Origin of the sequence: Lactobacillus sp. RTP31084st1_F9_RTP31084_210423, assembly GCF_040919545.1 — a bacterium.
GTDB classification, from domain to species: Bacteria; Bacillota; Bacilli; order Lactobacillales; family Lactobacillaceae; genus Lactobacillus; species Lactobacillus paragasseri.
The window spans coordinates 173,014-389,630 of the sequence record NZ_JBCOVH010000002.1; the positions used below are offsets into that span (position 1 = coordinate 173,014).

The window sequence follows — 216,617 nt, forward strand, 5'->3', positions numbered from 1 at the left end:
AAGAAAACTCGCAACGGTTTGATTTTTACCATTGCAGGCCTAGTTTTAATTATTGGCGGTGCAATGTTAACTACATTATTCTAGAAATGAAAAAAGGCATCCCAGAGGGATGCCTTCTTTGTATCAACTTGTCCTAATTCTTAAATATTTTTAGTATTAGAACACTTTTAATTGTATTAGAACCAAATTAAAAGTCAAGTTAAATACAATAGAGGTTTAAAAGGTATATTGTACGTAAAAATTAAATAACAAATTAAGAAATAAAGAATCCAATAATAAACTATATGTTATCGCTTACAGTTGACATATTGAGTGTGGCGTGATATTTTCAGAATAGGATCGGTCGAAATTGTTTAGGAGGACAATGGATGCTAACAATTGAAAACAACCAGTTAAAGGTTGAAATTAATGAGGTCGGTGCTCAGCTTACGCACGTAGTCGATAAGACTACTAATGCCGACTACATTTGGAATGGGAGCGAGTGGGAAAGACATGCTCCAATTCTTTTTCCGGCAATCGGAAGATCAAATGACAATAAATATATTTTAAATGGGAAAACATATGAAATGAAGCAACATGGCTTCGCTCGTGACTATCCTTGGACAGTTGTTGATAAGGGAGACGATCGAGTAAGTCTGACTTTAACTGAAAATGAAGAAACTCTAGCTGTTTATCCATTTCATTTTAGTCTGATGGTTACCTATACGCTAGAAGCTAATCAATTAAAGGTAGAATTTTTGGTTAAAAATAATTCAGAAGAAACGATGCCATTTGGACTTGGTTTTCACCCAGGCTTTAATGTGCCAATAGCTGGAGATGAATTGAAATTTTCAGATCATGAGTTAACTTTGAGCCCAGAAGTGACAGAATTAACTCAATTTCAAATTGATCCAATTCCATTTAGAAATGGTAAGGTCATTCCAGTACCTAATGCACAAAAGGGAACTTTGCCGCTATCGTATTCAGAATTTGATGATGGTTTGATCATTATTAATAATCCAGGTTTAACCGGGATTGAGTTAAGTAGTGCCAAATCAGAACATAAAATTTCTTTAACGTTGGAAGATTTCCCATATGTAGCGCTATGGACCATGACTGATCCAGAAGCTAAGTTTTTATGTATGGAACCTTTTGCTGGCTTGCCAGATATTAAGAGCAGTGAATTGACCGACTGGATGGAAAAAGAAGGCAATAACTTCCTAGCACCAGATGAAAATTCACATTTTTCAACTACAATTACTTTAGAATAAATATGAAAAGAGGGAAGCTGTGTGAAGTTTTCCTCTTTTTTTACTAATTGTTTAAGATTTGGCATAATAAAGTTTTCAGAGTGTAATTTTGCTATAATATCCTTGTTTTAAGAAAGTTTGAGAAAGAATATTATGGATAATAAGCCCAAAGAACCTGTTCTCTCAAGAGTTGAGCTGAACAAAGAAAAACATAGTAAGAAAAAGCCAATCCGTATTATTATTGCGGTTATTTTAGTGCTGGTTTTAGGACTTGGAGCCTATGCAGGATCTGTTTATTTAAAAGCTAAAAATGCCTTTGATAAAACATATGACCCAAAGACTGCTGTAAAACAAGATAGCTTTTCTGGTAAAGAACCATTCAATATTTTATTATTAGGGACAGATACGGGAGCTTTTGGTAGAAAAGAAGTTCGCGGGAACTCAGATACAATGATTTTGGTAACCGTTAATCCGGCTAAAAAGAAACTTTCTCTAATGTCGATTCCGCGTGACACCATGGCAAGAATGATTGGCACCGAAAACTTTAGCGTTCATAAGATTAATGCCGCTTATAATATTGACGGTGCCAAAATGGCAATGAAGACTACAAGTAAGGTCCTTAATGTGCCAATAAAATACTATATTTCAATGAATATGGGCGGAATGAGAAAGATTGTAGACGGCGTTGGTGGCGTTACAGTGACGCCGCCTCTTACCTTTACTTACGATGGCTACACCTTTACCAAAGGTAAAAAGGTACACTTAAATGGTAGTCAAGCCTTAGCTTACTCTCGAATGCGCTATGACGATCCTCGCGGAGACTATGGTAGACAATTACGGCAGCGTGAAGTAATTATGTCCGTTTTAGAACATGCAATGTCATTTAGTACGCTAAAGAATTTAGATTCAATCTTAGGCTCTGTTTCAACTAGTTTGAGAACTAACTTAACTTTTGATTCAATGGTCAAAATTAGTAAAAACTACCGTAAATGTACTCAAAACATGTCTAGCGACTATTTGCATGGAGTAGGAGCAATGATTGGAGATGCTTCATATCAAGTAATGTCTGATAGAGAATTGCAACGAACATCTAATATTGTGAGAAATGATCTTGGTTTAGATTCAATGAATATTGATAATAATGAAACTTATCAAAATTCAATGAATTCTCAATTTGATTGGACCAGTGGTGATTCTAATCAGGTATACTACATATATGATCCTTATACGGATGAATTATGGAACGGAGATCGTGCTTATTAATGAATGAATTAATTTCACTAGTAATAGGATATTTCCTCGGAAATATCCTTTTTGCTATGATTGTCGCAAAAATATTTTTACATAAAGATCCGACTAAATATGGCTCAGGTAATCCTGGTACAGCTAATATTGGTGCAGTTTTTGGTAAAAAATGGGGTATTCTCACTTGTATTGGAGACTTAGCTAAAACTTTGGCAGCGTTATTAATTGTCTACTTTCTTTATCATGGTAATCGCTTAGATTTATCTTTTGCTGGTATTGGAGTCGTCTTAGGGCATTCATTTCCGTTCTGGAATCACTTCAAGGGTGGTAAAGGAGTGGCAGTTACTGCATTGTGGATTGTCTTTTTTGACTGGCGAGCTGGTTTGATTGCTTTATTAATTGGCTTGTTTTTAGTGATTATTATGAAAAATCTTACTATTCCGCCACTTGTATATATGTTGGGGTTCAGTATTTTTACTTGGCTTAACTTTGGCTGGGAACAAGGATTAATCTTTTTAATTGCTACTTTAATCATGATTTTTCAATTTAGAAAAGATATTGTCGACTTCTTTACTGGACACGGTAAGCGAGTAGATGTTTTGGTAACAATTAAGAAAAAGTTAGGGATATACAAATGAAATCAGCTTTAAGAAAAACAATCCAGTGGATCTTACTTTTGTGTTTGTTGCTGGGAATATTAATTCAAACCTTAGGCTTTTGGAATTATAATCCAACGTCAGTTTCTACTAAAACGCGAATTGGCATGGTAATTAGCTTAATTCAATTGATAGTGGTTGTCTGGTATGGGATGAGTTACGGCAATAAGGAGTATAGCTTTAAAGAGGCAGTTAAGAACTGGCTTGAAGGCGTTGTTACTCTTATTATTTTCTATTTAGTATTTGTCATTTCGTTGCCGCAGTTTTTCTCAGCTTGGAATTTATGGGGAATCTTTTTCCCAGTTTTAACTAGTACATCAGCTTTATTTAGCGGAATTATAATTTCTTTATTCTTTCAACCATTTATTTTTAGATTACAAGAGAAATTAAATACTAAGCAAAATGTGTTGCTGCTGACAGCCATTACAGTTTTGATTTTTGCCTTAAGTGCAGGAAATTCGCTTTTAACTAGTTATAGTATTTTTGGCCTTTACTTAGCTGTACCTTTTGCCTGGGGAATGCTTATTTCAAAGATTAAGGCATCTAAGAAAGTAGTTCTTGGCTTAGTAGTAGCAACGATTATTTTGCTACCAGCAGTTTATTATCTTACGATTAAATTAATGCCGATTCAGACGCCGCAAGGATTCATCTTTTCTCAGATGAATATGTCTTGGAATACTAGTCTTTTAATGGCGCCATCATCACCGTTGATGATTTTATTTGTCGTTGCTGGAGCATTATTATTTAGAAGTTCAATGCTTGGAGTATCTCACAGATTATTTTCAATTCTAATTCCAGCAATTATCTTTGGCACTACTTCTTATGGGATGAGTTTGTGGAAGGAAAAATTGCAACTTTTGCTTGCACCTGTAAGTAAGAAAGTTACTGTTTTATTGATTCTTTCTTTATTAGTTGCAAGTTTCATTATTAATTTTGTTTTTGTTAAATTTTTCCTTTCAAATAAGCGCGTTCAGAAATTTTTGAATAAATTTGATGAAAATAATCTGGATGGCCTTATTAAACTTTTAGAAGCGGGAGTAGACTTTTTAAAGCGACACTCTAAATCAATTATCTTATTTGCATTCCTGATGTTCTTAAGTGTCATTGGCTTTTATACTGTTCGAGACATTCAATCTGCAAGTGACTTTTGGGCTGCTCTAGTCTTTATTTTTACTAGCAAATTTGGCACCTTAGTTTTATCGTCGATTTTCTTATTTGCAATTTATGAGATCTTCTATGTAATCACTACTAGGTTCTGGGTATCCGCAAGTATTCCAACTGTTTTGGCTTTAGGAATTGCAATTGCAGATGGAATTAAGATGGATTTAAGAGAAGAGCCAGTTTATCCAAATGAAATTAGTGAGATCGTTAATTGGAAGACGCTGATTCCAATGATTGGTGTGCAAACCTTAATTTATATTTTATTAGGTATTGCACTCTTAGTCGCTGTTATTGTCTATCTTGAATTAAAGCATCCATGTAATTTGAAGAGAAAGAAAAAGAGTTGGCTTGTTTTAATTGGTAGTCTCTTAATTTTGATTACACCGGTGTGGTTTAATGATGAAAATTCAGCGATTTACTATATTTCAAAGGGGTTTGATAATAATCCTGACTTTAGAAATCCACCGGATAGTACAGCTAATAACGGTGCTGTCTTAACTTTCTTAGATTTCATCAAAGTGCCAATTATGGAAAAAGTTGATGGTTATTCTGAACATGCCATCAAGCAAATTACTAAAAAGTATGAAAAAGAAGCTATTGCTATTAATAAGACTAGAAAGAACAAGTTATCCGATCAAACAATTGTCTTTAATCTTAGTGAAAGCTTTGTAGATCCAAAAGAATTCCCAGGAGTCAAAATTTCTGATAATGTTAGAGATCCGATGAAGTATATCCGTAGCTTAATGTCGCAAACGACTTCTGGCAAGATGCTTAGTGCTGGATATGGTGGTGGAACTGGAAATATGGAATATGAGTCCTTGACTGGATTTAATATGGGAAACTTCTTGAGTGCTCTTACTCCATATACTCAGGTAACTTCACGTTATAATTTTTATCCAACAATTGGGATGAATTTCCCTTATAGTAGTGCAATTCATCCGTTTAATGGTACTTATTATGGCCGAATTGATAATTATCGCCGGTTTAAATTTAATAAGTTTGCTTATTTAGGCTCTAAATATAAGATCTATGATAAAAAGTCGCTTGGAACGAGTCCATATCTTTCTGATGAGACGGCTTACCAGAATGGCTTGAGACAAATTAAGAGTAGAAAAAATGGTCAATTTATTAACTTGATCTCAATGCAAAACCATATGCCATATGGTGATTATTATTCACCAAATGAATATAAGGATAATGTCAGTGGCTCTTCTCTTGCAGATGATAATGTTAAGACTAGCTTTGCGGCATATACAAAGGGTGTTGAATATACTGATAAGGCAGTGAAGAAGTTTATTAAAGAAATCGATGAAATTAATAAGCCAATCACGCTTGTCTTTTATGGCGATCATTATCCATCAATTATTGATCAATCGTTATTATCTAAGTATCCAATTAAAATGCATTCTACTACTTACTTTATTTATTCAAATAAGTACGCTCGTGAGCATGGTGCTAAGAATAAAATTGTTCCAGATAAGTATATTGCAACGAGTTCCTTTATTCCGATGGCTTTAGAGCAAACGAATTCTAAAGTTACAGCTTACCAAGCATTACTTACTCGGATCTACAAGGATCTTCCTGCAATGACAATTAACTATAGTAGCAGTGATGGTTTTGAACTAGTTGATCAAAACGGAAAGAAAGTTTCTGAAAAGAAGTTAACTAAGAAACAAAAAGAATTATTGAAGGACTATCAATTGATTCAATATGATATGTCAGCGGGTAAGGGATACACTTTGGACGTTAAAAGCTTTTATAAATAAGCAGTTGACTAAATAACTATTCTCCCTTATTATCATAGGTAAATAAAAAGTAGCAGCTTAATTCAGTGTCCAGAGAACTAGCGGTTGGTGTGAGCTAGACAGGTTGAGTTTGCGAATTACAATAATGGGGTTGTTCCCTTATCAACTGTTTTAAGGCGCATTAAGCGCAAACGTGGGTGGTACCACGGCTAATGAAGTAATTTAGTCGTCCCTAGATTTCGAGAGAAGTCTAGGGACGTTTTTTGTTAGGAGAAATTATTATGGCAAAATTTGACATTTTAGAAGATTTAAAATGGCGCGGTGCTATTAACCAAGAAACCGATGAGGAAGGTTTACGCAAGTACTTAGCAGAGCATGATGATTTAGCTCTTTACTGCGGAACTGATCCAACTGGTGATTCCCTTCATATTGGACACTTAATTCCATTTATGATTTTAAAAAGATTCCAAATGGCTGGCTACCACCCAGTAATTTTGATTGGTGGAGGAACTGGTTCAATTGGTGACCCATCAGGTAGAAAGACCGAACGTGTTCTTCAAACTGCTGAACAAGTTAAGCATAATGAGGAAAAGTTGACTGCTCAAATGAAAAAGTTATTCGGTACGGAAAACTTTGAAATTAAAAACAATGCTGATTGGCTTGGAAAGCTTAATTTGATTGACTTCTTACGTGACTACGGTAAGTTCTTCCAAGTTAACAACATGATTAATAAGGACGTTGTTGCTAGTCGTTTGGAAAATGGTATTTCATTTACTGAATTTTCGTACCAAATTTTACAAGCTATTGATTTCTACCACTTAAACAAAGATAATGGCGTTCAACTCCAAATTGGTGGTTCTGATCAATGGGGGAACATTACTGCTGGTATTGATTTAATCCACAAGCTTGAAGGTGCAGATCGTCCAGCATTTGGTTTAACTATTCCATTGATGCTTAAGGCTGATGGTACTAAGTTCGGTAAATCTGCTGGTGGTGCTGTGTGGCTTGATCCTGAAAAGACCAGTCCTTACGAATTCTACCAATTCTGGATTAACCAAGATGATCGGGACGTTGTTAAGTACCTTAAATACTTTACTTTCTTATCTCGTGAAGAAATTGAAGACTTAGCCGAAAAGACTGAAAAAGAACCTTGGAAGCGTGCAGCTCAAAAGAGATTAGCAGAAGAAGTAACTAAGTTTGTTCATGGTGAAGAAGGCTTAAAAGAAGCTCAAATGATTACTGAAGCATTATTCTCAGGTAACGTTAAGAGTTTGTCTGTACCTCAAATTGAACAAGCTTTGAAGAATGCACCGAGTGCTGAAGCAACTCATGAAGCTAAGAATATTGTTGAATTCTTGGTTGAAACTAAGATTGAACCATCTAAGCGTCAAGCACGTGAAGATGTTAAGAACGGTGCTATTTACGTAAATGGTGAACGTCAAAATGATATTGACTTCATTATTGAACCTGACAATGATTTTGATGGTAAGTACGTAATTATCCGTAAGGGTAAGAGAAAATACACTCTAGTTAAAATTAAATAGTTAGTAAAAAAAGAAGACGAGGGATGGCTAGAAAGCATTCCTCGTCTTTTTTGTTATAATTAAACTGTGTATGCCGTTTTAGCTCAGGAGGTAGAGCACCGCCGTGGTAAGGAGGAGGTCCCCAGTTCAAATCTGGGAAACGGCTTAGTTATTAAATAAGCTTAGGCTAGCAGAAGCTTTTTTGATGGATGATGCATTAAGGGATGGTCAAAACGACTGTCCCTTTTTATAATGGAGATAAAATATTGTAATTTATGAAAGAAGAATAGACATGACACATGAACTTACACTAGAAGAAATTGAAAAATTTCAACAAGATTATCAACAAAACAAACAAAATAAGATCGCTGAATTAGCTGTTGTGAATAACGGCGTGCAAAAGGCAAGTTTCAATAGTGAGGGAATCCGCGATTTAAACCGGACTTTCTCAATTGAAATTCCAACTGATAACGTGACTGATCAAAAACAATCAGGTCGTTGCTGGTTGTTTGCGGCATTGAACGTTTTACGTCACAAGTTCGCTAAGCAGTATCATGCAAAGAACTTTACTTTTTCACAAAGCTATCTCTTTTTCTGGGATCGAATCGAAAGAGCAAATATTTTCTTCAATCATATCTTAGAAACTGCGGATAAACCTGTGGATGATCGAACTGTGCATTTTTATTTGCAAGCTCCAGATACTGATGGTGGACAATGGCATATGGCTATCTCCTTGATTAGAAAATATGGCTTAGTGCCAACTTATGCACAAGATGAAAGTTTTACTGCTAACAATACAGCAGCGTTTAATCAAGCCTTGAACATGAAGTTACGTGAAGATGGACTAGTTTTACGTAAACTTGCTCAAGAAGGAAAAGAAGCTGAAATTGAGCAAAAACGCCAAGAATTTTTAAGTGAAGTTTACCGTATGGCTGTGATCGCTTTTGGACAACCTGTGCATAAGTTTGATTTAGAATTTAAAGATGATGATGGTAATTACAAGTTAGATCAAAATCTTACCCCACTAGACTTTTTCCACAATTATTTTGAAGATGATTTGGATGACTACGTTGTTCTCTTTAATGCACCAGATCATGAATATGACAAGCTTTATGCTTTTCCATTTGAAGATAATGTTGAAGGCGGTAGTCCAATTAGATTTTTGAATACGAAGATTGAAAATCTTAAGGAAGCAGCTATTAAGCAATTAAAAGATGGTGAAACGATCTGGTTTGGTTGTGATGTAGGCAAGCAAAGCGACCGTCAAAAGGGAATTTTAGCTGCTGATTTATATGAAACAGATACTGTTTTTAATATTGAAACTAAATTAAGTAAGAAAGAGCGTCTTGAAACTGGTGCTAGTGGCTCTACTCATGCAATGACCTTGGTTGGTGTAGATGTAGTTGATGGTAAGCCTCGTCAGTGGAAGGTTGAAAATTCTTGGGGAACCAAAGTTGGTGAAAAAGGCTACTTTGTAATGGACGATAAGTGGTTTGACGAATACCTCTTTAAGGTTGTAGTGAAGAAGCAATACTTACCTGAAAAATTAGTAAAGATTGCTGAAGGAGAAGCTACTCCAGTTCCTTGCTGGGATTCAATGGCTTAATTTTGGTGATAAACAGATGGATATTGAATTAGTTAAGCAGTTTACCCAAGATCATTTAAAAGGTGAAAAAACAGGACATGACTACTATCATGGACAACGAGTAGCAAACTTAGCTACAAAAATGTATTTAAGTGATTATCCCGATGCGCATGCAGATAGCCGAGTTGTTGCTATTATTCAGACCGGTAGTTACTTACACGATACAATTGATGAGAAAATTTGCGATGACCCAAGTAAGGTAGTTGCAGAAATTAAAGAGTTACTACCTAAAGTTGGATTTACTGAGTTAGAAGCACAAGATATTTTATTTACGATTCAGCACATGTCTTTTTCTGCAAATATTGAACATCACTACAAGTTACCCTTGAGTGGACAATATGTGCAAGATGCAGATCGAATTGAAAGTTTAGGTGCAATCGGAATCGCACGAGCATTTACTTATGGCGGAAAGCATGGAAATAAGATCTATGATCCAGAGATTAAGCCTGAAAAGTTAGTAAGTCATGACCAATATCGTAACCATGTTGAGACAACGATTAATCACTTCTATGAAAAATTATTTGATTTAGAGGGATTGATGAATACTCCTGCTGCTAAGAAAGAAGCACATCGAAGAACTGAATATATGCGTGAATTCGTTCAAGAATTTATGGATGAATGGAATGTGTAAGATAATAAAGCTAGCTAATCTTTTGGCTAGCTTTATTATTCACTTAATTAAGGGGATGAAGTCATGTCTTATATTGCAGATTATACTAATAGTTATGACATTCGTGGACAACGAATTACAATTACTGCGCCTGCTCGTTTTGACGAGAATACTGGTAAGGTAATTGCTGACTTAGAACTTGATGATCATGCAGCAAAATTAGCTTTGGAAAAGTATCGGAGAAAGTTTGGCATTATTTCACCAACTGATCTTAAAAATTTACGACATCATTGGAATTTTAGTAAAGAAAAATTTGCTGAAGTTTTGGGATGGAATGTGGCAACAATAGCTCTTTATGAAGCCGGAGCTGTGCCATCGATTAGTGATAATCGTTTACTAAAGATTTTAATTAAAAATCCCAAACTTATGGAAAAGTTTATTGAAGATAGTGAAAAAGAAGAATTATAAAAGGGCTCTGTGTCTATAGCGACGCAAATCCCTTTTTATCAATATATTTTATTTTCACTAAGCAAGTGAATCCCAAGCTGGAAGTGGAGTAGGCTTGCTTTCTGCAAGTTTCTTTTGATCGTCAGTTAAGAATTCTTTTCTAACAACTACTTCATAAACAAACTCATCAAACCATTTATCACTCATTGTGAAGTAACCCTTACGGCCTGACTTTTCACTCCATGAGTTTTCAACTTTCCACTTACGGATTTCGCCTTTGTCTAAGTCGACACCAACTAAGGTCATTGCGTGACTAACTTCACCTTCGCCAGTAGCTAATCTTTCAGCCTTAGTCATGTAAGTATCAACGTCAAATAATTCGTCGGTCTTGTATAACTCAGTATCTAAATAACCAGTCTTGCGGTCCATTTCTTTTAAGACATCATTACCAAACCAAACGCTTTCGCCATCCTTAAGTTGCTTGATTGCAGCTTCTTTTAAGTATTCGATTGGTACATTCAAGAAAGTAATTGGAAGTCCGCCATTAACGTTATCTTCGAATGGAAGTGAGTAAAGCTTGCCATATTCGTGGTCAGGTGCATTAGTCAAGCAAACGTAGTCATCGAAGTTAACATCCCAATACTTGTTGAAGAATTCAACTGGAGTTAAGTTCTTATCTAAGTGCAATTTTTTATCGTCGTCGCGATACTCTAAGTCAAATGTCTTAGGAGGCTCGCCAACAGCAATCGCAGTCATACGGTAGATTTCACTTAAGAATTCTTTGCGCTTCTTTTCAACTTCTTCAGTTTTGCCTGCTTGAACTAATTTACGTAAAACTAAGGCATCTTTTCTTTCCTTACGAGCTAAAGCATCAGCTAAGCCAGCAGTGTGATTGGTATTAAAACTTTCAGGCATTGCATTAGTTGGGACAACACCGTACTTCTTAACTAGTGAAGCAGCCATTGCCCATTGACCACCATCTGAACCGGCAAAATTCATATATGCTTTAACAGTACGATCATCTAATGGCTTATCAGCAGAATCAATGATTGCGTCGTAGAAGATATTTGCACGTTCAATTTTATCCCAGAAGAAGTTATATGCTTGAGATAAAGTGAAGTTCTTAGCCTTATACTTTTTACCAAAGTCATGACGTAAGGTGTTTAAAGTAGCAAATAACCAGCAACGTCCTGATTGCATTTGGTTAGTAACATTATCAGTTTCCACTTCAACAGAGAAAACATCATTTAAGCGGTTAGTAACTGTTGGGTTAAATGAAGCTTCTAAAACACCGGAACGCATTGCTGCGCGAGAAACAACTTCATTGCGTGAATTATCAAAGTCATTACGGAATTGATCAATTTCTTGTAGGGTTAATTCATGAGACATGTAATTTTACACTCCTTTAATTTTTTTATCATGTTTTTCATTATCTTTACTATACAGCAAATGACGACTTAATACACTAATTTTGTTGAATGAAAGTAGCTTTCATAAGTATGACAAGGGACAATATGAAGTATAATATTGATAATAATATCGGAGGTAAGAACTATGAAAAAGAATATTTTTGTATCAGGAATTACCCTAATGACAATGCTTCTTGCTGTAGGTTGCAGCAATAGTGCCAATCAATCTAGTACTAATAACGAAGCAAAAAGCAGTAAGACAAGTCACAAGAAGAGTCATAAGGCTAAGAAACACACTACTAAGAAAGATAAGACTGATGTAGATACTGATGATTCAGAAACTACTAATTCTGATAAGAAGAGCGATAAGAGTAGTGAAAATTCAAGTAATACTACCAGCAAAAAGACTAATAAGAACAAATCAACTGACTCTAACAATTCTTCTGATTCAACTGGATCAACTAATTCGAACAATGCATCAAATTCAGCTGCATCTAACACCCAAACTAATGGTAATAGTCAAAATGCATCATCATCTCATAATGCTTCAGATGCCATGTTTAACAAGATGGTTTCTGACACAATTAAAGAGCATGGTTATTCAAGTAATTATGGTCCAGACAACTTTACCTTAATTGATGGTGGCAATGGTCAATACTCTTTAGCTGAAAAGTCAACTGGAACAATTGTTGGTCATTATTCAGTCAAGAATGGTGAACTTTACAAGCAAGACATTCTTACCGGAAACGATGTTAAGGTTAAATAATGGTTTACTATCAAAAAATGACGCCAGAAGGCTATCAAGAAATTAAAGACGAGATAGCCCGTTTAAAAAAAGATCGACCACGTAGAATTAAAATTTTGCAAGAAGCTCGTAGTATGGGAGACTTGTCAGAAAATTCAGAATATACGACTGCTAAGATGGAATTAGGGCATTTGCAGAGTCGACTGCGTTATCTAGATAAACAATTAAGATATTCAGAAATTATTCAAAAAGATAAAAGTGGCACAATTGATTTAGGTTCAAATGTAAAACTGCTTTTTGAAGGTGATGATGATGCGGAAGAATACCGGATTGTTGGTAGAATGGAAGCAGACCTGGCTAAAGGAAAAATATCTTTTGATTCTCCTTTAGGACAGGCCTTAATGAAGCAAAAAGCTGGTGCAACAGTAACTGTTGAAGCACCAGCTGGAAGTTATGATGTAAAAATTATTGCAGTAAATTAAAAAGCACCTCGCTTTGCGGGATGCCTTTTTTGTAAGCAATCAAATTTATTCAATTGTGATTGTGTTTTCTTTGTCTTCTTCAGTTAATTTTGGCAAGGTAATGGTTAAAACGCCGTCGATGTCCTTAGCAGAAATTTCTTTAGAATCAACATCAGGAATACGATAGCTTCTTTGAATGTGACCAACGCTTCTTTCACGGTGAATAAGGTTGCCATTCTTGTCATCTAAGTTGTCAAATGAGTCGCGGCTACCTGAAACATTCAAGATGCCATCTTTATAAGAAACTTTAATGTCTTTCCTATCCATTCCTGGCATGTCGACTTTAACGATATAGTCCTTGTCTGTTTCAGCTACATCAGATTGCATAATGTTCTTAATTGAACTATCGTCAAAAAAGTCTTTTGGAAAACTAAACCAATCGCTTAATTGATCCATCATATTATCATTGTTACGATTCTTCATCATTTCGTTTGCCATAATAAAACTTCCTTCCATTACGCTCTCTACACTTTCTATTGTAGTAGGTCAGAATAGAATGTAAAATATTTAGCACTCTAATTGACAAAGTGCTAATTTTAGCACAAAAAAATAGGATTTAGAGTAATTCTAGATCCTATTTTTCATGATTAGTCTAAGTCTTTGCCGTTAGATTCAATAACTTTCTTGTACCAGTCAAAGGAATCTTTCTTTGAACGCTCAAGTGTTCCTTCACCCTTGTCATTTTTATCAACGTAAATAAAGCCATAACGCTTGTCCATTTGACCAGTTCCAGCTGATACTAAGTCAATGCATCCCCAAGGAAGATAACCCATCAAGTCAACACCATCTAAAACGACAGCCTTTTCCATTTGTTCAATGTGCTTTCTTAAGTAATCGATTCTATATGGGTCATGAACTGAGCCATCAGCTTCGCGTTTGTCATAAGCACCAAGACCATTTTCAACAATAAAGAGTGGCTTGTGGTAGCGATCAGTTAAGTGGTTAAGAGAAATTCTTAAACCTTCTGGATCGATTTCCCAACCCCAGTCACTACGTTGCAATGTAGGATTTTCAACAATTGCTTCTTGTAAGTCAGTTAACTCATCAGGTTTAACTTTCTTACTTGAGACAGTAGTTGATTGGTAGTATGAAAAGCCAACGTAATCAACAGTACCTTCCTTTAAGGCAATCTTATCTTCTTCAGTAATATCTGGACGGTAGCCATTTCTTTCAATGTAGTCTTCAACTGCATTTGGATATTCACCATTAACGTGAACGTCAGAGAAGAAGTCACGTCTTTGTTCAAACTTATCAGCAAGTAAGACATCGTCTGAAGATGGAGTTAAAGGCCGAACAGGTGAGTAATTAATCATACAGCCAATTTGGAAGTCTGGATTAATCTTGTGTCCTTCTTTAACTGCTAAAGCAGAAGCAACTAATTCATAGTGAGCTGCTTGATACATTGCTGCTTCTTTTTCTTTATCGCCCATTCCATTCTTGAATAAAATTCCGGAGTTAGTTGCCATCAAGAAGTCATTGTTAAAACTAGATTGGTTGTCAATTTCGTTAAAGGTCATCCAGTACTTAACCTTGTTCTTGTAACGCTTGAAGCATACGCGAGCAAAGCGAACAAAGTAGTCAATTAATTTACGATTAGTGAAACCGCCATATTCTTTAACTAAGTGATAAGGAATTTCAAAGTGAGAAAGAGTGATTACAGGTTCAATACCGTATTTGTGGCATTCGTCAAATAAGTCATCATAGAATTTAAGACCTGCTTCATTAGGTTCTTTTTCGTCGCCCTTAGGAAAAATTCTAGTCCAAGCAATTGAAGTACGAAAAGCTTTAAACCCCATTTCAGCCATTAATTTGATATCGCCCTTGTAATGGTGGTAAAAATCAATAGCATCATGGTTAGGGTAGTTCTTACCAGGGATGACGCCATCTGTGATTTCACGTGGTTTAGTTGCGGATCCTACAGTCATTACATCGGCAACTGACATTCCTTTCCCGTCTTCATTCCATGCACCTTCAAGTTGGTGGGCAGCAACAGCGCCGCCCCATAAAAAGCCTTTTGGCATAGTGTATCCAGTCATATTCAATACATCCTTTCTAAAGTAAGCGTTTTCGAAGTTCATTCTACAAATTAAAAACTCGCTTGTAAAGTTAAAAAGTATAGAATTTTATTTTTATAATAAAACAGTTTTTATTGTTGCAACCGTTTTCAATTAGTAGTATTATACAGGTGTTGTCTGAATTGTTCGGGAACAATATTGAAAGGGCAGATACAATAATGACTAAAAAAGATCAGAGTTTAGAACAAAAGAAACATGACATGAGTGTAAGATCTATAAATTTTAGCCGCTATTTAATGATTCGTTATTTTTCTGCGGCGTTCTTATTCACTAATCTATTTTGGTTAGTTTTTGCAATTTGCTACAAAGATATTGTTGCTTCGATAATTTCGGGATTATTGTTTGTTTTATTATTAGTAGCTTCAGTTGAGCAAGTAAGTAAATGGAATGTGAGAAATACTGATTTGAAATTTACGAAACTTTATTATCAACTGCAGCTAGGTGCAAATGTAATCTTTGCTATAGGTTGCTATTTACCATTTGGAAAGCTTCTATTTCCTTTTATGACTACAAATGATGTCGCAAATGTAATTGTTACGATTTTAGTAATTGGAATGCTAGGTTCCATTTTGATCTTAAGAAGAATTAGTAACATTCAAAATGGTCGCGACAAATATGCACGAGCAATTAAGACATTTGAAAGTAATAGACAGTAGGACAAATTGAGGGGGATGTACTATGTCTGACACTGCGCAACCATCATTTAAAGATAAAATGATGAAGATACTAGGCAAGTTCTCAGGTTCACGTTTTGTACGTGCAATTATGGGTGCTGGTTATTCGATTATTGCCTTTTCTATCATTGGATCAATGTTTTTGGTCTTAACAGTTTTAACTCAAGTTATTACTGCTAAAGGATTTGTAGATTTTTACAATAATACATTTGGACGTTTTAACAATATTTATACTGTTATTTACAACGCCACAATGGGGATCATCGCAATTTACTTTGCTGGATCATTTGCTTACAACTATGCAGATATTTACCGCAAAGAAGAAAACTTATTACTTGATCCATTGAACGCAGTTTTCTTAACTTTAATGGGTTTATTCATTACTGTTCCACAATTAGTATGGAAAGGCGGTAACACTGTCTTTGTTAACATTTTTAAGAAAGACAATGTTATTGCTGGTGGTTATGGTATTTCTGGTTCAGGTTTAACTAGAATCGGTGCTACAGGTATCTTTACTGGTTTAATCGTTGCCTGGTTAACTGTTCAAATTTATCGTTTCTGTATTAAGCATAATTGGCGGATTAAGATGCCAGCATCTGTTCCATCAGGTGTTGCTAACTCATTTACTGCTTTGATTCCTGGTTTTGTGATTGCGATTGTCATTGCTTTAATTGACGTTATCTTAATTGTTCTTGGTACAGATATTTTCCAATTATTGTTTATTCCATTCTCATTTGTTTCAAACATTGCTAATACCTGGTGGGGAGTTTTGATTATCTTCTTCCTGATTCACTTCTTATGGTGGTTTGGTATTCACGGTGCGACTATTATTTCAAGTTTCTACCAAGCAATTGTTTTATCAAACATGGCTGCTAATGCTTCGGGTGCTCACTATGTCTTTGCTGGTGAATTCTCAAACGCATTCGTAATCATGGGTGGTTCTGGTGCTACTTTAGGTATGGCACTTTGGATGGCCTTTGCTTCAAGATCTAAACAATTACGAGAACTTGGTAAACTTGAAGCTGTTCCTGCTGTATTTAACATTAACGAACCTTTACTATTTGGTTTGCCAATTGTTTATAACGTACGTTTATTTATTCCATTCTTACTAGCACCTATGACTTGTTCAATGGTTGCTTATGCAGCTATTGCAACTCACTTAGTACCTAAGATTATTGTTCAACAACCATGGCCAATTCCTGTAGGTCTTGGTGGTATGATGGCCACTGCTAGTTGGCAAGGTGCTGTTTTAGCTTTAGTCAATGCTGTAGTTGCATTCTTAATTTGGTACCCATTCATTAAGCATTACGACAATGAATTGCTTAAGAAAGAGCAAGCTGGTGCTGAGAAAGCTTAATTATAAAATATAGACTTTGAAAATTCTCATAGTTAGAATATAACTATGAGAATTTTTCATTTAGGGATGTAAATAATGAAGAAATATGAATTAGTTGCGGATAAAATAAAAGATTATATTAATAAAGAGCAACTTCATCATGGTGATAAATTGCCAACTATAACTGACTTAATGAAGAAATATCAAGTCGGAAAGTCAACTATTTTGCAGGCAATTACTTTACTTACACAGCGAGGGATTGTCTATAAGGTGCAAGGGTCGGGCGTCTTTGTTAGGCCTACCGGGCAAGATGGTTATATGTCTCTAACAGACAATGCTGGTTTTGCCCATGTATTAAAAAAGCCGACTACGGAAGTAATCGAGTTTTCGGAGAAGAAGGCACCTAAGCCAATCAGTGAACATCTTCATTCTAATGAAGAATGCTACTTTATTAAAAGATTGCGCAAGCAAGATGGTAAGCCCTTTGTCTTAGAAGAGTCATATTATCGTAAAAGTATAATTCCCTTCATGAGTAAAGAAATCGCAGAAGGCTCAATTTTTGATTACATCCGAGAAGGACTAAAGAAAGAAATTCGGTTTTCTGATAAGTATATGCGTGTTAGAAAATTAACTGCTGATGAGGCAAAATACCTTGAATTAAAAGAAGGAGATCCTTGTTTAGAAGTCTATGATACCTTCTATCTAGCCAATGGAACTGCTTTTGATAGTTCTAAATTAGTTTATAATTACAAAAACTCTAAATTTTACGATCAAAGTTCTGATGATATTATTTAACAAAAATAGCCCTAATCTCGAAATATTGAGACTAGGGCTATTGTTATTTGGCGTAAGCTAACACATTATTCTTCATTTGTTTTAGTTGTTTTTTAGCACCTTGTTTTAACTGCCAGTTGTAAAACCAGGTACCAAGATTAGAATGTTTCTTTTCATCAAAACTAAGAACGTCTTCTTTAAAAGTGATCTGACAGCCACGTTCATTGTCTTCTAAGTAATAAGCAATTTTAACATCTAGCTTAGCAGACTTAAAAATCGAAACGTATTTCTTGCCGAATTCGTACTCAGTAATTTCAGCCTTTACATTCCTTTGCTGGTAGGTAGTTCCTGCAGCGATTTTGACTGGTAGGTCATTGCCACGCGCTTTTTTTATTGCTTGTGTGAGCTGCTTATTAAGGTAATTAAAGAAATCTTTTGCTTTAAACTTTGCTTGGTCTGTAATTGTAATCATTTTGCGTCTTTCTAATATTAATTTGTCAAAAAAATAGAGCCTAGAAAATGCTAGGTTCTATTTTGCCTTTAGTCTAAATCTTCACCATGTGATGCAATAACCTTTTTGTACCAGTTAAAGGAATCTTTAGGATACCTCTTTAATGAGCCGTTACCCATGTCATCGCGGTCTACATAAACAAAACCGTAGCGCTTCTTCATTTCGCCAGTTCCGTTTGAAACTAGGTCAATTGCTGACCACATTGTGTAGCCCATTAATGGAATCCCGTCTTCATTAACTGCTTCTTCCATAGATTTAATTTGGGCACGAAGATAGTTAATGCGGTAATCATCATGAACCTTATGATCTTCAGTTAATTCATCTCCCCAGCCAAGACCATTTTCAACAATAAACAGTGGCTTGTGGTATCTATCCCAGAGATCATTTAAGGCAATTCTTAAAACATCAGGGTCTGTTGCCCATCCCCAAGCATTATAGTCAAGATATGGATTCTTGACGCCACCTGCTGACATATTACCGTTTGCTTTAGCATCAGCTTCATGAGTAGTGAGGACATTAGATGTGTAGCAAGAGAAACTTAAAAAGTCAGCGGGATATTCTTTGATTAATTCATAATCTTCTGGGCGGTCATCTAGCTTAATTCCATCTCGTTCATACTCCTTAAGGCGGTATTCAGGGTAGCGGCCACCAGTTTGAACATCCGAATAGAAAAGCATCTCTTGCTTAGCTTTCATGACTAAAAGCTGATCTGCTGGATCTGATGTATATGGATAGTAAGCAGAGTAGGCAAGCATTTGACCAACTTGGTTATTTTTATCAATTTCATGAGCTAACTTAACGACTTTGCTGCTGGCTACAAATTGATTATGAGCTCCTTGAGCACGATTTTGCTTGCTTCCATCAATTAGACCTCCACCCATATAAGGAGCCATATCCATCGCATTAATTTCGTTAAAAGTAAGCCAGTACTTAACTTTACCCTTGTAGTGGTTCATAACGATGTCTGCATAGTGAACGAAGATATCGATCATTTTTCTGTCTTTCCAGCCGCCAAAGCGATTGATCAGAGATAGGGGAGTTTCATAGTGTGAAAGGGTAACAAGTGGTTCAATTCCGTACTTAGCACATTCATCAAAGACCTTGTCATAGAAAGCTAAACCTTCTTCATTTGGTTCTTGATCGTCTCCATTTGGTAAAATACGTGACCAATTCAGGGATAAACGGAACATATTAAAGCCCATTTCAGCCATATATTTAATATCTTCTTTATAGTGGTGGTAGAAATCGGTTCCTTCATGGCTAGGATAGTAATAGTTATCTAAAAGTGCAGGCTTTGCACCATCAGGTAATTTAAATTCTTTTCCCCACGTCATTGGAGTAACACCAGTTTTGCCATCGTTTGTTTTCCAAGTTACTTTTCTTGGCTCAGTAGCAGAACCATTAGTCAAAACATCAATAGCGTTTAATCCTTTGCCACCTTCGTTATAACCACCTTCATATTGGTTAGCAGCACTAGCACCGCCCCAATAAAAATCTTTCGGCATTGAGTAGGTTTTAGTCATTATTTTTCCCTTCTTTATTTGTTTAAATTTATAAAAAAAGTTCTAGACTTGCTCTAGAACTTTTACTTAAAAGCTGTTTGTCTCTAAAACGACATAATTTCGTTCATCGTAACGATTACGACTGGTTGAATATTCAACTGGTTGACCATTATTTAACCATACGATTTGCTCAAGCTCTAAAATTGAGTCATCTTTTTTAGCTTTAAGATATTTTTGATCCCAATCGTCTGCTTTAGCAGCCTTGATTTTACGATATGCGACGCCAAACTTAAGTTTTAAGTCATGATGAAGATAATTATAAATAGAATTATGCAAGATATCCTCAGTTAAGTTGGGAACTAAGTGAACTGGCATAAAAGTATGTTCAAGAATCAATGGCTTTCCTTCAAGTCTTCTTAAGCGACGGATATTATAAACTGGGTCGCTAGACTTTAATTTTAGGTAATGTTGAATATCTTCACTAGGAAACTCAACGTTAAACTCAATAATATCGCTAGTAACCTCATCTGATCCAAGTAGATTGGCTAAGCCACTAAAGGCATTTGCTGGTGAATCAAATTTATCCTGGATTGGAACCGGACCTAAGACAAAAGTTCCTAAACCAGATTCTTTATATACAAGACCTTTTCTTTGTAATCCATCTAAGGCTTTTTTGACAGTTAACCGGCTTACTTGTAATTCGTCTGCAAGTGTTTTTTGGTCAGGAAGGGGAGCTTGAGTTTTGTAAACTCCATCTTCAATTCTTTTTTGTAGAATTCGAGCAACTTTTAAGTATTTTGCTTCCGTAGTCATTATTTTTCAGCCATTTTTTTGTAAACAGCTACTACTTCTTTAGCTAAATCAATAAAGGTAATAGCTGTCATTAAGTGATCTTGAGCGTGAACCATGTAAAGGTCAACTTTTACGTGGTTACCTTGTGCTTCTTGAGTTAACATATCAGTTTGAACATTATGAGCATTTACTAAGCCTTCATTTGCTTGCTTAATAAATTCATCAGCCTTGTCAAAGTCGCCCTTCTTAGCAGCTTGGATTGCTTGCATAGCAGCAGCTTTTGCATTACCTGCTTGCATAATAATTCCCATTACAACTTGCATGTTATCGCTATTTTCTTGTGCCATGATTTAATTCTCCTAGATAGTATTTTCAAAATAAAAGATGCTCCTGACAATATTTTATTTTACTATGTCAGCGAGCATCTCCCATAAATTATTTTTGTTTTAATTTTTGAATTCCTTGATCAATTGCTGCATCACAGTCAATTGGTAGTTGCAGCATCAATTTTCCATCTAATTCAAGTCCCTTAGGAATCTGAATAATACCTGGAAAATGATAGCCGTGGTGAGCTTTAGTTTCATCGTCTATATAGATAGAAACTTGTCCATCTGCATTAACGCCAATTTTGAAGTGATGACCATCACGATCAAATTCATTAACAATTTTTACTTCGTCATTCATTTTGACTATTTGTCGCCCATTAATTCTTGAGCAGTTTCAAGAACATGTTCACCATTCATCATGCCATAGTCTTGCATGTTGATGACTGTTAATGGGATGCCTGCTGCATCAGTAATCTTCTTAACACTGTCTTCCATGTATTGAACTTGAGGTCCAAGCATTAATACATCTGGGTGTTCCTTGTCAATTTCATCTTGAATGCCTGATGCTGCAGTAGCAAAGATCTTATAGTCCTTGCCTTTTTCTTTAGCTGCGTTTTGCATCTTTGATACTAATAATGAAGTTGACATTCCTGCTGAACAAGCAAGCATAATAGTTTTGTCTGCCATAATAATTATCTCCTTTGTGAATATAATTAAGTGTTTTTCAGTGTCTGAGTGTTGATCTATAAATTAAATGTATGCACTTTCATCATTGAAAGCATTTACATTATAGCACTTTTTTAATGATAAGTGTCAATTAATAACTGAAAAAATTATTTACCTTCAGCCTCGTCTTTCTTGAGAGCGGCAGCTTCACGTTTAACAAGAATGTTGTCGTATTTCTTAGCAAATGGCCAGTAGATTAAGGTTGAAATTACTAAGGTACATGCTTGCCAAATTGCCATCTTCCAGCCGCCAATTAGGAAACCAGAAATAACTGCTGGCATCGTCCATGGACAGGCAAAACCATTTAGAGGAGGAACAATACCAGTTTTAATTACGAAGTAGGTTGAAATAGCAACTACAACTGGAGTTAAGAAGAATGGTATTGCAAGGAATGGGTTCATAACAATTGGTAAACCAAATAGGAATGGCTCATTAATGTTAAAGATACCAGGAACTAATTCAACTTTACCAATTGAACGTAATTGTGCTGACTTAGCTGCAATTAAGATAAAGATAATTAAACCAATAGTAATACCTGAACCAGTTAAGTTAATGAAGTTGTTGTAGAATTCGTTAGTAACAACGTGTGCACCGTTAGCAATGGTTAACTTGCCGGCCTTGTATAATTGAGCGTTGTCAAATGAGTTTGCTTGAAGCATAGGACCAGCAAGAGAACCGACGATTAAACCACCGTGGACACCGAAGAACCAGAAGAATGGTACTAAGAATCCAATGGCAATTGCGCCACCAAGTGAGTCAGAGATACCTTGAAGTGGAATTTGAAGAGTGTGGTAGGTCCATTGTAAGAAGTCTGAACCAGTAGTTAACTTGAAGCCTGCGTAAATAAGCATAGTACCAATTAAGATAATTCCTGATGGAATCATAGCAGTAAATTGGTTAGAAACAGCTACTGGAACTTGTTCAGGCAACTTAATAGTCCAGCCTTTTTTCATAATAGCTGAGTAAATCCAGCCGACTAATAAACCAACAATAATTGCAGCGATCATTCCGTCTCCGCCAAGCCAGGTAATGTTAAATACACCGGTAACTGGAGATTCTAAGAAGCTTTGCAAGGCATGTGGTAACTTGTCGATATTTTCGGTTACGGCTTTAGCAGTCATTTGACCGTCAATACCTTTAGCCATAGCATTCTTTAATGGACTGTCAATAGTTAAAGTTTGAAGCATTAAGAATGCGGCTAAAGAAGTAAGACCGGGAGCTAATGGCTCGTAGCCTTCATTTTTAACATAAATATAAGCTATACCAACTGATGCCCACATAGCCATAATACTAAAAGTAGTAGTGTAGGCTTGGTTAAAGAAAGCTCCCCAACCAGAAGCATTAATTGCATCAGCTACTGATTTGATCGGAATATTTCCTAGAATAAGGAAGATAGAACCGATTAAGATAAATGGTAAAGTGTAAATCATACCATTTTGCAAGGCCTGAATAGCCTTGGTGTTAACAAATTTCATTACTGGGGGCAAGATGTGTTTATTAACGAAAACACTAACGCCCGATTTTTTCTGTTCACTCATTATATTTCGTCTCCATTATCTTTTAATACTTTTTGGAACCAATAAAATGATTTCTTAGGAACACGTTTTAAATCTTTCAAATCATGGTTTGACCGGTTAACATAGACAGCGCCATAACGCTTTTCCATATCGGCATGTGAACTTGGAATATCAATTAATCCCCAGCCTAGGTAGCCAAGAACTTTGGCACCATCTAAGAACATTGCATCTTTCATTGCTTTGATATGTTCTTCATGGTAAGCAATTCTCTCATCGTCTTCGATCATATGCTCGCCATCCCAAGTTTCTTTTAAGCCAATTCCGTTTTCAATTGGAAAGACTGGGATCTTGTAATGGTTGTACATTGTCGTAATGGCGTTTCTAAAACCAAGTGGATCAATCGTCCAGCCCCAATCATTAGTCTTGAGATATTTATTTTCAACACCGCCATAATTCATGTAACGGTTAGGTGCTGCATCTTTTGGAATTTTATCGGCTGAGAGAGTCCAAGAAGAGTAATAGCTGAAAGCTAGAAAGTCAGCTTTTGCTTTTTTCATTTCTTCTTTGTCTTCCTCAGTAATATCCCAGTTAATATGATGATCTTTTGCATACTGCATAACTTCTGGCGAGTAACCACGTCCAGTATCTGCATCATAAATATTAAAGTTCAAAAATTCTTGAACTTGCTTAGCAGCCCAAACGTCAGTAGCCTTTGAAGTTTCTGGATAAATTTGTTGGTAGGCTAGCATGCCGCCAATTTTTACATCATCATATTTTTCATGAATATAATTAGCTAAACGAATGTGGCTAATCATTGTATGGTGAAAGATTGTGTACATGTCGTCTAAGGTTTTGTCGCCTTTTTCATAGCCAGAAATATTAAATACTTCGTCTTGGAAGTAGAGATTATGTTCATTAAAGACAATCCAGTATTTAACACGGTCTGAAAAATGATCAATCATCTTTTTACCAAATCTAACAAAGGCATCAACAACATGTCTTGACATAAAGCCGTTATAATTTCGGGCTAAATGTAGTGGCATGTCGAAGTGATAAAGACAAATCATTGGTTCAATACCACGTTTAAGCATGGCATTAATCAATCTGTCGTAAAAATCGATTCCTTTAGGATTAAATTCTCCATCTCCTTCAGGACAAACTCTTGACCAGGAAATTTGAATACGATACATATTCATATTCATTTCTTTCATCAGGTCTAAATCTTCATCATAACGATGGTACTCATCAATTGCGGTGTGCCAATCTGTGGTGTTTTCTGTAGCAGGTCGTACATCGTAAACTGATAAGCCTTTACCATCCTCATTCCAGGCACCTTCAGTTTGCATACTTGAAACTGAATTACCCCAGAAGAAGTCTTTAGGCATTTTCTGCTTATTCATAACATTCCCTCTTTGCAATCGCTCACATATTTTACGTGTATAAATATAAACTTATTTCTAGTAAAAGTAAAGCGCTTTTATATAAAAATATATACTTTTCTTAAATTAGATAACAAAAAAGGACCGAGATAGTATTCTCAGTCCTTTTTGTGATGCTTTCAAACACATTTATTTAATAATAAAAAAGTGTCTATATAAAATTTAATGCTCTTTTTCAAAATCTGCAACAGCTCCACGCAAATTTGCTTCATTTTTTAAGGTACAGATGTCTAAAATTGGCTTAACAGTCGCAATATTTAATTTATTTCTTATTTTTGAAATTTCATCATTAAGAAGAGGTATTAATTCTTGGTTTTGAGAAATTCCGCCACCGATGATGATTTTTTCTGGATCAAAGCTGTGTTGAATATTATAAATGGCTGTAGCAAGAGCATGAATTAATTTATCACGTTCTTCTTGCGCAACTGCGTCGTCAATGTCAGCAAGTTCAAATACTGTCTTACCATCAAAATCTTTACCAGTTTTTTCATTGTAGCGTTTAGCCATTGAAACTGGGGAGGCTAAGGCGCTAAGTTGTTGACCATCAATAATCATAAAGCCAAATTCACCACCATAAAGATGAGCGCCGTGCCAAATTTGATTGTTAATAATAATACTACCGCCAACTCCGGTTCCAATAACTAAGAAAGCCATGCTGCTGCATCCTTTAGCTGATCCGTCAACAAGTTCAGCTAGAGCGGCACAATTTGCATCATTTTCAATACTTACTGGCAAGCCAAATTTTTTTTCTAATTCGGGTACAATTTTAAAGTTATGGATATAAGGAAGGGCACTGGCTCCTTCGATTACTCCAGTCTTCTTATTAACAGCCCCAGGAGATGAGATGGCAACGCCATCAATTTTATTTTTTGCTTTGATTTCGTTTACAGCATCAGTTAATTCTTCATAGAAAGTATCTAAATTATCAGGTGTATCAATCGTAAAGACCATTTTTAGTTTTTGGTTTATCCAAGTAGCGATCTTGATTGTTGTACCGCCAATATCAATTGCAATTAAGTTCATAATAAATGTTTCCTCTCTTGTTTTCTTCACTTTCATGCTAATTATAAATGAAAGCGTTGTCAATAAGTATATATTTTTTAATGAACTATAAATAACGTTAAGTGCTTTGTTATAATAAATGCAGTTGATATAAAGGGGAAGAAGCCATGAATACGCCATCATCAAGGCAAGGAAATTTAACTAGGTATGCTGTTTATTTAGTTCTTTATTTGATAGTAGTTGGAGTAAAGAAATTAACATTATTAAATGATCAAGTAAATAAGATTGGATATTTTTTCTTTTTAATTTTTTCGCTGTTTGCCTTATATTTCTACATTAGGCAATTTAATCGCGAGCAACGGTTCTTTGAAAAAAGGCCAAGTATGCCACTTTTAGCAGATTATGGGTTTATCGTTGGCGTATCTATCTTAGTGATCTTAGGACGAATCTTTGTTTCTTATCTTCAAGCTAAAGGCGCAGTTCCGTTGATGAATTTTCAAGTAATTTATCAAAAGGGTGAGTGCAATCTCTTATTTTGGTTTTTCATTTTTTCAATCGGAATATTGATACCAGCGATGCAAGTGTATTTAACTACCGGCTTTTTCTTTAATTATGGTTTTAGAGCACAAAATATGACTAGCGGAATAGTTGGGATCATTTGTTCAGGTTTTTTCTTCGGAATTCTCAATTTTCAAACTTCATTTGCCTTGTTTATTATTAACAGTCTTTATGGGATGCTTCTTGCTTGGTCGTACCTATATTCACAGCGAATAATGATGCCAATTTATCTAGCAATTTTAAATGGAATTTTTATGGTTATCTTGGCATAACAAAAAGGAGGAATAAAAAGTTCCTCCTTTTTTAATATAAGCGGATAGCGTGAATCGAACCCGCATCTTCAGCTTGGGAAGCTGACATTTTACCATTAAACTATACCCGCATAAGCAAAATGATTATATCATTTTTGTTAACGATGTGGCAACTGATGCCGAACCAAATTATATTCTGAACGGTTAAGTAGAGAAGTGAAGTTTTGAAAGAGCCAGCGACGTAATTCGGATGGCTTTAAGACTAATGGCATGCGTTCATGAACAGGAAGAACGGTACTGTTAGCAGCAGTTGTTACCATTGAAAAATCGTCGCCTTGATAAATGCCAGCGATTAAAGTCATTGGTTCTTCTTTAGCAGTAAAAGAAGAGTGTTCATGGTAGGTCTGATTATTTGAAGCAAGGTAAGTTTGTTTACTGCTTTCCCAAAATTCATTGGCTAAGATAATGCAGCGCTGCCGAGCAAATGAGTTGTCCCACATTGATGGTTTTTCTTCATAAAAACGTTCTATGCGAGCGTTGTAAAGAACACGATTCTTTTGAAAAGGGCTCGGATAGCCCCATTTCTTTTCAACCAGTTTTAATTCGTTGTTGCTGTAAAGCATTACTAAGGATGAAGATTTAGGATAGATTTGCGTGACAGCAGAAAATTTTTCTTCAATGTTTTTAGGTACAATCAGTGGTAATTTTAAATCAGTTGTCAAGTAAGTCTTAATTTCTTTAAGAGAGGGCATTGCATAGTGGCTACACATGATTTTTCATTCTTTCTAGTTTGATTAGTTCTTTCAATTTAATTCTAGCAATTTTTGAGTAAGTTTAAACGAATAAGGTTTTTTGCTAGAATTGGAGGTAAAGCTAAAGATTAACAAATATTGGAGAAAATTATGACGAAAGAAATTTTATTAACTGGAGATAGACCAACTGGTAAGCTTCACATTGGTCACTATATTGGGTCCTTAAAAAATCGTGTTAAGTTACAAAATGAAGGTAAATATGAACCTTATATTATGATTGCGGATACGCAAGCCTTAACTGATAACGCAAGAGATCCTGAAAAAATTAAAAATAGTTTGATTCAAGTAGCTTTAGACTACTTAGCTGTTGGTTTAGATCCTGAAAAATCTACTATTTATGTTCAATCGCAAATTCCCGCTTTGTTTGAGTTAACTGCATATTACATGGATTTAGTAACAGTTGCACGTCTAGAAAGAAATCCAACTGTTAAAACTGAAATTAAGCAAAAGAACTTCAAGGATTCAATTCCCGTAGGATTTTTAAACTATCCGGTTTCTCAAGCAGCAGATATTACTGCTTTTAAGGCAACAGTGGTCCCAGTTGGGGATGATCAAGAACCAATGCTTGAACAAACTCGTGAAATAGTACGTACTTTTAATCGGGTTTATAACACTGATATCTTAGTTGAGCCAAAGGGCTACTTCCCACCAAAGGGTCAAGGAAGACTTCCAGGATTAGATGGAAATGCCAAAATGTCTAAATCATTAGGAAATGCAATCTATTTATCTGATGATGCAAAGACTGTTCAAAAGAAAGTAATGTCCATGTACACTGATCCAAACCACATCCACGTGGAAGATCCAGGACAAGTTGAAGGAAATACTGTCTTTACTTATCTTGATGTGTTTGCACCAGACAAGGATAAAGTGGCTGAACTTAAAGAACAATACCAAAAAGGTGGCCTGGGCGACGTTAAAATTAAGCGCTACTTAAATAAGGTTCTCGAAGAAGAGCTTGGACCAATCAGAGAACGTCGTGAAAAGTTTGCTCAAAATCCAGATGCTGTTTATGAAATGCTACTAGAAGGATCAAAGAAGGCAAATAAAGTTGCTAACCAAACTTTAAAAGAAGTTAGAGAAGCAATTGGTTTAAATTATTTTGACAGATTAAATAAATAATTTAAAGAGGGTAAGAACAATGACAAGAGACAGGATTCCGTGGAAGCAATATTTTATGATGCAGGCTTTAGTTATTGCACAACGTTCTACCTGTGATCGTGCCTTAGTTGGAAGTGTATTAGTTAAAGATGACCGGATGATTGCGACCGGATATAATGGTAGTGTTTCGGGACAGCCTCATTGTGATGATGTTGGTCATTTGATGGTGGATGGGCACTGCGTAAGAACGATTCACTCTGAAATGAATGCCTTAATCCAATGTGCAAAAAATGGTATTTCCACTGAAGGTACTGAAATTTACGTTACTTATTTTCCTTGCTTTAATTGTAGCAAGTGCTTAGTGCAAGCTGGCATTAAGAAAATTAACTATTATTATGATTATCATGATAATCCTTTAGCCTTAAAACTATTGCGTGAAAAAGGCGTAGCAATTGAACAAGTAACACTTGATCATAAATACGTTCAAAGCTTAGCAGACAGGCTAGAGAAGGCTGACAATGAAAAATAAAATTATTGGTTTGGTGTCACTGCTTATTTGTTTATTAACGTTGACTGCTAGCACTAAGTCTTTTGTTAGTGATCCGCAAGGATTATTTGATAATCAGACAAAAGAACTTGTTAATCAGAAAAATGAGAGTTATCAAAAGACTAAAACTAAACCTGAAATTCGCCTTTTAAGCTTAAAAGACAGCAATGATTTAAATCGAATTCAGCCACTAAAGAATCAGATAATTATTGCTGTTGCTCTTCAAAACAAAAAGAAAAATGTTCAAATTATTGTCGGTAAGAATTATCAAGATCCTTTAACTCAAAGTAAATGTGGCAATATTGTTCGTTATGCGGGGAATAAATTAAGAAGCGAAAAGGCAGCAACTTTTAATTCCGGAATTCGATTAGTGTTTAATGCTTGCGCTACTTTGGTTGCCCAAAAAGATAAGCTGTCTTATGATAAAAATTCGCTAACACAAGATGAACTGCAAAAAATAGATCATCCACAGAGTGTAAACTTGGTTTGGGGATTAGTAATTGCAGCTTTAATCAGTTTCGGACTAGTTCTATTTAAGAGTTTTCGAAAAAAGAAGTAGGGACTTGACTAATTCTTAGTTAGCCGTTAAAGTATCAATAGAAATTAAATATTAGAGCAAATAAACTGTTAGGTGAGACTCCTACGTGAACATATGCTGTCGCCCAGCAACATCCAGAGATGCCAACGGGTCAAACAGGGATCGTCGATATAAGGCCCTCCCCAGCCAGCTAGTTATGTTAAATAACCTTACGTCACGTAGTGTTAAAACTGAACGACGAGTATAAAAATCGCTTGGATTTGAGCCGATGCAGTTTTTGCATCGGCCTTTTTGTTTGTTTGCTAGGTTCTTAAGAAAGGATGTTGAAGATGTTCAAAATCAACACTTCCGGCACAAGAAATACTACAGACACCAAGCTGGTGCGCCGGATTGCATGCGAAGATAAGTTTGCGACGCTGCAACGATTAAAAACCTCAATTAGCGGCCTTCAAAGTAAAGATGCGAGGCAACGCTTAGCAAAATACGGATCTAATGAAATAATAATTAAACATGATAAGACAAAACTTCACTATTTGTTAAAGGCTTTTATAACTCCTTTTTCCCTTGTTCTGCTTTTTTTAGCAATTGTAGCAATTTTTTTAAATTCCTCTCAACATACTCTTAACCTAAGTCCAGCAATTTTTGTTTTAGCAATTTTATTTATTTCAGCCATTTTAACTGCTATGCAAAATATTCGTATTAATACTAATATTCAAAATTTGATAAATCGAATTTCTAGAACAACTCAAGTAATGCGTGATTGTGAACCACAGCAACTTTTAACCCGTGATCTAACAATTGGAGATGTGGTACTACTTAAAGCTGGAGATATTGTTCCAGCTGACGTTAAATTACTGAAAAGTAATGATTTAGAGTGCTCATTACTTGGTGAAGAAGACACTGTGAAAAAGAGTGCTACTAATTACACTGGTAAAAATAATAACTTAGATTACGCTAATATTTTATATGCAGGCACAATTATTCTTTCAGGTTCAGGCATTGGCGTTATCTTTGCGACTGGTAAAGAAACTGTTTTTGGAAAGGTAGTTCAAAATCTTTCTAAGATTAATCTAGAGAACCATCTCTTTAATTCTAGTATGAAAAAATTAACCAAAATCTTTTTAACATTAATTCTAGTTATTGTTCCAGTTGTTTTGCTAATTAATGAAATAATGCGTGGTAATTGGGAGAATGCTCTGATTTTTGCTATAGCAATTACTATTGGCATAACGGCTGAAGTAATGCCAACAGCTATTGTAAATAACTTGGTAAAAGCCAATATCGATATGCCTAGGATTCGAGCGACATATGACAATTAATTATCTAAATAATTTATAGGAATTCCGTATTTTATAGAATTCCTTTTTTTAATGTACAAATTAAGTCCTACATGCTATGTTATACTAGCAATTAAAAGACTTATGAGAGGAAGAATAAAGATGGCTGAAAAGAAAACTTTCTATATTACTACACCTATTTATTATCCATCTGGAAAATTAACTATCGGTAATGCTTATACTACGATTGCTGCTGATACAATGACTCGCTACAAAAAATCTCGCGGTTTTGATACCTTCTTTTTAACAGGTACTGATGAACACGGTTTGAAGATTGAACAAAAAGCTGAAGCACAGGGTATTAAACCTCAAGAATTTGTAGACAAGATGGCAGCTTCTTATAAAGAGTTATGGAAGATGTTAGATGTTTCTTACGATCGCCTTATTAGGACAACTGATGAAGACCACGTTAAGGCTGTTCAAAAGATTTTTGAAAAGTTGTTAAAGCAAGGCGATATTTATTTAGGCGAATATACTGGCTGGTATTCAGTTGAAGATGAAGAATACTTTACTGAATCACAACTTGCTGAAGTTTATAAAGATGATAATGGTAATGTTATTGGCGGTAAAGCTCCGTCAGGCCACGAAGTTCGTTTGGTTAAAGAACCTTCATACTTCTTTAGAATGAGTAAATATGCTGATCGTCTTTTACAGTATTATAAGGATCATCCAGACTTTATTTTGCCTCACTCTCGTGAAAAGGAAATGATAAATAACTTTATCAAACCAGGTCTTGAAGATCTTTCAGTAACTCGTACAACAGTTGACTGGGGAATTCCTGTACCAAGCGATCCTAAGCACGTAGTTTATGTTTGGATTGATGCACTTTCTAACTATATTACTGCCCTAGGTTATGGCTCAGATGATGATTCATTATTTAAGAAATATTGGCCAGCTGATGTTCATTTAGTAGGTAAAGAAATTGTTCGTTTCCACACTATTTACTGGCCAATTATGTTGATGGCTCTTGACTTGCCACTTCCTAAGCAAATCTTCGGTCATGGCTGGGTATTGATGAAAGACGGTAAAATGTCTAAATCTAAAGGTAATGCCGTTTATCCAGAAATGATTGTTAAACGCTATGGATTAGACGCTCTTCGTTACTACTTGATGCGTGCAATTCCATTTGGTTCAGATGGTATTTTTACTCCTGAAGATTTCGTTGAGAGAGTTAACTTTGATTTAGCTAATGACTTGGGTAACTTGCTAAATAGAACTGTTTCGATGATTAACCAATACCAAGATGGTCAAGTTGCACCAGTTGCAGCAGAACAAGATGAATTTGCTCAAGACTTGATGAAGACAGCTAAGGAAACAATTGCTGAATATCAAAAACAAATGGACGCTCTTCACTTCTCTCAAGCTCTAGATAGTGTTTGGAAGCTTATTTCTCGTGCAAATAAATACATTGATGAGACTACTCCTTGGACTTTGAATAAAGAGGGCAAGAGCGAAGAATTATCTAAAGTAATGTCTAATTTAGCTGAAAGTCTTCGTTTAGTTGCTATTTTAATTGCACCAGTAATGACTCAAAGTCCAGTTAAGATGTTTGAACAACTTGGTCTTGACTGGAATAATGAGGAACAAAAGAAACTTGAATTTGGCGGCTTTGACTGGAATGTTAAAGTAACTGAAAAACCAACTCCAATCTTCCCAAGACTTAAGAATGATGTTGAAGTTAAATACATTAAGGAAGAAATGAAGAAGGCAAAACCAAAGAAGAAGACTAGAAGCCAGCAAAAAGAAGAAAAGCATATCACCATTGATGACTTTGACAAGGTTAAGATTCAAGTTGGTCAAATTTTATCAGTAGAACCAGTAAAGGGTTCAAGTAAGCTGTTGATGTTTAAGCTAGACTTTGGCGATGGAAATGAGCGTCAAATTTTGAGTGGTATTCGCAAGTTCTATCCAGATGCAAGCGAACTTTTAGATAAAAAGGTGCTAGCAGTAACTAACTTGAAACCACGTAAAATGTTAGGTCATGAAAGCCAAGGAATGCTTTTATCAAGTGAAAAAGATGGTCAAGTTAAATTAGCTATCGTAGGCGATGAACATGAAGTTGGAGCTGAATTAGGCTAATGAAAATTTTTGATTCGCATACGCACTTAAATGACGTGCCTTTTCGAGGAAAAGAAGAGATCTACCTTGATCGGGCACGAGAATTAGGTGTGGTAAAAAGTGCGGTTGCTGGACAAGATCCAGAATTTAATGAACGCGCAGTTGATCTAAGTCAGCGTTTTGACAACTTATATGCTATTGTTGGCTATTGTCCAGATGTAGCAAAAGATTATGATCAAAAAGCAGAAGATAAGCTAGTTGAGCAGCTAAAAAAGCCTAAAACTGTTGCTTTAGGAGAAATTGGACTAGATTATTACTGGGATGAATCGCCAAGAGATGTTCAACGAAAAGTTTTTGCGCAGCAGCTTGACTTAGCTCATAGCTTAAAGATGCCAGTAAATATTCATACACGTGATGCTTTTGAAGATACATATCAAGTTTTAAAAGATAGTCATGTCGGTGAATATGGAGGAATAATTCATAACTTTAATGGTGATCCTGATTGGCTTAAAAAGTTTCTTGACTTAGGGATGATGGTGTCATTTTCTGGCGTTGTTTCTTTTACTAAAGCGGTTGATGTCCATGCTTCGGCTAAAGTTGTTCCTTTGGATAAATTTTTAATTGAAACGGATGCACCATACTTAACGCCAAAGCCATACCGCGGAAAGCAGAATGAAACAGGATATGTGTGTTATGTTGCAGAAGCGATCGCTAAGTTACGTGACACATCTGTTGAAGAAGTGGCAAAGCACACGTTTGAAAATACGATGAGGGCATATGGAATCAAATAATCAAAAACAGTTTAATGCGGTAGTTGTTGTTGAAGGACGAGACGATACCAAGAGATTAAAACAGTTTTTCCCAGGAATTGAAACTATTGAAACTAATGGCTCGGAAGTATCTGATCAAACTTTAGCAGAAATTAAGAAACTGGCAAAAACACGAGAAATAATTATCTTTACAGATCCAGACTATAATGGTGAAAGAATTAGAAGACTGGTGACTAATGCTGCGCCGAATGCTAAACAAGCTTTTATCACTCGTAAAGAGGGAGAGCCAACTAAGAGAGGAAATAGCTTAGGAGTTGAACATGCGTCAAAAGAAGCACTAGTACGTGCTTTGGGTGATTTGCACGAGGTTCAAGCAGTAGAGAGTGATATTACTAAAGAAAAGTATGATGATTTGGGTCTAGCAGTTAGTCCAGAAGCGCGTCTTTTACGTGAAAAAGTTGGGATTAAGTTAGGAATTGGATATGGAAATAGTAAACAATTCTTAAAGCGCTTAAAAATGTTTGGAATTACTTATAAAGAATTAAAGAGGGCAGTTGAAGATGTCAAATAGTATGCCGATTGCTAGTCCAGTTCGGACTCAGGCGATTGTTAATCGCTACTTTATGCATGCAAAAAAGAATTTGGGGCAAAATTTCTTAGTAGATTTAGCCGCAATTAAGGGAATTGTTGAAGCGGCTGATATTCAACCAGGTGATCAAGTTATTGAAATTGGACCAGGAATTGGGTCTTTAACTGAGCAGCTTCTTTTAGCTGGTGCCAAGGTGTTAGCTTATGAAGTTGATCAAGATTTACCTGAAATTTTAAAAAATGAATTGCCACAAAAAGTTGCTGGTGAAGAATTAAGCAATCGCTTTAAATTAGTCATGAAAGACGTATTAAAGGCAAACTTTACTAAAGATAGCGATGGTTTTCTTGATTTAAATAAGTCGGTTAAAATTGTTGCTAATTTGCCTTACTACATCACAACGCCGATAATTTTTAATCTAATTAAGAGTAATTTGGCTTTCAGTAGTTTAACGCTAATGATGCAAAAAGAAGTGGCTGAGCGTTTAGTTGCTAAACCCAAGACTAAGGAATATGGTCCTTTAACAATTGCTGTTCAAAGCAGAATGAATGTGAAGCTAGCAGAAGAAGTGAAAAGTACGTCATTCATGCCACGCCCAAAGGTTGACTCTGCAGTTGTTGTCTTGACGCCACTTACTGAAAAGCCAGATATTGACGATTATTCTTTCTTTGATCATGTTGTAAAAATGTGCTTTGCTCAGCGCCGAAAAACACTAGCTAATAACTTAAAATCCTTAGTCAAGGATAGAGATATGCGTGAAAAAATGATTAATGATTTAGGACTAGATCTTCGAGTTCGTCCGGAAGAATTAACGCTAAATCAATTTGTAGAGTTAGCACATCTTTTAAAAGATCAGCAAGCATAGAACGCTTACAATTTACAGACTTGAAAAAATATTAATTTTTTGATAGAATAGTACCCAAGCAAAGGAGTGACGTCCAGTGCCAACAACACTAATGGCAATTAAACATAATTTGGATTCTCATTTGGGCGAAAGCTTGGTAGTAGTAGCTCAAGCAGGAAGAAAGAAAGTAACGCGCCGTAAAGGTAGATTAACTAAGACTTATCGTGCAGTGTTTGTAGTTGACCTTGATCAAGATCAAAACAACTTTGAACGAGTATCTTACAGTTACACGGATTTATTAACCAAGAACATTGAGCTTGAGTTTGATGAAATGTAAGCGACAATAGAATATATTACGAACAATCACTAGTATTTTTCTTAAAATGCTAGTGATTTTTCTTTAGATAGAGTATATTTAAGTTTAGAAATTTAATTTAATGTTTAGGAAGGTAAAAGCATGAAACGTTCAGAAAGATTAGTTGATATGGTTAAGTATCTTTTAGCTCGCCCTCATACTTTGATTGCATTGCCATTTTTTGCAGATCGCTATGGCGCAGCTAAATCTTCAATTTCAGAAGACTTGGCAATTTTACGTCAAACTTTGGCTAGCGACCAAAATGGTATTTTAGAAACTGTAGCAGGAGCTGCTGGTGGAGTGAGATACATTCCTTTTGTTGGGAAAAAAGAGGCTACTAACTATCTTCATGATTTAGCTGACCGTATCGAAGATCCTGATCGTATTTTGCCTGGTAATTTCGTTTACTTATCTGATATTTTAGGCTCACCACAAGATTTGCAGCAAATTGGACAATTGATTGCAACCAAATATGCCTACAGTAATGTTGATTATGTAATGACAATTGAAACTAAGGGGATTGCTATCGCGCAAGCAGTTAGTCGCTTTTTAAACGTACCATTTGTGATGGTTAGAAGAAGACCTAAAATTACTGAAGGATCAACGATCTCAGTTAACTACGTTGCTTCGTCAAGTGAACGAGTTGAAAAAATGGAATTAGCAAAAAGACTACTTCCAGAAGGAAGCAATGTATTAATTGTTGATGACTTCATGAAAGGCGGCGGAACTTTAACTGGGATGGAAGAACTAGTTAAGGAATTTAAGGGAACAGTTGCTGGAATGTGCGTTCTCTGTGAGACAAAATACGCTTCTCAAAAGGTCGTAGATGATTATCAATCACTGATTAAGATTACTGAAGTTGACAGAACTAAAAAGCTAATTAAAGTACGGCCAGGTAATTTCTTAGAGCAGACAGACTTCAATCGTTTTCCAAAATGATATACTGATAGTTGTTTAAATATAAAAATTGAAGGGATATAAAACTAATGAATAAGTATGTTGTTATCTTAGCTGCTGGAAAAGGTACCCGCATGAAGTCCCAACTTTACAAGGTATTACACAAGGTTTGCGGTAAAACTATGGTAGAGCATGTGGTGGATGCTGCTAAGGGCACTAATCCAGATAAGATTATTACTGTAGTTGGAAATGGTGCAGATAGCGTTAAAGATGTTTTAGCAGGTCAATCAGACTTTGCTTTTCAAAAGCAACAATTAGGTACTGGCGATGCTGTACTGGCAGCTAGTGATTTATTAGCAAATCTTGAGGGTTCAACTTTAGTTGCTACTGGTGATACTCCGTTATTTACTGCTGAAACTTTTAACAACTTATTTAAGAAGCATGAAGAAAGTGGAAATAGCGCAACTGTTTTAACTGCAAAAGCGCCAAATCCATTTGGTTACGGCCGTATTATTCGTGACGAAGATGGAAATGTTTTAAGAATTGTTGAACAAAAAGATGGTACGCCAGAAGAATTAGCAGTAGATGAAATTAATACTGGTGTCTTTTGCTTTGATAATAAAGAACTATTTAAGGCTTTAAAACAAGTTGGCAATGACAACGCTCAAGGCGAATATTACTTAACTGATGTTTTAGAAATTATGCGTAAAGCTGGTCACAAAGTTGGTGCGTATGAAATGCCAGATTTTAGTGAGAGCTTAGGAGTTAATGACCGAATTGCTCTTGCTCAGGCAACTAAGATTATGCAAAGAAGGATTAATGAAGAGCACATGAGGAATGGTGTTTCATTTATTGATCCAGATACAGCATATATTGATAGTGACGTTAAGATCGGTAATGACACTGTTATTGAAGGAAACGTTGTTATTAAAGGAAACACTGAAATTGGCAGTGACTGTTATATTACTAATAGTTCAAGAATAGTTGATTCTAAGATTGGTAATCATGTTACTATTACTTCTTCAACTCTTCAAGAAGCTCAAATGGATGATAATACTGATATTGGACCTAATTCTCACCTTCGTCCAAAGGCAATTATTAGAAAAGGTGCTCATATCGGAAACTTTGTTGAGATCAAGAAAGCTGAAATTGGTGAAAATAGTAAAGTAGGACACTTAACCTATGTTGGGGATGCTACTTTAGGTAAAGACATTAATATTGGCTGTGGTACTATTTTCTCTAACTATGATGGTGTGAAGAAGTTCCATACTAATGTGGGGGATCATTCATTCATTGGTGCTGGTGCTACGATTATTGCCCCAGTTAATATTGCAGATCATGCATTTGTTGCAGCTGACTCAACTATTACTAAAGATGTTGAACGCTATGATATGGCAATTGCTAGGGGAAGACAAACGAACAAGCCTGATTACTGGCATAAGTTACCGCTCTCAAAAGATAAAGAATGGGAATAAATTAAAAGAAGTTGTTAAACACAACTTCTTTTTTTGCTATTTACAAGCGTAAAGGATATTTTTTTGCTATTATTAAGTATGGAATTGTAATTTTTCAGTGGAGGAAATTATGTCTCAATTAGACAAAGAAATCAAAATTTTTGCGCTTAACTCTAATAAGCCTTTAGCAGAAAAAATTGCTGATAAGGTTGGAGTTAAGCTTGGTAAATCTGATGTTAAACGTTTCAGCGATGGTGAAATCCAAATTAACATCGATGAGTCAGTTCGTGGTAAAGATGTTTACTTGGTACAATCAACTTCAGCTCCAGTAAATGATAATTTAATGGAATTATTGATCATGATTGATGCCGTTAAACGTGCATCAGCTAGAAGCGTAAACTTAGTTATGCCTTACTACGGATATGCACGTCAAGATCGAAAGACCCGTGCACGTGAGCCAATTACAGCTAAGTTAGTAGCTGATATGTTGCAAAAAGCTGGTGCTGATCGAGTTCTTTCGCTTGATTTACATGCCCCACAAATCCAAGGATTCTTCGATATTCCAGTTGATAATTTAATGGGTGCCCCACTCCTTGCTGACTATTTCTTGAGTCATGAATTAGAAAAAGATGCTGTTGTAGTTTCACCTGACCATGGTGGCGTAACTAGAGCAAGAAAATTAGCAGAATTTCTTAAGACTCCAATTGCTATTGTGGACAAACGCCGTCCAAAGGCAAATGTTGCTGAAGTTATGAATATTATTGGTGATGTAGAAGGCAAACGTGCAATCATTATTGATGATATGATTGATACCGCAGGTACCATTACCTTAGCTTCTCAAGCTTTAATGGATGCTGGTGCAACTGAAGTTTATGCATCTGCAACTCATGCTGTTTTGTCTGGTCCAGCAATTGAGCGTTTAAATAATTCTCCTATTAAGAAATTGATTTTAACTGACTCAATCAATCAACCTGAAGAAAAAGACTTGTCTAAGGCTGAAATTGTTTCTGTTGGGCCATTGATGGGTGAAGCAATTAAATTGATCCAAGAACATAAACCAGTTAGTCCACTGTTTAATACTCGTTTTCAATCACATAACTAAATGAACTATAAGGTGATACCTATAAGTAGGTATCGCCTTTTTTTATTGCTTTAAAAATAATAGTTTTAATTTTTAGACTCGCTAAGCGTTTACATTATTAGAATAATTACGGTAATATTAAGTTATACAGTTTTAAAAAAGGACTTAGAAGTATTATGACTACTTTATCTGATGTAGCAAAAAAAGCTAGCGTGTCTAAGATGACGGTATCACGCGTCATTAATCATCCTCAACAGGTTACGCCTGAATTAAGAAAAATTGTCGAACAGGCAATGGAACAACTAAATTATCATCCAAATTCAGTTGCTAGTGCACTAGCCCACCACCGTACAAATGTAGTTAAATTAGTAATTCTGGAGGATATTGATACAACTGAACCTTACTACATGAATTTACTTTTCGGGATTGCTAGTGGATTAGGTAAAAAACACTATGCACTACAGTTAGCAACCGATAGTGAGGTTGGTGGCGGCGATGGTTATATTATCACAGGTGGCAGAGCAAATGATGCCAAATGGCTGGACCAATTAAATAAACCATTTGTGTTATTCGGTGAAAATCGCTATGGCTATGATTTTATTGATACCGATAATAAATTAGGTGAACAAATAGCCACACAATATGCTCTGGATAAAAATTATCAATCAATTGTTTTCATTGGAATTGATGAAAAAGAGCCTTTTGAATATTCGAGAGAAGCTGGATATATCAACACCTTGCAGAAGCATAATATGATTCCTAAGATTTTTAGAATCCAAAATCATAGTAGTTTAGCTGAAAAACTAATTATTAGTAATTGGAAAAAGTTTGCCCCCAACACTTGTTTTATTTGTGCAAGTGACCGAATAGCGGTTGGGGTTGTACGTGCTATTCAAAGAAAAAATGGAAATATTCCACGGGATTTTGGAATTATTGGCTTCGATGGAGTTTTCTTAGATCAGGTATCAAATCCTAAGCTAACAACTATTAAACAAAATTTATTTAAGTTAGGTGAACTCTTAGCAGAAATGATTTTGCAAAAGATTCAACAAGGCGGAGCTCAGCAAGGTGAGGTTCTTATTGAACCGGAATTAATAAAAAGTGAATCTACTAGAATTTAAGAAGCTATGGATGAGCTTCTTTTTTTTGATACCGGTAACATTTAAATAGCATTGTAAGCGCTTAAAATTATTGCTTAAAATAGGATTTATGGAGGAAGTTTATTATGAGACATTGGTATGACCAAGCAATTATTTATCAAATTTATCCTAAGTCTTTCCAGGATTCTAATGGTGATGGTATTGGTGACCTAAATGGTATTAGGAAAAGAATACCGTATTTGAAGGAATTAGGGGTTAATGCTGTCTGGCTGAATCCGGTCTTTGTTTCCCCGCAAGTTGATAATGGCTATGATGTATCAAACTATTTTGCCATTGATCCCAAAATGGGAACTATGGAAGATATGGATAATTTAATCAAGGAAATGCATGAAGCTGGAATTCATGTAATTATGGATTTTGTTTTAAATCATACGTCTGATCAACATCCCTGGTTTCAAGATGCCATTAAAAATCCTGATAGTATTTATCGGGACTATTATATTTTTGCCGGCCAAAATAATCAGCGACCAAATAATTGGGGAAGCTTTTTTGGAGGTAGTGTTTGGGAAAAAGATCCTGCTGGAACAGGACAGTTTTATTTTCATCTTTTTGATAAAAGAATGCCTGATTTGAACTGGAAAAATCCTGAAGTTAGACATGCAATGAGTGAAATTGCAAAGTATTGGCTAGAAAAAGGAATTGATGGTTTGAGATTAGATGCCTTTATTCATATTGCTAAAGCAGACTTAAGACAGAATTTCCCAGTTAATAGTAAAGCTGAAGAACCCGTAGTAGCCGAACCATTTTTTGCTAACTTACCGCAAGTACAAAAATGGATGCGACCTTTCTGTGAGGAAATAAAGCAAGATTATCCTGATGCACTCTTGTTAGGAGAAGCAGCGAGTGCGAATGTTAATTTAGCAGTCGATTATACAAATAAAGATAACCACTTGATGGATAGCGTAATTACTTTTAGGTACTTTACAGAAGATCAAAGTCAGGTGGATCCTAGTTTTTCAGCTCAATATCAGCCGAAATCATTAGATTTAGTAAAATTTAAGCAAAATCAGGCTGTCTGGCAACAAACTTTAAGTGGCGTGTCTAAGCCCACTTTGTACTGGAATAATCATGATATGGCTAGAATAGCTACTAGAATTGCTAAAAATGATATTCAAGCTCGGAGCTTAGCCATGCTAATGTATTTACAAAATGGCCTGCCGATTATTTATTATGGCGAAGAACTCGGAATGAAGAACTTGGAGTTTGAAGACGTAACACAATTTGAGGATGAAACAGTTAAAGAATTTATTGAAAGTGCCAAAAAGGCTGGAAAAACTAGTCAAGAAGCATTGTTAATGGTAAGTAAAACTCATAAATTGCCAGCTAGAGGGCCAATGCCTTGGAATAATGCAAAAAATAATGGATTTAGTGATGGGAAACCTTGGCTTAAAGGAAAGAAAGTTGATCATGCTAATGCGGCTGATGAAATAGCAGATAGCCATAGCATGTTTAATTTCTACAGAAAATTAATTAGCCTAAAGAAAGAAGCATTGTTTGAAGATGGGGGCTATTATTTATTGCCAACGTCAAACGATAGTTATGTTTATGAGCGTAATTTAGGAGATCAAAAAGCATTAGTCGCTGTTTCTTTAAGTAAAGATGCTATGGAACTTGACGTAGATCCTGAATTTAAGCAAGAAAAATTAGTAGCAGGCAACTACCAATTGAAAGATGGAAAATTAAAATTGGCTCCGTATGCAGGAGTAGTATTAACAAAAGACTGAGGAGTAAAATATGCAACTAGCAGCTTTAAGACATAGAACTGAAAGCGAAGACTGTACTGTAATTGATCATTCGCACGTAAAAATTAGACTTCATACTGCTAAAAATGATGTAAAAAAAGTTATTGTTCACTATATTGATAATTATTTGCCACCTGCAGATGCAGCAACGCTAGAAATGAAAAAAGCAGGTAGCGGCCAAGTAAACGATTATTGGACAGCGACTTTAACAGCACCATATCATCGAATTAAGTATACTTTTGAAGTTATTGGTAATGATGGCAGCCACGTTATTTTTGGTGATCGTAGTATTGAAAAATTTAGCGATGAGAAATTAAGAGAAGATGGCTTATATTTTAAAGTGCCATATTTTCATGATATTGATCGTATTAAAACGCCCGCTTGGCTCAAAGACATTGTTTGGTATCAAATTTTTCCAGAACGCTTTGCTAATGGAGATAAAAGCAATGATCCAGTTAACGTTAAGCCTTGGAATCCAGAAGATCATCCCGGCAGAGAAGACTTTTACGGTGGAGATTTGCAAGGAGTGTTAGATCATTTAGATGATTTACAAAAGTTAGGAATTACTGGCTTATATTTTTGTCCTATTTTTAAGGCAAGCTCTAATCACAAATATGACACCATTGATTACTTACAAGTTGATCCAGCTTTTGGCGATAAAGATTTATTTGCAAAAGTAGTTAATGAAGCCCACAAGCGCGGGATGAAAGTGATGTTAGATGCAGTTTTCAACCATCTTGGTGACCAATCAATGCAGTGGCAAGACGTGGTTAAAAATGGTGCCAACTCTCGCTTTAAAGACTGGTTCCATATTAATTCTTATCCTGTTGAACCTTACCGGGATCCAAGTAAGGGAGAAAAGAATCCGCCATATGAAACTTTTGCTTTTGAAAAGCACATGCCCAAATTAAATACTGCTAATCCAGAAGTACAAGATTTCTTATTAGAAATTGCAACTTATTGGGTAAAATATTTTGATATTGATGCTTGGCGCTTAGATGTAGCAAATGAAGTTGACCATCACTTTTGGAAGAGATTCCATGACGAATTAATTAAAATTAAGCCAGACTTCTATATTGTTGGCGAAATATGGCATTCAGCTCGCCCGTGGCTTCAAGGAGATCAATTTACGGGTGTAATGAATTATCCATATACTTTGCAAATTGAGGATCATTTCTTTAAGCACAACTTAGATGCTAAGGAACTTAGTGAACACTTAACTGATCAATTAATGATGTATCCAGATATTGTGGACCAAGCGATGATGAATATGCTTGATTCGCATGATACAGCTCGAATTTTGACTTTAGCAAAAGGTAATCAAGACTTAGCTTTGCAAGCGATAGCTTATGAATTTGCTCAACCCGGGATACCATGTATTTACTATGGGACAGAAATGGGGATGAGTGGCGATAACGATCCTGATTGTCGTAAGCCGATGGATTGGAGTAAGTTGAATGGACCAGTCTGGAAGAGAGTTCATGAATTAGTCAAATTCCGTTTAAAACATCGAGATACTTTAAATCAAGGTGACATTAAGTTAACGGTAACAGAAAATGGTCTACTAAAAGTTGAACGAATAGGAAAAGAAACAATAAATGCATACTATAATACCAGTGCTCATGATGTAAAAATTGATAAGAAACCAGCGCTTAGTCAAAACTATGAAGACGGTATTTTAGCGCCAGATGGCTTTTTGGTAGAAGTAAAAGCTTAAATTTATGATAAGAAAAAGCAGCGATAAGAGGCTGCTTTTTTTTTATAATTTTTTGATACCGGTAACATGAAAATAATCATTGTTAAGCGCTTTCAGTAAATAGATAATAGACTTGTAAACAAAAAACCTCACAGAAGTGATGGAGAATGATGATGAAGAGAATTTTTGAAGTTGATCCTTGGAAAGTAACAACGCATAAATTTTCTAAGGAAGATAAAAGATTACAAGAAAGTATTACCGCAATTGGTAATGATTATATGGGAATGAGAGGAAACTTTGAAGAGGGTTATTCTGGTGATACTCTTCAAGGAACCTATTTAGCAGGTGTTTGGTTCCCAGATAAAACTTTTGTTGGTTGGTGGAAAAATGGTTATCCAAAATACTTTGGTAAGACTCCAAATGCACCAAGCTTTATTGGAATTGGAATTACTGTTAATGGTGAAAAGCTTGATTTAGCAAAAGTTAAATTTAGTGATTTTGAATTATCACTTGATATGCATCAAGGTCTTCTCTCAAGAAGCTTTGTCTATGAAGGAAAAGATGTCAAAGTTAAGTTTGAATTTGAACGTTTTCTTCATATTATTCAAAAAGAAGCAGCCTTAATTAAAGTTAAAGCAACTGTACTTGAAGGACATGCAAAAATTGATTTTGATTCAACTTTAGATGGAACAGTTGTTAACGAAGACAGTAATTATGATGAACGTTTCTGGGTTCCACTTGGTGAAGATAAAGATAGAAGAACTATCCAAGTAAAAACTAAGCCAAATCCATATGAAGTTCCTCAGTTTACGGTTTTGCTTAAGCAAGCATTACGCCATAACGGGGAAGCACTTCAAGGTGAAGTTTCAAGTCAAGAAGCCAAGTTAAGTGAAAAAATTTCAGTTGAACTAGATCAAGATCAGAGCTATGAGCTTGAAAAAGACGTCATCGTTGTAACAAGTCGTGACGTTGAAGAGAAAGATCAAGCTGATGTTGCAGAAAACTTAATGAGCAAGCTTCAAGCAAAAAGCTTTGCAGAAAACTTGGCTGAACATACTGCTACCTGGGAAAAGCGTTGGGAAACAAGTGATGTTGAAATTGCTGGGGATGCAGCCGCTCAACAAGGCATTCGTTTCAATATTCTTCAATTATTTATGACTTACTATGGTGAAGATGAAAGATTGAATGTTGGTCCAAAAGGATTTACTGGTGAGAAATATGGTGGTGCTACTTATTGGGACACCGAAGCATTTATTGTTCCAATGTACTTAGCCATTACTAAACCAAGTGTTACTAAAGCATTGCTAGAATATCGTCATAATCAATTACCAGGCGCTTATCACAATGCTAAGGAACAAGGTCTTCCAGGTGCGTTATTCCCAATGGTTACCTTTAACGGTATTGAATGCCACAACGAATGGGAAATTACTTTTGAAGAAATCCACCGAAATGCTGATATTCCGCACGCAATTGCAATGTACACCGAATATACTGGTGACGATAGCTATGTTAAGAACGAAGGCATGGATGTCTTAGTTGGGACTGCAAGGTTCTGGGCAGCTAGAGTTCATTGGTCTAAATGGCGTAATAAATATGTAATGCATGGTGTTACTGGACCAAATGAATATGAGAATAATGTCAATAATAACTGGTTCACTAGTACTATGGCAAGATGGCTCTTGAAATATACGCTAGAGCGTTTGCCGCTTGCAACTAAAGAAGCTCAAGAAAGAGTTCATGTCACTGAGGAAGAAAAGGAAAAGTGGCAAGACATTGTTGATAAAATTTATCTTCCAGAAGATAAAGATTTGGGCATTTTCTTACAACAGGATGACTTCCTTGATAAAGAAGTTCGTCCAGTAAGCGAAATTGAAGATCAAAGACCAATTAATCAACACTGGTCATGGGATAAGATTTTAAGATCGCCATTTATCAAGCAAGCAGATGTATTACAAGGAATCTACTTCTTCCCAGAAAATTACACTAAAGAACAAAAAGAGAAGAACTTTGATTTTTATGAACCATTAACCGTTCATGAAAGCTCATTATCTCCTTCAATTCACTCAGTTTTAGCAGCTGAACTAGGAAAGAAAGATAAGGCTGTTGAGCTTTATGAAAGAACTGCAAGACTTGACTTAGATAATTACAACAACGATACAGTTGACGGTTTGCACATTACTTCAATGAGCGGTTCATGGCTAGCAATCGTGCAAGGCTTTGCAGGTATGCGTTATGATCACGATCAATTAAAATTCAAGCCATTTATTCCAGATAACTGGAATCATTACAGCTTCAAGATTAATTATCGCGGTCGCTTGATTGAAGTTTATGTTGATCACCAAGAAACTAAGATTTCACTGCTTAAAGGTGAAAATCTCGAAATTTTAGTTAATGATCAAAAAGTTATGCTCAAAGAAGGTGAAACTGAATGCTTAAAGGCTTAATTTTTGACTTAGATGGGGTTTTAACTAACTCGGCTGTTTACCACTTGACTGCTTGGAATAATTTGGCTAAAGAATTAGGAATTAACCTAACAGATGAACAGCTTAATAGCTTAAGAGGTATTTCAAGAATGGATTCATTAAATTTGATCTTGAAATACGGTGGTCAAGAAAATAAATATTCTGAAGCAGAAAAAGAAAAATTTGCTGCAGAAAAGAATACTAAGTTTGTTGAACAAGTTGAAAAGATGACGCCAGCAGATATTTTACCGGGCATTCCTGAATTACTTAGTGATGCAAAGAAGCAAAATTTAAAGATGGTTATTGCTTCTGCCTCAAAAAACGCACCTAAGATCTTAACTAAATTAGGAATTATGGATGAGTTTGATGGCATTGTTGATCCAACTACTCTTCATCGAGGAAAACCAGATCCAGAAATTTACGAAAAAGCACAAAAATTACTGGGTTTGAATGCAGATGAAGTTATTAGCTTTGAAGATGCTCAAGCTGGTGTTCAATCAATTAAGAGTGCTGGACAATTTGCAGTAGGGATTGGAGATAAAGAAGTCTTAAAAGAGGCTGATTACATTGTTCCAACTACTAAAGAATTAAAACTTTCAGAAATTGAATCAGTTTTTAATAAAAAAATAAGAGGGAAGTAGGGAAAGAGAATGGTTGAAGTAGATTTAAACCATATCTATAAAAAGTACGAAGGAAATGATAAATATTCAGTTAATGACTTTGATTTACACATCAAAGACAAAGAATTTATCGTTTTTGTTGGGCCATCTGGTTGTGGTAAGTCAACTACTTTAAGAATGGTTGCTGGTCTGGAAGATATTTCTAAAGGTACTTTAGAAATTGACCATAAAGTAATGAACGATGTTGCTCCTAAAGATAGAAACATTGCGATGGTATTCCAGAACTATGCTTTATACCCTCACATGTCAATTTACGACAACATGGCTTTTGGATTGAAGCTTCGTCACTACAAGAAAGATGAAATTGATAAACGGGTTAAACATGCTGCTGAAATTTTGGGCTTGTCTGAATACCTTGATAAAAAGCCATCGGAATTGTCTGGTGGTCAAAGACAGCGTGTTGCCTTAGGACGTGCAATTGTGCGAGATGCACCAATCTTCTTGATGGACGAACCTTTATCAAACCTAGATGCAAAATTACGTGTCACAATGCGTGCTGAAATTGCTAAATTACACCAAAACTTAGGAACTACTACTATCTATGTTACTCACGATCAAACTGAAGCTATGACTTTAGCTGACCGAGTAGTTGTTATGTCAGTTGGTCAAGTTCAGCAGATCGGAACGCCACTTGAAGTTTACAACAAGCCTGTAAATATGTTTGTTGCTGGTTTTATCGGTTCTCCGCAAATGAACTTCTTCAATGTTCACTTTAAGGGTAATCGAATTAGTGATGGCAAAGGTTTAAATATCGAAATTCCTGAAGGTAAGGCTAAGATGCTTAAAGATAAAGGATATGAAGATAAAGACTTAGTCTTTGGTATTCGTCCAGAAGACATTCACTCAGAAGAAGCCTTCCTTGAGACTTGGCCAAACCAAACTGTTAAATCTACAGTTGTCGTTTCTGAATTGCTGGGATCAACTATTCAACTTTATCAAAAAGTAGATGGCACAGAATTTGTAGCTATCGTAAATGCCCGTGATTACCATACTCCAGGCGATAAGGTAGAAATGGGATTTGATGTCAACAAAGCTCACTTCTTTGATAAAGATACAACGAATGCCATTCGTTAACTTGCAGAAGAGGACGCTTCTGCAAATATTAATTAAGCTTACAACGAGTGTGAAACTTGGTTCACGGTTGTAATAATGTGTTTAGCCTTTTATGGCTAGGAGGAAATATCATGAAGTTATGGAAAAAATTGGCTTTAGGTAGTGTCGTAGCTTTATCAGCTATTTCATTAACTGCCTGTGGTAAGAGTTCTAATTCAAACGAATCAAAGAGCTCAGATAAACAACTAACCCTTTGGGTAGATACTGCTCGTGTTAGTTGGTACAAGGGTGTTGTAAAAGACTTTGAAAAAGAACACCCTAACATTAAAGTTAAGGTTACCCAAAACCCTAATGGTTCTGCTAATGCCAAGACTGACGTTGGTAAGGACCCTTCAAAGGCCGCAGATGTTTTTGGTGTTCCAAACGACCAATTAGGTCAAATGGCAGATTCAGGTTATATCAACCCACTTTCACCATCTGATACTAAAGAAATTAAGAAAAACTCAGTTCCAGAAGCATATAAGGGTGCTGAATGGAAAGGTAAGCTTTACGCATATCCATACGCAGAACAAGCACAAACCGTTTACTACGACAAGTCTAAGCTTTCTCCAGAAGATGTTAAATCTTGGAAGACCATGACTTCTAAAGGTGTAGTTGCAACCGACTTTACTAACGCTTACGTAATGTGGCCAGTAATGTTCTCAGCAGGCACTAAGCTATTTGGCGACAGCGGAGAAGAAGTAAAGGGTTCAACATTTGACTCACAAAATGGTGTTAACGCAATGAAGTGGTATGCAGAACAAAAGAATAACAAGGGTGTTATGCAAACCTCTAACGCACTTAACCAATTAAAGAAGGGTCACGCTCAAGCTATCTTAGATGGTCCATGGAATGCAGCAAACATTAAGAAGATCTTAGGTAAGAACTTAGGCGTTGCACCATATCCAACTATTGAACTTGGTGGCAAGACTGCTCAAATGGAAGCTTTCTTAGGTATTGAATGTTTCGCAGTTAACTCTCATACTTCTAACGCTAAGAATGCTGCAATATTGGCTAAATACTTATCAAACAAAGAAAACCAATTAATCGTTCACAAGAATGCTGGTGAAATTCCTGTAAACAAGGCAGCTCAAAATACTGCAGAAGTTAAGAATGATCCAGTTGCTAAGGCTGTAATTCAAATGGCTCAACCAGGCTACTCAGTTCTTCAACCAAAATTGCCACAAATGTCAATCTTCTGGAACGACTCAGCTCCATTAATTAGTGGTGCATACGACGGCAAGATTAAGCCATCACAATACAAGACTAAGCTTGCTAAATTACAAAAGAGTATTTCTAAGAAAGAATAATCTTAAAAAATCACATAAGCAAAGGTTTGATTAATTATGTTTAAGAAAAAACATGCTACGCCTGCGGTTACCTTAAAGGAAACGTGGAAAGATGGAGATACCGCAACCAAATTAACATTCTTCATCATGGGTTTAAATGCTATAAAGCATCGGCAATGGCTAAAAGGATTTTCGCTTTTATTTTCCGAAATTGTATTTTTAATTTGGTTCTTTTTAAGTGGAATTCATTCAATTGCTGGCTTGAGCAATTTAGGTGCAATAAAAACAAAACGAGTTATATTTGATAAAGCACAAGGAGTATATGTTACTCAGCAACCAGATAATTCAGTTTTGATCTTATTATTTGGTATTTTAGCTTTATTCATCGTTGCTGGCTTTATTTACCTATATATCATTAATCTGAAATCTAATAAGCATACTTTCTTATTAGAAAAAAGACATGAACATATTCCAACTAACCGCGAAGAGATTGCATCTTTGTTTGACCAAAGATTACATGCAACCTTGATGACAATTCCAATTGTTTTAATTATCTTATTTACTGTTTTGCCAACTGTCTTCATGATTTCCATGGCCTTCACTAATTATGATCGTCAACACTCAATCGGATTTTCATGGACTGGATTCCAAGCATTTGGAAACGTGTTAGGAGGAGACTTAGCTGGTACTTTCTTCCCAGTTCTAGGTTGGACTTTGATTTGGGCAGTGGCAGCTACTGCTACTACTTTCTTCTTTGGAGTTTTGCTTGCACTTTTGATTGAATCAAAGGGGATCAAGCACAAGAACTTATGGAGAACAATCTTTGTAATTGTCTATGCTGTACCACAATTCGTTTCTCTATTAATGATGGCTCAATTCCTTGATTATCAAGGACCATTGAATACATTACTTATGAACTGGGGCTGGATTAGCCACCCAATTCACTTCATTGATAATCAGGCTAGTCCACTTGTCGCAAGAATTACAGTTATCGTGGTTAACATGTGGATTGGTATCCCAGTTTCAATGCTAACTTCAACTGCTATTATTCAAAACTTACCTCAGGACCAAATTGAAGCTGCACGTATTGATGGTGCAAGTCCAGTACAAATTTTTAATCACATTACATTCCCACAAATTCTCTTTGTAATGTCTCCAGCTTTGATTCAGCAATTTATTGGTAACATCAACAACTTCAATGTTATCTACTTGCTGACTGGTGGTGCGCCAATGAATAATAATTACAACGGCGCTGGTTCTACTGACTTGCTAGTAACTTGGCTATATAACTTAACATTTGGCCAAGAGCAACGCTACAATGCCTCAGCTGTCTTAGGTATCTTGATCTTTATCATTAGTGCAACATTCTCACTAATTGCATATCGTCATACTAATGCGTACAAGGAGGGCTAAAAATGAAGTCTTATCATAATCAAAGAAAGATTGCATTAATCTTTAGATATGTTCTATTAGCCATCTTGGCCGTTTTATGGATATTCCCAATTATTTGGATTATTTTAGCTAGTTTTTCATACAACAACACAGGATTCGTATCTACCATTTGGCCAGATAAGTTTACTTGGCAAAACTATATTGGTATCTTTACTAACTCACAGTATCCATTTGTCAACTGGGTATTAAATACATTGTTTGTCGCTGTTATCTCAGCAACATTATCAACTTTTGTTACAATTGCGGTTGCTTACGTATTATCAAGATTACGTTTCCGCTTCCGTAAGCCATTCTTACAAATTGCTTTAGTTTTAGGGATGTTCCCAGGCTTCATGTCAATGATCGCTTTATACTACATCTTAAAAGCTTTGAACATGTTAAACCTTGGCGGCTTGATCTTAGTTTATGTTGGTGGTGCAGGATTAGGTTTCTACATTGCTAAAGGATTCTTTGATACAATGCCACGTGCAATTGATGAAGCCGCTGAAATTGATGGTGCAACTAAGTGGCAAGTATTTATTCATATTGGATTGCCACTTTCAAAACCAATGATCGTTTATACCGCACTTACTTCATTCATGGCTCCATGGGTAGACTTCATTTTCTCAGGTATTATCCTCTCTACCTCTGGAAATCCGAAGACTTACACGGTTGCGTATGGTTTATACAACATGGTCCACTCATCAAAAGGTATGATGGCTCAATTCTTTACTCAATTCATTGCTGGTTGTGTGGTTATCGCTATTCCAATTACAATTTTGTTCATTGTAATGCAGAAGTTCTACGTTAACGGAATTACAGCAGGTGCTGATAAGGGTTAATCAAATTAAAGTTTATGTGAAAAAAGTGTTCTGCGTTTGCAGGACACTTTTTATTTAAAGGAGGAAATTTATGACACCATGGTGGAAAAAAGCAGTTGTTTATCAGGTCTATCCTAAGTCGTTTCAAGATAGCAATGGAGACGGAATTGGAGATATTCCTGGGATTGTCTCAAGACTTGAATATTTAGAAAAACTAGGAATTGATGCAATTTGGCTATCTCCAGTTTACTTATCTCCTGGAGTAGACAATGGCTATGATATTTCAGATTATCAAAAAATAGACCCACAATACGGAACAATGAAAGATATGGATAATCTAATTAAAGAAGCTAAAAAACATCATATAAAGATTATTATGGACCTTGTCGTAAACCATACTTCTGATCAACATCCTTGGTTTGTTGAAGCAAAGAAGAGTAAAGATAATCCATACCGTGATTTTTATATTTGGCGTGATTCAGTAGATGGACATGAACCCAACGATTTAAAATCTGCTTTTTCAGGATCAGCTTGGAAATTTGATGAAAAAACAGGACAATATTATTTGCATTTTTTTGCAGATCAACAGCCAGATTTGAATTGGAAGAATCCGAAACTAAGAAATAAAATTTATGACATGATGAATTATTGGATTGATAAAGGAATCGGTGGCTTTAGAATGGATGTCATTGAACTAATTGGTAAAGAGCCAGATCAACGAATCCGTGAAAATGGTCCAATGCTTCACCCATATTTAAAAGAAATGAATGAGCATACCTTTGCCTGTCAAGATATGATGACCGTGGGTGAGACTTGGAATGCAACGCCTAAAATTGCAGAAAAATATTCTGACCCAGCACGTCATGAATTGTCGATGGTCTTTCAATTTGAAAACCAAAATTTAGATCAAGAGACAGGAAAAGAAAAGTGGGATTTAAGACCGCTTGATTTGGGAGAATTAAAAAAAGTATTAGTTAAATGGCAGACAGAAATTGATTTTAACCATGCTTGTAATAGCCTTTTCTGGGAAAACCATGATATTCCACGTGTTATTTCACGTTGGGGAAACGATCAAGAGTACCGCGTTCAATGTGCTAAAATGTTTGCGATAATTCTACATTTAATGCATGGAACTCCTTATATTTATAATGGCGAAGAAATTGGTATGACTAATTGCCCTGTTAAGTCTATTGCTGAGGTCGAAGATATTGAAAGTATCAATATGTATCATGAAAGACTAGAGCAAGGATATAAAAAAGCTGATCTAATTAAGTCAATTAACGCCAAAGGTCGCGATAATGCAAGACGGCCAATGCAATGGTCTAATGAAGAGAATGCAGGATTTACTAGTGGAAAACCGTGGTTAAAAGTAAATCCAAACTATCAAAAAATTAATGTTAAAGCTGCTCTAGCAGATCCAGGTTCAACTTTTTATACCTATCAAAAATTGATTAAGCTTAGACATGAAAATCCAGTCGTAGTCGATGGTGATTTTGAACTCGTTGAAAATACTGGCGATAGTGTGCTAGCCTTTTGGCGTAAATTAGGAAATGAGAAGTGGCTAGTTGTTGCTAATTTGTCTGGTGAAAAACAAGGACTTAATTTAGATAGTGATTTCAAAGAAGTTTTAATTAGTAATTATGAAAAACGAGCTAGTTTAAAGAATATTGTTCTAAAGCCATATGAGGCTTTTGCAGTTAAGGCGTAAAGAAAAAGTACATTGATTTCTGCAATCAATGTACTTTATTTCATAACTATTTTTTCTTATTTGGACGTCTTAAGTAACGCAATGTATTGTTTCTAATATACTTCTGAAATTCTTGATAAATTGGATCAAAAATTTGCGGCTCATCAGTTTCTTTAACCATTACTTTAGGAAAGAAGAAACGTTCGTCTCCTTGAAGTGTACCATTTAAGGATTTAACTAGGGGACTTAACTCAGATAGTTCTACTAAGCTACCATCAGCTTGCATGATTTCAATCGGACTGTGAGCATTTTTACCGGTGGGCTTGTAAGCATCATATGGCTCATCAAATGCGGAATTAGTAGCAGTGTAGTAGTTAGGATCAAAACCTGCTTGTTTAATTAAATTCTTTAATTTGGGTAGTAAACTCTTAGTATCTTCATTAATCTTGACACTTTCAAGGGGATGACGATATAAATAACGGCTTGAAAGATCTGATAGAATTTGGTCACCTGAATTAGTCCATAATAGAAAATTGGTTTCCATTACGCCATCATCTAAATTAAGATAATCTTCAAGTGTCCAATTTCCTTTTAGAAAGGCCTCTAGTTGTGGAGTAACTTGGAGCTTACCTGCTTCATATATGATTTGCGCTCTTTCAAGTAAGTGATGCAAGATGACTTCCATTGAACGATTTACGCGGTGAAAGTAAACTTGTTGATACATCTGGTAGCGACTAATAATATAGTCCTCTACAGCGTGGATACCCTTATCAGTGAAGCAAATTCCATCACGGTAAGGACGAATCACTTCTAAGATTCTAGTTAAATCAAAACTGCCGTAAGTTACTCCGGTAAAGTAAGCATCACGAAGTAAGTAATCCATTCTATCAGCATCTGCTTGACTAGAAATTAATTTCACAACTTGTGGGTTAGAGTAGGTCTTGGCAATTACGCTAGCTACTAATTCTGGAAAATTAGGACTAACTTGTCTTAAAGCTTGATTGACCTCAGTATTTTTGTCAGTAATAATTTGTTGGCCCATTTTTTCATGGTTAGTACCAAAGAGATGCTCAAAGGTATGAGAATATGGGCCATGGCCAATATCATGAAGTAAGGCAGCACATTCTGCTAAAAGACGTTCGTTAGGATCCCATAACCCATCTCCGGGTTCTTTGCTAGTGTATTTTTCTTCAAAAATATCGCAGATTCGGCGTGTTAGTTCATAAACACCTAAGTTATGTTCAAAGCGAGTATGTGTTGCTCCCTGAAAAACATAGGAAGCGGGTCCTAGCTGTTTGATACGACGCAGGCGTTGGAATTCTTTTGAATTAATAATGTCTAGAATGACTTTATCTTTAACATGAATATAGTTGTGGACAGGATCACGCAATACTTTTTCATGATCCAACTTTTTACTTTGAAATTTTTCCATTTTTCTTATACTATTTTCTCGGATAATAAAATAATCGGTTAACTCTTAATTAACTTGATTATAACAATAATGCTACTGTAAGGCTATCTTAGCACGGATGAAGGTGAAAATAATGAATAAAGAAGTTGAGATAAAGATTACCAGTGAAATTCATCAAGAAGATGATTCGGCTGTTTTTGAAAGAGAAGGTTTGGGAAGCCTTGAAAGAATTGGTAATAATTGGCGATTAAAGTATAACGAAAAAAACAAGAAAGGCGACGTTGAGGTTAAACTATTAATTAAGCCAAATGAATTAGTAATGCAGCGAGGAGATATTAAAGGCGATCATACATTAATGAAATTTGAACCAGGAGAGAAACAAAAATGTAAAGTTATGGCTGCTGGTAAGCAAATGGATTTAGTATCTTTGACCAATAAATTAGATTTTTCCAAAATTTCTCCAGGAAAGATGCAACTTAAAGTTGAATATGATCTCTTTTCTGGTCTATACTTAGTAGGTAACTATGCAATAAAGATTGAAGTAACAGATCTTTAGCAAATTTAGATAAATTGATTACGTGAAAGGACGTGCCACTGTGGGGTTAGATGATTTTAAAGGCCAAAATAAAGACGAATTGTCAATGATCGAAGTTGCTCGTGCAATTTTACAAGATAGCGGCAAGCGAATGGCCTTTGCTGATATCGTTAACGCCGTCCAGAACTTTCTGGGTAAGAGTGACGAAGAAATTCGTGAGCGTTTGCCACAATTTTACACTGATATGAACACTGATGGTGAATTCATTTCAATGGGTGATAATGTTTGGGCATTGCGTTCTTGGTTCCCATATGAATCTGTTGATGAAGAAGTAAACCATCCAGAAGATGAAGATGATGTGCCACGTAAGAAGCACCACAAGAAGGTTAATGCCTTTATTGGTGATTCTGACGATGATGACATTATTGACTATGATTCAGATGATCCAGAAGATGAAGATTTGGACGTTGATGACGACGACAATAATGAAGATGATTACTCAGATGATGATCTTGACGATGCTGACGACAATGAATTAGATGACGGTATCGAAGGACAATTATCAGAACTTCATCAAGATGATCTTGATGACGATGACGATTAAAGTACTTGACGGGAAGAGAATTTCCCTTTAGTATTTTGTATGGGCACTCTATGTGCATTTAAGCTCCCATGAACTTGGGAGCTTTTTTTGATTTTAACGAATAATAAAAGAAAAGAGAGGAAGCACGGCATGACAAAGTATATTTTTGTAACTGGTGGGGTTGTTTCATCATTAGGTAAAGGTATTTCAGCCTCAAGTTTAGGACGCTTACTTAAAAATCGTGGTTTAAAGGTTACCATGCAAAAGTTCGATCCTTACATTAACATTGACCCAGGTACAATGAATCCATATCAACACGGTGAAGTTTACGTTACTGATGATGGTACTGAAGCCGACCTTGATTTGGGTCACTACGAAAGAATTGTTGATGTTAGAACAAGTAAATATTCTAACGTGACTACAGGTAAGATTTACCAAGAAGTACTTGATAAAGAACGTCGCGGTGACTATCATGGTGCAACTGTTCAAGTGATTCCACACATCACTGACATGATTAAGAAAAAGATCATGCGTGCTGCCTTAACGACTGATTCAGATGTAATTATTTCTGAAATTGGTGGTACAGTAGGCGATATTGAATCAACTCCATTTATGGAAGCAATTCGTCAAATGCGTCGTGAAGTTGGTGAAGAAAATGTAATGTACATCCACTGTACTTTAGTACCTTATCTTCATGCAGCTCACGAAATGAAGACTAAGCCAACTCAACACTCAGTTGCTGAACTTAGAAGTATTGGTATTCAACCTAATATGCTTGTTTTAAGAGCAGAAAAACCAGTACCTCAAGATTTAAAGAATAAGATTTCAACTTTTACAGATGTTCCAGTAGATCGAATTATTGAGTCTATTGATGCTCCTTCACTTTTTGATTTACCACTTGCCTTTCAAGCACAAGGGATGGATCAAAAGGTTTGCGATTTCTTACATTTAGAAAGTCCAAAGCCAGAAGCTGATATGGAGGCTTGGAAGAAGCTTGATGAGCGTGCAAAGAACTTGAAACACGAAACTACTATTACTTTAGTAGGAAAGTATGTAGAGCTTGAAGATGCATATATTTCAGTTACTGATGCATTGCAACACGCAGGCTACTTGTACGATACCAAGATTAAAGTTAATAAGGTTCAAGCAGAAGATATCACTGAAGATAATATTGCAGAAATCATGGAAGGTTCTGACGGTTTAATTGTACCTGGTGGTTTTGGTACACGTGGTCTTGAAGGAATGATTACTTCAATTAAGTATGCTCGTGAACATGACATTCCTTTCTTAGGTATTTGTTTAGGTATGCAAATGGCAAGTGTCGAATTTGCTAGAGATGTACTTGGATTAAAAGATGCAAATAGTGCAGAGGCTGATCCAGAAACTAAGAATAATATCATTGATATCATGGCTGACAAGCGTGACGAAGAAAATATCGGTGGAACTCTTCGCTTAGGGTTATACCCAGCAACTTTAAAGAAGGGTACCAAGACTCGCGCAGCTTATGATGATCAAGATGTTATTCAAGAAAGACACCGTCACCGTTACGAATTTAACAATGATTATCGTGAAGCTTTTGAAAAGGCTGGCATGGTCTTCTCCGGCGTTTCTCCAGATAACCATTTAGTAGAAATTATTGAAATTCCAGATAAGAAATTCTTCATTGCAGCTCAATACCACCCAGAATTTTTAAGTCGCCCACAAAGACCAGAGGGTTTATTCAAAGCCTTTATTGGTGCAGCTAGTGGTCTTCCAGCACAACATTTTAATTAGGCTTTTCAAAAATTAAATTTCGGTAACAAGAGGGCCATAATACACGGGTTCTCTTGTTTTTTTTGCGTTTTTCATTTAATATATTTTGTGATACATTTGGGTATTACAAATAGAGAAAAGGATTGTTTCCCCAATGAAACAGATGATTATTCATGGTGGAAAGCCCCTGAAGGGCGACGTATGGATTGGCGGTGCTAAAAATTCTACTGTAGCACTTATTCCAGCGTCAATACTTTCGCGGACTCCTGTTACCCTAGAAGGGGTTCCGCGAATTGCTGATGTAGATAATTTGATGGATCTGCTTAGTGAAATGGATGTGAAGTGTGATTTTCACGAAACCACTTTACGGATAAATCCTGATGACATTAAGCGTAGTCCCCTTCCAGCAGGTAAGATTAAGAGTTTGAGAGCTTCTTACTACTTTATGGGTGCATTGTTAGGTCGTTTTGGTAAAGCTGTAGTAGGCTTTCCAGGCGGCGATGATATTGGCCCTCGTCCTATTGATCAACACATTAAAGGTTTTGAAGCACTAGGCGCAACTGTTGAAAATAAGGACGATCAAATTATCATCACAGCTCCTAGGACTGGGCTTCGTGGTGCAAAAATTCATTTAAAGATGCCGTCTGTCGGCGCAACAATGAACATAATTATGGCTAGCGTAATGGCTAAGGGACAAACTATTATTGAAAATGCAGCTAAAGAGCCAGAAATTATTGATTTAGCAACATTTTTAAATAATATGGGGGCCGTTATTCGTGGTGCTGGTACTGATGTAATTCGAATTGAGGGAGTAGAAGAGTTAAAAGCTCAAACTCCGCATACTATTATCCCTGATCGAATTGAAGCTGGAACCTACGTGGCTTTAGCTGCATGCATTGGTGATGGAATTAGAATTCATAATATCATTGAAGAACACCTTGATTCATACTTAGCAAAAGTAGAAGAAATGGGTGTAGTAATTGATGCGGACGAAGATTCACTTTATGTGTATCCAGCAGGTGACTTAAAGATGGTTCAGGTTAGAACCGACGTCTATCCAGGATTTGCAACTGACTTGCAGCAACCAATTACTCCACTTCTTTTAACCGCTAAGACGGGTGAGGGTGTAGTAATTGATCAGATTTATCCTAAGCGAGTAGGACATATTCCTGAACTTCAAAAGATGGGTGCAAACATCCATGTTGAAGATAATATTATTTTAGTTCACCCAACTCATCATTTACATGGAGCACACGTCAGCGCAGGTGAAATTAGAGCAGGAGCATGTTTAATGCTAGCTGGTTTAATGGCTGATGGCGAGACTATCATTTCAAACGCAGGTAATATTTTGCGTGGTTATGATAGAATTGAGCAAAAGTTGCGTCAATTAGGTGCAGAAGTATCTGTAATTGATGTTTAAAGTTTTTGAATAAAATAAAAAGGACTTGGAAAACTCCAAGTCCTTTTTGTATGGTTTTAAGAAAAAATTTTAATTAGTGTTGTACCTCAATTTTTTCTGGCGCAGCAGGAATATGTTGCTCTTCTAAACCAGATTTTCCTTTAAAGAGGAGATTGAGGATAGTAGCACTTAAGCTAGCTACAACAATACCGTTTCCAAGGAATAACTGAACAGTTTCAGGTAAAGATTGGAAAACTTGCGGATAAACAGTAACACCTAATCCTAAACCAATTGAAATGGCTACGATTAAGATGTTGCGAGTATCATCGAAATCAACTCTCTGGAGCATCCGCATTCCTTGGACGGCGATTATAGTGAACATTACTAGCATTGCACCGCCCAAGACAGAATCAGGAATAATAGTTACTAAAGCACCAAATTTTGGTAATAGTCCCATTAACATTAAAAATCCAGATGCCCAGTAAATTGGTCGTTTAGTAGTAATGCCTGATAATTCAAGCAAACCAACATTTTGAGAAAAAGTAGTATATGGGAAAGTGTTGAAGATACCACCGAGAATTTGAGCTAATCCTTCAGCACGGTAGCCCTTCTTGAGGTCATCGCTTGAGATATCTTTGTGGAGCAAGTCCCCAATAGCAAAGAAAACACCCGTTGATTCAACCATTGAAACTAGTGCAATGATAATCATGGTTAAGCTAGATGACCACTCAAATTGTGGCATACCGAAATAAAATGGTTGTGGTAAGTGGAACCAAGAAGCTTGTGCAACTGGTGTTAGTGATACCATTCCAAGCATACTTGCAATTAGAGTTCCTGCAATTAATCCAACTAAAACAGCAATTGATTTGATAAATCCTTTGCCCCAAACCTGTAATGCCAAAATAATTGCTACAGTTATAAAACCAGTTAAAAGATTTTTGGGATCACCAAAGCTCTTAGCAGCAGAATTTCCTCCGCCAAGATTTTGGATAGATACTGGAATTAAAGAAAGCCCGATAACTGTGATTAAACTTCCCGTTACAACTGGTGGAAACAATTTTTTGATTTTTGAAAAATATCCTGCTACTAAGAAGACGAAAATACCTGCGACAATAATAGCGCCATACATCGTTCCGATAGTAAATTTCTTACCAATCATTTGAAGAGGAGCAACTGCTTGAATTGCACATCCTAAGACAACTGGCAAGCCAATTCCGAAGTAGCGATTACGCAAGAGCTGCAGTGCAGTGGCTAAACCACACATAAAAATATCAATTGAAACTAGATAAGTCATTTGTGTGGAGTTAAATTTTAAGGCTGTACCAATTAAAAGAGGAACAGCGATAGCTCCAGAATACATCGCCAATAAATGCTGCAATCCTAATAAAGCTGCTTTTTTGTGGTTAACTTGCATATGCTTCATTTATTTTTCTCCTACAAAATGTACTTGATTATTTTCAAAGTTAGCAATTCTAGCTAGGGCTTCAAGACGATAGCCATGTTCTTTAACCCAGTCGCTACCACCTTGGAACTCTTTGGCTACTACCACGCCGACGCCTGCTACAGATGCATCTGCTTGCTTGGCAATATTAAGCATTCCCTTAACAGCTTCACCGTGTGCTAAGAAATCGTCGATAATTAATAAATGGTCATCACTACTTAAAAATTTCTTTTCAACACAAATTTTATTGTTAACCTTTTTTGTATAAGAAAATACATCGGCCCAGTAAACGGCATCGTTGAGAGTAGATGGCTTTTTCTTTCTTGCAAAAACCATTGGAACGCCTAATTGATAAGCTGCCATAATACCAGGTGCAATTCCTGAAGCTTCGCAGGTAAGAACTTTAGTGATTTTTTCGTTTTCAAATAAACGTTTGAATTCTACTCCTACTTGCATCATAAGTTCCGGATCGACTTGATGATTAAGAAAAGAATTAATCTTTAAGACGTCACCGTCTAGTACTTCACCATCTTTACGAATCCGTTCCTCAAGTAATTTCAATTTTTTCCTCCTGCATAAAAAAGACTTCTTCTACCCGTGAATTAGGGTAAAAGAAGTCTATTGTACTGCTACTTATGACATCGATTACCTATAGTCCAGAATTAATTGGTTCCGGGTAGAAACTGTCGACCTTATTACGACGATATATAGATATTTTGATATTTAGAGTGTAGCAGAATCATTTTCCGAACACAAGTGCCTTTTTATGGATGAATCATTCTGAAACTGCTTTTTTCTTTTTTAGCGACATGACTGCTTCAAAGATTCCATATGCAATTCCAGCTAATGGCCAAATGATCCAGCTCTGGTTCCAGTTATTACTTAAAAAACTATAAGCAAGATAGATAAAAGAAATTATCATCCAGTAAATAGTTGCGTATTTTTCAATCAACTTTTTACCAGCTTTTTTCTCACTTGTGTAGTCATCAAGTTGTAGGATAATATTGAAACTATCATGAATGATATTAGTTTTAACTAAGAAAAAGACGCCAATGCCAACGAGTAAAAGCGTTGCTGAAGAAAAGCCAGTCATTAAGTCATCAAGTCTACTGCTAGCAAGTGCATCTATAAATAAGGCGCCACTCATTAACGGAATAGCAGACAAAATGCAAAAAGTAATGCCAATAATTTTAAAAATCATATGTTGGTTTTCATAGACTTTATTTTCTTTGATAATTTTTTCTCTTACATTGTTTGAAAGATTACAGTCTTCATATTCGTAATTTTCATGAACTTTAAGCCATCGATTCCCAGCTATGAATAACGCAACTGCTGCGGCGATAAAAGCTAGTAAAACAATTACTCCAATTCCAGTTGCAAAATTGATTGACCAGGTTAAGATGTCTAATCTAGTAAGACTAATTAGAATTAATAAGACAATTGGTGAGAAAATACATAGCATTACGCCACTAGCAATTAATGTAGAACTGCGTCTTCTGGCAAATAAGAAATCTTGGGTAGCAGAATAAGATATGTAATTTTCGTTAGACATGATAATCACCTCTTTAATATATAAATAGAAGTTTGTATAGACTATTTATATTTTATCGATCAAGAAATGAATACGCTATTTTAATGCTTAGGGATAGAAAGATAAAAGAAATGATTGACCAATTGAATTTTTCTTAGTAAAGTTTCTAGTAAATGGGGATGAATTATTTTTAGAAGGAGAAAATTGTGGCTAAGACTAATCTAAATGATTTTGACAAGATTATCGTGCTTGATTTTGGTAGTCAATATAACCAACTGATTACTCGTCGAATCCGTGATTTTGGTATTTATTCAGAACTTTTGCCTCATGACTTGAGCATTGAAAAGATTAAGAAAATGGCACCTAAAGGAATTATCTTTTCAGGTGGTCCTAACAGTGTTTATGATGAAGGCGCATTAAAGGTTGATCCCGAAATCTTTAAGCTAGGTATTCCAATTTTAGGTATTTGTTACGGGATGCAGCTGATGAGTTACGACTTAGGTGGCAACGTAGAAAAGGCTGATAATTCAGAATATGGCCGTGCAGATATCGAAGTAACTGATCCAAATGCGGTCTTGTTTGAAGGTTTACCTAAAGAGCAATATGTATGGATGAGTCATGGAGATTTAGTGACTAAGGCACCAGAAGGCTTTAAAGTTACTGCTAAGAGTAAGAACTGCCCAATTTCTGCAATTGCTAATGATGAAAAGAAATTCTATGGAATTCAATTCCATGCGGAAGTTCGTAATTCAGAATATGGGTTAGATATTTTAAAGAACTTTGCATTCAATGTTTGCGATGCAAAAGCTAATTGGACAATGGACGATTTCATTGACATGCAAGTTGATGAAATTCGTGAAAAAGTCGGTGATAAGAAAGTCATCTTGGGCCTTTCAGGTGGTGTTGATTCAAGCGTTACAGCAACACTTTTGCACAAGGCAATTGGTGATCAATTGACTGCGATTTTTGTTGATCATGGGATGCTTCGTAAGGACGAAGGCGACCAAGTAATGCAAGCCTTGAACAAGGATCTTGGTGTAAACATTATTCGTGTTAATGCACAAGAAAGATTTTTGAATAAATTGAAGGGCGTTACAGATCCTGAACAAAAGCGTAAGATCATTGGTAAAGAATTTATCGAGGTCTTTAATGAAGAGGCTAAAAAGCTTAAGGATGTTGATTTTTTAGCTCAAGGTACGTTATATACTGATGTGATTGAATCAGGTACTAATACTGCTCAAACAATCAAGTCTCACCACAATGTTGGGGGCTTGCCTAAGGACATGCATTTTGAATTGATTGAGCCACTTCGCAAATTGTTCAAGGATGAGGTTCGTGAACTAGGAGAAAAATTAGGTATTCCACACGACTTAGTATGGCGTCAACCATTTCCAGGTCCAGGTCTTGGTATTCGTGTACTTGGCGAAGTTACCGAAGATAAGCTCAAGATTGTGCGTGAAAGTGACGCAATTTTACGTGATGAAATTAAAAAAGCAGGACTACAAGAAGATATTTGGCAATACTTCACAGTACTTCCTGGTATCCGTTCAGTTGGCGTTATGGGGGATGGACGTACTTACGACTACACTATTGGTATCCGTGCTGTAACTTCAATTGATGGAATGACAGCTGACTTTGCAAAAATACCATGGGATGTATTAAGTAAGATTTCTACAAGAATTGTAGATGAATGCGATCATATTAACCGTGTAGTTTACGATATTACCAGTAAGCCACCTTCCACAATTGAGTGGGAATAATAGAATCTACAATAAAGCTCGCAATTAACTTTGCGGGCTTTTAGTTTTTAAAATATGCTATAATTTAAGTAAAGAAAAAGGAGATCCGAAGATCTCCTTTGCAGCCCGCTTTAAGAGCGGTGGTCGACATTATAAAAAAAACGTTGAAAACGACGCTCTATAACTCGCCAAAGTTATATAAGTAGAGCGGCGTTTTTATTTTTTGTGGTGGTCGATGTAAGTTAGCAAGGCTAACACAAACGTACCAAACAAAAGCATTAAAGAAATGCTTTCGTAAACCGACATGGTTGAACCCTTTCTGCAGTGTATTGACCATAGGCTTCACCTCCGGGAGGAAAAACAACCGCCGCTCATAAAACTTTCTGCGGAAATAATTATACAGAAACTGTGTTTGTAAAAGAAGACGAACAAGATAAAAAGCTCGCAATTGATTTTGCGGGCTTTTATTTATGGCCTAAATTATACTTCACGCCCCATTTTTCCATTTCTAAAATTAATGGAGTTAAAGAATTACCAAGATTAGTCAATCTATAGCTTGTTTTTGGAGGAACGGATGGATAAACAGTTTTACTAATAATTTGATCATTCTCAAGTTCTTTTAGCTGAAGTGATAGCATTCTGCGTGAACAATTAGGCATTAGTTTCTGCAACTCATTAAAGCGGCAGTTTTTTTGTTTAATTAAGTGATAGATGATCACACTTTTCCACTTACCAGAAATTATTTGTAATGTACTTTCTACTGGGCATCCTTCAGCGCAGTCATAAATATGGCGCTTCATGTAATCAACCTTTCCTGCAATCTTATGTCTAATTTTATTGCAGAAAATATTTTTCGACTAGGGAAGAAATTGTTACTTAGTAAGAAAAAATTCACTTCTTGTTTTCAAATATATTAATTTTACTATTAATTAGTAAGAAAAATAAGGAGGTATTTATGAAAGCTATAGGTTTTAAAAAGCATTTAAATATTGATAATCCGGAAAGTTTAATCGATTTGGAAATAAGCATCCCTGTTCCTAAAGAACATGATTTATTAGTAAAAACTAGTGCGGTTTCAGTAAATCCAGTAGATGTAGGAGTTAGAAAAAGTGGTAGAACTATCTTGAAGAAACCAAAAGTTATTGGTTGGGATACTTGTGGAATAGTCGAAAAGGTTGGTGCTAAAGTCACTTTGTTTAAACCCGGAGACCGGGTGTTTTATGCTGGCTCTTTTATTAGACCAGGCAGTAATAGTGAATATCAATTAGTTGATGAAAGAATTGTAGGCCATGCTCCTAAAGAATTAACTGATGAAGAAGTTGCTGCAATGCCACTAACTTCCCTTACTGCTTATGAAGCTTTATTTGAACAAATGGGATTAGAGCTAAATTCAAGTAAAAATAAAGGGAAAAATATTTTAATTATTAATGGCGCTGGCGGAGTAGGGTCGACGGCTACTCAACTGGCGCATTTAGCTGGCTTGACTGTTATATCGACAGCTTCTAGACCAGATAGTATTGCTTGGACTAAAGATCATGGTGCTGATTATGTGGTTAACCATCGAAAAAATCTAATAACACAAGTAAGAAAAATAGGTTATAAATACGTCGATTATATTTTAGAATTAAATGATCTTGATGGACATTGGAAAGAAATGTGTGAATTAATCAAGCCAGAAGGACATATTGTTTCAATTACTGAGAATCATCGTCCGATTAATTTAAGATTGTTGACTAAAAAGAAAGCACATTTTTCTTGGGAATGGATGTACACAAAATCTTATTATCATACTGATGATATGATTAGCCAGCATGAAATCTTAGATAAGATTGCGCAGATGCTGGATAATGGTAAATTGAAAAGCACTTTAAATAAAACGCTGTCTCCTTTAAACGCGCAAAACTTACGTAAAGCACATAAGTTAGTAGAAAGCGGTCATATGACAGGTAAAGTTGTTGTTTCTAAATGGTCGTAAAAATAAAATATATGCTATAATTTAAGTAAAGAAAAAGGAGTTCAACTGAACCTGAACTCCTTTGCAGCCCGCTTTAAGAGCGGTGGTAAAAATTATAATACTTTGTACGAAAAATCGTTCAATATAACCCTACCAAAGTTATAGTATTGAGCGGTTTTTTATTTTTTGTGGTGGTCGATGTAGGTTAGCAAAGCTAGCAAAAACGTACCAAACAAAAGCATTAAAGAAATACTTTCGTAAACCGACATGGTTGAACCCTTTCTGCAGTGTGTTGACCATAGGCCTCACCTCCGGGAGGAAAAACAACCGCCGCTCATAAAACTTTCTGCGGAAATAATTATACAGAAACTGTGTTTGTAAAAGAAGACGAACAAGATAAAAAGCTTTCAATTAATTTCGCGAGCTTTTAATTTTTCTTTACTTCTTGAGATAACAGCGTTATCATTTTGACTAAAGATAACATCGTTATCTAGGAGGTGCATATGAATACACAAGATAAGTTGGTTGGTAAGACTATTACTGTCATAGACAAATATGGGTATCAAAATTTAAGTTTAAGAAAGTTAACAGCTACACTGGGATTAACTACAGGTGCTTTTTATAAGCATTTTAAAAGTAAAGACGCCTTATATGAAAAAGTAGCAATTGAATTGTCACGTAATTTTATTGATAAGATATCTTTACCTGATAATGCGACAGCTCAAGAAAGATTATTAATAATTGCTAAAAACTTTTGTCAGTATGTAGATCAACATAGTAATTTAGCCGAATTTTTGTTTTTTAATCCAACTACTTTAAAAGCATTTTCTACTAAAAGATCAAAATATGATTTTTTAAATAAAATGAAAGTTTTAGTTAATGAACTAAATCCAAAAAAGAATGTATCAAATCAAGAGCTATTTATCCAAATATGGTCATTTATTCAAGGATATGCTGCTTTAGTTAATAATAAAATAGTCGAATACGACGAGGATTTAGTGAAAAGGACACTAGATGAGTTTTTACAGTAGAAAAGAGAATATTTTATGGATTGCTTGATTATTTATTGTCATCCCTACGATAAAAGTTTTAATCATGCTGTACTGGAAAATGTAGAAAATAATTTAAAACAAAATAATAAGGATTACAAATTAATAGATTTATACAAAGATGGTTTTGTTCCAATTTATGATCTCGAAGAAATGCGATTGTTTCATACCGGACAGACGCATGATCCTTTAGTAAAAAAGTATCTTAGTTGGTTGAAAGAAACACCAGAAGTGATTTTTATTACTCCATTTTGGTGGAATGGAATTCCCGGAATGTTAAAAGGATTTATTGATAAAGTTATGAAAGAAGGACCAGGACTGTCACATACAGTTACGAAAACTGGCATCCATGGTGAACTAACTAATGTTAAACATACCTACATTTTTACTACTTCAACTTCTCCAACATTTTATTTGAAACTGTTTTTAGGAAATTGTATTAAAAGAATTTTTGTCAATAAGACTTTAAAACAATTAGGAATGCAAGATCGCCATTGGTATAACTTAGGTGGCATTAGCAATTCCTCAATTGAAAAACGTAAGAAGTATTTGAAGAAGATAGCTAAAATTAACTTATAAAAAGATTCAACATAGTAAATCAACTATCAATAAAATATTTCTTGTAAAAATATGCTATAATCAAAATAAAGAAAAAGAAGATCTTCGGATCTCCTTTGCAGCCCGCTTTAAGAGCGGTGGTTTTAAACGTTAATTTTTACGATGAACGCTACTCAATAACTGACCAAAGTTATACATTGAGCGGCGTTTTTATTTTTTGTGGTGGTCGATATAAGTTAGCAAGGCTAACACAAACGTACCAAACAAAAGCATTAAAGAAATGCTTTCGTAAACCGACATGGTTGAACCCTTTCTGCAGTGTGTTGACCATAGGCCTCACCTCCTGGAGGAAAAACAACCGCCGCTCATAAAACTTGCTGTGAAGATAATTATAGCGAAAGTTTGTTTGTAAAAGAAGACGAACAAGATTAAAAAGCCCGCAATAAAAATTTAAATAAAATATTAAAACTCCCAACAAAAATTGGGAGTTTTTTGCGTAATAAGGATTAGAAATAAAATTTTTAGTAGAAGAGGAAAAATCATGGAATATATTAAAAAATTATTTGCTGATCCAAAAATGTACAATGAAGTTGAGTTTGGTAAGAAGATTCATGAAGAGAATGTATTACTAAAATTGATGCAAGAAATTCTTCCTGAAGAACATGTTGTATCAGCCGGATTTCGTTTTCCCGAAGATAAGGATAATCGAAATATTTTTGCTAAAACTGCTGATGGAGAAACTATAATGATTGGACTGCTTGTAGCTGATAAAGAAACTTGGCCGAGTGGTTTAAACTATCTTCAAAATATGTTGAAAGATGAAGTCTATCGTTTTATGAGAAATGAATTATTGCTTTGTAGAACTTATTTTATTTTGTTAACTCCAGTAGATCCATGGAAAAATGGAAGAGAAAAATACACTATTTCATTTCGAAATGAGCAATCAGAAGAATTGACTGAGATGCTTAAATCTAAGTTAGTTATTGTTTGTCCAGAGAATTAAGAGGTAATAGCTTTGCGCAATTTAGATATAGATAGATAAAATAGAAAGGAGAAGATAATGATTTTACTGATGAGAAAAGGTGAGAGAATGTTATATCCATACATTGAATTGCCAGATGAAACGATTATTACACATTCGGAAATTTTAGAAAATAACTCCGTTTTGATTAATTTTGAACAGCCTTATGATGACGGATTTAGGGAAGCAAGAATTGAGTTGCCAAGTTATAAGTGGTTATATAATGACGGCTTTAGTAATGAACAAATAAAGTTCTTTGTTCAATTTGCACATAAAAATGCTGCTGTAATTTATAAATATGCTAGATTAGGTGGAATAGATAATGCCTAATATTTTTAGTACTTTAGGATATCATATATATTTTTAGTCAAATGAGAATGATGAACCTATTCATGTTCACGTATCTAAAGGAAGACCAAACGCTCATGCAACAAAGTTTTGGCTTACTAAATCTGGAGGATGTGTGCTGGCTAGTAACGGAAGTAATCTTAGCAGTCATGATATTAATAAATTGATTGATGTTATTACGGCGCAATACGATTTGATTTGTGAAAGCTGGTTGAAATACTTTAATGCAAAGCAAATTCAGTTTTATATATAACCAAATGGTTCTAAATCAAAACTATATTTTATAATTAATGCCAAAAAGCTCGCAATTAATTGCGAGCTTTTTACTATGCTTAGATTAATTATTACCATACTAATCCTATAAGCGAGAAGATGATTTCACTGACTAGTACTAACAAAACATTCATTAAAATTCCTTTAAACGTAGTTTCTTTATGAGGATCCTTAACAAAGGTTCTAGTTGAACGATAAACTAGTGGAATGGTGAGTAAACCGCCGAAAGCAAGGGTAGGTAGATAGTGCAAGACAACGCTTAGAATTAAAAAAATATATGCTAAAACGTAATATATGCATAAAACAATCAAAGCATTCTTACGACCAATATAAAATGGGAGAGTTTTACGACCAATTTTAACGTCTTCTTCTACGTCACAAATATTGTTGGCTAGCATTACGTTGGCAATAGCAAAGATCGCAGGGCAGGCAACAATGATTGCTTTAGCCCAGAAAAAACTATCAAAGGGATGGATGTTGTAAATATTGACGTAGATACCTAAAAGAGTGATGTTATAACCCATTGTAATTCCAGAGGCGGGTTCGCCAAAAGGAGTTTTCAGAATTGGGTAAGGACCGCCTGAGTAGCAATAACCAATTAAGTAGCTAAAGAAACCGATTAAGAGAATTATCCAACCGACTTTAAAACTAAGTATGATGCCAATAGTCGCAGAAACAAGGGTTAATAGAATAATTACATTTCTAGCCCATTTTTGGGAGATGTTGAATTTTTCTAAAATATTATTGTAACTAGTAACATGATTTTTCTTATAGCGAAGATAATCAGTATATTGATTATGGCCATTAACGGCTAAATGAAAAGAAATTACGGCTAGAAAAAGCCAAAGACAATAAGATAAATTGAAATGGTGATAATAGTAACTAGCCATTAATGAGCCAATAATATATGGCAAGGCTGAAATGATAATTGTCTGTATTTGAACAAGTGCGTTAAATTTTTGAATTATAGAGTATTTTTTCATAAGTAATTACCTTAAATAGTGATTACTTAAAATTATAGTCTAAACTTTGCTAAGTTGAAAAGAATGATGAAAATGGAAACTCAGTAAAATTATATACAAGTTTATTTTTATTAAGGCTTTTTAAACTGGCTTATGTCTACTCCTTCAAGTTGAAGTAGTTTAATCTTTTTATCAATACCACCACCATAACCGGTTAAATTGTGGTTAACGCCGACAACACGGTGGCAAGGAACAATAATGCAGATATGATTTCGACCAACAGCCCCACCAGTTGCTCTAATAGGTAAATGTTTTTTATCTTGTGCAGCTTTCATAGCGATATCTTCATAAGTAGTAGTTGTCCCATAAGGGATTTTTAGTAAGGCTTGCCAAACTCTTTTCTGGAAATCAGTACCAGTAAGGTGCAATTGAGGAATAAAATTAGGCTCTTTTCCTTGAAAATAAATATTTAACCATTTTTTAGCAGAAGATAGATATTTGTTTTCTCCTTCGGAATAGTTTTTTGCAAGAATATCTCCATAGTAACGATCAGTATCTAGCCATAGACCAACTAGACCTTGCTCGTCACTAGCGAGCAAGATTTTCCCAATAGGTGAATTGTAGTAAGAAATAGTTTGCATGAAATACATCCTCTTTTGTTTAATATATATCAATTCTCAGCCTAGCAAAAAGACCAGTGACTTAAAGTGTTCACTGGTCTTTTCATTATTTAGCGATCTTATGTACCTTATGTGCAATGACCATTTCTTTATTACGGTCAGTATAAATCGCATCTTTGAGATAATTTAAAGGTTGTCTTAACAAACCTTTATTAGCTAAGAATAAAAAATCTGCATGATGATGATTCAAATGACGCAAATATCTTTTAGCGTTCTTAATCTTAGCATGATGCTCTAAAGCAAGTTTGGGCTCAAAGTCAGTAATCTTATGTTCAGCATTATATACTGGCGTAACTTTGTGATGCCACTTGTCGATATGGTGGGTATTATGTGCACCAATTTCTTTACTTGCCTTAACAATGTCTTTTTTAGTGGCTAAATTATCTTGATGCTTTAACTGTGAGTTTTTGTCATAGTAGTAATTTCCAAGGCCATCTTGACGATAAAGCTGCAAATTCTTTAATGACTTATCTTTATTATCAACAGTTACCTTCAGAACATCGCCATTTTTATGATTCATAAGATACATATCATGGTCAATTGTGTAATTATCCTTCATGACTAAAATATCCACCTCTTTTATTTATATCTGAATGATATTATAGCCACATTTTAAGAGAAAGTATAGTGATTAAGTTATAGTTTTAATCAATTATTAAATTAGTTAAACTTTATTAATAATTAAAAATATTATTACGCTAAAAGGCAGTTAGAAATTAATCCTAGCCGCCTTTTAGTGTATATACTTAAATTTATTAATCTTAATTAGTGTTCTTTTCCATCAATGATAACGTGAACACGAGGATTCTTTGGACCTTTGGCTTTAGAAATAACGCCCTTGTTAACTAAATCTTCGATTTGATCTGCATCATAACCAAGTTCAGTTAAAATTTCCTTGTTGTTTTCACCAAGGTCAGGTGCTCTGTCATAAGCTGGTTTGTAGTTTGAAAGACTGAATGGTAAACCAATAGTCTTGAACTTACCACGATTACCACCTTGGTCGATAGTAACGATTGTACCATCGCTATTTAGATCTGGATCGTTTTCAAGTTCGTGCCAGTCTAGAACTGGTCCAACTGGAACGCCAGCAGCACCGAGCTCTTTAGTTAGAGTATATTTATCGTATTGCTTAGTGTAGGCTTCAATTAATGGGTATAATTCTTCTTTGTGTAATTGACGGTGTTGCCAGTCGACAAATCTTGGATCTTTTTCCCATTCTGGGTGACCCATGGCTTCACACATCTTATCCCATTTCTTATTTTCGTTTTGAATAACGATGTATACATATGCATTAGGATCAGTTTCCCAACCCTTAGCCTTGTAAGTCCAACCGATAACTTGTCCACCTTCAGTGTTCTCAGCACGCGGAATTGCCTTGCCCCACTTCCAGTCAGGGTAAACTGCATAGTGAGGTAAAGCACCCAAGTTATCAAGCATAAGTTGGTCACGTAACTTAATACGGCAAAGGTTAAGAACAGCATCTTGCATTGATTGATAAACAAAAGTACCTTCACCTGTGTGCTCACGTTGTAATAAAGCAGCTAAAATACCGATAGCTAAGTGCATACCAGTATTTGAATCACCTAGAGCAGCTGCAGATTGAGTAGGAACATTGTTTGCACCTTTGTTCCAACCTGTTGCAGATGCAGAACCACCAGCAGCTTGAGCAACTGGTTCAAAGGCTTTAACATTTTCAAAACGTGATCCTTCGTTAAATCCCTTTAATGAAGCATAAATTAATCTAGGATTGATGGAGTGAAGCTTTTCCCAACCAAAGCCGTTACGATCAGCTGAACCTGGTGCAATATTTTCAACAAAGACATCAGCTTTTTTGGCTAAATCGTACATAATCTTTTTACCTTCAGGAGTCTTAATATCCAAAGTTAAAGATCTCTTGTTGGCATTTAATTGTAAGTAGTAAAGACTCCATGAATCTTTAATATCAAGCAATTCATTTCTAGTTGGGTCACCGGTATTAGTACGTTCAATTTTAATAACATCAGCACCGAGCCAAGCTAAAAGTTGAGTACATGATGGACCTGATTGGACTTGAGTCCAGTCAACAATTTTAATACCTTTTAATGGAGCATATTCATTTTGTTCGTTTTTTTCGTTTTCACTCATTTTAATTACTCCTCATCAATTTTCTTTTGTTCAGCTTCTTCAAGAGGCTTTAAGTTTAATTCTGGGTTTAAATTACCAATGTGGCCTGATTCTTTGCCCATTGAAGGATCAATTTGAACGTTGATAATACTTGGACGGCCTGAGTCAACCGCTGTAGCAAAAGTATCTTTCATTTGTTGATAGTTAGTTACGTAGTAATTATCACCGCCGAAGGCTTTAGCAATTAGGTCATAGCGACCAGTTGGATCAAGTGTAGTTGGACCCAATTGATCTGGAACAACATTATCAACACCATTATAAATACCACCATTGTTAATAACGACAACAGTAATTGGTAAATTGTAACGGCACATTGTTTCAACATCCATACCGTCAAAACCAAATGCACTGTCCCCATCTAAGGCAACAACATGCTTACCAGTTTCGACAGCAGTAGCGATGGCATACCCCATGCCAACACCCATGACGCCCCAAGTACCAGTATCAAGTCTGTGGCGAGGAAGTTTCATACCAATCATGTCACGACCAATATCAAGGGTATTAGCACCTTCACTTACAAGGTAGGTGTCTGGATGTTCTTGGAAGTAATCATTAATAGGTTCGATAGCGCCATAATATCCAAATTCTGGGTTAGTTTCCCCAGCTTTAATTCTTTTAGCGAACTTAGCGTCATTCTTAGCAGTATCTTGAGCAATTGCATCAAGCCAGTCAGAAGGTACCTTGTAGCCAGTTGCAGTAAGAGCTGGAACTAATTTATTTAAAATAGAGGTTAAGTCACCTTGAAGTGGTGCAGAAATCTTTTGTGCAGAATCAAATTGGGTTGCATCAATATCTAATTGGATAAACTTAGCATCTGAGTTAAATTGTGGTGCATCACCATATGAAAGCATCCAGTTTAATCTTGCGCCAATTAGAATTACTACGTCTGCATTCTTTAATGATAATGAACGAGCAGCAGCAGCAGAGTGTTTGTCGTCATCTGGAACAAGACCTTTAGCCATTGACATCGGTAAGAATGGAATATCGGTCTTGTTAATCAATTCTTGAACTTGCTTTTCAGTTCTGTCATAAGCAGCACCTTTACCAAGAATGATCAAAGGCTTTTTAGCTTGTTTAATGATGTTAACTGCACGGTTAATTGCATCGTCACTTGGTTCTTGAAGTGGAGCTGGATCAACTAACTTGTAAACAACCATGTTCTTTTCACCCAGGTCATCATTAAGTTGGGCAATAGTGTCAGCTGGTAAATCAAGGTAAACACCACCTGGTCTACCAGATACAGCAGTACGAATAGCACGTGCAACTGCTAGACCAACATCTTGTGCTCGATCAACACGGTAAGCTTTCTTACAGAAAGGCTTAGCAACATTATATTGATCTAAACCTTCGTAGTCACCTTGAGCTAAGTCGATAGTATGACGTTCTGAAGAACCAGAAATCATAATTAATGGAAAACAGTTTTTAGTAGCTTGTGCTAAAGCAGTTAATCCATTCAAAAAACCTGGTGCGGAAACAGTCATTGCTACACCAGGTTTTTTAGTTAAAAATCCGGCAGCTGCGGCAGCGTCTACGGCTGAGTCTTCACGACGAAAGCCATAATACTTCATTCCTCTTAATTCAGCTAATCTAGCTAAATCAGTAATCGGAATACCTACAACTCCGTATAAGTTGTTAATACCATTTTTTTGTAAAGCGTCAATTAATAAACTGGCACCAGTTCTATTTAAAGAGTCATCTACCGTAACGTAACCTCCATGGTAATGATAATTACTATTTTATATAAAAGCGCTATTCCAAAATGGGATTGCGTACAACTAATTTATAACTTTTTTTGAATTTGTTAGCAAGAAAAAAACTATAAAAAAACTTTTATCTCAGTATAAAAAGCGCTTTCTAAGTATGAATATATAATAGTTATCTTCTATTAACTGTTTCTTATATATTGCTTCTGATATATAGTGAATTTAAAATAACGATTTTGTCAGAATTATGAAATCGTTCCACTTGCTTATATTTTGATAAAGTCTATATTTAGTTTGTGATGAAGAAAGTTTTCATCGGGAATAAACTGGTCAGATTATGAGCGAGGTATAGAGATGATTAGTATCTTAATCAATGACATAATCCCAATTTTGGTGATTATGTTACTAGGTTATCTCTGCGGAAAGTTTTACTTTTTCGATAATGATCAGAGACAAGGATTAAATAAATTAGTTCTTGATATCGCATTACCAGCAGCTTTATTCATTTCAATTGTTAAAGCTACCAGAAAAATGTTTGCGCAAGATATCGTATTAACGTTAATTTCTATTGTTGGTGTAGTAGGTCTATTTATGTTGAGCTACTACTTAGATAAATTGTTGTTCCACAGAACTACGCAACAAGCAGCTGTTTGTGCTTTGATTGCAGGTTCCCCAACAATTGGTTTCCTTGGTTTTGCTGTATTAGATCCTATTTATGGAAATAATGCAACAACTAACTTAGTTATTGGAATTGTATCGATTGTGGTTAATGCTATTACCATTCCATTGGGATTAGCTTTAATTAACAAAGGTCAAACCTTAACTAAGAAGAAAGCTAAAGCAAATCCAAATAATAAGGGAACTAAAGTTGAAGTAGAAGACATAAAGGGAAAGGGCTTAAATAAGACTAAGAAGAAGGTCGTGGTAACTATTCCCGATGGTGTTCCAGTTACTGATGCGGAAGCTAAGGCTTTGAAAGAAAAGGGGATTGAGCGTGAAATTGATTTAGCTCGAGCAGAAATTGCTGATCATGCTGATGAGCCTCATAAGCCGATGAACCCAACTTTGAAGTCTGTAATTAATGCTATTAAGCAACCAGTTGCGGCAGCTCCATTAATTGCGGTTATTTTAGTTTTAATTGGAATTAGAATTCCTACTTCTTGGGCCCCAACTTTTGATTTAATTGCTAAGGCTAACGCGGGTGTTGCTGTTTTAGCAGCTGGTCTTGCCTTATCTACAGTTAAATTTTCAATTGACAAAGAAGTTATTTGGAATACTTTCTTTAGACTATTCTTAACACCGGCAGTGATTGTTGCAGCAGCATATCTTTGCGGTATGGGATCAGATCCTACCAAGATTTCAATGCTTTGTTTGGCAACCGGATTGCCACCAGCATTTTCTGGAATTATTATTTCCAGCCGCTACAATATTTATGTCAAGGAAGGTGCAAGTTCAGTTGCAGTTTCAACTGTCTTCTTTGCAGTCAGCTGTATTTTCTGGATTTGGCTATTACCAATTTTGGCACATATGTTTTAGAGAGAATTTATATATAATTAAGAGACAGGATGTTAACCTGTCTCTTTTTGTTAGGAATAAAAAATGATTGATAATAAAAATTTATTGAAACTTTTACGAATTGAATTGCGAAAGATGAGTAATGGTAACAAACTTAAATTTTTAACTTATAAAAAGGATCGCAGCGTTCTTGTGGAAAAGAATGGGGATAATTTTAGAATTGTTGAAGATGGCTATCGTAAAATCGTTTGGGATGATTTGACTGAAGCAGAAGTTTTGAAAAGAGTAAAAAGATTGCAGAAAATAGAGTTTCCCAGGAACAATAAATTATATTTAGGTAGAGAAAGATAGAAAAAGACAGAAAAAGACAGGCTTTATAAAACCTGTCTTTTTTACTCACTATTTAATTTTAATATCTCCGTCTTGGCTAGAAGCTGTTAATACATTAGAGCTATTTTGATTTTCAACAAAGAAGTCATTAGAAGAGCGGCCCTTAACGTTAATATCTCCATCACTTACATTCAGTTTATAGCCAGTAAAACTAGACTGAGTTATCTTAATATCTCCGTCGTCTGTATTTACCTTAAAGTTATTTTGGCTACTTAATTTGTTAATGGTGATATCACCATCGTTTGTATCAATTTTTCCACTTGGAGCTTTTAGGTTGTTAATGTTAATATCACCATCATTTGTCTCAAGTGAAATTGGACTTGTTGTAGCAATATTTTTAACTTCGATGTCTCCGTCGTTAGTTGATAAGGTCAGATTCTTTAATAGTTGTTTGGGAACTGTGATTGTAATAGCTGGGTCGCCGTTAACATGATGGATACCAGTAGCTGATTGTTTAATAGTTAAAATACCGTTTTTTCTGCTAACAGTTGGCTTCAAATTCTTAGGCCCTTCATATTCAACCTGATATTTATCGCCATATTTGACAGAAATATCAGCGAGAGCAACAGAAACTTCTAGCTTATTGAATCCTTGATTACTGATTGTAGTTTTGATTTCTGGCTTAGTATCATCATGATTCGAAATGATAATACTACAAGCGGAAAGGATCATTGCTAAAGAAAATAGTAGAGAAATTAAGCCGAACTTTTTACTAATATTTTTCATAAAAAACTCCTAAGATAATAGTTAGGTTAATTATCTTATATTCATTAAATGAAGTAAATTCAAACAAAAAGCAGGAGGATAAGTTAATGAAAAAATTACCACCAATTCAAAAAATTTTAGAAGCTTATACTGCAATTGTGGATAATCATGTGAATTTAACAGAGAATGAGGCAAAAGTAACATCATCTAATGGAGCTAAAACTTACACAGTAAGTTGGGAGAACAATGTATATCATTCAAATGATAACGCGACTTACTGGCAAGGATATGCTGGCTATCCCGTGATTGCGGTTTTAATGCTGCAGGGGAAATTACCGTTTAATCAAAAACTAGCTGATAATTTTAAAGCAGTTAATTGGAATGAAATAAATTTAAGTTTTAAGCGCAACTACGCCAAGGCTGCTACTGAAGTTATTGAAGAAAAGGGGCTTAATGAAAATGAAGTAATGGCAGAACTTGAAGTTGTTTATGAAAACTTAAAAAAGTTACCAATTACAATTAAGCGTGGGTCTCTTAGACCGCCTAAGGCTAGAAAATAATTAAGAAGTACATTATTTTTCTATCCTACTCCTTATTTGCTAGCCAGTTCTTATATATTTGAATTAGATCTGTATTAATAGGATCTTTTTCAGCTTCAGGGTTACCTTGATTTTTAACCATGATCATTCCTGCCAAAACGTTAGGATCATCGGGAAAATCTGGTCGATCATTAGCAATGACAATATTAGTAGGATAACCATAGCCAGCATTACGTTCTTCTTTTAAATAACGACGACAGTTTATTTTCAGTTTCATTCCAGGATTTAATATTCCGAGGCTTTTAAATCCTTTAGTTAAATTGAATAATAAGTATTCTGGCATTTTTAAATCTATATTATTCAGATCTTTACAATCTTTCATGTATACTACAGGACGATAATAGAATGTTCCGTTGCTGTCAACACTTTGTTGAACACCGTAGCGATGAAATGTTCCGATAACTTTAACACATTCGTAAGTACCTTGCATATTATGTTTCCTCTTTATCTTTTTAGATTTGGTTTTCACATTATTATATACGCAAAGAATACTAATAATTTTTTATTAATTTTTCAATTTTTAATTTCTATAAAAATATTTAATTTATATTTTCTGATAATAAAATCTGGGATAAGATAATGTTCTAGACCATAAAAAGAACGTTGAGTTTTATGCTCAACGTTCTTTTTACATCAATGAATTTTTACAAATTAATCAAGTAAATCATACTTCAAAGTCATTAAACCATGACCTTCGTTAACCATGTTTCCTAATAATTCAACAGTATTATTGTAGACCGTGTCAGCCATCTTTTGGTTTGCTTCATTAAGCTTGTCTTGAAGTTCGTCGCCAGAATATTTTTCGGCTTCTTTGTCAGTTTCATGTTGAATTTTATGGCATTGAGCAAGACTCTTTTGTTCAAAGTCAGCTTCTAATTCGCCATAAACGCGGAAGTTAGTATCACCTAGCTGAGCAGTTAACTTGTTTAACCAGAAGATCTTATTTAGATCAAACTTAGGGCCAGTTTGAAAGCTTGCTGGAGTAGTAGTGATATTAGTGTAGAAAGGAACCATGCTGTTAAAAGTATTTGGACCAAATGCTAACCATTGAACACCAGCAATTTTTTCTGGAACATCATTTCTAATTTGTAAGATATGAGTTTCGAAGTTTCTGTTAATACCAATTGGACGGAATGTCTTCTTTTGTTCAGAACTTCCTTGATCACCATATGCGTCAAAAGGTGTGTCTTGGTAGTGAGAACTTTCTGCCCATTTAATATCTTCAATGCTAATCTTACGGTTAGCGTGACAGATGAAGGGTTGATCTTGATCACTTGGCTCGCCGCCAAAATCAGGGTCAAAGTAATTGTGGATATACCAAGCACGAGGATTATTGTAGTGAGCATCTTTGATTGTTGATGAACCAAAAATATGACGTAAATTGTAGCCTTCGAGATCTGGATTTAAGTGATATTCTTCAATTAAATCTTTAAGATCTTTTGATGAAGCAAAATCATCGTCATCAAAATAAAATTCATCAATGTTTAAACGGTTAGGTGCAATAACATAAGCGTTATCTGGAATACGTCTAGCAGCCCAGTGGTGTCCGCCAATAGTTTCAAGATACCAAATTTCATTCTTATCAGAAAAGGCCATACCGTTCATTTCGTAAGTACCATACTTTTCAAGTAGATAACCTACACGTTCAACACCTTCATATGCAGAGTGAATGTAAGGAAGGGTCAAGGTAACAAAATCTTCTTCACCTAAGCCGCCTTCTTCAAGTAATGGATCAATACCTTGAATACGTGAGTTAGTAGTAATTGTTTCAGTTGCAGTCATAGCAATATTATCTGAGTTGATACCCGCAGCTGCCCAGATTCCATTTTCACCAGATGCATCAGGTGCACTAGTGTAGCGGAGCGGATTAGGAAGAAGATCTTTGTCATCAATCTTTTGATGGCTAATTACGCTTTCGTAGTGCTTGGGTTGATCTTTTGGCATTACTACGTCGAATCTCTCAGGAATAATGGTACGACCACCATCTTCACTACGAGCGATCATTGTTGAACCATCAATAGTTGCATCTTTTCCGACTAAGATAGTAGTACATTCGGTTTGTTTCATTAAAAAAGCTCCTTCTCTATTAACGTATTTATTTATATTTTAAAAGATCTTTCTAATATAAAGCAAACCTTGAAGCTAAATTTACAACAAATATAAGGTATAATTTGGTAAAGCATAAAGTTTCTGAAAGCATGGGAGGAATTAATCGATGAATTATGGAGAGAAAGCACCAGCACTTTGGGATGCAATTAAGAGTGAAGAAAAAAGGCAAGAAGATACAATAGAGTTAATTGCATCAGAAAATATTGTTTCCGATGCTGTCAGAGAAGCACAAGGATCTGTGTTAACGAATAAATATGCAGAAGGATATCCGGGTAAAAGATATTACGGTGGTTGTCAATATATTGATCAAGTAGAACAATTGGCGATTGACTATGCTAAAAAATTATTTAATGCGGAATATGCAAATGTTCAACCACACTCTGGTTCACAAGCTAATATGACAGTTTATAATGCTTTATTAAAGCCAGGAGATACAATTTTGGGGATGGGAATGGATGCTGGTGGGCACCTTACTCATGGCTCAAAGGTTAATTTCTCAGGAAAGATTTTTAATTCTGTTAGTTATGACCTAAATCCAGAAACTGAAGAATTAGATTTTGAAAAAATTAGACAAATTGCCTTAGAAAATAAACCCAAATTAATTATTGCTGGGGCATCAGCATATAGTAGAATTATTGACTGGCAAAAATTCCGTGAAATTGCGGATGAAGTTGGTGCTTATTTAATGGTTGATATGGCTCATATTGCTGGGTTAGTTGCTACAGGGGCTCACCCAAGTCCAATTCTGGTTGCAGATGTAGTTACTACTACTACTCATAAAACTTTACGTGGACCACGGGGCGGGATGATTTTGTCTAATAATAAGAAATTAGGTAAAAAGATTGATTCTGCTCTTTTCCCAGGTACTCAGGGTGGACCGTTAGAGCATGTAATTGCTGCAAAGGCACAAGCTTTTTATGAAGATTTGCAGCCACAATTTTCTACATATATTGAGCAAGTGGTTAAAAATGCCCAAGCAATGGCAGACGAATTTAAAAAGAGTGAAAATATTCGCGTAGTATCAGGTGGAACTGATAATCACTTGATGATTATTGATATTACTAAAACCGGTGTAACAGGAAAAGATGCGCAGAACTTGCTTGACTCAGTAAATATTACAACTAACAAAGAATCAATTCCCGGTGATACTAGAAGTCCGTTTGTCACTAGTGGATTGAGAATTGGAACGCCAGCAATAACTAGCAGAGGCTTTAAAGAAGATGATGCAAGAGAAGTTGCTAAGATTATCATCGAAGTGCTAGATAATCCTGAAGATGAAGATGTCTTAAGAAAAGCTAGAAACAGAGTACAGGTTTTGGTAGATAAGCATCCAATTAATTAGAATGGAGCAATTAGTCAGAAGAATTGGCTAATTGCTTTTTTTGTGCCTATACTATGTTTAGTTAACGTTTATTAAAAGTGCGAGGATAATGAAAATGGCAAGTATTCGAGATATAGCTAAAATGGCTGGTGTTTCGCCAGCTAGTGTTTCAAGAATTTTAAATAATGATCCTAGTTTTAGTATTAATAAAAATACAAGAGCACGTGTAATTGAAATTGCTAACCGGGTTCAGTATTCAAAGAAGAATAGCGAACGAGGCCCTAAGAGTGCTGGTAAGAAAATGACAATTGGCTTAATTTTACGGCATGATGCAAAAACTGAATTAAGTGATCCTTATTTTCATGAAATACATGAGGGAATTGAAGAAGAAGCAGCTAAATGGCGTTTGCATGCTGAGGTAGCCTTTACTATGCACGAAAAGAATAGGGACTGGGAAAGTTTGAGTGCATATGGAGCAGTCATCATGGTAGGGGAGATGACTGCAGATGCTATTTCAAAGATAAAAAAATACAATAAAAATCTAATTTTGATTGATGCAACTCCGAGTGATCCTAATCTTAGTTATATTTGTAATGATTTTGTTGATAAAACATATGAAATATTAAATTACTTATATTCTTTAGGACATAGAAATATTGCTTATATTGGTGGTCGATCGAGTATTGTAGATGGAAATGGAAAAACGATTTATCAAGCTGGAGATGCTAGGGCCAATGCATATCATAATTGGATGAAATTAAAAGGTCTAGGCAAGTATGAACAAGCCTTGATTACTAATTGGTCAACTCATGAGGGACTTCAATCCGCCAATAAACTTCTCGAATTAGATCCAAGACCTTCTGCGGTAGTCGTTGGTAGCGATCCGATGGCTTTGGGAGTATATAAAGCTTTTAGCAATCATAAAATAAATATTCCCCAAGATATTTCAATAGTTAGTTTTGACGATGTTGAAATGACGCAATATTTAACACCAACTTTGTCTAGTGTCTATATTAATGCCAATGAAATGGGAAAGCTTGGTGTTAGACTGGCAAAAAGTATGATAAGTGAGGAAGTTAATGCAAGCATTACAGTTACAGTACACAGTCAATTAAAAATTAGAGAATCTATAGCGAAGAAAAAAATAATTTTATTTTCCTCTTGTGTAAACATTTACTAAACATATATAGTAATAACTGTAAACGGTTACAGATGATGGAGGAATAAAAATGAAAACATTCCTAGATTGGATGCAGAAAAAGCTAGTTCCACTAGCAAGTATGCTCGGAAAAAATAAATATTTAACAAGTTTACGTGATGGGATGATGATTGCCTTCCCAGCAACAATGTTTGGGGCAATTATGGTAATTTTGCAAAATCTGCCTCAAACTTTTGGTTTTGCGAAATTCTTATCACCAGGTGTTTTAAAGTTTTTTAATGACTTTTTTGCTCCTGTTGGAAATGCCACTATGAATATTTCTGCAATGTTTATTGCTTTTGGTGTCGCTTATCAATTGGCTGGACACTATAAACAATCAAAGGTTTTTGCAGGTGCAATTTCATTATCCTGTTTCTTGATGATGACTTTGGTAGGTACTGATAAAACTCAAGGGGCTTTCTTCCCAATTACTCAGTTAGGTGCACAAGGGATGTTTGTTGCAATCATTACTGCCTTAGTTTCAAGTGAAATTTATTGTCACATTAGTATGGCAAACATCACCATTAAGTTACCTGATTCAGTTCCACCGATGATTGGACAATCTTTCGTAGCAATTATTCCAGGCGCAGTTCCATTATTATTAGCTAATATTATTCGTTATGTCTTTACCTTTACCCCATATAAAGATGCAATTGACTTTATTTATAAAGTTTTACAGCAACCACTTATGGGATTAGGAGATACGCTACCAGCAGTCTTAATTGCTGTATTCTTCACACAATTATTCTGGTGGTTTGGAATTCATGGTACTCTATTAGTAAATTCTATTATTCAGCCAATCATGGATTCTTTGGCTTTGCAAAACTACAATGCTTATCGTAGTGGAGTTGCTTCTTCCCACTTACCACATATTATTAACACTACTTTTATGGGTGTGTTTGTATGTCAAGGTTTGCAGTTAGGTGTTGCCTTAGTCTTTGCCTTTTGGTTAGGTAGATCAGCAAGAATGAAGACAACGATGAAAACAGTTTTGGTACCATCAATTTTTAATGTTTCTGAACCTATGACTTATGGTTTGCCAGTTGTTTTAAACCCAGTAATCTTTATTCCATGGATTTTGGCTCCAATGGCATCTACTGCTATTTCATATTGTGCTATTGCAATGGGATTAGTACCACGTCCAATTGGTGCAACAGTTGTATGGTCAACGCCAATCTTTATTTCAGGATGGCTTGGAACAGGTTCAATTGCAGGTGCAATTTTACAGATTGTTGATGTAATAGTTATGACTTTGATCTTCATTCCGTTTATGAAAGCATTGGACAAGTCATATCTTGTTGAAGAAAATAAAGCAGCAACTAGTAAATAGAAAAAGTGAAGAATTATGAAACTTGATACTTTAACTTATGCCTATCGATATAAAGCTCCAAAAGATAAGATGTATCAGACTTTAATAGAAACACAACTTCAATACTTTAAAGCACATGATAAAAAGATAAAGCAGCTTCATGAAGGAGAAAAAATAACTATTAATTTACAAACAAAATTACAGAAATTAGATTCTGTAACGACAATGGAAATTAGTAAAATTATTCCAGAAAAGATCTTCCAGCTGATTACACAGCAGCCTGATAATCATAATATTACGCAAACATTTGAATTTAAGACTGATAAATCTGGCAAGGAAGAATTAATCTATTCTGAAAAAACACAATTAAATAATGTTCGAAGTTATAGTTTCTTCTTTTTGACTGCAATTTTATATAAATATTTTTACAATCGTGGAATGAAGAAAAAATTGCAATATTTAGATAATTTAGCTCTTGATAAGGTAGAGACCAATGATTGATGTAATTGATAATAAATATTTTTATTTACATAATGGTGCAGTTGCATACTTATTTGGATTATTGCCTAATCAACAGCTAGGGCACTTGTATTATGGTGAAGATTTAGGAGAGTTATCAGCAGATGATTTAGCTTATCTGACACTTCATAAAAATAAGGCTTCTGGAACAGTAAAATATTCTAAAAAGATAAAAAATTTTACTCTTGCTGATCACATGCAAGAATATCCAACCTATGGCACAAGTGACTTTCGTGAAGGTGCCATCAGCCTTGAAGCCAATGATACTTACTTATATCCTGATTTTAAGTATGATCATTTTAAAATTACAACTGGTAAGAGCAGAAAGATAACTGTCGCAGCATCATACGGAAATGATAGTGAAAATTTAACTATTTATTTGAAAGATACTGAACGGCAGTTAGAATTAGAGCTATCATACAGCATTTTCGAAGAATCAACTGCAATTGTCCGCAAAGCTAAAATAGTTAATTATAGCCAGTTTGAAGTTGAAATTAAGAACTTACAAAGCAGTGTACTAGATTTACCAACTGCAAATTATAATTTCCTTCAATTATCAGGTGCTTGGACAAAAGAGCGTCATATTATAACCCGTCCGTTAACGCAAGGAATTACCAAAATTGAATCACTACGAGGCGCATCTAGTCATCAAGAGAATCCATTTATTGCTCTTGTGGATAAAAATGTGACAAATGACACTGGAAATATATATGCAAGTAATTTAATTTATTCTGGCAATTTTATCAGTCAAGTGGAAGTTGATGAGTGGGGGCAAAGCCGCCTTATGACGGGAATTAACCCAGCTACTTTTAAGTGGAAATTGGCACCAAATCAGGATTTTTCTACACCAGAAGCAGTCTTATTTTATACAAATGATGGATTTAATGGATTAATGGCTCAAACGCATGATTTTGTTACAAAGCACATCATTGATCAAAAATGGCAAAAACGAGATAGACCGATTGTAATAAATAATTGGGAAGCAACTTATTTTGACTTTAATGAAGAAAAGCTGTTGAAATTGGCTACTCAGGCTAAACAACTAGGTATTGAATGCTTTGTTCTTGATGATGGATGGTTTGGCAAAAGAGATAGCGACAATAGTTCGTTGGGCAACTGGACAGTTGATAGAAAAAAGTTTCCACAAGGTTTAGATCATTTTAGTGCACAGGTGCATAAGTTGGGGATGAAATTTGGCTTATGGTTTGAACCAGAAATGGTTTCACCAGACACCGAACTCTATAATATGCATCCCGACTGGATCGTTAGACACCCCTATAATCGTTTTTCTGTTGGACGGAGCCAATATGTCCTAGATTTTTCTAATCCAGAAGTAGTCGATAATATTTATAGACAAATGGAAAAAGTAATTGAAAACGCTCAAGTAGACTATATTAAATGGGATATGAATCGGAATATTACTGAGGCATATTCACCGTATTTACATTCTCTTAATCATCCCCAAGGTGAATTTTTCCACAGATATATTCAAGGCGTTTACAAGTTATACGCAAAATTATTAACACGTTTTCCAGATCTGTTAATAGAAGGATGTGCTAGTGGCGGTGGTCGCTTTGACTTAGGTATTCTATTTTATAGTCCACAAATTTGGCCAAGTGATGATAGTGATGCTGCTGAAAGACTAGATATTATGTCAGGAACCTTGTTAGCATATCCTCTATCTACGTTTAGTAATCATGTTTCTGCTGTTCCTAACGATCAAGTAAAAAGAATAACAAGTTTAAAATTTAGACAAAATGTTGCTTGCTTTGGTCCTCTGGGTTATGAGTTAGATCTAAATAAGTTATCAACAGAAGAAAAGAACCAAATTAAAAATTGGCTTAGATGGTATAAAGAAAATCGTAAATTGTTAGTCAATGGGACTTTTGATCAACTACTAAAATTTGATCCCTCACAAAATACTTATGCTTGGAGTGTAAGTAACTCTAACAAACAAATTGTTGGATTTTATCGCAAACTCGCTCGACCTAATGAAACTTTAGATCAATATCTCCCTCTTAAACATTTAAATGATCAGCAAAAATATCAGATTAATTCTGACCAAATGGTATCGGGTAGGGTTTTAAAAAAATTTGGATTACGTGAACCATATCAATTTAATGCTTCAAATCCTGACACTGCGCAAATTAGCGGTGACTTTCAATCGTATCTATATCAAATAAAAACTATTGACAGAAAAATCTAAGCCAATTAAAATATAGATAAATTTTTTGAGGAGTACTTAATTATGAATACACAAGCTAAGTTTATTAAGAATAATCGTTGGCAAGGCCAGTAAATCAGGTTGTTAGCAAGATACAACCTGAAAGATTCAGATTGTATCTGTGCTGGCTGTGTATTTATTGTGGTCTGCATGGAAGAAACATGCAGACCTTTTCTTTTACAATAAAAAATGATAGGGATCTGCATGGAGTCAGATTCCTATTTTTTGTGGAGAAAAATTATGAAAAGAATGTATGGATTAATTGCAATTTTAATAGTTTTTTTAGCAGTGGCTTTTTTCACTGAAAATCGTAAACAAGAAACAGAGAGAAAAGTACCGCAGGTCGGTGTTTTAACTTTAATGCATCACCCAGCTCTTGATGAAATATATCGTGGTTTTAAAGCTGAATTAAAAGCAGCAGGTTATGTAGATGGGAAAAATATCAAGATTGATTATCAAAACGCAAATAATGATCAAAGCAATTTACGTACTATGGCTACTAAGTTAAATGATGAGCAGTCAAAAGTCCTTGTTGGGATCACTACGCCGGCTGCGCAAGCATTAGCAAATTCAACTAGTAAAACACCAATTGTTTTAGGAGCAGTAACAAATCCGAAAGCAAGTGGTTTGGTAAAAAATGAACGTCATCCAGAATCAAATGTAACTGGTGTATCCGATGCCGCTCCGATTAAGCAACAATTAGATTTAATTAAAGAATTTATGCCTAATCTGAAAACATTAGGGGTAATTTATACTTCAAGTGATTCTTCCGCAGTTAGTGGTTTTCATGAAATCGAGCAGGAATGTAAAAGAAGAAAAATAAATTTAAAAGTATTTTCAATAGCAAATAGCAATGATCTTAATCAAGTATCAGAGCAAATGTTTAGGCAGGTGGATGCGGCTATAGTACCTACGGATAACACAATTGCTGGAGCAATGGAAACCTTGGTTAAAAATGGCAATGCAGCTAAGAAACCTATTTTCCCAGCAGCCGCAACGATGGTAAAGCAAGGGGGCTTAGCAACTTACAGTGTTAATCAGTACAAGCTAGGACAGATGACTGGAAAAATGACGATTGCTATTTTAAAAGGTAAAAGGGTCAGCTCATTACCAGTAGAAAGAGTTCAAAAAGGAGAACCTGTGGTTAACTTAAAAGAAGCAAAAGAATTGAATCTCCAAGTGCCACAAAGATTTCTAAAAGAGTGTCAAAGAAATGGGGGTGTTTACAGATGAATTTGATCGTATCTGCAATTGGTCAAGGATTATTATGGGCATTATTAGGCTTAGGGTTATATTTAACTTTTAGAATCTTAAATTTCGCTGATATGACAGTCGAAGGAACTTTTCCCTTAGGAGCAGCTGTGGCTGTTGCTAATCTTGCTCATGGGATGTCACCATATTTGGCTACTTTTTTAGCTTTGCTTGCGGGAATGATCGCAGGATTAGTGACCGGTTTATTATATACAAAAGGAAAAATTCCGATTTTGCTTGCTGGTATTTTGACGATGACTGCAATTTATTCGATTAACTTAAGGATTATGGGCGGTTCTAATATTTCATTAATTGGTAAGAAAACCCTGCTTAATAATGAGTTTTTGAAATCTCTACCTCAGTATTTTAATAGTGTGGTCTTAGGAGTAATAGTTGTAGTAATTATTACAGGAATTTTGGTTTTCTTTTTAAATACGGATTTTGGCCAGGCTTTTATTGCTACGGGAGATAATCCTAAAATGGCTAAGTCTTTAGGAATCTATACTGATTCAATGATAATTATTGGTTTAATGCTTTCAAATGGAATTGTTGCTTTATGTGGAGCATTAATTGCACAAAATAATGGCTATGCTGATATTAATATGGGGATTGGAACGATTGTCATTGCCTTAGCTTCAATTATTATTGGTGAAGTAGCTTTTGGCGAATTAACCTTAAATCAAAGATTAGTAGCAGTTACTCTAGGAAGTATTATTTATCGCTTAATTTTATTAGCAGTTTTACAACTAGGCTTTTCAGCTAATGATTTAAACTTAATTTCTTCAATTGTTTTGGCGCTTTGCATGATGCTGCCACAATTAGAAAAAATTGCACATTTGAAAAAACCAATAGAGAGAGGAGTGAAGAAGCATGACTAAGCCAATTTTAGAACTAAAAGATGTAAAAACCACTGTAAAGACAGCTGATGGTGAAATAGTTCCTATTTTAAAAGGAATTGATTTAAAAATTAAAGCTGGGGATTTTATTACTATTATTGGAACGAATGGGGCAGGTAAATCTACACTGTTGAACACTATTGCGGGTAGTTTGAGACCGGATAGTGGTTTTCTTCTCCATAATGGACACGACATTACTAAAATGAGTGAGGAAAAACGGACGCAATTTATTGGACGCGTTTTTCAAGATCCTAAGATGGGGACTGCTCCTAGAATGACAGTGGCGGAAAATCTTTTGTTAGCAACTAAGAGAGGTAAGAGAAGATTTTTGAAAATAAGAAAGTTAAAGCAAAACTTACCACGTTTTAAAAAATTGGCTGCAGTTATGAACAATGGACTAGAAAATCGCTTAAATACTTTCGTAGAAGGCTTATCAGGTGGTCAAAGACAGGCTCTAAGTTTCTTAATGGCTACGATTGAAAGGCCGGATATTTTGCTGTTAGACGAGCATACGGCGGCCCTAGACCCACATACAAGTGAAAATTTATTGGCTGTAACTGATCAGCAGATTAAGGAAAATAAATTAACTGCCTTAATGATTACGCATCACATGGAAGATGCTTTAAAGTATGGGAACCGTCTTTTAGTTTTAAAAGATGGGAAAGTTAAAGCCGATATTAGCGAACAAGAAAAGCAAAATTTAAAAGTAAGTGATCTATATAAATATTTTGAAGATTGAAATGAAAGCTAGAGCCAGTTGTCGGCTCTGCTTTTTTTAGTTAAAATAATTTTTAATTGTTTTAAGTGTGTATTTAATAATAAAAATGGGGGGAAGCTGTGAATAATAAAGGACATAAAATAAGTTTATTTTCAGCAATAATGCTAGCCCTTAATTCATTGATTGGATCGGGATGGCTTTTTGGATCGGGATCAGCAGCCAAAATTGCAGGTCCAGCAGCTATCTTGTCGTGGATAATTGGTGCAGTTATTATTATTGCAATTGCCCTAACTTATGTTGAACTCGGAGCGATGTTTCCTGAGAGTGGTGGAATGAGCAAATACGCTCAATATAGTCATGGTCCCATGCTTGGCTTTATTGCTGCTTGGGCAAATTGGATTTCTTTAGTAACTTTAGTACCAATGGAAGCAGTTGCTGCAGTTCAATATATGAGTTCATGGCCTTGGAAATGGGCAAATTGGACTTATCATTTTATGCAAGGTGGTAATATAACGACACCTGGATTATTAGTTGTGTTTGCGTTCATGATTATTTTTATTTTAATTAACTTTTGGTCAATTAAGATTATGACGCACTTTACTAACTTGATTTCTGTTTTCAAGGTTTTGCTGCCTACAATTACAATTATCATGTTATTTGCATCTAGTTTTCACCCTGCTAATTTTGGTCATGATGTGAAAACTTTTATGCCTTATGGAAGTCGAGCAATTTTTGAAGCAGCTTCCGGAGCTGGGATTATTATGTCTTATGATGCTTTTCAGACGATTATTAATATTGGTGGAGAATTAAAGAATCCACGTAAAAATATTATTCGCGGAGTTTTGATATCGATGCTGGTAACTGCAGCTATTTATATCTTGCTTCAAATAGCCTTTATTGGCGCAGTAGATCCTGCGATAATTGCTAAAAACTCATGGCATGGAATTAACTTTGCTTCTCCATTTGCGGATATTGCAATTTTGTTAGGAATTAATTGGTTAGTTATCTTACTGTATATGGATGCCTTTGTTTCGCCATTCGGTACTGGAGTAGCTTTTGTAGCAACGGCTTCTAGAGCATTAGCTGCAATGACTCATACTAAACATTTACCAGCTTGGCTAGGTAGACTCAATCGACGCTACTTAGTACCTCGCTTTGCGATGGTTGCTGATTTAATCTTAGCGATGATCTTAGTTAGTGTCTTTAGAAATTGGAATTTACTAGCAACGGTAATCACTTGTGCAACTTTAATTGCTTATTTAACTGGTCCAGTAACTACGATTACTTTAAGAAAAATAGCACCTGACTTAGACCGCCCGTATAAGCCAGTATATATGCGATGGTTTGCTCCATTAACATTTGTACTAACTAGTTTAGCTATTTATTGGACAATGTGGCCAACAACAATTCAAGTTATTTTGGTAATCGTGTTAGGCATACCGATTTATTTCTATTATGAGGTTAAATATCAAAAAAGAAATTTTAAGTCACAGTTTAAACATGCTGCTTGGCTTTTAGGTTATTTAGTATTTATCTCGATTATGTCTTATTGCGGTAGTGATGGTTTTGGCGGTCAAAATTGGATTTCATATCCTTGGGATTTCTTGGTTATTAGTATTGCATCATTATTGTTCTATAAATTTGCAATCAACAGTGGTCTAGAAAAAATTGATGCTACTGCGATAAAAGTAAACGAAAAAATTAAGCTTGAAGAAGACTAGGATTTGAAGTCGTAACTATAAAATAGCTTGAATTATGGTTAGAAAGGTGCTATTCTTAACTAGTCGTGAAATAATCTATGATCTGAAATATTGGTCATGGCAAAGGAGTATTAAACAATGAGAAAAGGGATTCATCCAGATTACCAAGAAGTTGTTTTCATGGACTCAGCAACTGGTGCTAAGTTCGTAGCTGGTTCTACTTTAAAGCCAGAAGAAACAATTGAATTTGAAGGTAAGACTTACCCATTAGTTCGTGTTGAAATTTCTTCAGATTCTCACCCATTCTACACTGGCAAGCAAAAGTTTGCACAAGCAGATGGTCGTATCGAAAAATTCAACAAGAAGTACGGTATTTCTTCAAAGAACTAATAATTCTTGGTATTTTTTACCAAAAGAGCAGCCCACTTTGGACTGCTCTTTTTTCATGATTAACGTGGTATAATTCTTATTGATATGCAGGTGACCTTTTTCTGATAAGTGTAAATCAGTATAATATGGTTACATGCAATTTTAGGTAGGAGTAATTTATTTATTATGAAAATGCAACTTGCTGAGATCGCCAAAGCATTAAATAGTTCAGTTAATATGGGAGAAGATAAGGTCATCACTTCTGTTGTTTTTGACTCAAGAAAAGCAACACCCAATTCTTTATTTATCCCATTAGCCGGTGTAAGGGATGGACATGATTTTGTATCGAATGCAATGGCAAATGGAGCAGAAGCAACTTTGTGGAAAAAAGGTCATGAAGGTAAGCCAACTGATGTGCCAGTTATTGAAGTTGAGGATCCATTAACAGCACTTCAATCTTTAGCTAAATATTACTTAGGTAAAGTTAACCCAACCGTTGTTGGAATTACTGGTTCTAACGGTAAGACTACAACCAAGGACATGGTTGCAGCTGTTTTAGCTAAAAGATTTAACGTTCATAAGACACAAGCCAACTTTAATAATGAAATTGGTGTTCCTGTAACCATTTTAGAGATGAAGCCATCTACTGAGATTCTAGTACTTGAGATGGGAATGGATCGTCCAGGACAATTACATCATTTAAGTGAATTAGTAAGACCAGATGTTTGCGTGATTACCATGATTGGCGAAGCTCACATTGAATTCTTTGGTACTAGGGATAAAATTGCTGATGCTAAGATGGAAATTACCGATTTCTTAAAAGCAGACGGTAAGTTTATTTATAATGGCGATGAACCATTGTTAGAAGAACGTGCAGCTAAGATTAAGCAAGACAAGAGTACTTTTGGATTTAGAGAAGAAGATACTGTTTTTGCAACTACTTTTAGGTCTTACATGCACCATGCTACTTTTGAAGTAAATGATTCAGAGCAGCAATTCAAAATTCCAATGATTGGTAAGCATAATGTATCAAATGCTCTTGCGGCAATTAGTGTAGGACGTCACTTTGGCGAAAATGATGAACAAATAGCTCAAGCCTTAGCTAACTTTACCCCAACTGCAAATAGAATGCAGTGGAAGAAGGGAGACGTAGGCGAAGCAATTATGGACGATGTTTACAACTCAAATCCAACTGCGGTTAAGGCTGTTACTACTTCATTTGGTCAGGTGATGGTTAAAGATGGCGGACGTAGAATTGCAGTCTTAGGCGACATGTTAGAGCTTGGGGATGAATCTGCTGAGCTTCATGCTTCACTTGCTAATGCGTTAGATCCAGCAATTATTAACGAATTATATTTGTATGGCCCAGAAATGAAGAATTTATATGATGCACTTGTTGATAAGTATCCAGCAGCCAACTTGCATTATTATCCACAAGATGAAATGAATCATATGATTGATGACTTAAAGAATGATATTAAGCCAGATGATATTGTTATGCTAAAAGGATCACATGGAATGCATTTAGAAAAGGTTTTAGACCGCCTAATGTAGGAAGGAATTAGATATTTGAAATTTTCTGAAATGAACTTGAAACCTGAAATTTTAAAAGCTATTAAACGTTCAGGTTTTGAAGAAGCTACTCCAATTCAAGAAAAGACTATTCCCTTAGTTTTAGAGGGAAAAGATGTAATTGGTCAGGCACAAACTGGTACTGGTAAAACTGCTGCTTTCGGTTTGCCAATTTTACAGAATTTAGATAAACAACACGACTCGATTCAAGCCATTGTTATTGAGCCAACGCGTGAGCTCGCTATTCAAACCCAAGAAGAATTATTCCGTTTGGGTAGGGATGAAAAGGCTCGTGTCCAAGTTGTTTATGGCGGGGCAGATATTCGTCGTCAAATTCGTGCTTTAAAGCAAACTCCAGCAATTTTAGTAGGAACACCAGGACGATTATTAGATCACTTGAAACGTGGAACAATCGATATTTCTAAGGTGAAAACAATTGTTTTAGATGAAGCAGATGAAATGCTTGATATGGGATTTATTCAAGATATTGAAAGCATCTTGAATTATGCTTCAAGTAAACACCAAACTTTGCTTTTCTCAGCAACCATGCCTAAGCCAATTCTACGAATTGGTGAGAAATTTATGCATGATCCCGAAATTGTAAAAATTAAGGGAAAAGAATTAACTGCCAATTTAATTGATCAGTATTTTGTAAGAGCAAAAGAAAACGAAAAATTTGATATTTTATGTCGTTTGATTGATGTCCAAAATCCTGACTTGGCTGTTATTTTCGGTAGAACCAAAAGACGTGTCGATGAATTAACACGTGGTTTACAAGCTCGCGGCTATAACGCTGCTGGAATTCATGGTGATCTTTCTCAAGCTAAGCGCATGAGCGTGTTAAAGAGATTCCGTAAAGGTAAGCTTGATATTTTAGTAGCAACTGACGTGGCTGCCCGAGGATTAGATATTTCTGGTGTAAGTCACGTTTATAACTATGATATTCCACAAGATCCAGATTCTTACGTTCACCGTATTGGTAGAACTGGACGTGCTGGTCAAAACGGAATGTCAGTAACTTTTGTTACACCAAATGAAATTGGCTACATGCGTACTATTGAACAATTAACGCATAAAAAGATGATGCCGCTAAAACCGCCAACAGATGAAGAAGCATTTAAGGGACAATTGAGTGCAGCAAATAAGAAGGTAACAGAATTATTAGATGGTGATCTTTCTAAATATACTGCAGAAGCATCACAACTACTTGATGATTATTCTGCTGTGGATTTGGTAGCTGCCTTGTTAAAGAATTTATCTAAAGATGCTGAAAGCGTAAAGGTAAAAATTACACCTGAAAAGCCATTGCCATTTAAGTCAAAGCATGGTAACAATAATCACCATTTTAAACGTAACTTCAAGCGTGGTGGCGATCGTAATGAAAGATATCATCGTAAGCCAAATGCCCGTCGTGGTGGTAGAAAACATGACTTTGTAATTAAGAAAAAAGACTAGTTTTTAATTGGGAGCTGTAGTTGCTACAGCTCTTTTTTGTAATATAATGTATCAATGTGTGAGGTAAAAATAATGATTAGAGGCTTTGGAATTGACTCTGTTGAAGTTGAACGCATGAAAAAAATTGTTGAAAAAGGCGATAAATTCGCTAAAAGAGTGTTAACTCCAAAGGAATTTGCACAATATCAACAATTAAAAGGAAAGCGAAAAGTTGAATATCTTGGTGGACGTTTTTCATTAAAAGAGTCTTTTTCTAAGGCATTAGGGACAGGTCTAGGTAAGTATGTTGGCTTTCAAGATATTGAAACCTTATGGGATGATTTAGGACATCCAGTAATGACGTCGACTAAGTTTTCTGGAAATATTTTTGCCAGTATCACGCATGATGATCATGAGATTATAACAGGTGTAGTTTTGGAGGAATTAAATTAATGGTTCCAGGTATTCATCGCCCAGCTGTAATAAAGGTTAATTTGGGCGCAATTAAGAGAAATATTGAAAATGAAATGCAGCATCTTGAGCCAGGCCAAAAGATGCTTGCTGTTGTAAAAGCTAACGGTTATGGCCATGGCGCAGTAGAAGTAGCTAAAGTAGCAGATCAGGTTGGAGCTGCTGGATTCTGCGTGGCAATTTTAGATGAGGCGTTAGAATTAAGGCGTGCAGATATTACTAAAACGATCTTAGTCTTAGGTGTTGTTTCTCCTGAATATGCTCCTATTGCTGCAGCCAATGATATTTCACTGACTGTTCCAAACCTAGAATGGCTTAAAGAAGCAGAAAAATATTTAGAAAATTCAGACTTACAATTGAAAATTCATTTAGGTATTGATTCAGGAATGGGTCGAATCGGATTTAATGAAGATAAGGACTTTATTGCTGCTAACAAATTTTTGAAAAATAATGACAATTTTTACATTGAAGGAATGTTTGCTCATTTTGCTTCTGCTGATAGCAGCAATGAAACTTACTTTAAACATCAATGTGAAAAATTTAACCATATGAAGAGTTTGCTTACAGTAAAGCCAAAGTGGATTCACGTTGATAATACTGCAGCAAGTATTTTTCATGATGGAATTAAGAGTGATTTAGTTAGATTTGGAATTGGTATTTATGGCTTAAATCCTTCTTCTAATCCTAATTCACCTGATTTGAAGTCAAAAATTGCCTTAGATCCAGCTTTATCATTTGAGAGTGAATTAACACATGTGAAGACAATTCATCAAGGCGATGGGGTTGGATATGGTTCGACATTTGTTGCCAATAAGGATACGATTATTGGAACAGTGCCAGTTGGTTACGCAGATGGTTTTATCAGAAAATTCCAAGGTTTTAAAGTTAAGGTAGGTAATGCATATTGCCCAATTGTTGGCCGTATTTGTATGGACCAGTTCATGGTTGAAATGCCAAAAGAAATGCCGATTGGAACTAAAGTAGTAATTATTTCTAATAATCCTGATGATCCAAATAATATTAAAGCAGCAGCTGATTACGTTGATACAATCCATTATGAGGTTGCTTGCTTATTGAACGATCGTTTACCGCGTGTTTATTACGAAGATTAAATTAAAAAGAGCTCGTTTAGCCAAATTAAAATGGCTAAGCGAGCTTTTTTATTGATTAAAATTTAATCTTTTAATTCCCCAGGTTGTTCTGCGCTACGAATTGTTAGTCCAGATTGAAGATCTTCAATTTCGGGAACTACAAAGCCTTTCTTTTCTAGGCGATTTACAATTGCAGTCATAGTTTCGCGAGAGACACCGATTGGCAAAGTAAATAAATTACGACGAACTAGTTCGCCAGTTTTAACATCTAAAGTTAGGCAGCCTGCGATATTACTGTACTTAGAAATGATTTTTGCCATTTTAACTAAGTTACCACGATCATTGTCAGAAAGAATAGTTAAAACATAAGAACCATTCTTAATGTTCCAAGCATCGGAAAGCATGTCTAGTAAACGAGCGTGAGTTAAAATTCCATAGAAGTGGTTTTCTTCATCCAATACAGCGATGTATGGGAGGTCTTTAATATTAAAGAATACACGGAAGAAAGGTGAATTTACCTTAATAGTTTTAGTAGCATTCTTAAGCAAGTAAGTTACAGGTAGATTCATGTCGCCACCTTGGGACTTATGACGGTAGATATGCATCTTATAAATATTTCCGCGGAAAATAGTTCCTGTATCATCTAAAATAGGAACACAACGGAAACCGGAGTCTTCTAAGATTTTTAATGCTTCGGCAAGAGTAGCTTTTTCGTTGACTGTAGTTAAGTAATCTTTTTTATAAACAAGAGATTTAATTAGCATGATTAGCCTCCATACATCTGAAATTTACAAGCCATTATACCATAGTTTTATATAAAAATTAAAGTCTGATTAAACAACTTTAATTTGAAGAAGAAAAAAGCATTCACGATAAGTGAATGCTCTTCCGTAGAAAAAGTCTTAATTATTGACGAACTTTTACGCCAGTTTCTTTGAAGGCTTTGTCCATAACTTCTTTCAATTGTTTTGCAGAAGCTTCCATCTTAGCTTGTTCGTCAGCGCTTAATGGCATTTCAATAACTTGCTCTAAACCGTGACGACCAACAACTGCTGGAGTACCAATGTGAAGATCGTGTAAACCGTATTCACCGTCCATAGGTACTGAAAGTGGAAGAACTCTGTGTTCGTTGTTCAAGATAGCTTTAGTAATAAATGCTAATGCAGTACCGATACCGTAGAAAGTAGCACCCTTCTTGTTAATGATATCGTAAGCCATGTCAGCAACTTCTTTGTGGATTGCTTCAAGCTTGTTTTCACCAACTTCTGGGTGAGCCTTTACCCAGTCGCTAACTTTTACGCCACCAACATTGTTGTAGCTCCATACTGGGAATTCGGTATCACCGTGTTCACCAAGCATGTATGCATTAACTGAACGAGGATCAACGTGTTCCATTTCACCGATAACTTTTTGAAGACGACCAGTATCAAGTGAAGTACCTGAACCGATAACACGATCCTTAGGGAAACCTGACATTCTCCAAGTTGCGTGAGTTAAAATATCAACTGGGTTAGCAGCAACTAAGAAAATACCATTGAATCCAGATTCAACGATTGGTTCAGCAATTGAAGATAAAATCTTTAAGTTCTTGTTAACAAGGTCAAGACGAGTTTCACCTGGCTTTTGTGGAGCACCAGCAGAAATAACTACTAAGTCAGCGTCTTTTGCGTCTGAATATTCTGCAGAGTAAATAGTCTTTGGTGCAATCCAAGGAGTTGCGTCTGCTAAGTCAATAGCATCACCTTGAGTTCTTTCTTTAACGATATCAACGATACCTAATTCTTGGGCGATACCTTGTTGAACTAATGAAAATGCGTAAGTAGAACCTACAGCACCGTCACCAACAAGAATAATCTTATGAATTTTTTCTTCTGACATTTGCTAATACTTCCTTCCATATTAGTGATTTATTTAACAATAAGATTATATCATATTGAAATTTAAAAATTAAAAATATAACTTTAAAGATGTAGTTTATTATTTGTAAGTAAGCCTGTGCTATAATCTCAAGAGCGAAAGAATATAGAATTAGATATTTGTCAAAGAGGATGAAAAATAATGAAATTAATTGCAGGTTTAGGAAATCCGGGTAAAAAATATGATCAGACCAAGCATAATACTGGCTTTATGGCATTAGACCATTATTTAAGCAAAAACAACTTAGATTTAGATAAGGATAAATTTGAAGGATTATGGACTAAGCAGAAGATTAACGGCGAAGATGTGATTTTTCTTGAACCGCAAACTTTTATGAATGATTCCGGAAAGTCAATTGCGCAAGTGGCCAATTTCTTTAAGATTGCTCCAGAAGATATCTTAGTTATTCACGATGACATGGATATGCCAATCGGGAAGATCAGAATTCGTGCAAATGGAAAATCAGGAGGTCATAATGGAATTAAGAGTATTATGGCCTGTTTAGGAACAAATAATTTCAACCGATTAAAGATTGGAATTCGTCATCCGCAAAAAGAAAGCGTTGTTTCTTGGGTATTAAGTCCTTTTAATGATGAACAGCAAAAGTTAATGGATGCAGCTTTTGATGTTAGCGAAAATATCATTAACGATTTCATTAAGGGGAAGAATGCCCAGTATTTAATGAATCAGTACAATTAGAATGAACATTACAGAATTACTTAATAAAGACAAAGATTTAAATAATTTTATTAATAAAGTTCCAAAAGAAAAACGTTCACTTTTAACTGGAGTAAATTCTGGAGCTTTTAGTGCTGTCTTGATGCAAATGCTAAGCACTTGGCAGCGCCCATTAATTTTGGTTGAAGATAGTGAAGACAAGGCACAGATGCTTTTAGATGAACTAGGAAACTTATTACCTGATAATATGGTATTTAGTTTTCCAGTTGATGCCACAATTGCAACACAAACTGCTATCGCTTCTCCAGATGAGCTAAGTCAAAGACTGCAAACTTTGAAGTTTTTGACTGAAAAAAGAGCTGGAATTGTAGTAATTACTCCGCAAGCATTGCAATATAAGTTAAGTGATCCGCGAGATTTTACTAAAGCAAAGCAAGTATTTAAACCTGAGGCAGAATTTGACTTAGATGAATTAACTGCATGGTTCACACAAGCTGGATATCGTAGAGAAAATATTGTCGCACGTCCAGGAGAATTTGCTCGTCGTGGCGATATTCTTGATGTTTATCCTTTAGACCAAGAAAATCCTTTTAGAATTGAATTTTTTGGTGATGAGGTTGATACCGTAAAAGAATTTGATGCAGCAACACAACGTAGCTTAGAAGAAAAAGATATTGTTTCAATCGGCCCGGCTTTAGATAGAGTGTTTTCTAGTCGTAATCTTCATGAGGCAGTTAAGAAAATAAAACAAGACATGAAGGAATCAATTGCCAAAGAAGAAAATGTTAAAAATCATTTTGTTAAAGCAATTGATTTGCTTGAAGCGGATGGCCTTCCTGAAAATTATGCTTTTTTAGTTGATTACTTGCTTCCAAAGTCATTCAATTTGATTGATTATCTTGATAAAAATGGACTACTTTTATTTGATGATTGGCAAGCAATCAAAAAGAATGTTGCTGATGTAGATGCTCAAAATGAAGCTTTTATTTCCGAAGAAATAAAAGCAGGTGCAATGTTAAATAGCCAAAAATTACGACACAATTTTGAGCAAGTAGTTCAAAAGGTGAAACAAGCACAGGTAATATTTTCACTGTTTCAAAAAGGAATGGGTCGCTTAAAATTTGACCAAATACTTAATTTTACTACGCGAGAAGTCCAGCAATTCTTTAGTCAAATGCCGTTAATTAAGAGTGAATTGAAGCGCTTTGCGAATGAAGAAAATACGGTTATTTTACAGGCTGATTCTGCAACTCGTGCTAAGCAAATCACTCAAAATTTGGTAGATTATGGTGTTGATCTTCCGATTGTTAAATCTGATCAAATTTTGATAAAAAAAGCTCAAATAACTGTTGGTGATTTTGCACACGGTTTTGCACTTCCTAGTTTGAATTTAGTGTATTTAACTGAACGTGAACTATTTAATCAAAGACCACACCATCGTAAACGTATTAAAACACTCGAAAATGCTCAGCGTTTGCGAAACTATAACGAATTAAAGCCAGGTGATTATGTCGTTCATGTTAATCATGGTATTGGTCGTTTTGAGGGAATTAAGACGTTAGATGTAGATGGTAAAAAACGCGATTACATAACAATTACCTATCAGCATCATGATCAATTATTTGTTCCAGCTGATCAATTAGGATTAGTTCAAAAATACGTGGCATCAGAGGGTAAAGTTCCTCATATTAATAAACTAGGAAGTGCAGAGTGGGCCAAGACCAAAAAACGAGTTCAATCAAAGGTTGAAGATATTGCAGATGATTTAATCGAACTATACGCCAAACGTGAATCTGAAAAAGGTTTTGCCTTTAGTCCAGATGATGATTTACAAAAAGAATTCGAAGATGCTTTTCCTTATCCAGAAACGCCTGATCAATTGCGTTCAATTAGAGAAATCAAGGCGGATATGGAAAGTCCTAAGCCAATGGATCGCCTCTTAGTTGGAGATGTAGGTTTTGGTAAGACTGAAGTTGCTTTAAGAGCTGCTTTTAAGGCTATTCGTGATGGAAAGCAAGTTGCATTTTTAGCACCGACTACTATTTTGGCACAGCAACATTTTGAAACAATGCAAGATCGCTTTAAAAATTTCCCAGTCAATTGTGCGCTTTTATCGCGCTTTCAAACTCCTGCTGAAGTAAAGGAGATAATTGAAGGTGTAAAAAATGGTCAAATTGATATGGTTGTTGGTACGCATCGCTTATTATCAAAAGATGTAAAGTTTAAAGATCTTGGTTTATTAATAGTTGATGAAGAGCAGCGATTTGGCGTTAAGCACAAAGAAAGATTAAAGGAATTAAAAGCTAATATTGATGTTTTGACTTTGACAGCTACGCCAATTCCGCGTACTTTACACATGTCAATGGTTGGCGTGAGAGACCTTTCTGTAATGGAAACGCCGCCAACTAATCGATATCCAATTCAAACCTATGTCATGGAAGAGATGCCTAGTGTTGTACGCGAAGCGGTTCTTAGAGAAATGAAGCGAAATGGGCAGGTATTCTTCTTGCATAATCGGATTGATGACATTGATAAAGTAGTTAGCCGATTAGAGGAACTGATACCAGAAGCTAAAATTGAATATATTCATGGTCGCATGAGCGAAAACCAAATGGAAGATATTATGTATCGTTTTTCAAGAAATGAGTTTGATATCTTAGTAACAACAACAATTATCGAAACTGGAGTTGATATGCCTAATGTCAACACAATGATTGTTGAAAATGCAGATCACTATGGATTAAGTCAGCTTTATCAATTACGTGGTCGAATTGGACGAAGTGCTCGTTTAGCTTATGCCTATTTCTTGTATCAGCCTAATAAGGTTTTAACGGAAATTGGTGAAAAAAGACTAAGTGCTATTCGCGATTTTACTGAATTGGGATCTGGCTTTAAGATTGCAATGCGGGACTTGTCAATTAGAGGAGCCGGCAACATGCTAGGAAAACAGCAACACGGCTTTATTGATAGCGTTGGTTATGATCTGTATGCTCAAATGCTAGATGATGCAATTAAGAAACGTAAAGGCAAGAAAGTTGCTGTTAAATCTAATGCAGAAGTGCAATTTAATTTGGAAGCATATATTCCCGATGATTATATTGCTGATCAGGAACAGAAGATTGAATTTTATAAAAAAATTAAAGGAATTAATGATCAAAAAGAAGCAGAAAGTATTGCCGATGAATTAATTGATCGTTTTGGAGATTATCCATTAGCGGTGGAAAATTTGTTAAATGTATCAAAGGTTAAAGCAGATGCCGATTTGGCTCAAGTTGTAGCAATTAATCAGAAGTCAGATGATAAATTACAGGTTATTTTCAATAATCGTGCTAGTGAAGAATTAGAAGGGCCAAATATTTTTAAGGCATTAGAACATGTGTCGTTAAGAGCTAGGATTAATATGGATCCACAAAAGAGAATGAATGTCATGCTTGAACTTGAAAAAAAGATGAGCACTAGACAATTATTTAATGAATTACATGTATTTTTGGCAGCGGCGAGCGATATTGTTCAAAGATAGAGAGGAAAATAAAATGAGAATCGATAAGTTTTTAAAAGTATCTAGATTAGTTAAGAGACGTACAGTTGCTAAAGAAATGGCAGATCAAGGAAGAGTAAAAGTTAATGATCGAGTAGTTAAATCCAGGTATGACGTAAAAGTCGGTGATGTTATTGAAATCGGATTCGGTACGAAACAATTGAAAGCTCGTGTACTTGACTTGAGAGAAACGACTAAGAAGGCTGAAGCAAGCGATTTGTATGAGCTAATTGATTAATGACAAGGGAAGAGTAAGGTGTTATATTAATAACAAGTGGTGTTATAATTAAGATTTAGAATATAAACGAAAAGGCAGGGACACGCGTATGCAGAGAGGGCCACGACTTTATAATGCCTTAAGCGATGAAGAACGCTTGGCGCGCTTACGGCGCAAAGCAGCTAGGAAAGAAAAAGAAGTTCATCGCGTTCGGCGAAACCGAATTGTTGCTTGTTTTGCAATTGCAATTTTAATTTTTGGACTACAGTTAATTATGGTCCATGTACAAACGGGTAGAATTAATAGTCAAATTCAAACGAATAAGACAGAGTTAAACCAAGTTAATAAAACTAATAAAAAATTAAAGGCGCAAGTGGCAGATCTGAAAGATCCTGATTATGTGGCTAAAGTAATACGTTATAAGTTCTACTATTCTAAATCTGGCGAATCAATATATACTCTTCCTGATAAAGAGGAGGATTATTAGTGAAATTTCCAATTGGATTAAGACTTAATGCTAAAGTTAACAATATTACTAAACTTGGGATTTTTGTGACTTTACTGCACCATCATCATGGCTTGATTTTTCATAAAGATTTTGGTGATAAATGGGAAAGTGCTAGGAACAAGTACAGTATTGGAGATGAGATCAGGGTAGTTATTATCAATAATCGTGAGGGAAAGCTTTCGCTCTCTCTGAGTCAAGTAAATAATCCTGATTTGATTGATCCGACTAATGAATTTAAAGATAGTAAAGACTTTACTCCTTTAGCAAAGCTAGTAGAAAGTTCTACAAAGAAAATAGCAGATTTAAAGAATTCAATTGAGTTAAGTGACCAGTAAAGGTCACTTTTTTATTTAACAATGACAGAATTTACAAATTTTTTTACTAAAAATAATATTGAAATTAAAAATAAAAAGTTCTTGTTAGCTGCAAGTGGTGGACCTGATTCAGTGGCATTATTCCATATGTTAGTTAACTTCTTACCTGATCCTTCAGAACAGTTAATTGTTGCTCATTTGGATCATTGTCTAAGAAAAGATAGTTATTTAGAAAGTGAGTTACTACAAAGATTAACCACTGCTTTTAAAGTAAAACTAATAGAAAAAAGTTGGCCCCTTGCGCTTCATCCTCAAACTGGTATTGAAGCAAGGGCGCGTGAGTTTCGCTATGCATTTTTAGCCAATACCGGGAAAAAATATCAGGTTGATTACTTGTTAACAGCACATCATGGCGATGATTTAATTGAAAATATTTTACTCAAATTTATTCGTTCAGGGGATGTAGCTGAAATGAATAGTCTTCAGGTCGTAGGAAATTTTAACTCTATGAAGCTATTACGGCCGTTAATTAAGTATTCAAAAGATCAGTTGTTAGAATATGATAAGCAGAATGACTTAGACTATATTGAAGACGAGACTAATTTTGAAGATGATACTTTAAGAAATCGTTTAAGGCATCATGTTGTTCCTTTATTGAAAAAAGAAACGAATCATTTAGTTGAAAATGCCTATCGTTTTAGCGAAAGTGCAGCGCTACTTTCAGACTGTCAAAGTAGCTTTTTTGAAAGTTTGATTTTACCTGTTAGCTTTGGTAAAGCTTTACAAGGTAGGAAATCAGATCTAATAGACTTAAATAAAAATCAGTTAGCAGCTTTTTTTGATTATCTAATTTATAAAAAGTGGCATCAACGAGTTCACTTTGATGAAATTAGGTGGAGCAAAAATGCAACTTTTAACAAAGAAAATTTTCAATTAATTTTTTATCAAGATTATTATTACTTGATAAATAGAAACGAGTTAACGCCAATTGACGTTAATAAAAAGAAAATTAAGCTCGATGAAAAGTTTTCTTTAAACGGAAAAGAATACATGATTTCAAATGATAAAAAACTGGGCAACTTAGTTGGATATTTCTATGGAGCAAAAAGTGATTTCTTAGAGGTGGGAAGTTTACCTCAGGGAAGCAAATTAAGACTAGCTGATGGCAGGCAAACAAAAGCTAAGAAAAAATTTGCGGAGAATGGAATTCCTTTGATATTAAGGCCGTATTGTCTAACTATTTGGCAAGGAAAAAATCCAGTTTATGTTGAAAATGTCTATCAAAATCAAGAATATAATCCAGATTTTATTCGATATAATGTATATATTTATCTTTAAGTTTGTGCAAAGTTCTATGGTAAAAGCGTAATTTGTGGTAAAATCGTTGGAGTAATTCCAAGAAGTGTCGCGGAGGTTTATAGATGAAAAATAAAAGAAATAGACTGCTTTCTAACGGTCTTTTCTATATCATAGTATTCGTGATCCTCTTGGCTGGAATCAATTGGGCTGTGGGTGGCTCAGGTAGTAATGGTTCCACAGAAAATATCCGTTATTCTCAATTAGTAAAAGATTTAAAAGCGGGTAAAGTCAAGAGTATCAATGTACAACCATCGAATGGTGTATATACGGTTACTGGATCTTATAAGAAAGCTCAAAAGTCAAAGAATCAAAATAGTACTGGATTTGGACTTATTCCAAGTTCACAAAGTAGTAGTGAAGTAACTCGTTTCAGTACTACGATGCTTCAAAATGACTCAATGGTTAAGACAGTTTCAGATCTTGCTCAAAAGAGCGGAGCATCAATTTCTGGACAAGGTGAATCTCAATCTGGAACTTGGATTTCTACTATTGTCATGCTTGTTCCAACTTTGATTTTTATTGTCATGCTTTGGATGATGATGAACCAAGGTGGACAGGGTCGTGGTGGCGGCATGATGAACTTTGGAAAATCTCATGTTAAGCCACAAGATCCAAGTAAAAATAAGGTTAGATTCTCAGATGTAGCTGGTGAAGAAGAAGAAAAGCAAGAGTTAGTTGAAATTGTTGAATTCTTAAAGAATCCAGCAAAATATACTAAATTAGGTGCTAGAATTCCGGCTGGTGTTCTTCTTGAGGGCCCTCCTGGTACTGGTAAAACTTTACTTGCCCGTGCGGTTGCTGGTGAAGCTGGTGTACCATTTTATTCAATTTCTGGTTCAGACTTTGTTGAAATGTTCGTCGGTGTTGGTGCATCTCGTGTACGTGACTTATTTGAAACAGCTAAGAAGAATGCCCCAAGTATCATTTTCATTGATGAAATTGATGCCGTTGGACGTAAACGTGGCAATGGTGTTAGCGGTGGTCATGATGAAAGAGAACAGACTTTGAACCAACTATTGGTTGAGATGGATGGTTTCGAAGGTGATGAAGGTGTCATTGTTATGGCAGCTACTAACCGTTCAGATGTTCTTGACCCGGCACTTCTTCGTCCTGGCCGTTTTGACCGTAAGGTTTTAGTTGGTCGTCCAGATGTTAAAGGACGTGAAGCTATCTTAAAAGTTCATGCTAAGAATAAACCTTTAGCACCAGATGTCGACTTAAAAGAAGTAGCACGCCAAACTCCTGGTTTTGTGGGTGCTGATCTTGAAAATGTTTTAAACGAAGCTGCTTTAGTTGCTGCTCGTCGTAATAAGACTGAAATTACAGCATCTGATGTTGATGAAGCAGAAGACCGCGTTATTGCAGGACCAGCTAAGAAAGACACTGTTATTTCTCCTGAAGAAAGAAAGCGTGTTGCATACCATGAAGCAGGACACGCAATCGTTGGTTTAGTCCTTAGCGATTCTAGAACCGTTCGTAAAGTTACGATTGTACCTAGAGGTCGTGCTGGTGGATATAACATTATGCTTCCAAAAGAGGATGAAAATATCATCACTAAGAAGCAATTAATGGAACAAGTTGCTGGTTTAATGGGTGGTCGTGCTGGTGAAGAAGTAGTTGTTGGTGATAAATCTACGGGTGCTTCAAACGACTTTGAACAAGCCACTAACATTGCTCGTGGTATGGTTACTCAATATGGTATGACTGATGTTGGTATGACTGAGCTTGAATCTCCAAGTATGCAATCACCTTATGGAACTAAGCCGTACAGTGAAGCTACAGCTGCTAAGATCGATGAAGCAGTTAAAGAAATTCTTGATGAAGGTCACAAACAAGCCGTTGATATCATTAAGAGCCACCGTGAAACTCACAAGATTATTGCAGAAGCATTGCTCAAGTATGAAACTTTAAACGAAAAGCAAATTCTTTCATTATTCAAGACTGGTAAAATGCCAGAAAATGATGAGAATGAATTTCCAAGTGAATCTAAGGCTTCAACTTATGAAGAAGCAAAAGCTGCAATGGAAAAGAAGGATCAACAAAGAGAAGAAACTGAAAATAAGGATGACAAAGAAGACGTTCATCCACTTCCTGATGATCATAAGAATATTGACGATATTCCACTTAATCCACCATCTGAAAAGAAAGATTCTGACGAACACAATTCAGATGAAAACGAGGATAGGTAAGAGTTTATTGTAAGAGTAATGTTTATACTCCTTTCTAATACTGAAATTACAGATTTTAGAAAGGAGTTTTTTGGTATTAAGAATGAAATATTTAAGTAAAAAAGACAAAAAGATTTTAAAATTAAGCTTAATAAGTTGTTTGACAACTATAGTGCTCTTTTTCCTTTTATCTACTTTCACTGATTGTAATCCAATCTTTGGAGGAGTATTGTACGGAGGAGATTTACCTAATCAGTACTTATCTTTCTTTCAATACTATCGTCATTTAGTTTTAGGAAATTGGGCTAGTGCTGGGTATACTTTTTCTAATGGACTAGGTGGAGATATGGCTGGTAACATTGCTTACTATGTCTTAAGTCCGTTAAATTTTATAGTTTTTCTTTTTCCTGCAAATAAAATCAATATTGCCGTTTATGTAATAATCCTGCTTAAGCTAGGTTTGATGAGTGGTACATTTACTTGGCTTATTTTAAAATGGTTTAACTTTAAATATCAGGCCTATGCAATTTTTTTAGGAATTGCGTATAGTTTAAGTGGCTATTCAGTTGCTTATGCTGGAAATGTCATGTGGTTTGATGGATTAATTTTGTTGCCTTTAATCACTTATGCTTTGGTTAGAGGAATCAAGACTAATAAATGGCTCGCGTATAGTATTTTACTGGCTTGTGCCATTATATTTAATTACTATATTGGTTACATGATTTGTATCTTTATGGTAATTATTTTCCTAGCATATACAATCAATAATTTTAAAGACATAAGACTATTTTTCCACCAATTCTTGAATTTTGCGATCAGTTCAATTATTAGTGGTTTAATTAGTGCAATAGTCCTATTACCAACTCTATTTAATCTCTCAAGTAATAAATTAGCACAGTCGGATTTTAATTCAGATTTTAATATTAAGCTACTTATTACTGGGGGAAAAACAGTATCAAGACTGTTTATTGGGGATACTTACAATGATTGGCCGCCAATTTTTGTAGGTACATTAGCTGCTATAATTTTTATTATCTACTTTATTGATTCTCGTAATTCAGTTAAAGCTAGAATTACTAATCTGATAATTGGAATTATGTTTGTCTTAAGCATTATCGTGCGTCCGTTATACTTATTCTGGCATGGTGGACAACAAACTATTGCTTATCCTTATCGGTTTAGTTTTTTAATCGTATTTTGGATTTTGCTTTTAGCAGCAAAAGAGCTGTCATATCAAGACTTTAAGAGAAAAGATAGAATCATAGCTACCACTATTTATTTATTGCTAAGTTTGATGACTGTATATATTCGTCGTCGAATTGGACCAAATAATTTTTATGAATGGATAGCCGTAGCTTTAGTACTTCTCTTTGGAATATTAATCTACTTTTCAAATAAAAACTTCGTTCGAATTATTCTAATATTATTTGGGCTAGTCGAATTATCGGGAAACGCATATACTGGCCTTAGCAATCTTGGAATGAAGAGTGATTACTATCCTAGATACGTTGCAGAAAATAATGAAATAATTTCGAAGATCCCAGCAGCTGATAAGACAGGTAGAATTGCTAAAAATTATGAACTAAATAATGATCGCGGTGAAGGATATACTTTTAATTATCGTGGGGTAGAAGAATTTTCATCCAATAATGATTCACGAATTAGTAGTTTGATGACTGATTTAGGATTTTCAACATTTAGATACTTCTATTATTATCAAACTGGTACTGTAGTTACTGATGCTATTTTTAATGTTAAGAGCTTTATTAACAGTTCTTTGACTAATCAAAGCATTTCACCAGAATATGTTAACTATGGTTTAAGAGATGATTTAAAAACTAGACCAGTTATTTTAAAACAGGGCGATAAAACTGTGTATCGAAATGAAACACTTCCATTTGCCTTTGCTGGTAATTTATCCAATAAATTAAAGTTTAAAGATGAAAATCCTGTCTATAATCAAAACTTAGTTTTAAATTCTTTGACCCAATCTAAATCAAATGTGCTGGATTATAGTACTAAAAAGGCTCGAATTACAACAAATAACTTGTCAGTGAAATATGGTACAGTAAAGTATCATGTCATAAAGAAACATAAGAAGATTACTAAACGTACTGAACAAAAATATTTCACAATTAAAAGATATGATAAAGAGCGTCCTGGTACGATGAGTTTCACCTATGATAATCTGAAACCTAACCAAGTGGGATATATTCGATTTAGCAAAAATTTGATGCAATTAGTACTTCCTTTAAATAATTATCAATGGAATAAAAATCCTGATTATCGTCCTCCATTTAGTTTGACTATAAACGGTAAACAAGTTCAACTTCAAGAATATACAGATCAACTAATTGGCGTTCAAGCCGATAAGAATGGAAAAGTTGATATTAAAATGACCATAGATGGAAAAGGCGGCAAGGTCATTCTCAAATACCCTAAATTTGTGAATATCGACTTTTCAGCTTTGCATGATAAAGTCAAAAAAGCCCGTAACAGAGAAATGAAATTTACAAGCTTTAAAGATGGATATGTAGCTGGTAAAGTTACAATTGATAAAAATCAAAACTTAGTGACTACTATCCCTTATAGTAAGGGCTGGCAAGCTAAAGTAGACGGAAAACCAGTTAAAATTAATCGTACATTGGGTGTATTTATTGGATTAAAGATGAAACCAGGAACTCATCAAATTACATTGAAATATAGAACCCCAGGTGTATTAGTAGGTGCTATCTTGAGCATTATTGGTATTATTTCCTTAATTGTATTTACTTTATTTTTAAAGAAAAATAAGAAAGATTAATTGATTAGATACACTTCTCGATGCTTGTTTTGGAGAAGTGTATTTTTTTAAGTAGGTAAAAATTCAGTAATATCGACAGTATTAAATTGCTTATTGGCGCTGTAACAAGTATCATAGGTATAATCCTACTAGTGGTATTTAATTTTTTTGAAAAAGAAAAAGTATTAGTCAAAAAGTAAAGTCTATGTTTTATAGGCTTTATTTTTTAGGGGAAAGAAAAAATGAAAGATTATTTAGTAAAAGCAATTGATAAAACTAAAAACTTACGATTGATTACAGTTAATGCCAAAGGTCTTGTTGGTGAAGCGCAAAAAAGACATGATACATGGAGCGCATCGTCAGCTGTACTTGGTAGAACTTTAATTGGCGGTCTGCTTTTATCAGCAGCCTTATTGAAAGATAAAGATGAATTGACAGTTAGATTACTAGGCAACGGTCCAGTAGGAGCAACTGTTGTAACAGCAAAAGCTGACTTGACTATTAAGGGGTATATACAAAATCCGCATATTGCTCTTCCTCCTAAGAAAGATGGACATATTGATGTAGCAAGAGCTGTTGGTGAAGGTTGGCTTGAAGTAACCAAAGATCAAGGCCTAAAAGAACCTTATACCGGTCAGGTTCCGATTGTTAGTGGAGAAATTGCGGAAGATTTTACATATTATTTAGCAAAATCTGAACAAATTCCTTCAGCTGTTGGCTTGTCTGTTTTTGTTGAACCAAACAATAGTATCGGAGCTGCGGGCGGTTTTGTATTACAAGCATTGCCAGGAGCAACTGACGAACAATTAGCTCAAGTAGAAAAGAGAATTAAAGCTCTTCCGAATCTTTCAACTTTATTCCTAGATGGAATGACACCTGAAAATCTAGCCGAAAGGATCCTAGGAACTGATTGCAAGATTTTGGCTAAAGAAGATGTTGCGTTTTCCTGTGATTGCTCAAAAGAAAAATACAGCAAAATTTTAGCTACACTTAAGCCAGGACAACTAAAAGAAATGATTGAAAAGGATCACGGTGCAGAATTAGTTTGTCGTTTCTGCAAAGAAAAATATCACTTTACTGAAGATGAATTAAAAGATGTTCTTAAGAAGGTAAATTAAAGTGGTGTGTAGTAGATAGTTTTGCTATGATATTAGGGTATTTGAAAGGATGAGCAAGTGTGAAAAACGATAGTTGGAAAATTAGGGATGTTGAAATTCCTAATCATGTAGTAGTTGCACCGATGGCTGGAATTTCAAATGCTGCTTTCCGAGTAGTATGTAAAGAATTTGGCGCAGGCCTAGTGGTTTGTGAAATGATTTCAGATCATGGAATTATTTACCGCAATAAAAAGACTTTAGATATGTTGACAGTTGATCCTAGAGAGCATCCGATGAGTATTCAAATTTTCGGTGGAAGTGAAGAAACTTTAGTTGAAGCTGCTCATTATGTGGATACTCATACTGCAGCTGACATTATCAACATCAATATGGGTTGTCCTGTACCAAAAGTAACCAAGACTGATGCTGGAGCTCGTTGGTTATTGGATCCAAATAAGATTTATCAAATGGTTCATGCTGTAGTGAGAGATGTGAACAAACCAGTAACTGTTAAAATGAGAACAGGCTGGGATCAAAAGCATATATTTGCTGTTGAAAATGCCTTGGCTGCCCAAGAAGCTGGTGCTAGTGCTGTTGCTATGCACGGACGTACTAGAAAACAAATGTATATGGGTGAGGCAGATTGGGAAACCTTAAAAGATGTTGCAGATGCATTAACCATACCTTTTGTTGGTAATGGAGATGTTACAACACCTGAAAAAGCAAAATCAATGCTTGAAGATGTTCGAGCTGATGCAGTAATGGTCGGTAGAGCAGCCTTGGGAAATCCATGGATTATTAAGGACATGGTTCATTATTTAGACACTGGTGAAAAACTACGTCCACAAACTGTTGAAGAAAAAGTGGCAACTGCTAAAGAACAGTTAAATGGCTTAATTGATCTTAAAGGTGAAAAAATTGCTGTACCGGAATTTAGACGTCAAGCTGCTTATTATTTGAAAGGAATTCCCCGTTCAGCTCGAACCCGTGCTAAAATAAATGATGTTTGGACGAAACAAGAAGTTTTTGACTTGTTAGATGACTTTGTGGAAAAATATGAAGCAAGACAAAAGCAAATTAATCGATAAAAGGAGTTTTTAGAGTGGCAAAGAATGAAATGAACGACCAACTAATTGTTCGTCGTGAAAAAATGGACGAAATGCGTGAAAATGGCATTGAACCTTTTGGTGTAAGAAAGTTTGATCGTCAAGACTTAGCTCGTACTTTGAATGAAAAGTATAGTAAAGAAGATAAAGATGAATTAAATGCCGATATGCCTATGACCAAAATTTCAGGTCGTATGCTTGCCAAGCGTGGTAAGGGTAAAGTAGGTTTTGCTGATCTTTATGACCGTACTGGTAAGATTCAAATTTATGTACGTAAAGATATTGTTGGCGAAGACAACTACAAGATTTTTAAGAAATCAGATATTGGTGACTTCTTAGGCATTGATGGGGAAGTAATGAAAACTGATACTGGTGAGTTAACTATTCGTGCTACTCACGTTACTTTTTTAGCTAAAGCTCTTCGCCCATTACCTAATAAATGGGACGGTTTGAAAGATGTTGAACAAATTTATCGTCAACGTTATCTTGATTTGATTACTAATCACGAAAGTTACATGCGTTTTGTTCATCGTACTCAAATTATTCAAGCTATTCGTAACTACTTAAATAACCAAGATTTCTTAGAAGTTGAAACTCCAGTTCTTCACAATATTCCAGGTGGTGCTGAAGCACGCCCATTTATTACTCACCACAACGCTTTGGACATTGATCTTTACATGAGAATTGCGTTGGAACTTCCATTGAAGCGTTTGATTGTCGGTGGTATGGAAAGAGTTTATGAAATTGGCCGAGTATTTAGAAACGAAGGTGTTGATACTCGCCACAATCCTGAATTTACTGAGCTTGAAACTTATGCTGCTTACTGGGATTTCCACGATGTCATGGATGAAGCAGAAGGAATTATCAGAGCAGCTGCTAAAGTAGTTTCTCCAGACGGTAAGATTAACTACCAAGGTACTGATATTGACTTAGGTAAGCCATTCCGCCGCGTTCATATGGTTGACTTAATTAAGGAAAAGACTGGTGTTGACTTCTGGAAAGAAATGACTGACGAAGAAGCTAAGAAGATCGCAGAGGAACATGGAATTCATACTGAACCATTCTGGAAAGTCGGTCATGTAATTAATGCTTTCTTTGATGAATTTTGTGAAAAGACTATTGTTGATCCAACCTTTGTTTATGGGCACCCGGTAGAAATTTCACCACTTGCTAAAAAGAATGCAGATGATCCAAGATTTACTGATCGTTTTGAAATCTTTATTTTGGGAATGGAATACGGAAATGCCTTCTCAGAACTAAATGATCCAGTTGATCAACGCCACCGTTTTGAAGAACAAATGGAAGAACGCGAAGCTGGTAACGATGAAGCTGATATGATTGATGAAGATTATATCCGTGCAATGGAATTTGGTATGCCTCCTACAGGTGGTTTAGGTATTGGTATTGACCGTTTGGTAATGCTTTTAACTGATGCTCCAGCTATCCGTGATGTATTGCTCTTCCCAACAATGCGTCCTGAAAAGGTTGAAGACGTTGATGCCGAAGTGCAAGAAGACTTGAAGAAAAAGAATAAATAATTTAAAAAATAGGCTGTCTTTGAAGATGGTCTATTTTTTTGATTTTTTCAGAAAAAGTACTTGCAATCGAATGATGTTTTGCTATACTAGTAAATGTACTGCGGAAGTAGTTCAGTGGTAGAACATCACCTTGCCATGGTGGGGGTCGCGGGTTCGAATCCCGTCTTCCGCTCCAGTATAAAAGACTCACCGAAGCGTGAGTCTTTTTTGATATTCGGGATGTGGCTCAGCTTGGTAGAGCGCTACGTTCGGGACGTAGAAGTCGCAGGTTCAAATCCTGTCATCCCGATTGAATATTATTTTTATTAAAAGGTTCGTCTTAAGCTAGAAAGACGAACTTTTTTGTATATAATGTTCATGAAATATCAAATAGTTTACATTTACTAATTGTAAGTGTAAGATATTTGTCTAAAGATTGTAGTATGATCTTAAAAGAAATAAGGCGGTGCAGAATGGAAAAATCATATAGTGATAGTGCAAAGAATGTTCTTGAAATTGCTAAAGAGCAAGCACAAAACTTTCACCATCGAATTATTGGAACGGAGCATGTTTTGCTTGCTTTAGTAATTGAAGCTAACGGAGATGCCGGTAAGCTTTTGCGTGAAAGAAACGTAACACCAACCTTAGTGCGAGAAGAAATTGAAAGATATACTGGCTATGGTTCAAGTCCCAAAGCTACATATATGGAAATGTCACCACGCTTAAGCTTAGTTTTGAATTTTGCTAAGCAAAAATCTGACGAATTAGGCACTCCTCAAATTGAAACAAAGCATATTTTGCTAGGGTTATTAGCTAGTGACCAAATTTTGGCAAGTTTAATTTTGAAAAATATTGGTGTAGAACCACGTGACTTAAGTCAAGATATTAATAATAGTTTCATGGATGATTCTGGAGAAGCAAACAATATTTTTGATGTTTCTTCTGCAACTAGAACTAAAAAAGGCAAGTCACTGACACCTAATTTAGATAAAGTAAGTGTAAATTTAAATAAACGTGCACGCGAGGGTGCAATTGATCCAGTAATTGGTAGAGATAAAGAAATAAAGCGAGTAATTCAAATTTTATCTCGAAGAACTAAGAATAATCCTGTTTTAGTTGGAGAACCCGGAGTTGGTAAGACAGCAGTTGCACAAGGAATAGCTTCTGCAATTGTAAATCGTGAGGTTCCGGATAACTTAGCTAAAAAACGTGTCATGGCACTAGACATGGGAAGCTTAATTGCTGGAACTAAGTATCGCGGGGAATTTGAAGATAGAATGAAAAAAATTCTAAAGGAAATTCAACGTGATGGTTCTGTAATTCTATTTGTTGATGAAATGCATACCTTGATTGGTGCAGGTGGAGCAGAAGGTGCAATTGACGCTTCCAATATCCTGAAGCCATCTTTAGCGCGTGGTGATATTCAGATGATTGGTGCCACTACTTTTGATGAATACCAAAAATACATTGAAAAAGATCAAGCCTTGGCAAGACGTTTTCAACAAGTGAAAATCGGTGAGCCTTCAAAGGAAGAAACAGTGGACATCTTAAAGGGGTTACGTCCTAAGTATGAAAAATTCCATAATGTAAAAATTGAAGATGAAGCAATAAATGATGCAGTAGAATTTTCAACAAGGTATATTGCTAACCGCTTTTTACCTGATAAGGCAATTGACTTAATCGATGAAGCAAGTGCAGCGGTCAAGATTCAAGCAGTTGGTAAGGCTGACCCACGTTTGACTAAATTAGATACGCAAATTAATGATGTTATTCACCAAAAAGAAGAGGCTGCTGAAAATCAAAACTTTGTTCAAGCGGCTAAATTACGTGATGAAGAAAGCAAGCTTACACAAGATCGAGATAAATTAATTGCAAAAGTAGAAAATAAAAATTCTAAGAAGTCTATTGTTGATTCAAATAAAATTGCCCAAATTGTATCAGAATGGACTGGCGTACCAGTTACTCGAATGAAGAAGAGTGAAACGAAACGTTTAGCTCACCTCGAAAGCATTTTGCATGAACGCGTAATTGGACAAGATAAGGCAATTAGTGCAGTAAGTCGTGCGATTAGACGAAGCAGAAGTGGAATTAAGGATGAAAATCGTCCAATCGGTTCCTTCTTGTTCTTAGGTCCTACTGGTGTTGGTAAGACTGAATTAGCAAAAGCATTGGCAGCAGCAGTCTTTGGCTCTGAAAGAAATATTATTCGAGTTGACATGTCTGAATATATGGATCAAGTAGCTACAAGCAAGTTGATCGGTTCTGCTCCTGGTTATGTAGGCTATGAAGAAGGTGGACAACTTTCAGAACGGGTAAGACGTAATCCATATTCAGTAATTCTGCTAGATGAAGTAGAAAAAGCTCATCCGGATGTTTTCAATTTATTGTTGCAAGTTCTAGATGAAGGTTTCTTAACTGACTCTAAGGGAAGAAAAGTTGACTTCAGAAACACAATCATTATTATGACTTCTAACCTTGGTTCTCGTAGCTTGCAAGAAGATAAAACAGTTGGTTTTGCAGCTGATAATGAAGATAAAAATAAACTTCAACAAGAAAAGGTTACGGCAGCAGTTAAGCAATTCTTTAGACCAGAATTTTTAAATAGAATTGACGAAACAGTTGTCTTTGATAGTTTAACTAAGAAACAATTGCGTGAAATTGTTAGTTTAATGACTAGTCATTTGATCACTCAATTAGCTCGGAAAGAAGTTACTCTAAAAATTTCTCCAGCAGCGTTAGATGTGTTAGCTAAAGACGGTTTTGATCCAGAAATGGGTGCTCGTCCTTTACGTCGTGCAATTCAACATGAACTTGAGGACGTGATTGCAGAAGATTTAATTAGTGAAAAGGTTAAAGCCGGGCAAACAGTTAAGGTTGGCGCTCATCAGGGAAAATTAAAGTTCACAATTGTTGATGAGAGTAAGCCTTTAGTTAAAAATTAGTTCCTTTTGACAAATTAGTAATATAAGTGTAAAATACAAAACGTTTAAAAGGCTGAAATTCAGGATTTCGCTGATCTATTGTCCAGCGAGATGATAAAACAAAAACGACTATTACGTTGTTTTTGTTTTTTTGTACCCAAATTTTAACTTTTTGTAATTTGTAACACAAATGTAATATTTAGATTCTTATATAAGAAAGGATGTTTTCTTTGTTAGGACACGCTGTGAACTACGGTAGTCACCGGACAAGACGTAGCTTCTCTCGAATTAAAGAAGTATTGAAGTTACCTAACTTGACTGATGTGCAAACGCAATCTTACAAGTGGTTTCTTAATGAAGGTATTCGTGAAATGTTTGACGACATTATGCCGATTTCAGACTTTTCAGGAAAACTTTCTTTAGAGTTTGTTGACTACAAACTTCTGAAGCCAAAATATACTCTTGAAGAAGCACGTGATCACGATGCTAATTATTCTGCTCCTCTTCATGTAACTTTAAATTTAACCAACCATGAAACTGGAGAAATTAAGACTCAAGATGTCTTCTTCGGAGAATTCCCATTAATGACTGATTCAGGTACTTTCGTTATTAATGGTGCTGAGAGAGTTATTGTTTCTCAGCTTGTTAGATCTCCTGGTGTTTACTACCATTCAGATTTTGATAAAAATGGTCGCCAAATTTTCGGTGCTACAGTTATTCCTAACCGTGGTGCATGGCTTGAATATGAAACTGATGCTAAGGATTTAGCTTATGTTCGTATTGACCGTACTCGTAAGCTTCCTTTAACAGTTCTAATTCGTGCTTTAGGATTTGGCTCTGACAGTGAAGTTGCTGATATGTTTGGTGAAAGTGATTCACTTCGTTTCACTCTAGAAAAAGATATCCATAAAAATCCTGCTGACTCTCGTGTTGCCGAAGCTTTAAAGGATATCTATGAAAGATTACGTCCAGGTGAACCTAAAACTACGGATTCATCTCGTTCACTTTTATATGCTAGATTCTTTGATCCAAGAAGATACGATTTAGCTCCTGTTGGTCGCTACAAGATCAATAAGAAACTTTCTTTAAAGAATCGTTTATTAAGACAAACTTTGGCTGAAACTTTAGCTGATCCTGATACTGGTGAAATTATCGCTAAGAAGGGTGACGTTGTTACTCATGAAATTCTTGATAAATTGTCACCTTACTTAGATCGTGACGACTTTAAGATGGTAACTTATGAACCTTCAAAGGAAGGTGTATTACCTGATCCAGTAACAGTTCAAGAAATTAAAGTATATTCCAAAGTTGATCCTGAACGTGTAATTAAGCTAATGTCTAACGGTCATATTGCTGATGACGTTAAACACTTAACTCCAGCTGATGTTTTGGCATCAATTAATTACTTCTTTAACCTTCAAGATAACATCGGAACTACTGATGATATCGACCACTTAGGTAACCGTCGTATTCGTCGTGTAGGGGAATTACTTCAAAACCAATTTAGAATTGGTTTAGCAAGAATGGAACGTGTTGTGCGCGAAAGAATGTCAATTCAAGATATTTCTACAGTTACACCACAACAATTAATTAACATTCGTCCTGTTGTTGCTTCAGTTAAGGAATTCTTTGGTTCATCACAATTGTCACAGTTCATGGACCAAAACAACCCACTTGGTGAGTTAACTCACAAGCGTCGTATGTCTGCCTTAGGGCCTGGTGGTTTATCTCGTGATCGTGCTGGGTACGAGGTTCGTGACGTGCACTATACTCACTATGGTCGTTTATGTCCTATTGAAACTCCTGAAGGACCTAACATTGGTTTAATTAACTCTTTGGCAACTTACGCTATTGTTAATAAGTATGGTTTTATTGAAACACCATACCGTCGTGTTTCTTGGGATACTCACAAGGTTACTGACAAGATTGATTACTTAACTGCTGATGTTGAAGATAATTACATTATCGCTGGTGCCAACGCTCCATTAAACGAAGACGGTTCTTTCAAGGATAAGATTGTTTTAGCTCGTCATAAGGAAGATAACCTTGAAGTTACTCCTGATAAGATTGACTACATGGATGTTATTCCTAAGCAAGTAGTTTCCGTAACTTCTGCATGTATTCCTTTCCTTGAAAACGATGACTCTAACCGTGCCTTGATGGGTGCTAACCACCAACGTCAGGCTGTTCCATTGATTAATCCACACGCTCCAATTGTTGGTACTGGTATGGAATATCGTGCAGCTCATGACTCTGGGGATGCATTAGTTGCTAAAGCACCTGGTGTAGTTGAATACGTTGATGCAAACGAAATTAGAATTAGAAGAGACGATGATACTTTAGATAAGTATGTTCTTGAAAAATTCCGTCGTTCAAATGCAACTAAGAACTACAACCAAACACCAGCTGTTAAGCAAGGTGAAAGAGTAGTAGCTGACGAAGTTATTGCCGATGGTCCAGCAATGGAAAACGGCGAATTAGCTCTAGGTCAAAACCCAATTATTGCTTTCTTGACTTGGAACATGTACAACTATGAAGATGCCGTTATGATTTCTGAACGTATGGTTAAAGATGATGTCTACACATCTATCCATATTGAAGATTATGAATCAGAAGCTCGCGATACCAAGCTTGGACCTGAAGAAATCACCCGTGAAATTCCAAACGTTGGTGAAGATGCACTTAAAGACCTCGATGAAGAAGGTATTGTACGTATTGGTGCCGAAGTTCAAGACGGTGATATCTTAGTTGGTAAAGTTACTCCAAAGGGTGTTACTGAATTATCAGCTGAAGAACGTTTGCTTCACGCTATCTTTGGTGAAAAAGCTCGTGAAGTTCGCGATACTTCCTTACGTGTACCACATGGTGGCGGCGGTATTGTTCAAAACGTACAAGTCTTCACTCGTGAAGCAGGAGACGAATTACCACCTGGTGTAAACAAGATGGTTCGTGTCTACATCGTTCAAAAGCGTAAAATTCAGGTTGGTGACAAGATGTCTGGTCGTCACGGAAACAAGGGTACTATTGCCTTAGTTTGTCCTGAAGAAGATATGCCATACTTACCAGATGGTCGTCCAGTAGACATTTGTTTGAACCCAATGGGTGTGCCTTCACGTATGAACATTGGACAGGTTCTTGAATTACATTTAGGTATCGCAGCTAAGCAATTAGGTATTCATGTTGCTACTCCAGTATTTGATGGTGCTTCTGAAGATGATATGTGGAACATGGTTCGTGAAGCTGGTATTGGTAAAGACGGTAAGACTGTTCTTTATGATGGCCGTACTGGTGAACCATTCCACAACCGTGTTTCAGTAGGTATTATGTACTACTTGAAGTTGACTCACATGGTTGATGATAAGATCCACGCACGTTCAATTGGGCCTTACTCACTTGTTACTCAACAACCACTTGGTGGTAAAGCACAATTTGGTGGTCAGCGTTTTGGTGAAATGGAAGTTTGGGCTCTTGAAGCTTACGGTGCTGCATACACATTGCAAGAAATCTTGACTTACAAGTCAGATGATGTTGTTGGTCGTGTGAAGGCATATGAAGCTATTGTCAAGGGTGAAAGAATTCCAAAACCAGGTGTTCCAGAATCATTTAGAGTTCTTGTTAAGGAACTTCAATCCTTAGGTTTGGATATTAAAGTCTTAGATATGGACCACAAGGAAATTGAATTACGTGACATGGATGATGATTCTAATGATCACTTCAACATTGACACTTTATCTAAGCTTGCTGAACAACAAGAAAAGAAGAAGTTAGCCGAAGAAGCTGCAAAGAAAGATGATAAGTCAGCCGAACCTGTAGATCAGAGTAATTCTTCAACTTCATCTGATGATAAGGTTTCTAAGTAATAGGAGGTTAAACTTTTGATCGACGTAAATAAGTTTGAAAGTATGCAAATTGGTTTGGCTTCTCCAAACAAGATCAGAAGTTGGTCTTATGGCGAAGTTAAAAAGCCAGAAACTATCAACTATCGTACTTTGAAACCAGAAAAAGATGGTTTGTTCGATGAAAGAATTTTCGGACCAACTAAGGACTGGTCTTGTGCTTGTGGTAAGTACAAGGGTATTCGTTATCGCGGTATTGTTTGTGACCGATGTGGTGTAGAAGTTACTTCTGCTAAAGTTAGAAGAGAACGTATGGGTCACATTGAATTAGCTGCACCAGTTTCACATATCTGGTATTTCAAGGGTATCCCATCTCGTATGGGATTAGTGTTAGATATTTCACCTCGTGCACTTGAAGAAGTAATATATTTTGCTGCTTACATTGTAATTGACGCAGGTGATACTGATCTTGAAGATAAGCAACTTCTTACAGAAGCTGAATATCGTGAAAAGAAAGCAAAATTCGGTAACCGTTTTGAAGCTAAGATGGGTGCTGAAGCTGTAAAGGAACTTCTTGAGCAAGTAGATATTGATAAAGAAGTTCATGACTTAAAAGAAGAATTAAAGACTGCTACTGGTCAAAAGAGAACTCGTGCTATCAGAAGATTAGATATCTTAGATGCATTTAAGAATTCAGGCAACAAGCCTTCATGGATGGTTATGGATTGTATTCCAGTTATTCCACCTGATTTAAGACCAATGGTTCAACTTGATGGTGGTCGTTTTGCAACTTCTGACTTGAATGATTTATATAGACGTGTAATTAACCGTAACAATCGTTTGAAGAGATTATTAGACTTAAATGCACCTAGAATTATTGTTCAAAATGAAAAACGTATGCTTCAAGAAGCTGTTGATGCATTAATTGATAATGGTAGACGTGGTCGTCCGGTTGTAGGACCAGGTAACCGTCCACTTAAGTCTCTTTCTCACATGTTAAAGGGTAAGCAAGGACGTTTCCGTCAAAACTTGCTTGGTAAGCGTGTTGACTACTCAGGTCGTTCAGTTATCGATGTTTCACCAAAGTTGAAGTTTTATCAATGTGGTGTTCCACGACCAATGGCTTTAGAGTTATTTAAGCCATTTGTGATGCATGAATTAGTAAAACGTGGTTTAGCATCTAACATTAAGAACGCTAAGCGTAAGATTGATCGTGAAGATGACGATATCTGGGATATCTTAGAAGATGTAATTAAGGAAAGACCAGTTCTTTTGAACCGTGCACCTACTCTTCACCGTCTAGGTATTCAAGCATTTGAACCAGTTTTGGTGCCAGGTAAGTCAATTCGTCTTCACCCACTTGCTTGTGAAGCTTACAATGCCGACTTTGATGGTGACCAGATGGCCATTCACGTTCCATTATCTGATGAAGCTGTAGCAGAATCACGTTTGCTTATGCTTGCTGCTCACCATATCTTGGCTCCTAAGGATGGTAAGCCAATCGTTACTCCTTCTCAGGATATTGTTTTAGGTAACTACTGGCTAACTCAAGCAGAACGTGGTCGTGAAGGCGAAGGTATGATTTTTGATTCACCAGCTGAAGCAGCTATTGCATATGCAAATGGTGATATTCACTACCACACTCGTATTGGTTTAGCGGCTGATTCAATGCCTGAAAAGCCATGGCCAAAGGGATATGAACACGGAATTTTTGTAACTACTTATGGTAAGTTAGTCTTCAACCAAATTTTCCCTAAGGATTTCTTCTACATTAATGATCCTACTCAAGAAAATCTTACTCATCCTGTGGATGAAAGATACTTCTTACAACCAGGTGAAGATATCCATGAAAAGCTTGACAATATGAAGCTTGGAAAGGCATTTAAGAAAGGATTCTTATCAGATTCCATTGCTCAAATTTACAAGGATTATAAAGTTCAAAGAACTTCTGATTTCTTGGATGACTTGAAGGAATTAGGTTACACCGTATGTACTACTTCTGGTTTGACTATTGGTGTCGAAGATATTCCTACAATTACTGATAAGGATGATATCGTAGCAGAAGCTCGTAAGAAAGTTGATGTAGTTTCTAAGCAGTATCGTCGTGGTTTGATTACTGATGAAGAAAGACATGATCGAGTAATTAGTATTTGGAATAATTGTAAAGATATTGTTCAAAACGAAATTGCTCAAATTCATGCCCCAAGAAACCCAATTACAATCATGGCGGATTCTGGTGCTCGTGGTAACATTTCTAACTTTACTCAACTTGCTGGTATGCGTGGATTGATGGCCGCTCCTAACGGAGGAATGATGGAAATTCCTGTTACCTCAAACTTCCGTGAAGGATTATCTGTTTTGGAAATGTTCATGTCTACTCACGGTGCTCGTAAAGGTATGACGGATACTGCTTTGAAGACTGCCAACTCAGGTTACTTAACCCGTCGTTTGGTAGACGTAGCTCAAGACGTTATCATTCGTGAAGAAGATTGTGGCACTGATCGTGGCTTGACTGTTCATGCAATTACTGAAGGCGATGAAATGATTGAACCATTATTTGATCGTCTAGTAGGTCGCTACACTTCTAAGAGCGTTTATGATCCAGAAACTCATGAAGTTATCTGCCCAGCAGATGTCTTAATGGATGAAGATATGGCTCATAAGATTGTTGATGCTGGCGTTACTGAAGTAACTATTCGTTCCGTATTTACTTGCAACACTCAACATGGTGTATGTAAGAAATGTTATGGTATGAACCTTGCTACTGGTGACGATGTTGAAGTTGGTGAAGCAGTAGGTACTGTTGCTGCTCAATCTATCGGTGAACCTGGTACTCAGTTGACTATGCGTAACTTCCACAACGGTGGTGTTGCCGGTGCTGCAGATATTACTCAAGGTTTACCTCGTGTTCAAGAATTGTTTGAAGCTCGTAATCCTAAAGGACGTGCTACAATTTCTGAAGTAACTGGTGAAATAACTTCAATTGAAGAAGATCCAGCAGAACACACTCGTCAAATTACAGTAAAGGGTCAAACAGATACTCGTACTTATGATGTACCATATACTGCATCTGTAGCAGTTGCTGAAGGTGACCATGTTGTACGTGGAGATAAATTGACTCTTGGTTCTATCGATCCTAAGGAATTGATTCGTGTACGTGATGCATTGACTACTGAAAAATACATTCTAAGCGAAATTCAAAAAGCTTATAGAATGCAGGGTGTAGAAATTGCCGATAAGCACGTTGAAGTTATGGCACGTCAAATGCTTCAAAAGGTTCGTATTCTTGATCCAGGTGAAACTGATATCTTACCAGGTGAATTGATGGATATTGGTGAATTTAAGGCAAGAAACCGTGAGGTAATTATTTCTGGTGGTATTCCTGCAACTGCACAAAGTGTAATTCTTGGTATTACCAAGGCCGCTCTTGAAACTAACAGTTTCTTGTCTGCAGCTTCATTCCAGGAAACTACTCGTGTTCTTACTGATGCTTCTATTCGTGGAAAGAACGATCCATTACTTGGTCTTAAGGAAAATGTTATCATTGGTAAGATTATTCCTGCTGGTACTGGTATGCCTGTTTACCGCGAAATGGAACCTAAGGTTGACATTCCTGAAGATGAAAAGAAAAAGTCAGTTTATTCTATAGCTGATATTGAAAAGAAATTAGCTGCAGCTGATGCAGAAAAGGACAATGGCTCAGCTGACTAATCATCCTTTTAAAACTTAAACATTTGTGTTAAAAAAGTCTATTCGCTTTTGTGCGAATAGACTTTTTTTATATGAAATTATAAAAAATAATACTCAGAAATATAAAAGGTATGAAAGGATATTGTTTTTTGTTCCGAGCAATTAAATGAGTAATTATCAGAAAAATGGATGACAATAGGAAAAGATACTCAGCAATGTAGAAGTTATAGTAAAAAATAAGAATAATAAAAATTATTGTATCGCCATAACCAAATTTCTTTTTCAAATTCATTATTAAAAAACTCAATATAACGAAAGAAATTAACATCCATTCAATTGGAGTGTAATCAGAAATAAAGTAGGAAATTTTAAATCCTACTATTGCTATAAGTGGGATAAGGATTTGAACTGGAAAAGATTGATCAAAATAATCAAAAATACTAATTAAAAAAATAAAAATAATAAAAAGGTATGAAATTTGATTAGTAAGCGGATTTAACGGCATAAAAGCTAATCCACCTAAAATTTCGCAATAAAATGTTTCAATAGGAATATAAGCGTGACAGAAGAAACATTTTCCTTGATATCTTAGAAAAGAAAAAATAGGTATTTGGTTAAGAAGCGTAAGCGGGATTTGGCAGTTATCACAATGAGATTTATCGGTTATAAAGTCTTCTGTCTCAAAGCGCTGAACAATTACTAGTAAATGGGAACCAATAATACTACCGATTATAAAATTAAGTATATAAATAAATGAGTTTGACATCTTTTAACCTCCAATATTTATATACGCAAAATCAAAAAAATTTTTTTAAAATGTTTACGGAATTAAAAAATCATGTTACACTAGCCATTGTGCTATTAAAAACATGATATCCGTGAGGCCAAAAAAGAAACTCCCGGATGTGTGAACAATTTTAGGAGGAAATTTTAATGCCAACAATTAACCAATTGGTTAGAAAAGGCCGTCACTCAAAGACGACTAAATCTGATTCACCAGCTTTAAACTATGCTTACAACAGCATGAAGAAAAAGATGAACTACAATCCAGCACCTCAAATGCGTGGTGTTGCAACTCGTGTAGGTACTATGACACCTAAGAAGCCTAACTCAGCTTTACGTAAGTATGCTCGTGTTCGTCTTTCAAACTTAATCGAAGTTACTGCTTACATTCCTGGTATTGGTCATAACTTGCAAGAACACTCCGTTGTTTTAATTCGTGGTGGTCGTGTAAAGGACCTTCCTGGTGTTCGTTACCACATCATTCGTGGTGCTTTGGATACTGCAGGTGTTGATGGTAGAAAACAAGGCCGTTCTAAGTACGGTGCTAAGAAAGGTTAAAACAGTTAAATAGGAGGGACTACTAATGCCTAGAAAAGGTAATGTTGCTAAGAGAGATGTTTTAGCAGATCCAGTTTACAACTCTAAATTGGTTACTAAATTAATTAACCACTTAATGATTGATGGTAAGAAAGCAAAGGCATCTTCAATTCTTTATGATGCTTTTGGTATTATTCAAGATAAGACTGGTAAAGAACCAGTTGAAGTTTTTGAAGAAGCAATGAACAATGTTATGCCAGTTTTGGAAGTTAAAGCTCGCCGTATCGGTGGTTCTAACTACCAAATCCCAGTTGAAGTTCGCCCAGAAAGAAGAACTACTCTCGGCTTAAGATGGCTTGTTTCTTACGCTCGTTTACGTAATGAACATACTATGGATGAACGTCTTGCAAACGAAATTATGGATGCTGCTAACAATACTGGTTCAGCAGTTAAGAAACGTGAAGACGTCCACAGAATGGCAGAAGCAAACCGTGCATTTGCTCACTACCGCTTCTAATCGTTAGTTTGTAAAAGGAGATTAATCTTATGGCTAACAAACGTGAATTCCCTTTGGATAAGACACGTAACATTGGTATTATGGCTCACATCGATGCCGGTAAAACTACCACTACTGAACGTATTTTGTACTATACTGGTAAGATCCACAAAATTGGTGAAACTCACGAAGGTGACTCACAAATGGACTGGATGGATGAAGAAAAGGAACGTGGTATCACTATTACTTCCGCAGCTACTACTGCTCAATGGAAGGATTACCGAATTAACATCATTGATACCCCAGGACACGTTGACTTTACTATCGAAGTAGAACGTTCCCTTCGTGTTCTTGATGGTGCGGTAACTGTTCTTGATGCTCAAGCTGGTGTTGAACCACAAACTGAAAATGTTTGGCGTCAAGCTGAAACTTACGGCGTTCCTCGTATTGTTTTCGTTAACAAGATGGATAAGATTGGTGCTGACTTTGATAAATCTGTTAAGTCATTGCACGAACGCTTAAACGCAAACGCACATGCTGTTCAAATGCCTATTGGTTCAGCAGATACCTTTGAAGGTGTTATTGACTTAATCAATATGGTAGCTGACGTTTACGATGAAGATAAGCTTGGTTCAAAATGGGATACTATTCCTGTTCCTGATGAATACAAGGAAGAGGCTTTAAAGCGTCGTAACGAATTAATTGAAGCTGTTGCTGATGTTGATGACGGCATTATGGACAAGTACCTTGGTGGTGAAGAAATCTCTAATGATGAATTAAAAGCAGCTATCCGTAAAGCTACTTTGAACTTGGAATTCTTCCCAGTTTATGCTGGTTCAGCATTTAAGAACAAGGGTGTTCAAATGATGCTTGATGGTGTTATTGATTACCTACCATCACCACTTGACGTAAAACCTTACGTTGCTCATGATCCTAAGACTGGTGACGAAGTTGAACTTATGGCTGACGATAAGAAGCCATTTGCAGCTTTAGCATTTAAGATTGCAACAGATCCATTTGTTGGTCGTTTAACTTTCATCCGTGTTTACACTGGTTCACTTCAATCTGGTTCTTACGTATTGAATGCATCAAAGAATGCTCGTGAACGTGTTGGACGTTTACTTCAAATGCACGCTAACTCAAGAACTGAAATTCCTGAAGTATTCTCAGGTGATATTGCTGGTGCTATTGGTTTGAAGAACACTACTACTGGTGATTCTTTAACTGATCCAGATCACCCACTTATTTTGGAAAGTTTACAAGTTCCAGATCCAGTTATTCAAGTATCTGTTGAACCTAAGTCAAAAGCTGACCGTGATAAGATGGATGTTGCTTTACAAAAGCTTACTGAAGAAGACCCAACTTTCCGTGCTGAAACCAACCCAGAAACTGGTCAAACTTTGATTTCAGGTATGGGTGAATTACACTTAGACATCATGGTTGAACGTATGAAGCGTGAATTTAACGTTGAAGCAACTATTGGTGAACCTCAAGTTGCTTACCGTGAAACCTTTACTAAGGAAGCTAAAGCACAAGGTAAGTTCGTTCGTCAATCTGGTGGTAAAGGTCAATATGGTGATGTTTGGATTGACTTTACTCCAAACGAAGAAGGAAAGGGTTACGAATTCGAAGATGCTATCGTCGGTGGTGTTGTTCCTCGTGAATTTATTCCTTCAGTTGACCAAGGTTTACAAGAAGCTATGAAGAATGGTGTTCTTGCAGGTTACCCATTAATTGATGTTAAGGCTAAGTTGTACGATGGTAGTTACCACGAAGTCGACTCATCAGAAGCTGCTTTCAAGGTTGCTGCTTCTCTTGCTTTGAGAAATGCTGCTGCTAAGGCTGGCGCCGTTATTCTTGAACCTATCATGAAAGTTCAAGTAACCACTCCAGAAGAATACTTAGGTGATGTAATGGGATCAATTACAGCACGTCGTGGTTCTATGGAAGGTATGGAAGACAGAGCAGGTGCTAAAGTAATCAACTCATTTGTTCCACTTTCAGAAATGTTTGGTTACGCAACTACTTTGCGTTCATCAACTCAAGGTCGTGGTACGTTTACAATGGTATTTGACCACTACTCACCAACTCCTAAATCTATTCAAGCTGAAATCATTAAAAAACGTGGTGGAGAAGACGCTGAATAATTTATAAATAGAGAGTTTGAAAAAGAGATATCATTTGATATCTCTTTTTTTGTATAAAAAAATAAAATAAATGCTGAGAAAGCTTGATATTTAAGGAAAGACAAAGTACAATAGTAAACGTGCGAAAATATTGGAGGGGTATGCCCCGCGCACAAAAAGCAATGCTTTGACGCAAAAGGTTGCGGCACACCAGGCTGCATTGCCACAGAGGTGAGTCGGTAATTTTTGCCGAGCTAGTCATCTTTTAAAGAAGACGAAGGAGGTTATTAGATGGCAAGTCAACAAATTCGTATTAGATTAAAGTCATACGAACATGGTATTCTCGATGAATCAGCTGCTAAAATTGTAGCTACCGCTGAAAGAACTGGAGCACAAATTTCTGGTCCTGTTCCACTACCTACGGAAAGAACTTTATTCACTGTTTTACGTTCACCACACAAGAACAAAGATTCACGTGAACAATTTGAAATCCGTACACATAAGCGTTTAATTGATATTTTGAATCCAACACCTAAGACTGTTGATTCATTAATGAAGCTTGATTTACCAAGCGGCGTTGATATCGAGATTAAATTATAATTTAAAACATATATGGAGGTGTAATCATGACCAAAGGAATCTTAGGAAGAAAGGTCGGTATGACTCAAATCTTCACTAAAAACGGCATCTTGGTTCCTGTAACTGTTATTGAAGCAACCCCTAACGTTGTTTTACAAGTTAAAACTAACGAATCAGACGGTTACGAAGCAGTTCAAGTAGGTTACCAAGACATGCGTGAAGTATTGAGCAACAAACCTGCCAAAGGTCATGCTGCAAAAGCAAAGACTTCACCTAAGCGCTTCATTCGGGAAATCCGCGATGTCGAGCTTAAGGATTACGAAGTCGGCTCAGAAATCACGGTGGACTCATTTAGTGAAGGTGACGTAGTTGACGTTACTGGAACTACAAGAGGTCATGGTACTCAAGGTAACATCAAGCGGTGGGGCCAATCAAGAGGTCCAGAAACCCACGGTTCTAGATACCACAGAATCCCAGGTTCAATGGGTTCAATCATTAACCGTGTACCTAAGGGTAAGAAGTTACCTGGTCACATGGGTGGTAAGAAAGTTACCGTACAAAACTTAGTAATTGAAAAAGTTGTGCCTGAAAAGAACGTACTTTTAATCAAGGGTAATGTTCCAGGTGCAAAGAACTCATTAATTTTTGTAAAATCTGCTGCTAAAGCTGCTAAATAGGAAGGAGGACTATAATGGCTAATTTAGAAATTATCGATCAAAAAGGTAAGTCTGCAGGTAATGTAGATTTAAATGAAGAAATCTTCGGTATTGAACCTAATGAAAGTGTTGTTTTCGATGCAATCATTAGACAAAGAGCTGGTAAGCGTCGAGGCACTTCTGCTGTAAAGAACAGATCAGCTGTTCGTGGCGGTGGTAAGAAACCTTGGAGACAAAAAGGTACTGGTCGTGCTCGTCAAGGTTCTATTAGAGCTCCACAATGGCGTGGTGGTGGTACTGTATTTGGTCCAACTCCTCGTTCATACAAGATGGACATGCCTCGTAAAGCACGTCGTTTAGCTATGAAGTCAGTTCTTTCCCAAAAAGTTGCTGACAAAGATTTAATCATTCTTGATCAATTAACTTTAGAAGCACCTAAGACTAAAGAATTAAAGGCTATCTTAGATAATGCTAATGTTTCTGGTAAGGTTTTAGTTGTGTCTGATGATAAGAATGTTCAATTATCAGGTAAAAACCTTCCAAAAGTGAAAGTTGTACCTGTTAATGGCTTAAATGTTGTTGATGCGGTTGACTACCAAAAACTTGTATTAACTCAAGACGCTATTAAGAGAATTGAGGAGGTTTTGGCATAATGGATGCACGTGATATCATCTTACGGCCTGTAGTTACCGAAAAATCCATGAATTTAATGGATGATAAGAAGTATACTTTTGATGTGCTTGTATCAGCTACCAAGACTCAAGTTCGTAATGCTGTTGAAGAAATTTTTGATGTAAAAGTTAAGAATGTTAACATTATGAACGTTCGCGGTAAAGAAAAGAGAGTTGGTCGTTACACTGGTAAGACTGCTCGTCGTAGAAAAGCAATCGTTACTTTAACTGAAGATTCTAATGATATTAAGATCTTCAATGATAATAAAGAAAATTAGTAAATAGGAGGTCAGTCAATTGGCAATTATCAAATATAAGCCAACTACAAACGGCAGACGTAATATGACTTCTTCCGACTTTGCTGGAATTACCAAGAAAAAGCCTGAAAAGACTTTACTTGAATCTCAAAGTCATACTGCTGGTCGTAACTCATACGGTCATATTACTGTTAGACACCGTGGTGGTGGTCACAAACAAAAATACCGTATCATTGACTTCAAGCGTAATAAGGATGATGTAAAAGCAGTTGTTAAGGCTATTGAATATGATCCAAACAGAACTGCTAACATCGCTCTTCTTCACTACACTGACGGTATTAAAGCTTACATCTTAGCACCTAAAGGTCTAAAAGTTGGTACTGTTGTTGAATCTGGTCCAAATGCTGATATTAAGCCTGGTAATGCATTGCCATTATCTGCTATTCCAGCTGGTACTGAAATTCACAATATTGAATTAAAGCCTGGTAAAGGTGGTCAATTAGTAAGAAGTGCAGGTACTGTTGCACAAGTTCTTGGTAATGATGGTAAGTACACTTTAGTTAGACTTCAAAGTGGTGAAGTTCGTAAAATCTTATCAACTTGCCGTGCTACTATCGGTTCAGTTGGTAATGAACAACACTCATTAATTCAATTAGGTAAAGCTGGTCGTAAGCGTTGGTTGGGCAAGCGTCCACAATCTCGTGGTTCCGTAATGAACCCTAATGATCACCCACATGGTGGTGGTGAAGGTAAGGCTCCAGTTGGTCGCCCACAACCTATGACTCCATGGGGTAAGAAGTCTCGTGGTATTAAGACTAGAAACTCTAAGGCTAGAAGTGAAAAACTTATTATTCGTCACCGTAAAGGTAACAAGTAATTAAACGAAGGAGGTTAATTAATGAGCCGTAGTATTAAAAAAGGTCCTTTTGCTGATGCAAGCCTTTTAAAGAAGATCGAAGCCCAAGAAGGTTCCGAAAAGAAGCAAGTAATTAAAACATGGTCTCGTCGTTCAACTATTTTCCCTTCCTTTGTTGGTTTCACAATAGCTGTTTACGATGGAAGAAAACATGTACCAGTATACATTACTGAAGATATGGTTGGTCATAAGTTAGGTGAATTCGTACCTACTAGAACTTTCCGCGGTCACAAGGTCGCTGATAAGGCCACTACTACAGTAGGTAAATAATAGGAAGGAGAGACATCTAAATGGCAGAACAAATTAGTTCAGCTAAAGCTGAAGCAAGAACAGTTCGCATCGCTCCTAGAAAAGCCCGTTTGGTAGTAGACCTTATTCGTGGAAAGAGTGTTGCTGAAGCTCTCGCAATTTTACAATTTACGCCAAGAGCTGCTTCCCCAATCGTTGAAAAAGTGTTGAAGTCAGCTATTGCAAATGCTGAACACAACTACGATCTTGAAAGTGCAAATCTTTACGTATCAGAAGCATACGTTAACGAAGGTGCAACTTTAAAGAGATTTCGTCCACGTGCTAAGGGTATGGCTTCTCCAATTAACAAGAGAACAAGCCACGTAGTAGTTGTAGTATCTGAGAAGAACGATTAAGGGAGGTAAATTTAATGGGTCAAAAGATTAACCCAAATGGTTTCCGTCTCGGTGTTAACCGTGATTGGGAAGCAAAGTGGTATGCAGACAAAAACTACGCTGACACTTTAAATGAAGATTTACGTATTAGAAAGTTCATCTCTGAAAAGTTAGCTGATGCATCTGTTTCCACTGTGGAAATTGAACGTGCTGCAAACAGAATTAACATTTCTATCCACACTGCAAAACCTGGTATGGTTATCGGTAAAGGTGGTAAAGAAGTTGAAGCTTTAAGAAAACAACTTAGTGCTTTAACAAAAAAGAACGTTCACATTAATATTGTTGAAATTAAGAAGCCTGATTTAGATGCTAAATTAGTAGGCGAAGGTATTGCTCGTCAACTTGAAGCAAGAATTGCATTTAGACGTGCAACTCGTCAAGCAACTCAAAGATCTATGCGTTCTGGTGCTAAGGGTATCAAAGTTCAAACTGCTGGTCGTTTGAATGGTGCTGATATGGCAAGAAGAGAATGGCATACTGAAGGTAGTGTTCCACTTCATACTTTAAGAGCAGATATTGATTATGCTTGGGTAGAAGCTGCAACTACTTATGGTCAAATTGGTGTTAAGGTTTGGATCAATCGTGGTGAAATTCTACCACAACGTAAAAACAAACCTTCTAAGAAAGCGAAGGGAGGAAACTAATAGTGTTAGTACCTAAGCGTGTAAAGCACCGTCGTGAATTCCGCGGTAAAATGCGTGGTGAAGCTAAAGGCGGAAAGACCATTGCATTTGGTGAATATGGTTTAGAAGCTGTTGAATCTCACTGGATTACTAATAGACAAATCGAAGCCGCTCGTATTGCTATGACTCGTTTCATGAAGCGTGGCGGACGTGTTTGGATTAGAATCTTCCCACAAAAATCCTACACTGCAAAAGGTGTTGGTGTTCGTATGGGTTCCGGTAAAGGTGCACCAGCTGGTTGGGTAGCTGTTGTTAAAAGAGGCAAGATTATGTTTGAAATCGGTGGCGTTTCAGAAGACGTTGCTCGTGAAGCTTTAAGACTTGCTTCAAACAAGCTTCCAATTAAGACTAAGTTTGTTAAGAAGAGTTCGGAAGTAGGTGGCGAATCTAATGAAGGCTAAAGATATCAGAGCATTAACCACTGATCAAATGTTAGAAAAGGAAAAGCAATATAAAGGAGAACTTTTTAATTTGCGTTTCCAACAAGCAACGGGTCAATTAGAGAACACCGCTCGCTTGAGACAAGTCCGCAAGAACATTGCTAGAATTAAGACAATTCTTAGCGAAAAAGAATTGAGCAAGAATTAGTTAACGGAAGGGAGTTATTAACTTGAACGAAACTAACGAAAGAAATAATCGTCACGTATACCAAGGTCGAGTTGTTTCTGACAAGATGGATAAGACTATTACAGTTGTTGTAGATACCTACAAGAACCACCCTGTTTATAAGAAGCGTATTAAATACTCAAAGAAGTATTACGCTCACGATGAAAACAACGAAGCTAAGATTGGCGATACTGTTCGTATCATGGAAACCCGTCCATTATCACATGCGAAGCGTTACCGTCTAACTAAGATTGTTAAGAAGTCAATTTAATTACGCGGATTTTATTGAGGGGAGGATAAACTAGTGATCCAACACGAAAGCCGTTTAAAGGTTGCTGACAACTCCGGTGCAAGAGAACTCCTAGTTATCAAGGTTTTAGGTGGTTCTAAGCGTAAGACCGGTAATATTGGTGATATCGTAGTTGCTGCTGTTAAACAAGCAACACCAGGTGGCGTTGTCAAAAAAGGTGATGTTGTTAAAGCAGTTATTGTTAGAACAAAATCAGGTGCACGCCGTGAAGATGGTTCATACATCAAGTTCGACGAAAATGCAGCAGTTGTAATTAATGCTGATAAGAGTCCTCGTGGAACTCGTATTTTTGGGCCTGTAGCCCGTGAACTGCGTGAGCACGATTTCATGAAGATCGTATCTCTTGCTCCTGAAGTCTTATAATTTTTTAGGGAGGTGCACTGATGTTTGTTAAAACAGGTGACAAAGTAAAAGTTATTGCCGGTAAAGATAAAGGCAAAGAAGGCACTGTACTTTCAGTCAACGCCAAGACTAACCGTATTGTTGTCAAAGGTGTTAATAAGATCAAAAAGCATGAGAAACCTTCACAAGTCAACGCTAATGGTGGTGTGGTAGAAAAAGAAGGTTCTATCCATGCATCAAATGTAAAAGTTATTGCTAAAAAAGAAGATAACAACAAATAGGAGGGAGGACGCACATGGCAAACAGTTTAGTAGAAAAATATTCAAATGAAATCGCACCAGCTATGAACAAAAAGTTTAATTACGATTCAGTTATGGAAATTCCTAAAATTGATAAAATCGTTTTAAACATGGGTGTCGGTGATGCAGTTTCTAATGCAAAGAATCTTGATGAAGCTGTAGAAGAATTGACTTTAATCTCAGGTCAAAAGCCTTTGATTACTAAAGCTAAGAAATCAATCGCAAACTTCCGTTTACGTGAAGGTATGTCTATTGGTGCTAAGGTTACCCTTAGAGGCGATAGAATGTACGATTTCTTGTACAAATTAATCAACGTTTCTCTTCCTCGAGTTCGTGACTTCCGCGGAATCAGTTCTAGATCATTTGATGGTCGTGGTAACTACACTTTAGGTATCAAAGAACAATTGATTTTCCCAGAAATCGACTACGACAAGGTAAACCGTGTTAGAGGTTTGGACGTTGTTATTGTAACTACTGCCAATACAGATGAAGAAGCTCGTGAACTTCTTACTGAGTTTGGTATGCCTTTTGCTAAATAATTTGGAGGACATTAATGGCTAAAACATCACAAATCGTCAGAAATCATCGTCCTGCTAAGTTTTCATCTCGTGAATACACTCGTTGCGAGAGATGTGGCCGTCCACACTCTGTTTACCGCAAGTTCAAATTATGCCGTATTTGCTTAAAAGACTTAGCACACAAGGGTCAAATTCCTGGTGTTAAAAAGGCAAGTTGGTAATTAACGGTAAAGGAGGCAAATTAAATGGTCATGACAGATCCAATTGCAGATTACTTGACTAGAATTAGAAATGCTAACATGGCAAAACACAGTTCTGTTGAGATTCCTGCATCATCAATGAAGAAATCACTTAGTGAAATCTTAAAGAACGAAGGCTTTATTCGCGATTACCAAGTTGAAGATGACAACAAACAAGGTATGATCAAGATCTTCTTGAAATACGGTCCTAATAATGAACGTGTTATTTCAGGTTTAAAGCGTATTTCTAAGCCTGGTTTAAGAAACTACGTAAGTGCAGAAAACTTACCAAAAGTTCTTAATGGTCTTGGTATTGCTATCATTTCTACTTCTGCAGGTGTGATTACTGATAAAGAAGCTAGAGAAAAGAACGTCGGCGGCGAAGTTATTGCTTACGTTTGGTAATTTTGACAGAAAGGAGAACTATTAATGAGCCGAATTGGTTTAAAGGTCATCGAGGTTCCTGAAAAGGTCACAGTTACCAAAAATGGTGACGACATCACTGTTAAGGGACCAAAAGGTGAACTTACTAGATACTTTGATCCACGCATTACCTTTGAACAAAAAGATGGAGAAATTCATTTTAGTCGTTCAAATGAAGCTGATAAAGCTCTTCATGGTACTGAAAGAGCAAATCTTGCTTCCATGATTGAAGGTGTAACTGATGGATATGTTAAGAAGTTAACTTTAGTTGGTGTTGGATACCGTGCAGTTGCACAAGGTAAGAAATTAACTTTAAATGTTGGTTACTCTCACCCAGTTGTATTTGAAGCACCAGAAGGTGTTACAGTTAAAACTCCATCAGCAACTTCAATTGAAATTGAAGGTATTTCAAAACAAGTTGTAGGTCAATTTGCGGCAGAAATTCGTGATGTTCGTCCACCAGAACCTTACAAGGGTAAAGGTATTCGTTACGAAGACGAATATGTACGTCGCAAGGAAGGTAAGACTGGTAAATAATAAATAGAAAATTTTTGAGGTGAAATTGTGATTTCTAAACCAGATAAAAACAAATTACGCTTAAAGCGTCATAAACGTATTCGTGGAAAGATTTCTGGTACTGCTGAGCGCCCACGCTTAAGTGTTTTCCGTTCAAACAAAAACATCTACGCTCAATTAATTGATGATGTAGAGGGTGTAACGCTTGCAAGTGCCTCAACAAATGATAAAAATATTTCAGCTGAAGGTTCTAAGATGGAACAAGCTGCTGAAGTAGGTAAAGCTTTAGCTGAAACTGCTGCTAAGAAGAACATTAAGAGTGTTGTATTTGATAGAAGTGGTTACTTATACCACGGCCGTGTACAAGCTCTTGCTGATGCAGCACGTGAAAACGGATTAGAATTCTAGGAAAGGAGAATTAACTAATGGCAAACCGCAACGATTCTCGTAGAGATTCTCGTAAAGATCGTAAAAAAGACGATATTGAAGATCAATTAGTAGCAATTAACCGGATCACCAAGGTTGTTAAGGGTGGTCGTCGCATGAGATTTGCTGCTGTTGTAATCGTCGGCGATAGAAAAGGTCATGTAGGTTTTGGTACTGGTAAGGCTCAAGAAGTCCCAGAAGCTATCCGCAAGGCTGTTGAAGCTGGTAAAAAGAGAATGATTAAGGTACCTACTGTTGGTACTACTATTCCACATGAAGTTATGGGCCATTACGGTTCTGGTAACATTATGTTGAAACCTGCTGAAGCTGGTTCTGGTGTTGCTGCTGGTGGTGCTGTTCGTATTATCATGGATTTAGCTGGTATTTCAGATGTTACTTCTAAATCACTTGGTTCAAATACACCAATCAATGTTATCCGTGCTACTATGGACGGTTTGAGTAAGTTAAAGACTCGTGAAGACGTTTTGAAACTTCGTGAGTCAGCAAAAAGCTTAGAAGATTAAGGAGATTAAATAATGGATTTAAAAGTTACCTTAATTAAAAGCGTCGCACACCGTCTTCCAAAACAAAGAAAGATTGTTAAAGCTCTTGGTCTTGGTAAGGTAAATAGCACTGTTGTTCTTCCAGACAACGCTGCAACTCGTGGCGCTTTATTGAAGATTGCTCACCTGATCTCAGTTGAAGAGGTTAATAAGTAATTAGAATCCAAGGAGGTGCCAATTAATGAAGCTTAATGAATTAAAACCAAATGAAGGTTCACGTCGCAACAGAAAGCGTGTTGGTCGTGGTACTTCTAGTGGTTACGGTAAAACTGCTGGTCGTGGTCAAAAGGGTCAATTAGCTCGTACTGGCGGTAAAACACGTTTAGGTTTCGAAGGTGGTCAAATGCCATTATTCAGAAGAATGCCTAAGCGTGGTTTCAAGAACGTTAACCGCAAAGAATACGCTATTATTAATTTAAATGATTTAAATAGATTTGATGATGGTAGCGAAGTAACTATCGATACATTAAAATCATCAGGTTTAGTTAAAAAAGAACTTGCAGGAGTTAAGTTGTTAGCTAACGGTGAATTAAAGGTTAAGTTGACTGTAAAAGTTAACAAAGCCTCAGAAGCTGCTAAAAAAGCTGTTGAAGCCGCTGGCGGAACTGTTGAGGTGATCTAATGTTCTCGACCTTGAAGAACGCCTTTAAGGATAAAGATATTAGATCTAAAATCTTTTTTACACTCTTTATCCTGTTGCTTTATCGAATCGGAGCTAATATAACAGTTCCGGGAGTTAATGCAAAAGCTATTACACGGGTTGCACAAACTGGTTTAGTCCCAATGTTGGATACAGTCAGTGGTGGTGGATTAGATACATATTCAATCTTTTCTCTAGGTGTTTCACCTTATATTACTGCTCAAATTGTTATTCAATTACTCCAAATGGATATTGTTCCTAAGTTAGTTGAGTGGGGAAAGCAAGGAGAAGTTGGAAGACGAAAGACAAACCAAGTAACACGCTATCTTACTTTAGTAGTTGCTTTTGTTCAAAGTCTTGGGATTACTCTTGGCTTTAACGTTTTAACCGAAATGGGTTTAGTTAAAACGCAAACTCCTCAAACCTATATTGAGATTGCCATTATTATGACGGCTGGGACTATGCTTTTGACCTGGCTGGGTGATGAAATTACTGATAAAGGTTTAGGAAATGGTGTATCTGTAATTATTTTTGCAGGTATTATTGCCCGTCTTCCTAATGGAATTTATCAACTATTTAAAGATTTCATTATTAATAATAGTGCTAGCGATCGTTGGCAGGGGATTTTGTTCTTCATCGCGATCATTATTGCCATTTTACTAGTAACTCAATTTGTTACATGGTTTCAACAGGCTGATTTGCGAGTACCTATCCAGTATACTCGTAGGGCAGCAACAAGTGGCTCCGAAAGTTTCCTACCTTTAAAGGTTAACGTTTCTGGAGTTATTCCAGTTATTTTTGCCAGTTCCTTTATTATTACACCAGCTACAATTTTGATGGCTTTTCAAAGATCTCATGGAAATGAACAATGGTTTAAGATTTGTAATCAAATATTTAGTTTACAAACTACACCAGGTGCATTAATTTATACACTTTTGATTATTTTGTTCACTTTCTTCTATGCCTTTGTTCAAGTAAATCCAGAAAAGTTGGCTGAGAACTTGCAAAAGCAAGGAGCCTACATTCCTAGCGTTTGGCCAGGAAAAGATACACAAAAGTATGTATCTAAAATTTTAATTAGATTATCAACAGTAGGTGCGGTATTTTTAGGACTTGTTGCCTTGTTGCCGCAGCTTGCTACAAATATTTTTGGTTTACCAAGTTCAATTGGACTTGGCGGAACAAGTCTTTTAATCGTTATTGGTGTTGTTTTAGAGTTAGCCCGTCAAGTTGATGGACTACTAATGAAGCGCGAATACGTTGGATTTATTAGATAGTAAGGATAAAAATGATTAATTTAATTCTTTTAGGATTGCCTGGTGCAGGCAAAGGAACAGCTTCTGAAAGCATTGTAGATAAATATCACTTAGCACATATTTCTACAGGTGATATGTTCAGAGAAGCTATGGCTAATGAAACTCCAGTTGGTTTAGAAGCTAAAAGTTATATTGATAAAGGCGATTTAGTGCCAGACGAAGTTACTGCTAAGTTAGTTGAAGAACGTCTTAAGCAACCTGACACTAAGAATGGATTCATCTTAGATGGATTTCCAAGAACCACTGTTCAAGCTGAACTTCTTGAAGGTATAACTAAACGGTTAGAAAAGCCGTTAACTAATGTAATTGCAATTGATGTTGATGAAGATGTTTTAATCAAGCGCTTATCAGCACGCTACATTTGTAAAAATTGTGGTGCAACTTACAACAAGATTTCAAATCCAACTAAAGTAGAAGGTACTTGTGATCGTTGCGGAGGACATGAATTTTTCCAACGCGAGGATGACAAGCCAGAAGTTGTTAAAAATCGCTTAGAAGTTAACAAGAAGATGAATACTCCTCTTCGTGATTTTTATGAAGAAAAAGGAATTCTTTCAACTGTTAACGGTGAACAAACTCCGGAAAAAGTATTTGAAGACATTGACAAAATCTTAAGTAAAGATTAGTCTCTTATTGTTTTTTTTACATTCCGTGTTATAATGCCTAAGTGTGACTATTTGTTCATGTGGAGGAACAATTTTGGCAAAAGAAGATGTCATCGAAGTTGAAGGTAAGGTAGTTGATACCTTACCTAATGCTATGTTTAAAGTTGAATTAGAAAATGGTGCAACAATTTTAGCTCACGTTTCTGGTAAAATTAGAATGCACTACATTAGAATTTTACCTGGTGATAGAGTAACAGTTGAATTATCACCATATGATTTAACCAAGGGTAGGATTACGTATCGTTTTATTAAGTAATTACGGAGGCAAACATGAAAGTTAGACCATCTGTTAAACCAATGTGTGAACATTGCAAGATTATCAAAAGACATGGTCGTGTTATGGTGATTTGCTCTGCAAACCCTAAGCACAAACAACGTCAAGGTTAATAGTTATATATTTTTATTAGGAGGTGCAATTTAATGGCACGTATTGCTGGTGTTGACTTACCCAGAAATAAAAGAGTTGTAGTCGCATTAACTTATATCTATGGTATTGGTGAATCAACTGCAAAGAAGATTTGTAAAGATGCTGGTATTTCTGAAGATATTCGTACTAATGACTTGACCCCAGAAGATCAAGAAAAATTACGTAGCGAAGTAGATAAGTACCGTGTTGAAGGTGACCTTCGTCGTGAAGTTAGTCTTAACATTAAGCGTTTAGTTGAAATTGGTTCATACCGTGGTATTCGTCACCGTCGTGGATTGCCAGTTCGTGGACAAAATACCAAGAATAATGCTCGTACTCGTAAGGGTTCAAAGAGAAAATAATTTATTAAATAGGAGGTTAAGTTAATGGCTGCAAAGAAAACAGCACGTAAACGACGTGTAAAGAAGCATGTTGAAAGCGGCGTTGCTCATATTCATTCTACGTTTAACAATACCTTGGTCATGATTACTGATGTACAAGGTAACGCAGTCGCATGGTCTTCCGCTGGTGCTTTAGGTTTCAAGGGTAGTCGTAAGTCTACACCATTTGCTGCTCAAATGGCCGCAGAAGCAGCTGCAAAGTCTGCAATGGATCAAGGCATGAAGCATGTTGAAGTTTCAGTTAAAGGACCAGGTGCAGGTCGTGAAGCTGCTATTAGAGCACTTCAAGCTGCAGGTCTTGAAATCACTGCTATTCGCGACGTTACTCCAGTGCCGCACAACGGTTCCAGACCACCAAAACGTCGTCGTGTCTAGTTTATTCCTGCGTGCAGGACATTACGTTTTGAAAGGGGCCCAGTAATGATTGAATTTGAAAAACCAAATATTACCGTAGTAGACCAAGAGGAGGCATACGGTAAGTTTGTTGTCGAACCACTGGAACGCGGTTTCGGGACTACTTTAGGTAACTCACTCCGTCGAGTTTTACTTACTTCTATTCCAGGTACGGCACTTTCTTATATTCAGATTGATGGTGTGTTACATGAATTTTCAACAATTCCTGGCGTTAGAGAAGACGTCACAAAAATTATTCTTAATTTGAAGAAACTAGAGTTAAAGTCACTCTCAGATGAAGAAAAAATTGCCGAAATCGATGTAACTGGTCCAGCAATCGTAACTGCTGCTGACTTAAAGGTCGACTCTGATATTGAGGTCTTAAATCCAGATCAATATATTTGTAGTATTGCTGATGGTGGCCATTTGCATATGAACGTTGCGATCAAGAATGGTCGTGGTTATGTTCCCGCAAGTGAAAACAAGACTGATGACATGCCTATTGGCGTCATCCCCGTTGATTCACTCTTTTCACCAATCAAAAAAGTTAACTACCAAGTTGAAAGTGCTCGTGTTGGTAAAAGAGACGATTATGACAAATTAACTTTAGAAATTTGGACTGATGGTTCAATCACACCTAATGATGCCCTTAGTTTCGCTGCGAAGATTCTTGTAGAACACTTCAAAGTATTTATGTCTACTGATATGGATGCGCAGTTTGATGATGTAATGGTAGAAAAAGAGGACGATAAGAATGAGAAGAAGCTTGAGATGACGATCGAAGAGCTTGACTTATCTGTTCGTTCATATAACTGCTTGAAACGTGCAGGAATTAATACTGTTCAAGAATTAACTGATAAATCTGAAGCAGATATGATGCGCGTACGTAACTTAGGACGTAAGTCATTAGAAGAAGTAAAGAATAAACTTGCCGAACTTGGTCTATCACTTCGTCAAGATGACTAAGTTGGAAAAATAAGGAGGGAAAACTCATGGCATACCGTAAATTAGGTCGCGATAGTGCACATAGAAAAGCAATGCTTAGAGAAATGACTACCCAATTGATCATGAACGAACGCATTGTTACTACTGAAACCCGTGCTAAAGAAATCCGTAAAACTACCGAAAAGATGATTACTTTAGGTAAACGCGGTGATTTAAGTGCTAGAAGAAAGGCTGCTGCTTTTGTTCGTAATGAAATTGCTGATATTCATGAAGAAAAAGATGCAGTTGTTGTAAAATCAGCACTTCAAAAACTTTTCAGTGACATTGCACCTCGTTACAAAGACCGTAATGGTGGTTACACTAGAATGTACAAGTTAGCTAACCCACGTAAGGGTGATGCTGCTCCAATGGTAATCATTGAATTAGTTTAATTGCGCAAAATATAATATTATTTTATAAATCTTTCACAAAAGCGAGAATAAGCGTGATGATGGTGGCTTTTGCCTAGTCTAGCTTAGATGTTAAATCATCCCTCTTTGTGGATGATTTTTTTTTGCTCTTTTTTTATAATTGATACAATGACATATTTGAAAAAGAGCAAGTGATATTTATGAAAGACAATATAGTAACCGTAGAGCATCTTTCTTTTACTTATAAAGACAGTGAGGAACCTGCAGTAAAAGATGTTAGTTTTTCAATTCCTAAAGGTACTTGGACCACTTTGGTTGGTCATAACGGAAGTGGAAAATCAACTATTGCTCGTTTATTGAATGGTATTCTTTTACCAGATGATAATCCTAATACTTTGATCAATATCGATGGTATAACTCTAACTGAAAAAACTATGTGGGATATTAGAGATCGTGTGGGAATTGTATTTCAAAATCCTGATAATCAGTTCGTGGGAGCTACGGTTGAAGATGATGTAGCTTTTGGTTTAGAGAACCGTCAAGTCCCTCGTACCAAAATGAAAAGCATTGTTCAGGATGTACTTAATCAAGTAGAAATGATAGCTTTTCAAGAAAGTGAACCCCAATATCTTTCTGGTGGTCAAAAGCAAAGAGTTGCTATTGCAGGAATTTTAGCAATTGGTCCGAAATTGATAATTCTAGATGAATCAACGAGTATGCTTGACCCAGCAGGAAAGTCAAAAATTCTTAGGCTTATAAAAAAATTACAAAAAGAAAATGAGCTAACAATATTTTCAATTACGCATGATATTAATGAAGCGGTGCACGCAGACCAGATTTTAGTTTTAAATAAAGGCAGCTTGCTGGCTAGCGGTTCGCCTGGAGATATATTTAAAGATGATTCTCTTATTAGAAGCGCGGGGTTAGATCTTCCTTTATTTTATAAAATAAAAAATAAGCTAATAAATGAAGGAATAAGTATCCCGCAAGAAGTCAATACTGAGGAAAAGTTGGTGAACTATTTGTGTCAATTGAATTCAAAAATGTAGATTATATTTATGCGCCAGAAACTCCATTTCAGACTCAAGGATTAGCTGATATATCTTTTAAAATAAAAAGTGGCTCATTTGTTGCAATTGCTGGTCATACGGGAAGTGGTAAATCTACCTTAATGCAGCATTTTGATGGCTTATTATTGCCAAGTAGTGGAGCAGTTAATATTGCTGATAAGACTATAACTTCTAACACTTCTAGCAAGTCTTTAAAAGAAATTAGAAAAAAAGTTGGTTTAGTATTCCAGTTTCCTGAAAGCCAATTGTTTGAAGAAACAGTTCTTAAAGATGTCATGTTTGGACCGCTTAATTTTGGCTTTTCGGAGCAAAAGGCTAAAGAACAAGCTATTGAGTGGATAGAAAAAGTGAGTTTATCTGAGCAAGTTATGAATAAATCTCCCTTCGAACTTTCTGGTGGACAGATGCGCCGAGTAGCAATTGCTGGCGTAATGGCTTATGAACCAGACATTTTATGTTTGGATGAACCAGCTGCTGGCTTAGATCCTGAAGGACAGAAGCAAATGTTTGATATATTTAAAAATTATCAACAGGAAGGACATACTGTCATTTTGATCTCGCATAATATGGATGATATCAGTCAATATGCAGATGATATGCTGGTTCTTGAACATGGTCGTTTAATAAAGCATGCAAGTCCAAAGGAAGTTTTTTCTGATCCTAACTGGGTAAAGGAGCATTTTTTAGATGAGCCTGCTACTAGTAAATTTGCTAGAGAATTAGAAAAGGGTGGCTTTCAATTTTCAGAAATGCCTTTAACTATTGATTCTTTAGTAAATAAAATTGCAGATGAATTAAAGGCGAAGGGAGGAAATGAATGAGTAAAATTATTATCGGTCGATATATTCCTGGGAATTCTGTCGTCTATAAGATGGATCCAAGAGGGAAAATAATCGCTACTTTTTTGTTTATTGTCATTATCTTCCTAGCTAATAACTGGTTATCTTATCTCTTTCTATCTTTTTTTACTTTACTTGCTGTTGGAGCAACTAAATTAAAACCAAAAGTATTTTGGGATGGAGTGAAGCCTTTAATTTGGCTGATCCTTTTTACATCAGTTTTGCAGCTATTTTTTACTACTGGTGGAAAAATTTATTGGCATTGGGGAATTTTTAATATTAGTGAATACGGCATTCAAAACTCTATTTTTATTTTTATTCGTTTTGTAATGATTATTTTAATTTCTACCGTTCTCACTCTGACAACAACTTCATTAGAAATTGCAGATGGAATGGAATGGATTCTAAGACCTCTTGGCTACTTAAAAGTTCCTGTAGCCCAGATTGCACTTGTAATGTCGATAGCACTCCGTTTTGTACCGACTTTGTTAGATCAGGCTGTTAGAATTATGAACGCTCAGAGGGCACGTGGAGCAGATTTTAATAGTGGTGGATTAATTAAAAGAATTCATGCAATTATTCCAATTTTAATTCCTTTATTCATTAGTTCCTTAACAATTGCAATTGATTTAGCTACTGCAATGGAAGCTAGAGGCTATCGAGAAGGGGCAAAAAGGACGCGCTATCGTGTTTTAAAATGGTCAAAGTATGATTGGATTAATCTGGGATATTTTGCCCTCTTGACGCTGATTTTATTACTTACAAGGACATATTAAATAATGACTACGAGATATAAGTTGACAATGGCATATGATGGACACCTTTTTCATGGCTTTCAAATTCAGCCTAATGAGCGGACTGTGCAAGGCGTAATTGAAGAAGCACTAAAAAAGATGACTAAAGGAAAACGGGTAGTGGTGCATGGATCTGGAAGAACTGATGCTGGTGTTCATGCTAAAGGTCAAGTTATCCACTTTGACTATCCAGGAAAAGAGATTCCAGCTAAAAATATGATGCTTGCTCTAAATGCATTAATGCCAATTGATACAGTTTTTTTTGATAGTGAAATTGTTAATTCAGATTTTCATGTGCAATATTCTACTAAAGGAAAATGGTATCGCTATATTGTAGATCAACATCGTTTTACTGATCCTTTTAACCGTTTTTATACGGGACATTATCCATATCCATTAGATATTGATTTAATGCAAAGGGCTGCTAAAGATCTGATCGGAAAACATGATTTTACTAGTTTTGCAGCAAGTGGTGGACAAATTGTTGATAAGGTACGAACAATTTATTACGTAAATATCACTTCTGATCCAGATAATAAAAAAATTATTTTTGATTTTATTGGAAATGGATTTTTATATAACATGGTTAGAATTTTAGTTGGTACTTTACTGGAGATTGGTAATAAAAAACGTCCAGTTGATGATATACCGAGAGTTTTAGCAGCAAAAGATCGACAAGAAGTTCGCACGACAGCACCAGCAAGTGGATTATATTTGCAGCATGTTTTTTATGAAGAAGTTCCTAAAAAATATCGATTAGACCTTAAAAAAGATTGACTTTTTGAGCAAAACGACGTAAATTAGTATACGTATGTTTGTCCACGATAGGCCCCGGAAACTTATTGTTTGTCAAACAGAAGAAAAACGGAGGAATTTAAAGTGCGTACTACCCCATTAGCTAAAACTAGTGATATTAAACGTAAGTGGTATGTTATCGATGCGACTGATGTTTCACTTGGTCGTTTATCAACTGCTGTAGCATCAATTTTAAGAGGTAAGAATAAGCCTCAATATACACCAAATGTAGATACTGGTGATTATGTTATTGTTGTTAACGCAGGTAAATTAAAGTTGACTGGTAAAAAGGCAACTGATAAGATCTACTACCACCACTCAGATTACCGTGGTGGTTTAAGAGCTACTCCTGCCGGTGAATTATTAGCTAAGAACCCAGTAAGATTAGTTGAATTATCTGTAAAGGGCATGTTGCCAAAGAATACTCTTGGTCACCAAGAATTCATGAAGATGCATGTTTACGCTGGTGAAGACCACGAACACGCAGCACAAAAGCCTGAAAAATTAGACATCAACGAATTAATCTAGGAGGTTTTAAATAATGGCACAACAAGCAGCTTACGCTGGAACTGGTCGTCGTAAAGATTCTGTTGCCCGCGTACGTTTAGTACCAGGTAACGGTCAAATTACCATTAACAAAGAAGACGTAACTAAGTACATTCCATACCCTAACTTGGTTCAAGATATGAAGCAACCATTAGCATTAACTGAAACTGAAGGTCAATACAACGTTGAAGTTAATGTTAACGGTGGTGGTTTCTCAGGACAAGCTGGTGCAATTCGTTTAGGTATTGCACGTGCACTTCTTGAAGTTGACCCAGATTTCCGTGGTCCACTTAAGAAGGCTGGCATGTTAACTCGTGACCCAAGAATGAAGGAAAGAAAGAAGCCAGGTTTGAAGAAAGCCCGCAAAGCTTCACAATTCTCAAAGCGTTAATATTTATATTACGTTTTTATCGAAAAGACATCTCGAAAGAGGTGTCTTTTTTTGTCAGGTGTAATTATTCAATATAAAAATATTATGTTTTTAGAGAGTTAAAACTAATAATAGGGAATAATAATGATTATATACACTAAATATAAATTTAATGGTGAAGTATTCTTTTCAAGATTTTTCAATTTTGAAGAGATAATGGATCGTAAATATAGTTGCTTGGGATAAATGACTCGAGTGACTATAAAAGGTGGAAAGACTTATGAAGGTTTTGCTGATGAACCTTATTTGTCAGATAAAGGTAAATGTTTAACTTTAATATGGTATGATATCGATTATGGCACTTTAGGGTTAAGAAGTGGTAAAGTAACCACAATATTTATACCGTTAGACATAATTATTGGAATTGAGTCAATTTTACACAGTAATCCACGTTGGGGACATCCACCAATTAATGAATTTATTTTTAGTAGTGAGTTAAGATCAAAATTAATGGAATTGCATGAAAAATATATGCAAAGTGAGAGAAAAAAGTAGTCTAATGAACTATACTTTTAAACTTCGCTTAAGAAATTGTGAAAGTTTTGAACTATAATAATATAGACAAGTTATCCTAAGAAAGGTTCTATATTGTTTACATGAAATATTTAATTACCGGAGCAACAGGTAACTTAGGTGAAAAGGTTACTCGTTGGCTTAGAACTATGACTCCCGAAAATAATATTCGAGTTGGAATTCACAATTTAAAAAAAGCGAATAAGTTTGACGACTTAGATGTTGAAAAGGTTAAACTAGATTACTTTGATTTAGATACACTTGAAAAAGCAGTTTCTGGCGTTGATTTGGTTATTTATATTCCTAGTATTACTTATGATTTGCAAAGAAGAATCACAGAATTTGAAAATGTACTGCAAGCTGTGAAAAAGGCAAAAGCAAAGTTGATTTTTGTCAGCTTTTTTGCGGACCAAGAAAATAATCCTTTTGTGATGTCACCATTTTATGCTTATGTTCCAAGGCGACTAGCTAGTTCCAAGGTTGAATATAGTATTGTTAAAAATAGTCTTTATGCTGATCCTTTAGTTCCATATCTTGAAGAATTAATTAAGCGTAAGAACATTATTTATCCTGTTGGTGCACAACCACTTTCTTTTATTACTCGAAATGATAGTGCACATGCGATTGCATGCCTAGCTATGCAGTCTATAATGCGTGATCAAGGTCAGTCTTATTTACTAAGTATGGATAAAAACTATAATATGGTTGAATTGTCCTACATCATGTCGCGAATTACTGATCATAAAATTGGTTATGCACCAGTCACAATTACTGAATTTGCTAAAATTTATGCCCAAGAAGGCGATGGAAAAGAATTAGCATCAATGTATGCTGGTGATGCAAAGGGCCTATTAAGCGCAACATCAGACGATTTTCATCGCTTAACTGGACGTGAACCAGAAGAGATGGAGCATTTTCTGCGAAACGGCTACCAGATAGCTCGTTTATAAAAGAATTCTATATTAATACATAATATTTCAAGTTAAAATAAAAAATGTTATACTATAGATAGTAAGTGCTGAGAGAAAATTAATTGTAATTAAAGTGTAGATGCAGAGCCGAGTAAGACCGTAGGCATGCTAGTAATACACAGACTTTTAGCTTAGGGATGAGGGTAAAAGTCAACTTCTTATTTTAACTGTTATATACGAAAGAAGAGATCAGACATTAAAATCTGATCTCTTTTTCGTGAAGTCTATTAATTAAAGACTAGCATTAATATTCTTAGCCAAGTAGTCGTAAAGCATACCTTTCTCTAAGTCACTGGTATCATGTCCGAGTGTCCGAGCGATAGTGTAAGCATATGCCCAAGCAGTAGCTGGACCACGACTAGTGATAATTTTATGTTCTTGGTCAACAACAGTGATGTCAGTGCTAAAGTGACCATTTGGACATTCTTCTTCGATTTGTTTTTCAAAGCCTGGATAACAAGTATAGTTAGCACCTTCAAGTAAACCGTAGTGCCCTAAAGCGATTGGAGCTGCACACATTGCGGCATCCCACTTACCTGCTTTATTTCTTTGAATCATCAAGTCTGCAAGCTTTTTATTATTTCTTAAATTCAAAGCGCCAGTTCTGCCACCAGGGAAGGCAACAAGATCATAATCAAGAAGTGAGTCATCCACAACCTTATCACAGGTAAGTAAGATATGATGATCACCATCAATTTCTTTTTTATCTAGTCCGACCATGTCGCAGTCAATATTTAAACGACGTAAGACATCAACGACACTTAAGCCTTCAACTTCTTCACAACCGTCTGCAAAGACAACAGCTACTTTTGGCATAAAAAAGTCCTCCTTTTTAGTAATTACTATACATTCTTATTTTAACGCAATGACTTTATCTTTTTTTATTTGAAGATTGAAAAAAATAACTAAAAATTGCGTATATAAATATAGAGAGGAAAATGAAAGAATGGGTGAGGATCTTGTAGTAGAAAATATGTGAAACACTAAATATAGTATTGATTTTTAAAATACTTGAAATAACGCAGTATTCTGTTAACATTGAGATAATTGTAATAAAATTTGTGAAACAATTTAAGGAAAGAGGGTAAAAAATGGCTACTGAAGTTTATTTAGTAAGACATGGAGAAACGATGTTTAATCAGTTGAATAAAGTTCAAGGTTGGGCTGATTCTCCATTGACTGTAAAAGGAATTAATGATTTAAAAGTAACTGCTGCTAATTTATCTCAGGTTCACTTTGATAAAATGTATAGTTCTGACTTGAAGCGAGCCATTGATACGGTTCACTTAATTGCAGATACAAATGAAGTTTCAGAAATTGGCAAAATAAAAAAGCTCCCAGCCTTTCGCGAGGTATTTTTTGGAACTTTTGAAGGCGACGATATTGATGAAACTTGGAGAAAAGTTGCGAAAGCTGGTGGCATGAAACCAACGAGTGATGTGGTAAAAATTATTCAGACACTTGGTATTCATGATTTTCGCGAAGCTACTAAAAAGGCTGATCCCCGTCACTTAGCTGAAGACGCCGAGGCACTAGATAATCGCATGGATCAAGCAATTAGTCAATTAGCACAAGAAACTAAAGGATTAGGAAGAGTATTAGTAGTATCTCATGGTGACTTTATCAAGACTTTAGGTATTAAATATTGGGATCAAGCAAGTGGTGATCATGATATTCCATTTCCTGATAACGGAAGCGTTACTCGAGGAATTATTGACGATAATGGAAAATTTAGAATTATTAATTATGGTGTAAAAAATACTGATATTCCAAATTTATAAGATGTAACTACTTTGTTGCATCTTTTTTAGTATAGGTTAGAGGGATGTTCTTTAGCGGTATGTTCAACATGCTCAATCATTGCGTCGATCATTGATAAGACATCAGGATCATTTAAAAAGTAAAAAACGTGTGTCCCATGCTTGTGATGTTTAACTAGATTGTACTTTTCTAAAATTCCTAATTGTTTTGACACGACGGGTTGAGCCAATTCAAGTGTAGTTGCAATTGTTGAAACATCGACTTCTTTAGAAGAATTGCGTAAGAAAAATAAAATTGAAATTCGTCTGCTATTACTCAAAACCTTGTATATCTTAGCTGCTTCGTTAACTAGGGATGTGTTTAAACTCATTATGATCACCAAACCTCATTGACAATATATCGAAAATGGAATATTATACTTTCTGCATATAAGTATACCAGATTCGATATATTTATGGAGAAAAAACATGAAAGATAAATCATCATTACGCTATTTTTGGGTAACACTATTAAATATTATTATTACAATTGCTGAATTTATTGGTGGGGCAATTTCTGGCTCGTTAGCTTTGCTATCTGATGCTGTGCATAACTTAAGTGATGTTGGTTCGATAGTTTTAGCTTTTGTAGCTAATTTAATTTCTAAAAGAAAAAGAAATACTAGCAAAACCTTTGGTTATGATCGGGCCGAAATTTTAGCAGCTTTTACTAATGGAATTATTTTAATTGTAATTAGTATCTATTTATTTATTGAAGGGATTCAACGCTTCAGCCATCCAGAACCGATTAGAGGGACAATTATGTTGATTGTTTCTTTAATCGGTCTAGCCGCAAATGTCATTTCGATGTTTGTAGTTATGAAAGAGGCTAAGACTAGTCTTAATGCTAAAGCTACCTTTTTAAATATGCTTTCTGATGCAATTACGAGTGTAGCGGTAGTTTTAGGCGCAATTGTTATTTCGATCTGGAAAATTTATTGGATTGATCCAGTATTAACAATCGCTGCGTCGGTATTTTTACTCAAAGAAGCATATGAAGTAACAATTAAGGCAGCTAATATTTTGATGGAGACAAACCCAAGTATCGATTTGAACAAGGTAAATGAGTTAGTCTTGTCTTGTCCACATGTGAATAATATTCACCATGTCCATGTCTGGCAATATTCAGATAATGTGACAATGCTAGATGCTCACATTAATGTGGATAAGAACTTAGATGCTGTTCAGCTAGAAAAAATCTATACAGAAATTGCAAAAAAGTTAAAATCTCTTGGAATTAATCATGTAACATTGCAAGCAGAATGCACGCGCGGAATTGATGATAAGATGATTTTTGCAGATAAAGAAGATTAGTTATTCTGGTTTTGCTGCTATTTGGTAAAATAGGGGCAAAGCCTTTTATTTTTAGGGAGAAAAAAATGAAGTTCGATACAGATGACTTAAAAGCAAGCCTAAAAAATTATCAACAAAAAGCTAGTGATCAATTTAAAGATTTCGCTGAAAACGATTGGCCTGACATTAAAGATCATGTGACAGAAAAAGGACAACAAGCGGGCGACTATTTGAAGAAAAATGGTGGAAAAGTTTATCAAAATTCTGTTAAAGCTTTTAAAAAAGGCGTTAGAGATCTTGATCAGTGGGTAAACGGAACTAGCGTACATAAGGACGATAAATAATATGAAAGTAAATATTTGGGTAGCATTAATTGTCTTGGTAGTTGGTTTATGGGACTTATATTATGCTTATAATCGTTATCAAGAAAAGAAGATAACTAAAAGAGGTAGTAAAGCAGACGCTATTTCTTTTGCAATTTTAGGGACAATTTTTACAATTGGCGGAATTATTATGCTGTTTATGCATTAGGATTAGGTGGTAAGAATTTTGGTTAAGTTGGTTTTAGTTCGACACGGCGAGAGTATAGCAAATCGGGACAATGTTTATACTGGCTGGAATGATGTGCCATTGAGTAAAAAAGGAATTGAACAAGCAAAAGATGCGGGGCTCAAAGTAGCAAAAATTCCTGACTTTGTGCCAACTCATATTCATACTTCCGTTTTGTCGCGTGCAATTATGACTGCAAATATAATTGCGGATGTTTGTAGTTTTCTCTATTTACCAATTACTAAAACTTGGCGCTTAAATGAAAGACACTATGGAGCTTTGAGAGGCATTAATAAAGATGTTTCAAAAAAGATCTTTGGTAAAGAACAAGTATTAAAGTGGAGACGTGGGTTTGATAGTGTACCACCGCTTTTAACTCAGCCCGTTCAAGACCGCAGATATCAAAAGTATGATATGCGCTTAATGCCGCAGGGAGAAAGTTTGCATCAAACTCAAGAACGATTGATGCCATATTTTTGGGATCATATTGCACCTGAATTAATGTACGGCCATGATCAATTGATTGTAGCTCATGGCTCAAGCTTGCGCGCTCTTATTAAAAAAATTGAGGGTATCAGCAATGAGGATATTGTGAAGGTTGAAGTTCCAAATGCAGAACCAATTGTTTATACTTTTGATTCTGACTTGCATATTATTAAAAAAGAAATTTTACACTAAGCGAGCAGACTTTTGGTCTGCTCCTTTTTTAATAGTTTGTATAGGTGTTTTTATGGTAAAATTTTTTACGAGTATATTTGAACAAATTCTTGTAGAGTAGGAGAAAATAATGCGTAAAATATTTTTATTAAGAGGAGCACCAGGATCAGGTAAATCTTCCTTCATTGCTCGTCACCACTTGCAGCCTTACGCTATTTCTCGTGATGAAATTAGGCTGCTCTTGGCGGATTTGACGGTCTATTATGAAGAAAGTACTGATCATTTGCACCAAGTTATTCCTCGTCATGTAACTGTGCGTACAGAGCAAATGGTTGATAATTTGGTCCAGCATAAAATGGCCTACGGCGAAACTGTCATTGTCGATGGCACACATATCACACCTGATAAAATTGAACATTTTCGTCCTTGGGTTGAAAAATATCGCTACGAACTATTTGTAGTTGATTTAATGCAAAATAATAGCTTAGAAAGCTTACTACGCAGAAATCAAACTAGAATGCACTATGACTGGGTTAAACCTGATGTAATTAAGATGATGTATGAACAATATGAAGCAAATCCAGAAGTACCATCTTGGGCCTATTCGATTTTACCCAATGGGATGGAAAGAGCTTTGAGCCAAAGGGAAAAGAACCTAGATCATTATTCACATGTGGTTTGTATACCAGATAAGGTTAAGCCAGAAGATTTTCCACATGTTCATATTTCTAATTTTTATTTTTCTTTTAATGATGAATTTACTAGAAAATATGGACCTTATCGAAATGTTATAACCTTAGCTAAGACTCAGGATGAGGTAATTGAACAATTTAGACTTCCATATTTTGTATTTAAGTTCCACCACAAGCATTTCTTAATTTCTGCTTATCCAATTCGAAATGAAATGTTAGATCCTATTCGAAAAGTAAAAGGAGTTTGGTCTTACTCGACTGGGCTATATAATGTAGCTGATTTTGTAAAAGAATTTCCAGAAAATGAACATCAACATGTTCATCAGTTCAATTTAAGTAAGATTGACCCTACTCGCTTGCTACATATTTGGTAAAAAGAAAACACTTCAAACTGTATTTTTAACAGTTGAAGTGTTTTTTGCTTGTTTTAAGAGTTAAAATTAATAGTTTTTAGCTAAAGCGCCCATTGGATCCCAAGGAAGTAATTGAATTGGGGCTTTGCTTCCTTCATCAAATGCCTTCTTTAAGTCGTCGCTAAGGTATTTCTTGTTGATAACTGCTTGGTAAACAAATTTATCAAACCATTTATCACTCATGACAAAGTAACCTTTAAATCCTGGTTTTTCGCCCCAAGAATTTTCAATCTTCCACTTAGTAGGTTTGCCATCTACTAAGTCAACACCAGTAATAACCATGGCGTGATCCATCATGCTTTCCCCTGAATCAAGCATATCAGCTTTTGACATATCAAAGTTAACATCAAATAAATCATCACGCTTGTATAATTCGGTGTCTAGTAAACCGGCTTGGCGTTCAGAGTCCTTAACAACATTTGAACCAAACCAAACAACTTCACCATTTTTAAGTTGCTTGATAATTAAGTCCTTCATTTCATCAACTGGTAAATTCAAGTGACGAACTTGACGACCGCCTTCAACATTTCCTAAGTATTCAACAGAAAATACCTTATGGAAAGGCTTATCTTTAGTTGGTGCATTAATTGTGGAAATGTATTCGCTCAAGTCCCAGTTAACATATTTCTTGAAGAAGTCTTGTGGACTCAAGTCAGCATCTCTGTGGTAATTACCATCATCATCTTTATATTCAAAATCAAATTGCTTAGGTGGAACACCAAGAGAAATTGCTAAAATACGGTAAACTTCGCGAAGCATTTCATTCTTGCGTTCTTGAACTTCCGCTTCACTCTTACCAGCTTGAACCATCTTACGTAATTCAAGACCATCTTTTCTAAGTAAGGTGTTCAAGGTATCGTTTAATGCACTAGAGTTAGTTGCATTAGCTGTTTCTGGGTAAACTTTCTTAGGAACAATACCGTATTTTTCAATAATTCCGCAAAGCATATCCCATTGACCACCATCTTGTTGCGGAGTAGCAAATAGGAAAGCAACTTTACGATCGCCTAAGTCCTTGTCAGCAGTAGCGATTACATTTTCAAAGAACCAGTTTGATTTTTCAAATTTATCCCAGAAGTTAGTGTAGTTTTGAGATAATTCAAAATCTTTAATTTTGAAGTTCTTTTGAATTGAATGACGCATAGTGTTTAAAGCACTGAACATCCAGCAACGGCCAGATTGTTTTTGGTTAGCAACTTTACCAGTATCAATTTCGATTGAAAAAGTTGGATCTAAATCAATCTTAGTTTGTAAATTTTGACTAGCCTTGAAAATACCGTTTTCTTGAGCAGCACGAGCTGCAATTTTGTTAGCTTTACTTGAGTTAAAGTCATTTTCAAAGTCATTAATAAGATCGTTTGTGATTTCCTTGCTCATAGTCTTCCTCCTTAATTAAAAAAAGCTTAAGTATATTTTAGCTTAAATTAAAGATAAACGTCTAGTGATTGAGAAAAAGAATATTGGTTCATAAAATTTATTAAAAAAATAAATGATTTTTTTCGTATATATAATCAGGGACATCTTACGAGAATTAACGTAAAATATAGGTCTAGGAAAAAGAGGGGAAAATAATGAAAAAACGTGGTTTTGAAATAGTATCTAAATATCGTAATGCAGGCTTGCACTTGCCGCAAAGACAAACAATTGCCAGTGCAGGTTATGATTTTGAATGTGCGCAAGATATAGTTTTACCATCAATTTGGTGTATGAATTTTGTTAGAATTTTCAGATTAATTAGAAATAGCCATGAGCTGAATGAACGAGACCTTGAATTAGCAGAAAAAGTTTTAAAGCCTTTTTTAGTACCAACGGGAATTAAAGCCTATATGCCAGAAGATGAAGTTTTGATTCTTGCCAATCGCTCGTCGAACACTTATAAGCGTAATGTTACCTTGCCGAATGGGATTGGAGTAATTGATAGTGACTATTATAATAATGAAAAAAATGAAGGTGAGATTTACTTTCAGATGATTAATTACGGAGTTCGTCCACTAAAAATTAAGAAAGGCGAACGAATCGGTCAAGGAATTTTTATGCCTTATCTGAAAGCTGATAATGATGAACCAGTTCAAAGACAACGTCTTGGTGGATTTGGCTCTTCTGGAACAAGGAATGAAGAATAATGGCAAAAGTTAAAACACGTTATAAGTGCCGTAATTGTGGTTATATTTCAGCTTCTTATTTAGGTAGATGCCCTAATTGCGGTGCCTGGAATCAATTTGAAGAAGAAACGCAAGAAGTAAAAAAAGTATCAACCAAGGCAACTGCTAGTCGCTTAATGACTAAAATTGGAAATAATGATCCAGTAAAATTAAATGAAGTAAAAGCTGAAAAAGAAAAAAGAATTGTAACTCCTTTTGAAGAACTAAATCGAGTTCTAGGAGGCGGAATAGTTCCGGGTTCTTTAGTTTTAATTGGTGGAGATCCTGGAATTGGTAAGTCAACTTTGATGCTTCAAATTACCGGTGCTTTAGCTAAAGAGCATAGTGTTTTATATGTTTCAGGAGAAGAGTCGGCTAGTCAGATAAAGATGCGAGCTGATCGTTTAGGTGTAAGCAACAGCGGAATTTTGCTTTATCCTGAAACCAATATGCAGAATATTCGTGAACAGATTGATGAAATTAAGCCGGATTTTTTGGTAATCGACTCTATCCAAACAATGAATGAGCCATCTCTTGATTCGATGGTTGGATCAGCTTCTCAAGTTCGAGAAGTTACGAGTGAGTTAATGAAGATTGCCAAGAATGATCAGATTACTACTTTTGTTATTGGACATGTGACTAAAGAAGGTGCAATTGCTGGCCCTAAGATTATGGAACATATGGTTGATACTGTCCTTTACTTTGAAGGGGATGGCCACCATTCATATCGAATTTTAAGGTCTGTCAAAAATCGTTTTGGTGCAGCTAATGAGATTGGTATGTTTGAAATGAAAAATGAAGGACTAACAGAAGTAAATAATCCTTCAGCGATTTTCTTAGACGAACGTTTACCAAATTCTACAGGTTCAGCAGTTGTCGTTTCGCTTGAAGGAACAAGGCCACTTCTAGCCGATATTCAAGCTTTGGTAACTCCAACTGCCTTTGGCTATGCTAAAAGAACTACGTCGGGGTTAGATTTCAATCGTGTAGCCTTATTATTAGCGGTTTTAGAAAAACGTGGTAACTTAATGTTACAAAATCAAGATGCATTTTTAACGGCAACAGGTGGAATTAAATTAAATGAGCCAGCGATTGACTTGGCAATTTGTATGGCTGTAGCTTCTAGTTATAAAAATAAAGAAATTTCTTCTACTGATTGTTTTGTAGGCGAAGTTGGCTTAACCGGTGAAATTAGAAGAGTTAATCAAATTGAAGCTAGAGTTAAAGAAGCTGCTAAAGTAGGCTTTAAGCGAATTTTTATTCCAAAACATAATTTAACTACTGAGCTTAAGAATAATTCTGAGATTGAAGTAATTGGTGTAGCAAGTTTGCCGCAAGCTTTAAAACTGGTTTTTAATTAGAAGATAGATTGAACTTTTGCTCGTTAAAAGTTACACTTAAATGGATGAATTTTAATAAATTTTGAAAGAGGCGCTTTAATTTTGGCAAAACAAAAAATCCGTGTTCGTTACGCACCAAGTCCAACAGGTCACTTGCATATTGGTAACGCACGTACTGCATTATTTAACTATTTATTTGCACGTCATAATAAAGGGACTATGGTCTTAAGAATTGAAGATACTGACCAAAAACGTAATGTTGAAGGCGGTTCTAAGTCCCAAATGGAGAACTTGCACTGGTTAGGTATTGACTGGGATGAAGGTCCTGATAAGGGCGGCGACTTTGGCCCTTACCGCCAATCAGAGCGTAAAGATATTTACAATAAATACATTAAGCAATTAATTGATGAAGGTAAGGCTTACTATTCATACAAGACTGAGGAAGAACTAGAAGCACAACGTGAAGAACAACGTGCAATGGGAATTGCTCCTCACTACACTTATGAATACGAAGGTATGACCGCTGATGAAATTAAGCAAGCTCAAGCAGATGCAGAAGCAAAAGGCTTAAAGCCAGTTGTTCGTATTCACATTCCCGAAAATAGAACTTATGCTTGGGATGATATGGTTAAGGGTAAAGTATCATTTGAATCTGATACTATTGGTGGCGACTTTGTTATCCAAAAACGTGATGGTATGCCAACTTATAACTTCGCAGTTGTAATTGATGACCACTTAATGGAAATTACTCACGTTCTTAGAGGAGACGACCACGTAGCTAATACTCCTAAGCAATTAGTAGTTTATGAAGCACTTGGCTGGGAACCACCTAAGTTTGGTCATATGACTTTGATCATTAACTCTGAAACTGGTAAGAAGCTTTCTAAGCGTGACGAATCAGTTCTTCAATTTATTGAACAATATCGTGACCTTGGTTACTTGCCAGAAGCAATGTTTAACTTTATTACTTTGCTTGGTTGGTCACCTGTAGGTGAAAGCGAAATTTTCTCACAAAGAGAACTAATTAAGTCATTTGATCCTAAGCGTTTATCTAAGTCACCAGCTGCTTTTGATCAAAAGAAGCTTGAATGGATTAATAACCAATACGTTAAGAAAGCCGATCGTGATGTTTTATTAGATCTTGCTTTGAACAACTTACAAGAAGCAGGATTGGTTGGCAAAGAAATTTCACCTGAAAAGATGGAATGGGTTCGTCAATTGGTAAATATTTACGCTGTTCAAATGTCTTACACTAAGCAGATTGTTGATATTACTAAGATCTTCTTTGAAGAAGCTCCAGAATTATCTGATGCAGAAATCGAAGAGATTAAGAAAGACGACGCTCGTCCTGTAATTGAAGAATTCAAGAAACAATTAAATGCAATTCCTCGCTTTACTGCTGTTCAAGTAATGAACGCAATTCAAGCTACTCGTCATGAAACTGGCGTTAAGGGTAGAAAATTATTTATGCCAATTCGAATTGCTGCTACTCGTTCAATGGTTGGACCTGGTATCGGTGAAGCTATTGAATTAATGGGTAAAGAAAAAGTTAACAAGCACATTGATTTAACTTTGAAGCAATTAAGCGATTTAGGTCTTTAATTATTTCTGATAAAGTTAAAGCTACGTGAAAGCGTAGCTTTTTTTGTTAGAATATACTAGGAAATAAATGTCTTAAGTGAAAGAAGGATGATCATGAAGGTCTTTAATACTTTAACTCGGCAAAAAGAAGAGTTTAAGCCATTAGTAGCTGGTAAAGTAAGCATGTATGTCTGTGGACCAACTGTTTATAACTATATTCATATTGGAAATGCCCGTAGCGTGATTGCATTCGATACAATTCGTAGATATTTTGAATATCGCGGCTATGATGTGAAATATGTTTCTAACTTTACAGATGTTGACGATAAGATGATTAATGAAGCCCGCAAAGAACATACGACTGTAGGTGAACTTGCTGACCGCTATATTAAGGCTTTTATGGAGGATACAGAGGCATTAAATATTGAGCCAGCTACTCTTCATCCTAGAGCCACTCATGAAATTAAAGAAATTATTGATTTTGTTCAAGATCTAATTGATAAGGGCTTTGCTTATGAAGTTGACGGGGATGTTTATTATCGTGCTAAAAAGTTCCCTCACTACGGTCAATTAAGCGATCAAAATATTGCTGAACTTGAAGAAGGTGCTTCTGAACATATTAATGAAGAGGAGCAAAATAAGAAGGAAGATCCAATTGATTTTGCCTTATGGAAAGCTCAAAAAGAAGACGATGAAATTGCTTGGGATTCTCCATGGGGAAAGGGGCGTCCAGGTTGGCATATTGAGTGTTCAGTAATGTCAACTAAGTATCTCGGTGAGACGATTGATATTCACGGCGGTGGTCAAGACTTAGAATTTCCACATCATGAAAATGAAATCGCTCAAAGTGAAGCTAAAACTGGTAAGAAATTTGTTAATTATTGGATGCACAACGGTTTTGTAACTGTGGGTAAAAAACAAGAAAAAATGTCAAAGTCGCTACATAACTTTGTTACAGTGCATGACATTTTAAAGGAAATTGATCCACAAGTTTTACGTTTCTATATGTCTAGTGTTCAATACCGTCGTCCAATTAATTATTCTGAAGACGGTTTAAAACAAGCAGAGACTGTTCTTAAACGTTATCAAAATACCTTGCGTAATCTTGATGCTCGCTTAGCAGATGAGCAAGAACCTCTTGAAGATAATACTTTAAGGGATAATTTAACGCAGGCAAAGGCTGAGTTTATTGAAGCAATGGATGACGATTTTAATGTTCAAAATGCTTTGAGCATTATGTATGACCTAGCTTCAACCCTAAATACGCATCTTCAAAAAGATCAAGTGGATAAACCTGCTTTAAAAAAGGCCAAGAAATTGTTGCTTGATTGGCTTGAAATTTTTGGTGTTAGCTTTAATGAAAAGCAGGCTGATGACGAAGACGAGATCGAAGCTATGGTTGCTAAACGTGATGAAGCTCGTAAAAATAAAAACTGGGCTGAAAGTGATCGTTTAAGAGATGAACTACAAGCAAAAGGCATTGTAATTGAAGATACCCCACAAGGAACGAGGTGGCACCGTGCTTAAACCAAAGGTTTTGACAGAAAAAAAGACTAATCCAGATGCCTTAGGACCGCTTACCCTAGCTTATTTAGGTGATGGAGTGTATGAAGTTTATATTAGACGCCACCTTGTGAAAGGCGGTATTGTGAAACCACAAATGCTTCAAAGATATGCAACGCACTATGTTTCAGCTAAAGCTCAAGCTGCTTTGATTACAAAGATGCAAGACTTAAATATGCTTGATGAAAATGAATTAGCAGCCTTTAAGCGTGGAAGAAATGCTAAAAGTCATACCCACGCTAAAAATACTTCGATCAATACTTATAAGTTATCAACTGGTTTTGAAGCAATGTTTGGCTATTTAGATTTATTAGGCAAAAAAGAGCGTGTTGATGAGCTAGCAAATTGGTGCATTGACCAAGTAGAACAGGGAGGATTAGACAACTATGAGTTCGAATAATGATGAGTTTGTATATGGACGTCATGCAGGAATCGACTTCTTAAAGACGCAGGATGCTAACTTAATTAATAAAGTTTTTTTACAAAATGGCGTTCAAGAAGAATTTGCTAATCAAGTTTATCAATTAGCACGTAAAAAGAATTTAGTTGTACAGAATGCTCCGAAAAATAAATTGGATCAAATGGTTAATCATGAAAACCACCAAGGATTGGTTTTAACAGTCGCTCCATTTGAATATGCGGATTTAGATAAGCTTCTTGATAAATTTGACCAAGATGGGAAAGATCCCTTTATTTTAATGCTTGATTCAATTGAAGATCCTCATAATTTGGGTTCAATCTTAAGAACTTGTGATGCAACAGGCGTTGATGCAGTAATTATTCCAAAAAGAAGAGCAACTGGCTTAACTTCTGTTGTTGCTAAGACTTCAACTGGTGCTATTGACTATGTTCCAGTTGCTCGAGTTAATAATTTAGTACAAACTACTAAAATGCTTAAAAAGCGAGGCTACTGGATTTTTGGTACTGCCATGAAAGGTGAAGATTACCGTAAGTGGAATGCTAATGGTAAGACTGTACTTGTAATCGGCAATGAAGGTAAAGGAATTTCACCTCTTCTTTTAAAGCAAATGGATCAAACTTTAACGATCCCGATGGTTGGACATGTTCAATCGCTAAATGCTAGTGTAGCAACTGGTGTTTTACTTTATGGGATGTTTAATAGCCGTCATCCAGAAAAATAAAAATGTAGGAAAACGCTTGCATATATTAATTGAACCTGATATGATAACAATCAGTAAGAGATTGAAAAAGTAGATTGTTACTATTGGATTAGGCGAGACTACTGAATAACTCTAACTAGCAATACGTTAGTGGAGTTTATTCAGTAGTCTTTTTTTATCCTTTTTTAAGGAGGTGGGGAGAATTGTTGTTGATCAAGCGCGTGTTTAATAATAATTCAGCTTTGGTTGAGCTAGGCAATAATCGTGAAGCAGTTGTAGTCGGAAACGGAATTGCTTTTAAAAAAACTGAAGGAAAGGAGATAGATACGAGTAAAGTTGAAAATATTTTTTATCTTGAAAATAGTGCAACAAAACGGACTATTTTCTCATTATTAAAGAATACACCAGTAGATATTGCTGTAACTACTATGCATGTCGTTGATCACGCACATAGAAAGTATCACTATGAATTATTTGATTATTTTTACTTGTCGTTGAGCGAGCATATTTTAGGAGTATATCATCGAATCTTGGATAATACTTATCAAGCAAGCCAAATTCCTGATATTAAAGATGAATATCCTCTGGAAAATAAAATTGCGCAAGAAAGCGTAAAAATAATTGAACGGGATCTAAAAATTAATTTGCCGGTATCAGAAAGAAAAAATATTATGTTGCATTTAATTAATGCAAAGATTCCTGAAAAAAAGCAGTTTAATCAACCAAAAAATATGATCAACATTGAAGAAATGCTGCATATAGTTCAGGTGATTCTTGATCAACATAATATTTATCGATTAGCTAGTAATAATGATGAATATGAGCGTTTTATGATTCATTTGCAATATCTTTTCAGGAGATTAGAGCAGGGAGAAAAATTTCGCTCATCGGATATTACTAAAAAAGTAAAGGATGAATTAATATCCGAATATCCGGAATCATTTGCAGTAGTAAAAGAAATAGATGAACAGTTGAAACAAGATTTTCAATGGGAAATATCGGATGAGGAAAAGTTGTATTTGATTGTTCATATTCAAAGAATTTATGAGAAAAGTTCAAAATACTAGGAGAAAAAGATGGTTAGTAAAGAAGAAATTTCGATGGTTGGATTTACAATTGTTGCTTATGCTGGAGACGCAAAAACAGACTTGTTAAATGCTCTTAAATTAGCTCGTGAAGGAAAATTTGAAAAAGCTGAAAAGTTGATTGAAGAAGCAAATAATTCATTAGTAGATGCGCATAATGCACAGACTAAGTTAATGAGTCAAGAAGCTAATGGAGAAGAATTAGAGACAACTTTTATTATGTCTCATGGACAAGATACACTAATGACAACAATGCTTTTACGTGATGAAGTTAAATATTTCATTGATTTGTATAAGCAAAATTTAGCTTTGCGAGCTGAAATTGAGCAGCTTAAAGAAGAAATGAACTAAATAAATGGAGGAGTAAAAATGGATGGGTTGGTAAAAAGAATTGAAAAAGCGCAGCCATTTTTTAGAAAAGTTGCGACTAATCAATATTTAAGAGCAATTCGTGATGGCTTTATCGCGCTAATGCCAATTATTATCTTTTCAAGTTTTTTCTTGTTAATTGCTAATGTGCCTCAAATTTGGGGATTTGTTTGGCCTAAAAAAGTAGCTACAGCTTTAAATTTATTTTATAACTTATCAATGGGCTTTTTGTCCTTAATGGCCGCTTCTACTGTAGCTAAGGCCTTAACTGGAAGTTTAAATCTAAAGTTGCCAAAAACTAATCAAATTCCAGTTGCTGGAGTTCAATATACAGCTCAAATTTCCTTTGCATTTGTGGCAATAGATACTTTGTTAAATAAAGGAAATTTATATTTAGCTACTGATATGATTGGAACTAAAGGATTAATTTGTGCCTTCTTGGTAGCATTTATTGTACCTAATATTTATTATTTTTGTTTTAAACATAATGTCACGATCACGCTACCTGATGTAGTACCTCAAAATATTGCTCAAGCTTTTAAGAATATTATTCCGTTTGCTTTAGCAACTACTTTCTTTTGGGCATTTACGCTAATTTTTAGAGCTTTAACTAATATGAATTTGGCAGCTTGGATAATTAAAAGCCTAACTCCACTTTTTACCGCAGCGGATGGGTATGTTGGGTTGGCAATTATTTATGGTGCAATGGCGTTTTTCTGGTTTATCGGAATTCAAGGGCCCTCAATCGTTGAACCAGCAGTTACGGCAATATATCTAACCAATGTTGAAGCTAATTTAAGAGCATTTAATTCTGGAAATATTCAAGGCGCTAATCATATTTTGTCACAAGGAATTCAAATGTTTGTTGCTACTTTAGGAGGAACTGGAGCAACTTTAGTAGTAACGTTTATGTTTGCTTTTTTATCTAAGTCTAAACAATTAAAAGCAGTTGGACGTGCATCAACAATTCCAGTTATTTTTGGTGTTAATGAGCCTATATTGTTTGGTGCTCCATTAATCTTGAATCCGATTTTCTTTATACCTTTTATTTTTGCGCCAATTCTTAATGTTTGGATCTTTAAAATTTTTGTTGATGTGCTTCATATGCCGTCATTTATTTACAACTTACCATGGACCACGCCGCCAACATTAGGATTGTGGATGGGAACTGGTTTTAATATTTTGGCTTTATTACTAGGAATTTTATTACTAGTAGTTGATTCATTATTGTATTATCCATTTTTTAAGGCTTATGACGCTTCAATGCTAGCCCAAGAAGAAAAAAAGGAAGAACTTGAAGAAAAAGATGATAAAAAATCGGTTGTAACGTCTGCTGAACCTAAATTTAATGAATCTGAAATTCCACTTGGCAAAACTAAAGATCAACAAGCACTCAATGTTTTAGTTTTATGTGCCGGCGGTGGGACATCTGGAATTTTAGCTAAGTCACTTAATAAGTTAGCTAAAGAAGATAAATTACCTTTAAATGCAGCAGCTGCTGCATTTGGATCACATCATGATTTAATATCTGGAATGGATGTAGTAATTTTAGCGCCACAAATGGATACCATGAAAGATGAACTTGCGAAGGAATGTAAACAAAATAATGCTCGTATGATTACCACTACTGGGAAGCAATATATTTATATGACGCAACATGCTAATGAATGTTTGAAACTATTAATCAATGATATTAATAAATGACGGAGGCAGTATGTCAACTTTATTGAAAAGGGTAAAAAAGTTACCCAAGAATTTTGTATGGGGTGCAGCCACTGCGGCTTACCAGGTTGAAGGAAATACAAATTTAGATGGTAAAGGAAAGATTATGTGGGATGACTATTTGAAAAGTCAAGGAAATTTCTCACCCAATCCTGCTTGTGATTTTTATCATCGTTATCCAGAAGACTTAAAATTGGCCCATAATCTGGGGCTAAATGCAGTTCGTATATCAATTGCTTGGACTCGTATTTTCCCTAATGGTTATGTAACGAACAAGCCAAATGAAGCAGGGGTTAAATACTATCATCGACTTTTTCATGAATGCTTAAAAAATAATTTAGTACCATATGTAACACTACATCATTTTGACAGCCCTAAGACTTTGTTTGATCAAGGTGATTGGCTTAATAGAGAAATGATCAATGAATTTGTAAAATATGCAGACTTTTGTTTTCAAGAATTCGCCGAGGTTGATAATTGGTTTACGATTAACGAATTGATTTCATTAGCTATGTGTCAGTATATTCAAGGAACTTTTCCCCCTAATAAGTTATTTGATGTTTCTGATGCAATTCAGGCTCAGCATAATGAATTAGTAGCACATGCAAAAGTAGTTAATCTCTTTAAAGCTAAAGGATATAAGGGACGAATTGGGTTAATTCATGTGATTCAACCTGTTTATCCAGCAACAAATTCAGAAGCAGATCGACATGCAGCTGATTTAAGAGATGCATTTATGAATCGCTTTTTATTAGATGGAACCTTATTAGGTTTTTATTCTGATCGAACGCAGCCTTTAATTAAGGAAATTTTAGTTGCAAATAATGCTGAATTAAAGATTCTTCCTGAAGATCTTGAGATTCTCAAACAAGCAAGTAAGCAGAATGATATGCTGGGGATTAATTATTATCAAAATCAAACCGTTGCTAGTTATGAAGGACCAAGTGAAACTTATCATAACGGTAATGGAAAAAAAGGTAGTAGTATTTTTGCCTTTCATGGGGTTGGTAAAGATGTGCGAAATCCCGCTATTCCGACAACAGATTGGGACTGGAATATATATCCTGAAGGGCTATATGACGTACTAAAGAGAATAGAACACGATTACCCTGACTATCCTGTGATCTATATAACTGAAAATGGAATGGGTGCAAAAGAAGCGTGGGATAGTTCGAAACAGTATCTTGATGATGATTACCGAATTGATTTTATTGACCAACATTTGGCAGCTATCTTAAAGGCTCGAAATGAAGGAGTTAATGTGCAAGGATATTTCCTTTGGTCTTTACAAGATCAATTTTCATGGTCAAATGGCTATAATAAACGTTACGGCTTAATTTATGTGGATTTCGCTAGTCAAGATAGGCATTTAAAAAGAAGCGCCTTGTGGTTTAAGGCCCTAAGTAAGACTATGCAATAATAATTTTTTAACAGATAAGAAATTATCGTTCCGAAACTAAGCACAACTTTGCTATACTTGTATCCCATAAACATTCGTTCCCTTAGAAAGGATTCATTCTTTTTTTATTCTGATTATCAAATAGAAAAAGGAGGAATTTCCTGAGATGGAAAAAGTGAATGAAGTTTACTTGATTAGAAGGGTGAAAGAAAAGCAAGATATGAAGGCTTTACATGAGCTTTTGGATCGCTACCGGCCTTTAATCAATGGCGCTAAAATGAATTTTTTCATTCGTAATTTTGATAACGATGACTGGGAACAAGAAGCGTTAATTATGTGTTATCAGAGTTGCTGCACATATGATGAAGATCGAGCAGATAATTTTGGTGCCTACTATCGAACAAAATTCTATAATCATTTAAGATCGCTTTTAAGGTATGAACTAGCCCAAAAAAGGACCGCTTTTACTAAATCAATTTCTTACGACAATGTAGTGCAGAAAAATTTAATTAAAGAAGAAGTCGAAGAAATGCATATCACGCCTCGAAAAGAAATGTATCAAAAGTTTATTAAAAAGCTTTCTGATAAAGAAGTAATTGCTCTAAAAGTTTTTTTAGGAGAATTAACGATCGAAGAGGCAAGTCAGAAAACAAAATATAGCCGTTATCAATTATTGCAAGCAAAGGCTCGCTGCAAAGCAAAAATGCAAAAAGAATTGTTTTAAATTCGCATAGAGGTGATAAAAAGACTATAATAAAGGTTGTAGAATTTATTTAGGAGGTAATTTTAAGATGGCAGATGAAGTTATTAAGACAGAATTGTTAGACCGTCACATGAAGGAAGTTTTTGATTGGAGCGATTCTGACATGCCTGTTAGAGACGCACTATGGGACTACTTTATGGAAAAGAATGGTAGAGATACCATGAAGACGGAAAGTGACATGCTTCCGTTCTTGAAAGACTCTGACGATAAGATCGAAGCCTTCGTCAACGAAAATCTTAAGAAGTAACATCACCTAAAAACAATAATTCTACGCACCGTGGTCACGCATTGTTTGACCACCAAAGAACAATCTCTAGGGATTGTTCTTTTTTTATGAGAAAATATATTTTAAAAGAAAGGGGCGGTAGAATGGACTATATTATTGGAATGGATATTGGCACAACAGCAAGTAAGGGAGTTTTATATCAAGAAAATGGTAAAAAGATTGTAGAATCAACAATTCCGTATCCCTTAATTCAGGAAAAAGTGGATCAAGCTGAAGAAGATCCGCAAGTAATTTTTGATGCTGTGCAAAAGATTATTTTTGACTTAAGTAAAAAGGCTTCAGGAAAAGTAAAGGCAATTTCGTGGTCAAGTCAAATGCATAGCTTAATTGGACTTGGTAAAAATAATCAATTATTAACTAATAGTATTACTTGGGCTGATAACCGCAGTAGAGAAGTTGTAACTGCTGCAAAGAAGAGTGGATTAGCTAATAGTATTTATCAGCGAACCGGGATGCCGCCCCATCCAATGGCTCCTGTGTATAAATTGCTGTGGATTCAAGAAGAAAAGCCAGAACTTTTTGCACAGGTGCAAAAGTGGATTGGAATCAAAGAATACATTATCTGGCGTTTAACCGGAAAAATGATGACAGATACAACAATGGCAGCTGGGACGGGATTGCTGAACTTAAATAATTTATCTTGGGATGAAGATTTACTTAACCAGATCACTTTAGAAAAAGAAAAACTGCCAATCCTAGATAAACCAGAGACTGTTGTGGGAGGAATAATTCCCAATTATATTCAAAAATTAGGATTAACTGATCAGACCAAAATTATTTTAGGTGCAAGTGATGGATATTTATCAACAATTGGGGTTGGAGTTCTAAATGATAAATCTTTTGCTTTAAATATTGGTACATCAGGTGCTGTGAGAGTAATTGCGTCAAAGGCGATAGTTGATTCAGAAAATCGTTTCTTTTGTTATCCAGTAGATAAGAAGCACTACCTATTGGGTGGACCAGTAAACAATGGCGGTATAGTATTTGAATGGGCTAGAAAGACAATTTTTGGTCCTGATCAGACAGCTGAAGATTTTATCAATGTGGCAGAAAGTGTCCCTGCTGGAAGCAATGGATTGATCTTTCATCCTTACTTGGGCGGGGAACGGGCTCCAATTTGGAATGCCCAGGCGCGTGGATCTTTTATTGGACTCACTAGAAATCACACTAAGCCGCAAATGGCACGCAGTGTTTTAGAAGGAATTGTTTTTAATCTTTTGGGTGCAGCTAGAGGCTTACGTGAAAAAATTGGTGAACCAGAGGCACTAAGAGTGACTGGTGGTTTTGTAAAGAGTGATTTTGTGAGACAGTTAATTGCCGATATTTTTAATTTGCCAGTAATTATAATTAAAAATGACCAAAGCGGAACTTTAGCAGCAATGTTTTTGGCACAGGTGGGGATGAAAAGAGAAGCAAATTTAGAAAAAATCGCTAAGAAAATTGATGAGAGCAAGGTTTATTTTCCTAATCCTAAAAATGTTGCAGTTTATCAAGATATTATTCCCATCTATCGTGAAGTTGAGCACGATTTAGATCAAAGTTATGAAAAAATAGCAAGTTTTCAAGAAAAATATCCTAGATTATTTGAATAAATTAAAAATGATCGTTTAGCATAAAAACTAAATGATCATTTTTTGTTTATAGATAAATATTTTTAATCAACCGGCCAATATTTTCACTAATCTGAGCAAGATCATGTTGACTATCCTTAATTGCTTGTTTCAAATCCTTAGCGCCACTTTCAGTCGCAAAAATTGCATCAATTGGACCATAAAGCTCGTTAACTTTTTTACCAATGTTACCAGTTAGGCAAATTACAGTGGAAGTTGGTGCGACTTCTTTGGCTGCTATAGCAACACCATATGGAGTTTTACCAAACTTGGTTTGAAAATCAGTTGCTCCTTCACCAGTAAAAATAAAGTCTGCATTCTTTGTTTTTTCTTTGAAATTGGTCATTTCAAGTACGGCTTCAACGCCAGACTGGATAGTAGCATTTGTAAAGGTGAGTAAACCAAAGCCAAGACCACCAGCAGCTCCGGCACCAGGAGTATTTTCATAATTTTCTTTAACATCTCTTCGTACAACAGCAGCGAAATGATGTAAATTTTGATCTAATTCTTCTACCATTTCAGGCGTAGCTCCTTTTTGCGGACCGAAGACGAAAGAAGCACCATTTTTACCCGTAAGTGGGTTGGTTACGTCGCTAGCTAAAATGATTTCGGTATTTTTTAGCCGAGGATCAATTTTAGAGTTATCAATTCTTACTAGATGATTTAAGTTTCCACCGCCTAGAGGAAGCTCTTGGTCCTGTAAATTAAGTAATTTAACACCAAGTGCTTGAGCCATTCCAGCACCGCCATCGTTAGTACTGCTTCCTCCTAGACCAATAATTATTTTTCTAATTCCTGTGTCTAGAACTGTTTTAATTAATTCTCCAACACCGTAAGTAGTAGTTGTTAGTGGATTTTTAGTTTGGTCATTAACATATTGCAGACCTGCTGCTTCGGCCATTTCGATGACAGCAGTTTCTTTGTCGCCTAAGATGCCGTAATGCGCAGTGACAGAAGTATTTAAAGGACCGGTAACTGATTTAGTAAAAATTTTTCCATTTGTAGCATCCACTAAGGCCTGCATTGTACCTTCACCGCCGTCAGCCATTGGAATTTCAATGTATTCGGCAGAAGGGAGGGCTCGTTTTAGGCCAGTATAAATGGAATTAGCGACTTCTTTTGCAGTAAGTGAGCCTTTGAATGAATCAGGTGCGATGATAATTTTCATAGATATACCTTTTCTCTTTAATAAAATATTTTTCAATAAAAAAGGTGTAAACTGTACAACCTTAAGTACAATTTACACCTTTTGACAAAAATATCTAAATTATTTAATTATCTCCAAAATTTCACTGGCAATTTGCTCTGGCATCAAATGATCACGCTTATAAATAGATCCTTTTGGTTCGTTATCAGTGTATTCTTTCTTAGCACCGTAATTCTTAACCATCATCTTAGTTGGTCCGTAATAGCTTGCGACTTTTTGACCAAAACCACCATCAATACTATTATCTTCAAGAGTAACAACTAATTCGTGATCTTTTTGTAGGTCATCTAAAGTATCAGTATCAAGGTGAGCAGCAGATTTTGGATTAATTAAAGTGGCGTTGATATTGTCTTTCTTTAATAAATCCACTACTTTTTCACCTAATTGATAAAAGTCGCCTAAACCAATAATTGCTACTTTAGAACCAGATTTAACATCATAGTGAATAGTTGAGTAATCTTCACTAACTACTTTGCCTTCAGGAAGTGGGTTAACTGGTGACTTAATTGCTATGGGATGTTTTCTTTGCTTAACTGCCCATTCGAGCATTGATTTTAATTCATTCAAGGTAGTAGGAGCCAAGTATTCCCAGTTAGGCCAATTTGCAACCATTGTATTGTCGAAAATACCTAAATGAGTTTTAGAAGCAGCAGTAATTCCGCCACCAGCAACAATCATTACGACTGGTAAGTCATTAGCAGCAACATCGTGAGAAAGTTGATCATATGCACGTTGCAAGAAAGTAGAATTTTCAAATAAAACTGGCGTAATTCCTTCCTTAACAGCACCGGCAGCAAAAGCAACTGATTCTTGTTCAGCGATTCCAACATCCTTGTAGTTCTTTGGATAATTCTTTTTAATCTCACCTAAACCAAAGACACCTGGAATAGCAGCATTGATTGCAAGAATATTTTCTTGATTTTCAATGTGTTTCTTTAAAAAGTCGAGAATTACAGTACTTGCATTTGGCGTCTTAGGTGCAGGAACTGTAGGTTTATCAGTCTTAAGATCAAAAGGCATTACCCAGTGGTGACTAGCTTCATTTTCAACGGCTGGTTCATAGCCCTTACCCTTAAGAGTATTAATATGTAAAACGATTGGATGATCAATATCTTTAACTGCTTTGAAGGCATCGATCATAGATTTGATATCGTTTCCTTGACCAACATATTTATAGTCAAGCCCCATAGCTGTGAATGGATTGTCTTCAGCTTGACCGTTTGATTCACGTAATTTCTTTAAGGCAGTTACTACGCCACCAACGTTGTCATCAATAGACATTTGATTATCATTAACAACAATGATTAAGTTGTGCTTTTCATCAGCTGCATTATTGAAGCCCTCAAAAGCTAAACCACCGGTTAGTGAGCCATCTCCAATTAAGGCAGTGATATTTTCATGTTTGCACATCATGTCACGTGCTCTAGCCATCCCTGTAGCTAAGGCAACAGAAGTAGATGTATGACCTACTGCGTAATAGTCATATGGACTTTCATCGGGATTTGAATAAGGAGTTACATCTTCATACTTATCTGGATCAAGCCAGGCATAAGCACGACCTGTTAACATCTTATGTGGATAAGTTTGGTGAGAAACGTCCCAAATAATCTTGTCCTTTGGTGCATCAAAAACATAATGATAAGCAATTGTAGCTTCGACAATTCCAAGGTCTGGTCCAAGGTGACCACCTTCAGCAGCGTCTTTTTCTAGAATTAAATTTCTAATTTCGCTAGCCAATTTCTCAAGATCTTTTAAATTTAGTTTTTTAAGATCTTTTGGACTTTCAATCTTGTTCAGTAAAAATTCTGGATGTTTGTTCATGTTTTTTCACCCCGACATTAATAAAAAAGCTTACTCATTTATTGTAGGTCAATGAGTAAGCTTTTACTAATATAAAGTTAGCATAGTGATCTATATATTTAATCTATACTTTCTTCTAATTCTTGAGAGGTTGCTTGTTTTTTAAGGGTCAAGAATAATGCAATAAAACTAAGGGCAAAAGCTGCGGAGTTAATTGCCCAGCCAAAGTTGTAAGAACCAGTTGTATCAAATAACAGACCATTTAAGTAAACAGAGGCAGACATTGCAAAAGCACCAGTCATGTTAATTACAGAAAGAATTGTACTGTAATCTTTTGCACCAAACTCTTCACGAATGAGGTAAGGAAGAGCAACTAAGCAAACACCTTGGCCTAAACCTAAAATGAACGCTGAGGCAATAAGTGGAAGACTAGTTTTAAAGAAAATTTCGCCACTCCATCCAAGCAAACCGAATAGAGAATAAATGAATAAAGTAGCACGAGTATTAAAGCGGTCAAGCATGAAACCAATTGATATTTTACCAGCAGCAGCTCCCAGCATTACTCCTGATACTACTGATGCACCAATTGTTAAAGGCAATCCTTGACTAGTGATATGTCCTGAAATGTGCTGTACAGATCCAGAAACAAATTGTAAAGCTAGCATTGCGAAGGCTAGAGCATAGAAGACTGGGGTCTTTAAGGCAGCTTTTAGGCTAATACCAGTAGTTTCAAGAACTTTTTCTGGAATATTTTTAACTTTGCCATAAGCATGGTGTTTTTCGTTAGGTTTTTCTCGTAAAAAGACTGCAGCGGGAACTAAAATACCGAGAATTAGTAAACCTTCACAAATAAAACCGCCTCGCCAGCCAAAGTTAGTAATAATATCACCAATTATTGGATTAAAGATTGTACCACCGAAGGCAGAAACGCCAAGTGCAATCCCCATAACTGTACCTAATTTTTCATTAAACCAATTCCCTAATAAGACAGGAATTGATAAGGTAATGGCAATTGGCTGACAAATTCCAATAATGATCCAGGCAATGTAAAAATGAGTTAAACTTTGTGCTACTGACAAACTCAACATAGCAATACCAATTGTGGCAAAACAGAATGTTAAAAGCCAGCGTAAATTAAGCTTGGTCATAATTTTACCAGCAAATAAAAGCGTAATAGCTGCCGCTGCATTTTGCAGAGTGGTCATTAAAGCGACACTTGCTCGGCCAACATGGAAACTCTTACTAATTGGTTCAAAGAAGAGACCGATTGTATTAACTATTAGACCGAAGCCAACTAATGAAATCAAGCATGAGGCAATAAAGACCCACCATGCAAAAAAGTGTGAAGTATTTTGTTTTTTGTTCACTTCTTATCCTACTTTCTAGAGTATTTATCCAACCAAATATTATATCGAAAGTGAATGTTAGAGGAAAAGAAAAGAGCGTTTTTCTTAACGCTCTTTTAATATTGTCTTTTTAATAATCTACCTGTTAATTGTTCGATCAAAGCACGATTCTCATTATCTGGCCAATGTTTTTTTAGACTAGCTAGGGCTTTTTCGGTATATTGATCAGCTAACTTTTGTGATCGTTCCACACCGCCGAGATGATTAACCAAATTTTCAATTTCATGTAATTGATCTTGGGTCAGATCTTGTCTCATTTTTACCAATTCATGTAAATGATTATTATCATCGTTTTGCAAGGCGAAAATTAAAGGACCTGAATAAATCCCATCTTTAACGTCAAGTAAGACCGGCTTTTTAAAAGTAGAGCTTGTAGTTGTGTAATCTAAAATATCATCTCTTAGTTGAAAAGCCTGCCCTAGGTATTCTCCAAACTGTTTAGCTTTTAATGCTTTAGTTACTTTAATTCCACTTTCATAAGCACCAATAAAACAAGCTAAGCCAAATAAAACGCCAGTTTTGCCCTTAATTTGGTTTAAATATTCTTTTTCAGAAATATTGATATTATAGGCATTGTTATATTGTTCAGTTTCGCCAACTAGGATATTTTGCATTGTTTTTCCGTCAGCAATTACACTGTGTAAACTTTGAGCATTTTCACTTAAAAGCGTTAACGAAAGGGCGAATAAATAGTCACCAGCATAAACGGCGATATGTTTGCCGTATTTAGTTTGAATAGATGGACGCCCATGTCGCATACTAGATTCATCAATAATGTCATCATGAATTAAAGTGGCGTTATGAAGCGTCTCAATAGAAGTTGCTATTTTCTGGAGCTCGTCATGTTTTTGAGTAGCGTCAGGACCAAATGCACCAAAGAGCATTACACAAGCAGGGCGGAGCATTTTTCCAGGAACAGCAAAAGTATCTTCTAGTGCTTGTCCCAATAAACCAGGAACGCTATTGACGTGTTTTAAGATAATCTGATTAATCTCAATTATATCTTTTTGCACTTGAGGGAAACTATCCCAAAAAGTGAATTTATTTTTGATATTATTTCTTTTTTCTAGCATAGTATAGGTAATTAAAAGACTAAGTTATTAACTTGTCTTTTGTCTTTGATCCTTCCAGTCATTGAATATTGGTTATAAGAGTAGTCAAAGTGAATAAAAATAAAGTAAGTTGAAGCAATGGATGTTATTTTTCCGCAATATTTTTTAATTTGAATTATTAAGAACTAGAAGATGTAGATCTAAATAGATAATTATAAAAAATGCGATATATCAAGACTTACTATTCTTTATGATTATATAAAATATCTTTATTTTTAGTTAAATAAGATCTTATAATGTATAATTTTACACTATCTGGGATCATTATTTAAAAGTAGATATTGATTTTTTACAATATATATTTATCTTACACTTTACTTTTTAGATAGTAATTGCTAAAATAACGTTTTTTTGCTAAGATAAATGCAGTTTAGGAGTGGTTTTATGGCAGTAAAGAAAGCAGCTCTTGCATGTACTGAATGTGGCTCTCGCAATTATTCAATTGCAGCCAGCAAGAATAGAACGCAAAGACTTGAACTTAAGAAGTTTTGTAAGCACTGCGGCAAGCAGACTTTGCATAAGGAAACGAGGTAGGTAAGCGATGTTTAAATTTTTTAAGAGTGTTAATCAAACTATGGCAAAGGTATCATGGCCAACTTGGAAACAAAATAGACGTGATACCGGGGTCGTAGTAATTAGCTCAATTTTGTTTGGTGCTTACCTTGGATTGCTAGATTTATTATTTAGCTACTTAACGCAATTGTTCTTATAGTGACAGTATATGTGTTATAATTGAAACAGCTAAAAAGCCTCCCTTGGAGGTTTTTTTATTTGCACTAAGGTATTATTTTAAGGAGTTTAAAGACAATGGTTGAAACCAGCGAAAAGAAATGGTACGTTTTACACACTTATTCTGGCTACGAAGAAAAAGTTAAGAAAGATTTACTTTCTAGAGCCCAATCAATGGGAATGCAAAACTATATCTTTCGAGTAATTGTTCCTGAAGAACAAAAGACTGAAACTGTTCGTGGTAAGAAACAAGAAGTCGATGAAAAGGTATTTCCTGGATACGTTTTGGTAGAAATGGTAATGACTGACGAAAGTTGGTACGTTGTTAGAAATACGCCAAACGTTACTGGATTTGTTGGCAGTCACGGTGGTGGATCAAAGCCATCTCCTTTATATGATGAAGAAATCGAAAGAATTCTTAACTCTCAAGGACAACCAGCTAAGGAGCAAAAAGCTGACTATGAAGTTGGTGAAACAGTAACTATTATCGATGGTGCATTTAGCGGCATGAGCGGTAAAATTACTGAAATTAATCCAGAAAAAGATAAACTTTATGTTTCAATTGATATGTTCGGCAGAGAAACAAATGCTGAACTTGACTATAACCAAGTAAAAGAATTTGATGAATAATAAAGTCTAATTAACTATTGTCAATTTGAGTAATTGCTGGTAGTATATTAGAGTATCTTTATTATTGTGGGAGGAGAAGAAGGAAAATTCTCCATTATAACCGCATCACGGAATCAAGGAGGTATTGACCGTGGCAAAGAAAGTTATTAACGTAGTTAAACTGCAAATTCCTGCTGGTGCAGCAACTCCTGCACCTCCAGTTGGTCCTGCATTGGGTCAAGCTGGAATCAACATTGTTGGTTTCACTAAGGACTTCAATGCACGTACTGCTGATCAAAAGGGTATGATTATCCCTGTAGTTATTACAGTATATGAAGATCGTTCATTCGAATTCATTACTAAGACTCCACCAGCAGCTGTTCTTTTGAAGAAGGCTGCTAAGGTTGACAAGGGTTCTGGTGAACCTAACACTAAGAAGGTTGCTAAGGTAACTAAGGACCAAGTTAAGGAAATTGCCGAAACCAAGATGAAAGATCTAAACGCTGCAGATGTTGAAGCTGCTATGCGCATGATTGAAGGTACTGCTAGAAGCATGGGCTTCACTGTAGAAGACTAGTGTTTTTAGGAACGTCGGATCGTTAATAAAAATTAACGAATCAAGGTGGGAGAGTTTGAGAAGACTCGTTTGACCACATTTTCAGGAGGATTTTTACATGGCAAAGCATGGAAAGAGATATTTAGAAGCAGCTAAAAAAGTTGATTCAACTAAATTTTATTCAGTAGATGAAGCTATGAAGTTAGCAAAAGAAACTTCATACGCAAACTTTGACGCAACTATCGAAGTTGCATATAACTTAAGCGTTGACCCAAAGCAAGCAGATCAACAAATTAGAGGTGCATTGGTACTTCCAAATGGTACTGGTAAATCTAAGAAGGTTGTTGTTTTTGCTGAAGGTCCACAAGCTGACCAAGCTAAAGAAGCAGGTGCTGACGAAGTTGGTTCTGACGATTTAGTAGAAAAAGTTCAAAACGGTTACTTAGACTTTGATGTAGTTATTGCTACTCCAATGATGATGGCTAAGGTTGGTCGTTTAGGTCGTATCTTAGGACCTAAGGGCTTAATGCCAAACCCTAAGACTGGTACTGTTACTATGGACGTTGCTAAAGCTGTTGAAAACCAAAAAGCAGGTCAAGTTGAATACCGTGTTGATAAGCAAGGTTTAATCCACGCACCAATCGGTAAGGCTTCATTTGACGCTGATAAGTTGGCACAGAACTTTGATGCATTACGTGACGTTATTCTTCGTGCACGTCCTGCATCAGCTAAGGGTCAATACATTAAGAGTGTTGCCATTTCTGCAACCTTTGGCCCTGGTATCCACTTGGATCCATTGAACTTAGACTAATTAATAGTTACTTAATTAAGCAAAAAGACTTCACATTTGTGAAGTCTTTTTTTGTACTAAGGTTGAAAGTACAATTAGATTTTAGTTAGAATTAAACAATACGCTATTTTTAGAACAGGAGGTGAAGGAAATGCTAAATTATATTTTTAGTATTTTACCTTCATTGTTTTCCGGTGCTTGGTTAACTATCGAAATCTTTTTTTGGACGACTGTAGTTTCTATTCCATTAGGTTTGTTAGTCGCTTTTGGCTTACATTCAAATTTAAAACTGGTTAAGGCTATTTTGAAATTCTATGTATGGATTATTCGTGGTACGCCGCTTTTACTCCAATTAATTTTTATTTTTTATGGCTTACCAACTGTCGGAATAGTTTTTCCAAGATATGAGGCTGCTTTAGTTGCTTTTATTATTAATTACGCCGCATATTTTGCTGAGATTTTTCGTGGGGGTTTACAAGCCGTTCCTGTTGGACAATTTGAAGCTGCGCAAGTGCTTGGGTTAAGTCGCTGGCAGACTATTAATCGAATTGTTCGACCACAAGTTGTTAAAATCGTTCTTCCTTCAATCGGAAATGAATTAATTAATTTGGTCAAGGATTCTAGTTTAGTTTATGTAATTGGCTTAGGCGATTTACTTCGTGCTGGAAATGTGGCAACGGCGCGTGATGTATCTTTAGTTCCACTTGTCTTAGTAGGATGTGTATATTTGGCAATGACTGCGGTTTTAACAGCTTTATTACGAGTAGTGGAGAAGAAGAGCAATGTCTGGAAATAAAGTTTTAGAGCTTAAGAAGATAAGCAAGAGCTTTGGTACAAGAAAAATTATTGATAAATTAGATCTCTCACTTGATCAAGGAGATATCCTAAGTATCATTGGGCCATCAGGCGCAGGTAAGACAACATTATTACGTTTAATTGCGGGCCTTGAAAGTGCAGATAGTGGAAAATTTATCCACAATGGAAAAGAATTTGATCCAACTGATCGTAATAATCATTTGGTAGGGATGGTTTTTCAAGATTATAATTTGTTTCCTAATCTTTCGGTGATGGATAATATTACTTTGGCACCAATTATGGTGAATAAGATGAGTAAAGAAGATGCTGAAAGGGCGGCAGAACCTGTTTTAAAGCAGTTAGATTTGGAAAAGTTTAAGAATTTGTATCCTTACCAATTGTCAGGTGGGCAAAAGCAACGTGTAGCAATTGCTAGAGCATTGCAAATGAAGCCAGAAATTTTGTGTTATGATGAACCAACTTCAGCTTTAGATCCTGAATTGGTAGGAAAAGTAAAAGAAATTTTCTTAAAGCTTAAACAAACTGGAATGACGCAGGTTGTTATTACGCATGATCATCAATTTGGGAAAGCTGTCGCTGATAAAATCTTAAAAGTTGAGCCAATAGAAAAATGATGAAAAAAATAATACGACTTCTAAGCTTATTGATCATTGTAATTGCTTCAATAGGATTAACGGGTTGCCAAAGACAGGAAAGCTCTTGGCAAAAAATTAAAGAGCGTGGAACCTTAGTAATTGGTGTGGATGATAGTTTTGTGCCGATGGATTTTAGACAAAAAAATGGTAAGTTAGTTGGCTTTGATGTCGACTTAGCAACAGCTGTTTGCAAGAAAATTGGTTTAAAACCTGATTTTCAAACTATCGATTGGTCAATGAAAGAAACCGAATTGCGTAATGGAACAATTGATGTTATTTGGAATGGTTATACCAAAACGAAGGCTCGAGCAAAAAAAGTAGCATTTTCACGACCTTATCTTGAAAATGACCAAATTTTAGTTACGCGTAAGAAAGATAAGATAGATAATTATCGTCAAATGAAGGGAAAAGTCCTTGGCGTTCAAACTGGGTCTTCTGGAGCAGATGATTTAGATAATTATCCTAATGTTCTAAAAAAGCGGGTTAAAAGCACAGTTTTATATGATACTTATAATAATGCCTTCATTGATTTGAAAGCCGGTAGAATCACCGGCTTATTGATTGATGGAGTGTATGCCAATTACTACCTAGCTCATAGTAAGTATCAAAAAGAATTTAAGAAAGAAAAACTACCATATCCGAGCGAAAAGTTTTCAGTAGGAATAAATAAGAAAGACAAGATTTTAAAAGATAAGATTAATCAAGCTCTTGAGCATCTAGAAAAGACAGGGGAGTTAGAGAAAATACGACAAAAATGGTTTAATTAAAAAAAGCTATTGACGACTTATCTAATTTAAGGTAATATATTGTACAGTAAATTCTACCTAAGACTCGGGTGGCTAACGTGCCTTAATATCCCGCCGAGGCCAGAAAAACTAAGAGTTTTACAACTCCATGTCTTTTTGGCATGGAGTTTTTATTTCGGCTGATAGAATTTATCTTAAAGTAAATTTGGAGGTGAATTCGTTGAGTAAAGCAATCATTGCTAAAAAAGAAAAGCTTGTTGATGACTTTGCAGCAGAACTTAAGGAAGCTAAAGCTATCTTAGTAATTGACTACTTAGGTTTAACTGTTGAAGAAGTAACTAACTTACGTAAGGATTTACGTGATTCTAACGTTAAGATGAAAGTTATCAAGAATACTTACTTAAAGCGTGCTGCTGAAAAGGCTGGTATCGAAGGTTTAGACGATACTTTTGTTGGTCCTACTGCTGTTGTTTACACTGCTGATGCAGATGACATTACTGAACCAGCTCGTATTGTTTCTAAATACGAAGATGATATCGACGCATTATCAATTAAAGGTGGTATGCTCGAAGGTAAGGTTGCCAGCCAAGAAGAAATCAAGAAACTTGCAGCTATTCCAGGTCGCGAAGGTTTACTTTCAATGCTTGTATCTGTATTACAAGCTCCAGTTCGCAACTTTGCATATGCTGTTAAGGCTGTCGCTGATTCAAAAGACGAATAATTATAGTAAATTTACACATATCTAATTTCGGAGGAAACTTATAATGGCTTTAGATACTGAAAAGATTATTGAAGATTTAAAAGGTGCTTCAATCCTTGAATTAAACGACTTAGTAAAGGCTATTGAAGACGAATTTGGTGTTTCAGCTGCTGCTCCAGTTGCTGCTGCAGGTGCTGCAGGCGCAGGTGCAGAAAAGACTGAATTTGACGTTGAATTGACTGATGTTGGTCAAGAAAAAGTTAAGGTTATCAAGGTTGTTCGTGACATCACTGGTCTTGGCCTTAAGGATTCTAAGGACCTTGTTGATGGTGCTCCTAAGAACGTTAAGGAAGGCGTTTCTGAAGACGAAGCTAACGACATCAAAGCTAAGCTTGAAGAAGTTGGCGCAACTGTTACTGTTAAGTAATAAGGTCTTAACTGAACACACTATTAAAAATGAGGACTCTATTTTACGGAGTCCTCATTTTTGTTTACAATAAAATTATGCTTAAGAAAAATTTTTATAAATGGTTTAAGGCTACTTTAGCTATCGTTTCAATTGTATTGATCGTTCTAGACTTTGCAGCCATAATTGATATTAATGGTACTAATAGTAAGTGGTTTTGGCTTAACAACATTATTTTAATTATTTTAGCAATTGATTATTTTTATAGGCTATATCTTGCTAAAGATAGGCGGGCTTTTTTTAGAAATAATATTTTTGAATTAGTGGCAATTATTCCGGTCGGAATTGCTTTTAACTGGATGAAATTTGCGCAATTGGGAGATATTGGTCTATATTTTAGACTTTTGCGTTTAATTCGCCTGGCCGGACTAGTGGGGATGCTGAAAGATATTTTGCACACTCATGGCATTTTATACGTAATATACTTTAGTATTGCATTTTTAATGTTAGGATCAGTTGCAATATCAATTACTGAACACGTTTCACTTGATCAAGCCTTTTGGTGGGCGATTACGACTGCAAGTACGGTTGGTTATGGTGACATTTCACGGCATACAATTTCTCCGCAATCTTTGTTGGGAAAACTAGTGATTCTAGCAATGATCTTGATTGGAGTAGGAGTAATGGGAATTGTTACTAGTTCTCTTACTGCCTACTTGATGAGGAGAAATGAAGGAAAAGTCAGTATTAAAGATAAAGATGCAGAATTAACCTTAATTTTAGATAAATTAGACCGGCTAGAGCAGCAAAATAAGCTTCTCGCTCAGCAAAACCAAAATTTACAAGAACAAATTCAAGAATTAAAAGATAGTCATACACCTAGCGAATGGAACAAGTTTAAGGATTGGATCGAAAAAAGAAAAGATAAAAATTAAAGCGTAAATTCAAAAAAAGATGAATTTACGCTTTTTTACATGGTTAAATAAAAATGTAAAATGATCATGAATAAAAGATAGCAGCCCGCGATGATAATAATAACCCACCCAGCAGTCAGCCAAAATCTAGCCCAAGTTTGACTGTTAGTTGAAAGAACACGGCCAAAGACAGCTTGATTGCCTTTTATTCTGAATCCCATCCATAGACAGAAAATTCCGACAATAATTGCTAAAATAAATATAGGAATAGAAACTAACATTCTATCTCTTCCTTTCTGTAATCATTCTAATTATAAAGCTTTGTAGAAAAAAGCAAAGTAGAATTGATAAACTATAAGATAGAAATTGAAGAAGCGAGAATAATTATGACAAAAAAGAATCAAATGTATTTTGCGGCTAATCCGGATGCTAAACATGATGAACATTTAGTTGATTATCATATTGACGATATTGATTTGAAATTTACAACTGATGCAGGCGTATTTTCAAAGCTAAGAATTGACTATGGCTCTGGTGTATTAATCAAAACCATGAAAGACTTAACCTTTCCAAAAGCTGGGATTTTAGACGTTGGAACAGGGTATGGTCCAATGGGCTTATTTGCAGCTAAATTTTGGCCAGATCAAGAAGTTGATATGGTCGACGTAAATGAACGAGCTCTTGATTTAGCTAGAAGAAATGCAAAGTTTAATCAAATTAACAATGTTAATATCTACCAATCAAATATTTATGAACAAGTGGATAAAAAGTATGGGCTAGTGATTACTAATCCACCAATTCGGGCTGGAAAGAAAGTAGTTGACCAAATTTTATCTGAAGCTAAAGAGCACTTAGTGGAAAATGGAATTTTGCTAGTTGTCATTCAGAAAAAACAAGGAGCCCCAAGTGCAAAGAAACTAATGACAAAAGTATACGGAAACTGTGAAATTTTAGCTCGGGATAAGGGATATTACATTTTAATGAGCAAAAATAATTAAAAAGATAACGATAATGGTTTATAATGAAAGCGAATACAAAGTAGAGAAGATAATACTTTGAAAGAAGTGAATCATTATGAAGCTATTGATTAATATTATTTTAGTCTTAATTGTTTTGGCTGGGTTTGGTGGAATGATTTATTTATCAGTTAATGGTAATAGATTCCTTGGAGCAGCTGGTTTGGCTATGCTTTATTTTGTCGGATCAATTGGCTATTTTGTTAACTGCTATACGATTAAAAAACGTGGTCGAATTTAATAGAAGAGATCCAAAAGATCTTTTTTATTTTCACTTCTTATGCTATACATGAACATGTTTGATGATGAACTTCTTTACGTTAGCCAGTTAATTTAACTGGCTTTTTCGATTACAATAATAATGATTAATAAGAATTATAGGAAAGATATTGAATAAAATATATGTTTGAAAAAAGCGATAAGGAAAAATACATGCAGCTAGCTTTTGCACAGGCGAAAAAAGCTGAAGACCAGGGGGAAGTACCGATTGGTGCAATTGTTGTGGATAAAGATGGAAATGTAATTGGCGAAGGCTACAACAGACGCGAGCTTGATGAGGATGCAACCCAGCATGCAGAAATGATTGCGATTAGAGAGGCCTGCAAAAATCTGGGTTCTTGGCGTTTAGTTGATTGCAGCTTGTTTATTACCCTTGAACCATGTCCGATGTGCAGCGGTGCAATTATTAATTCACGGCTAGCTGAAGTTTATTATGGCGCTTTTGATCCTAAGGCCGGAGCTGCTGGAAGTGTAATTGATTTATTCAAAGTAGAAAAATTTAATCACCACCCTCAAGTTTTTGGAGGCTTATTTAAGGATCAAGCAGCGCAAATGTTAAAAGATTTTTTCCGCGAAATTAGGCGTAAACAAAAGCAAGATAAATAGTGGAAAAAATAGTTAAAATACTGTATTATAGTTTGTGGGCAATGTCCGACCTCCAAATTGTGTCAGGACCGGAAGGTAGCAGCACTAAGGTTGCTTGGGCATGTGCCTTTTTTTGAGAAAATAAACAGCTCTTAGCTCGTTTGAGCTAGGAGTTTTTTTGATAAAGGAAGTGCAAAATGGCTTATCAAGCGCTATATCGTAAATGGCGTCCTAGAACTTTTGATGGGGTTGTAGGCCAAACAGCGATTACTGATACATTAAAAAATGCAATCAAGCGTGGCAAGATATCACATGCTTTTTTGTTTGCGGGACCACGTGGTACTGGTAAAACATCATGTGCAAAGATTTTTGCGAAGGCCTTAAATTGTACTAATTTGCAAGATGGTGAGCCATGTAATGAGTGTGAAAACTGTCTTGCGGCAGATCGAGGGACGATGAATGATATTATCGAAATCGATGCAGCATCAAACAATGGTGTTGATGAAATTCGTGATATCCGCGATAAGGTAAAATATGCTCCCACACAGGGGAAATATAAAGTTTATATTATCGACGAAGTTCATATGCTTTCGATGGGTGCCTTTAATGCCTTACTTAAGACACTAGAAGAGCCACCTGAGCATGTAGTATTTATCTTAGCTACAACTGAACTTCAAAAAGTCCCAGCAACTATTATTTCAAGAACTCAGCGCTATAATTTTAAACGGATTGATCAACATGATTTAATTGCTCGCATGACCTATATTCTTGGTCAAGAAAAAATTGCCTTTGAAGAAAAGGCACTTGAGGTAATTGCCCAAGTAGCTGATGGTGGAATGCGGGACAGTTTAAGTATCTTGGATCAAATCTTATCCTATGATCAGGATAAGGTTAAGTATGAAGATGCCTTAAAAATTACTGGTTATGCTGCTCAAGAAAAGATTGAGCAAGTCTTATTAGACTTACTTAAGGGCGAAACGTCAGAAGCATTCGAAATAGTTCATAATTTACTTCAAGATGGGGCATCAACTAAGAATATCTTAGATGAACTAATTAGCTTAACTGTTAAAGGGATGCTGGTTATTAAGAGCAATAAAGAGGCAACTTTTTTAACTAAAGATTATGCAGCAGAATTAGCTAAGATCCCAGAAGAAAAATTTTATAATTTAGTTCAAGCAGCCAATACTGCTTTAAATGATTTGCGCTACACTAATCAGCAACAAATTCCACTTGATGTGTTTGTGGTTCAAGTCACGCAAGGGGTAGGCGGAAATGTACCAGTAGAACAAGGTGATTCAGTTTCTTCAACTGTCGTTCAAAAGTTAAAAAATGAAATTGATAATTTAAGTAAACAAGTTGCTGAACTAAAAAATAGACCAGTTCAAGTAACTAATAGAAGTAGCTCTGACTTTTCTGGGACTATTAAGACAGAAACTAATTCTCGTCCTAAACAAATTGCTGCTCAAACAGCTAATACTGATCAAAAACCTAAGAGAAGAAAAGCTAGTGCAAATAACCAAGCAGCACAGGAAAATAATCGCCGTCAAGTCTACCATGTACTTGAAAATGCGACGAAAGAGGACTTAAATACAGTCAAAGATATTTGGCCAGATTTATTGTCTACTTTGAAGGTATCTCAAAGAGCCGTCATGGAAGTTTTGAATCCTGTAGCTGCAAGTCATGAACAAATTGTTTTAAAATGTAAATATGAATTATGGTTTGAACGGGCAAATCAAGATGGAGATTTAATTTCTCAGCTTGAAGCTGAAATTGCCAAGTTAACGAAGCATAATTATAGTATTGTTTTAGTTGCAGATTCTTCATGGCTAAAAGTACGGCATGATTTTGTAGCAAGTCATAAGGAAGAATTACTTGCTAAGAAATTTCAAAAAATAGAAAAATCTGAACAAGAAACAAATGAAAATCAGGTAGATCCTCAAGCTAAAAAGGAAGTTATCGATAAAGCAAAAGAACTTTTTGGAGATCTAGCGCAGATTAAAGATTAAGGAGAGAAAAAATGAGTAGAAGACCTAATTTTGGTGGTATGGGTATGGGCAACATGCAAGGCTTAATTAAGCAAGCTAAAAAGATGCAACAACAAATGGAAGCTGAACAAGCAAATTTAGCTACTCAAGAATTTGTTGGCAAGTCTGCTGATGATATGGTAGTAGCAACTTTTAGTGGTGACCGTCAATTAAAAGACTTAAAGATTGATAAGGAAGCAATTGATCCAGATGATCCAGATATGCTTCAAGATTTAGTTATTGATGCTGTTAATAAAGGAATTAAGGCAGTCGATGATGCTACTCAAGCATCAATGGGAAAATACACTAAAGGTTTGATGTAATTATGCAATATCCATTACCAATTGCACGTTTAATTGATAATTATATGAAGTTGCCTGGTATTGGTGAAAAAACAGCAACGCGGTTAGCTTTTTACACAATGGACATGCCTGAAGATGATGTGGAAGACTTTTCCAAGTCATTAATGCAGGTAAAAGAAAATCTTCACTCTTGTTCTATTTGTGGAAATATTACCGAGAGCGAACCATGTGAAATTTGCCGAGATGCAAATCGTGATCGTTCAACAATTATGGTGGTAGAGCAGCTAAAAGATGTAATGGCTTTTGAAGAAATGGGTGAATATAACGGTTTATACCATGTTTTACATGGTGTTCTGTCCCCAATGGATGGTGTTGGCCCAGAAGAAATTAATATTAAGAGCCTGATTACTAGACTGCAAAAGCAAGATGAAGTTAAAGAAGTTATTTTGGCTTTAAATTCTAGTCCAGAAGGTGAAGCAACTGCAATGTACTTAGCTAAGCTAATCAAACCAGCCGGCTTGAAAGTGACGCGCCTAGCTGCAGGGTTAGCTGTAGGTAGCGATATTGAATATGCAAACTCAATTACTTTGAAGCGCGCTGTTCAAGGGAGAACAGATCTATGATTGGAAAAAGGCATAAAGTTAAAAAAGCAGGCGATGAACGACTATTAAAAGTAGTTGCTCAATTACAAAGACAACTTGCAGAACAAAAAGTTTTTGATCAGACAACAATTGATTATTCATTTGATAATCGCGTTTTAAATAAAATTCTACATGCAAAATTTATTTTTTTGTATGAAGAAGCAAGAAGAAGAAACACTAAATCTAGTAGCTCATCAAGCGTGATTACTAGATAATGTAGTCCACCAGTGGTGGACTTTTTTTGTGGAAAAATAAATAATCTGAAAAAAACAAGTCTGTCTTTCTTTTTTCTTTTACAGTACAATGCCAATTGGGGGTAGACATGAAAGGATATTTAATTACATTTGAAGGCCCAGATGGGGCAGGAAAAACCACAGTTATCAACGAGCTTATCAAGCAGTTGCCAAAAGAAATACAGAAAAAGACGATTATTACACGTGAACCTGGTGGATCAAAGATTTCTGAAAATATTAGAACAATTATTTTAGATCCAGCAAATAAGGAAATGGATGATCGAACTGAAGCTCTTCTTTATGCAGCTCAAAGAAGTCAGCATGTTAGTGAAGTTATTCGCCCAGCTTTGGCAGCTGGAAAAATTGTTTTATCTGATAGATTTATCGATAGTTCTTTAGCATACCAAGGTGTTGGCAGAGATTTAGGCGTTGAAGAAGTAAAGCAAATTAATGATTTTGGAACTGGCGGTCTTGAGCCTGATTTGACGATCTTTTTAGACTTAGATCCTGCAACTGGCTTGGCTAGAATTGAAAAGGAACGAGCAGGGCAAGAAGATCGACTTGAACAAGAAAAATTAGCTTTCCACAAAAAAGTTTATGCCGGATATACAGACTTGTTAAAACGATATCCTGATAGAATTAAAAAGGTGGATGCTAATTTGCCAATCGAGGAAGTTGCGGCTAATAGTGTTAAAATAATAAGAAAGCAATTACCTGATATTTTTATGTAAGGATTTGGTAAGAATGAAACTCGTTTTAGCAATTGTACAAGATAAAGACGCGGATGCATTGGCAAGAGAATTTATTCAAAATAATGTGCGTGCAACAAAATTAGCTACAAGCGGCGGCTTTTTAAAGGCAGGAAATACAACTTTTATTGTTGGGATTGAAGATGACCGAGTAAATGAAGTATTAGAAATTATCAAAAAGAGTTCCCACACTAGAGAGCAGTATGTTTCTAATATGAATATGGATGCAGCGGGAACTTCAATGCTAGGTAAGCCTGTCCAAGTTACTGTAGGCGGAGCAACGGTCTTTGTATTACCAGTTGAGGAATTTAAGCACTTTTAATGATTGATTTAAAAAATATAGGTCAAAAGCAGACTGATCTTTTAAGGGATGCATATTTAAATAAAAAAGTTGCCCACAGTTATTTGTTTGTCGATCCAATGCAAAAAAAAGGACTTAATACAGCTTATTGGCTGGCATGTCTTTTTAATTGTACAGGAGAAAATAAGCCTGATGGGACGTGCAATAATTGCCAAAGAATTTTAGATGGCAATCATCCTGATGCCTTTTTAGTAAAACTAGAAGGAAAACAGACGCTTTCAATTGATCAAATTCGTCCTTTGAAAGAAGAATTGGCAAAAAGTCCTGTTGAAGGCAAGCGACGTTTTTTTATCATTGAAAATGCTGAAAAGCTAACTTTAGCTGCAAGTAATGCTTTGCTTAACTTATTAGAAGAGCCGGTAGCACCTGTAGTTACGATTTTGATAACCAATAATGAAAATCAAATCTTGCCAACAGTTAAGTCTAGAACGCAGATTCTTAATTTCTCTGATGAAAAAATTGATAGTAAGAGAGCGCAGTTGCTTGAATATGGCTTAACTGATGAAGAAATTGATGATCTAGGCGATACGGCTAAGCTTGAAGAAGAAAGTAAGTATTTGTTCCAAGAGTTATTAGAGCAGAATGATTTAGCACTGGTACGCGTGAGCCAGATTAGCGGTCTTGCTACAAAGCCAGCAAGTCAAAAATTTGTTTTTTATCAACTTAAGACTTTAGCGATGAAGAGTCTAACAGCTGGTGAAAAGTTAAGGAAAAGTGCATTCTTATTGGAGTTGTTGATGACTGCTGATAAGATGCGAGCTAGTAATGTTAGTTTCCACAATACGTTAGATTATTTAGTATTGAGTTTTGAACGGTAGGTGTTTTTGAGTGGATCCATTTTCACAATTGTCACAATTACAGCAAAATCTTCAGGCAATGACAAAAACTGTTGCCGGTCTGGAAAATGACATGCTTGAAGTATTGAAAGAAAATACAGAATTAAAAGTTGAAAATCAACTATTAAGAGAAAAAATTAGTAAATTAGACGCTAACAAAGAACCAGCAGAAAGTAAGTCCCAAGCTGGTCTAAAATCACTACGTAATATTTACGATTCTGGCTATCATATTTGCAACATGTATTATGGCTCTCACCGTGAATCTGGTGAAGATTGCATGTTTTGCTTAGATATTTTAGATAATTTCGTAAATCACGGACAAAAAAATAGGGGATAAAAGATGCAAGCGCAAAGTAGTTTTAATGAAAAAGATAAGGGGCATCTTTACCTTGTCCCTACACCAATTGGCAATTTAGAAGATATTACTTTAAGGGCGAAGAGGATTCTAACTGAAGCTGATTATATTGCTGCTGAAGATACTAGAACCAGCGGAATCTTACTTGAAAAAATTGGCGTTCATAATAGGATGATTTCTTTTCATAAGTATAATTCTAAAGAACGTGCGCCAGAATTAATTAAATTGCTTAAAGAAGGAAATACGATTGCCGAAATTTCTGATGCTGGGATGCCGGTTATTTCCGATCCTGGTTATATTTTGGTCCAAGAATGTATCAAAAATGATATCCCGGTTGTTTCGCTTCCAGGACCTTCAGCTTTTGCGACAGCTTTAATTGCATCTGGCTTTGATGCTCAACCATTTACCTATTATGGCTTTTTACCGCGTAAGAGTAGTGAGCAAAAAGTATATTTTGAGATGATGAATCAGGCACGTGCAACTTCAATTTTCTATGAAGCACCTCATCGTTTAAAGAAGACTTTAAAGACCTTGGCTGAAGTAATTAAACCAGATAGAAAAATTGTGTTAGCTCGTGAACTAACGAAGATTCATGAGGAATATTTAAGAGGTACAATTAGTGAAATTAATGAATACTTCACTAAGAATGATCCTCGAGGCGAGTTCGTAGTTTTGGTTTCACCAAATGATGAGAAAGAAAAGCAACTTTCTTGGGATGAGCTAATCAAGCAAGTGGCTGATCGAGTTGAAGCTGGTGAAAGTAAAAAGGATGCTATTAAGTTAGTCGCTAAGGCTAATAAAGTATCAAAGAATGAGCTCTATGATAAATATCATCAAAATTAATTGCGTGGTGATCGCTAATGGAAAAGATTTTTAAAGAAGAACATCAGGTTACTTATGGCGACTGTGATGAAACGGGGAAAATTCAGCTTCCTAAATTAATTGAACATTTTATGAAAGTTTCAAATGATCAATTAACTCAAGGCAATGCTGGGATTCATGATTTATTAAAACAAAACTTAGGCTGGGTGGTAGTTGAATACCATCTTGATCTTGAGCGTCTTCCTGAAGCTGGTGAAAAAATTACCGTTACAACAAACGGTAGCGGTTATAATCGCTTTTTTGAATATAGAGATTTTGGTATAATAGACTCTACTAACAAAAAGATAGTAGATGTCAAAAGCCAATGGGTGATTTTAGATCTAAAAAATCGAAAAATTACTGAAGCAGATAGTCAAATGATGGAAAAGTTTGGAAATCCATACTTGAAACATATGCCACGTTTTAAGAGATTACGTCCTTTGAAGGATTATGAATCGAGTAAGACATATGCGGTTCGTTACTATGATTTAGATACAAATCATCATTTAACTAATAGTGTTTATTTTGATTGGATGATTGATACTTTACCAAGAGAATTTTTGAATTCTCATACTGCTAAAAGTGTCGATATTTCATTTAAAAAAGAAGTACAATATGGCGATCAGGCCGTATCTGAGCTTACGCTTGATCAAGATACGCTTACGTCGTATCATTTGATTTCTAATCAAGGTGAAATTTCTGCTTTGGCTGAAATTAGTTGGAGAGAAAATTAAGAGCATGACTTGTTAGTATAGTCGTGCTTTTTTGGAAGGTAGGGATGCCAATGAAGACGGGAATAAAGAAAATAGATTTGCAAGGTTTAGTTACTTTGGCACTATTTGTAGCGATGGATATTGTATTAGAAAAAATTTCTTTTGGTCCTTCAACTGTAAAAGTAGGATTGGGATTTATTGGAAGTGCGCTTTTAGGATATTATTTCGGTCCACTTTGGGGTGGAATCGGCGCATTAATTAGTGATTTATTGCGGTCAGCTATTTTTGGAGTTGAGGGAGGATTCTTCCCAGGCTTTACTCTGTCAGCTATTGTTGGCGTGGTAATCTATGCCTTATTTTTATACCAAAAGCCAATTAAATGGTGGCGCGTTATTGCAGCGACTTTATTAGTCACTTTAGTAGTTAATGTATTAATGAATACTTATTGGCTTCACCTACTATATGGCCTAGACTTACGAGCAGCCTTCTTACAAAGAATTCTCAAGGAATTAATTACGCCATGGATTCAAATTGTCGTACTTTACGTGATTTTAAATGCTTTTCAACGTGTTAAAATAAGAAGGTAATTTCGATAGTATTAAGGATAGAGTTTAAATGAAGATATTAAGTATCACGACTGCAACCAATCATTTGAGTGTAGCTTTGAATGATGGGGATAAAATTGTTGAAAAAAATGAAGAGGATCATCGCAACCATAGCGAGCATTTAGATCCTTTGATTACTGAATTACTAAAAGAAAATAATCTTACCTTAAAAGATATTGATCGTTTTGCAGTGGCAGAAGGGCCAGGTTCTTATACGGGATTGAGAATTGGAATTACAACTGCTAAGATGTTTGCTTCTATTTTAAATAAAGATTTAGTCGGAGTATCAACTTTGGCTGCTTTAGCTAATGGAGTAAATGACGGAGTGATTGTAAGTGAGTTAGATGCTCGTAACAAGAATTTCTTTGCTGGGGTTTATAGAAAAGTAAATGGTAAGCTAGAGAACTTAGTTCCAGATGGTCATTATCATTTAGATGATTTAATTAATAAGATTAAAGAATTGGGTCTGCCTGAAGAAGTTGTCTTTGTCGGCAGTCCAATTGATAAATATCAAGATGAGATTGTGGAATTATTAGGGTCAGACAACTTTAAGCAAGCTGCAGGCGATAATCAAATTCATGCTGGGGAAATTGGTAAGTTAGCACTTAATAAGGAAGCAATTGATCCTGATAAGATGGTGCCAAAATACTTAAGACGTACACAAGCTGAAATTGATTGGCATAATAAGACTGGAAAGGCATTTGGTCCAGATAGCGACTATGTTGAAGAAGTTTAGTTTATTTTTTCATCCAGCAGAAATTGACTTGAGTTTTTCGCCTTTTGCTTTGAGAATTGATAATCAAACTTATCAAATTATGAAGGCAAGTGATGAAAATATTGCTGACTTGTTGGGCTTAGAGCAAGAAGTTTATTTTGGCAGAACCCCATGGAGTCGATTTTCTTTTAAGAGCGAATTGAAAAAGCATGCCAATTCTTTGTATCTTGTGGTTTATCAGGGTTCAACCTTGGTAGGCTTCGTCGGGATGAGAATGCAGGCACAAGAAGGACATATTACTAATATTGCTGTTAAGCCTGCTTTTCAAAAAAGAGGAATTGGTGGATTTTTGCTCAGGACAATGATTGAAATTGCTCAAAGAAATCATGCTGTTCAGATGACCTTAGAGGTGCGAAGCGATAATTACAATGCGCAGAGCTTGTACCGGAAGATTGGATTTAGGGATAATTTTATTCGGAAAAATTATTATTCGGCTGAACATGCGGACGCCGTAAGCATGATTAAAAAGATAGCAGATAGAGAACAGGAAGAAGTAAATTGACAAAAAAAGATATTCGAATTTTAGCATTTGAAAGTTCATGTGATGAAACTTCTACCGCCGTAATTAAAAATGGGCGCGAAATTGAAAGCTTAATTGTAGCTACTCAAATTAAAAGCCACCAACGTTTTGGTGGGGTAGTGCCAGAAGTTGCAAGTCGTCACCATATTGAAGTAATTACTCAAATTACTAAGGAAGCTTTAGCTGAAGCAAACGCTACTTGGGATGATATTGATGCAATTGCCGTTACCTATGGACCAGGTCTAGTTGGAGCTTTGTTAATTGGGGTTAGTGCCGCAAAAGCAGCTTCAATGGCAACTGGGATTCCATTGATTGGCGTTGACCACATTATGGGCCACATTATGGCAGCACAATTAAAGGATGAAATTGAATATCCAGCACTTGCCTTGCAAGTATCTGGTGGTCATACTGAAATTGTCTTGATGAAAGATCCGATCCACTTTGAAATTGTGGGTGATACAAGAGATGATGCAGCTGGTGAAGCTTATGACAAGATTGGTCGTGTTTTAGGAGTTAATTATCCAGCTGGTAAGACAATTGATGAATGGGCACATAAGGGTAAGGATACTTTCCACTTCCCACGTGCAATGATGGAAGATGATGACTATGATTTTTCATTCTCAGGATTAAAGAGTGCCTTTATCAACACTTGCCACCATGCAGATCAAATTCATGAAAAGCTTGATAAGTATGATTTAGCTGCTAGTTTTCAGGCTTCAGTTGTTGATGTGTTGAGCCACAAGACAATTAGAGCGATCAAAGAATATAAGCCGAAGACATTTATCTTAGGCGGCGGTGTCGCCGCGAACCACGGCTTACGCGATAGATTAGCAGAAGAGATTGAAAAGTTACCTGCTGATATTAAGCCAAAGGTGATTTTACCGGACTTGAAGCTTTGCGGAGACAATGCGGCGATGATTGGAGCAGCTGCATATAACCTGTACAAAGCTGGTAAGTTTAGCGATGAGAATTTGAATGCAGATCCATCACTTGAGTTGCCATATGCAGAGAGCATGTTGAAATAGAAAAATAGTTATGAAAAGAGTCGAACGGGGATGTTTGGCTCTTTTTTGGTAGAATGTTTTTATTTTCTAGTTTTAAATAACTGACACATTAACATTTCATTAAAAACAAGCAATTTCTCCGTTGCTTGTTTTTTCTTATCACTAACATGTTTCCGCAAGTCCTTATTCTGCCGTTTTATAACAATTGTTGCTATAATAAATACGAAAGATAAATAGTCTTGAGGAGGAATTATTATGAAAGATGAAGTTCAATCTCCACAAGAAGAAACTCCTAACACTTATTGGCGTTGGTTAGTAGAATCATGGCGCTATCCTTTAGGCCACAATCCTGCAGAGAAGTGGTATGGAGTTGTTACCTTATTAGGTGAAGATATTGTATTATTCATTGGTTTAGCTGTTGCAGGTAATTACATTGCCAACCTGTTTGACATGTGCATCATGGATCTGGTGCAACTTTCTGGGCAATAGTAATTTTATTTGTTGTTCAGATTATTACAATTCTTTGTTCCATGGTTGGTCACTTATTCGTGTTTGGTAACACAGGTGGCTTTTGGCAGTATGTCAATAAGGTTGCACAAGTAACTAACTGGAACTTCTGGATTGCAATTTGTGCATTCTTTTTCTTAATTTTGAGCTTAAGCTCAGGCTTGCTCGGATTTGGAGAAGGTTTAGTTTGGATTTTCTACGCACTATTTGCATTGGGATCATTTCTTTTAGTTGTCTGCCCAGATCCAGAAACCGAAAAGATGATTCACGACCCATTCTGGGGAGCAGTTATTTACTTAGTAATGGTAGCTGTAGTTTATGCCATTATTTGGGGCATAGCATTAAGTATTTTAATTAACTTGTAGAAAGTTATTATTTCTATATAAAAAGGTGTTGATCATCTTCGCTTATTGCGTTGAATGATCGACACCTTTTGTTTTGAAAATATTTATGAATTATTCTTCTGCATGTTTAACTTTAGGCAAGTTAGATAGCTTGTGATAATTCATCTGAATTCTTAGAGCTGCGTAAATTGGTTTTCCACCTAAGAGATCTAACACAAAGTAAGCGATAAAAGTGGTGATCAGCATTGGAAAAATCTGTTCAACTGATCCAACCATTTCTGTTAAAAGTGTTAAAGCTGTAAAAGGAGCCTTTTCAATAGCACCAAAATAAGCACACATAGAAGTAACGATAATAATCCCGTAACAACGTTTAGGAACAATGTTAAAGTGAATCATAATTACTGCAAATACAACGCCTAGAAGTGCTCCTAGAACTAAGATTGGCATAAAAATACCACCAGGCACAGAGGCACCATAAGAAATCATTGAGAAAACAAACCGAACAACGAACCAAACAAGCGGTAATAGTATCAGACTTAAAGTTCCAGTCTGAATACTTTTCATAAAAATCGGGTCAAATAAACTTGAAATAAAATCGTGTGAGCCGCCAAGTAGGTTAGCATTCCATAAACCAATTGGAATTACGAGCAGAAGCGGAATAACACTATGATAAATTGCTGGAATTTTGGTGATCTTTGCATAGACTGTTTTAAGGCTTAAGAGGCAGTATTGATAAAGGTAGGCGAGTAAGCCTAAGACTACACCAATAATTGCTACAAACCAATAAGAAGTAAGGGGCAATGACTTGTCTAAAGGAAGATATAGGCAAGGCTGCGTGCCAAAGAAGCAAAGCGTCATTAAGTCAGATGACATGGCAGCAGCTAAGGCAGTCAGGACTTCTTTGGGAGTGAAGTTAAAGGTTATTTCTTCTACTAGGAAGAAGACACCAGCTAGCGGTGCAGAAAAGGCAGCACTTAATCCAGCAGCTATTCCGCATCCCTGGAGTCTTTTAAGGTCATCTGGATCAGCATGGAAGAGATTTTCACCAAAGGCCTGACCAACCATTGCGCCCATTTGAATACAAGGACCTTCTCGTCCTAAGAATAGACCGGGACAAATAGCTAGCAAGCTACCAACAAACTTGCGCCAGAGAATGCTCCACCAGTTCATTTTATTTTCGTTAAGCATCACAGCTTCAACTTGCGGCACACCGGAACCAGTAATATTACTTAGAACGGGTTTAATAATTTTTCCTAGAATTAGAACGATTGACAAAGTTGCAATGATGTAAGGAACTAAGTAGATCGGTTTTTGCCGCATTAGGGGATAGATAAAGAATAAGAACTTCATTGTGTGGTCGATAATCCACCTAAAGGTACCGACAATTAATCCAGTTATGATCCCGATGATAATTCCCTGTAAGAAGATAAAGAAGAAGTTTGATGTAAACGGCTTAGCTAAGACTTGCTTGGCAGTTTTAATCAATTTTTTCGCCAGCTTTCTAAAAAGTACTTGCTTAATTTAGTTTACATCAATTAGAAGTTAAACTAATAAAAATAACGATAGCTGTGCGCCATCGTTGTTTTTATCAGTATTAATCTGTTGGTAACTTATATAGTTGAGGATTTTGCATTAAATAAAGTTGATTGTTGTCGACCATTAGTCCTTTATGCTCTAAGTTTTCATACATTTCATAGAAATATTGTGGATCTTCTTCATAAAAATAATCCGGTGGAAAACATAGAAAATTATAGACTTTTGATTCTTTAAATAAATTTTCAGCTTTTTCGATCGACATATGATCATTTGCAGCAATTAAAATACTGACTTCCTTAGTAATTGCATTAATAAATGATTCGGTTACGTATTTATTTTTCTTCATAAAAGACACCTCCATATTTTAAACAGTTAATTGAATTTTGAGTTTTAAAGGCCCATTGGCCAGTTAAATTTTCTGGTTTAAGACGAGATATAGCTTTCTCAAAAGATATTGTACCATTAGAATATAGTGCCAATGCTTCCCAGGAATTTGCTCCATCAACTACAGGACCTATAACTAGATCATAATCTGTATTTAAAGCAAAATCGATATTCTTTCTATTTTTTATGATATAGTTTAGCCAATCTTCGCTTACATGATCAAATATTTTGACTCTAAATGAATAGAATTGGTTTGTATCAAATACATATTTAGAAATTAAAATGTTGTACGGATTTTGTTTTAATTTTGAAGAATTAATTTTTATTTTATGTTTGCTCCATTTTGCCGCTTGATTAATATCTGTAGTTAAGTAAAAGCCTTTACCGAAGTCATGTCTTGGTTTTCCCGCATGAATATATGGTTTTTCTACAATAACGTCACTGCCATGGTACAAAAGATTTGGAATGGAAATTTTCATACTAAATCAACTTTCTAAAAATATATAGAGAAAAAGTTAGTCTCTATATAAATAAGTACGCAAAAAGAAGATGATTTTTTGTATGAAAATTGAATGAATATAAAAACCGAAGTATCCACTTAATATGAATACTTCGGTTCTCATGATTTAAATTTTATTTATCGCCATCAAAAATGGAAGATTTTACAATAACATAATCTACTACTCGAATTGCACTCAAGTCTTTACCGCCAGCGTATGAAATAGAAGACTGTAAATCTTCCTGCATTTCACGCAAGGTATCTTTAATAGAGCCACGATAAGGAACTAACATTTGCTTTCCTTCAACATTGCGGTAGGCTCCTTTTTGAACTTCAGAAGCTGAACCCCAATATTGCTTATATCTCTTGCCATCAATTGTAATTAAGTTGCCAGGAGATTCTTCATGTCCTGCAAATAGAGATCCAATCATTACCATTGAAGCGCCAAAGCGAACAGACTTGGCAATGTCACCATTATGACGAATACCACCGTCAGCAATCAACGGCTTTCTAGCTGCTTTTGAACACATTCTAAGTGCTGCTAATTGCCAACCACCTGTACCAAAACCAGTTTTTAACTTAGTGATGCAGGCGCGTCCCGGGCCTACGCCGACTTTAGTTGCATCAGCTCCAGCATTTTCTAATTCACGAACTGCTTCAGGAGTTGCAATGTTGCCAGCTGTTAAAAATGTATCGGGCAACTTATCTTTAATGTATTTAATCATCTTAATTACATAATCTGAATGCCCGTGAGCTACGTCGATTGTAATATATTCAGGGATGATCTTTTCTTTAGCCAAATAGTCGATAAAATCGTATTCGCTATCTTTAATCCCAACAGAAATTGAAGCAAATAAGCCTTTATCATGCATCATTTTAATAAAGTCAGCGCGCTTTTCTGGATAAAAACGGTGCATTACATAGTAGTAGCCGTTTTCCGCTAACCAAATAGCTAAATCATCATCAATTACGCTCTCCATGTTTGCTGGAACAACCGGGATTTTAAATGTTCGGCTTCCAAATTTTACGCTTGTATCGGCCTCTTTACGGCTCTTGATAATGCATTTATTAGGTACAAGTTGGATGTCATCATAATCGAAGGCTTCCATACTAAAGTAATTGCTCATCTAATTTACCTCGTGCTTTTTAAAAACTACATGAGTTAATATACGGGGGTTATGAGGTAAAGTCAAGAGCAAAAATGAATGTTTATTTTATTGATTATCAAAAATGTTCGGAAATTAATTGACTATTAAGATATAGATTGTTAAACTAGTCTTCGGTTTTAAGAAAATGATTTTTATGAGGTGAAATCAAATGACAGCAATAGCAGTTGTAGGTAGTCAATGGGGCGACGAAGGAAAGGGTAAAATTACCGATTTCTTAAGTAAAGATGCAGCAATGGCTGTACGTTCAAATGGTGGTAACAATGCAGGCCACACTATTGAAATTGGTGACAAGACTTTCAAGATGCGCCTAATTCCATCTGGAATTTTTGCTGCTAAGAAGGGTGCTGTAATTGGTAATGGTGTCGTTATCAATCCAGAAGTAATGTTCGGAGAATTAGACAACCTTGAAAAAGAAGGTATCGATATTAGTGGCTTGAAGATTTCTAATCGAGCACACGTAATTATGCCTTACCACATTTTGCAAGATACTTATCAAGAAGAAGCTAAGGGTGACAAGAAGATCGGAACTACCAAGAATGGTATCGGCCCTTGTTACATGGATAAGGCTTCAAGAATTGGTATTCGCGTTTGCGATTTACTTGAAAGAGATACTTTTGAAGAAAAATTACGTACTAATTTAGCTGAAAAGAATGCTTTATTCACTAAGGTTTATAACAAACCTGCTCTTAAGTTTGAAGATATTTTTGAAAAATACCTTGAATACGGTCAAAAGATGAGGAAGTACGTTACTGATACTTCAGTAGTAGTTAATGATGCGTTAGATAAGAATGAAAAAGTCTTATTCGAAGGTGCGCAAGGCGTAATGCTTGATATTGATGAAGGTACTTACCCATACGTAACTTCATCAAACACTATTTCTGGCGGAATTGCTTCTGGTATCGGTATGGGAGCTAACCGTTTGAATACTGTAATTGGTGTCTGCAAGGCTTACACTACTCGTGTTGGTGAAGGTCCATTCCCAACTGAATTATTAGATGAAGTTGGTGATCGCATTCGTGAAACTGCTCATGAATATGGTACTGTTACTGGTCGTCCACGTCGTGTTGGTTGGTTTGACTCAGTAGCTCTTCGTCACGCAAAGCGTGTTGCGGGTATCAATGCTTTAAGCTTGAACTTATTAGATGTATTTTCTGGCTTTGACAAGATTAAGATTGCTACTGCTTATGAACTTGATGGTAAGAAGATTGACTACTACCCAGCAAGCTTGAAAGAATTATACAGATGTAAGCCTGTTTACGAAGAATTACCAGCTTGGGATGAAGATATTACTAATGTAAAAACTTGGGAAGACTTACCAGAAAACGCTAAGAAATTCTTGAACCGCGTTTCTGAATTAGTTGGTGTTCCTTTAGTTACTGTTTCTGTTGGTCCAGATCGTGAACAAACTATTGTTTTGAAGAATCCTTGGGAAATGTAATTTATGCTAGAACGTTATACTCGTCCCGAAATGGGCAAAATTTGGTCATTAAAAAATAAATATGCTGCTTGGTTAAAGGTTGAAATTGCAGCAACTAATGCTTGGGCAGAGCTTGGTGAAGTTCCTGCTGAAGATGCTAAGAAAATTGCTGATAATGCTTCTTTTACAGTAGAACGCGTTAGTGAATTAGAAGCAATTACGCACCACGATGTTGTTGCTTTTACAAGAACAGTTTCTGAGAGTTTAGGCGAAGAAAAGAAGTGGGTTCACTTTGGCTTAACTTCAACCGACGTTGTGGATACTGCACAAGGCTATATCTTAAAACAAGCTGACGAAATTATTCTTAAAGATTTAGAGACCTTAAAAGAAACAATTGCAGATAGTGCTCGTAAGTATAAGTACACTGTTGAAATGGGAAGAACTCATGGTGTTCAAGCAGAGCCAACTACTTTTGGTTTGAAGTTAGCTCGTTGGTATGCAGAAATTAATCGTGACATTGAACGCTTCAAGGCAGCTGCTAAAGATGTTGAATCTGGTAAAATTTCTGGAGCGGTTGGTACTTTTGCCAACGTTCCACCAGCAGTTGAAACTAGCGTTTTGAAGCAACTGGGATTAACTCAGCAACCAGTTACTAGTCAAGTTTTGCCAAGAGACTTACATGCTTACTACATCGCTACGATTGCTTTGATTGCTACAAGTATTGAAAATTGGGCAACAGAAATTCGCGGTTTGCAACGTAGTGAAATTCATGAAGTTGAAGAGCACTTTAGAGCTGGTCAAAAAGGTTCTTCTGCAATGCCTCACAAGCACAATCCAATTGGTTCTGAAAACTTATGCGGTATGGCTCGAGTAATGCGTGGCTTTATGGTGCCAGCTTATGAAGATGTAGCTTTATGGCATGAGAGAGATATTTCTCATTCAAGTGCTGAACGTGTGATTTTACCTGATGCAACAATTGTAATTGATTATATGTTAAACCGGTTTAACCGGATTTTGACTAACTTAGATGTTTTCCCTGAAACAATGCTTAAGAATATGGATCGTACTTATGGTTTGATTTATTCACAACGGGTGCTTTTGAAGTTAATTGATGAAGCAGGTTTGTCACGTGAAAAAGCATATGATATGGTGCAAAAATTAGCTAATAAGTCATGGCAAGAACAGACTTCATTTAGAAAGTTAATTGAAGATAGCGAAGTTATGAACTACTTGTCTGAAGCTGATTTAGATGATGCCTTTGATTATCATTATCACTTGAAGCATGTGGATGAGATTTTTGAAAAATGCGGCTTAGATTAGGATAGAAATAGAAACGTTTTGTTGGATATAATTATGTCTGACAGAACGTTTTTTATTTTGGGGAGAGATATTTGATCATGAAACATGAACATTCAGCAGGTGCAATTATCTGGCGCAAGAAAAATAACGAAATTCAATATTTATTAATTCAAAGTCAGCCTTATAAGCAATTTAAGAGTGCGTGGGCTTTTTCAAAAGGACACCTTGAAGCTGGAGAAACAGCGCAAGAAGCTGCAAAACGAGAAATTTTTGAAGAAGTAGGTTTGAAGCCTGAATTTAATTTTGATTTTAGTGAAAGCTATTCATATCAAGTTACTTCAGAAATTGAAAAGACTGTAACTTTATTTTTAGCAAAATATAATCCTGATCAGAAAATAAAACGGCAAGAAAGTGAAATTAGGCAAACTGCTTGGCTAAACTATGAAGATGCGCAGAAAAGAATTAGAGAGCAAAACTTTAAGGAATTCACTTTCGAAGATTTGTCTTCTATTTTGGAAAAGGCTAATGATTATTTGAATGGACATTGATTTTGAGAATAGAGCCTGATGAGATTCTTTATAATTCAAGTAAGATTATATCTAGTTAAAATTAAATACAATGTATATAAATTGTAGTATAATTTTAGAAAAGGGAGTGATTAATATGGCACATACATATAGTTATCGTGCAGATTCTAAAGATCATGATGAAGTTAAAAGAATTTTAGATAATCTAGGTTTAGATATGTCTACTAGTATTAAAATGTATTTTAAACAAATTATTAGACATAATGGAATTCCCTTTTCAGTAACTAATTCTGATACGCTTACAGAAGATACTAAGAAAGCTCTTTTACTTGCAGAAGCTAAGGATATGGGCTTAATTGAAGACGATACTCCAGCCTTTAAAGATACTAATAAATTGATTAGTTATATGAAAAAACGTGCAAAGGAATTAGAGTAATGTATGAAATAAAAGCCGAAGATACTTTTATTCAGGATGTAAATCGTTGGAGTAAGAAAGTTACTGAGTTATGGGATGAAATTCAAGCAATAACTTCATATATGCAAGAAACTGGAGAAATACCGGAAGAATATGATCCACATCTTTTAACTAATGAAGAGCTGAATTATGTAGGATATTTTGAGTTTCATTTATTTGAGGGGAAACTTGACTTGCTTGTTATTCATACAAAAAACAGAAATAAAAAAGTCTTTCGATTGGTTAGACTAGGGTCTCATAATGAATTATTTCATTCTGATTTACGATAATTAAAATTAAAGTCGTTGCTATCAAACGGCTTTTTATTTTGCTCATTTTTATCTAAAATAAGACTTGAATACAGTTAAAACAAGAAAGTGTATATAAAAATGTCAGAACCAAATTATGCCAAGTTAGAAGCAAGCAACCCTCATTTAGATAAAGAGAAGCCATATCCATTAGCTGGGATCTTAGTTGTGGATTTCACCCATGTCTTGTCAGGTCCAACTTGTACAAGAATGCTTGCTGACGCAGGTGCACGAGTAATCCACATTGAGAGAAAAACAGGGGATGATACGCGTCACATGGGACCATACATTGCGGATGGTTCAAGTGAATATTTCAGAATCTGCAATGCAGGAAAAGAATCAATTGCCTTAGATCTGAAAGATCCAAAAGACCATGTCTTAGCTGAAAAAATGATTGCCAAGGCAGATGTAGTTGTAGAAAACTTCCGTCCAGGTGTGATGGCGCGTTTAGGTTTTGCTCCAGAAGAAATGGTGAAGAAGTATCCTAAATTGATTTTTGCATCAGTATCTGGCTTTGGACAATATGGACCTTGGTCAAAGCAAGCTGCGTACGACACAATTATTCAAGCTGTTTCGGGATTAATGGATGCCACAGGTGAACCGAACGGTAAGCCAACACGTGTTGGAACTTCAGTTTCTGATGTTGTTGCAGGAATCATGGGTTATAGCGCTATTACCACCGCCTTAGTTGCAAGAGAGCGCACTGGAAAAGGAACCACAATAGATGTTTCGATGCTAGATTCCACATTTTCATTAATGGTGCAGGACTTGATGCTTGCTCTTGGGCCACATGAAGTACCACACAGAATTGGTAATCGCCACCCTGACATGTATCCATTCGATACCTTTGATTGTCAAGATCAGCCAATTGCTATTTGTTGTGGTAATGACCACTTATGGAGTTTATTATCTAATGCATTAGGCCACGAAGAATGGATTAATCAAGCAGATTTTAAGACGAATGATTTGCGTGAGAAAAACTGGCAAAAAGTAAAAAATGCAATGCAAGATGTGCTTAAAACTAAGCCTGCTGCTGAGTGGGACAAGATCTTACACGAAGCAGGTGTGCCAGCTGGTTTAGTGCTCAATGTGGATAAGACCAGACGCCTTGATCAAATTATTGAGCGCGGGATGGTTAAGACTTTGCCCGATGGCAATGAAGTTTTAGGTTCACCACTCAAGTATGGAACTTGGAATTCTTATGGATTACAAAAAGATGCACCGAAATTGAACGAACAAGGTGAGCAGATTCGTAAGGAATTTGAATAAAAATAGACATGAAAAAAGATCAAGATTTTCTATTTTTTGAGAATCTTGATCTTTTTCATATGGCGTAAAGATTTTTTTAACATTAAATCTTTATTTCTAGCCTATTCTACTATATTCTAAACTCTACTATTGTTATATAATTAACAAAAAATTAATAAATTATAAAAATACTAGGAGATGAAATTATGACAATTGGAGAAGCACTGTATGAAGAGCGACAAAAATTAGGATTAACGCAAGAAAATATGGTGAAGGGAATTATTAACAAAGGGCATTATTCTAAAATTGAACGAGGATTGGAAAATATTTCAATTGATACATTGTTTAGAATTATTTTGAAACACCATATTGATATTAGTGACTTTTTCAATAAAGTGAAAGACAATTATTATACTTTTGAAGATAAAAAAGCTGAAGAACTAAAGCAAAAGATAATGTACGCTTTTAATAATAATCAAAGAGAAGAATTAAGAATATATTTAAATGAAATTTTGGATTTAAAAGAGCATCAGATTTTTAAATATCGAACCGTAATTGCTATCGCATCTTTAGAAAATAATTTAGCTGACTTAAGTCCATCTTTTAAAAATAAAATAGTTACTAAATTTTCCGAGCATGAAAATTGGTTTGAAAATATTGGAGCATTACAGTTATTTTCTGACTGTATGAAAATATTTACTTTGGAACAGCTAGACTATTTTCTTAGTCAACTGTTAAAGCATTATCAAAAACATACTTATTCTGAAAGTATGCAAGAAAGAATAGCAATTATTTGCAATAATTATCTTTGCTATTGTTATAAGCAAAAAATAGTTGGAAGTAATATTCAAAATGCATTGAGCTATTTAAAAAATTTAGAACCGATTGGTCATTTTTTACTTTATAAAATATGTTATGATCTATATTTTTATTTATTTGAAGGTAATACAGAAAAAGCAGATGAAATAAAGAAATTGTTGATTAATTGTGGATATCAAGACTGTATTGAACGGTGGCAAATTTAGTTGTGTCTGACGCAACTAATTAAGTAAATATGAAAAAAGATGTGATAATTGTGAGCAATAAAATATAAGTAGGTTACGTTTACCTAGAAGGGAGGACAAAGATGAAAAATAAGAAATTAGTTGTGACTGCTTTGGTAGCTTTATTACTTTTAGTAGGCGGTGGAGTATGGTTTTATCATAATCAGACGACTGTCCCTAAAGGCTGGGTTAATCAAAGCTTAATGACTTTGGAAAAATCAGATAATAAACTGAGTAATTCTTTTTATTTGATGTTTGACAAAAATACAGCCTATCTGGCTACACGCTTAGGGGGTAATGAAGAAAGCAAACCTTCAAAATTAAGTAAAGATATTTTAAATGCTTTTTCATTGAAAGAAAATGAACGCCCACAAGCAGGTCAATGGGTAAAATTGGGCAGAGTTAAAACCGAAAAGTTGAAAAATGGTTACAAATTTAAAACGCGTAAAGTAACTTTTATTTTAAAGAAGACTGCTAATGGTGCTTATCAAAGCCAAGATGGTACTTATTGGCAATTTGTTCCAGAAGGAGTGGCAGAAAGTAAATAATCAAAATGGATATAAGTGACATTAATATTAACCAATATAAAAAATATGCCTAATTAGATTTTGTTAGTCTAACTAGGCATATTTTTATTTATAAGTATTGCAGAAATTGAGTATAGTCAATCTTGATCTTTAACTTTATTCAAATTCATCTAGTGCATCCAAGGCATTTTCCCAGTCATTATTTGCCTGGTCTAATTGCTTTTGAACAGCAGATAATTTTTCTTGCAGTGGTCCAAGCTTTTCAAATGAAGCGGCAATATCTGGATTTGCCATTTCAGTTTGAATTTCTTTTTCTTCTGCTTCTAATTTTTCAATCTTAGCTTCAGCATCGCTAACTGCACGTTCTAATTTCCTCTTTTGAGAATCACGTGCCTTTTGTTCTTGGTAAGATAGTTTACCTTTATTTTGATTAGCCGATGTGGTAGTTTCAGTTTCTGCTTTTTGTGCTTCTGCTTCTTGAGCAGCTGCAGCTTGCTTAGCCTTTTCATCTAGGTAGTAAGAATAGTTACCATTATAGATCTTAGCGTGGCCATCGCGAACAGAAATAATCTTGTTAGCTAACTCATTAATGAAGTAACGGTCGTGAGAAACGAAGAGCAATGTTCCATCGTAATTATCTAGTGCTTCTTCAAGAACTTCTTTAGCTTCAATATCTAAGTGGTTGGTAGGTTCGTCCATTAGTAAGAAGTTATCTTTTTCAAGAGACAAAACAGTTAGAGTCAGCCGCGCTTTTTGACCACCAGATAATTGACCAACTGTCTTATCAATATCTTCGGCAGTGAACAAGAAGGAAGCCAAAATAGATCGGACGTCTTTTTCAGGCATTGTCTTGTGACGATCCCAAATTGTATCAAGAACAGTTTTTGAAGGATCTAAACTTTGGAGTTCTTGATCATAGTAACCAATATCTAAACTTGCACCATATTTAATTGAACCACCTTTTGGTTCAAGCTTTTTCATAATGGTTTTGAGCAAGGTAGACTTACCAATTCCGTTAGGGCCGATAATAGCAACGCGGTCATTCTTATTGACTTGGAAGTCGATATCGGAAACCATTACCTTATCAGGATAGCCGATCGTCAGATCCTTAGCGATCAGTACTTCTTTTCCAGAAGGACGTTCGCTAGTGAAGTTAATACGAACTTTTTGCTTGTGCTTAGGTGGCTTGATACGCTCCATCTTGTCCAAAACTTTACGCCGGCTTTGGGCGCGTTTAGTAGTAGAAGCACGAACTAGGTTCTTTTGAATGAACTCTTCTTCCTTTTTAATCTTTTCTTGCTGTTTTTCATAAGCGGCTTCTTGCTGGCTATCCATCAATTCACGTTCTTTAACGTATTGACTGTAATTACCCTTGAAAGTAGTCAGCTTTCCAAAGTTCAGTTCAAAAATTTGATTAGCTAAGTGATCTAAGAAGTACTGGTCGTGAGAAACAGTAATAATTGCGCCTTGATAATTCTTTAGGAACGTTTCTAACCAATCTAAAGTGTCTAAGTCAAGGTAGTTAGTAGGTTCGTCAAGCAGCAGTACTGGTGGCTTTTGTAAAAGCAATTTAACAAAGGCAAGTCGTGTCTTTTCACCGCCAGAAAGGGTGCCAATTACCTTATTCCAAGTATTTTCTTTAAAATTAAAACCGTTAAGAATACTCTTAATTTCAGCCTGGTGGGTAAAGCCGCCTTCTTGTTCGAAGTCGTAAGCTAATTGATCATACCGCTTGAGCAAGTCTTCATCTTCGGGATGGTCGGCAATTTGCTCTTGCATTTTAGTGATTTTTTTATTTTTTTCGATTAAATCATTAAAGACAGTAAGCATTTCATCCCAGATTGTTTTGTCTTCATCGAGGCCATTTTCCTGAGCGATGTAGCCGACTTTTAATCCCTTATTAATAGTAAATTGACCACTAGTTGGTTCTTGTTGACCAGTCATGATCTTTAATAAGGTAGTTTTTCCGGCTCCGTTAGGTCCAACAAGACCGATTCTGGCATTGTCAGGAACCGAGAAAGAAATGTTACTGAAGATAATATTGCCTCCAAAACGTTGTTCGAGGTCTTGAGCTTGTGCAATAATCATAATTATTTTCTCCTAGTGCTTATTTTAACATAGTGAATCTTTTAAATTTTATGAAAATATGACCTTTGTGAAAATTGTTTCTTGATTTATCCTTAAAGAATGCCTATTATTAGTTTGATTAGTAAATATTTCACATTCGTATTTATAAAAGAAAGAGGCCTCTTAATGGATGAAATTAAGATTCCTAAGGCTACTGCCAGACGCTTGCCGCTATATTATCGCTATTTAATCTTTTTAAATGATGAAGGAAAAGAAAAAGTGTCCTCAACTGAACTTGCGGAAGCAGTTCAAGTTGACAGTGCTTCAATTCGTCGTGATTTTTCTTACTTTGGTGCCTTAGGTAAGCGTGGCTATGGCTATGATGTTAAGAACTTGCTTAATTTCTTTAAAAAGATTTTGAACCAAGATACTTTAACTAACGTTGCCTTAGTTGGTGTTGGTAATATGGGACATGCGCTTTTGAATTATAACTTCAAGCGTACTAATAATATCAGAATTAGCGCTGCTTTTGACATTAATCCTGAAATTACTGGAACAATTATGTCAGGTGTGCCTGTTTATGATATGAGTGAAATGAAGAAGCAGCTTCGTGAGCAACAAATTACGATTGCAATCCTTTGTGTACCGCAAACAGCAGCGCAAAAGACTGCCAATGAAATGTTTGATGCTGGGATTAAAGGGATCATGAACTTTACGCCACTTCGTTTATCTGCACCTTCTAGGGTTCGTGTACAAAATGTTGACTTGGCAACTGAACTTCAAACTTTAATCTATTTCCTGGATTCAGATAAAGATAAGAACAAAAAATAATTTACTATTAATATTGCTTTTGCACAAGCTTAATTAGGCTTGTGTATTTTTTATACATTTTTATTTGTAATCAGAAAGAAAATAATTTTAAGATAAATAGGCATAGAATTTTTAAATTTAGAAATAAGGTAGATAAAATGATTAAAAAAATGGCAGTTTATTGTGGTGCACGCTCAGGTAACCGCCCTGAATATGCTAAAGCTGCTTATGAATTTGGTAAAAAAATGGTAGACCACCAGATCGAGCTAGTCTATGGCGGAGGCAAGTATGGTTTAATGCGAGCCGTTGCTGATGGAGTTTTAGAAAATGGCGGTATTGTTCATGGCATTATTACTGAAGAATTAAAAGATCGTGGTGCAGCTTACGATAAGGTGCAAGATTTTCGCGTGGTCCCAAGTATGGATAAGCGAAAAGATACGATGATGAACTTGGCTGATGGGATGGTAGCTCTTCCTGGCAGTATTGGTACTTTAGAAGAAATAAGTCAAGCTATTTCTTGGACTGCAATTGGCGATAATGCTAAGCCCGTTGCTTTTTATAACTATGCTGGTTTTTATGATTATTTAGATAAGTTGTTGAAGCGCATGAATCAGGATGATTTTTTAGAAAATATTTACTTAGATACGGTCTATTTTGGAACTGATTTTGATAAGATTTTGCAGTTTATGGAGGATTATCAGGCTCCGGCTTATCGTGAATATTGATTTATTAAACTAAAGAAGCATAATCTAAATTTCCCCCTCGTATTTAGGTTCATGCTTCTTTTTTTGACCACTTAGAACTTTAAAATGACCGCTTAGTCAATTTCACTAGATTTTAATCTTATATTCATGTTTAATATAAATATCAAGAACGAAACAAGGAAGTGAGAATTGTGAAAGTTAAGCTTGAACTTGATCCAGATCAGCAAGAGACAGAAATAACGATTCATGCTAAAAGCTTAACGCCTGAAGTAGAAAGAATATATCATCAACTTCAAACTGATTCAGAACATCCTGATCAAATTGAGGGGATGATGGACAATACTTCTTATTATTTAAGTATTAACAATATTCTCTTTTTTGAAACAGACGCTAAGCAGGTAATGGCGCATACGACGAGGAATGCATATTTTGTTAAGTATAAATTATATGAACTAGAAAACTTATTAAGTGGACAGTTCATGCGAGTATCGAGATCGACTATTTTAAATTTAGATCAGATCTACGCTGTTACTAAATCGATTTCTAATTGTCAGATTAAGTTTCATGATTCCTATAAGACAGTCTATGTTTCAAGAAGATATTACCGAGATTTAAATGAAAGATTAAAAGAGAGAAGGGCATTATCATGAGAAAGGCCAGTTTTGGAAGAATTCTTTGGGGGTTAGGTTTACTTGCGGCAGCTGCGTTTTTGGTTTTAGATCAGCTCCACTTGATGCCATTAGAATTAGGCTTTTGGGCAATTTTTTGGACAGTAGTCTTTGGAGCAACCTTAATCACTTCTTTAATTAATAAAAGTTTAGGCGGCAGCATCTTTTCAATTGCTTTCCTATTAATCATTTATGCTAAACCACTTCATATTGAACGTATTGTTCCTTGGACAGTACTTTTAGCAGCATTCTTAATTTGGGGAGGTTTGAGATTAATCTTCAAAAAAAGCTGGAAGCCGACTGTGATTATCAATGGTGAAAAAGTTAATGCTAATTGGTCAGACCTGAAGGCACCACATAAATTTAAGGCTGAGCATGTATTTTCTGATACGTCTAGTTCAGATAATGATGACAATATTGTGATTAGCGAAAAGTTGTCTTCTACTTCACGTTATGTTCATTCGCAACACTTAGAAACGGTGACTGTGAATGTTTCAATGGGAGATGTTAATGTATATCTTGATTCAGCTAAGCCTGCTGGGGATGAAGTACTTGCTAACATCAATATGTCGATGGGAGATATAAATATTTACATTCCAACTTCTTGGAGAGTTGATGATCAACTTGAACATAAATTTGGTGATTTTACTATTGATGGTGATCAGCCAGCAGAAGGTCCAACATTAGTACTTCAAGGTCGTGCTAATATGGGGGATGTTACTATTAAGAGAGTTTAGAACTAGAAAAGTCAATCAGCTCTAATTTGAAGTAAAAATTAATTTGCTGTAAAATACTTGTAGTAAAGAAATACTTGTAGTATAAAAAAGAGAGCTACTGAGAATAGCTCTCTGAAGCACAAGCCGCTAAAAGTGCGGTGGCAAAATTATTATTAGCAAACTAAAAAGTCGCTATCAAACTCGGCCAAAAGTTATGGAGCGGTTTTTTTTGTTTGCTTATTTTTTCTTCCACAAATCGTGGATAGCCTTTATGAGCTTTTTTACGGCTTTTACCAACTTGGTCATATCTCGCACCAGCTTTACCAATAACAAGACAATACAATCCAAGAGCCCAATAAAGACATAGACAGCGCCAAGTAAGGCAACCATCAAGCAAAGTGTACCTCCTTTCAGTAAGATTCTGAACAATAGCTATTACACCATTGGCATCATCTCCTTAAACGAAAGTACCACCGCATATTTAACTTTTTGTGCTTGTTTAATTTTATCAAAAATTACAGACAATCCATATTGAATTTTTAAATAAATATTAAGTAAATTAGCACTTTTTAGCACTCAAACAATAAAAGTGCTAATTTTTGTGTCTAAATACTTGCTTTTCTTTTATAAACAAGGTACTATCGTAAATGTAAGTTAGCACTTATGAGATATGAGTGCTAAGTGATGTAATAATAGATTAAATATGTACAGGAGGGACTAACGTGTTACAACCAATTGGTGATCGCGTGATCGTTAAAGTAAAAGACGAAGAAGAAGAAAAAGTTGGAGGCATTGTCCTGGCTTCTAACGCTAAAGAAAAGCCTCAAATGGGTGAAATTATTGCCGTAGGAAATGGTAAGCGCAACGCAAACGGCGACTTAATTCCTATGTCAGTTGCAAAAGGTGAAACAGTATTCTTTGATAAATACTCTGGCACTAACTTGAAATACGAAGGCGAAAAGTACTTAGTACTTCGTGAAAGCGACTTATTAGCTGTCGTTAAGTAATTAAATTAGAAATAAAAGGTGGCATATAAATATGGCTAAAGACATTAAATTTTCTGAAAATGCAAGACGCTCATTATTAAAGGGTGTTGATAAATTAGCAGACACTGTTAAGACAACTTTAGGACCTAAGGGTAGAAATGTTGTTTTGGAAAAGAGCTATGGTGCTCCTGACATTACTAACGATGGTGTTACTATCGCTAAGAGTATTGACTTAGAAGATCACTTTGAAAACATGGGTGCAAAGCTTGTTTCTGAAGCTGCACAAAAGACTAACGATATTGCTGGTGACGGTACTACTACTGCTACTGTTTTAACTCAAGCAATTGTTCGTGAAGGTATGAAGAACGTTACTGCTGGTGCTAACCCAGTTGGTATTCGTCGCGGTATTGAAACTGCTACTAAGGCAGCTGTTGACGAATTACACAAGATCAGTCACAAGGTAAGCACCAAGGATGAAATTGCTCAAGTTGCTTCTGTTTCATCAGCTTCAACTGAAGTTGGTAACTTAATTGCTGACGCAATGGAAAAAGTTGGTCACGATGGTGTTATCACAATTGAAGAATCAAAGGGTATTGATACTGAACTTTCAGTAGTTGAAGGTATGCAATTCGATCGTGGTTACTTATCACAATACATGGTAACTGATAACGATAAGATGGAAGCAGACTTAGACAACCCTTACATTTTAATTACTGACAAGAAGATTTCTAACATTCAAGACATCTTGCCATTACTTCAAGAAATCGTTCAACAAGGTAAGAGTTTGTTAATCATTGCTGATGATGTTGATGGTGAAGCTCTTCCAACTCTTGTTTTGAACAAGATCCGTGGTACTTTCAATGTTGTTGCTGTTAAGGCTCCTGGCTTTGGCGATCGTCGTAAGGCAATGCTTGAAGATATCGCTATTTTAACTGGTGGTACTGTAATTTCTTCAGACTTAGGTCTTGAATTAAAGGACACTAAGATTGATCAATTAGGTAAGGCTGGCAAGGTCACTGTAACTAAGGATTCAACTACTATTGTTGAAGGTGCTGGCTCAAAGGATGCTATTAGTGAACGTGTTGACCAAATTAAGAAGCAAATTGCTGACACTACTTCAGACTTTGACCGTGAGAAGTTACAAGAACGTCTTGCTAAGCTTGCTGGTGGTGTTGCTGTTATCAAGGTTGGTGCTGCGACTGAAACTGAATTAAAGGAAAGAAAGTACAGAATCGAAGATGCCTTGAACGCAACCCGTGCCGCTGTTGAAGAAGGTTACGTTGCTGGTGGTGGTACTGCATTAGTTGATGTTATGAAGTCCATTCAAGGTAATGTTAAGGGCGATAGCCAAGACGCACAAACTGGTGTAAACATCGTTATGAAAGCTTTAGGTGCTCCTGTACGTCAAATTGCTGAAAATGCTGGTAAAGACGGTGCTGTTATCTTAGATCACTTAGAACATGAAGACCCAGAAATTGGTTACAATGCTGCAACTGACAAGTGGGAAAACATGGTTAAGGCTGGTATCATCGACCCAACTAAGGTAACTCGTTCAGCCCTTCAAAATGCTGCTTCAATTGCTGCTTTGTTGTTAACTACTGAAGCTGTCGTTGCTGATGCTCCAGAAGATGACAAGAACCAAGCCCCTGCAGCTCCAAACCCAGGTATGGGAATGGGAATGTAATTTAATTCCTAACAAAAAATAAGAAAGAATTATCATTATGACACTATTAGTTTACTGATAGGCATAATGTAAAAGAATCGAGCAATCGCTGATGGTTGCTCGATTCTTTTTTTATGGGCTTTGTAGGATTAAGGGATATTTCTTTAGTTTGTACGGCAATAAATATAAAAAAGTGAAATCGAATTCAATATTAGTATAGAATTTATAAAAATAAGTGTTATTATATAGTTGTCGATTGAAAACGTTATTTAATTAAGGAAATAACCATTTAGGTCTATTGGAGGTAATTTGTATGAGTAGTAATATGTTTGGAGATAAACACAACCATTATAGTATTAGAAAACTGTCCGTTGGGGCAGCATCTGTTTTAATTGGTGCCACAATTTACTTGGGGGGGGTAAACGCCCAAGCTGTACGCGCTGATAGTATTAATGGAGATGATACCGAACAAGTAGAGAAGAAGAATGAAGCTGATGCTAAGTCAGCAGAAGTAAAGACTACTGAACAAAAGCAAGAAAATAATAAGACAGCAGTTTCTGCTACTAATGAAAATGCTAAGCAAAATGTGGCTGAAAACACATCAGATAGTAAAAAGGTTGCATCAAATAGGGATGTTAATGTTATTAAAAACGATGACACTACTGATGAAAAAGCAGCTACTAAGTCTAGTGTTCAAGCAGATAAAGATGTTAATGCAAATAAGTTGGACACTAATACTGTTTCAGTGAATAAGCTTCAGAGAAATTTTAATGTTGCTGGACTTACTGAGAGCAAGGCTGCTAGTGTTGCAAATAGTGCCACTTCAGTCAAGGATTCAATGCAACAAAAGGTTACTAACTTGAAAAGTGAAGCAGGGGTTCAGAACATTAGAGGTGATGTGGTTGCTCGGACGGTAATATTAAACAAACCGAGTGGTCAAGAAACAATTAACCAGAAAGTACGATTTAAAGCATCGGTTAGTAGTTCAAATAAGTTTAACATAAACGGAAAAACAGGTATAGCGTATACTGCACAAATTATAGCTGCTGGATCAGACATTGATCTAAAAAAGTATAAAGTCACAGTTGATTCTGATACTGGTGAAATATTATCAGGTCAGGATTTGTATGATACACTTATGAATCTCCAACCAAGTGATTTTAAAGTTAATCTAGATGCTATCGATCAAAGCCAAATCGCCGTACCTGGTTATAGTTGGAAGATTACTAGTGCGACTCCAGCAGGAACAGATTTAGGAGCTGAAACATATACATTTGGTAATCCGCAAACGATTACGATAGATTATACTCGCGATGTCGAAGGTAATGTAACCAAAAAGGTTACAGAAATTATCGATAAGTTAGTAAATAATCAAATGACGACCGAACCAGCTAGAACAGTTATTCTAAAAAAGCCAACTGGGACTGAAACAATTGTTCAAAAAACTGATATTAGAGGATTAGCTAGAACAAGTAGTAAAACAGTAGCTGGCATAACTGAAAAAAAGATAGAAGTAGCTATTGCGCCTTATGTTGAACCGGATAAACCTTCTAGTCAATATTACAAGCAGTATACTATCACGTTTAATCCCGATACTGGACAAATAATTTCTGGTCAAAATGACTATGATCAATTAATGGCATTAAAACGTAGTGATTTTAAAGCTGAGTTACCTGCTATCAATCAAAGTCAAATCGACGTATCCGGTTATACTTGGAAAATTACCAGTGCAACTCCAACAGGAGCTAATTTAGAAGCTGAAACATATACATTTGGCCATCCACAAACGATTACGATAGATTATACAAAAGAAGTAAAACACACTGTAACCTATCAATTTAAAGATCCATTTGGTAATCAAGTAGGTAGTTCAGTGCCAGTAACCGGTGCAACTGGTAGCAATCAACCAGTTAGCTTAACTCTTCCAGCTGGTTACCAACTTGTATCAGGTAGCCTTCCAACTAGTGTTACTATCCCTACTAATAGTGATAAAACTATTTCGCTTCCTGTAAAATATCAACTTACAATCACTCTTTTAGGTGACAATACTATCAATTATGCAGGCCCTAACTGGCAAAGTATAGCTAAGAATAAGGATAATGTTTCCGCTAGTGGTTATAGAGTCAAGTTTAATGATGACGAAGCTGGTGTACAACTGACTAATGGAGATTTAACATATGATGGAAATGGAAATATCGGGACTTATCATGTTAGTCTAACTGAAAAGGGTCTTAATGACATTAAGGAGCAATTAGGGGATAATTTCATTTATCCAGATTTTAAAGATGTAACAAATAAGGCTACTTTAACTATAGATAAAGGAAATAAAGAAATTGAGCTTAATGGTTTAGATACAAAGGTATTTGATAATACTTCTACTCTTCCAGATCAGGATACTTTCTATTCAGGATTAAGTCTTGGTAATGATGATGTGGGTAGGATATCAATTTATAAGCATGACGGAACTATTACCACAATTCAATTAGCCCCTAATGATGTAGAATTTTGGCTCAATGGACAGAAAGTTGCTAAAGACCAGGCTAAGAATGTTGGAGAATATGATCTTCGTTTAACTGATGACTTTATTAATAAAGTTAAGTCTGCCGATGGTAATAATGGAAACAACTACGAGTGGACTTATGGAACTCATACTCCTAGTGGAGATACTACTTACACTGCTATATATAAGATCTATCAAGCAACCGGTAAGGCAAAGTTAAGTGGTAACAATTCTAAACTTTATGATGGCAATGCTGTAACTACTGCTGACGTCAATAAGGATGGAAAGATTACTATTGATTTAACTTTACCAGTCTATAACCCAGATAATGAGTCTCAATTATTGAGAACCGTTCCTTTAGGTAAGTACACACTCCAAGATGGTGACTATACTTGGGCTAATGGAACTGCGCCAACTAAAGGTGGTTCTTACACAATTAACTTAAACAAGGATAAAATCCTAGACCACTTAAAAGCTCGCTTGGTTGATTTAGCAGGGATGGGAACAGATCCTGACGATTCTACTAAGTCTTTAAGTAACGTAACCATTTCTGCTGATGATATGGATGGTCATGCAACATTCGCCATTGAGACGACTACAGCCTACCAATTTGTAGATGATGACGATAATGGTAGTAAAGTAGGTACTCCTGTAAGTAAAACAGGTCTTAAAGGTGAGAGTTCAAATATTAGTCTAACTGTTCCAACTAACTATGTTTTAGCTGCTGGTCAAACTTTACCAACTAATGTAACTTTTGGTGATACTAACACTACAGTTGATATTCACTTGAAGCATGCAACTAAGACTGTCGATAAGAATAATGTTCCAGATGGTTACACTAAAGATGATTTCGCTAAGACTATTAATCGTACAATTACTGCTAAAGAACCAACTGGTGATGTTGATTTAAGTCAAACAACTGAATTGACGAGAACTGGAACGTATGACGAAGTAACTAAGAAAGTTATTTCTTACGGCAACTGGACAACTGGTAGCTTTGATGAAGTTACAGCTCCAGAAGTTCCAGGTTATACACCAAGTCAAGCTAAGGTTGAAGGTGTAAGAGTAACTGCTGATAGTGACTTTGCTCCAGTTACGATTACTTATACTGCTAACCGTCATACTTTAAACATTAATTATGTTGATAAAGATGGCAATAAGATTGGCAATTCTTACCAAATTCCAGGTAGGACTGATGAAACAGTTGCTGTTGATGTTCCAGGACATGTTCCAGCAAACTGGGAACTTGTACCAAACCAGAAGTATACTACTTCAATTACATTTGGTTCAGATGATCCTCAAGATCAAAACTACGTAATTCAACATAAGACTACTACGACCGATGGTAGAGATCACAAGGACAATCAAGACTTATACCGTGAAGTTACGAGAACAATCTTAATGAAGGTTCCTAATGCAACGAGTCAAGGTAGAGAAACTGAAACTTTGAGTTTCTACAGAATTAAGACTCATGATGAAGTAACAGGTAAAGATACTTATAGTGACTGGACTTCAAATGTCACAGATAACACAACTGTCTTTGATGAGTTTGATGTTTCAAAGACTAATGATGGTAAAGAAATCGCTGCTGGGTACACACCAACTTCAAATGATGTAGTCTTAGAAGATAAGAATGGTGATAAATTTGTACCAAGTCAATCAGCCTTGAAGAATGGAGTTCCAGCAGACAGTTTCACTGTTGAAGTTGCTTACACACCAAATGCCCAAAAGACAACTGTAACTTATGTTGATAAAGATGGTAAAGAAATTACCAATCCAGATGGTAGTGTAATTCCTGGCAGTCATTATGATTTAACCGGTGTTACTGACCAAAGTAATGTACCAACTAATATTCAAAATAATGTACCAACTAACTGGCATATTACTGATCCAGATGTCCCAGCAATTATTACTTTTGGTGCGGATGGTCATACTCCAATCACAGTTCATGTAGCTCACAATACTAAGCCAGCTGATAAGGATAATGTTCCAGATGGATACAAGAAGGAAGACTTTGACAAGACAGTAATCCGTACAATTACTGCAAAAGAGCCAAGTGGCGATGTTGATCTAAGTCAACATGTTGAATTAACAAGAACTGGTACTTATGATGAAGTAACTAAGAAGGTTGTTTCATATAGTGATTGGACTACAGATAAGTTTGCCGAAGTATCTGCTCCAAATGTACCAGGTTACACTCCAAGTCAAGCTAAAGTTGATGGAGCTGATGTAACAGTAGATAGTAAGTTTGATCCAACTGTTATTACATATGCACCAAATGCACAGAAGACAACAGTAACTTACGTCGATAAAAACGGTAAGGAAATTACCAACTCAGATGGTAGTGTAATTCCTGGCAGTCATTATGATTTAACCGGTGTTACTGACCAAAGTAATGTACCAACTAATATTCAAAATAATGTACCAACTAACTGGCATATTACTGATCCAGATGTCCCAGCAACTATTACTTTTGGTGCGGATGGTCATACTCCAATCACAGTTCATGTAGCTCACAATACTAAGACTGTGGATAAAGATAATGTCCCAGATGGCTACAAGAGGGAAGACTTTGATAAGACTGTAACTCGTACAATTACTGCCAAAGAGCCAAGTGGCGATGTTGATCTAAGTCAACATGTTGAATTAACAAGAACTGGTACTTACGATGAAGTAACTAAAGAAGTTACGTACAACCCTTGGACTACTAGCAGCTTTGTTGAAGTAACTGCTCCAGAAGTAGCTGGTTATACTCCAAGTAAGGCTAGTGTAGAAGCAGTAGACAAGGTAACATCTGACTATGTTGATCCTAAGGTTGTAATTAACTATGTTCCAAACGATCAAAAAGGTAAGATTTCTTACGTTGACGATAAGACTAATACTGAAATAGGAACTACTTCATTGACTGGTAAGACTGATGAAGATGTAGTTATTAATCCAGTTGCACCAGCAGGCTGGAAGATTGTCGATGGTCAAAATATTCCTAAGACTGAAAAGGCTACTCCAAATGGTATTGATACTGTAATTGTCGAAGTTGAACACAAGACTACGACAGTCCCACCAACAGATCCAAAGACGCCAGAAGATAAGTTGCCTGATAATCCAGACAAGCACTACCCAGACGGCGTAAGTGAAAAAGACTTGAACAAGACAATTGTTCGTCAAATCACAGTAGTAAGACCAGATGGTACTAGAGAAAGTCACGATCAATCAGTTAAGTTAACTAGAACTGCTACAGTTGATGAAGTAACAGGTGAAGTAACTAAGTATAGCGATTGGACTACTGGAAACTTTGATGAATATGATGCTCCAGTAATTGCAGGTTACACACCAAGTCAAGCTAAAGTTGATGGAGTAAAGGTAACAGCTGATAGCAACTTTGATCCAGTTGTGATTACTTATGTTGAAGATCCAATTGGTCAAGACATCACAGTGAAGAAGGGCGACACCCCATCACCAGAAGATGACGTTAAGAATCATGGTGACTTAGACAAGGTCACTGATCCAAAGCATCCAGATGCTAAGACAACCTACACTTGGAAGAAGACGCCAGACACAAGCGTTCCAGGTAATGTCCCAGCAACAGTGATTGTTCATTACCCAGATGGTTCTAATAAGCTAGTTGATATTACAGTTCATGTTATAGATGAAACTCCAATACCAACCAAGGACCCAGATCCAATTGGTCAAGACATCACAGCAAAGAAGGGTGACACCCCATCACCAGAAGATGGCGTTAAGAATCATGGTGACTTAGACAAGGTCACTGATCCAAAGCATCCAGATGCTAAGACAACCTACACTTGGAAGAAG

The 216,617-nt window shown here is 35.8% G+C and carries 226 protein-coding genes, 4 tRNA genes, 1 other RNA gene, 2 pseudogenes, 2 riboswitches and 1 other annotated feature (1 of these 236 running past the window's edge); of the genes and pseudogenes, 187 read left to right on the forward strand and 46 right to left on the reverse strand.

Annotation, left to right across the window (positions count from 1 at the left end; genetic code table 11):
- From AB5359_RS06080 to AB5359_RS06125, 10 genes are all read left to right on the forward strand, one after another.
- On the forward strand, positions 1–84 hold the final stretch of the coding sequence (locus AB5359_RS06080) for a GRP family sugar transporter (RefSeq protein WP_003649565.1). It extends 780 nt beyond the left edge of the window; the window shows 84 of its 864 coding nt (coding positions 781–864); the start codon falls outside the window, past its left edge; it ends in the stop codon at positions 82–84.
- 284 nt (positions 85–368) lie between these two features.
- A complete protein-coding gene (locus AB5359_RS06085; RefSeq protein WP_020806599.1) occupies positions 369–1,250 on the forward strand; it encodes an aldose 1-epimerase family protein in 882 nt (293 codons plus the stop codon).
- A gap of 132 nt (positions 1,251–1,382) precedes the next feature.
- On the forward strand, positions 1,383–2,492 hold the full coding sequence (locus tag AB5359_RS06090; protein ID WP_020806598.1) for an LCP family protein: 1,110 nt from the start codon (positions 1,383–1,385) through the stop codon (positions 2,490–2,492).
- Positions 2,492–3,112 carry a glycerol-3-phosphate acyltransferase gene (locus tag AB5359_RS06095; RefSeq protein WP_003649562.1) on the forward strand — a complete coding sequence of 207 codons (621 nt, stop codon included), beginning with the start codon at positions 2,492–2,494 and terminating at the stop codon, positions 3,110–3,112. Before AB5359_RS06090 ends, AB5359_RS06095 begins: the two co-directional genes overlap by 1 nt.
- On the forward strand, positions 3,109–6,057 hold the full coding sequence (locus AB5359_RS06100; protein WP_048687187.1) for an alkaline phosphatase family protein: 2,949 nt from the start codon (positions 3,109–3,111) through the stop codon (positions 6,055–6,057). Before AB5359_RS06095 ends, AB5359_RS06100 begins: the two co-directional genes overlap by 4 nt.
- 260 nt (positions 6,058–6,317) lie before the next feature.
- Positions 6,318–7,580 carry a tyrosine--tRNA ligase gene (gene tyrS / locus AB5359_RS06105; RefSeq protein ID WP_048687184.1) on the forward strand — a complete coding sequence of 421 codons (1,263 nt, stop codon included), beginning with the start codon at positions 6,318–6,320 and terminating at the stop codon, positions 7,578–7,580.
- Between the two features lie 72 nt (positions 7,581–7,652).
- Positions 7,653–7,725: transfer RNA gene (locus tag AB5359_RS06110), tRNA-Thr, on the forward strand.
- A gap of 126 nt (positions 7,726–7,851) precedes the next feature.
- Positions 7,852–9,165: a C1 family peptidase gene (locus AB5359_RS06115; RefSeq protein WP_048687181.1), complete on the forward strand. Its 1,314-nt coding sequence runs from the start codon at positions 7,852–7,854 to the stop codon at positions 9,163–9,165.
- A 16-nt stretch (positions 9,166–9,181) separates the two neighbouring features.
- Positions 9,182–9,835 (forward strand): HD domain-containing protein, encoded by a 654-nt coding sequence (locus tag AB5359_RS06120; RefSeq protein WP_003649558.1) that lies wholly within the window; start codon positions 9,182–9,184, stop codon positions 9,833–9,835.
- A gap of 63 nt (positions 9,836–9,898) precedes the next feature.
- Entirely contained in the window at positions 9,899–10,282 is a 384-nt protein-coding gene (locus tag AB5359_RS06125) for a transcriptional regulator (protein WP_003649557.1), read from the forward strand.
- A gap of 57 nt (positions 10,283–10,339) precedes the next feature.
- Here the strand turns inward: AB5359_RS06125 and AB5359_RS06130 are convergent, their stop codons facing one another.
- Positions 10,340–11,650, reverse strand: a complete 1,311-nt coding sequence (locus tag AB5359_RS06130; protein ID WP_020806594.1) for a C1 family peptidase — start codon at positions 11,648–11,650, stop codon at positions 10,340–10,342.
- Between the two features lie 165 nt (positions 11,651–11,815).
- Here AB5359_RS06130 and AB5359_RS06135 point away from each other — a divergent pair, with 165 nt between their 5' ends.
- Positions 11,816–12,436: a hypothetical protein gene (locus AB5359_RS06135; RefSeq protein ID WP_020806593.1), complete on the forward strand. Its 621-nt coding sequence runs from the start codon at positions 11,816–11,818 to the stop codon at positions 12,434–12,436.
- The gene (gene greA / locus AB5359_RS06140) at positions 12,436–12,897 is read left to right on the forward strand and encodes a transcription elongation factor GreA (protein ID WP_020806592.1); all 462 of its coding nucleotides are present in this window, start codon (positions 12,436–12,438) and stop codon (positions 12,895–12,897) included. The genes AB5359_RS06135 and greA overlap by 1 nt, the downstream gene beginning before the upstream one ends.
- A 45-nt stretch (positions 12,898–12,942) precedes the next feature.
- On the opposite strand, the gene AB5359_RS06145 is transcribed toward greA, so the two are convergent.
- Both AB5359_RS06145 and AB5359_RS06150 read right to left on the reverse strand, forming a co-directional pair.
- Positions 12,943–13,374, reverse strand: a complete 432-nt coding sequence (locus tag AB5359_RS06145; protein WP_368287203.1) for an Hsp20/alpha crystallin family protein — start codon at positions 13,372–13,374, stop codon at positions 12,943–12,945.
- A 149-nt stretch (positions 13,375–13,523) separates the two neighbouring features.
- Positions 13,524–14,972: a 6-phospho-beta-glucosidase gene (locus AB5359_RS06150; RefSeq protein WP_021314878.1), complete on the reverse strand. Its 1,449-nt coding sequence runs from the start codon at positions 14,970–14,972 to the stop codon at positions 13,524–13,526.
- Between the two features lie 197 nt (positions 14,973–15,169).
- On the opposite strand from AB5359_RS06150, the gene AB5359_RS06155 reads away from it, so the two are divergent.
- From AB5359_RS06155 to AB5359_RS06165, 3 genes are all read left to right on the forward strand, one after another.
- Complete coding sequence (locus tag AB5359_RS06155) at positions 15,170–15,667, forward strand: hypothetical protein (RefSeq protein WP_048687180.1); 498 nt, start codon at positions 15,170–15,172, stop codon at positions 15,665–15,667.
- Between the two features lie 22 nt (positions 15,668–15,689).
- Positions 15,690–17,042, forward strand: a complete 1,353-nt coding sequence (gene celB / locus AB5359_RS06160; RefSeq protein ID WP_048687177.1) for a PTS cellobiose transporter subunit IIC — start codon at positions 15,690–15,692, stop codon at positions 17,040–17,042.
- Between the two features lie 75 nt (positions 17,043–17,117).
- Positions 17,118–17,816 carry a GntR family transcriptional regulator gene (locus AB5359_RS06165; RefSeq protein WP_003649549.1) on the forward strand — a complete coding sequence of 233 codons (699 nt, stop codon included), beginning with the start codon at positions 17,118–17,120 and terminating at the stop codon, positions 17,814–17,816.
- A 43-nt stretch (positions 17,817–17,859) separates the two neighbouring features.
- On the opposite strand, the gene AB5359_RS06170 is transcribed toward AB5359_RS06165, so the two are convergent.
- The 9 genes from AB5359_RS06170 to AB5359_RS06210 form a co-directional block, all read right to left on the reverse strand.
- Entirely contained in the window at positions 17,860–18,267 is a 408-nt protein-coding gene (locus AB5359_RS06170) for a DUF3284 domain-containing protein (protein WP_048687175.1), read from the reverse strand.
- A 68-nt stretch (positions 18,268–18,335) separates the two neighbouring features.
- A complete protein-coding gene (locus AB5359_RS06175) occupies positions 18,336–19,829 on the reverse strand; it encodes a glycoside hydrolase family 1 protein (protein WP_048687173.1) in 1,494 nt (497 codons plus the stop codon).
- Between the two features lie 66 nt (positions 19,830–19,895).
- Positions 19,896–20,621, reverse strand: a complete 726-nt coding sequence (locus tag AB5359_RS06180) for a GntR family transcriptional regulator (protein ID WP_368279835.1) — start codon at positions 20,619–20,621, stop codon at positions 19,896–19,898.
- Positions 20,621–20,947: a PTS lactose/cellobiose transporter subunit IIA gene (locus tag AB5359_RS06185; protein WP_003647909.1), complete on the reverse strand. Its 327-nt coding sequence runs from the start codon at positions 20,945–20,947 to the stop codon at positions 20,621–20,623. The genes AB5359_RS06180 and AB5359_RS06185 overlap by 1 nt, the downstream gene beginning before the upstream one ends.
- Positions 20,948–21,035: 88 nt before the next feature.
- The gene (locus AB5359_RS06190; protein WP_048687168.1) at positions 21,036–21,284 is read right to left on the reverse strand and encodes a hypothetical protein; all 249 of its coding nucleotides are present in this window, start codon (positions 21,282–21,284) and stop codon (positions 21,036–21,038) included.
- Positions 21,285–21,289: 5 nt separating this feature from the next.
- Entirely contained in the window at positions 21,290–21,613 is a 324-nt protein-coding gene (locus AB5359_RS06195; RefSeq protein ID WP_003649545.1) for a PTS sugar transporter subunit IIB, read from the reverse strand.
- 146 nt (positions 21,614–21,759) lie between these two features.
- Positions 21,760–23,190, reverse strand: a complete 1,431-nt coding sequence (locus AB5359_RS06200; RefSeq protein ID WP_048687166.1) for a PTS sugar transporter subunit IIC — start codon at positions 23,188–23,190, stop codon at positions 21,760–21,762.
- On the reverse strand, positions 23,190–24,569 hold the full coding sequence (locus AB5359_RS06205) for a glycoside hydrolase family 1 protein (RefSeq protein ID WP_020806582.1): 1,380 nt from the start codon (positions 24,567–24,569) through the stop codon (positions 23,190–23,192). The genes AB5359_RS06200 and AB5359_RS06205 overlap by 1 nt, the downstream gene beginning before the upstream one ends.
- A 201-nt stretch (positions 24,570–24,770) precedes the next feature.
- On the reverse strand, positions 24,771–25,631 hold the full coding sequence (locus AB5359_RS06210) for an ROK family protein (protein WP_048687162.1): 861 nt from the start codon (positions 25,629–25,631) through the stop codon (positions 24,771–24,773).
- A gap of 146 nt (positions 25,632–25,777) precedes the next feature.
- Between AB5359_RS06210 and AB5359_RS06215 the strand changes: the two genes are divergently transcribed.
- Positions 25,778–26,440, forward strand: coding sequence for a CPBP family intramembrane glutamic endopeptidase (locus tag AB5359_RS06215; protein WP_048687160.1), 663 nt, complete (start codon positions 25,778–25,780; stop codon positions 26,438–26,440).
- Positions 26,441–26,479: 39 nt separating this feature from the next.
- Here AB5359_RS06215 and AB5359_RS06220 read toward each other — a convergent pair.
- Positions 26,480–26,550 (reverse strand) — tRNA-Gly (locus tag AB5359_RS06220).
- A gap of 27 nt (positions 26,551–26,577) precedes the next feature.
- Positions 26,578–27,189, reverse strand: coding sequence for an SOS response-associated peptidase family protein (locus AB5359_RS06225; protein ID WP_048687158.1), 612 nt, complete (start codon positions 27,187–27,189; stop codon positions 26,578–26,580).
- 132 nt (positions 27,190–27,321) lie between these two features.
- On the opposite strand from AB5359_RS06225, the gene trpS reads away from it, so the two are divergent.
- From trpS to AB5359_RS06335, 22 genes are all read left to right on the forward strand, one after another.
- Positions 27,322–28,350, forward strand: a complete 1,029-nt coding sequence (gene trpS / locus AB5359_RS06230) for a tryptophan--tRNA ligase (RefSeq protein ID WP_020806579.1) — start codon at positions 27,322–27,324, stop codon at positions 28,348–28,350.
- Between the two features lie 19 nt (positions 28,351–28,369).
- On the forward strand, positions 28,370–28,858 hold the full coding sequence (locus tag AB5359_RS06235) for a deaminase (protein WP_003649538.1): 489 nt from the start codon (positions 28,370–28,372) through the stop codon (positions 28,856–28,858).
- Positions 28,848–29,435 carry a TPM domain-containing protein gene (locus AB5359_RS06240; RefSeq protein WP_048687157.1) on the forward strand — a complete coding sequence of 196 codons (588 nt, stop codon included), beginning with the start codon at positions 28,848–28,850 and terminating at the stop codon, positions 29,433–29,435. The genes AB5359_RS06235 and AB5359_RS06240 overlap by 11 nt, the downstream gene beginning before the upstream one ends.
- 57 nt (positions 29,436–29,492) lie before the next feature.
- Positions 29,493–29,664, forward strand: a riboswitch (M-box (ykoK) riboswitch).
- Positions 29,665–29,734: 70 nt separating this feature from the next.
- Positions 29,735–30,733, forward strand: a complete 999-nt coding sequence (locus AB5359_RS06245; protein ID WP_048687155.1) for a cation-transporting P-type ATPase — start codon at positions 29,735–29,737, stop codon at positions 30,731–30,733.
- Between the two features lie 120 nt (positions 30,734–30,853).
- Positions 30,854–32,830, forward strand: coding sequence for a methionine--tRNA ligase (gene metG / locus AB5359_RS06250; RefSeq protein WP_368279837.1), 1,977 nt, complete (start codon positions 30,854–30,856; stop codon positions 32,828–32,830).
- On the forward strand, positions 32,830–33,600 hold the full coding sequence (locus AB5359_RS06255) for a TatD family hydrolase (RefSeq protein WP_048687151.1): 771 nt from the start codon (positions 32,830–32,832) through the stop codon (positions 33,598–33,600). Before metG ends, AB5359_RS06255 begins: the two co-directional genes overlap by 1 nt.
- A complete protein-coding gene (gene rnmV, locus AB5359_RS06260; RefSeq protein WP_003649533.1) occupies positions 33,587–34,150 on the forward strand; it encodes a ribonuclease M5 in 564 nt (187 codons plus the stop codon). The genes AB5359_RS06255 and rnmV overlap by 14 nt, the downstream gene beginning before the upstream one ends.
- The gene (rsmA, locus tag AB5359_RS06265; RefSeq protein ID WP_003649532.1) at positions 34,140–35,030 is read left to right on the forward strand and encodes a 16S rRNA (adenine(1518)-N(6)/adenine(1519)-N(6))-dimethyltransferase RsmA; all 891 of its coding nucleotides are present in this window, start codon (positions 34,140–34,142) and stop codon (positions 35,028–35,030) included. Before rnmV ends, rsmA begins: the two co-directional genes overlap by 11 nt.
- A gap of 76 nt (positions 35,031–35,106) precedes the next feature.
- Positions 35,107–35,346 carry a Veg family protein gene (locus tag AB5359_RS06270; protein WP_003647898.1) on the forward strand — a complete coding sequence of 80 codons (240 nt, stop codon included), beginning with the start codon at positions 35,107–35,109 and terminating at the stop codon, positions 35,344–35,346.
- Between the two features lie 120 nt (positions 35,347–35,466).
- A complete protein-coding gene (purR, locus tag AB5359_RS06275; RefSeq protein ID WP_039155628.1) occupies positions 35,467–36,303 on the forward strand; it encodes a pur operon repressor in 837 nt (278 codons plus the stop codon).
- 47 nt (positions 36,304–36,350) lie between these two features.
- Positions 36,351–37,736: a bifunctional UDP-N-acetylglucosamine diphosphorylase/glucosamine-1-phosphate N-acetyltransferase GlmU gene (gene glmU, locus AB5359_RS06280; protein ID WP_048687148.1), complete on the forward strand. Its 1,386-nt coding sequence runs from the start codon at positions 36,351–36,353 to the stop codon at positions 37,734–37,736.
- 109 nt (positions 37,737–37,845) lie between these two features.
- Positions 37,846–38,817 (forward strand): ribose-phosphate diphosphokinase, encoded by a 972-nt coding sequence (locus AB5359_RS06285; protein ID WP_020806572.1) that lies wholly within the window; start codon positions 37,846–37,848, stop codon positions 38,815–38,817.
- A gap of 155 nt (positions 38,818–38,972) precedes the next feature.
- Positions 38,973–39,917 (forward strand): LacI family DNA-binding transcriptional regulator, encoded by a 945-nt coding sequence (locus AB5359_RS06290; RefSeq protein WP_003649528.1) that lies wholly within the window; start codon positions 38,973–38,975, stop codon positions 39,915–39,917.
- 104 nt (positions 39,918–40,021) lie between these two features.
- Positions 40,022–41,680, forward strand: a complete 1,659-nt coding sequence (locus tag AB5359_RS06295; RefSeq protein WP_048687145.1) for an alpha-glucosidase — start codon at positions 40,022–40,024, stop codon at positions 41,678–41,680.
- 10 nt (positions 41,681–41,690) lie between these two features.
- On the forward strand, positions 41,691–43,415 hold the full coding sequence (locus AB5359_RS06300) for a glycoside hydrolase family 13 protein (protein ID WP_003649526.1): 1,725 nt from the start codon (positions 41,691–41,693) through the stop codon (positions 43,413–43,415).
- Positions 43,416–43,567: 152 nt separating this feature from the next.
- On the forward strand, positions 43,568–45,838 hold the full coding sequence (locus tag AB5359_RS06305) for a glycoside hydrolase family 65 protein (RefSeq protein WP_368279889.1): 2,271 nt from the start codon (positions 43,568–43,570) through the stop codon (positions 45,836–45,838).
- Entirely contained in the window at positions 45,823–46,497 is a 675-nt protein-coding gene (gene pgmB, locus AB5359_RS06310; protein ID WP_368279838.1) for a beta-phosphoglucomutase, read from the forward strand. Before AB5359_RS06305 ends, pgmB begins: the two co-directional genes overlap by 16 nt.
- Positions 46,498–46,506: 9 nt before the next feature.
- On the forward strand, positions 46,507–47,610 hold the full coding sequence (locus AB5359_RS06315; protein WP_003647890.1) for an ABC transporter ATP-binding protein: 1,104 nt from the start codon (positions 46,507–46,509) through the stop codon (positions 47,608–47,610).
- 110 nt (positions 47,611–47,720) lie between these two features.
- Entirely contained in the window at positions 47,721–48,938 is a 1,218-nt protein-coding gene (locus AB5359_RS06320; protein WP_003650750.1) for an extracellular solute-binding protein, read from the forward strand.
- Positions 48,939–48,974: 36 nt separating this feature from the next.
- Positions 48,975–50,330 carry a carbohydrate ABC transporter permease gene (locus tag AB5359_RS06325; protein WP_003649523.1) on the forward strand — a complete coding sequence of 452 codons (1,356 nt, stop codon included), beginning with the start codon at positions 48,975–48,977 and terminating at the stop codon, positions 50,328–50,330.
- Between the two features lie 2 nt (positions 50,331–50,332).
- Positions 50,333–51,190, forward strand: coding sequence for a sugar ABC transporter permease (locus tag AB5359_RS06330; RefSeq protein ID WP_003649522.1), 858 nt, complete (start codon positions 50,333–50,335; stop codon positions 51,188–51,190).
- A gap of 70 nt (positions 51,191–51,260) precedes the next feature.
- On the forward strand, positions 51,261–52,877 hold the full coding sequence (locus AB5359_RS06335) for an alpha-glucosidase (RefSeq protein ID WP_368279839.1): 1,617 nt from the start codon (positions 51,261–51,263) through the stop codon (positions 52,875–52,877).
- A 46-nt stretch (positions 52,878–52,923) separates the two neighbouring features.
- Here AB5359_RS06335 and AB5359_RS06340 read toward each other — a convergent pair whose 3' ends face one another.
- Positions 52,924–54,288, reverse strand: coding sequence for an HD domain-containing protein (locus AB5359_RS06340; protein ID WP_003649520.1), 1,365 nt, complete (start codon positions 54,286–54,288; stop codon positions 52,924–52,926).
- A 112-nt stretch (positions 54,289–54,400) separates the two neighbouring features.
- Here AB5359_RS06340 and AB5359_RS06345 point away from each other — a divergent pair, with 112 nt between their 5' ends.
- From AB5359_RS06345 to AB5359_RS06360, 4 genes are all read left to right on the forward strand, one after another.
- Entirely contained in the window at positions 54,401–54,823 is a 423-nt protein-coding gene (locus AB5359_RS06345) for a DUF1934 domain-containing protein (protein ID WP_180374217.1), read from the forward strand.
- Between the two features lie 40 nt (positions 54,824–54,863).
- Positions 54,864–55,406 carry a DNA-directed RNA polymerase subunit delta gene (rpoE, locus tag AB5359_RS06350; RefSeq protein ID WP_003655719.1) on the forward strand — a complete coding sequence of 181 codons (543 nt, stop codon included), beginning with the start codon at positions 54,864–54,866 and terminating at the stop codon, positions 55,404–55,406.
- Positions 55,407–55,535: 129 nt separating this feature from the next.
- On the forward strand, positions 55,536–57,158 hold the full coding sequence (locus AB5359_RS06355) for a CTP synthase (RefSeq protein ID WP_003649518.1): 1,623 nt from the start codon (positions 55,536–55,538) through the stop codon (positions 57,156–57,158).
- Between the two features lie 133 nt (positions 57,159–57,291).
- Positions 57,292–58,557, forward strand: a complete 1,266-nt coding sequence (locus AB5359_RS06360; RefSeq protein ID WP_368279842.1) for a UDP-N-acetylglucosamine 1-carboxyvinyltransferase — start codon at positions 57,292–57,294, stop codon at positions 58,555–58,557.
- A gap of 73 nt (positions 58,558–58,630) precedes the next feature.
- Here AB5359_RS06360 and AB5359_RS06365 read toward each other — a convergent pair whose 3' ends face one another.
- The 3 genes from AB5359_RS06365 to AB5359_RS06375 form a co-directional block, all read right to left on the reverse strand.
- Positions 58,631–59,959, reverse strand: coding sequence for a nucleobase:cation symporter-2 family protein (locus AB5359_RS06365; protein WP_368279844.1), 1,329 nt, complete (start codon positions 59,957–59,959; stop codon positions 58,631–58,633).
- Positions 59,960–60,538: a xanthine phosphoribosyltransferase gene (locus AB5359_RS06370; protein ID WP_020806560.1), complete on the reverse strand. Its 579-nt coding sequence runs from the start codon at positions 60,536–60,538 to the stop codon at positions 59,960–59,962.
- A 71-nt stretch (positions 60,539–60,609) separates the two neighbouring features.
- Positions 60,610–60,708: riboswitch (purine riboswitch) on the reverse strand.
- A gap of 44 nt (positions 60,709–60,752) precedes the next feature.
- On the reverse strand, positions 60,753–61,529 hold the full coding sequence (locus tag AB5359_RS06375; protein ID WP_048687124.1) for a hypothetical protein: 777 nt from the start codon (positions 61,527–61,529) through the stop codon (positions 60,753–60,755).
- 185 nt (positions 61,530–61,714) lie between these two features.
- Between AB5359_RS06375 and guaA the strand changes: the two genes are divergently transcribed.
- Positions 61,715–63,268: a glutamine-hydrolyzing GMP synthase gene (guaA, locus tag AB5359_RS06380; protein ID WP_048687122.1), complete on the forward strand. Its 1,554-nt coding sequence runs from the start codon at positions 61,715–61,717 to the stop codon at positions 63,266–63,268.
- 195 nt (positions 63,269–63,463) lie between these two features.
- Here guaA and AB5359_RS06385 read toward each other — a convergent pair whose 3' ends face one another.
- A complete protein-coding gene (locus AB5359_RS06385) occupies positions 63,464–63,553 on the reverse strand; it encodes a putative holin-like toxin (protein ID WP_077410116.1) in 90 nt (29 codons plus the stop codon).
- 158 nt (positions 63,554–63,711) lie between these two features.
- Positions 63,712–64,047 carry a helix-turn-helix domain-containing protein gene (locus tag AB5359_RS06390; RefSeq protein WP_048686128.1) on the reverse strand — a complete coding sequence of 112 codons (336 nt, stop codon included), beginning with the start codon at positions 64,045–64,047 and terminating at the stop codon, positions 63,712–63,714.
- 155 nt (positions 64,048–64,202) lie between these two features.
- Here AB5359_RS06390 and AB5359_RS06395 point away from each other — a divergent pair, with 155 nt between their 5' ends.
- Positions 64,203–65,222, forward strand: a complete 1,020-nt coding sequence (locus tag AB5359_RS06395; protein ID WP_048686130.1) for a zinc-binding alcohol dehydrogenase family protein — start codon at positions 64,203–64,205, stop codon at positions 65,220–65,222.
- 158 nt (positions 65,223–65,380) lie between these two features.
- Here the strand turns inward: AB5359_RS06395 and AB5359_RS06400 are convergent, their stop codons facing one another.
- A complete protein-coding gene (locus AB5359_RS06400; RefSeq protein ID WP_077410118.1) occupies positions 65,381–65,470 on the reverse strand; it encodes a putative holin-like toxin in 90 nt (29 codons plus the stop codon).
- A gap of 234 nt (positions 65,471–65,704) precedes the next feature.
- Between AB5359_RS06400 and AB5359_RS06405 the strand changes: the two genes are divergently transcribed.
- Both AB5359_RS06405 and AB5359_RS06410 read left to right on the forward strand, forming a co-directional pair.
- Positions 65,705–66,232 (forward strand): TetR/AcrR family transcriptional regulator, encoded by a 528-nt coding sequence (locus AB5359_RS06405; protein ID WP_048686125.1) that lies wholly within the window; start codon positions 65,705–65,707, stop codon positions 66,230–66,232.
- A 15-nt stretch (positions 66,233–66,247) separates the two neighbouring features.
- On the forward strand, positions 66,248–66,829 hold the full coding sequence (locus AB5359_RS06410; RefSeq protein WP_368279848.1) for an NAD(P)H-dependent oxidoreductase: 582 nt from the start codon (positions 66,248–66,250) through the stop codon (positions 66,827–66,829).
- A gap of 189 nt (positions 66,830–67,018) precedes the next feature.
- Here AB5359_RS06410 and AB5359_RS06415 read toward each other — a convergent pair whose 3' ends face one another.
- Positions 67,019–67,108 (reverse strand): putative holin-like toxin, encoded by a 90-nt coding sequence (locus AB5359_RS06415; protein ID WP_077410116.1) that lies wholly within the window; start codon positions 67,106–67,108, stop codon positions 67,019–67,021.
- 241 nt (positions 67,109–67,349) lie between these two features.
- Here AB5359_RS06415 and AB5359_RS06420 point away from each other — a divergent pair, with 241 nt between their 5' ends.
- The 3 genes and pseudogenes from AB5359_RS06420 to AB5359_RS06430 form a co-directional block, all read left to right on the forward strand.
- Entirely contained in the window at positions 67,350–67,811 is a 462-nt protein-coding gene (locus AB5359_RS06420) for a hypothetical protein (protein WP_020806553.1), read from the forward strand.
- Between the two features lie 57 nt (positions 67,812–67,868).
- Positions 67,869–68,159, forward strand: coding sequence for a hypothetical protein (locus AB5359_RS06425; protein ID WP_003649506.1), 291 nt, complete (start codon positions 67,869–67,871; stop codon positions 68,157–68,159).
- Positions 68,160–68,208: 49 nt separating this feature from the next.
- A pseudogene (locus AB5359_RS06430) lies at positions 68,209–68,430 on the forward strand (DUF4160 domain-containing protein); the annotation flags it as partial.
- Positions 68,431–68,521: 91 nt separating this feature from the next.
- Here AB5359_RS06430 and AB5359_RS06435 read toward each other — a convergent pair.
- From AB5359_RS06435 to oxc, 5 genes and pseudogenes are all read right to left on the reverse strand, one after another.
- Positions 68,522–69,433 (reverse strand): prenyltransferase, encoded by a 912-nt coding sequence (locus tag AB5359_RS06435; RefSeq protein WP_048686253.1) that lies wholly within the window; start codon positions 69,431–69,433, stop codon positions 68,522–68,524.
- Positions 69,434–69,543: 110 nt separating this feature from the next.
- Complete coding sequence (locus AB5359_RS06440; RefSeq protein WP_048686255.1) at positions 69,544–70,053, reverse strand: methylated-DNA--[protein]-cysteine S-methyltransferase; 510 nt, start codon at positions 70,051–70,053, stop codon at positions 69,544–69,546.
- An 85-nt stretch (positions 70,054–70,138) separates the two neighbouring features.
- Complete coding sequence (locus tag AB5359_RS06445) at positions 70,139–70,651, reverse strand: hypothetical protein (protein WP_003649502.1); 513 nt, start codon at positions 70,649–70,651, stop codon at positions 70,139–70,141.
- Between the two features lie 206 nt (positions 70,652–70,857).
- Positions 70,858–72,216 carry a formyl-CoA transferase gene (gene frc / locus AB5359_RS06450; protein ID WP_048686257.1) on the reverse strand — a complete coding sequence of 453 codons (1,359 nt, stop codon included), beginning with the start codon at positions 72,214–72,216 and terminating at the stop codon, positions 70,858–70,860.
- 5 nt (positions 72,217–72,221) lie between these two features.
- Positions 72,222–73,955: pseudogene (gene oxc / locus AB5359_RS06455) on the reverse strand (oxalyl-CoA decarboxylase); the annotation flags it as partial.
- Between the two features lie 357 nt (positions 73,956–74,312).
- Here oxc and AB5359_RS06460 point away from each other — a divergent pair.
- Together AB5359_RS06460 and AB5359_RS06465 are read left to right on the forward strand one after the other, a co-directional pair.
- Positions 74,313–75,494 (forward strand): AEC family transporter, encoded by a 1,182-nt coding sequence (locus AB5359_RS06460; protein ID WP_020806547.1) that lies wholly within the window; start codon positions 74,313–74,315, stop codon positions 75,492–75,494.
- A gap of 63 nt (positions 75,495–75,557) precedes the next feature.
- A complete protein-coding gene (locus tag AB5359_RS06465; RefSeq protein ID WP_048686261.1) occupies positions 75,558–75,824 on the forward strand; it encodes a hypothetical protein in 267 nt (88 codons plus the stop codon).
- 48 nt (positions 75,825–75,872) lie between these two features.
- Here AB5359_RS06465 and AB5359_RS06470 read toward each other — a convergent pair whose 3' ends face one another.
- The gene (locus AB5359_RS06470; RefSeq protein ID WP_048686263.1) at positions 75,873–76,589 is read right to left on the reverse strand and encodes a DUF4097 family beta strand repeat-containing protein; all 717 of its coding nucleotides are present in this window, start codon (positions 76,587–76,589) and stop codon (positions 75,873–75,875) included.
- Positions 76,590–76,675: 86 nt separating this feature from the next.
- Between AB5359_RS06470 and AB5359_RS06475 the strand changes: the two genes are divergently transcribed.
- Positions 76,676–77,128, forward strand: a complete 453-nt coding sequence (locus tag AB5359_RS06475) for a hypothetical protein (protein ID WP_048686265.1) — start codon at positions 76,676–76,678, stop codon at positions 77,126–77,128.
- Between the two features lie 25 nt (positions 77,129–77,153).
- On the opposite strand, the gene AB5359_RS06480 is transcribed toward AB5359_RS06475, so the two are convergent.
- Positions 77,154–77,597 carry a hypothetical protein gene (locus AB5359_RS06480; protein WP_180374218.1) on the reverse strand — a complete coding sequence of 148 codons (444 nt, stop codon included), beginning with the start codon at positions 77,595–77,597 and terminating at the stop codon, positions 77,154–77,156.
- A gap of 221 nt (positions 77,598–77,818) precedes the next feature.
- Positions 77,819–79,234 carry a C69 family dipeptidase gene (locus AB5359_RS06485; RefSeq protein ID WP_048686270.1) on the reverse strand — a complete coding sequence of 472 codons (1,416 nt, stop codon included), beginning with the start codon at positions 79,232–79,234 and terminating at the stop codon, positions 77,819–77,821.
- A 148-nt stretch (positions 79,235–79,382) separates the two neighbouring features.
- On the opposite strand from AB5359_RS06485, the gene glyA reads away from it, so the two are divergent.
- The 14 genes from glyA (at position 79,383) to alr (ending at position 95,370) form a co-directional block, all read left to right on the forward strand.
- Positions 79,383–80,618, forward strand: a complete 1,236-nt coding sequence (gene glyA, locus AB5359_RS06490) for a serine hydroxymethyltransferase (RefSeq protein WP_048686272.1) — start codon at positions 79,383–79,385, stop codon at positions 80,616–80,618.
- Between the two features lie 94 nt (positions 80,619–80,712).
- Complete coding sequence (locus AB5359_RS06495) at positions 80,713–81,777, forward strand: LacI family DNA-binding transcriptional regulator (protein WP_368279850.1); 1,065 nt, start codon at positions 80,713–80,715, stop codon at positions 81,775–81,777.
- 49 nt (positions 81,778–81,826) lie between these two features.
- Positions 81,827–83,125: a PTS sugar transporter subunit IIC gene (locus tag AB5359_RS06500; protein WP_048686275.1), complete on the forward strand. Its 1,299-nt coding sequence runs from the start codon at positions 81,827–81,829 to the stop codon at positions 83,123–83,125.
- Between the two features lie 15 nt (positions 83,126–83,140).
- Positions 83,141–83,605 carry a DUF3284 domain-containing protein gene (locus AB5359_RS06505; protein ID WP_048686277.1) on the forward strand — a complete coding sequence of 155 codons (465 nt, stop codon included), beginning with the start codon at positions 83,141–83,143 and terminating at the stop codon, positions 83,603–83,605.
- Positions 83,598–85,829: an alpha-galactosidase gene (locus AB5359_RS06510; protein ID WP_048686279.1), complete on the forward strand. Its 2,232-nt coding sequence runs from the start codon at positions 83,598–83,600 to the stop codon at positions 85,827–85,829. Before AB5359_RS06505 ends, AB5359_RS06510 begins: the two co-directional genes overlap by 8 nt.
- A gap of 258 nt (positions 85,830–86,087) precedes the next feature.
- Positions 86,088–87,080: a tryptophan ABC transporter substrate-binding protein gene (trpX, locus tag AB5359_RS06515; protein ID WP_077410122.1), complete on the forward strand. Its 993-nt coding sequence runs from the start codon at positions 86,088–86,090 to the stop codon at positions 87,078–87,080.
- Positions 87,077–87,976, forward strand: coding sequence for an ABC transporter permease (locus AB5359_RS06520; protein ID WP_020807236.1), 900 nt, complete (start codon positions 87,077–87,079; stop codon positions 87,974–87,976). The genes trpX and AB5359_RS06520 overlap by 4 nt, the downstream gene beginning before the upstream one ends.
- On the forward strand, positions 87,969–88,733 hold the full coding sequence (locus AB5359_RS06525; RefSeq protein WP_048686285.1) for an ABC transporter ATP-binding protein: 765 nt from the start codon (positions 87,969–87,971) through the stop codon (positions 88,731–88,733). The genes AB5359_RS06520 and AB5359_RS06525 overlap by 8 nt, the downstream gene beginning before the upstream one ends.
- Positions 88,734–88,831: 98 nt before the next feature.
- The gene (locus tag AB5359_RS06530) at positions 88,832–90,433 is read left to right on the forward strand and encodes an APC family permease (protein WP_368279851.1); all 1,602 of its coding nucleotides are present in this window, start codon (positions 88,832–88,834) and stop codon (positions 90,431–90,433) included.
- Positions 90,434–90,550: 117 nt separating this feature from the next.
- A complete protein-coding gene (locus AB5359_RS06535; RefSeq protein WP_003647850.1) occupies positions 90,551–90,802 on the forward strand; it encodes a type B 50S ribosomal protein L31 in 252 nt (83 codons plus the stop codon).
- Positions 90,803–90,967: 165 nt separating this feature from the next.
- Positions 90,968–92,335 carry a UDP-N-acetylmuramoyl-tripeptide--D-alanyl-D-alanine ligase gene (murF, locus tag AB5359_RS06540; RefSeq protein ID WP_368279853.1) on the forward strand — a complete coding sequence of 456 codons (1,368 nt, stop codon included), beginning with the start codon at positions 90,968–90,970 and terminating at the stop codon, positions 92,333–92,335.
- 15 nt (positions 92,336–92,350) lie between these two features.
- Positions 92,351–93,808: a DEAD/DEAH box helicase gene (locus tag AB5359_RS06545; RefSeq protein ID WP_048686287.1), complete on the forward strand. Its 1,458-nt coding sequence runs from the start codon at positions 92,351–92,353 to the stop codon at positions 93,806–93,808.
- Between the two features lie 72 nt (positions 93,809–93,880).
- Entirely contained in the window at positions 93,881–94,240 is a 360-nt protein-coding gene (gene acpS / locus AB5359_RS06550) for a holo-ACP synthase (protein ID WP_020807231.1), read from the forward strand.
- Positions 94,240–95,370 (forward strand): alanine racemase, encoded by a 1,131-nt coding sequence (alr, locus tag AB5359_RS06555; protein WP_048686289.1) that lies wholly within the window; start codon positions 94,240–94,242, stop codon positions 95,368–95,370. Before acpS ends, alr begins: the two co-directional genes overlap by 1 nt.
- A 62-nt stretch (positions 95,371–95,432) precedes the next feature.
- Here the strand turns inward: alr and cbpA are convergent, their stop codons facing one another.
- Together cbpA and AB5359_RS06565 are read right to left on the reverse strand one after the other, a co-directional pair.
- Positions 95,433–96,113: a cyclic di-AMP binding protein CbpA gene (gene cbpA, locus AB5359_RS06560; RefSeq protein WP_003647846.1), complete on the reverse strand. Its 681-nt coding sequence runs from the start codon at positions 96,111–96,113 to the stop codon at positions 95,433–95,435.
- Between the two features lie 142 nt (positions 96,114–96,255).
- Positions 96,256–97,227, reverse strand: coding sequence for an L-lactate dehydrogenase (locus AB5359_RS06565; protein ID WP_368279854.1), 972 nt, complete (start codon positions 97,225–97,227; stop codon positions 96,256–96,258).
- 180 nt (positions 97,228–97,407) lie between these two features.
- On the opposite strand from AB5359_RS06565, the gene pth reads away from it, so the two are divergent.
- The 16 genes from pth to rpoC all read left to right on the forward strand — a co-directional run bounded on the left by pth (position 97,408) and on the right by rpoC (position 123,018).
- Positions 97,408–97,965 (forward strand): aminoacyl-tRNA hydrolase, encoded by a 558-nt coding sequence (pth, locus tag AB5359_RS06570; RefSeq protein WP_048686292.1) that lies wholly within the window; start codon positions 97,408–97,410, stop codon positions 97,963–97,965.
- A 1-nt stretch (position 97,966) separates the two neighbouring features.
- Positions 97,967–101,464 (forward strand): transcription-repair coupling factor, encoded by a 3,498-nt coding sequence (gene mfd, locus AB5359_RS06575; protein ID WP_048686294.1) that lies wholly within the window; start codon positions 97,967–97,969, stop codon positions 101,462–101,464.
- Between the two features lie 13 nt (positions 101,465–101,477).
- Positions 101,478–101,720, forward strand: a complete 243-nt coding sequence (locus tag AB5359_RS06580) for an RNA-binding S4 domain-containing protein (RefSeq protein WP_048686296.1) — start codon at positions 101,478–101,480, stop codon at positions 101,718–101,720.
- 88 nt (positions 101,721–101,808) lie between these two features.
- Positions 101,809–102,186, forward strand: coding sequence for a septum formation initiator family protein (locus AB5359_RS06585; protein ID WP_003647843.1), 378 nt, complete (start codon positions 101,809–101,811; stop codon positions 102,184–102,186).
- Positions 102,186–102,542 (forward strand): S1 RNA-binding domain-containing protein, encoded by a 357-nt coding sequence (locus tag AB5359_RS06590; RefSeq protein WP_048686298.1) that lies wholly within the window; start codon positions 102,186–102,188, stop codon positions 102,540–102,542. The genes AB5359_RS06585 and AB5359_RS06590 overlap by 1 nt, the downstream gene beginning before the upstream one ends.
- A 21-nt stretch (positions 102,543–102,563) precedes the next feature.
- Positions 102,564–103,859, forward strand: coding sequence for a tRNA lysidine(34) synthetase TilS (gene tilS, locus AB5359_RS06595; protein ID WP_048686300.1), 1,296 nt, complete (start codon positions 102,564–102,566; stop codon positions 103,857–103,859).
- Positions 103,860–103,942: 83 nt separating this feature from the next.
- Positions 103,943–106,069, forward strand: coding sequence for an ATP-dependent zinc metalloprotease FtsH (gene ftsH / locus AB5359_RS06600; protein WP_368279856.1), 2,127 nt, complete (start codon positions 103,943–103,945; stop codon positions 106,067–106,069).
- A gap of 82 nt (positions 106,070–106,151) precedes the next feature.
- Entirely contained in the window at positions 106,152–108,851 is a 2,700-nt protein-coding gene (locus tag AB5359_RS06605; RefSeq protein WP_368279892.1) for a YfhO family protein, read from the forward strand.
- A gap of 221 nt (positions 108,852–109,072) precedes the next feature.
- Entirely contained in the window at positions 109,073–109,948 is an 876-nt protein-coding gene (gene hslO, locus AB5359_RS06610) for an Hsp33 family molecular chaperone HslO (RefSeq protein ID WP_048686304.1), read from the forward strand.
- Positions 109,949–110,007: 59 nt separating this feature from the next.
- Positions 110,008–111,015: a tRNA dihydrouridine synthase DusB gene (dusB, locus tag AB5359_RS06615; protein WP_368279858.1), complete on the forward strand. Its 1,008-nt coding sequence runs from the start codon at positions 110,008–110,010 to the stop codon at positions 111,013–111,015.
- A gap of 14 nt (positions 111,016–111,029) precedes the next feature.
- The gene (lysS, locus tag AB5359_RS06620; RefSeq protein ID WP_048686307.1) at positions 111,030–112,571 is read left to right on the forward strand and encodes a lysine--tRNA ligase; all 1,542 of its coding nucleotides are present in this window, start codon (positions 111,030–111,032) and stop codon (positions 112,569–112,571) included.
- Positions 112,572–112,671: 100 nt separating this feature from the next.
- Positions 112,672–112,746, forward strand: a tRNA-Gly gene (locus AB5359_RS06625).
- Positions 112,747–112,786: 40 nt separating this feature from the next.
- Positions 112,787–112,860: transfer RNA gene (locus AB5359_RS06630), tRNA-Pro, on the forward strand.
- Positions 112,861–113,023: 163 nt separating this feature from the next.
- Complete coding sequence (locus AB5359_RS06635; RefSeq protein WP_048685587.1) at positions 113,024–115,492, forward strand: ATP-dependent Clp protease ATP-binding subunit; 2,469 nt, start codon at positions 113,024–113,026, stop codon at positions 115,490–115,492.
- A gap of 200 nt (positions 115,493–115,692) precedes the next feature.
- Positions 115,693–119,331: a DNA-directed RNA polymerase subunit beta gene (locus AB5359_RS06640; RefSeq protein ID WP_048685589.1), complete on the forward strand. Its 3,639-nt coding sequence runs from the start codon at positions 115,693–115,695 to the stop codon at positions 119,329–119,331.
- 15 nt (positions 119,332–119,346) lie between these two features.
- Positions 119,347–123,018: a DNA-directed RNA polymerase subunit beta' gene (gene rpoC, locus AB5359_RS06645; RefSeq protein ID WP_048685592.1), complete on the forward strand. Its 3,672-nt coding sequence runs from the start codon at positions 119,347–119,349 to the stop codon at positions 123,016–123,018.
- Between the two features lie 67 nt (positions 123,019–123,085).
- Here rpoC and AB5359_RS06650 read toward each other — a convergent pair whose 3' ends face one another.
- On the reverse strand, positions 123,086–123,763 hold the full coding sequence (locus AB5359_RS06650) for a prepilin peptidase (protein WP_020807219.1): 678 nt from the start codon (positions 123,761–123,763) through the stop codon (positions 123,086–123,088).
- 167 nt (positions 123,764–123,930) lie between these two features.
- Here AB5359_RS06650 and rpsL point away from each other — a divergent pair, with 167 nt between their 5' ends.
- From rpsL to AB5359_RS06850, 40 genes are all read left to right on the forward strand, one after another.
- Positions 123,931–124,338 (forward strand): 30S ribosomal protein S12, encoded by a 408-nt coding sequence (rpsL, locus tag AB5359_RS06655; RefSeq protein ID WP_003647838.1) that lies wholly within the window; start codon positions 123,931–123,933, stop codon positions 124,336–124,338.
- A 25-nt stretch (positions 124,339–124,363) separates the two neighbouring features.
- Positions 124,364–124,834, forward strand: a complete 471-nt coding sequence (gene rpsG / locus AB5359_RS06660; RefSeq protein ID WP_003647837.1) for a 30S ribosomal protein S7 — start codon at positions 124,364–124,366, stop codon at positions 124,832–124,834.
- 29 nt (positions 124,835–124,863) lie between these two features.
- Positions 124,864–126,960 carry an elongation factor G gene (gene fusA / locus AB5359_RS06665; protein WP_003647836.1) on the forward strand — a complete coding sequence of 699 codons (2,097 nt, stop codon included), beginning with the start codon at positions 124,864–124,866 and terminating at the stop codon, positions 126,958–126,960.
- Between the two features lie 270 nt (positions 126,961–127,230).
- On the forward strand, positions 127,231–127,539 hold the full coding sequence (gene rpsJ / locus AB5359_RS06670; protein WP_003647835.1) for a 30S ribosomal protein S10: 309 nt from the start codon (positions 127,231–127,233) through the stop codon (positions 127,537–127,539).
- A gap of 26 nt (positions 127,540–127,565) precedes the next feature.
- The gene (rplC, locus tag AB5359_RS06675) at positions 127,566–128,195 is read left to right on the forward strand and encodes a 50S ribosomal protein L3 (RefSeq protein WP_003649467.1); all 630 of its coding nucleotides are present in this window, start codon (positions 127,566–127,568) and stop codon (positions 128,193–128,195) included.
- Between the two features lie 14 nt (positions 128,196–128,209).
- Positions 128,210–128,827 (forward strand): 50S ribosomal protein L4, encoded by a 618-nt coding sequence (gene rplD / locus AB5359_RS06680; RefSeq protein ID WP_048685617.1) that lies wholly within the window; start codon positions 128,210–128,212, stop codon positions 128,825–128,827.
- The gene (rplW, locus tag AB5359_RS06685; RefSeq protein ID WP_003647833.1) at positions 128,827–129,123 is read left to right on the forward strand and encodes a 50S ribosomal protein L23; all 297 of its coding nucleotides are present in this window, start codon (positions 128,827–128,829) and stop codon (positions 129,121–129,123) included. The genes rplD and rplW overlap by 1 nt, the downstream gene beginning before the upstream one ends.
- A gap of 19 nt (positions 129,124–129,142) precedes the next feature.
- Positions 129,143–129,979 (forward strand): 50S ribosomal protein L2, encoded by an 837-nt coding sequence (rplB, locus tag AB5359_RS06690; RefSeq protein ID WP_368279860.1) that lies wholly within the window; start codon positions 129,143–129,145, stop codon positions 129,977–129,979.
- A gap of 21 nt (positions 129,980–130,000) precedes the next feature.
- Positions 130,001–130,288, forward strand: a complete 288-nt coding sequence (rpsS, locus tag AB5359_RS06695) for a 30S ribosomal protein S19 (protein WP_003647831.1) — start codon at positions 130,001–130,003, stop codon at positions 130,286–130,288.
- Between the two features lie 20 nt (positions 130,289–130,308).
- Entirely contained in the window at positions 130,309–130,662 is a 354-nt protein-coding gene (gene rplV / locus AB5359_RS06700) for a 50S ribosomal protein L22 (protein WP_003649465.1), read from the forward strand.
- 14 nt (positions 130,663–130,676) lie between these two features.
- A complete protein-coding gene (rpsC, locus tag AB5359_RS06705) occupies positions 130,677–131,345 on the forward strand; it encodes a 30S ribosomal protein S3 (RefSeq protein ID WP_003649464.1) in 669 nt (222 codons plus the stop codon).
- Between the two features lie 2 nt (positions 131,346–131,347).
- The gene (gene rplP / locus AB5359_RS06710) at positions 131,348–131,785 is read left to right on the forward strand and encodes a 50S ribosomal protein L16 (RefSeq protein ID WP_003647829.1); all 438 of its coding nucleotides are present in this window, start codon (positions 131,348–131,350) and stop codon (positions 131,783–131,785) included.
- On the forward strand, positions 131,775–131,972 hold the full coding sequence (gene rpmC, locus AB5359_RS06715) for a 50S ribosomal protein L29 (RefSeq protein WP_048685620.1): 198 nt from the start codon (positions 131,775–131,777) through the stop codon (positions 131,970–131,972). The genes rplP and rpmC overlap by 11 nt, the downstream gene beginning before the upstream one ends.
- Positions 131,973–131,994: 22 nt before the next feature.
- Positions 131,995–132,261 (forward strand): 30S ribosomal protein S17, encoded by a 267-nt coding sequence (rpsQ, locus tag AB5359_RS06720; RefSeq protein ID WP_048685621.1) that lies wholly within the window; start codon positions 131,995–131,997, stop codon positions 132,259–132,261.
- A gap of 33 nt (positions 132,262–132,294) precedes the next feature.
- Complete coding sequence (gene rplN / locus AB5359_RS06725) at positions 132,295–132,663, forward strand: 50S ribosomal protein L14 (protein WP_003649463.1); 369 nt, start codon at positions 132,295–132,297, stop codon at positions 132,661–132,663.
- Positions 132,664–132,683: 20 nt separating this feature from the next.
- On the forward strand, positions 132,684–132,923 hold the full coding sequence (gene rplX / locus AB5359_RS06730; RefSeq protein ID WP_368279862.1) for a 50S ribosomal protein L24: 240 nt from the start codon (positions 132,684–132,686) through the stop codon (positions 132,921–132,923).
- Positions 132,924–132,937: 14 nt separating this feature from the next.
- Complete coding sequence (rplE, locus tag AB5359_RS06735; RefSeq protein WP_003649462.1) at positions 132,938–133,480, forward strand: 50S ribosomal protein L5; 543 nt, start codon at positions 132,938–132,940, stop codon at positions 133,478–133,480.
- Between the two features lie 14 nt (positions 133,481–133,494).
- Positions 133,495–133,680, forward strand: coding sequence for a type Z 30S ribosomal protein S14 (locus AB5359_RS06740; protein ID WP_003647824.1), 186 nt, complete (start codon positions 133,495–133,497; stop codon positions 133,678–133,680).
- A gap of 24 nt (positions 133,681–133,704) precedes the next feature.
- Entirely contained in the window at positions 133,705–134,103 is a 399-nt protein-coding gene (gene rpsH, locus AB5359_RS06745) for a 30S ribosomal protein S8 (protein ID WP_003647823.1), read from the forward strand.
- Between the two features lie 24 nt (positions 134,104–134,127).
- Positions 134,128–134,658, forward strand: coding sequence for a 50S ribosomal protein L6 (rplF, locus tag AB5359_RS06750; RefSeq protein WP_003649461.1), 531 nt, complete (start codon positions 134,128–134,130; stop codon positions 134,656–134,658).
- A gap of 27 nt (positions 134,659–134,685) precedes the next feature.
- Positions 134,686–135,045 carry a 50S ribosomal protein L18 gene (rplR, locus tag AB5359_RS06755; protein WP_003647821.1) on the forward strand — a complete coding sequence of 120 codons (360 nt, stop codon included), beginning with the start codon at positions 134,686–134,688 and terminating at the stop codon, positions 135,043–135,045.
- Positions 135,046–135,062: 17 nt separating this feature from the next.
- Positions 135,063–135,587, forward strand: coding sequence for a 30S ribosomal protein S5 (gene rpsE, locus AB5359_RS06760; RefSeq protein WP_003647820.1), 525 nt, complete (start codon positions 135,063–135,065; stop codon positions 135,585–135,587).
- A 9-nt stretch (positions 135,588–135,596) separates the two neighbouring features.
- Entirely contained in the window at positions 135,597–135,782 is a 186-nt protein-coding gene (gene rpmD / locus AB5359_RS06765) for a 50S ribosomal protein L30 (protein ID WP_024273012.1), read from the forward strand.
- A gap of 25 nt (positions 135,783–135,807) precedes the next feature.
- Positions 135,808–136,248, forward strand: a complete 441-nt coding sequence (gene rplO, locus AB5359_RS06770) for a 50S ribosomal protein L15 (protein WP_003649460.1) — start codon at positions 135,808–135,810, stop codon at positions 136,246–136,248.
- On the forward strand, positions 136,248–137,543 hold the full coding sequence (gene secY, locus AB5359_RS06775; protein ID WP_003649458.1) for a preprotein translocase subunit SecY: 1,296 nt from the start codon (positions 136,248–136,250) through the stop codon (positions 137,541–137,543). The genes rplO and secY overlap by 1 nt, the downstream gene beginning before the upstream one ends.
- Positions 137,544–137,554: 11 nt before the next feature.
- On the forward strand, positions 137,555–138,208 hold the full coding sequence (locus AB5359_RS06780) for an adenylate kinase (protein ID WP_003647817.1): 654 nt from the start codon (positions 137,555–137,557) through the stop codon (positions 138,206–138,208).
- Between the two features lie 73 nt (positions 138,209–138,281).
- The gene (gene infA, locus AB5359_RS06785) at positions 138,282–138,503 is read left to right on the forward strand and encodes a translation initiation factor IF-1 (RefSeq protein ID WP_003647816.1); all 222 of its coding nucleotides are present in this window, start codon (positions 138,282–138,284) and stop codon (positions 138,501–138,503) included.
- 14 nt (positions 138,504–138,517) lie between these two features.
- Complete coding sequence (gene rpmJ, locus AB5359_RS06790) at positions 138,518–138,634, forward strand: 50S ribosomal protein L36 (RefSeq protein ID WP_003647815.1); 117 nt, start codon at positions 138,518–138,520, stop codon at positions 138,632–138,634.
- 33 nt (positions 138,635–138,667) lie between these two features.
- Complete coding sequence (gene rpsM / locus AB5359_RS06795; protein ID WP_003649457.1) at positions 138,668–139,015, forward strand: 30S ribosomal protein S13; 348 nt, start codon at positions 138,668–138,670, stop codon at positions 139,013–139,015.
- 24 nt (positions 139,016–139,039) lie between these two features.
- Positions 139,040–139,429 carry a 30S ribosomal protein S11 gene (gene rpsK / locus AB5359_RS06800; protein ID WP_003647813.1) on the forward strand — a complete coding sequence of 130 codons (390 nt, stop codon included), beginning with the start codon at positions 139,040–139,042 and terminating at the stop codon, positions 139,427–139,429.
- Positions 139,430–139,474: 45 nt separating this feature from the next.
- Positions 139,475–140,413, forward strand: coding sequence for a DNA-directed RNA polymerase subunit alpha (locus AB5359_RS06805; RefSeq protein WP_003649455.1), 939 nt, complete (start codon positions 139,475–139,477; stop codon positions 140,411–140,413).
- 26 nt (positions 140,414–140,439) lie between these two features.
- Positions 140,440–140,823: a 50S ribosomal protein L17 gene (gene rplQ, locus AB5359_RS06810; RefSeq protein WP_003649454.1), complete on the forward strand. Its 384-nt coding sequence runs from the start codon at positions 140,440–140,442 to the stop codon at positions 140,821–140,823.
- A 179-nt stretch (positions 140,824–141,002) separates the two neighbouring features.
- Complete coding sequence (locus tag AB5359_RS06815; RefSeq protein ID WP_020807217.1) at positions 141,003–141,851, forward strand: energy-coupling factor transporter ATPase; 849 nt, start codon at positions 141,003–141,005, stop codon at positions 141,849–141,851.
- The gene (locus AB5359_RS06820; protein ID WP_048685624.1) at positions 141,827–142,693 is read left to right on the forward strand and encodes an energy-coupling factor transporter ATPase; all 867 of its coding nucleotides are present in this window, start codon (positions 141,827–141,829) and stop codon (positions 142,691–142,693) included. Before AB5359_RS06815 ends, AB5359_RS06820 begins: the two co-directional genes overlap by 25 nt.
- On the forward strand, positions 142,690–143,487 hold the full coding sequence (locus AB5359_RS06825; RefSeq protein ID WP_020807215.1) for an energy-coupling factor transporter transmembrane protein EcfT: 798 nt from the start codon (positions 142,690–142,692) through the stop codon (positions 143,485–143,487). The genes AB5359_RS06820 and AB5359_RS06825 overlap by 4 nt, the downstream gene beginning before the upstream one ends.
- Positions 143,488–143,490: 3 nt before the next feature.
- Positions 143,491–144,282: a tRNA pseudouridine(38-40) synthase TruA gene (gene truA, locus AB5359_RS06830; RefSeq protein ID WP_020807214.1), complete on the forward strand. Its 792-nt coding sequence runs from the start codon at positions 143,491–143,493 to the stop codon at positions 144,280–144,282.
- Between the two features lie 102 nt (positions 144,283–144,384).
- Positions 144,385–144,828 (forward strand): 50S ribosomal protein L13, encoded by a 444-nt coding sequence (rplM, locus tag AB5359_RS06835; RefSeq protein ID WP_003647806.1) that lies wholly within the window; start codon positions 144,385–144,387, stop codon positions 144,826–144,828.
- A gap of 13 nt (positions 144,829–144,841) precedes the next feature.
- Positions 144,842–145,237, forward strand: coding sequence for a 30S ribosomal protein S9 (gene rpsI / locus AB5359_RS06840; RefSeq protein ID WP_003647805.1), 396 nt, complete (start codon positions 144,842–144,844; stop codon positions 145,235–145,237).
- A gap of 234 nt (positions 145,238–145,471) precedes the next feature.
- Positions 145,472–145,771, forward strand: coding sequence for a hypothetical protein (locus tag AB5359_RS06845; RefSeq protein ID WP_223891588.1), 300 nt, complete (start codon positions 145,472–145,474; stop codon positions 145,769–145,771).
- 101 nt (positions 145,772–145,872) lie between these two features.
- Entirely contained in the window at positions 145,873–146,739 is an 867-nt protein-coding gene (locus tag AB5359_RS06850) for an NmrA family NAD(P)-binding protein (protein WP_048685626.1), read from the forward strand.
- Between the two features lie 252 nt (positions 146,740–146,991).
- Here AB5359_RS06850 and AB5359_RS06855 read toward each other — a convergent pair whose 3' ends face one another.
- Entirely contained in the window at positions 146,992–147,576 is a 585-nt protein-coding gene (locus AB5359_RS06855) for a DJ-1 family glyoxalase III (protein ID WP_048685628.1), read from the reverse strand.
- Between the two features lie 275 nt (positions 147,577–147,851).
- Between AB5359_RS06855 and AB5359_RS06860 the strand changes: the two genes are divergently transcribed.
- Positions 147,852–148,541 (forward strand): histidine phosphatase family protein, encoded by a 690-nt coding sequence (locus AB5359_RS06860; protein WP_048685630.1) that lies wholly within the window; start codon positions 147,852–147,854, stop codon positions 148,539–148,541.
- A gap of 26 nt (positions 148,542–148,567) precedes the next feature.
- On the opposite strand, the gene AB5359_RS06865 is transcribed toward AB5359_RS06860, so the two are convergent.
- On the reverse strand, positions 148,568–148,891 hold the full coding sequence (locus AB5359_RS06865) for a helix-turn-helix transcriptional regulator (protein WP_003649440.1): 324 nt from the start codon (positions 148,889–148,891) through the stop codon (positions 148,568–148,570).
- 97 nt (positions 148,892–148,988) lie between these two features.
- On the opposite strand from AB5359_RS06865, the gene AB5359_RS06870 reads away from it, so the two are divergent.
- The 5 genes from AB5359_RS06870 (at position 148,989) to AB5359_RS06890 (ending at position 152,124) form a co-directional block, all read left to right on the forward strand.
- Complete coding sequence (locus tag AB5359_RS06870) at positions 148,989–149,873, forward strand: cation diffusion facilitator family transporter (RefSeq protein WP_003649439.1); 885 nt, start codon at positions 148,989–148,991, stop codon at positions 149,871–149,873.
- Positions 149,874–149,938: 65 nt separating this feature from the next.
- On the forward strand, positions 149,939–150,196 hold the full coding sequence (locus tag AB5359_RS06875; protein ID WP_020807208.1) for a hypothetical protein: 258 nt from the start codon (positions 149,939–149,941) through the stop codon (positions 150,194–150,196).
- A gap of 1 nt (position 150,197) precedes the next feature.
- On the forward strand, positions 150,198–150,383 hold the full coding sequence (locus AB5359_RS06880) for a hypothetical protein (RefSeq protein WP_020807207.1): 186 nt from the start codon (positions 150,198–150,200) through the stop codon (positions 150,381–150,383).
- 18 nt (positions 150,384–150,401) lie between these two features.
- Positions 150,402–151,079, forward strand: a complete 678-nt coding sequence (locus AB5359_RS06885; protein WP_368279865.1) for a 2,3-diphosphoglycerate-dependent phosphoglycerate mutase — start codon at positions 150,402–150,404, stop codon at positions 151,077–151,079.
- A gap of 109 nt (positions 151,080–151,188) precedes the next feature.
- Positions 151,189–152,124: an AAA family ATPase gene (locus AB5359_RS06890; RefSeq protein WP_368279866.1), complete on the forward strand. Its 936-nt coding sequence runs from the start codon at positions 151,189–151,191 to the stop codon at positions 152,122–152,124.
- Positions 152,125–152,190: 66 nt separating this feature from the next.
- Here the strand turns inward: AB5359_RS06890 and pepC are convergent, their stop codons facing one another.
- Complete coding sequence (pepC, locus tag AB5359_RS06895) at positions 152,191–153,540, reverse strand: aminopeptidase C (protein ID WP_048685634.1); 1,350 nt, start codon at positions 153,538–153,540, stop codon at positions 152,191–152,193.
- A gap of 194 nt (positions 153,541–153,734) precedes the next feature.
- On the opposite strand from pepC, the gene AB5359_RS06900 reads away from it, so the two are divergent.
- The 13 genes from AB5359_RS06900 (at position 153,735) to AB5359_RS06960 (ending at position 167,125) form a co-directional block, all read left to right on the forward strand.
- Positions 153,735–154,286, forward strand: a complete 552-nt coding sequence (locus AB5359_RS06900) for a dUTP diphosphatase (protein ID WP_003649433.1) — start codon at positions 153,735–153,737, stop codon at positions 154,284–154,286.
- Positions 154,286–155,665: a DNA repair protein RadA gene (gene radA / locus AB5359_RS06905; protein ID WP_003649432.1), complete on the forward strand. Its 1,380-nt coding sequence runs from the start codon at positions 154,286–154,288 to the stop codon at positions 155,663–155,665. The genes AB5359_RS06900 and radA overlap by 1 nt, the downstream gene beginning before the upstream one ends.
- 81 nt (positions 155,666–155,746) lie before the next feature.
- Positions 155,747–157,246, forward strand: coding sequence for a glutamate--tRNA ligase (gltX, locus tag AB5359_RS06910; RefSeq protein ID WP_003649431.1), 1,500 nt, complete (start codon positions 155,747–155,749; stop codon positions 157,244–157,246).
- A gap of 93 nt (positions 157,247–157,339) precedes the next feature.
- A complete protein-coding gene (cysS, locus tag AB5359_RS06915; RefSeq protein WP_077410137.1) occupies positions 157,340–158,752 on the forward strand; it encodes a cysteine--tRNA ligase in 1,413 nt (470 codons plus the stop codon).
- Complete coding sequence (locus AB5359_RS06920) at positions 158,745–159,188, forward strand: Mini-ribonuclease 3 (protein ID WP_003649429.1); 444 nt, start codon at positions 158,745–158,747, stop codon at positions 159,186–159,188. The genes cysS and AB5359_RS06920 overlap by 8 nt, the downstream gene beginning before the upstream one ends.
- On the forward strand, positions 159,175–159,930 hold the full coding sequence (rlmB, locus tag AB5359_RS06925; protein WP_020807200.1) for a 23S rRNA (guanosine(2251)-2'-O)-methyltransferase RlmB: 756 nt from the start codon (positions 159,175–159,177) through the stop codon (positions 159,928–159,930). Before AB5359_RS06920 ends, rlmB begins: the two co-directional genes overlap by 14 nt.
- A gap of 200 nt (positions 159,931–160,130) precedes the next feature.
- Positions 160,131–160,976: a PRD domain-containing protein gene (locus AB5359_RS06930; protein ID WP_232610091.1), complete on the forward strand. Its 846-nt coding sequence runs from the start codon at positions 160,131–160,133 to the stop codon at positions 160,974–160,976.
- Between the two features lie 9 nt (positions 160,977–160,985).
- Positions 160,986–161,345 carry a PTS lactose/cellobiose transporter subunit IIA gene (locus tag AB5359_RS06935; protein WP_003649426.1) on the forward strand — a complete coding sequence of 120 codons (360 nt, stop codon included), beginning with the start codon at positions 160,986–160,988 and terminating at the stop codon, positions 161,343–161,345.
- A gap of 18 nt (positions 161,346–161,363) precedes the next feature.
- The gene (locus AB5359_RS06940) at positions 161,364–163,067 is read left to right on the forward strand and encodes a PTS lactose transporter subunit IIBC (protein ID WP_039157473.1); all 1,704 of its coding nucleotides are present in this window, start codon (positions 161,364–161,366) and stop codon (positions 163,065–163,067) included.
- Positions 163,068–163,077: 10 nt separating this feature from the next.
- The gene (gene lacG, locus AB5359_RS06945; protein ID WP_368279869.1) at positions 163,078–164,505 is read left to right on the forward strand and encodes a 6-phospho-beta-galactosidase; all 1,428 of its coding nucleotides are present in this window, start codon (positions 163,078–163,080) and stop codon (positions 164,503–164,505) included.
- A gap of 145 nt (positions 164,506–164,650) precedes the next feature.
- Entirely contained in the window at positions 164,651–165,208 is a 558-nt protein-coding gene (locus tag AB5359_RS06950) for a sigma-70 family RNA polymerase sigma factor (protein ID WP_003649423.1), read from the forward strand.
- A 67-nt stretch (positions 165,209–165,275) separates the two neighbouring features.
- Positions 165,276–165,494, forward strand: a complete 219-nt coding sequence (locus AB5359_RS06955) for a hypothetical protein (RefSeq protein WP_003649422.1) — start codon at positions 165,276–165,278, stop codon at positions 165,492–165,494.
- A gap of 122 nt (positions 165,495–165,616) precedes the next feature.
- Positions 165,617–167,125 carry a gluconokinase gene (locus AB5359_RS06960; RefSeq protein WP_048685642.1) on the forward strand — a complete coding sequence of 503 codons (1,509 nt, stop codon included), beginning with the start codon at positions 165,617–165,619 and terminating at the stop codon, positions 167,123–167,125.
- A gap of 46 nt (positions 167,126–167,171) precedes the next feature.
- Here the strand turns inward: AB5359_RS06960 and AB5359_RS06965 are convergent, their stop codons facing one another.
- The 4 genes from AB5359_RS06965 to AB5359_RS06980 all read right to left on the reverse strand — a co-directional run bounded on the left by AB5359_RS06965 (position 167,172) and on the right by AB5359_RS06980 (position 172,629).
- Positions 167,172–168,311: a glycerate kinase gene (locus AB5359_RS06965; RefSeq protein ID WP_048685644.1), complete on the reverse strand. Its 1,140-nt coding sequence runs from the start codon at positions 168,309–168,311 to the stop codon at positions 167,172–167,174.
- Positions 168,312–168,410: 99 nt separating this feature from the next.
- On the reverse strand, positions 168,411–170,171 hold the full coding sequence (locus AB5359_RS06970) for a 1-deoxy-D-xylulose-5-phosphate synthase (protein ID WP_368279872.1): 1,761 nt from the start codon (positions 170,169–170,171) through the stop codon (positions 168,411–168,413).
- Positions 170,172–170,269: 98 nt separating this feature from the next.
- On the reverse strand, positions 170,270–171,517 hold the full coding sequence (locus AB5359_RS06975) for an MFS transporter (protein WP_048685648.1): 1,248 nt from the start codon (positions 171,515–171,517) through the stop codon (positions 170,270–170,272).
- 95 nt (positions 171,518–171,612) lie between these two features.
- Positions 171,613–172,629 (reverse strand): polyprenyl synthetase family protein, encoded by a 1,017-nt coding sequence (locus tag AB5359_RS06980; RefSeq protein ID WP_048685650.1) that lies wholly within the window; start codon positions 172,627–172,629, stop codon positions 171,613–171,615.
- A gap of 423 nt (positions 172,630–173,052) precedes the next feature.
- On the opposite strand from AB5359_RS06980, the gene rpmG reads away from it, so the two are divergent.
- The 11 genes from rpmG (at position 173,053) to AB5359_RS07035 (ending at position 179,590) form a co-directional block, all read left to right on the forward strand.
- A complete protein-coding gene (gene rpmG / locus AB5359_RS06985; RefSeq protein ID WP_035430036.1) occupies positions 173,053–173,202 on the forward strand; it encodes a 50S ribosomal protein L33 in 150 nt (49 codons plus the stop codon).
- 7 nt (positions 173,203–173,209) lie between these two features.
- The gene (gene secE / locus AB5359_RS06990; protein WP_003647777.1) at positions 173,210–173,380 is read left to right on the forward strand and encodes a preprotein translocase subunit SecE; all 171 of its coding nucleotides are present in this window, start codon (positions 173,210–173,212) and stop codon (positions 173,378–173,380) included.
- Positions 173,381–173,475: 95 nt separating this feature from the next.
- Positions 173,476–174,027, forward strand: a complete 552-nt coding sequence (nusG, locus tag AB5359_RS06995; protein WP_048685652.1) for a transcription termination/antitermination protein NusG — start codon at positions 173,476–173,478, stop codon at positions 174,025–174,027.
- Between the two features lie 130 nt (positions 174,028–174,157).
- Entirely contained in the window at positions 174,158–174,583 is a 426-nt protein-coding gene (gene rplK, locus AB5359_RS07000) for a 50S ribosomal protein L11 (protein WP_003651949.1), read from the forward strand.
- Between the two features lie 97 nt (positions 174,584–174,680).
- On the forward strand, positions 174,681–175,373 hold the full coding sequence (gene rplA / locus AB5359_RS07005; RefSeq protein ID WP_077410139.1) for a 50S ribosomal protein L1: 693 nt from the start codon (positions 174,681–174,683) through the stop codon (positions 175,371–175,373).
- Positions 175,374–175,503: 130 nt separating this feature from the next.
- Positions 175,504–176,148 (forward strand): amino acid ABC transporter permease, encoded by a 645-nt coding sequence (locus tag AB5359_RS07010; RefSeq protein WP_020807807.1) that lies wholly within the window; start codon positions 175,504–175,506, stop codon positions 176,146–176,148.
- Complete coding sequence (locus AB5359_RS07015; RefSeq protein ID WP_048685657.1) at positions 176,135–176,782, forward strand: amino acid ABC transporter ATP-binding protein; 648 nt, start codon at positions 176,135–176,137, stop codon at positions 176,780–176,782. Before AB5359_RS07010 ends, AB5359_RS07015 begins: the two co-directional genes overlap by 14 nt.
- Positions 176,779–177,570, forward strand: a complete 792-nt coding sequence (locus tag AB5359_RS07020) for an amino acid ABC transporter substrate-binding protein (RefSeq protein ID WP_048685659.1) — start codon at positions 176,779–176,781, stop codon at positions 177,568–177,570. The genes AB5359_RS07015 and AB5359_RS07020 overlap by 4 nt, the downstream gene beginning before the upstream one ends.
- Positions 177,571–177,608: 38 nt before the next feature.
- Positions 177,609–177,732, forward strand: a sequence feature (ribosomal protein L10 leader region).
- A gap of 37 nt (positions 177,733–177,769) precedes the next feature.
- Entirely contained in the window at positions 177,770–178,270 is a 501-nt protein-coding gene (gene rplJ, locus AB5359_RS07025) for a 50S ribosomal protein L10 (RefSeq protein ID WP_003647770.1), read from the forward strand.
- A 43-nt stretch (positions 178,271–178,313) separates the two neighbouring features.
- The gene (rplL, locus tag AB5359_RS07030) at positions 178,314–178,676 is read left to right on the forward strand and encodes a 50S ribosomal protein L7/L12 (RefSeq protein ID WP_003647769.1); all 363 of its coding nucleotides are present in this window, start codon (positions 178,314–178,316) and stop codon (positions 178,674–178,676) included.
- Between the two features lie 77 nt (positions 178,677–178,753).
- Entirely contained in the window at positions 178,754–179,590 is an 837-nt protein-coding gene (locus AB5359_RS07035) for an ion channel (protein WP_048685661.1), read from the forward strand.
- A gap of 35 nt (positions 179,591–179,625) precedes the next feature.
- On the opposite strand, the gene AB5359_RS07040 is transcribed toward AB5359_RS07035, so the two are convergent.
- Positions 179,626–179,850 (reverse strand): hypothetical protein, encoded by a 225-nt coding sequence (locus tag AB5359_RS07040; RefSeq protein ID WP_003649409.1) that lies wholly within the window; start codon positions 179,848–179,850, stop codon positions 179,626–179,628.
- 105 nt (positions 179,851–179,955) lie between these two features.
- On the opposite strand from AB5359_RS07040, the gene AB5359_RS07045 reads away from it, so the two are divergent.
- The 20 genes from AB5359_RS07045 to AB5359_RS07140 all read left to right on the forward strand — a co-directional run bounded on the left by AB5359_RS07045 (position 179,956) and on the right by AB5359_RS07140 (position 192,300).
- On the forward strand, positions 179,956–180,567 hold the full coding sequence (locus AB5359_RS07045) for a class I SAM-dependent methyltransferase (RefSeq protein WP_035430034.1): 612 nt from the start codon (positions 179,956–179,958) through the stop codon (positions 180,565–180,567).
- A 76-nt stretch (positions 180,568–180,643) separates the two neighbouring features.
- The gene (locus AB5359_RS07050) at positions 180,644–180,826 is read left to right on the forward strand and encodes a hypothetical protein (protein ID WP_003647765.1); all 183 of its coding nucleotides are present in this window, start codon (positions 180,644–180,646) and stop codon (positions 180,824–180,826) included.
- A gap of 161 nt (positions 180,827–180,987) precedes the next feature.
- A complete protein-coding gene (tadA, locus tag AB5359_RS07055) occupies positions 180,988–181,470 on the forward strand; it encodes a tRNA adenosine(34) deaminase TadA (RefSeq protein WP_048685663.1) in 483 nt (160 codons plus the stop codon).
- A gap of 33 nt (positions 181,471–181,503) precedes the next feature.
- Positions 181,504–181,584: signal recognition particle sRNA small type (gene ffs, locus AB5359_RS07060), an RNA gene on the forward strand.
- A gap of 62 nt (positions 181,585–181,646) precedes the next feature.
- Entirely contained in the window at positions 181,647–183,455 is a 1,809-nt protein-coding gene (gene dnaX / locus AB5359_RS07065) for a DNA polymerase III subunit gamma/tau (RefSeq protein WP_048685664.1), read from the forward strand.
- An 11-nt stretch (positions 183,456–183,466) separates the two neighbouring features.
- Positions 183,467–183,796 (forward strand): YbaB/EbfC family nucleoid-associated protein, encoded by a 330-nt coding sequence (locus AB5359_RS07070; protein WP_003647760.1) that lies wholly within the window; start codon positions 183,467–183,469, stop codon positions 183,794–183,796.
- 2 nt (positions 183,797–183,798) lie between these two features.
- A complete protein-coding gene (gene recR / locus AB5359_RS07075; protein WP_368279876.1) occupies positions 183,799–184,398 on the forward strand; it encodes a recombination mediator RecR in 600 nt (199 codons plus the stop codon).
- On the forward strand, positions 184,395–184,631 hold the full coding sequence (locus tag AB5359_RS07080) for a YaaL family protein (protein WP_003647758.1): 237 nt from the start codon (positions 184,395–184,397) through the stop codon (positions 184,629–184,631). The genes recR and AB5359_RS07080 overlap by 4 nt, the downstream gene beginning before the upstream one ends.
- A 107-nt stretch (positions 184,632–184,738) precedes the next feature.
- Complete coding sequence (tmk, locus tag AB5359_RS07085; RefSeq protein WP_048685668.1) at positions 184,739–185,380, forward strand: dTMP kinase; 642 nt, start codon at positions 184,739–184,741, stop codon at positions 185,378–185,380.
- Between the two features lie 13 nt (positions 185,381–185,393).
- Positions 185,394–185,720 carry a cyclic-di-AMP receptor gene (locus tag AB5359_RS07090; protein WP_003649403.1) on the forward strand — a complete coding sequence of 109 codons (327 nt, stop codon included), beginning with the start codon at positions 185,394–185,396 and terminating at the stop codon, positions 185,718–185,720.
- Entirely contained in the window at positions 185,720–186,577 is an 858-nt protein-coding gene (locus AB5359_RS07095; protein WP_077410143.1) for a DNA polymerase III subunit, read from the forward strand. The genes AB5359_RS07090 and AB5359_RS07095 overlap by 1 nt, the downstream gene beginning before the upstream one ends.
- A 10-nt stretch (positions 186,578–186,587) precedes the next feature.
- Positions 186,588–186,932, forward strand: a complete 345-nt coding sequence (yabA, locus tag AB5359_RS07100; RefSeq protein ID WP_003649401.1) for a DNA replication initiation control protein YabA — start codon at positions 186,588–186,590, stop codon at positions 186,930–186,932.
- A 3-nt stretch (positions 186,933–186,935) separates the two neighbouring features.
- A complete protein-coding gene (gene rsmI / locus AB5359_RS07105; RefSeq protein ID WP_048685672.1) occupies positions 186,936–187,793 on the forward strand; it encodes a 16S rRNA (cytidine(1402)-2'-O)-methyltransferase in 858 nt (285 codons plus the stop codon).
- 17 nt (positions 187,794–187,810) lie between these two features.
- Positions 187,811–188,545, forward strand: coding sequence for an acyl-[acyl-carrier-protein] thioesterase (locus AB5359_RS07110; protein ID WP_020807798.1), 735 nt, complete (start codon positions 187,811–187,813; stop codon positions 188,543–188,545).
- 50 nt (positions 188,546–188,595) lie between these two features.
- Positions 188,596–189,111, forward strand: coding sequence for a folate family ECF transporter S component (locus AB5359_RS07115; protein ID WP_024273019.1), 516 nt, complete (start codon positions 188,596–188,598; stop codon positions 189,109–189,111).
- Positions 189,112–189,139: 28 nt separating this feature from the next.
- Positions 189,140–189,865: a tRNA (adenosine(37)-N6)-threonylcarbamoyltransferase complex dimerization subunit type 1 TsaB gene (gene tsaB / locus AB5359_RS07120; RefSeq protein WP_048685674.1), complete on the forward strand. Its 726-nt coding sequence runs from the start codon at positions 189,140–189,142 to the stop codon at positions 189,863–189,865.
- Positions 189,849–190,406: a ribosomal protein S18-alanine N-acetyltransferase gene (gene rimI / locus AB5359_RS07125; RefSeq protein WP_048685676.1), complete on the forward strand. Its 558-nt coding sequence runs from the start codon at positions 189,849–189,851 to the stop codon at positions 190,404–190,406. Before tsaB ends, rimI begins: the two co-directional genes overlap by 17 nt.
- Positions 190,403–191,449: a tRNA (adenosine(37)-N6)-threonylcarbamoyltransferase complex transferase subunit TsaD gene (tsaD, locus tag AB5359_RS07130; RefSeq protein WP_048685678.1), complete on the forward strand. Its 1,047-nt coding sequence runs from the start codon at positions 190,403–190,405 to the stop codon at positions 191,447–191,449. Before rimI ends, tsaD begins: the two co-directional genes overlap by 4 nt.
- A 234-nt stretch (positions 191,450–191,683) precedes the next feature.
- Positions 191,684–191,917, forward strand: a complete 234-nt coding sequence (locus tag AB5359_RS07135; protein ID WP_232001023.1) for a hypothetical protein — start codon at positions 191,684–191,686, stop codon at positions 191,915–191,917.
- Complete coding sequence (locus AB5359_RS07140; RefSeq protein WP_232001024.1) at positions 191,881–192,300, forward strand: hypothetical protein; 420 nt, start codon at positions 191,881–191,883, stop codon at positions 192,298–192,300. Before AB5359_RS07135 ends, AB5359_RS07140 begins: the two co-directional genes overlap by 37 nt.
- Positions 192,301–192,390: 90 nt before the next feature.
- On the opposite strand, the gene AB5359_RS07145 is transcribed toward AB5359_RS07140, so the two are convergent.
- From AB5359_RS07145 to AB5359_RS07160, 4 genes are all read right to left on the reverse strand, one after another.
- Positions 192,391–193,764 carry a ClC family H(+)/Cl(-) exchange transporter gene (locus AB5359_RS07145; protein WP_048685681.1) on the reverse strand — a complete coding sequence of 458 codons (1,374 nt, stop codon included), beginning with the start codon at positions 193,762–193,764 and terminating at the stop codon, positions 192,391–192,393.
- A 109-nt stretch (positions 193,765–193,873) separates the two neighbouring features.
- Positions 193,874–194,161, reverse strand: a complete 288-nt coding sequence (locus AB5359_RS07150; protein ID WP_003649392.1) for a hypothetical protein — start codon at positions 194,159–194,161, stop codon at positions 193,874–193,876.
- Positions 194,148–194,678 (reverse strand): DUF3990 domain-containing protein, encoded by a 531-nt coding sequence (locus AB5359_RS07155; RefSeq protein ID WP_048685683.1) that lies wholly within the window; start codon positions 194,676–194,678, stop codon positions 194,148–194,150. Before AB5359_RS07155 ends, AB5359_RS07150 begins: the two co-directional genes overlap by 14 nt.
- 154 nt (positions 194,679–194,832) lie before the next feature.
- Positions 194,833–195,825 (reverse strand): GMP reductase, encoded by a 993-nt coding sequence (locus tag AB5359_RS07160; protein ID WP_024273020.1) that lies wholly within the window; start codon positions 195,823–195,825, stop codon positions 194,833–194,835.
- Between the two features lie 190 nt (positions 195,826–196,015).
- On the opposite strand from AB5359_RS07160, the gene AB5359_RS07165 reads away from it, so the two are divergent.
- From AB5359_RS07165 to AB5359_RS07200, 8 genes are all read left to right on the forward strand, one after another.
- On the forward strand, positions 196,016–197,305 hold the full coding sequence (locus AB5359_RS07165; protein ID WP_077410148.1) for an adenylosuccinate synthase: 1,290 nt from the start codon (positions 196,016–196,018) through the stop codon (positions 197,303–197,305).
- 3 nt (positions 197,306–197,308) lie between these two features.
- Positions 197,309–198,604 carry an adenylosuccinate lyase gene (gene purB, locus AB5359_RS07170; RefSeq protein WP_368279877.1) on the forward strand — a complete coding sequence of 432 codons (1,296 nt, stop codon included), beginning with the start codon at positions 197,309–197,311 and terminating at the stop codon, positions 198,602–198,604.
- A gap of 77 nt (positions 198,605–198,681) precedes the next feature.
- On the forward strand, positions 198,682–199,131 hold the full coding sequence (locus AB5359_RS07175; RefSeq protein WP_048685690.1) for a bis(5'-nucleosyl)-tetraphosphatase: 450 nt from the start codon (positions 198,682–198,684) through the stop codon (positions 199,129–199,131).
- 115 nt (positions 199,132–199,246) lie between these two features.
- A complete protein-coding gene (locus AB5359_RS07180) occupies positions 199,247–199,546 on the forward strand; it encodes a type II toxin-antitoxin system RelB/DinJ family antitoxin (RefSeq protein ID WP_003652023.1) in 300 nt (99 codons plus the stop codon).
- Positions 199,546–199,854 carry a type II toxin-antitoxin system YafQ family toxin gene (locus AB5359_RS07185; RefSeq protein ID WP_020807867.1) on the forward strand — a complete coding sequence of 103 codons (309 nt, stop codon included), beginning with the start codon at positions 199,546–199,548 and terminating at the stop codon, positions 199,852–199,854. The genes AB5359_RS07180 and AB5359_RS07185 overlap by 1 nt, the downstream gene beginning before the upstream one ends.
- 99 nt (positions 199,855–199,953) lie before the next feature.
- Entirely contained in the window at positions 199,954–201,141 is a 1,188-nt protein-coding gene (locus AB5359_RS07190) for a CoA transferase (RefSeq protein ID WP_048685693.1), read from the forward strand.
- A 185-nt stretch (positions 201,142–201,326) separates the two neighbouring features.
- On the forward strand, positions 201,327–202,145 hold the full coding sequence (locus AB5359_RS07195) for a helix-turn-helix domain-containing protein (RefSeq protein WP_048685695.1): 819 nt from the start codon (positions 201,327–201,329) through the stop codon (positions 202,143–202,145).
- Between the two features lie 101 nt (positions 202,146–202,246).
- A complete protein-coding gene (locus AB5359_RS07200; protein WP_003647734.1) occupies positions 202,247–202,711 on the forward strand; it encodes a hypothetical protein in 465 nt (154 codons plus the stop codon).
- A gap of 135 nt (positions 202,712–202,846) precedes the next feature.
- Here the strand turns inward: AB5359_RS07200 and AB5359_RS07205 are convergent, their stop codons facing one another.
- Positions 202,847–204,778, reverse strand: a complete 1,932-nt coding sequence (locus tag AB5359_RS07205; RefSeq protein ID WP_077410150.1) for an ABC-F family ATP-binding cassette domain-containing protein — start codon at positions 204,776–204,778, stop codon at positions 202,847–202,849.
- A gap of 165 nt (positions 204,779–204,943) precedes the next feature.
- Here AB5359_RS07205 and AB5359_RS07210 point away from each other — a divergent pair, with 165 nt between their 5' ends.
- From AB5359_RS07210 to AB5359_RS07240, 7 genes are all read left to right on the forward strand, one after another.
- Positions 204,944–205,588, forward strand: a complete 645-nt coding sequence (locus AB5359_RS07210; RefSeq protein ID WP_048685699.1) for a redox-sensing transcriptional repressor Rex — start codon at positions 204,944–204,946, stop codon at positions 205,586–205,588.
- A gap of 137 nt (positions 205,589–205,725) precedes the next feature.
- Complete coding sequence (locus AB5359_RS07215) at positions 205,726–206,292, forward strand: TIGR00730 family Rossman fold protein (protein ID WP_048685701.1); 567 nt, start codon at positions 205,726–205,728, stop codon at positions 206,290–206,292.
- A gap of 170 nt (positions 206,293–206,462) precedes the next feature.
- The gene (locus AB5359_RS07220) at positions 206,463–206,921 is read left to right on the forward strand and encodes a LytTR family DNA-binding domain-containing protein (protein ID WP_368279880.1); all 459 of its coding nucleotides are present in this window, start codon (positions 206,463–206,465) and stop codon (positions 206,919–206,921) included.
- The gene (locus AB5359_RS07225; protein WP_020807873.1) at positions 206,918–207,676 is read left to right on the forward strand and encodes a hypothetical protein; all 759 of its coding nucleotides are present in this window, start codon (positions 206,918–206,920) and stop codon (positions 207,674–207,676) included. Before AB5359_RS07220 ends, AB5359_RS07225 begins: the two co-directional genes overlap by 4 nt.
- A gap of 701 nt (positions 207,677–208,377) precedes the next feature.
- Entirely contained in the window at positions 208,378–208,662 is a 285-nt protein-coding gene (groES, locus tag AB5359_RS07230) for a co-chaperone GroES (protein WP_003647727.1), read from the forward strand.
- A 31-nt stretch (positions 208,663–208,693) separates the two neighbouring features.
- A complete protein-coding gene (groL, locus tag AB5359_RS07235) occupies positions 208,694–210,325 on the forward strand; it encodes a chaperonin GroEL (RefSeq protein ID WP_020807874.1) in 1,632 nt (543 codons plus the stop codon).
- Positions 210,326–210,617: 292 nt separating this feature from the next.
- Positions 210,618–216,617, forward strand: a 6,000-nt coding sequence (locus tag AB5359_RS07240) for a Rib/alpha-like domain-containing protein (protein WP_368287201.1), incomplete at its 3' end; no start/stop codon positions are given.

Coding starts and splice junctions, on each gene's coding strand:
- AB5359_RS06375 (WP_048687124.1), bottom strand. CDS start 61,529: ATGTCTAACGAAAATTACATATCTTATTCTGCTACCCAAGATTTCTTA.
- AB5359_RS06525 (WP_048686285.1), top strand. CDS start 87,969: ATGACTAAGCCAATTTTAGAACTAAAAGATGTAAAAACCACTGTAAAG.
- AB5359_RS07195 (WP_048685695.1), top strand. CDS start 201,327: ATGACAATTGGAGAAGCACTGTATGAAGAGCGACAAAAATTAGGATTA.
- AB5359_RS06585 (WP_003647843.1), top strand. CDS start 101,809: ATGCAGAGAGGGCCACGACTTTATAATGCCTTAAGCGATGAAGAACGC.
- AB5359_RS07180 (WP_003652023.1), top strand. CDS start 199,247: ATGGCACATACATATAGTTATCGTGCAGATTCTAAAGATCATGATGAA.
- AB5359_RS06855 (WP_048685628.1), bottom strand. CDS start 147,576: ATGCCAAAAGTAGCTGTTGTCTTTGCAGACGGTTGTGAAGAAGTTGAA.
- AB5359_RS06185 (WP_003647909.1), bottom strand. CDS start 20,947: ATGGCACAAGAAAATAGCGATAACATGCAAGTTGTAATGGGAATTATT.
- rplQ (WP_003649454.1), top strand. CDS start 140,440: ATGGCATACCGTAAATTAGGTCGCGATAGTGCACATAGAAAAGCAATG.
- AB5359_RS06495 (WP_368279850.1), top strand. CDS start 80,713: ATGGCAAGTATTCGAGATATAGCTAAAATGGCTGGTGTTTCGCCAGCT.
- AB5359_RS06335 (WP_368279839.1), top strand. CDS start 51,261: ATGACACCATGGTGGAAAAAAGCAGTTGTTTATCAGGTCTATCCTAAG.
- AB5359_RS06435 (WP_048686253.1), bottom strand. CDS start 69,433: ATGAAAAAATACTCTATAATTCAAAAATTTAACGCACTTGTTCAAATA.
- rplX (WP_368279862.1), top strand. CDS start 132,684: ATGTTTGTTAAAACAGGTGACAAAGTAAAAGTTATTGCCGGTAAAGAT.
- AB5359_RS07210 (WP_048685699.1), top strand. CDS start 204,944: ATGGATGAAATTAAGATTCCTAAGGCTACTGCCAGACGCTTGCCGCTA.
- AB5359_RS07150 (WP_003649392.1), bottom strand. CDS start 194,161: ATGAAGAAAAATAAATACGTAACCGAATCATTTATTAATGCAATTACT.
- AB5359_RS06510 (WP_048686279.1), top strand. CDS start 83,598: ATGATTGATGTAATTGATAATAAATATTTTTATTTACATAATGGTGCA.
- AB5359_RS06235 (WP_003649538.1), top strand. CDS start 28,370: ATGACAAGAGACAGGATTCCGTGGAAGCAATATTTTATGATGCAGGCT.
- AB5359_RS07185 (WP_020807867.1), top strand. CDS start 199,546: ATGTATGAAATAAAAGCCGAAGATACTTTTATTCAGGATGTAAATCGT.
- rplC (WP_003649467.1), top strand. CDS start 127,566: ATGACCAAAGGAATCTTAGGAAGAAAGGTCGGTATGACTCAAATCTTC.
- AB5359_RS06865 (WP_003649440.1), bottom strand. CDS start 148,891: ATGAGTTTAAACACATCCCTAGTTAACGAAGCAGCTAAGATATACAAG.
- rplL (WP_003647769.1), top strand. CDS start 178,314: ATGGCTTTAGATACTGAAAAGATTATTGAAGATTTAAAAGGTGCTTCA.
- AB5359_RS06870 (WP_003649439.1), top strand. CDS start 148,989: ATGAAAGATAAATCATCATTACGCTATTTTTGGGTAACACTATTAAAT.
- rsmI (WP_048685672.1), top strand. CDS start 186,936: ATGCAAGCGCAAAGTAGTTTTAATGAAAAAGATAAGGGGCATCTTTAC.
- rplF (WP_003649461.1), top strand. CDS start 134,128: ATGAGCCGAATTGGTTTAAAGGTCATCGAGGTTCCTGAAAAGGTCACA.
- AB5359_RS06365 (WP_368279844.1), bottom strand. CDS start 59,959: ATGAAGCATATGCAAGTTAACCACAAAAAAGCAGCTTTATTAGGATTG.
- rpsC (WP_003649464.1), top strand. CDS start 130,677: ATGGGTCAAAAGATTAACCCAAATGGTTTCCGTCTCGGTGTTAACCGT.
- AB5359_RS06405 (WP_048686125.1), top strand. CDS start 65,705: ATGAATACACAAGATAAGTTGGTTGGTAAGACTATTACTGTCATAGAC.
- rplA (WP_077410139.1), top strand. CDS start 174,681: ATGGCAAAGCATGGAAAGAGATATTTAGAAGCAGCTAAAAAAGTTGAT.
- AB5359_RS06165 (WP_003649549.1), top strand. CDS start 17,118: ATGAAGAAATATGAATTAGTTGCGGATAAAATAAAAGATTATATTAAT.
- AB5359_RS06150 (WP_021314878.1), bottom strand. CDS start 14,972: ATGACTGGATACACTATGCCAAAAGGCTTTTTATGGGGCGGCGCTGTT.
- rlmB (WP_020807200.1), top strand. CDS start 159,175: ATGAGTTCGAATAATGATGAGTTTGTATATGGACGTCATGCAGGAATC.
- AB5359_RS06935 (WP_003649426.1), top strand. CDS start 160,986: ATGGTTAGTAAAGAAGAAATTTCGATGGTTGGATTTACAATTGTTGCT.
- AB5359_RS06255 (WP_048687151.1), top strand. CDS start 32,830: ATGAAAATTTTTGATTCGCATACGCACTTAAATGACGTGCCTTTTCGA.
- AB5359_RS06780 (WP_003647817.1), top strand. CDS start 137,555: ATGATTAATTTAATTCTTTTAGGATTGCCTGGTGCAGGCAAAGGAACA.
- AB5359_RS06095 (WP_003649562.1), top strand. CDS start 2,492: ATGAATGAATTAATTTCACTAGTAATAGGATATTTCCTCGGAAATATC.
- rpsJ (WP_003647835.1), top strand. CDS start 127,231: ATGGCAAGTCAACAAATTCGTATTAGATTAAAGTCATACGAACATGGT.
- mfd (WP_048686294.1), top strand. CDS start 97,967: ATGAACATTACAGAATTACTTAATAAAGACAAAGATTTAAATAATTTT.
- AB5359_RS06425 (WP_003649506.1), top strand. CDS start 67,869: ATGATTTTACTGATGAGAAAAGGTGAGAGAATGTTATATCCATACATT.
- AB5359_RS07090 (WP_003649403.1), top strand. CDS start 185,394: ATGAAACTCGTTTTAGCAATTGTACAAGATAAAGACGCGGATGCATTG.
- AB5359_RS06205 (WP_020806582.1), bottom strand. CDS start 24,569: ATGAATAAGCAGAAAATGCCTAAAGACTTCTTCTGGGGTAATTCAGTT.
- groL (WP_020807874.1), top strand. CDS start 208,694: ATGGCTAAAGACATTAAATTTTCTGAAAATGCAAGACGCTCATTATTA.
- AB5359_RS07070 (WP_003647760.1), top strand. CDS start 183,467: ATGAGTAGAAGACCTAATTTTGGTGGTATGGGTATGGGCAACATGCAA.
- secY (WP_003649458.1), top strand. CDS start 136,248: ATGTTCTCGACCTTGAAGAACGCCTTTAAGGATAAAGATATTAGATCT.
- cysS (WP_077410137.1), top strand. CDS start 157,340: ATGAAGGTCTTTAATACTTTAACTCGGCAAAAAGAAGAGTTTAAGCCA.
- AB5359_RS06085 (WP_020806599.1), top strand. CDS start 369: ATGCTAACAATTGAAAACAACCAGTTAAAGGTTGAAATTAATGAGGTC.
- rpsE (WP_003647820.1), top strand. CDS start 135,063: ATGGCAAACCGCAACGATTCTCGTAGAGATTCTCGTAAAGATCGTAAA.
- AB5359_RS07160 (WP_024273020.1), bottom strand. CDS start 195,825: ATGAGCAATTACTTTAGTATGGAAGCCTTCGATTATGATGACATCCAA.
- AB5359_RS06420 (WP_020806553.1), top strand. CDS start 67,350: ATGGAATATATTAAAAAATTATTTGCTGATCCAAAAATGTACAATGAA.
- AB5359_RS06155 (WP_048687180.1), top strand. CDS start 15,170: ATGACTAAAAAAGATCAGAGTTTAGAACAAAAGAAACATGACATGAGT.
- AB5359_RS06940 (WP_039157473.1), top strand. CDS start 161,364: ATGGATGGGTTGGTAAAAAGAATTGAAAAAGCGCAGCCATTTTTTAGA.
- AB5359_RS06180 (WP_368279835.1), bottom strand. CDS start 20,621: ATGACTACGGAAGCAAAATACTTAAAAGTTGCTCGAATTCTACAAAAA.
- AB5359_RS06145 (WP_368287203.1), bottom strand. CDS start 13,374: ATGGCAAACGAAATGATGAAGAATCGTAACAATGATAATATGATGGAT.
- alr (WP_048686289.1), top strand. CDS start 94,240: ATGGTTCCAGGTATTCATCGCCCAGCTGTAATAAAGGTTAATTTGGGC.
- AB5359_RS07215 (WP_048685701.1), top strand. CDS start 205,726: ATGATTAAAAAAATGGCAGTTTATTGTGGTGCACGCTCAGGTAACCGC.
- rpsI (WP_003647805.1), top strand. CDS start 144,842: ATGGCACAACAAGCAGCTTACGCTGGAACTGGTCGTCGTAAAGATTCT.
- AB5359_RS06825 (WP_020807215.1), top strand. CDS start 142,690: ATGAGTAAAATTATTATCGGTCGATATATTCCTGGGAATTCTGTCGTC.
- rpmC (WP_048685620.1), top strand. CDS start 131,775: ATGAAGGCTAAAGATATCAGAGCATTAACCACTGATCAAATGTTAGAA.
- AB5359_RS06225 (WP_048687158.1), bottom strand. CDS start 27,189: ATGTGTAGCCACTATGCAATGCCCTCTCTTAAAGAAATTAAGACTTAC.
- AB5359_RS06635 (WP_048685587.1), top strand. CDS start 113,024: ATGGAAAAATCATATAGTGATAGTGCAAAGAATGTTCTTGAAATTGCT.
- recR (WP_368279876.1), top strand. CDS start 183,799: ATGCAATATCCATTACCAATTGCACGTTTAATTGATAATTATATGAAG.
- AB5359_RS07205 (WP_077410150.1), bottom strand. CDS start 204,778: ATGATTATTGCACAAGCTCAAGACCTCGAACAACGTTTTGGAGGCAAT.
- AB5359_RS07165 (WP_077410148.1), top strand. CDS start 196,016: ATGACAGCAATAGCAGTTGTAGGTAGTCAATGGGGCGACGAAGGAAAG.
- AB5359_RS07190 (WP_048685693.1), top strand. CDS start 199,954: ATGTCAGAACCAAATTATGCCAAGTTAGAAGCAAGCAACCCTCATTTA.
- rpsH (WP_003647823.1), top strand. CDS start 133,705: ATGGTCATGACAGATCCAATTGCAGATTACTTGACTAGAATTAGAAAT.
- purR (WP_039155628.1), top strand. CDS start 35,467: ATGAAACGTTCAGAAAGATTAGTTGATATGGTTAAGTATCTTTTAGCT.
- AB5359_RS06305 (WP_368279889.1), top strand. CDS start 43,568: ATGAAGAGAATTTTTGAAGTTGATCCTTGGAAAGTAACAACGCATAAA.
- AB5359_RS06950 (WP_003649423.1), top strand. CDS start 164,651: ATGGAAAAAGTGAATGAAGTTTACTTGATTAGAAGGGTGAAAGAAAAG.
- AB5359_RS06475 (WP_048686265.1), top strand. CDS start 76,676: ATGAAAAAATTACCACCAATTCAAAAAATTTTAGAAGCTTATACTGCA.
- rpmJ (WP_003647815.1), top strand. CDS start 138,518: ATGAAAGTTAGACCATCTGTTAAACCAATGTGTGAACATTGCAAGATT.
- AB5359_RS06650 (WP_020807219.1), bottom strand. CDS start 123,763: ATGTCAAACTCATTTATTTATATACTTAATTTTATAATCGGTAGTATT.
- radA (WP_003649432.1), top strand. CDS start 154,286: ATGGCAAAAGTTAAAACACGTTATAAGTGCCGTAATTGTGGTTATATT.
- AB5359_RS06415 (WP_077410116.1), bottom strand. CDS start 67,108: ATGTCGGTTTACGAAAGCATTTCTTTAATGCTTTTGTTTGGTACGTTT.
- frc (WP_048686257.1), bottom strand. CDS start 72,216: ATGAGTGAAAACGAAAAAAACGAACAAAATGAATATGCTCCATTAAAA.
- AB5359_RS06390 (WP_048686128.1), bottom strand. CDS start 64,047: ATGAAGCGCCATATTTATGACTGCGCTGAAGGATGCCCAGTAGAAAGT.
- glyA (WP_048686272.1), top strand. CDS start 79,383: ATGAATTATGGAGAGAAAGCACCAGCACTTTGGGATGCAATTAAGAGT.
- AB5359_RS07080 (WP_003647758.1), top strand. CDS start 184,395: ATGATTGGAAAAAGGCATAAAGTTAAAAAAGCAGGCGATGAACGACTA.
- AB5359_RS06300 (WP_003649526.1), top strand. CDS start 41,691: ATGCAACTAGCAGCTTTAAGACATAGAACTGAAAGCGAAGACTGTACT.
- AB5359_RS06860 (WP_048685630.1), top strand. CDS start 147,852: ATGGCTACTGAAGTTTATTTAGTAAGACATGGAGAAACGATGTTTAAT.
- AB5359_RS06295 (WP_048687145.1), top strand. CDS start 40,022: ATGAGACATTGGTATGACCAAGCAATTATTTATCAAATTTATCCTAAG.
- tsaB (WP_048685674.1), top strand. CDS start 189,140: ATGAAGATATTAAGTATCACGACTGCAACCAATCATTTGAGTGTAGCT.
- AB5359_RS06320 (WP_003650750.1), top strand. CDS start 47,721: ATGAAGTTATGGAAAAAATTGGCTTTAGGTAGTGTCGTAGCTTTATCA.
- AB5359_RS06245 (WP_048687155.1), top strand. CDS start 29,735: ATGTTGAAGATGTTCAAAATCAACACTTCCGGCACAAGAAATACTACA.
- pepC (WP_048685634.1), bottom strand. CDS start 153,540: ATGAGCAAGGAAATCACAAACGATCTTATTAATGACTTTGAAAATGAC.
- AB5359_RS06290 (WP_003649528.1), top strand. CDS start 38,973: ATGACTACTTTATCTGATGTAGCAAAAAAAGCTAGCGTGTCTAAGATG.
- AB5359_RS06520 (WP_020807236.1), top strand. CDS start 87,077: ATGAATTTGATCGTATCTGCAATTGGTCAAGGATTATTATGGGCATTA.
- tyrS (WP_048687184.1), top strand. CDS start 6,318: ATGGCAAAATTTGACATTTTAGAAGATTTAAAATGGCGCGGTGCTATT.
- AB5359_RS06400 (WP_077410118.1), bottom strand. CDS start 65,470: ATGTCGGTTTACGAAAGTATTTCTTTAATGCTTTTGTTTGGTACGTTT.
- AB5359_RS07045 (WP_035430034.1), top strand. CDS start 179,956: ATGACAAAAAAGAATCAAATGTATTTTGCGGCTAATCCGGATGCTAAA.
- rimI (WP_048685676.1), top strand. CDS start 189,849: ATGTTGAAGAAGTTTAGTTTATTTTTTCATCCAGCAGAAATTGACTTG.
- pth (WP_048686292.1), top strand. CDS start 97,408: ATGAAATTAATTGCAGGTTTAGGAAATCCGGGTAAAAAATATGATCAG.
- AB5359_RS06100 (WP_048687187.1), top strand. CDS start 3,109: ATGAAATCAGCTTTAAGAAAAACAATCCAGTGGATCTTACTTTTGTGT.
- AB5359_RS06875 (WP_020807208.1), top strand. CDS start 149,939: ATGAAGTTCGATACAGATGACTTAAAAGCAAGCCTAAAAAATTATCAA.
- AB5359_RS07225 (WP_020807873.1), top strand. CDS start 206,918: ATGAGAAAGGCCAGTTTTGGAAGAATTCTTTGGGGGTTAGGTTTACTT.
- AB5359_RS06090 (WP_020806598.1), top strand. CDS start 1,383: ATGGATAATAAGCCCAAAGAACCTGTTCTCTCAAGAGTTGAGCTGAAC.
- AB5359_RS06355 (WP_003649518.1), top strand. CDS start 55,536: ATGACAAAGTATATTTTTGTAACTGGTGGGGTTGTTTCATCATTAGGT.
- rplO (WP_003649460.1), top strand. CDS start 135,808: ATGAAGCTTAATGAATTAAAACCAAATGAAGGTTCACGTCGCAACAGA.
- AB5359_RS06115 (WP_048687181.1), top strand. CDS start 7,852: ATGACACATGAACTTACACTAGAAGAAATTGAAAAATTTCAACAAGAT.
- rplD (WP_048685617.1), top strand. CDS start 128,210: ATGGCTAATTTAGAAATTATCGATCAAAAAGGTAAGTCTGCAGGTAAT.
- rpsM (WP_003649457.1), top strand. CDS start 138,668: ATGGCACGTATTGCTGGTGTTGACTTACCCAGAAATAAAAGAGTTGTA.
- AB5359_RS06445 (WP_003649502.1), bottom strand. CDS start 70,651: ATGAAGGATAATTACACAATTGACCATGATATGTATCTTATGAATCAT.
- AB5359_RS06805 (WP_003649455.1), top strand. CDS start 139,475: ATGATTGAATTTGAAAAACCAAATATTACCGTAGTAGACCAAGAGGAG.
- AB5359_RS06130 (WP_020806594.1), bottom strand. CDS start 11,650: ATGTCTCATGAATTAACCCTACAAGAAATTGATCAATTCCGTAATGAC.
- AB5359_RS06135 (WP_020806593.1), top strand. CDS start 11,816: ATGAAAAAGAATATTTTTGTATCAGGAATTACCCTAATGACAATGCTT.
- AB5359_RS06465 (WP_048686261.1), top strand. CDS start 75,558: ATGATTGATAATAAAAATTTATTGAAACTTTTACGAATTGAATTGCGA.
- AB5359_RS06485 (WP_048686270.1), bottom strand. CDS start 79,234: ATGAAACAAACCGAATGTACTACTATCTTAGTCGGAAAAGATGCAACT.
- AB5359_RS06890 (WP_368279866.1), top strand. CDS start 151,189: ATGCGTAAAATATTTTTATTAAGAGGAGCACCAGGATCAGGTAAATCT.
- trpS (WP_020806579.1), top strand. CDS start 27,322: ATGACGAAAGAAATTTTATTAACTGGAGATAGACCAACTGGTAAGCTT.
- rpsL (WP_003647838.1), top strand. CDS start 123,931: ATGCCAACAATTAACCAATTGGTTAGAAAAGGCCGTCACTCAAAGACG.
- celB (WP_048687177.1), top strand. CDS start 15,690: ATGTCTGACACTGCGCAACCATCATTTAAAGATAAAATGATGAAGATA.
- AB5359_RS06535 (WP_003647850.1), top strand. CDS start 90,551: ATGAGAAAAGGGATTCATCCAGATTACCAAGAAGTTGTTTTCATGGAC.
- glmU (WP_048687148.1), top strand. CDS start 36,351: ATGAATAAGTATGTTGTTATCTTAGCTGCTGGAAAAGGTACCCGCATG.
- AB5359_RS06955 (WP_003649422.1), top strand. CDS start 165,276: ATGGCAGATGAAGTTATTAAGACAGAATTGTTAGACCGTCACATGAAG.
- AB5359_RS07040 (WP_003649409.1), bottom strand. CDS start 179,850: ATGTTAGTTTCTATTCCTATATTTATTTTAGCAATTATTGTCGGAATT.
- AB5359_RS06480 (WP_180374218.1), bottom strand. CDS start 77,597: ATGCAAGGTACTTACGAATGTGTTAAAGTTATCGGAACATTTCATCGC.
- AB5359_RS07050 (WP_003647765.1), top strand. CDS start 180,644: ATGAAGCTATTGATTAATATTATTTTAGTCTTAATTGTTTTGGCTGGG.
- AB5359_RS06410 (WP_368279848.1), top strand. CDS start 66,248: ATGGATTGCTTGATTATTTATTGTCATCCCTACGATAAAAGTTTTAAT.
- AB5359_RS06440 (WP_048686255.1), bottom strand. CDS start 70,053: ATGCAAACTATTTCTTACTACAATTCACCTATTGGGAAAATCTTGCTC.
- AB5359_RS06385 (WP_077410116.1), bottom strand. CDS start 63,553: ATGTCGGTTTACGAAAGCATTTCTTTAATGCTTTTGTTTGGTACGTTT.
- AB5359_RS07115 (WP_024273019.1), top strand. CDS start 188,596: ATGAAGACGGGAATAAAGAAAATAGATTTGCAAGGTTTAGTTACTTTG.
- AB5359_RS06125 (WP_003649557.1), top strand. CDS start 9,899: ATGTCTTATATTGCAGATTATACTAATAGTTATGACATTCGTGGACAA.
- AB5359_RS06580 (WP_048686296.1), top strand. CDS start 101,478: ATGAGAATCGATAAGTTTTTAAAAGTATCTAGATTAGTTAAGAGACGT.
- AB5359_RS06325 (WP_003649523.1), top strand. CDS start 48,975: ATGTTTAAGAAAAAACATGCTACGCCTGCGGTTACCTTAAAGGAAACG.
- AB5359_RS06345 (WP_180374217.1), top strand. CDS start 54,401: ATGAATAAAGAAGTTGAGATAAAGATTACCAGTGAAATTCATCAAGAA.
- acpS (WP_020807231.1), top strand. CDS start 93,881: ATGATTAGAGGCTTTGGAATTGACTCTGTTGAAGTTGAACGCATGAAA.
- AB5359_RS06960 (WP_048685642.1), top strand. CDS start 165,617: ATGGACTATATTATTGGAATGGATATTGGCACAACAGCAAGTAAGGGA.
- AB5359_RS06970 (WP_368279872.1), bottom strand. CDS start 170,171: ATGAACAAACATCCAGAATTTTTACTGAACAAGATTGAAAGTCCAAAA.
- AB5359_RS07110 (WP_020807798.1), top strand. CDS start 187,811: ATGGAAAAGATTTTTAAAGAAGAACATCAGGTTACTTATGGCGACTGT.
- rnmV (WP_003649533.1), top strand. CDS start 33,587: ATGGAATCAAATAATCAAAAACAGTTTAATGCGGTAGTTGTTGTTGAA.
- trpX (WP_077410122.1), top strand. CDS start 86,088: ATGAAAAGAATGTATGGATTAATTGCAATTTTAATAGTTTTTTTAGCA.
- AB5359_RS06285 (WP_020806572.1), top strand. CDS start 37,846: ATGTCTCAATTAGACAAAGAAATCAAAATTTTTGCGCTTAACTCTAAT.
- AB5359_RS07200 (WP_003647734.1), top strand. CDS start 202,247: ATGAAAAATAAGAAATTAGTTGTGACTGCTTTGGTAGCTTTATTACTT.
- AB5359_RS06210 (WP_048687162.1), bottom strand. CDS start 25,631: ATGAACTTAATTGCAATTGATATTGGCGGTACAACAATCAAGATCGCT.
- tmk (WP_048685668.1), top strand. CDS start 184,739: ATGAAAGGATATTTAATTACATTTGAAGGCCCAGATGGGGCAGGAAAA.
- pgmB (WP_368279838.1), top strand. CDS start 45,823: ATGCTTAAAGGCTTAATTTTTGACTTAGATGGGGTTTTAACTAACTCG.
- ftsH (WP_368279856.1), top strand. CDS start 103,943: ATGAAAAATAAAAGAAATAGACTGCTTTCTAACGGTCTTTTCTATATC.
- AB5359_RS07020 (WP_048685659.1), top strand. CDS start 176,779: ATGATGAAAAAAATAATACGACTTCTAAGCTTATTGATCATTGTAATT.
- AB5359_RS06215 (WP_048687160.1), top strand. CDS start 25,778: ATGAATACGCCATCATCAAGGCAAGGAAATTTAACTAGGTATGCTGTT.
- greA (WP_020806592.1), top strand. CDS start 12,436: ATGGTTTACTATCAAAAAATGACGCCAGAAGGCTATCAAGAAATTAAA.
- AB5359_RS06740 (WP_003647824.1), top strand. CDS start 133,495: ATGGCTAAAACATCACAAATCGTCAGAAATCATCGTCCTGCTAAGTTT.
- AB5359_RS07155 (WP_048685683.1), bottom strand. CDS start 194,678: ATGAAAATTTCCATTCCAAATCTTTTGTACCATGGCAGTGACGTTATT.
- secE (WP_003647777.1), top strand. CDS start 173,210: ATGTTTAAATTTTTTAAGAGTGTTAATCAAACTATGGCAAAGGTATCA.
- AB5359_RS06170 (WP_048687175.1), bottom strand. CDS start 18,267: ATGATTACAATTACAGACCAAGCAAAGTTTAAAGCAAAAGATTTCTTT.
- nusG (WP_048685652.1), top strand. CDS start 173,476: ATGGTTGAAACCAGCGAAAAGAAATGGTACGTTTTACACACTTATTCT.
- AB5359_RS06980 (WP_048685650.1), bottom strand. CDS start 172,629: ATGCTAGAAAAAAGAAATAATATCAAAAATAAATTCACTTTTTGGGAT.
- AB5359_RS06605 (WP_368279892.1), top strand. CDS start 106,152: ATGAAATATTTAAGTAAAAAAGACAAAAAGATTTTAAAATTAAGCTTA.
- AB5359_RS06965 (WP_048685644.1), bottom strand. CDS start 168,311: ATGAAAATTATCATCGCACCTGATTCATTCAAAGGCTCACTTACTGCA.
- rplW (WP_003647833.1), top strand. CDS start 128,827: ATGGATGCACGTGATATCATCTTACGGCCTGTAGTTACCGAAAAATCC.
- AB5359_RS06330 (WP_003649522.1), top strand. CDS start 50,333: ATGAAGTCTTATCATAATCAAAGAAAGATTGCATTAATCTTTAGATAT.
- rpsS (WP_003647831.1), top strand. CDS start 130,001: ATGAGCCGTAGTATTAAAAAAGGTCCTTTTGCTGATGCAAGCCTTTTA.
- AB5359_RS06460 (WP_020806547.1), top strand. CDS start 74,313: ATGATTAGTATCTTAATCAATGACATAATCCCAATTTTGGTGATTATG.
- AB5359_RS07035 (WP_048685661.1), top strand. CDS start 178,754: ATGCTTAAGAAAAATTTTTATAAATGGTTTAAGGCTACTTTAGCTATC.
- AB5359_RS06815 (WP_020807217.1), top strand. CDS start 141,003: ATGAAAGACAATATAGTAACCGTAGAGCATCTTTCTTTTACTTATAAA.
- AB5359_RS06565 (WP_368279854.1), bottom strand. CDS start 97,227: ATGTCAGAAGAAAAAATTCATAAGATTATTCTTGTTGGTGACGGTGCT.
- AB5359_RS06470 (WP_048686263.1), bottom strand. CDS start 76,589: ATGAAAAATATTAGTAAAAAGTTCGGCTTAATTTCTCTACTATTTTCT.
- rplE (WP_003649462.1), top strand. CDS start 132,938: ATGGCAAACAGTTTAGTAGAAAAATATTCAAATGAAATCGCACCAGCT.
- AB5359_RS07095 (WP_077410143.1), top strand. CDS start 185,720: ATGATTGATTTAAAAAATATAGGTCAAAAGCAGACTGATCTTTTAAGG.
- truA (WP_020807214.1), top strand. CDS start 143,491: ATGACTACGAGATATAAGTTGACAATGGCATATGATGGACACCTTTTT.
- AB5359_RS06175 (WP_048687173.1), bottom strand. CDS start 19,829: ATGACTAAAACCTACTCAATGCCGAAAGATTTTTATTGGGGCGGTGCT.
- AB5359_RS06900 (WP_003649433.1), top strand. CDS start 153,735: ATGAAAAAACGTGGTTTTGAAATAGTATCTAAATATCGTAATGCAGGC.
- AB5359_RS06880 (WP_020807207.1), top strand. CDS start 150,198: ATGAAAGTAAATATTTGGGTAGCATTAATTGTCTTGGTAGTTGGTTTA.
- purB (WP_368279877.1), top strand. CDS start 197,309: ATGCTAGAACGTTATACTCGTCCCGAAATGGGCAAAATTTGGTCATTA.
- rpsG (WP_003647837.1), top strand. CDS start 124,364: ATGCCTAGAAAAGGTAATGTTGCTAAGAGAGATGTTTTAGCAGATCCA.
- hslO (WP_048686304.1), top strand. CDS start 109,073: ATGAAAGATTATTTAGTAAAAGCAATTGATAAAACTAAAAACTTACGA.
- AB5359_RS06315 (WP_003647890.1), top strand. CDS start 46,507: ATGGTTGAAGTAGATTTAAACCATATCTATAAAAAGTACGAAGGAAAT.
- murF (WP_368279853.1), top strand. CDS start 90,968: ATGAAAATGCAACTTGCTGAGATCGCCAAAGCATTAAATAGTTCAGTT.
- fusA (WP_003647836.1), top strand. CDS start 124,864: ATGGCTAACAAACGTGAATTCCCTTTGGATAAGACACGTAACATTGGT.
- AB5359_RS07015 (WP_048685657.1), top strand. CDS start 176,135: ATGTCTGGAAATAAAGTTTTAGAGCTTAAGAAGATAAGCAAGAGCTTT.
- tilS (WP_048686300.1), top strand. CDS start 102,564: ATGACAGAATTTACAAATTTTTTTACTAAAAATAATATTGAAATTAAA.
- rsmA (WP_003649532.1), top strand. CDS start 34,140: ATGTCAAATAGTATGCCGATTGCTAGTCCAGTTCGGACTCAGGCGATT.
- AB5359_RS06640 (WP_048685589.1), top strand. CDS start 115,693: ATGTTTTCTTTGTTAGGACACGCTGTGAACTACGGTAGTCACCGGACA.
- cbpA (WP_003647846.1), bottom strand. CDS start 96,113: ATGCTAATTAAATCTCTTGTTTATAAAAAAGATTACTTAACTACAGTC.
- lacG (WP_368279869.1), top strand. CDS start 163,078: ATGTCAACTTTATTGAAAAGGGTAAAAAAGTTACCCAAGAATTTTGTA.
- AB5359_RS06395 (WP_048686130.1), top strand. CDS start 64,203: ATGAAAGCTATAGGTTTTAAAAAGCATTTAAATATTGATAATCCGGAA.
- AB5359_RS06850 (WP_048685626.1), top strand. CDS start 145,873: ATGAAATATTTAATTACCGGAGCAACAGGTAACTTAGGTGAAAAGGTT.
- AB5359_RS07175 (WP_048685690.1), top strand. CDS start 198,682: ATGAAACATGAACATTCAGCAGGTGCAATTATCTGGCGCAAGAAAAAT.
- AB5359_RS06360 (WP_368279842.1), top strand. CDS start 57,292: ATGAAACAGATGATTATTCATGGTGGAAAGCCCCTGAAGGGCGACGTA.
- AB5359_RS06505 (WP_048686277.1), top strand. CDS start 83,141: ATGAAACTTGATACTTTAACTTATGCCTATCGATATAAAGCTCCAAAA.
- AB5359_RS06340 (WP_003649520.1), bottom strand. CDS start 54,288: ATGGAAAAATTTCAAAGTAAAAAGTTGGATCATGAAAAAGTATTGCGT.
- AB5359_RS06195 (WP_003649545.1), bottom strand. CDS start 21,613: ATGGCAGACAAAACTATTATGCTTGCTTGTTCAGCAGGAATGTCAACT.
- rplV (WP_003649465.1), top strand. CDS start 130,309: ATGGCAGAACAAATTAGTTCAGCTAAAGCTGAAGCAAGAACAGTTCGC.
- AB5359_RS06240 (WP_048687157.1), top strand. CDS start 28,848: ATGAAAAATAAAATTATTGGTTTGGTGTCACTGCTTATTTGTTTATTA.
- rpmG (WP_035430036.1), top strand. CDS start 173,053: ATGGCAGTAAAGAAAGCAGCTCTTGCATGTACTGAATGTGGCTCTCGC.
- rpsK (WP_003647813.1), top strand. CDS start 139,040: ATGGCTGCAAAGAAAACAGCACGTAAACGACGTGTAAAGAAGCATGTT.
- metG (WP_368279837.1), top strand. CDS start 30,854: ATGGCTGAAAAGAAAACTTTCTATATTACTACACCTATTTATTATCCA.
- AB5359_RS07010 (WP_020807807.1), top strand. CDS start 175,504: ATGCTAAATTATATTTTTAGTATTTTACCTTCATTGTTTTCCGGTGCT.
- AB5359_RS06500 (WP_048686275.1), top strand. CDS start 81,827: ATGAAAACATTCCTAGATTGGATGCAGAAAAAGCTAGTTCCACTAGCA.
- dnaX (WP_048685664.1), top strand. CDS start 181,647: ATGGCTTATCAAGCGCTATATCGTAAATGGCGTCCTAGAACTTTTGAT.
- tadA (WP_048685663.1), top strand. CDS start 180,988: ATGTTTGAAAAAAGCGATAAGGAAAAATACATGCAGCTAGCTTTTGCA.
- AB5359_RS06200 (WP_048687166.1), bottom strand. CDS start 23,190: ATGAGTGAACAGAAAAAATCGGGCGTTAGTGTTTTCGTTAATAAACAC.
- AB5359_RS06190 (WP_048687168.1), bottom strand. CDS start 21,284: ATGAATGACGAAGTAAAAATTGTTAATGAATTTGATCGTGATGGTCAT.
- AB5359_RS07135 (WP_232001023.1), top strand. CDS start 191,684: ATGAAAGATGAAGTTCAATCTCCACAAGAAGAAACTCCTAACACTTAT.
- AB5359_RS06120 (WP_003649558.1), top strand. CDS start 9,182: ATGGATATTGAATTAGTTAAGCAGTTTACCCAAGATCATTTAAAAGGT.